The organism is Paraglaciecola aquimarina, from assembly GCF_032464635.1.
Taxonomy (GTDB): domain Bacteria; phylum Pseudomonadota; class Gammaproteobacteria; order Enterobacterales; family Alteromonadaceae; genus Paraglaciecola; species Paraglaciecola aquimarina.
Genome location: NZ_JAWDIO010000002.1, coordinates 2,422,201 through 2,652,886 on the forward strand (window position 1 = coordinate 2,422,201; position 230,686 = coordinate 2,652,886).

The 230,686-nt window shown below is 41.4% G+C and carries 161 protein-coding genes, 2 tRNA genes, 1 other RNA gene and 49 pseudogenes; 95 read left to right on the top strand and 118 right to left on the bottom strand.

The annotated features are described in order from the left end of the window. Positions 1 to 210: 210 nt before the first annotated feature. From RS130_RS12130 to RS130_RS12145, 4 pseudogenes are all read left to right on the top strand, one after another. Positions 211 to 3,073, top strand: a pseudogene (locus RS130_RS12130) (TonB-dependent receptor). Between the two features lie 137 nt (positions 3,074 to 3,210). Continuing rightward, positions 3,211 to 4,703, top strand: a pseudogene (locus tag RS130_RS12135) (tryptophan halogenase family protein). A 329-nt stretch (positions 4,704 to 5,032) separates the two neighbouring features. Then, positions 5,033 to 8,114, top strand: a pseudogene (locus RS130_RS12140) (TonB-dependent receptor). Between the two features lie 158 nt (positions 8,115 to 8,272). Then, positions 8,273 to 12,574: pseudogene (locus RS130_RS12145) on the top strand (alpha-1,6-glucosidase domain-containing protein). A 114-nt stretch (positions 12,575 to 12,688) separates the two neighbouring features. On the opposite strand, the pseudogene RS130_RS23795 reads toward RS130_RS12145, so the two are convergent. From RS130_RS23795 to RS130_RS12160, 4 genes and pseudogenes are all read right to left on the bottom strand, one after another. Beyond that, positions 12,689 to 12,862 (bottom strand): annotated as a pseudogene (locus RS130_RS23795) (hypothetical protein); the annotation flags it as partial. 44 nt (positions 12,863 to 12,906) lie between these two features. After that, positions 12,907 to 13,119 carry a sulfatase/phosphatase domain-containing protein gene (locus tag RS130_RS12150; protein WP_316026163.1) on the bottom strand — a complete coding sequence of 71 codons (213 nt, stop codon included), beginning with the start codon at positions 13,117 to 13,119 and terminating at the stop codon, positions 12,907 to 12,909. Further along, a complete protein-coding gene (locus RS130_RS12155) occupies positions 13,097 to 13,408 on the bottom strand; it encodes a sulfatase/phosphatase domain-containing protein (protein ID WP_428982774.1) in 312 nt (103 codons plus the stop codon). The genes RS130_RS12150 and RS130_RS12155 overlap by 23 nt, the downstream gene beginning before the upstream one ends. Before the next feature lie 36 nt (positions 13,409 to 13,444). Beyond that, positions 13,445 to 13,708: a sulfatase-like hydrolase/transferase gene (locus RS130_RS12160; protein WP_316026165.1), complete on the bottom strand. Its 264-nt coding sequence runs from the start codon at positions 13,706 to 13,708 to the stop codon at positions 13,445 to 13,447. Between the two features lie 224 nt (positions 13,709 to 13,932). Here RS130_RS12160 and RS130_RS12165 point away from each other — a divergent pair, with 224 nt between their 5' ends. The 4 genes from RS130_RS12165 to RS130_RS12180 all read left to right on the top strand — a co-directional run bounded on the left by RS130_RS12165 (position 13,933) and on the right by RS130_RS12180 (position 16,925). Beyond that, positions 13,933 to 14,859, top strand: a complete 927-nt coding sequence (locus RS130_RS12165; protein WP_316026166.1) for an Ig-like domain-containing protein — start codon at positions 13,933 to 13,935, stop codon at positions 14,857 to 14,859. Positions 14,860 to 14,866: 7 nt separating this feature from the next. After that, entirely contained in the window at positions 14,867 to 15,463 is a 597-nt protein-coding gene (locus RS130_RS12170) for a hypothetical protein (RefSeq protein WP_316026167.1), read from the top strand. Beyond that, positions 15,373 to 16,656 carry a right-handed parallel beta-helix repeat-containing protein gene (locus RS130_RS12175; RefSeq protein ID WP_316026168.1) on the top strand — a complete coding sequence of 428 codons (1,284 nt, stop codon included), beginning with the start codon at positions 15,373 to 15,375 and terminating at the stop codon, positions 16,654 to 16,656. Before RS130_RS12170 ends, RS130_RS12175 begins: the two co-directional genes overlap by 91 nt. A 68-nt stretch (positions 16,657 to 16,724) precedes the next feature. Continuing rightward, positions 16,725 to 16,925, top strand: coding sequence for a hypothetical protein (locus RS130_RS12180; protein ID WP_316026169.1), 201 nt, complete (start codon positions 16,725 to 16,727; stop codon positions 16,923 to 16,925). A gap of 66 nt (positions 16,926 to 16,991) precedes the next feature. Here RS130_RS12180 and RS130_RS12185 read toward each other — a convergent pair. From RS130_RS12185 to RS130_RS23805, 3 genes and pseudogenes are all read right to left on the bottom strand, one after another. After that, positions 16,992 to 17,271, bottom strand: a pseudogene (locus RS130_RS12185) (RNA recognition motif domain-containing protein). Positions 17,272 to 17,412: 141 nt separating this feature from the next. Further along, positions 17,413 to 17,922, bottom strand: coding sequence for an MFS transporter (locus tag RS130_RS23800; RefSeq protein ID WP_316028045.1), 510 nt, complete (start codon positions 17,920 to 17,922; stop codon positions 17,413 to 17,415). Positions 17,923 to 17,958: 36 nt separating this feature from the next. Next, positions 17,959 to 18,987, bottom strand: a pseudogene (locus tag RS130_RS23805) (MFS transporter); the annotation flags it as partial. A gap of 246 nt (positions 18,988 to 19,233) precedes the next feature. Here RS130_RS23805 and RS130_RS12200 point away from each other — a divergent pair. The 3 genes from RS130_RS12200 to RS130_RS12210 are packed head-to-tail and all read left to right on the top strand — an operon-like array spanning position 19,234 to position 23,261. Further along, entirely contained in the window at positions 19,234 to 21,909 is a 2,676-nt protein-coding gene (locus tag RS130_RS12200) for an alpha-amylase family glycosyl hydrolase (RefSeq protein WP_316026170.1), read from the top strand. A gap of 55 nt (positions 21,910 to 21,964) precedes the next feature. Next, on the top strand, positions 21,965 to 22,888 hold the full coding sequence (locus RS130_RS12205) for an alpha/beta hydrolase (protein WP_316026171.1): 924 nt from the start codon (positions 21,965 to 21,967) through the stop codon (positions 22,886 to 22,888). A 16-nt stretch (positions 22,889 to 22,904) separates the two neighbouring features. Next, entirely contained in the window at positions 22,905 to 23,261 is a 357-nt protein-coding gene (locus tag RS130_RS12210) for a YbaN family protein (protein WP_316026172.1), read from the top strand. A gap of 38 nt (positions 23,262 to 23,299) precedes the next feature. On the opposite strand, the gene RS130_RS12215 is transcribed toward RS130_RS12210, so the two are convergent. After that, a complete protein-coding gene (locus RS130_RS12215) occupies positions 23,300 to 23,587 on the bottom strand; it encodes a SemiSWEET transporter (RefSeq protein ID WP_316026173.1) in 288 nt (95 codons plus the stop codon). A gap of 142 nt (positions 23,588 to 23,729) precedes the next feature. Here RS130_RS12215 and RS130_RS12220 point away from each other — a divergent pair, with 142 nt between their 5' ends. Together RS130_RS12220 and RS130_RS12225 are read left to right on the top strand one after the other, a co-directional pair. Beyond that, a complete protein-coding gene (locus RS130_RS12220; RefSeq protein ID WP_316026174.1) occupies positions 23,730 to 24,581 on the top strand; it encodes an AraC family transcriptional regulator in 852 nt (283 codons plus the stop codon). 577 nt (positions 24,582 to 25,158) lie between these two features. Then, positions 25,159 to 26,880: an adenosine deaminase family protein gene (locus RS130_RS12225; RefSeq protein WP_316026175.1), complete on the top strand. Its 1,722-nt coding sequence runs from the start codon at positions 25,159 to 25,161 to the stop codon at positions 26,878 to 26,880. Between the two features lie 115 nt (positions 26,881 to 26,995). On the opposite strand, the gene RS130_RS12230 is transcribed toward RS130_RS12225, so the two are convergent. From RS130_RS12230 to hisG, 11 genes and pseudogenes are all read right to left on the bottom strand, one after another. Then, a complete protein-coding gene (locus RS130_RS12230; protein ID WP_316026176.1) occupies positions 26,996 to 29,584 on the bottom strand; it encodes a TonB-dependent receptor in 2,589 nt (862 codons plus the stop codon). A gap of 347 nt (positions 29,585 to 29,931) precedes the next feature. Then, on the bottom strand, positions 29,932 to 30,327 hold the full coding sequence (locus RS130_RS12235; RefSeq protein ID WP_316026177.1) for a DUF3718 domain-containing protein: 396 nt from the start codon (positions 30,325 to 30,327) through the stop codon (positions 29,932 to 29,934). A 408-nt stretch (positions 30,328 to 30,735) separates the two neighbouring features. Then, positions 30,736 to 31,356: a bifunctional phosphoribosyl-AMP cyclohydrolase/phosphoribosyl-ATP diphosphatase HisIE gene (gene hisIE, locus RS130_RS12240; protein ID WP_316026178.1), complete on the bottom strand. Its 621-nt coding sequence runs from the start codon at positions 31,354 to 31,356 to the stop codon at positions 30,736 to 30,738. Positions 31,357 to 31,526: 170 nt separating this feature from the next. Next, complete coding sequence (gene hisF / locus RS130_RS12245; protein WP_316026179.1) at positions 31,527 to 32,300, bottom strand: imidazole glycerol phosphate synthase subunit HisF; 774 nt, start codon at positions 32,298 to 32,300, stop codon at positions 31,527 to 31,529. 117 nt (positions 32,301 to 32,417) lie between these two features. After that, positions 32,418 to 33,473: a branched-chain amino acid aminotransferase gene (locus RS130_RS12250; protein WP_316028046.1), complete on the bottom strand. Its 1,056-nt coding sequence runs from the start codon at positions 33,471 to 33,473 to the stop codon at positions 32,418 to 32,420. Positions 33,474 to 33,487: 14 nt separating this feature from the next. Continuing rightward, positions 33,488 to 34,225 (bottom strand): 1-(5-phosphoribosyl)-5-[(5-phosphoribosylamino)methylideneamino]imidazole-4-carboxamide isomerase, encoded by a 738-nt coding sequence (hisA, locus tag RS130_RS12255; protein ID WP_316026180.1) that lies wholly within the window; start codon positions 34,223 to 34,225, stop codon positions 33,488 to 33,490. A 53-nt stretch (positions 34,226 to 34,278) separates the two neighbouring features. Next, positions 34,279 to 34,908 carry an imidazole glycerol phosphate synthase subunit HisH gene (gene hisH, locus RS130_RS12260; protein ID WP_316026181.1) on the bottom strand — a complete coding sequence of 210 codons (630 nt, stop codon included), beginning with the start codon at positions 34,906 to 34,908 and terminating at the stop codon, positions 34,279 to 34,281. Positions 34,909 to 34,912: 4 nt separating this feature from the next. Then, positions 34,913 to 35,980 (bottom strand): bifunctional histidinol-phosphatase/imidazoleglycerol-phosphate dehydratase HisB, encoded by a 1,068-nt coding sequence (hisB, locus tag RS130_RS12265; RefSeq protein ID WP_316026182.1) that lies wholly within the window; start codon positions 35,978 to 35,980, stop codon positions 34,913 to 34,915. After that, a pseudogene (hisC, locus tag RS130_RS12270) lies at positions 35,977 to 37,099 on the bottom strand (histidinol-phosphate transaminase). The gene hisB and the pseudogene hisC overlap by 4 nt, the downstream one beginning before the upstream one ends. Then, positions 37,096 to 38,402: pseudogene (gene hisD / locus RS130_RS12275) on the bottom strand (histidinol dehydrogenase). Before hisD ends, hisC begins: the two co-directional pseudogenes overlap by 4 nt. A 16-nt stretch (positions 38,403 to 38,418) precedes the next feature. Next, positions 38,419 to 39,318: an ATP phosphoribosyltransferase gene (gene hisG / locus RS130_RS12280; protein ID WP_316026183.1), complete on the bottom strand. Its 900-nt coding sequence runs from the start codon at positions 39,316 to 39,318 to the stop codon at positions 38,419 to 38,421. 471 nt (positions 39,319 to 39,789) lie between these two features. Between hisG and RS130_RS12285 the strand changes: the two genes are divergently transcribed. From RS130_RS12285 to RS130_RS12300, 4 genes are all read left to right on the top strand, one after another. Next, positions 39,790 to 40,095: a hypothetical protein gene (locus RS130_RS12285; protein ID WP_316026184.1), complete on the top strand. Its 306-nt coding sequence runs from the start codon at positions 39,790 to 39,792 to the stop codon at positions 40,093 to 40,095. Between the two features lie 348 nt (positions 40,096 to 40,443). Continuing rightward, a complete protein-coding gene (locus RS130_RS12290; RefSeq protein ID WP_428982856.1) occupies positions 40,444 to 41,412 on the top strand; it encodes a YeiH family protein in 969 nt (322 codons plus the stop codon). Positions 41,413 to 41,456: 44 nt separating this feature from the next. After that, positions 41,457 to 42,368, top strand: a complete 912-nt coding sequence (locus RS130_RS12295; RefSeq protein WP_316026186.1) for an alpha/beta hydrolase family protein — start codon at positions 41,457 to 41,459, stop codon at positions 42,366 to 42,368. Positions 42,369 to 42,444: 76 nt separating this feature from the next. Further along, on the top strand, positions 42,445 to 43,341 hold the full coding sequence (locus RS130_RS12300; RefSeq protein ID WP_316026187.1) for a sulfite exporter TauE/SafE family protein: 897 nt from the start codon (positions 42,445 to 42,447) through the stop codon (positions 43,339 to 43,341). Positions 43,342 to 43,430: 89 nt separating this feature from the next. Here the strand turns inward: RS130_RS12300 and efpL are convergent, their stop codons facing one another. Beyond that, positions 43,431 to 44,003, bottom strand: coding sequence for an elongation factor P-like protein EfpL (efpL, locus tag RS130_RS12305; RefSeq protein ID WP_316026188.1), 573 nt, complete (start codon positions 44,001 to 44,003; stop codon positions 43,431 to 43,433). 184 nt (positions 44,004 to 44,187) lie between these two features. Here efpL and yoaA point away from each other — a divergent pair, with 184 nt between their 5' ends. The 13 genes and pseudogenes from yoaA (at position 44,188) to RS130_RS12370 (ending at position 54,828) form a co-directional block, all read left to right on the top strand. Further along, positions 44,188 to 46,116: a DNA repair helicase YoaA gene (gene yoaA / locus RS130_RS12310; RefSeq protein WP_316026189.1), complete on the top strand. Its 1,929-nt coding sequence runs from the start codon at positions 44,188 to 44,190 to the stop codon at positions 46,114 to 46,116. Next, positions 46,113 to 46,822, top strand: a pseudogene (gene tsaB, locus RS130_RS12315) (tRNA (adenosine(37)-N6)-threonylcarbamoyltransferase complex dimerization subunit type 1 TsaB). Before yoaA ends, tsaB begins: the two are co-directional and overlap by 4 nt. A 112-nt stretch (positions 46,823 to 46,934) precedes the next feature. Continuing rightward, positions 46,935 to 47,243: a hypothetical protein gene (locus RS130_RS12320; protein WP_316026190.1), complete on the top strand. Its 309-nt coding sequence runs from the start codon at positions 46,935 to 46,937 to the stop codon at positions 47,241 to 47,243. 89 nt (positions 47,244 to 47,332) lie between these two features. Next, positions 47,333 to 47,938 (top strand): Slp family lipoprotein, encoded by a 606-nt coding sequence (locus tag RS130_RS12325; RefSeq protein ID WP_316026191.1) that lies wholly within the window; start codon positions 47,333 to 47,335, stop codon positions 47,936 to 47,938. Positions 47,939 to 48,063: 125 nt separating this feature from the next. Continuing rightward, positions 48,064 to 48,903, top strand: a complete 840-nt coding sequence (locus tag RS130_RS12330; protein ID WP_316026192.1) for an alpha/beta fold hydrolase — start codon at positions 48,064 to 48,066, stop codon at positions 48,901 to 48,903. Positions 48,904 to 49,103: 200 nt separating this feature from the next. Continuing rightward, positions 49,104 to 50,768 carry a long-chain-fatty-acid--CoA ligase FadD gene (fadD, locus tag RS130_RS12335; RefSeq protein WP_316026193.1) on the top strand — a complete coding sequence of 555 codons (1,665 nt, stop codon included), beginning with the start codon at positions 49,104 to 49,106 and terminating at the stop codon, positions 50,766 to 50,768. 73 nt (positions 50,769 to 50,841) lie between these two features. Beyond that, positions 50,842 to 51,645, top strand: coding sequence for a ribonuclease D (rnd, locus tag RS130_RS12340; protein ID WP_316026194.1), 804 nt, complete (start codon positions 50,842 to 50,844; stop codon positions 51,643 to 51,645). Next, positions 51,632 to 52,006 carry a ribonuclease D gene (locus RS130_RS12345; RefSeq protein ID WP_316026195.1) on the top strand — a complete coding sequence of 125 codons (375 nt, stop codon included), beginning with the start codon at positions 51,632 to 51,634 and terminating at the stop codon, positions 52,004 to 52,006. The genes rnd and RS130_RS12345 overlap by 14 nt, the downstream gene beginning before the upstream one ends. A gap of 1 nt (position 52,007) precedes the next feature. Next, positions 52,008 to 52,282, top strand: a pseudogene (locus tag RS130_RS12350) (YcgL domain-containing protein). A 26-nt stretch (positions 52,283 to 52,308) separates the two neighbouring features. Continuing rightward, on the top strand, positions 52,309 to 53,268 hold the full coding sequence (locus RS130_RS12355; RefSeq protein ID WP_316028047.1) for a lytic murein transglycosylase: 960 nt from the start codon (positions 52,309 to 52,311) through the stop codon (positions 53,266 to 53,268). A gap of 3 nt (positions 53,269 to 53,271) precedes the next feature. Continuing rightward, positions 53,272 to 53,937, top strand: a complete 666-nt coding sequence (locus RS130_RS12360) for a fumarylacetoacetate hydrolase family protein (RefSeq protein ID WP_316026196.1) — start codon at positions 53,272 to 53,274, stop codon at positions 53,935 to 53,937. Then, complete coding sequence (locus RS130_RS12365) at positions 53,937 to 54,326, top strand: hypothetical protein (RefSeq protein WP_316026197.1); 390 nt, start codon at positions 53,937 to 53,939, stop codon at positions 54,324 to 54,326. Before RS130_RS12360 ends, RS130_RS12365 begins: the two co-directional genes overlap by 1 nt. A 7-nt stretch (positions 54,327 to 54,333) precedes the next feature. Continuing rightward, positions 54,334 to 54,828: a YcgN family cysteine cluster protein gene (locus RS130_RS12370; RefSeq protein ID WP_316028048.1), complete on the top strand. Its 495-nt coding sequence runs from the start codon at positions 54,334 to 54,336 to the stop codon at positions 54,826 to 54,828. Positions 54,829 to 54,897: 69 nt separating this feature from the next. On the opposite strand, the pseudogene dsbB reads toward RS130_RS12370, so the two are convergent. Further along, positions 54,898 to 55,406, bottom strand: a pseudogene (gene dsbB, locus RS130_RS12375) (disulfide bond formation protein DsbB). Positions 55,407 to 55,420: 14 nt separating this feature from the next. Further along, positions 55,421 to 57,011, bottom strand: a pseudogene (gene nhaB, locus RS130_RS12380) (sodium/proton antiporter NhaB). A 574-nt stretch (positions 57,012 to 57,585) separates the two neighbouring features. Between nhaB and fadR the strand changes: the two are divergent. The 5 genes and pseudogenes from fadR (at position 57,586) to RS130_RS12405 (ending at position 61,087) form a co-directional block, all read left to right on the top strand. Further along, positions 57,586 to 58,297, top strand: a pseudogene (gene fadR / locus RS130_RS12385) (fatty acid metabolism transcriptional regulator FadR). 424 nt (positions 58,298 to 58,721) lie between these two features. Then, entirely contained in the window at positions 58,722 to 59,066 is a 345-nt protein-coding gene (locus RS130_RS12390; protein WP_316026198.1) for a Dabb family protein, read from the top strand. A gap of 21 nt (positions 59,067 to 59,087) precedes the next feature. Continuing rightward, positions 59,088 to 59,468, top strand: a complete 381-nt coding sequence (locus RS130_RS12395; protein ID WP_316026199.1) for a hypothetical protein — start codon at positions 59,088 to 59,090, stop codon at positions 59,466 to 59,468. Between the two features lie 160 nt (positions 59,469 to 59,628). Next, on the top strand, positions 59,629 to 60,657 hold the full coding sequence (locus tag RS130_RS12400; RefSeq protein ID WP_316026200.1) for a hypothetical protein: 1,029 nt from the start codon (positions 59,629 to 59,631) through the stop codon (positions 60,655 to 60,657). Between the two features lie 19 nt (positions 60,658 to 60,676). After that, the gene (locus RS130_RS12405; protein WP_316026201.1) at positions 60,677 to 61,087 is read left to right on the top strand and encodes a hypothetical protein; all 411 of its coding nucleotides are present in this window, start codon (positions 60,677 to 60,679) and stop codon (positions 61,085 to 61,087) included. Between the two features lie 70 nt (positions 61,088 to 61,157). Here the strand turns inward: RS130_RS12405 and RS130_RS12410 are convergent. Further along, positions 61,158 to 63,319: pseudogene (locus tag RS130_RS12410) on the bottom strand (prolyl oligopeptidase family serine peptidase). Positions 63,320 to 63,658: 339 nt separating this feature from the next. Between RS130_RS12410 and RS130_RS12415 the strand changes: the two are divergent. Continuing rightward, positions 63,659 to 64,609: a GlxA family transcriptional regulator gene (locus RS130_RS12415; RefSeq protein WP_316026202.1), complete on the top strand. Its 951-nt coding sequence runs from the start codon at positions 63,659 to 63,661 to the stop codon at positions 64,607 to 64,609. Positions 64,610 to 64,666: 57 nt separating this feature from the next. Here the strand turns inward: RS130_RS12415 and RS130_RS12420 are convergent, their stop codons facing one another. Both RS130_RS12420 and RS130_RS12425 read right to left on the bottom strand, forming a co-directional pair. Further along, positions 64,667 to 65,044: an iron chaperone gene (locus RS130_RS12420; protein WP_316026203.1), complete on the bottom strand. Its 378-nt coding sequence runs from the start codon at positions 65,042 to 65,044 to the stop codon at positions 64,667 to 64,669. A 35-nt stretch (positions 65,045 to 65,079) separates the two neighbouring features. Beyond that, positions 65,080 to 65,709 carry a TetR/AcrR family transcriptional regulator gene (locus RS130_RS12425; RefSeq protein ID WP_316026204.1) on the bottom strand — a complete coding sequence of 210 codons (630 nt, stop codon included), beginning with the start codon at positions 65,707 to 65,709 and terminating at the stop codon, positions 65,080 to 65,082. A 276-nt stretch (positions 65,710 to 65,985) separates the two neighbouring features. Between RS130_RS12425 and RS130_RS12430 the strand changes: the two are divergent. Further along, positions 65,986 to 68,038 (top strand): annotated as a pseudogene (locus RS130_RS12430) (oxidoreductase). A gap of 101 nt (positions 68,039 to 68,139) precedes the next feature. Here RS130_RS12430 and RS130_RS12435 read toward each other — a convergent pair. Beyond that, a complete protein-coding gene (locus RS130_RS12435) occupies positions 68,140 to 68,856 on the bottom strand; it encodes a DUF1499 domain-containing protein (RefSeq protein WP_316026205.1) in 717 nt (238 codons plus the stop codon). Positions 68,857 to 68,986: 130 nt separating this feature from the next. Between RS130_RS12435 and RS130_RS12440 the strand changes: the two genes are divergently transcribed. Beyond that, positions 68,987 to 69,817, top strand: a complete 831-nt coding sequence (locus RS130_RS12440) for a sterol desaturase family protein (protein WP_316026206.1) — start codon at positions 68,987 to 68,989, stop codon at positions 69,815 to 69,817. Here the strand turns inward: RS130_RS12440 and RS130_RS12445 are convergent. The 12 genes and pseudogenes from RS130_RS12445 to manD form a co-directional block, all read right to left on the bottom strand. Next, positions 69,804 to 70,424: a CDP-alcohol phosphatidyltransferase family protein gene (locus RS130_RS12445; protein ID WP_316026207.1), complete on the bottom strand. Its 621-nt coding sequence runs from the start codon at positions 70,422 to 70,424 to the stop codon at positions 69,804 to 69,806. The two genes, RS130_RS12440 and RS130_RS12445, sit on opposite strands and share 14 nt — an antisense overlap. Before the next feature lie 66 nt (positions 70,425 to 70,490). Then, the gene (locus tag RS130_RS12450) at positions 70,491 to 71,171 is read right to left on the bottom strand and encodes an ATP-binding cassette domain-containing protein (protein ID WP_316026208.1); all 681 of its coding nucleotides are present in this window, start codon (positions 71,169 to 71,171) and stop codon (positions 70,491 to 70,493) included. Next, on the bottom strand, positions 71,155 to 71,784 hold the full coding sequence (locus tag RS130_RS12455) for an ABC transporter permease subunit (RefSeq protein WP_316026209.1): 630 nt from the start codon (positions 71,782 to 71,784) through the stop codon (positions 71,155 to 71,157). The genes RS130_RS12450 and RS130_RS12455 overlap by 17 nt, the downstream gene beginning before the upstream one ends. Next, a complete protein-coding gene (locus RS130_RS12460; RefSeq protein ID WP_316026210.1) occupies positions 71,757 to 72,329 on the bottom strand; it encodes an ABC transporter permease family protein in 573 nt (190 codons plus the stop codon). The genes RS130_RS12455 and RS130_RS12460 overlap by 28 nt, the downstream gene beginning before the upstream one ends. Continuing rightward, positions 72,326 to 72,802, bottom strand: a complete 477-nt coding sequence (locus tag RS130_RS12465; protein WP_316026211.1) for an ABC transporter permease family protein — start codon at positions 72,800 to 72,802, stop codon at positions 72,326 to 72,328. The genes RS130_RS12460 and RS130_RS12465 overlap by 4 nt, the downstream gene beginning before the upstream one ends. Next, a pseudogene (locus tag RS130_RS12470) lies at positions 72,778 to 73,889 on the bottom strand (ABC transporter substrate-binding protein). Before RS130_RS12470 ends, RS130_RS12465 begins: the two are co-directional and overlap by 25 nt. Before the next feature lie 64 nt (positions 73,890 to 73,953). Beyond that, positions 73,954 to 74,883, bottom strand: a complete 930-nt coding sequence (locus tag RS130_RS12475; protein WP_316026212.1) for a DUF547 domain-containing protein — start codon at positions 74,881 to 74,883, stop codon at positions 73,954 to 73,956. Positions 74,884 to 74,892: 9 nt separating this feature from the next. Next, positions 74,893 to 77,051 (bottom strand): annotated as a pseudogene (locus RS130_RS12480) (dihydrolipoyl dehydrogenase family protein). Positions 77,052 to 77,058: 7 nt separating this feature from the next. Beyond that, positions 77,059 to 79,419: pseudogene (locus tag RS130_RS12485) on the bottom strand (TonB-dependent receptor). Between the two features lie 372 nt (positions 79,420 to 79,791). After that, positions 79,792 to 81,554: pseudogene (locus RS130_RS12490) on the bottom strand (sodium:solute symporter family transporter). Between the two features lie 11 nt (positions 81,555 to 81,565). Continuing rightward, positions 81,566 to 82,705 carry a Gfo/Idh/MocA family protein gene (locus RS130_RS12495; RefSeq protein WP_316026213.1) on the bottom strand — a complete coding sequence of 380 codons (1,140 nt, stop codon included), beginning with the start codon at positions 82,703 to 82,705 and terminating at the stop codon, positions 81,566 to 81,568. A 48-nt stretch (positions 82,706 to 82,753) separates the two neighbouring features. Further along, a pseudogene (gene manD, locus RS130_RS12500) lies at positions 82,754 to 83,971 on the bottom strand (D-mannonate dehydratase ManD). Between the two features lie 120 nt (positions 83,972 to 84,091). On the opposite strand from manD, the pseudogene RS130_RS23810 reads away from it, so the two are divergent. Both RS130_RS23810 and RS130_RS12505 read left to right on the top strand, forming a co-directional pair. Further along, positions 84,092 to 84,184: pseudogene (locus RS130_RS23810) on the top strand (LacI family DNA-binding transcriptional regulator); the annotation flags it as partial. Continuing rightward, positions 84,182 to 85,095 (top strand): annotated as a pseudogene (locus tag RS130_RS12505) (substrate-binding domain-containing protein). The pseudogenes RS130_RS23810 and RS130_RS12505, both read left to right, overlap by 3 nt. A gap of 77 nt (positions 85,096 to 85,172) precedes the next feature. Here RS130_RS12505 and RS130_RS12510 read toward each other — a convergent pair. Beyond that, complete coding sequence (locus RS130_RS12510) at positions 85,173 to 88,268, bottom strand: bifunctional diguanylate cyclase/phosphodiesterase (RefSeq protein WP_316026214.1); 3,096 nt, start codon at positions 88,266 to 88,268, stop codon at positions 85,173 to 85,175. A 384-nt stretch (positions 88,269 to 88,652) separates the two neighbouring features. Between RS130_RS12510 and miaE (RS130_RS12515) the strand changes: the two are divergent. The 4 genes and pseudogenes from miaE (RS130_RS12515) to miaE (RS130_RS12530) form a co-directional block, all read left to right on the top strand. Next, positions 88,653 to 88,784, top strand: a pseudogene (gene miaE / locus RS130_RS12515) (tRNA isopentenyl-2-thiomethyl-A-37 hydroxylase MiaE); the annotation flags it as partial. 192 nt (positions 88,785 to 88,976) lie between these two features. Then, positions 88,977 to 89,222 (top strand): type II toxin-antitoxin system ParD family antitoxin, encoded by a 246-nt coding sequence (locus tag RS130_RS12520; protein WP_316026215.1) that lies wholly within the window; start codon positions 88,977 to 88,979, stop codon positions 89,220 to 89,222. Further along, positions 89,215 to 89,505, top strand: coding sequence for a type II toxin-antitoxin system RelE/ParE family toxin (locus RS130_RS12525; protein WP_316026216.1), 291 nt, complete (start codon positions 89,215 to 89,217; stop codon positions 89,503 to 89,505). Before RS130_RS12520 ends, RS130_RS12525 begins: the two co-directional genes overlap by 8 nt. 26 nt (positions 89,506 to 89,531) lie before the next feature. After that, positions 89,532 to 90,293: a tRNA isopentenyl-2-thiomethyl-A-37 hydroxylase MiaE gene (gene miaE, locus RS130_RS12530; protein ID WP_316026217.1), complete on the top strand. Its 762-nt coding sequence runs from the start codon at positions 89,532 to 89,534 to the stop codon at positions 90,291 to 90,293. 181 nt (positions 90,294 to 90,474) lie between these two features. Here miaE (RS130_RS12530) and RS130_RS12535 read toward each other — a convergent pair whose 3' ends face one another. The 3 genes from RS130_RS12535 to RS130_RS12545 form a co-directional block, all read right to left on the bottom strand. Next, positions 90,475 to 91,395, bottom strand: coding sequence for a carbohydrate kinase family protein (locus tag RS130_RS12535; protein WP_316026218.1), 921 nt, complete (start codon positions 91,393 to 91,395; stop codon positions 90,475 to 90,477). Then, positions 91,392 to 92,909 (bottom strand): mannitol dehydrogenase family protein, encoded by a 1,518-nt coding sequence (locus RS130_RS12540; protein ID WP_316026219.1) that lies wholly within the window; start codon positions 92,907 to 92,909, stop codon positions 91,392 to 91,394. The genes RS130_RS12535 and RS130_RS12540 overlap by 4 nt, the downstream gene beginning before the upstream one ends. 157 nt (positions 92,910 to 93,066) lie before the next feature. Continuing rightward, on the bottom strand, positions 93,067 to 94,782 hold the full coding sequence (locus RS130_RS12545; protein ID WP_316026220.1) for a purine-cytosine permease family protein: 1,716 nt from the start codon (positions 94,780 to 94,782) through the stop codon (positions 93,067 to 93,069). A 979-nt stretch (positions 94,783 to 95,761) separates the two neighbouring features. Here RS130_RS12545 and RS130_RS12550 point away from each other — a divergent pair. The 8 genes and pseudogenes from RS130_RS12550 (at position 95,762) to RS130_RS12585 (ending at position 103,289) form a co-directional block, all read left to right on the top strand. Continuing rightward, a pseudogene (locus RS130_RS12550) lies at positions 95,762 to 97,091 on the top strand (hypothetical protein). A 127-nt stretch (positions 97,092 to 97,218) separates the two neighbouring features. Then, positions 97,219 to 98,523, top strand: coding sequence for an ABC transporter substrate-binding protein (locus tag RS130_RS12555; protein WP_316028049.1), 1,305 nt, complete (start codon positions 97,219 to 97,221; stop codon positions 98,521 to 98,523). A gap of 66 nt (positions 98,524 to 98,589) precedes the next feature. Further along, positions 98,590 to 99,464, top strand: a pseudogene (locus RS130_RS12560) (carbohydrate ABC transporter permease). Between the two features lie 3 nt (positions 99,465 to 99,467). Beyond that, entirely contained in the window at positions 99,468 to 100,298 is an 831-nt protein-coding gene (locus tag RS130_RS12565; RefSeq protein ID WP_316026221.1) for a carbohydrate ABC transporter permease, read from the top strand. A gap of 10 nt (positions 100,299 to 100,308) precedes the next feature. Further along, positions 100,309 to 101,313, top strand: coding sequence for an ABC transporter ATP-binding protein (locus RS130_RS12570; protein ID WP_316026222.1), 1,005 nt, complete (start codon positions 100,309 to 100,311; stop codon positions 101,311 to 101,313). Positions 101,314 to 101,607: 294 nt separating this feature from the next. Beyond that, positions 101,608 to 101,925 carry an HAD family hydrolase gene (locus tag RS130_RS12575; protein WP_316026223.1) on the top strand — a complete coding sequence of 106 codons (318 nt, stop codon included), beginning with the start codon at positions 101,608 to 101,610 and terminating at the stop codon, positions 101,923 to 101,925. Further along, positions 101,892 to 102,317, top strand: coding sequence for an HAD-IA family hydrolase (locus tag RS130_RS12580; protein WP_316026224.1), 426 nt, complete (start codon positions 101,892 to 101,894; stop codon positions 102,315 to 102,317). Before RS130_RS12575 ends, RS130_RS12580 begins: the two co-directional genes overlap by 34 nt. A gap of 15 nt (positions 102,318 to 102,332) precedes the next feature. Next, positions 102,333 to 103,289, top strand: a complete 957-nt coding sequence (locus tag RS130_RS12585) for a sugar-binding transcriptional regulator (protein ID WP_316026225.1) — start codon at positions 102,333 to 102,335, stop codon at positions 103,287 to 103,289. Between the two features lie 166 nt (positions 103,290 to 103,455). Here the strand turns inward: RS130_RS12585 and RS130_RS12590 are convergent, their stop codons facing one another. The 15 genes from RS130_RS12590 to RS130_RS12660 all read right to left on the bottom strand — a co-directional run bounded on the left by RS130_RS12590 (position 103,456) and on the right by RS130_RS12660 (position 115,894). Next, complete coding sequence (locus RS130_RS12590; protein ID WP_316026226.1) at positions 103,456 to 105,297, bottom strand: arylsulfatase; 1,842 nt, start codon at positions 105,295 to 105,297, stop codon at positions 103,456 to 103,458. A gap of 173 nt (positions 105,298 to 105,470) precedes the next feature. Further along, positions 105,471 to 106,619, bottom strand: coding sequence for a LysM peptidoglycan-binding domain-containing protein (locus RS130_RS12595; protein ID WP_316026227.1), 1,149 nt, complete (start codon positions 106,617 to 106,619; stop codon positions 105,471 to 105,473). A gap of 99 nt (positions 106,620 to 106,718) precedes the next feature. Further along, complete coding sequence (locus tag RS130_RS12600) at positions 106,719 to 107,813, bottom strand: hypothetical protein (RefSeq protein ID WP_316026228.1); 1,095 nt, start codon at positions 107,811 to 107,813, stop codon at positions 106,719 to 106,721. A 140-nt stretch (positions 107,814 to 107,953) separates the two neighbouring features. Next, a complete protein-coding gene (locus tag RS130_RS12605) occupies positions 107,954 to 108,466 on the bottom strand; it encodes a hypothetical protein (protein WP_316026229.1) in 513 nt (170 codons plus the stop codon). After that, the gene (locus RS130_RS12610) at positions 108,463 to 108,774 is read right to left on the bottom strand and encodes an SPOR domain-containing protein (protein ID WP_316026230.1); all 312 of its coding nucleotides are present in this window, start codon (positions 108,772 to 108,774) and stop codon (positions 108,463 to 108,465) included. Before RS130_RS12610 ends, RS130_RS12605 begins: the two co-directional genes overlap by 4 nt. After that, positions 108,768 to 109,091: a hypothetical protein gene (locus RS130_RS12615; RefSeq protein ID WP_316026231.1), complete on the bottom strand. Its 324-nt coding sequence runs from the start codon at positions 109,089 to 109,091 to the stop codon at positions 108,768 to 108,770. Before RS130_RS12615 ends, RS130_RS12610 begins: the two co-directional genes overlap by 7 nt. A gap of 23 nt (positions 109,092 to 109,114) precedes the next feature. Further along, the gene (locus RS130_RS12620) at positions 109,115 to 109,513 is read right to left on the bottom strand and encodes a carboxypeptidase-like regulatory domain-containing protein (RefSeq protein ID WP_316026232.1); all 399 of its coding nucleotides are present in this window, start codon (positions 109,511 to 109,513) and stop codon (positions 109,115 to 109,117) included. A 19-nt stretch (positions 109,514 to 109,532) separates the two neighbouring features. Further along, a complete protein-coding gene (locus RS130_RS12625) occupies positions 109,533 to 109,784 on the bottom strand; it encodes a hypothetical protein (RefSeq protein ID WP_316026233.1) in 252 nt (83 codons plus the stop codon). A gap of 627 nt (positions 109,785 to 110,411) precedes the next feature. After that, complete coding sequence (locus RS130_RS12630; protein ID WP_316026234.1) at positions 110,412 to 111,791, bottom strand: hypothetical protein; 1,380 nt, start codon at positions 111,789 to 111,791, stop codon at positions 110,412 to 110,414. A 16-nt stretch (positions 111,792 to 111,807) separates the two neighbouring features. Continuing rightward, positions 111,808 to 112,584 carry a hypothetical protein gene (locus RS130_RS12635; RefSeq protein ID WP_316026235.1) on the bottom strand — a complete coding sequence of 259 codons (777 nt, stop codon included), beginning with the start codon at positions 112,582 to 112,584 and terminating at the stop codon, positions 111,808 to 111,810. Further along, complete coding sequence (locus RS130_RS12640) at positions 112,584 to 112,877, bottom strand: hypothetical protein (RefSeq protein WP_316026236.1); 294 nt, start codon at positions 112,875 to 112,877, stop codon at positions 112,584 to 112,586. The genes RS130_RS12635 and RS130_RS12640 overlap by 1 nt, the downstream gene beginning before the upstream one ends. 546 nt (positions 112,878 to 113,423) lie before the next feature. Then, on the bottom strand, positions 113,424 to 113,702 hold the full coding sequence (locus RS130_RS12645) for a hypothetical protein (protein WP_316026237.1): 279 nt from the start codon (positions 113,700 to 113,702) through the stop codon (positions 113,424 to 113,426). Then, the gene (locus tag RS130_RS12650) at positions 113,672 to 114,019 is read right to left on the bottom strand and encodes a hypothetical protein (RefSeq protein ID WP_316026238.1); all 348 of its coding nucleotides are present in this window, start codon (positions 114,017 to 114,019) and stop codon (positions 113,672 to 113,674) included. The genes RS130_RS12645 and RS130_RS12650 overlap by 31 nt, the downstream gene beginning before the upstream one ends. An 11-nt stretch (positions 114,020 to 114,030) precedes the next feature. Further along, the gene (locus tag RS130_RS12655) at positions 114,031 to 114,753 is read right to left on the bottom strand and encodes a hypothetical protein (RefSeq protein ID WP_316026239.1); all 723 of its coding nucleotides are present in this window, start codon (positions 114,751 to 114,753) and stop codon (positions 114,031 to 114,033) included. 694 nt (positions 114,754 to 115,447) lie between these two features. Next, positions 115,448 to 115,894: a FlgO family outer membrane protein gene (locus tag RS130_RS12660; RefSeq protein ID WP_316026240.1), complete on the bottom strand. Its 447-nt coding sequence runs from the start codon at positions 115,892 to 115,894 to the stop codon at positions 115,448 to 115,450. 23 nt (positions 115,895 to 115,917) lie between these two features. On the opposite strand from RS130_RS12660, the gene RS130_RS12665 reads away from it, so the two are divergent. After that, a complete protein-coding gene (locus RS130_RS12665) occupies positions 115,918 to 116,121 on the top strand; it encodes a hypothetical protein (protein ID WP_316026241.1) in 204 nt (67 codons plus the stop codon). A gap of 30 nt (positions 116,122 to 116,151) precedes the next feature. On the opposite strand, the gene RS130_RS12670 is transcribed toward RS130_RS12665, so the two are convergent. Then, complete coding sequence (locus RS130_RS12670) at positions 116,152 to 117,024, bottom strand: FlgO family outer membrane protein (protein ID WP_316026242.1); 873 nt, start codon at positions 117,022 to 117,024, stop codon at positions 116,152 to 116,154. A gap of 9 nt (positions 117,025 to 117,033) precedes the next feature. Next, the gene (locus tag RS130_RS12675; RefSeq protein ID WP_316026243.1) at positions 117,034 to 117,639 is read right to left on the bottom strand and encodes a FlgO family outer membrane protein; all 606 of its coding nucleotides are present in this window, start codon (positions 117,637 to 117,639) and stop codon (positions 117,034 to 117,036) included. 295 nt (positions 117,640 to 117,934) lie between these two features. Between RS130_RS12675 and RS130_RS12680 the strand changes: the two genes are divergently transcribed. Then, positions 117,935 to 118,486: an NAD(P)H nitroreductase gene (locus tag RS130_RS12680; RefSeq protein ID WP_316026244.1), complete on the top strand. Its 552-nt coding sequence runs from the start codon at positions 117,935 to 117,937 to the stop codon at positions 118,484 to 118,486. Between the two features lie 1,105 nt (positions 118,487 to 119,591). On the opposite strand, the pseudogene RS130_RS12685 reads toward RS130_RS12680, so the two are convergent. The 3 genes and pseudogenes from RS130_RS12685 to RS130_RS12695 all read right to left on the bottom strand — a co-directional run bounded on the left by RS130_RS12685 (position 119,592) and on the right by RS130_RS12695 (position 122,602). Beyond that, positions 119,592 to 120,925, bottom strand: a pseudogene (locus tag RS130_RS12685) (DEAD/DEAH box helicase). Between the two features lie 154 nt (positions 120,926 to 121,079). Beyond that, positions 121,080 to 121,844, bottom strand: a complete 765-nt coding sequence (locus RS130_RS12690) for a hypothetical protein (protein ID WP_316026245.1) — start codon at positions 121,842 to 121,844, stop codon at positions 121,080 to 121,082. Positions 121,845 to 121,912: 68 nt separating this feature from the next. Next, a complete protein-coding gene (locus RS130_RS12695; RefSeq protein WP_316026246.1) occupies positions 121,913 to 122,602 on the bottom strand; it encodes a sensor histidine kinase in 690 nt (229 codons plus the stop codon). A 234-nt stretch (positions 122,603 to 122,836) separates the two neighbouring features. Here RS130_RS12695 and cysB point away from each other — a divergent pair, with 234 nt between their 5' ends. After that, positions 122,837 to 123,811, top strand: a complete 975-nt coding sequence (gene cysB / locus RS130_RS12700) for an HTH-type transcriptional regulator CysB (protein WP_316026247.1) — start codon at positions 122,837 to 122,839, stop codon at positions 123,809 to 123,811. 335 nt (positions 123,812 to 124,146) lie between these two features. Beyond that, positions 124,147 to 125,124 (top strand): transposase, encoded by a 978-nt coding sequence (locus RS130_RS12705; protein WP_316026248.1) that lies wholly within the window; start codon positions 124,147 to 124,149, stop codon positions 125,122 to 125,124. A gap of 487 nt (positions 125,125 to 125,611) precedes the next feature. On the opposite strand, the pseudogene RS130_RS12710 reads toward RS130_RS12705, so the two are convergent. The 3 genes and pseudogenes from RS130_RS12710 to pabB form a co-directional block, all read right to left on the bottom strand. After that, positions 125,612 to 126,984 (bottom strand): annotated as a pseudogene (locus RS130_RS12710) (L-serine ammonia-lyase). 146 nt (positions 126,985 to 127,130) lie between these two features. Continuing rightward, positions 127,131 to 127,700, bottom strand: a complete 570-nt coding sequence (locus RS130_RS12715) for a CoA pyrophosphatase (protein ID WP_316026249.1) — start codon at positions 127,698 to 127,700, stop codon at positions 127,131 to 127,133. Positions 127,701 to 127,714: 14 nt separating this feature from the next. Then, positions 127,715 to 129,124, bottom strand: a complete 1,410-nt coding sequence (gene pabB, locus RS130_RS12720) for an aminodeoxychorismate synthase component I (RefSeq protein ID WP_316026250.1) — start codon at positions 129,122 to 129,124, stop codon at positions 127,715 to 127,717. Between the two features lie 123 nt (positions 129,125 to 129,247). Between pabB and RS130_RS12725 the strand changes: the two genes are divergently transcribed. Continuing rightward, positions 129,248 to 130,765 (top strand): fumarate hydratase, encoded by a 1,518-nt coding sequence (locus RS130_RS12725; RefSeq protein ID WP_316026251.1) that lies wholly within the window; start codon positions 129,248 to 129,250, stop codon positions 130,763 to 130,765. 72 nt (positions 130,766 to 130,837) lie between these two features. Then, positions 130,838 to 132,313 (top strand): annotated as a pseudogene (gene rmuC, locus RS130_RS12730) (DNA recombination protein RmuC). 66 nt (positions 132,314 to 132,379) lie between these two features. Here the strand turns inward: rmuC and RS130_RS12735 are convergent. Together RS130_RS12735 and RS130_RS12740 are read right to left on the bottom strand one after the other, a co-directional pair. Then, complete coding sequence (locus tag RS130_RS12735) at positions 132,380 to 133,897, bottom strand: ATP-binding protein (protein WP_316026252.1); 1,518 nt, start codon at positions 133,895 to 133,897, stop codon at positions 132,380 to 132,382. Then, positions 133,846 to 134,988, bottom strand: coding sequence for a PAS domain S-box protein (locus tag RS130_RS12740; protein WP_316026253.1), 1,143 nt, complete (start codon positions 134,986 to 134,988; stop codon positions 133,846 to 133,848). The genes RS130_RS12735 and RS130_RS12740 overlap by 52 nt, the downstream gene beginning before the upstream one ends. Before the next feature lie 385 nt (positions 134,989 to 135,373). Between RS130_RS12740 and RS130_RS12745 the strand changes: the two genes are divergently transcribed. Together RS130_RS12745 and RS130_RS12750 are read left to right on the top strand one after the other, a co-directional pair. Beyond that, positions 135,374 to 136,297, top strand: coding sequence for an alpha/beta hydrolase (locus tag RS130_RS12745; protein ID WP_316026254.1), 924 nt, complete (start codon positions 135,374 to 135,376; stop codon positions 136,295 to 136,297). A gap of 354 nt (positions 136,298 to 136,651) precedes the next feature. Then, entirely contained in the window at positions 136,652 to 137,011 is a 360-nt protein-coding gene (locus RS130_RS12750; protein WP_316026255.1) for a DUF2750 domain-containing protein, read from the top strand. A gap of 53 nt (positions 137,012 to 137,064) precedes the next feature. On the opposite strand, the gene RS130_RS12755 is transcribed toward RS130_RS12750, so the two are convergent. Genes RS130_RS12755 through rimK form a run of 3 tightly spaced genes read right to left on the bottom strand, consistent with a single transcriptional unit; the run spans position 137,065 to position 139,444 of the window. Continuing rightward, entirely contained in the window at positions 137,065 to 137,508 is a 444-nt protein-coding gene (locus RS130_RS12755) for an ATP-dependent zinc protease family protein (protein WP_316028050.1), read from the bottom strand. Positions 137,509 to 137,513: 5 nt separating this feature from the next. Continuing rightward, a complete protein-coding gene (locus RS130_RS12760) occupies positions 137,514 to 138,539 on the bottom strand; it encodes a succinylglutamate desuccinylase/aspartoacylase family protein (RefSeq protein ID WP_316026256.1) in 1,026 nt (341 codons plus the stop codon). Beyond that, entirely contained in the window at positions 138,539 to 139,444 is a 906-nt protein-coding gene (gene rimK / locus RS130_RS12765) for a 30S ribosomal protein S6--L-glutamate ligase (protein ID WP_316026257.1), read from the bottom strand. The genes RS130_RS12760 and rimK overlap by 1 nt, the downstream gene beginning before the upstream one ends. 192 nt (positions 139,445 to 139,636) lie before the next feature. On the opposite strand from rimK, the gene RS130_RS12770 reads away from it, so the two are divergent. The 3 genes and pseudogenes from RS130_RS12770 (at position 139,637) to lysS (ending at position 143,296) form a co-directional block, all read left to right on the top strand. After that, positions 139,637 to 140,482, top strand: a complete 846-nt coding sequence (locus RS130_RS12770) for a mechanosensitive ion channel family protein (protein ID WP_316026258.1) — start codon at positions 139,637 to 139,639, stop codon at positions 140,480 to 140,482. A 110-nt stretch (positions 140,483 to 140,592) separates the two neighbouring features. Then, positions 140,593 to 141,691 (top strand): peptide chain release factor 2 gene (gene prfB / locus RS130_RS12775; RefSeq protein ID WP_316026259.1). Its coding sequence is split into 2 segments (ribosomal slippage): positions 140,593 to 140,667 and positions 140,669 to 141,691, totalling 1,098 coding nucleotides; the frame shifts between segments, so codons are not numbered across the junction. A gap of 61 nt (positions 141,692 to 141,752) precedes the next feature. After that, a pseudogene (gene lysS / locus RS130_RS12780) lies at positions 141,753 to 143,296 on the top strand (lysine--tRNA ligase). 94 nt (positions 143,297 to 143,390) lie between these two features. On the opposite strand, the gene RS130_RS12785 reads toward lysS, so the two are convergent. After that, positions 143,391 to 144,746, bottom strand: a complete 1,356-nt coding sequence (locus RS130_RS12785; protein ID WP_316026260.1) for a dicarboxylate/amino acid:cation symporter — start codon at positions 144,744 to 144,746, stop codon at positions 143,391 to 143,393. A gap of 135 nt (positions 144,747 to 144,881) precedes the next feature. On the opposite strand from RS130_RS12785, the gene RS130_RS12790 reads away from it, so the two are divergent. Continuing rightward, positions 144,882 to 147,104, top strand: coding sequence for an Ig-like domain-containing protein (locus tag RS130_RS12790; protein WP_316026261.1), 2,223 nt, complete (start codon positions 144,882 to 144,884; stop codon positions 147,102 to 147,104). 109 nt (positions 147,105 to 147,213) lie between these two features. Here the strand turns inward: RS130_RS12790 and astB are convergent, their stop codons facing one another. Then, positions 147,214 to 148,557, bottom strand: a complete 1,344-nt coding sequence (gene astB / locus RS130_RS12795; protein ID WP_316026262.1) for an N-succinylarginine dihydrolase — start codon at positions 148,555 to 148,557, stop codon at positions 147,214 to 147,216. A 360-nt stretch (positions 148,558 to 148,917) separates the two neighbouring features. On the opposite strand from astB, the pseudogene topA reads away from it, so the two are divergent. Both topA and RS130_RS12805 read left to right on the top strand, forming a co-directional pair. Continuing rightward, positions 148,918 to 151,558: pseudogene (gene topA, locus RS130_RS12800) on the top strand (type I DNA topoisomerase). A 96-nt stretch (positions 151,559 to 151,654) separates the two neighbouring features. Continuing rightward, positions 151,655 to 152,225: pseudogene (locus RS130_RS12805) on the top strand (DUF2058 domain-containing protein). Between the two features lie 124 nt (positions 152,226 to 152,349). Here the strand turns inward: RS130_RS12805 and RS130_RS12810 are convergent. Next, positions 152,350 to 154,188 carry a cation:proton antiporter gene (locus RS130_RS12810; protein ID WP_316026263.1) on the bottom strand — a complete coding sequence of 613 codons (1,839 nt, stop codon included), beginning with the start codon at positions 154,186 to 154,188 and terminating at the stop codon, positions 152,350 to 152,352. Between the two features lie 653 nt (positions 154,189 to 154,841). Here RS130_RS12810 and RS130_RS12815 point away from each other — a divergent pair. The 6 genes from RS130_RS12815 (at position 154,842) to RS130_RS12840 (ending at position 161,058) form a co-directional block, all read left to right on the top strand. Beyond that, positions 154,842 to 155,258, top strand: a complete 417-nt coding sequence (locus RS130_RS12815) for a hypothetical protein (RefSeq protein ID WP_316026264.1) — start codon at positions 154,842 to 154,844, stop codon at positions 155,256 to 155,258. A 296-nt stretch (positions 155,259 to 155,554) separates the two neighbouring features. After that, on the top strand, positions 155,555 to 156,238 hold the full coding sequence (locus RS130_RS12820; protein WP_428982857.1) for a haloacid dehalogenase type II: 684 nt from the start codon (positions 155,555 to 155,557) through the stop codon (positions 156,236 to 156,238). Positions 156,239 to 156,837: 599 nt separating this feature from the next. After that, entirely contained in the window at positions 156,838 to 157,434 is a 597-nt protein-coding gene (gene grpE, locus RS130_RS12825; protein ID WP_316026266.1) for a nucleotide exchange factor GrpE, read from the top strand. A gap of 134 nt (positions 157,435 to 157,568) precedes the next feature. Further along, a complete protein-coding gene (gene dnaK / locus RS130_RS12830) occupies positions 157,569 to 159,500 on the top strand; it encodes a molecular chaperone DnaK (protein WP_316026267.1) in 1,932 nt (643 codons plus the stop codon). Positions 159,501 to 159,649: 149 nt separating this feature from the next. Next, a complete protein-coding gene (gene dnaJ, locus RS130_RS12835; RefSeq protein ID WP_316026268.1) occupies positions 159,650 to 160,792 on the top strand; it encodes a molecular chaperone DnaJ in 1,143 nt (380 codons plus the stop codon). 122 nt (positions 160,793 to 160,914) lie between these two features. Next, positions 160,915 to 161,058 (top strand): hypothetical protein, encoded by a 144-nt coding sequence (locus RS130_RS12840; protein ID WP_316026269.1) that lies wholly within the window; start codon positions 160,915 to 160,917, stop codon positions 161,056 to 161,058. A gap of 224 nt (positions 161,059 to 161,282) precedes the next feature. Here the strand turns inward: RS130_RS12840 and RS130_RS12845 are convergent, their stop codons facing one another. Beyond that, on the bottom strand, positions 161,283 to 161,606 hold the full coding sequence (locus RS130_RS12845; protein ID WP_316026270.1) for a DUF3718 domain-containing protein: 324 nt from the start codon (positions 161,604 to 161,606) through the stop codon (positions 161,283 to 161,285). Between the two features lie 727 nt (positions 161,607 to 162,333). Between RS130_RS12845 and RS130_RS12850 the strand changes: the two genes are divergently transcribed. The 3 genes from RS130_RS12850 (at position 162,334) to RS130_RS12860 (ending at position 166,021) form a co-directional block, all read left to right on the top strand. Beyond that, positions 162,334 to 162,834 carry a CHRD domain-containing protein gene (locus RS130_RS12850; protein ID WP_316026271.1) on the top strand — a complete coding sequence of 167 codons (501 nt, stop codon included), beginning with the start codon at positions 162,334 to 162,336 and terminating at the stop codon, positions 162,832 to 162,834. A 572-nt stretch (positions 162,835 to 163,406) separates the two neighbouring features. Further along, the gene (locus RS130_RS12855; protein ID WP_316026272.1) at positions 163,407 to 164,147 is read left to right on the top strand and encodes a DUF1499 domain-containing protein; all 741 of its coding nucleotides are present in this window, start codon (positions 163,407 to 163,409) and stop codon (positions 164,145 to 164,147) included. 863 nt (positions 164,148 to 165,010) lie between these two features. Continuing rightward, positions 165,011 to 166,021, top strand: coding sequence for a LamG domain-containing protein (locus RS130_RS12860; RefSeq protein WP_316026273.1), 1,011 nt, complete (start codon positions 165,011 to 165,013; stop codon positions 166,019 to 166,021). A gap of 306 nt (positions 166,022 to 166,327) precedes the next feature. On the opposite strand, the gene RS130_RS12865 is transcribed toward RS130_RS12860, so the two are convergent. The 13 genes and pseudogenes from RS130_RS12865 to RS130_RS12935 form a co-directional block, all read right to left on the bottom strand. Further along, positions 166,328 to 168,370, bottom strand: a complete 2,043-nt coding sequence (locus tag RS130_RS12865; RefSeq protein ID WP_316026274.1) for an ankyrin repeat domain-containing protein — start codon at positions 168,368 to 168,370, stop codon at positions 166,328 to 166,330. A 461-nt stretch (positions 168,371 to 168,831) separates the two neighbouring features. Further along, entirely contained in the window at positions 168,832 to 169,341 is a 510-nt protein-coding gene (locus RS130_RS12870; RefSeq protein ID WP_316026275.1) for a RipA family octameric membrane protein, read from the bottom strand. Between the two features lie 564 nt (positions 169,342 to 169,905). After that, positions 169,906 to 170,263, bottom strand: a transfer-messenger RNA (tmRNA) gene (gene ssrA, locus RS130_RS12875). A 255-nt stretch (positions 170,264 to 170,518) separates the two neighbouring features. Then, positions 170,519 to 171,439: an alpha-E domain-containing protein gene (locus tag RS130_RS12880; RefSeq protein WP_316026276.1), complete on the bottom strand. Its 921-nt coding sequence runs from the start codon at positions 171,437 to 171,439 to the stop codon at positions 170,519 to 170,521. Continuing rightward, positions 171,439 to 172,895: pseudogene (locus tag RS130_RS12885) on the bottom strand (circularly permuted type 2 ATP-grasp protein). Before RS130_RS12885 ends, RS130_RS12880 begins: the two are co-directional and overlap by 1 nt. Positions 172,896 to 172,967: 72 nt before the next feature. Beyond that, a complete protein-coding gene (locus tag RS130_RS12890) occupies positions 172,968 to 173,846 on the bottom strand; it encodes a transglutaminase family protein (RefSeq protein ID WP_316026277.1) in 879 nt (292 codons plus the stop codon). Further along, positions 173,843 to 175,123, bottom strand: a complete 1,281-nt coding sequence (locus RS130_RS23815) for an alpha-E domain-containing protein (protein WP_428982858.1) — start codon at positions 175,121 to 175,123, stop codon at positions 173,843 to 173,845. The genes RS130_RS12890 and RS130_RS23815 overlap by 4 nt, the downstream gene beginning before the upstream one ends. Further along, positions 175,124 to 176,394, bottom strand: a pseudogene (locus RS130_RS23820) (circularly permuted type 2 ATP-grasp protein); the annotation flags it as partial. A 20-nt stretch (positions 176,395 to 176,414) separates the two neighbouring features. Continuing rightward, positions 176,415 to 178,695, bottom strand: a pseudogene (locus tag RS130_RS23825) (transglutaminase family protein). Continuing rightward, the gene (locus RS130_RS12920) at positions 178,679 to 179,335 is read right to left on the bottom strand and encodes a transglutaminase family protein (RefSeq protein WP_316026282.1); all 657 of its coding nucleotides are present in this window, start codon (positions 179,333 to 179,335) and stop codon (positions 178,679 to 178,681) included. The pseudogene RS130_RS23825 and the gene RS130_RS12920 overlap by 17 nt, the downstream one beginning before the upstream one ends. Positions 179,336 to 179,388: 53 nt before the next feature. Continuing rightward, positions 179,389 to 179,718 (bottom strand): transglutaminase N-terminal domain-containing protein, encoded by a 330-nt coding sequence (locus tag RS130_RS12925; RefSeq protein WP_316026283.1) that lies wholly within the window; start codon positions 179,716 to 179,718, stop codon positions 179,389 to 179,391. 366 nt (positions 179,719 to 180,084) lie between these two features. Next, on the bottom strand, positions 180,085 to 180,372 hold the full coding sequence (locus tag RS130_RS12930) for an SHOCT domain-containing protein (RefSeq protein WP_316026284.1): 288 nt from the start codon (positions 180,370 to 180,372) through the stop codon (positions 180,085 to 180,087). 238 nt (positions 180,373 to 180,610) lie between these two features. Beyond that, on the bottom strand, positions 180,611 to 180,922 hold the full coding sequence (locus RS130_RS12935; RefSeq protein ID WP_316026285.1) for a hypothetical protein: 312 nt from the start codon (positions 180,920 to 180,922) through the stop codon (positions 180,611 to 180,613). A gap of 400 nt (positions 180,923 to 181,322) precedes the next feature. Between RS130_RS12935 and RS130_RS12940 the strand changes: the two genes are divergently transcribed. Genes RS130_RS12940 through RS130_RS12950 form a run of 3 tightly spaced genes read left to right on the top strand, consistent with a single transcriptional unit; the run spans position 181,323 to position 184,699 of the window. Then, positions 181,323 to 181,502: a hypothetical protein gene (locus RS130_RS12940; protein ID WP_316026286.1), complete on the top strand. Its 180-nt coding sequence runs from the start codon at positions 181,323 to 181,325 to the stop codon at positions 181,500 to 181,502. Between the two features lie 11 nt (positions 181,503 to 181,513). Next, positions 181,514 to 183,949 carry a ThuA domain-containing protein gene (locus RS130_RS12945; RefSeq protein ID WP_316026287.1) on the top strand — a complete coding sequence of 812 codons (2,436 nt, stop codon included), beginning with the start codon at positions 181,514 to 181,516 and terminating at the stop codon, positions 183,947 to 183,949. Positions 183,950 to 183,973: 24 nt separating this feature from the next. Beyond that, positions 183,974 to 184,699: a c-type cytochrome gene (locus tag RS130_RS12950; protein WP_346433343.1), complete on the top strand. Its 726-nt coding sequence runs from the start codon at positions 183,974 to 183,976 to the stop codon at positions 184,697 to 184,699. 390 nt (positions 184,700 to 185,089) lie between these two features. On the opposite strand, the pseudogene smpB reads toward RS130_RS12950, so the two are convergent. Further along, positions 185,090 to 185,568: pseudogene (gene smpB, locus RS130_RS12955) on the bottom strand (SsrA-binding protein SmpB). Between the two features lie 296 nt (positions 185,569 to 185,864). On the opposite strand from smpB, the gene RS130_RS12960 reads away from it, so the two are divergent. Both RS130_RS12960 and RS130_RS12965 read left to right on the top strand, forming a co-directional pair. After that, positions 185,865 to 186,296 carry a type II toxin-antitoxin system RatA family toxin gene (locus tag RS130_RS12960; protein ID WP_316026289.1) on the top strand — a complete coding sequence of 144 codons (432 nt, stop codon included), beginning with the start codon at positions 185,865 to 185,867 and terminating at the stop codon, positions 186,294 to 186,296. A 50-nt stretch (positions 186,297 to 186,346) separates the two neighbouring features. Continuing rightward, positions 186,347 to 186,690, top strand: a pseudogene (locus tag RS130_RS12965) (RnfH family protein). An 811-nt stretch (positions 186,691 to 187,501) separates the two neighbouring features. Here RS130_RS12965 and RS130_RS23830 read toward each other — a convergent pair. From RS130_RS23830 to RS130_RS13010, 8 genes and pseudogenes are all read right to left on the bottom strand, one after another. After that, positions 187,502 to 188,763 (bottom strand): annotated as a pseudogene (locus RS130_RS23830) (class I SAM-dependent methyltransferase). Positions 188,764 to 188,771: 8 nt separating this feature from the next. After that, positions 188,772 to 189,227 carry a DUF1365 domain-containing protein gene (locus tag RS130_RS12980; RefSeq protein WP_316026291.1) on the bottom strand — a complete coding sequence of 152 codons (456 nt, stop codon included), beginning with the start codon at positions 189,225 to 189,227 and terminating at the stop codon, positions 188,772 to 188,774. Positions 189,228 to 189,298: 71 nt separating this feature from the next. Further along, entirely contained in the window at positions 189,299 to 189,409 is a 111-nt protein-coding gene (locus tag RS130_RS12985) for a hypothetical protein (protein ID WP_316028053.1), read from the bottom strand. Between the two features lie 121 nt (positions 189,410 to 189,530). Further along, positions 189,531 to 190,783, bottom strand: a pseudogene (locus tag RS130_RS12990) (NAD(P)/FAD-dependent oxidoreductase). A gap of 14 nt (positions 190,784 to 190,797) precedes the next feature. Then, positions 190,798 to 191,522, bottom strand: a pseudogene (locus tag RS130_RS12995) (SDR family NAD(P)-dependent oxidoreductase). Continuing rightward, positions 191,519 to 191,947: a nuclear transport factor 2 family protein gene (locus RS130_RS13000; RefSeq protein WP_316026292.1), complete on the bottom strand. Its 429-nt coding sequence runs from the start codon at positions 191,945 to 191,947 to the stop codon at positions 191,519 to 191,521. The pseudogene RS130_RS12995 and the gene RS130_RS13000 overlap by 4 nt, the downstream one beginning before the upstream one ends. A 426-nt stretch (positions 191,948 to 192,373) precedes the next feature. After that, complete coding sequence (locus RS130_RS13005; RefSeq protein WP_316026293.1) at positions 192,374 to 193,021, bottom strand: ChrR family anti-sigma-E factor; 648 nt, start codon at positions 193,019 to 193,021, stop codon at positions 192,374 to 192,376. Further along, positions 193,014 to 193,608: pseudogene (locus RS130_RS13010) on the bottom strand (sigma-70 family RNA polymerase sigma factor). Before RS130_RS13010 ends, RS130_RS13005 begins: the two are co-directional and overlap by 8 nt. Before the next feature lie 734 nt (positions 193,609 to 194,342). On the opposite strand from RS130_RS13010, the pseudogene ydiJ reads away from it, so the two are divergent. The 3 genes and pseudogenes from ydiJ to RS130_RS13025 all read left to right on the top strand — a co-directional run bounded on the left by ydiJ (position 194,343) and on the right by RS130_RS13025 (position 200,006). Beyond that, a pseudogene (ydiJ, locus tag RS130_RS13015) lies at positions 194,343 to 197,374 on the top strand (D-2-hydroxyglutarate dehydrogenase YdiJ). 650 nt (positions 197,375 to 198,024) lie between these two features. Beyond that, positions 198,025 to 199,365 carry a serine hydrolase domain-containing protein gene (locus RS130_RS13020; RefSeq protein ID WP_316026294.1) on the top strand — a complete coding sequence of 447 codons (1,341 nt, stop codon included), beginning with the start codon at positions 198,025 to 198,027 and terminating at the stop codon, positions 199,363 to 199,365. A gap of 20 nt (positions 199,366 to 199,385) precedes the next feature. Further along, complete coding sequence (locus tag RS130_RS13025) at positions 199,386 to 200,006, top strand: alpha-ketoglutarate-dependent dioxygenase AlkB family protein (protein ID WP_316026295.1); 621 nt, start codon at positions 199,386 to 199,388, stop codon at positions 200,004 to 200,006. A 56-nt stretch (positions 200,007 to 200,062) separates the two neighbouring features. On the opposite strand, the gene RS130_RS13030 is transcribed toward RS130_RS13025, so the two are convergent. From RS130_RS13030 to RS130_RS13065, 8 genes and pseudogenes are all read right to left on the bottom strand, one after another. Continuing rightward, complete coding sequence (locus RS130_RS13030) at positions 200,063 to 201,238, bottom strand: JmjC domain-containing protein (protein WP_316026296.1); 1,176 nt, start codon at positions 201,236 to 201,238, stop codon at positions 200,063 to 200,065. Between the two features lie 109 nt (positions 201,239 to 201,347). Beyond that, positions 201,348 to 202,583, bottom strand: coding sequence for an adenylate/guanylate cyclase domain-containing protein (locus RS130_RS13035; RefSeq protein ID WP_316026297.1), 1,236 nt, complete (start codon positions 202,581 to 202,583; stop codon positions 201,348 to 201,350). An 84-nt stretch (positions 202,584 to 202,667) separates the two neighbouring features. Continuing rightward, positions 202,668 to 204,042, bottom strand: a pseudogene (gene purB / locus RS130_RS13040) (adenylosuccinate lyase). A 9-nt stretch (positions 204,043 to 204,051) separates the two neighbouring features. Continuing rightward, a complete protein-coding gene (gene hflD / locus RS130_RS13045) occupies positions 204,052 to 204,696 on the bottom strand; it encodes a high frequency lysogenization protein HflD (protein WP_316026298.1) in 645 nt (214 codons plus the stop codon). After that, positions 204,696 to 205,827, bottom strand: a pseudogene (gene mnmA, locus RS130_RS13050) (tRNA 2-thiouridine(34) synthase MnmA). The gene hflD and the pseudogene mnmA overlap by 1 nt, the downstream one beginning before the upstream one ends. Positions 205,828 to 206,235: 408 nt before the next feature. Further along, on the bottom strand, positions 206,236 to 207,270 hold the full coding sequence (gene ansA / locus RS130_RS13055; RefSeq protein WP_316026299.1) for an asparaginase: 1,035 nt from the start codon (positions 207,268 to 207,270) through the stop codon (positions 206,236 to 206,238). Positions 207,271 to 207,453: 183 nt separating this feature from the next. Next, entirely contained in the window at positions 207,454 to 208,170 is a 717-nt protein-coding gene (locus RS130_RS13060; RefSeq protein ID WP_316026300.1) for a hypothetical protein, read from the bottom strand. 115 nt (positions 208,171 to 208,285) lie between these two features. Beyond that, positions 208,286 to 209,026, bottom strand: coding sequence for a dienelactone hydrolase family protein (locus RS130_RS13065; protein ID WP_316026301.1), 741 nt, complete (start codon positions 209,024 to 209,026; stop codon positions 208,286 to 208,288). A gap of 309 nt (positions 209,027 to 209,335) precedes the next feature. Between RS130_RS13065 and ppnP the strand changes: the two genes are divergently transcribed. Further along, positions 209,336 to 209,620, top strand: a complete 285-nt coding sequence (gene ppnP / locus RS130_RS13070; RefSeq protein WP_316026302.1) for a pyrimidine/purine nucleoside phosphorylase — start codon at positions 209,336 to 209,338, stop codon at positions 209,618 to 209,620. 66 nt (positions 209,621 to 209,686) lie between these two features. Beyond that, a complete protein-coding gene (locus RS130_RS13075) occupies positions 209,687 to 210,037 on the top strand; it encodes a Fis family transcriptional regulator (protein ID WP_316026303.1) in 351 nt (116 codons plus the stop codon). A 46-nt stretch (positions 210,038 to 210,083) separates the two neighbouring features. On the opposite strand, the gene RS130_RS13080 is transcribed toward RS130_RS13075, so the two are convergent. Beyond that, positions 210,084 to 212,222 (bottom strand): M3 family metallopeptidase, encoded by a 2,139-nt coding sequence (locus RS130_RS13080; protein ID WP_316026304.1) that lies wholly within the window; start codon positions 212,220 to 212,222, stop codon positions 210,084 to 210,086. 177 nt (positions 212,223 to 212,399) lie between these two features. Continuing rightward, positions 212,400 to 213,293, bottom strand: coding sequence for a LysR family transcriptional regulator ArgP (locus RS130_RS13085; protein WP_316026305.1), 894 nt, complete (start codon positions 213,291 to 213,293; stop codon positions 212,400 to 212,402). Positions 213,294 to 213,384: 91 nt separating this feature from the next. Here RS130_RS13085 and RS130_RS13090 point away from each other — a divergent pair, with 91 nt between their 5' ends. Next, complete coding sequence (locus tag RS130_RS13090; protein ID WP_316026306.1) at positions 213,385 to 213,999, top strand: LysE/ArgO family amino acid transporter; 615 nt, start codon at positions 213,385 to 213,387, stop codon at positions 213,997 to 213,999. Between the two features lie 454 nt (positions 214,000 to 214,453). On the opposite strand, the gene RS130_RS13095 is transcribed toward RS130_RS13090, so the two are convergent. From RS130_RS13095 to RS130_RS13140, 10 genes and pseudogenes are all read right to left on the bottom strand, one after another. Then, positions 214,454 to 214,666, bottom strand: coding sequence for a DUF3820 family protein (locus RS130_RS13095; RefSeq protein WP_316026307.1), 213 nt, complete (start codon positions 214,664 to 214,666; stop codon positions 214,454 to 214,456). Then, a pseudogene (locus RS130_RS13100) lies at positions 214,667 to 216,462 on the bottom strand (ABCB family ABC transporter ATP-binding protein/permease). An 84-nt stretch (positions 216,463 to 216,546) separates the two neighbouring features. Beyond that, positions 216,547 to 217,631 (bottom strand): annotated as a pseudogene (locus RS130_RS13110) (GGDEF domain-containing protein). Between the two features lie 8 nt (positions 217,632 to 217,639). Then, the gene (locus RS130_RS13115; protein ID WP_316026310.1) at positions 217,640 to 218,221 is read right to left on the bottom strand and encodes a PqiC family protein; all 582 of its coding nucleotides are present in this window, start codon (positions 218,219 to 218,221) and stop codon (positions 217,640 to 217,642) included. A gap of 1 nt (position 218,222) precedes the next feature. Next, positions 218,223 to 219,209 (bottom strand): MlaD family protein, encoded by a 987-nt coding sequence (locus RS130_RS13120; RefSeq protein WP_316026311.1) that lies wholly within the window; start codon positions 219,207 to 219,209, stop codon positions 218,223 to 218,225. Positions 219,210 to 219,293: 84 nt separating this feature from the next. Beyond that, positions 219,294 to 219,356, bottom strand: a pseudogene (locus RS130_RS23555) (hypothetical protein); the annotation flags it as partial. Between the two features lie 191 nt (positions 219,357 to 219,547). Then, positions 219,548 to 219,895: pseudogene (locus RS130_RS23560) on the bottom strand (MlaD family protein); the annotation flags it as partial. Positions 219,896 to 219,908: 13 nt separating this feature from the next. Next, positions 219,909 to 219,992, bottom strand: coding sequence for a hypothetical protein (locus RS130_RS13130; protein ID WP_428982859.1), 84 nt, complete (start codon positions 219,990 to 219,992; stop codon positions 219,909 to 219,911). 100 nt (positions 219,993 to 220,092) lie between these two features. Further along, a pseudogene (locus RS130_RS13135) lies at positions 220,093 to 221,016 on the bottom strand (paraquat-inducible protein A); the annotation flags it as partial. 115 nt (positions 221,017 to 221,131) lie between these two features. After that, positions 221,132 to 221,860 carry a substrate-binding periplasmic protein gene (locus RS130_RS13140; protein WP_316026314.1) on the bottom strand — a complete coding sequence of 243 codons (729 nt, stop codon included), beginning with the start codon at positions 221,858 to 221,860 and terminating at the stop codon, positions 221,132 to 221,134. 234 nt (positions 221,861 to 222,094) lie between these two features. Between RS130_RS13140 and modA the strand changes: the two genes are divergently transcribed. The 6 genes from modA (at position 222,095) to RS130_RS13170 (ending at position 227,603) form a co-directional block, all read left to right on the top strand. Beyond that, complete coding sequence (modA, locus tag RS130_RS13145; protein ID WP_316026315.1) at positions 222,095 to 222,820, top strand: molybdate ABC transporter substrate-binding protein; 726 nt, start codon at positions 222,095 to 222,097, stop codon at positions 222,818 to 222,820. Beyond that, the gene (gene modB, locus RS130_RS13150; RefSeq protein ID WP_316026316.1) at positions 222,820 to 223,515 is read left to right on the top strand and encodes a molybdate ABC transporter permease subunit; all 696 of its coding nucleotides are present in this window, start codon (positions 222,820 to 222,822) and stop codon (positions 223,513 to 223,515) included. Before modA ends, modB begins: the two co-directional genes overlap by 1 nt. 12 nt (positions 223,516 to 223,527) lie before the next feature. Further along, the gene (modC, locus tag RS130_RS13155; RefSeq protein ID WP_316026317.1) at positions 223,528 to 224,607 is read left to right on the top strand and encodes a molybdenum ABC transporter ATP-binding protein; all 1,080 of its coding nucleotides are present in this window, start codon (positions 223,528 to 223,530) and stop codon (positions 224,605 to 224,607) included. A gap of 466 nt (positions 224,608 to 225,073) precedes the next feature. Then, positions 225,074 to 226,018 (top strand): solute:sodium symporter family transporter, encoded by a 945-nt coding sequence (locus RS130_RS13160; protein ID WP_316026318.1) that lies wholly within the window; start codon positions 225,074 to 225,076, stop codon positions 226,016 to 226,018. Further along, positions 225,993 to 226,685, top strand: a complete 693-nt coding sequence (locus RS130_RS13165; protein WP_316026319.1) for a sodium:solute symporter family transporter — start codon at positions 225,993 to 225,995, stop codon at positions 226,683 to 226,685. The genes RS130_RS13160 and RS130_RS13165 overlap by 26 nt, the downstream gene beginning before the upstream one ends. 147 nt (positions 226,686 to 226,832) lie before the next feature. Next, positions 226,833 to 227,603 carry a ThuA domain-containing protein gene (locus tag RS130_RS13170; RefSeq protein ID WP_316026320.1) on the top strand — a complete coding sequence of 257 codons (771 nt, stop codon included), beginning with the start codon at positions 226,833 to 226,835 and terminating at the stop codon, positions 227,601 to 227,603. A gap of 71 nt (positions 227,604 to 227,674) precedes the next feature. Here RS130_RS13170 and RS130_RS13175 read toward each other — a convergent pair whose 3' ends face one another. Both RS130_RS13175 and RS130_RS13180 read right to left on the bottom strand, forming a co-directional pair. Continuing rightward, positions 227,675 to 228,838, bottom strand: a complete 1,164-nt coding sequence (locus RS130_RS13175) for an endo-1,4-beta-xylanase (RefSeq protein ID WP_316026321.1) — start codon at positions 228,836 to 228,838, stop codon at positions 227,675 to 227,677. A gap of 326 nt (positions 228,839 to 229,164) precedes the next feature. Further along, on the bottom strand, positions 229,165 to 229,560 hold the full coding sequence (locus RS130_RS13180; protein WP_316026062.1) for a DUF3718 domain-containing protein: 396 nt from the start codon (positions 229,558 to 229,560) through the stop codon (positions 229,165 to 229,167). A gap of 253 nt (positions 229,561 to 229,813) precedes the next feature. On the opposite strand from RS130_RS13180, the gene RS130_RS13185 reads away from it, so the two are divergent. The 3 genes from RS130_RS13185 (at position 229,814) to RS130_RS13195 (ending at position 230,492) form a co-directional block, all read left to right on the top strand. After that, positions 229,814 to 230,110: a 4a-hydroxytetrahydrobiopterin dehydratase gene (locus RS130_RS13185; protein ID WP_316026322.1), complete on the top strand. Its 297-nt coding sequence runs from the start codon at positions 229,814 to 229,816 to the stop codon at positions 230,108 to 230,110. Between the two features lie 192 nt (positions 230,111 to 230,302). After that, positions 230,303 to 230,379: transfer RNA gene (locus RS130_RS13190), tRNA-Met, on the top strand. A 36-nt stretch (positions 230,380 to 230,415) separates the two neighbouring features. After that, a tRNA-Met gene (locus RS130_RS13195) sits at positions 230,416 to 230,492 on the top strand. Positions 230,493 to 230,686: the final 194 nt, after the last annotated feature.

Sequence of the window (230,686 nt, forward strand, 5' to 3'; positions counted from 1 at the left end):
GATCGCGTATTGTGACTGAGTTTCTCCTTGATTGAGCTTATGTTTTCTAGGTTATCGGTTGCGAATGCATACGTATTCAAAGCTTGCATACGTATGCAACAGATGTTGCATTCATTAACTAAGGGTTAACATTTGTGCTGCTTTTAGACTCACTATTTATGTTTGAATAACATAACGGGAAACGACCCATAACAATAACGGGACACATAGATGACAAATTTTAAACTGAACTTAGTTAAAGCCGCTTTGGTTGCGAGTGGAGTTGGATTTAGCGTGAATCCAGCTTTGGCTCAAGAATCGGCAGTTGCTGCTGATAGCACAGAAGTGATTCAAGTCACAGGTATTCGCGGCAGCTTGATGCGAGCTCAGGCTATAAAACAAGATAATACGTCAATTGTAGAAGTACTATCAGCTGAAGATATTGGTAAGTTACCTGATACCAGTGTGGCAGAATCTCTAGCGCGTTTACCTGGTTTAGCTGGTGAGCGACGCAACGGCCGCACAAGTGGTTTATCCATTCGGGGATTTAATGAAAACTATGTAGGCACCTCGTTAAACGGCAGAGAATTGCTGGGCATGGGCGATAACAGGGGCGTAGAGTACGACCTTTATCCTACTGAAATCATCTCGAATATCGTGGTGAATAAAACCCCAGAAGCAGGCATGATCACGCAAGGTATTGGTGGTACTGTTGATTTACAAACAATTAAGCCCCTAGGTAAAGACCGGACTATTAGTATCAATGGTAATTATGAGCTAAACGGTAAAGACTCAGCTAATCCTGATTTTGATAATACTGGTCATAGATTGTCTTTGAACTATGTTGATTCATTTGCCAATGATACTTTGGGTGTTGCACTAGTGGTAGCGTCAATGGAAACACCACGCCAAGAAGAGCAATTCAGATCTTGGGGATATGCCACTGTTAATCAAGATAGTGACAGACGTGCTACTGATTCAGTCTCATCAACTGCTGGAGATGTGGTAACGGGGGGCATGATTCATTTGTTCGCTCGGCTATGTTAGAACGCCAATCGGTGGCGGCTGTGGTGCAATATCAGCCTTCAAAAGATTTAATGATCCAAGTGGATGCCTTGTACATCGATTTTGAAGAGAATGATGTAAGACGAGGCTTAGAAGAAGGCGGTGCCGAATGGGGAACTGGTGCTTACAACATTACCGGTGTTGAAGACGGACTAGTTACATCAGGTTATTACGATGGTTTTTATTCGGTCATTCGAAACGATGCCCGTAGCCAAGATGCTGAGTTAACGACCATAGGAGTTAACTTTGCATACAACATCAATGACAACTGGACTGTCGAGTTAGACTATTCCACAGGTAAAGTAGATAAAACCATTACCGATATTGAAAGTTACTCGGGCGTTGGCCGTGCAGGTGTTGATGGTCGTCCTATTGCTGCGCGCTCTTGGCAACAAACCTCTACCGGTGTGCTTTTTCAGATCATCCTACTATTGCGCCAGTTGATTATACCGATGCCGATTTAATTCGCCTAGCTGGCCCTCAAGACTGGGGCGGAGCGTTAGCACCAGTAGCAGAATTTCAAGATACAGGTACAGGCTTTGGACCGAGTTCTGCACAAGACGGTTTTGTTAATCAGCCGATATTTGAAGAAGAACTAGACAGCCTACGATTCCAAGTGAACGGTTTGCTTGAGTGGGGTATTTTCACTGATATCGAACTTGGCGTGGTTTATTCAGATAGATCAAAAAGCAAAGTCAATAATGGTGCCTTTTTAACCGCACCTACTTGGCCTTCGGATGGGCCTATTCCAGACGTGGTAGGAGTGGCTGATTTAAGCTTTATTGGCATAGAAGGCGTACTTGCCTATGACAGTTTAGGTTTGTTTAATTCTGGCTATTATACAGCCACAGATGCTGGATTATTAGAAACCTCGCGCCAAGGTGATACCTATACCGTGGAAGAAGAATTATTAACGGTATACGCTAAACTGGATATTGATACTGAATTTAATGATATGTACCTAACAGGTAATATTGGTTTGCAGGTGGTTGATTCAGAGCAAACATCAACAGGATTCGACAGCGTAATCGGTACTGATTTATACGTCAATTTTACCCCAACTTCTGGCGGCGATTCATACACAGACGTGTTACCCACAGTTAACTTAAGTTTAGAGTTTAGCGAAGCGCAATATTTGAGAATGGCTTTGGCTAAAGTGTTAACTCGTCCAAGAATGGATGACATGCGGCCTAATAACCAAGTAAGCTTCTCGTTTAACGATACCAATATTCTTAACCCAACTACGGGACAAGGGCCGTTTTCAGGAAGTGCAGGTAATCCGAATCTAAAACCTATCGAAGCCAACCAATTTGATTTGTCTTATGAGAACTACTTTGCCGACGATGGTTTTTTTGCAGTAAGCTTTTTCTATAAAGATCTTAAGAACTGGCATGAAAGCGGCAACATAGTGACTGACTTTTCATCATTCTATATCCCTGATTACCATGATTCATCGGGTGAGCATGACATAGACAACGATGGTGAACTTGATGGACCATTGCCTCCACAAACGTTCTTAGGTCCAGTTTCTTACAGACAAGACGGATTACAAGGTTTTGTGCGAGGTTGGGAATTACAAGGTTCAGTGCCTTTATCATTACTTCACAGCTCGTTGGACGGTTTTGGTGTGGTGGCCAGTGCGACCTTCTTAGACGGCAAGTTTGATGACGACTCAGAAATTCCTGGTTTGTCAGATGAAGCATACAGTTTGACTGCATATTACGAATCAAACGGTTTTGAAGTCAGGGTGTCGGGTACCAAGCGTGATGAATTTCTGTCTGAAACTCGAGGCATAAGCTTATCTTTAGTTAATGCGACTGATGCTGGCGGTGAGTTGTGGGATGCACAGATTGGTTATGATTTTGGCGCATCTGGAATAGAAGGCCTTGAAGGGTTAAGAATCACGTTGCAGGGACAAAACTTAACCGACGAGCCCACTGTGCAATCAAACGGTGCTGATGCTCGTCAAATTACTCAGTATCAGAGTTATGGTCGTAACTTCTTACTTGGTTTAAATTATACTTTTTAGGGTAGCGTTTAAAGACAGCCTTTAAAGATGGCCTTTTATAAATAACGTTGTTATAAAAAGGCTATTAATATAAAACCCCAATTAGCTTGCTGTTGGGGTTTTTTGTTTAACACCTAACCGGGAAGGGGTTAAATCCTATGCAAAAGAAAATAAGCAAAGTAGTGGTAGTAGGTGGCGGCACTGCTGGCTGGATGTCGGCCGCATTATTGAAAAAGATACTAGGCAAAAGTATTCAGATAGAGTTGGTTGAGTCAGAAGCAATAGGCACAGTAGGCGTGGGAGAAGCCACTATTCCGCCGATTCGCTTGTTGAATAAAGTACTAGGTTTAAACGAAGCTGAATTTATAAGAGAAACCAAAGCCACAATCAAGCTTGGCATTATGTTTGAAAATTGGCGGGTGCCCAACGAACAGTATTTTCATTCATTTGGTGCACTATAGGCAAAAACATGGCCTTTTGCCAGTTTCATCATTATTGTACTCGTGCCAATAAGCAAGGCATAGACACCAATATTTGGCAGTATGACTTAAACTATCTTGCCGCTATGCAGGGTAAATTTGCCCAATTCAACAGTCAGAATCCGATCCTTGAATTGCCCTATGCCTATCATTTTGACGCGACCTTGTACGCTAGCTTTTTACGAAAAGTGAGTGAAAGCCTCGGGGTTAAACGTACCGAAGGCATGATTGATAGGGTTAGTCGAAATGAGCAAAACGGCTACATTGAAAAGCTACGTTTACAATCAGGACAAGAGATAGCTGGGGATTTGTTTATTGATTGTTCGGGATTTCGTGGATTGCTGATCCAACAAGAGCTGGCTACGGGGTACGAAGATTGGAGGCATTGGTTACCTTGTGATCGAGCCGTGGCAATGCCTACAGAACGTTTTGAGAAAACGTTACCTTACACTCGTTCAATTGCGCATAGTGCAGGATGGCAGTGGCGTATTCCTTTGCAACACCGCAACGGAAATGGTTTAGTGTATAGCAGTGCTCATTATTCAGAGACCGAAGCAGAAGACTTGTTGCGATCAAACCTTGATACAAAGCCATTGGCCGAGCCTAATTTTATTCGCTTTAAAACCGGCCGCAGGCGCAAGCAATGGAATAAAAATGTGGTCGCCGTAGGCTTATCTAGCGGCTTCTTAGAGCCATTAGAGTCTACCAGTATCCATCTTATTCAATCTGCAATCGTTAGGCTTACCCAATTGTTCCCTCATGATGGGTTTTCTGCCTCTTCTGAGGCTGAATATAACAAACAGTCGGCGTTAGAGTTCGAACAAATAAGGGATTTCTTAATCTTGCACTACCATGTGAATGAACGTACCGATAGTCACTTTTGGCGAGATATGCGGGATATGGACATACCGGCCACCCTGCAACATAAAATTAACTTGTTTCGCGAGAGTGGCAAATTATTCCGTGAGCAGAATGATCTTTTTCTAGAAAGTTCTTGGTTACAGGTTATGCAAGGGCAAGGCATTTTCCCACAAGATTATCATCCTATCGCCAATAATCTGTCTGAGCAGCAACTACAAGATATGTTAAATCAAGTACGGCAAATTAAAATGGAGCCTCTTAGTCAGTTGCCAAGCCATGATGAGTTTTTGCAAAACTACTGTAAAACTTAAGTTTTTTGCAAAGTATTATCCCTCAAGCCATATTACCTCAAATATGCTAGCAGCCATGCAAGGGGGTTGTAGGCTGTTGAATTTTATAGATGATTTAATGTAAATCATCTATCTCCAACCCCCTTAGATTGTCTTTATTTTTTCTAACGATGTTCTGCGCTTAATCAGTTCAATTGTTTGATTGCATACGTATGCATTCGTTGAATACGTATGCATTAAATGTTGCATTAATTAACTAAAGGTTAATATTTTGTTGAGAATATAGGTTGATTGTGAATGCGTAAGTTTTCGCCCACGTTAGCCAAACATAACAAAAACGGGACACATAGATGAAAAAATTCACCCCCAGTTTAATTGCACGTGCGATTTTCGCCAGTGGCCTGGCGTTGGTAAGCTCAACACTATATGCGCAAGAAGCTAGTAACAGCGCGCAAGCAGCCAGCCCCATTAAAGAAAACAGTGATATCGAACGTATTGAAGTCACTGGCTTCGCTACTAGTTTGATTCAATCACTTAATCAAAAACGTTTCAGTGACACAGTATCAGAGCAAATATCGGCAGACGACTTAGGTGGTTTACCCGATGTCTCTATGGCTGATGCACTGACTCGATTACTCAGGTATCTCTGCTGTACGTACAGGTGGACAAGCTGCCGAAATCAACATTCGTGGTTTATCTGGAGATTTTGTTTTTTCTACCTTAAATGGTCGTGAGCAGGTGTCAACTAGTGGCGATCGTTCTATTGAATTTGATCAATATCCTTCTGAATTAATTAGCTCAGCGGCGGTTTATAAATCACCTAAAGCCTCTCTTATTGAAGGTGGTGTAGCAGGCACAGTTGAACTACAAACTGCCAGTCCACTGAGCATAGATGAAGATTATAAGTTTAGTTTTAACTTACGGGGTATGTACAACGATAGAGCCAGTGAAGTCTCTGATGCCACCGAATATGGCGACAGATTTAGTATTTCTTATCAAACTAAATTACTCGATGATACTCTGGGTATAGCGCTAGGGTATGCTCGGTTATTTCAACCTAGTGTATCGACACAATTTATAGGGTTAGCCTATAACGCCGAAGCTGATGTGGATGGTGTAGAAGGGGATATTGATAACGTTAGTGATACGTGTTTAGCCACAGATCCCTGTGCTGGATATGAAAAAATCAGCGAAGGTTTTGAAATGCAGCACCAAGGCGGTGAAGAAACCCGCGACGGTTATATGGCCGCCATAGAATGGGCGCCAGTAGATAATTTCACCCTAAAAACCGATGTGTTTTTGTCAAAATTTGAGTCAGAAGAATTTGCCCGAGGTTTTCGAGTAAAGCTAGGTGGCGCGCAAACTTCCATTACTAACCCAGTTTTGTCTGGTAACGATGTGATAGGTGGTACGTTTAATCGCACCTCGGGTAGCTTTACCCGAGTTGAATTGGTAAATGATGACAACCAAGACTCAGACGAAGTATTTAACTTTGGTATGAATGCCGAATGGCAAGCCACAGATAACCTGAATTTGTCTGTTGACCTGAGTTTGTCTAGAGCAAAAAGCAACTTTAGAAATGGGCTGTTGTGGAGTTTAGTTGGTGAAGATGCCAATGCAGTGAGCCCACAATTTGATGAAAATGTGTCGATTTCTTATGGCCTAAATGGTTTGGACCTGCCAGATATTGCCTTTAATCAACAGGGGGCTTTTTCGGATCTTGATCGCGTTATGGTCAGTAAATATGGTATTTACCCTTTCGTAAATGAAGATGAATCTAAAGCCATTCGCTTTGACTTAGAGTACACCTTGGACAACGATTTTGTGCGCTCAATAGAGTTTGGTGTGCGTCAATCTGAGCGCGAATATTCTAATGATCGTTCCGTGTTTGAATATGGCAACGATTCGGCGTTTTCTGTCAGTCAACCGCCACTGCGTTTAACCTCTGATATGGTAGAAATAGTCGAATGGCAAGGAGAGTTTGGCTACTTTCCGGCTTATCCATCCATTGATTTAGATTCGGCGTTAACGGCTTGGTTTCCAGCAGGGATCCCACAACCAGTGCAAACTTGGGGCACAGGCCATCCTGGGGTAATCAATAGCCCCACAGACGGAGATGGCCCAAACACCGCATGGTCGCTGCAAGAAAGTGGTGACGTTACAGAAGATGTGACTGCTGCCTACATCATGGCCAACTTGGATATGGAAATTGGTGGATTACCTATCACGGGTAATATTGGTATTCGCCGTATAGAAACCGAGCAAGGCTCAACGGTTTTACAATTAGCCACTAAAGATATTGTTGACCCAGACACAGGTGAAGTGATTGATGTGCGAGGCGATGCTGAACTTGGTGCGCAGTATATTACCGACGAGGCTGGCTTGATCAATGATCATTACGCGTCAGGTTTTCTATCCGATTCGTATACCGACTATTTACCTTCGTTGAATTTAAACTTTAGATTGAGTGAAAATCATCAACTCAGATTTGCCGCTGCTAAGGTCATGGGCCGTGCACCCATTAACCGTTTTGCTGCTAACTCAACCACTAATATTGAGACGGTGACTGCTAGTCAGAACCCTGACACGGGTCAGATCACCTTATCTTCGCAAACCGCTAAAGTGAGTGGCTCCAGTCGAAATAGCCCTTATTTACGGCCATTTTATGCTAATCAATATGACTTGTCTTATGAGTACTATTTCTCTGAAACGGAAGGGGCCTTGGTCGCGGCTTTATTTTACAAAGATATCCAGTCATTTATCGAAGACATCGCCATTGACCCTTATGACTTTGCCGGTAACGGTTTTGTTTTTCCTGAAAGTGTAGACGTACCAGTGTTCATTGAGCCAGACGAGCCCAATGCCACACCGGTTGAAGCACTAGATGCAAACGGTGAGCAACTGTACGTCACTGTGCCGACTGAAAATGGTAAATACGAAACCGCAGTGAATAACGCTAAAGGTGGCTATATTCGTGGCTTAGAATTGACCTACACACAAATATACGACTTTTTACCCGGCCCGTGGGCAGGCTTAGGCGTGAGTGCCAGTTATTCGTATACCGAGAGTGAAATTACTCGTACTTTGAGTAGTTCTGTTTTTTCTACTCAGCTTCCTGGATTGTCGGAAAACGTTGCCCAAGGCACAGTGTTTTGGGAATACGAAGGATTCGAAACCCGTTTAAGTACTCGTTATCGCGATGCTTTTGTATCTCAACAAGTGGCGGTCAATGAGCAAGTGGTTAACTTCGATTCAGAGATTGTGATGGACTATCAAGCGTCATATCAGGTAAACGACAATCTCGGTGTGGTGTTTCAAATTAACAATCTAACTGACGAACCTACGCGTAGTTATTTTGGTAAAGAAGACTTGACCGGCACTATCCAGTTCTTTGGTACTCAGTACTTCTTAGGGGTGACATATTCATTATGAAACATTCAATCACAGCACTAATTAAGGTGGTTTCTTTGCTTACTAGGGTGAAGAATTCTAACCAAATACTAAAAACATCGGAGCATTGGCTTATGTTTAACAGAATGTTTAGCACAGGGTTGATAAGTACCCTTAAACAAACCAGAACAAGCAGTATCATGCTTGTTGTATTAACCGGGTTATTTTTGGCCGCATGTGGAGGCTCTGATGTAAAAACCGGTAGCAATCAATTATTAACGTGTGATGTGCCTATGGTGCCAAACGCAGCGGCAACAGCTTGCGTGGCTCCCCCACCGTACCCGTGTAATCCGCCGACAGTGGCAAATGAAACCAACGACGGTTGCGTAGTGGGGGCCGACCCTTCAGCGCCCGAGCCATTTGTGACGCCTATGGCAGATCAAGCTGTTCTATATTTTAATCGGGCGGCAGTGGGCGCGGATAACTCCAGTAACGACCCATCCTACGAGGGGTATCGATTACATACTTGGAGCGATGATACCTGTAATGCTTATGCTGATGGTGACACTGATTGGGCTAATGGCCGGGTACATGATGGGGTCGATCCTAATTACGGTGCATACTGGGTGTTAGATTTAAAACCGGGATATGCCGGTACTGTCGGGGCTTGCGGCAATTTTATTATTCACATTGGTACCGATGACGCAGGTAAAGAAATGGGCGGGGGGATTTTACCATGCCTCTTTCTCAGGATGATCCTGACTTTGCACGTATGAACTTTACTTTTTCTGGTGTGGGTTCGGTATTTGAGTTTCCTGTCACTTCTTTAGGTGAGCAACCGGTTAAAATTGAAGGGCTGGCGGCGCATTGGTTAGATGCTAATACCTTAGTGTGGGATGTTGACCCAAGTACTTTTGTTGATGCCAAGCTACATTACTCAGCCGCTGCCGATTTAGAAGCGGACTTAGAGACAGGATTAAATGGCACGATTCTAGATTTAGAGCCAGTAGACTTGACCGAAGAACAAAAAGCCATAGCGCCTCATTTAGCTGATTTACCTGCTTATCAAGGCAACTGGACAGCAGACGATGCAAAAACCGTGATAAAAACGCAGGCGGTAATAGCTTCTTATAATACCGATGGTAAATTAAATGGCGCCACGGGTATTCAAATGGCCAATGCCATAGACCAATTGTATACAATAGGTGAAGAGGATGCTGATGAAGCTCAACTAGGTCCTATTTATAATGATGATGGTACTATTACTTCTGCAGTGTGGGCACCCACTGCACAAAGCGTAAAGTTAACATTATTTAATCCTGATAAAACCTTAGCCAATACTCATGATATGGCTTTTGATGCGAACACGGGTATTTGGTCTTACACTGGTGGGGATGAGTTAGATAGGGCTTTATATCGTTTTGAAGTGACGGTTTACCATCCCCTTGCGGAAGGTCTACAAGTTCTAAATGTCACCGACCCATACTCAGTTAGCTTATCTACCAACAGCCGTTTTTCTCAATTTGTTAACTTAGCGGATGAAGACTTAAAACCAGAAGGGTGGGACAGTCATATAGTCCCCACTATAGAAAACTTCGAAGATGCAGTGATTTACGAAGGGCATATTCGTGATTTCAGCGTGCTAGATGAAAGTACAAGCCCTGAAAATCGTGGTAAGTATTTAGCATTTACCGAACAAGATAGTCTGCCTGTAGAGCATTTACGCAAACTGGCTGAACATGGTTTAACCCATTTCCATATGCTACCTGCCAATGACATTGCCAGTATTGAAGAAGATACAAGTAAAGTGGTGGATATGACCAGTACCTTTGGCGATTTATGTAGATTAAATAAAGACGCGGATATTTGTGATGATGCATCAATCTCTGAATCTATGATTTTAGCGGATTTGTATGCCAGCTTTGATACCGTGTCTGAAGGCGGTAAAGCGCAAGAACTGTCCCAAGCGATGCGCAGTGTTGATCAATTTAATTGGGGCTATGATCCATTCCATTTTAATGTGCCAGAAGGTAGTTATGCATCAAACGCTGAAGGTGTAACACGCATTAAAGAAATGCGTGCCATGAACCAAGCTTTACATGAAATAGGCTTACGTGTGGCACTAGACGTAGTGTATAACCACACCAATGCTTCAGGTTTATTCAGTAAGTCGGTGCTAGATAAAGTGGTACCCGGTTATTACCACAGATATGAAACGGACACAGGGGCAATTGTGCGTGAAACCTGCTGTGACGATACCGAGCCACGTAATGTGATGATGGAAAAACTCATGTTGGATTCGTTAGCTCTATGGACCACCGAATACAAGTTTGACTCCTTCCGTTTTGACATTATGAGCTAAGGCGAGCAAACAAACTATGGTTCGTTTACGTGATGCGATTACTGAACTCGATGAAGATAACTATTTTTATGGTGAAGGTTGGACGCGAATTGATAGAGGTTACGAACAAGCCAATCAACCGAATATGGCTGGCACCGAAATAGGCACCTACAACGACCGAATTCGTGAGGCGGTACGTCAAGGATTGATCTTTAGTCAAGAACCAAGTGACGGTGCTTTATCAGCCCAAGATAACTTAAAAATGAGTTTGTCAGGTACTTTGACTGATTATGTATTGGAAGACTTCAACGGCGTGGCTTCTAAAACAAGTAGTTTAGGTGGCTATGCTACTGATCCTGCAGACATTATTAACTATGTGTCTAAGCATGATAACGAAACCCTATGGGATCAATTAAACTATGTGTTGCCGAGTGATCTAACCTTAGCACAGCGAGTACGAGCACAAAATGTTGCCGCGACTATTCCTTTGGTGGCTCAGGGTATCCCATTCTTACAATTAGGCGGCGATTTCATACGTTCTAAATCGATGGACAGAAACACCTATGATTCGGGAGATTGGTTTAGCTATGTGGACTTCACTATGCATACTAACAACTGGAACGTAGGATTGCCCTTAGCAGAAGATAATGAGGGTCGCTGGAACGAGATTGGCCTATTTATGAATAGTCCTGAGCGTGCAGCTAGCATGACTGAAATTGAATTTGCCTCTGAGGTGTTTAATGAACTACTGAGCATTAGAAGTAATTCTCCTTTATTTAGACTCACCACAGGTGAACAAATTATTGATCGCTTAGGATTCCATAATATCGGAAAACGTCAAACTCAAGGCTTGGTAGTGATGAGCATAGATGACGGCATGTCAGCCGACGATGCTATGCCTAGAGCCGACCTTGATCCTATGCATGACGCCATAGTGGTAGTGGTCAATACCAGTTACCAAGAGCAGTCGCACACTGTGGCTACGGCGACAGGTTTTGAATTACACAGCACCCAAGCTGCTTCTATTGATTCTGTCGTGCGTAGTGCAAACTTTATGCAGGGAGAGGGGAAGGTACCTTTACCGTGCCAGCGTTAACCACTGCTGTGTTCGTCAAGCCACAAATGGGTAGCCAAGGTATGGGCTTATCTGCTTATGCCACTTCGGGTGCACCAGACATAGTGCCGTTTGGCAGTACGACTGTATATATTCGAGGTACTCTAAATGGATGGAGTACTGATAATCCTGCGAGTTACGTTGGGGATGGCGTGTACGAAAGTGTCATTTCTCTAGCTGCTGGCGATTACGAGTTTAAGATAGCTTCTGAAGATTGGTCTACTGTTGACTATGGTTCAGACGACCTAGTGGTGGCTTTAGGTGTAGATAAAGTTATGGGCCGAGGCCAGTCTAACTTAACGATGACTTTAACCGAAGACGCAACGCTGAAGTTTAGTTTTGATGCCAGTGACACTGACGCCCCTGTGTTAACTGTTGATCACGAAGAGCCATTTATCGGTACAACCGTATTTATTCGTGGCACACTAAATGGGTGGAGTGAAGATAACCCAATGGATTACGCGATAGGTGGGATGTATTCCACATCTATGGAGCTAACCGCCGGCACTTATGAATTTAAGATTGCCTCGGCTGATTGGTCGACAATAGATTATGGGGCGGCTGATAGCGACGTGGATGTAACAGCCTGGTGCTGAAAAAGCCTTGGCAGTTAAAGGTAGTAATATGACCATTACCTTTGACCAAGATGGCACCTATACCTTTGTATTTGATGTATCTGATTTAAATGAACCTAGTATTGCGGTATTTGATGCCGAAATGTTTGGTGATACTCCGGTGTTTGTGCGCGGGAGCTTAAATGGCTGGGGGACAGATAATCCAGTAATTTATGACGGGGTAGGTGCATACAGTACAGACATCGCTATAGATGCTGGCAGTTATGAGTTTAAAGTGGCATCAGAAGACTGGGCGACCGTTGACTTAGGTTCAGGAGAAGAAGAGCTAAGTGTGAGCCTTGATACTGACAAACCGTTAGGCTTTAAAGGCAGTAACATGACTCTTGAAATAACAGAAGCGGCGACTTATAGATTTACTGTTACCGGACCTGATCCTTCCGCTCCTACTGTACTAGTCAGCCAAGTACCTTAATTGTTGAAGACATATTGAATAAGTTTAAGCCGCTCAATTGAGCGGCTTTTTTGTTGTATTTACGGGGCTCTGGAGGGAGTTTAATTCTCACCCTCATCGACTAGTAATTAATCTCTAAACTCTAGTCATTCCAATGTCTATCGATAACCGCTTGAATATGCCGATAATTTTCATCGGTTTCATTAATAACTGACGTTGGTTTGCTAGCTCGACTTTTAACTCTTGTACAATACTATGATATTCAGGATCACCATAACGGTTGATTAGTTCGTCAGGATCTTTTTCTAAATCATATAACTCCTATGCGACTGGGGTAGGGGTTTTAGCTGGTATTACTCCATCTTTCCGGCTCCAGTCCAGTCCATGCCATAATATACTTTGTCGGTTTGTTGAAAGTTAATATCGTAATTGATGCCATAAAAAAAGATAAGCTTGTAACGTTTGGTACGCAAACCAAAGTGGGCAGGCACATCATGGTGAGCGCTATGCATCCAATAACGATAATAAGTGCCTTTTCGCCAATCAACATAAGGGGTGATTATCAAGCACTGGTGCAAAACTCTTGCCTTGCATAAATTCTGGCGCTGTTTGTCCTGCAAGTTCTAACATAAACGGCGCAAAATCAGTGTTATTTGCTACTACATCATTAATTTGGGGCGCGTCTTCTTTTACTGGGTGACGTACAATAAATGGCATACGCATTGATTCGTCGTACATCCAGCGTTTATCAATATAATCATGTTCGCCTAACATCATACTTTGATCGCTGGTGTAAATAATGATGGTGTTGTCGTATTGGCCAGATTCTTTAAGGCAATTAATTATACGTCCCATATTGTCATCAACGCCTTTTACAGTGCGCAAATAGAGTTAGTGGCAAATACATTGTTTAAATAATGTCCCTTCTGTGGCGAGCTTATCTATGTTGGGGGTGGGATCAAGTGTTGCTAGTCTAGATTGATAGGCGCCTATAGCTGATGCTGTGTGATCGTCAGACATGACAAATAGAATATTGTAAGCTTGATTAGCCCCTTGACCTTTGACAACTGAAGTAGAAACCGATTCTTTATTACAAGAAATTAAAGTTAAAGAAGTCAGCAGAAGCAAGCTTATTTGGTGAATACTATTGTTCATTCTGGTTACCATTTTGTATATACCTTAAATTTCCGTTTATCTACCTTAAAATTAGCATCAAGGATTACTGGGAATTAAAAATAAAACCCTGTCATTGCCTGTGAAAATAAAATTTTTAAAACAGTCTGTTTTTTTATCTGGCAACTGCACATTTGTAGATGTTTAAAAGTTAATTGGTTTACTGTATATTGTTAACTTATTTACATTTGATGGTTTTTTTACGAGTGAAAGCTTACTTGCTTGGTCTGCCTGTTTTAATTATTGTTACTTTTATGTCATCTTGTGGAGGGGGAAGTGCTGATCCTGAGGGAGATTCTCCTCAGACTACAAATAATTTACCTACTGCAAAAATACAATCCTTAGAAATTGATCAAGATAAGACTTTATCCGTTATTTTATCTGGTAGCGATCTTGATGGCACAATTAGTCAATATACAATTACTCAGCAACCCACACATGGCGAGTTAATTGGTTCAGGCGCAAATTGGCAATATTCGCCGACAGACAATTTTTATGGCAATGACTCATTTAGTTTTACTGTGACAGATAATGATGGCGGTGTGTCAAAATCGGCTAAAATCAGCATATCAGTAATTGAACTTCCTAAAGTACCAAATTTAGTGCCTCAAGCTATTTCTCAATCATTCGAGATGAGTCAAGTAGATAGTTTATCGATTAATTTATCTGGTTCTGATTTAAATGGCATGATTACTGGTTATCAAATTACTCAACAACCTTCAAACGGCATGCTAACTGGTTCTGGTGCTCAGTGGAGTTATCAAGCTAAGCAGGGGTTTATTGGTAGGGATAGTTTTCGCTTTACCGTGACCGATGAAGAAGGCGCTGTCTCAGAAGAGGCTAGTGTTAACATACAAGTGAATCAAATTCGTGGTCAATATATTTATGTTGCTACAACGGGTGATGATTCCAATGCGGGTCACTCAGATTCACCGTTGCAAACGATTAATACGGCAGTCAAGAAAGCAAGTAGTGGTGATGTAATTTTGATCAACGAAGGAATTTATCGTGAAGAAGTATTGATTGAAAATAAACACGATATAACTATCAAAGCCAATGGCTCGCAACTAGTTACTATATCTGGTGCTGATATCATACAAGGCACGTGGACTGCTGTGGATAATATGCCTTAGTGTGTTTGTGACCGACTTAGACGCTAATACAGTGGAAACTAGTTATACCCAAGTGTTTGTGAATAATAGTTTTAAACAAATGGCTAGATTTCCTGATAACGTGACTGGAAAAATGTTAGATCCGCTTAATACACAAAGTGGTTATGCCTTGATCATCAATGCTAATAAACCACAGGGGAAAAATGCCCGTGCTACTGTCGAATTTACTTCTGAGGGAGATGTTGCTGAGATCCCGGATGTCACCTTTACAGATGAAGCAGTGGTACGTGGTTTGATTGGTAAGCTACGAAACAATATATTTTCTGCAGCTACAGATGGGGCGGCTATCCAAAGAGAAAGTGCTAGAAAATTGAGCTTTATTGGCACCAACAATGGCCCATGGACAAGTGATGGTTCTTACAGCCTACCAGAGGGGTTTGGTTATATTTTTGATTTGGCAGTATTAGACAGAGAAGGGGAGTGGTTTTTAAAAAGAATAATAACGCGCTGTATTATAAACCAGATGGTGGAATTATGGACGGCAAAGTGGTTGAAGCGAAAAAGAGAAAATGGGGTATTCGAATCAATAACTCAGATAATATCACCCTTAAAAATATTCACGTAAAAGCCGCGTCTATGAAGGTAGATAATTCAGATCATTTACATGTCACCAATAGCTCTTTTCAATATTTACATCCATTTTTATATCGTCGTAGTTATGGTGTGCTAAAAGAAGGCATAATGATTACCAATTCTGATAATGGAGTGTATGAGAACAATCTGATAGCTCATACTTGGGGCAGTGGATTTATTGTAGACTCAGGCAATAATAATAAAATTCATAACAATATCATTGAAGATATAGGCTGGTTAGGACAGTTTACTGTGTCATTATTTAATGAAGCAGATAATACAGTGGTTACGCAAAATACTTTTGGTAAAGCGGCTAGGTCCCACATTCGCGCTACTGCACCTGTAAAGTCTATCATCACAGATAACCATATGTTTGAAGCTATGGCTATGGGGGAAGATGCTGGGGCGATAATGATGACAAGTACCGCCAAAGCTGATTATTTGGATTTAAAAAACACTGAAATTGCTTACAACCATATTCACGATATTTACGGTATTCCAGCAATGGATACATCGCCAATCTATAACCGCCAAACTGTGGTTGCCTTTTATATGGAAGATGTCGCTAATTATACAGTGCACCACAATTTGGTTTATAACTTAAGTGGCGATTATAGCAGGAGCACCCAAGGTGCAGCAGTTCAACCAGACGGAAAAGTGGTGTATTTAGGTCCCAGAAACAGAAATATGCCAGATAAGGTTAACTATTATAACAATACTTTTTATAACTATGATGGGCTGTTTAGTTTGTGGCATCATGACGAAAATGGCCAACTTGGTCGTATATCTAATGGTGACGTAAGAAATAATATTGTAATGGCCGGTAAGGTTAATAAGATTAACGCTAAATCTACAGGCCTGACTTACCCTAAAATCGAAGTAAATAATCTCACTGATTTTTTCCAACAATTGACAAGTTCTGCATACAATTATTTTATTACCGAAGCTAATAATTCAGAACTAGCTCAAGAAGCATTTAATAGTGAATTTGAGGATGTTAATTCAGGCAACTTTAGGTTAACTGCTGACTCTGAACAAAACGCTAATGGAGAATTTATAGAAGGTATAACGGGTAATCCTCCTATTGCCAGAGGTGCATGGGAAGGCTCTACTTTAGTTGATAAAGATAGAGTGCTGAATGCAGGAGCAAACATTTCAAGGGATGATTTTCCGGTCAGTCATTAAATACAACTGGCTGTGATGAGCAATTACAAGATATATACACGCTACACAGAGCAAATGTGTATATGGTTATGTCTCCCAAAACATCAAAAGAAACAGTATTAGTTTGGCAACAAGCTTATCAAAAGCTGCTGTCTAGTGGGGCAAAAGGCGAGATTTTTCGAGAGTGGCAACAAGTGCTATTAAATAAATTTAATATTGAAAGTGATGTAGAGGGGGGAGTTTTTAAGTTTTTAAATGTACTCAACAACAAGCATACACATGTGTGTTAAAACTATATGCCTTGGTAGGCGCAAGCCAGTTTATCTGGCTAAATAAGCGCCCCCATTACCTTGGTATTACCGATTACTCTTGATGACTTTTTCTGTACTTGCTGGCTTATCTTGTGCATATTTTACGCGAATTTTATTCGCTCCCAACATTGAGTCATTGAGGGTTTTAACCGCTACTTTGGCATCAGCCTGGTTTAGGCATTTCTACAAACCCAAAGCCCTTAGATAAACCACTGCTTTTGTCTGTGACTAAATTGCAAGATTGTACTGCGCCGAATTTTTCAAAAGCACTTTGTAGCTCTTGTTCTGTGGTTTCTCTGTCTAGATTTCTGATTAAAATTTTCATGTGTAAGGCCTTAGGTATCACTTAATATGGGCACATGATAACAGTTTATTGATAGTAGAAAATATTATTATGAGAAGGGAGACAAGTAGCCAATAAATTGGCTACTTGTAAGGGGAATGAACGAAAAACCTGCTTAAACTTTTATTTACCCGCTAGCTCTAATTCAATTTGCTCAATGGTTTTGTTTTTGGTTTCGGGTATGACTTTGTAGGCAAAGACTAAACCGATGAAACAACAAACTAAATACACACCGAATGTTGATACTGCGCCCATGTTTTCTAACTGCCATGGGAAGAACAAAGGTACTAGGATTCCGCCAAATACACTGGCGACAAATCCACACAATGGGATCGCCACCGCACGTACTTTAGTGGTGAATACTTCAGATAATAAAATCCACACTACAGGCCCGAGAGAGAAATTATAAGCACATTGGAAACTAATGATACCAAGTAACACCATAAAACCATTTATAGAAGTGGCAGCTGTCATGATATCAGTTTCATACTTAACTAAACTTTCACGACCAATCAAATTCTCAATGGCATGCTTAAAGTCCACATCAGAAGCAAACTCTACATTAACTAAAGGTTGTAATAGATTGAAATCTGTTATCTCTTTTAAAGACAGTAATGTTTCAGGTGTGAGCATGTAATTGGCATTAAAAAAGCCTAAAGTGACAATCCCTAGGCTAAGTATTGCCCAAGTTAAGCCTCCTAACAGAATCGGCCGACGGCCTAATTTATCGATAAAGACTAAGGCCAAAACGGTAAAGAATAAGCCTATGCCACCAACCATCATGGTCTGTCCAAAAGCAGAGCTTTCACTGCCACCTAGTTGGGCAAAAATAGTCGGCATGTAGGCCAATACTGCGTTCATACCTGTCATTGGCTGAATTATAGTGATCACTACACCTATCACCAAAGCAATACGCATTTTTGACGTAAATAACAGTTTGAATTGTTGTGGTAAGGACAAGGTGTGATGATCGGTATCTTCTAAACTGTGAACGATCTCGTTGATTTCTTTGTCTAAATCTTCTGCTTCAGTAATTTTAGTTAAGGCTAATTTGGCTTTCTCATTTTGGCCATTTAGGGCCAACCAACGTGGGCTTTCAGGTACGACAAATAACGCTGTAAACCATAATAAAGCAGGAATAATTTCTGCACCTAACATCCAGCGCTAGGCTGTTTCTGCGTTTAGGCCAATATTCGTTGCCCAAGCTGCACCTTGCTCAGTGGCGTTAATAATGTAGTAATTTAGTATTTGCGCAACAAAAATACCTATAACAATATTCAATTGATTCAAGCCTACTAATTTACCACGAGATTTAGGCGGAGCAATTTCACCTATGTACATAGAGGCTAAGGATAAAGACGCAAAAGCCAGTCCACCTAAAAACCTAGCCCAGAACAAGAAAGTGGCACTTGGCGCATAGGCAGAACCGATGGCCGATAACGTATATAAAGCGGCGATGACTAGTGTAGTGTTTTTTCGACCAAACTTATCGGCAAAGTAACTGGTACAAATGAGGCCTACTAATGCGCCCCAATCTGGACCAGATACTATAGAGCCGACTTCTAGCGCAGTTAAGCCAAACTCGGAAGTGATGGCTTTAATAGTGCCGGATATAAGTACAATATCCAGACCAAAAACAAAGCCGCCAAAAGCGACAATCAAAGAATATAAAAAAGCATTTCTAGTGGGTGAAGACATATTTTACTACCGTTTTATGTTAACAATATCATTACATAGCTGCTGTAGCTACTCGGTTTGATTGGGTTATTGTAATGTTAATTGTTAAATATATACAGTGTTAAATGCGCTTACGCTGTTTATCTCATAAAAGCGCTATCGGTGGCTGAAGTCTATGAGGTGCAATTTGAATACGTATGTAAGATATTGTTTTCTTGCCCCTAGCTGATAGTTTTACATTTACATAAGTTATTAGAGTGTTAAAAAATGAGTGGGAATAGTACTGGAGCTTTCAATAGTCGTATTGGCATTGGGAGTATGTGTTTTATTGGTTGGGTATTACGTTACATGAGCCTCGCGTTTTTATTGTTTTTTACGAGTAGTTGCGCAGAGACTAATACTCAAAATAAGGAGGAGTTACTGCTGCATGTGCCTTCTCCAGATTGGCGCGATCAAATTGTTTATTTTCTAATGATTGACCGTTTTGCAGATGGCGATCCAAGCAATAATGATCAAGGGGCGGCGGTTTACGATCCAGCTAGAGAAAGTCATTACAGTGGCGGCGATTTAAAAGGTATAGTTGAGCATCTGGATTATATACAAAACCTTGGGGCGACAGCCGTTTGGACAACGCCACAAGTCGCTAATCAGTGGTGGGACCCGCTTGTGAACTACACCGGTTATCATGGGTATTGGGCACGAGACTTTACAAAAGTCGATGAGCATTATGGCGAATTGCTAGATTACCAAACCCTTTCAAGTGAGTTGCATAAACGAGAGATGTATCTGATCCAAGATATTGTGGTGAACCATACTGGAAACTTTTTTCAATATTCTAAGCAGTATGATGCTAATAACGTACAAAAAAACTTTGCTCTTAATTCTGAAAGTTTACCTAGCGCTGCTCCCACACAGTTTCCTTTTTCGCAAAATGACGTGAATAACCCTGTCCATAAAGCCGCGAATATTTTTAATTGGACCCCAGACATTGCTGACTTCTCTAATCCTTTACAAGAAACGCGTTATCAAACCGCGGGTTTAGATGATCTTAATACGCAAAACCCCGTTGTACGCCAGGCATTAAAGGACTCTTTCGGGTTTTGGATCAAACAAGCTGGCGTAGATGCGGTAAGGGTCGACACCGCCAAGTATGTTGAAAAAGACTTTTATGAAGATTTCTTGCACAGCCAAGATGGTTTAAATCAAATTGCTAAGATGACAGGGCGACAGAACTTTTTGAGTTTTGGCGAAATTTTCCAAACTTCTATGCCACTACAAGACGACGGTGAATTAAAGCTTAAGCAATATGTGACTAACCAACAGCGGCAACGATTATCGTCGCCCATTGGGTTTCCACTGTATAAAGAAATGGCGCGAGTATTTGCTGGTGGTGCCCCTACCGCATATATGTCTTATCGTTTAGAGGCGCAAATGCAACATTTCTCCAATCCGTTTTTGGTGAGCAATTTTATTGACAATCATGATGTTGAACGGTTTTTAGCCTCGGGTAATATTGCAGGGTTCAAGCAGGCTTATGCATTGATGATGACGGTGCCAGGCATTCCGACTATTTATCAAGGTGATGAACAAGGTTTTTTACATAGTCGCCGAGCAATGTTTGCTGGTGGATACCTGTCTGATACTGATCAGTTCGATCAACAAGCTGAGATGTATCAGTTTATTCAAAGCCTAGCTAATATGCGCAAAGCACATAAAGTGTTTAGTCGTGGTAGTTTGCAAATATTGCAAGACAATTTGGCTGGCGCAGGCGTATTGGCCTATCGCCGAGAATACAAAGGGCAAAGTGCATATGTCATTTTTAATACGGCTAAACAAGCTGTGTTATTAAACGGCTTACAGACCGAATTTGACCAACATAACCCTGCCCGCATACTAATGAGTCTGAATATCGAAGATGATGATCTTAAAGTTAGTGATAATGGTACGATTACTCAAGTATTGCCTGCCCAGTCTTTGGTGGTGTTTTTGGGGCAAAGCCAAATTAAGCAAGAACTAGAGAAAGAGAAAGAGAAAGATGAGTTGGCGATCACCATAGATGACTTGCAAGCTAGTTATCAAGAGCAATCTCAAGCTTTTGTATCCGGTAAAAGTGACTTTAGTAACAGCAGCCTAATCAGAGTGATAGATGGTAAGGTCGGTCAGGGTAAAAGGTTTATCACCGATAGTGATGGTAACTGGCGAATAGACCTTCCTGTTGCCGATTTAGGACAACACCAGCACACGTTGGAAATTTATTCTGCAGAGCATAACCGCGCATCCCAGCGACTAGCGTATTCAACTAAATACAGTCAAATCGAACAAGCTGGTGTGGTCGTGGATCCAAAAGCAGACGACTACGGATTAAATGGCAAGTATATTAAACCGTTAGATAAAAGCATTGGTTGCCAAATGGATATTTTGCAAGCCCAAGCCAGAGCCGCTGGCAGCGTGTTAGAGCTTAGTATTGAAATGTGTGAGGTATCTACTTTGTGGTCACCAACCAACGGGTTTGATCATTTGTCGTTGAGTATTTTCTTTGATTTAGCTAAAGGTGAAGGCAAAAGTCAATTGCCATTGATAGGAGGTCATTTTCCAAATAAGAAAAAGTGGGACTTAGCCCATGTGGCATACGGCTGGGGCAATTATTTGTATTGGGCGAGTAATGCTAGTGCACAGCACGAAGGTGACAAGCCAGGAATTGCGCCACAGATTAAGGTAGACGCAGCTAATAATCGTATTACTTTCACCTATTTTGGGGATAAGTTTGCAGTAACTGATTGGGCTGATACCACTATTTATATCACCACATGGGATAAAAGTGGCGAAGGAAATTATCGTGAATTAGCAGAAACCCCGACACAATGGCGATTTGGCGGCGCTACCGCCACGTCAGCAAAAATATTAGACGATGCACTGTTACAGGTTGAAATGGTGAATGACTAACATCCTATAAATATCGAAATAGCAAATCGCCGGCAAAGCAAAGAGCAAATATGCCTTGAAATTATCGGCTAATTTAGGTCTGATAGCGTTCTTTTATGCTTATGTGGTTTGCTATTTTATTATTATGAAAAATTCATTCTATACCCTGTTTGTTTTACTAGCGTTAGCGGGCTTCGTTAGTGCTTGTAGTGAGCCCGAAAAGCAAGCTAGCGCTAGCAAAAATGTACACGTGCTGCCCTATCAATTTGCAATGCCTGGTTTAGATAGACAAAGAACGGTCCGTTTATATTTGCCTCCAAGCTATGAAAAAAGTCATGAAAAAAACTATCCTGTCATTTACATGCACGATGGGCAAAACTTGTTTGACCAATTAACGGCTTATGCTGGCGAATGGCAGATAGACGAAGCGCTTGATAAACTGGCCATTGAACAGGGTCTAGAGTTTATTGTTGTAGGTATTGATAACGGCGGCGAAGCTCGAATGAATGAGCTGTCGCCATGGCCCAATGAGCGCTTTGGCGTGGCCCAAGGTCAAGAATACATGGACTTTATCGTTGAGGTGGTGAAGCCTTATATCGATACTAATTTTAGAACTGAGTCGGACCGCTTGAATACCGCCATTATGGGCAGCTCTATGGGGGGCTTAATATCGCATTATGCGGTGCACCAATACCCTGATGTGTTTAGTAAAGCAGGGATATTCTCGCCGTCATATTGGTACTCTCAAGATGTTTATGCTTTCACTAAATTTAAAAAAGCAAAGCTAGACGCTAGATTATACGTGATGTTCGGTGATAATGAAGGCAATGGCATGATTGCCGATAGTGACACGATGCAGCGTCAACTTAAACAACAAGGTCATCCTAGGCAGAATATGCTATTTAAACGGGTTGCTGGCGGTAAGCATAATGAAGCGTTATGGGGCAGTGAGTTTGTTGAAGCGGTGAAATGGCTATTCCAACAACAGCCCACATTTTAATTTTTGAGGTTTTGAATTGAAGAAAGCCTTGTATGCTACCTGTGGCTGGTGTTTTGTACTGTTAGCTATCATTGGTGTGGTATTACCCCTGCTACCGACTACACCTTTCCTAATTTTGGCCTCTGCTTGTTTTGCTAAAAGTTCAGTGCGCTTTCATCAAATGTTACTGAATAATCGCTGGTTTGGTGCAGACATAAAACGCTGGGAAAAAACCAGAAGTATGTCGCGACAAACTAAAAAACGTGCAACTTTAGTGATTGTCGTTACTTTTAGTATTTCAATTGGGTTGTTGCACCCGCGATTTGCGTTGCAACTCATGTTGGTGGGGATTGCTTTAGTCTTGCTAGGTTTTATGTGGCGCATTAAAGAATAGACAGGCTAAATATGGACATTAAGCCTGTCCCCGTCTTTTTATTGTTCGGCCAATCTAGTGCGCTTTGATTTCATGTCATTGAAGACTTTGATAGCCAAAATACATGATGACAAAAGTAACGTAATCATGTTCGCTACTATCATCGCACTATCTTGCTTTACTAATCCGTAGACTAACCAACAAGCAACCCCTAAGGTAAATATACTGTACATCGCCAAAGATAATGACGCCGTATCTCTCGTTTTGATTACCTGTATTGCTTGAGGAAGAAATGAAAAAGTCGTTAAAAATGCCGATGTAAAACCTAATATTTCAATAGTTGTCATAATTTTCTCCTCTGGGTAATGATTGAATGCAAGTTTACGGACTTAGTTGAAAGTTGAGCATGGGGTAAGCTATCATCTTTTTTATCCATTACTATCATTGTTGGCAAACTTGTTAATAATGCATTAATAAAGGGGGGAAAACATGTCGAAAAATAGTGAATGGCCCGACATTCTCGAAATCGGACCTCAGTGTGACGAAAGGTTTGTTGAATGTGATAATACGCCAGAGTTAAAACGATTGGCTTGCTCAATATCAGGAGCGTCGAATTTAGTAGGGAATTACACAGTTGCCCGTTCTAATCCTGAGTGGCACGCGCTGATTTATGTGGTGGGCGGTGAGTTAGATTTAACAACTCGTAGCGGACAAAAAAACATTAATAGTTGTCATTTGGTTACTTTGCCAGCGGGTCAACCTTTTATTATGGATCTCAAAGCACAACGGTTAGATATTGTGTGGTTTCATATTGAACAGGGGCGTAAATGGGATAAATTAATTGAAGGTCGTCCTGATGTGGAATTTTGTGAGGTTACCCAACAAATATATCATTCATTGAGTTTACTTTATTACGAACCGCAGCCTTTGTTAAGAAAACCGGTATTTTCTCAATTAGAAAATTACATTACTAATAGTTTGAGTCCAATTGCCACGCGTTCTCATGAGTCTCAGCGTATTTGGCAACTTCAACAAGCCCTTGAAAAGCGTTTACATTATAACTGGACGGTGGAGTCAATGGCCGATATCGCTAACTATTCAGCACCTCATTTACACCGACTTTTTCAAAATGAATTTTCCAGAAGTCCGGTGCAACACTTAATTCATTTAAGAATGGAGCGGGCTAAATACTTGTTGACCCATACAGATTGGACGCTAGAACAAATTGGTGAACAAGTAGGTTATGGTGATGTGTTTAATTTTTCTAAACGATTTAAAAAATCGACTGGCATAGCGCCGGGGCAATATCGCAAAACCCATTTAGAAGTGAAAGTTAACTAACCTGAGCTCTGGATACGAAGGATCGTTTAAGCTAAACACTAGTTAAGCTAAGCAATCCAGCGCCGTTCGACCCAAAAAGAGCGTTATCGAAGAGGTTCGGTTTATCCTAGATTCAGGTTAACTAATTGCTTGCCGTTTCAAAAGGTTTTGTTGCGGTGCTATGTGTATACTTCTGATCTATGGCTACAATATGGCAACACTAGCGGTCAACATACTGTACCGAATCGTTGCTCTAAGTTAGTGCGCGAAGTCATCTCATCAAACAAACAAGGAAAAGCTTGGTTAACCTTAAGGAAATTTCTTAGGGTCACTGTGGACATTTTAATTGTCTGTTTTTAAAGGTTTTACCTTGGTTAGTAATTATGGTTATGCAAATAATTCATAGCTAAAAGTAAACAGGCATTAAACTTGCTGACCATTTGGTCAAGTTTAACTGTATGCTTTATTTGGTTAAGTTTTGGAGCTGGGAATTTAAACAAGCAAAACTAAGCTGTATTGCTTTTGAGTTGTTTACTACTCTCAGTAAATTATACAGTCGACAGCTATACAATAAACCATGGGAAGCTGGTGTTGAATCTTGTACGATTTATATCCGAAAGATGAAGGTGTCTTAATTGTTTGCGAAGAGGGAGGGTTAGCCAGAACTAGCGACTTGATTAAGGTCCTTGGCCTTATACATCGACTTGAACTGCGTGAAACTCACCGATTAATTACCAATATTGCTGGTGGATTGCGAGTAAATAGTAACCCGTTGTGTTTTAAGTATTACCGTGTTCGAAGCTTATTTATCACTGGAATCGACACCCAAATAGCCTACTTTATGAAGCAAATTAGCCTGCTGTTACCCTTTGGAGTTAATGCAATGAAAAAAATCCTCGTCTTACTTGTCTGGTATATTTATTCATCTTCTGCTGTTTTTGCAAAAGGGTTTGATGATGAGTTTGAAAGGTTCAAGAAAACCGCTAGTGCAAAAGACATGTATACCTTTTTGTATGCCTTGCCTAAAGGTGCAGACTTACATAATCACTCAACTGGGTCAAATCGAGCTGAATGGTGGTATGAAGAGAGTATTAAGCAAGCAAAAAATGGTTACGTGTATTACACCAAAACAACAATAAACAACTGCAAAGGTTATGGTACTAATGAGTTTAGCAGAACACCTTATTTGTTGTTGTTTGTTAATATTCAAGAATTTGAATACAAAAAACTCAGCGATTGTGAGCAGGGGGAATACTCTCGTTTACAAGACTTATCGGCTGAACAAAAGCAAGCTTGGTTGAATAGTATTCGTTTAGACAAGGCACATGAGGGGCGGAATGAGTTTTTTCAAACTCATTGGACTCGGTTGAATACGCTACTCGCCAATCCCTTTATGCAAGCCAATTTGATTGTTAAGAATATGCGTGCATTTGGTCAAGAAGGCTTAACCTACTTAGAAACAGATGCTGGCGTTAAAGGTTATCTTTACCCAGATGGCAGTGATTATGCGCCCGAAGATGTCTACCAAATATATGTTGAGAGGTTTGCCCAACAAGATGCCTTAGATACGGGGGTGACAGTGCGATTACAATATGCGTTGCTGCGTTTCACAGAACATGCGGAAGACGTGTTGCAATGGGTATACGAATTTGTGGCAACGCACAAAGCGTTATTTGTTGCTGTTGACATGGTTGGCCGAGAAGACAATGACAAAGGGCATCCTTTACGATTTTTACCTACATTAAGGGCACTACGGCATAGACATCATGGGGTGAATTTGTCTATTCATGCTGGTGAATCGGACGAGCCCAATAGGCATATACGCGACACTTTGTTACTAGGCGCCAGCCGTATCGGGCATGGTGTTAACTTAACTGGAGACGGTGATACCTTATTGTTGATGCGTTATAACCAGTATTTAATTGAAGTAAATTTAATTAGTAACTTATTGTTGGAATACGTAGATGATTATAGACAACATCCATTTCCTGAATATTTACGCTTAGGGATCCCTGTCGCGTTGTCTACTGATGATAGGGGCATGTGGGATTCAAATATGACCGATGAGTACTTTACTGCGGTATCTAATTTTAATTTATCTTGGCAAGAAATCGTCACGATAGGTGCCAATTCACTCAGGCATTCTTTTTTAGACGATAAGACTAAAACTAGGCTTTTGAATAATTATTACCAACGTATTGCTGCATTTGAGACGGCTTTTCAAAATAAAAAAATGGCCGCATTGACAGACGTGAAACCTGTTAGTTATTCCTTTGCATGTAAGCAATTTAAGCTCTGTGATTTCTTTGTAGCAGAATAACAATTGTGCGCCTGAGGTATGCTGGAGTAGGTGAGTTACTTAACCTAAATCGACAAAATAGAGCTTAATTAGCATTAAGCTCTATTGGTTTAGAGGCATCAATACGAATGAGGCCCTAAAAACGTTTTTTGACTGTTAGGCCAAAGGTAGCAGGTTCGGCAACATAGGAACTTATTTTGCCGTCTTGCACCGGTGTGTTAATTGTGGTCGACGCTAGATACTCCTCATCAAGTATGTTTCTACCCCATAAAATCACATCCAAATCTAACGCTGAGAAGTTCATAAAGAAGCGTAAATTCACTAAATTATAGGCATCTAAATGATGCAACGGGTCGTTACTACCGTCGGTAAATTGATCACTTGTGTGACTTAATTCAACTTGTAGATACGAGTAAATACCGCTGCTTAGATCAATATCCTGCTTTAATTTTAGTATTGCGTAATGCTCGGGTTGACTGGCCACCCTGTCCCCAGAGCGATCACAAAATTGGTCGGTAGGTTGTTTTCTCCCAGGATCATCAAGATCTGAGTGGAATGTACTAGGTAACCAACAGTTACCCGCCAAAAAGGTATCAAACTCTGCTTTGACATAGGCATAAGAAAAATTAATTTCTGTCATTGCTGAAGGCAACCATGTCAACTCAATTTCAGCGCCAGAGGTTTTTAAATCCCCGGCATTTTGCAAGTTAAAGCCGGTACCTGTAAAGGTATTGGCTTGGAAATCTGAGATATCAGTCTTGTGAATTGCTGCGTTTAAACGTAAGTCTTGGGCGGGAAAATCTTTTTTCATACCGGCCTCAATTGAGGTGGATTTTTCGGCATTAAACACAGGCTCAAGTTTTTCGGCAAGCCGATCTGTGTTGGTTCCCCCAGACTTATATCCAGTCCCAATCAAAGCATAATACATTGAACTGGCGCTTGGCTGATAACTAAGTTTTACGGTACCAGTGATTTGGTTGTCCTCAAGTTTTTCGTTGATATCTGGCCGAGGAGATGTCACTGCACCTATGAAAGGAATGCCCCAACCGGGTGATTGAAGCGGTGCAATTGTACTTAAGTCTTCAGCTGCGGGGGCTTGCCCTGACAATAATGCTGCGCCAATATTCTGAAGCGCTAAGCCTAGACTCACACCTCCATCAGCAAAATTGGCTGGGGTGTATTGTTCGCCAGCTGGGTTTAATTCAGCAAATGCGCTGTATAAATCTTTTTCTTCTTCGGTATAGCGCAGCCCAGCGGTTAAGGTAAATTCGTTACTTAGGGCGTAATCGAATTGGCCAAACACGGCAAAACTCTCATGCTCTTGTTCAGCAATATGTGGAAATGAAACATTGGATTCACTGGGCGTTGCTGCTGGCGCAATTAGGCCACCAGATAATGTACTTAAATTGTTCAGACCGTCCAGTAGATCTTGGATGGCCGGGGCCTTCTCGATCACTTGTGGATAGACCGCGGCATTATAAAATGCTTCAAACTGACTTTCTCCGTTCAAAGCATAGTCTAAATCCAAATCTTGTTGAAAGTAGTAAGTTCCGACAATGACATTGAGTTTATCTTTTGAATAATCTAGACGTAACTCCTGAGAGAAAGAGCTCTGTTGACTGTCATTGATGTTGGTTAAAATATCTACATCCGTAAAGTCTGCATCTATCGCATCTTTCGAATCAATACTTCTGGAGGCGCTAATAGAGACAAAGGTAAGATTTTCATTTAGCTGCCAATCTATCTCCATCGACAGACCGCTGTCTTCAATAGTAGAAACGGGTAAGCGATTAACGGCTATTTCTCGATTATAAAAGTCATCGCCTCCGGCAAAAAAGTGTGCGTTAAACACGTTAGTTAATAAATAATCTGTACCGTAACGCCCGGGCACATCTCTCGCTTCGTAATTGTCCATGAAGACAGGTGATGCACAACAAATTTCGTCAATCTCTGAATGGTCGGCAATGATACGAACAGATACGTCGTTATTTGGCGTGTATAACGCTTGCAGTCTAGCTCCCCAGCGGTTTCTATCATTGACAACATCTTCACCAAGGTTGATATCGCTGACTATTCCATCTCTGTCACTATTAAAAGCAGTAATACGAAATGCTAGTACATCTTCAATCGCTGATAATGAGGCCGCGCCAGATAGATTAAGTAAACCAAAGTTACCTACGGTAGCTTCGACAAATCCATCGCCTCCATCGTGGCTAGGTGCCACTGAACGTATGAGTATTGCCCCTGATGGGGTATTTTTCCCAAATAAGGTACCCTGTGGCCCACGCAGTACTTCTACCGCTTCTATGTCAACTAAATTATTGATAATAGAGTTTTGTCTTGCTCGGTAAACGCCGTCAATATACATACCTACCGATGACTCTAGGCCAAAGTTTTGTGATGAGGTGCCTACACCTCGTATCGAAAAGCTAGAGTTTGTGGCCGATTGACTTTGTGTGGCTATTAACCCTGGCACATTCGACTGCAGATCGTAAATGTCTTTAATCACTGATTCAGCCATTTGCTCGCCGGAAAACGCTGTTACTGAAACAGGTACTTCTTGCAAATTCTGGTTTCTTTTTTGCGCTTTAACGGTGATGATTTCTAATTTAGATTCTGCTGAGTTATCTTGCGCTACGGCAATACCACTGTGAATGGGCATAGACATCGCGACTAGAACGGCAAGTGCTGAAGGCTGAAAACGTAACGGAAGCATTTTTGTCATTTTATATTCTCTAATGATATTCAATAAGTCAGTCGGGTAAAGGTTAAGTATATCGTTATCACTGATCCACTATAGGTTAATCGCTTGTTTTTTTACCGACCGTAAAACGTGAATGAAGCTATGCGAAATAATATACGCTAAAAACTCGCTTTACACACATTTGGCTTTTTAACACAAAAAAACGGCCTCTCCTGAGGCCGTAATTTAAGGTCGATGCAATACAAAATTTGCACGTTATCAACCTACCATGTTGAACGTTTTGAAACCTAGCGGATATTTGTAGTATCGGCATGTTGCCAATAAGCATTACCGCTAGGCCAGTTATTCTTGATAATGACTAGGGTGAATTAGATGCGGTCTTTTAAAACAGCAGCGATTGGCGAGTCAGCTAAACCGTTTTCAGCAGCCCATGCCTGTACAGTCTTACCGTCTTTCTCTGGTGCGCTTAGGTCACTTTTAGGCATTTTCTTAACCATTAATGTACCTGTCTCAATGGCGTTGTTTAGCATAGCTGTACGAATTAAGCTGTTGCCGCCACATGACACACCTGAGTAATAATCTTTAATTCGTAGGCTGAAATCAGCTTGAACACGTTTCATTTTTTTACGTAGTTCGCCTTTATCGTCAGCTTTCACAATAGTGCAGATATTTTGTAGTGCTTCGCCTACATCGGCTTGTGCGTTGCCAGCAAAGATTAAAGAAGTAGTAGCGATTGCGATAGATGTTTTAACAATTTTCAACATGGTTAAACCCTCAGTAAATTAGTGTTAGTTAAGTGAAACGCGAATCTGTTGAGGTCTTCGTGTTTCGATGGATGTATTAAACACCTATTTTGTTGATTAAAAAATCTACACTGCGATACTTAGGTATGTGAGGTCATACTTTTTAAAGTGACATTTATTAATGGCTATTTGATAGTTATTTGATAGTTATTTGATGGTTATTTAGTGATGGGCGCGGATTGGCAGTTGTAATGACAGAAATTATCCCGCCATTTTACAGCTAGAAATGACGACTAAGATATCAACAGTATTTGAAAGGGAGTAACCCTTCCTGCACCCATTGAGGGTGCATAGTTATGCCAATACACCTTCAATGGCCAGTAGCCACTAAGGAGTATCAGAACAAGGTAGTAATAGACAGGATTAACGCTACTTACCGTGACGCTGTTTTAAAACATCAATCACATCAGATAAGTTCAAATCACTGGCTTGTAACAATACTAGTAAGTGATAAATCAAGTCGGCAGATTCATTTTTTAATTCTTCCAAGTCTTTGACCGTTGCTGCTAGTGCGGTTTCTACCCCTTCTTCGCCGACTTTTTGGGCAATCCTTTTAATCCCTTTACTATACAAATGGGCTGTATAGCTTGAGTCAGGATCGGCACCTTTGCGAGAGGCAATAACTTGCTCTAAGTCACTAATGAAACTAATGTCAGGCGATTCACTATCAAACCAGCAAGTTTCAGCGCCTGTGTGGCAAGTGGGGCCAACTGGATTGACTAAGGCTAATAGGCAATCGTTGTCGCAGTCTGCGCTAATTTCTAGCAAATTTAGGCTGTTTCCAGATTCTTCACCTTTGGTCCACAGGCGCTGTTTAGAGCGACTAAAAAACGTGACCAGTTTAGTATCTAAGGTTTTTTCCAGGGCCGCTTGATCCATGAATCCTTGCATTAAGGCCTTGCCACTTTGCGCGTTTTGCACGACACAAGGGATCAGGTTATCCATTTTTTGCCAAGCTAACTCAGCCATGTTTTGTTTAGTAATAATCATATTTAATCTCTAATATATTTTAGCTAGGAAGCTACCAAGCGTTAAAGCGTTTGAACCACAGAGGTCACAGAGCGTTTCACTACACAGAGAGACAAATAGTTGAGAAACAAGCATGTTAATCTGTGTCCTCATTTCTCTGTGCACCTTGTATCCCTGTGGTGGATATTCTTTTAATCTCTAATCGCTATTTTTTGTTCGCGTAAGTAGGTTTTTAATTCTGGAATAGGAATAATGCCTTTGTGAAATACCGATGCAGCTAGGGCGCCATCAACATCAGCTTGTTCAAATACATCTTTAAAATGGATTTTCTCACCGGCTCCGCCAGAAGCAATTAATGGGACGCTACAAGCTGTGCGAATAGCGGCTAACTGCGCAATATCGTAACCTTGACGTACGCCATCTTGGTTCATGCAATTTAATACTATCTCGCCGGCGCCTCGTTGTTGGACTTCTTTCACCCAATCTGCAGTTTGCCAAGCCGTAACTTGAGTTCGTGACTCGTCGCCAGTGTACTGATGCACTTGGTATTTACCTGTTTCTTCATTGTAAAAACTGTCGATGCCAACCACGACACACTGTTGCCCGTATGTATCGTGTAAACGAGTGATCAGTTCAGGATCGGCTAGAGCAGGGGAGTTGACCGATATTTTGTCTGCACCCATTTCAAGGATCTTACCCGCATCTTCAACGGTTTTTATACCGCCAGCGACGCAGAAAGGGATATCGATCACTTGGGCAATTCGCGTCACCCAACTTTTATCTACCACTCGTTGATCGCTTGATGCGGTGATGTCATAAAAAACTAACTCATCTGCACCTTGCAATGCATATTGCTCGGCAAGGGGAACGATATCGCCGATAATTTCGTGGTTTCGAAATTTCACCCCTTTTACGACTTTGCCATCTTTCACATCGAGGCAAGGAATAATGCGTCTTGCTAACATATAAGAACCTTAAAACATAAGTTTTGCGCTTCTAGCTGCGAGTATCGAGCTAAAAACAGATATTTGCTCATTTCTTTAAGCGACTACCACACTCTCGTGTGTAGGCGGTAGCTGAGCCTACTTAACTTCAGTCAACCAATTATGAGTGTCTTCAGTTTGCCCCCATTGAACTTGGTTCAATGCTTGTCGTAATTTCTGCGTCGTGGGCCCGTGTTCACCTGACCCTACTTTGTATTCAATGCCATCATGAATAAGTGTACCTACAGACGTTAACACGGCTGCTGTACCTGACAATGCTGCTTCTACGTTTGGTTTGGCGGCACGTTCTAATAACTCAGTGACCGTTAAGTCTCTTTCAGATACCGTCATACCTAAGTCTGCGGCAATTTCTAATACCGAGTCACGTGTGACACCGTGTAAAAACTCTGATGATAGCGCTTTGGTAATGACTTCATTACCGTCGATTAAAATAAAGTTGGCCGCACCTGTTTCTTGTACGTCCCCATTTGGGCAGAATAATATTTGATCTGCTTGTACTTGCTCTTTGGCTTCTAGAATAGGGCCTAAAGCACTGGCGTAGTTACCGCCACTCTTGATCATGCCCATGTGCGGCGCACAGCGCATACCGGTTTCATCGAGCAAAATTCGCAGTGGACGCGCGCCACCTGCAAAATAGTCACCCACCGGAGAAATCAATACATACAACATGGAGCTAGCACTAGGCGCTGCCGCTTTTCCTACTGCCGCTTCGGTACCAAAATGTGTGGGACGAATATACATAGAGCCTGGAGGTTCAGGAATTTCGTCTTTGAACTGAGCGACAATATCTAAAATCATATCAGACACTTGTCGTTGATCGATTTGTGGCAAATGCAATAAATTGCTGCTCTGAGCAAAACGTTTTACATTTTGGTCCATACGAAACACATGCACACTACCATCTTGGTGTTTAAACGCTTTTAAGCCTTCGAAACAGGTACTTGAATAATGTAGAACATGAGCACCCGGATGCAGTTGAATGCTATCTGATGAAACCGTTGCAGCGTCAGTCCATTGTCCGTTCTCGAAAGTGCTGAGTGCCATTTTAGGCATAAATACTGTACCAAATGCCGCCATTTTAAAATTCCTAAATAATTGTTTTGTATGGGTTAAATATAAAAAACGTGATTGTATTTTGTGCTTTATCGTTAATTGCTATTCCAGCATGCAATTGCTTGCTCTACGGTAAATTTACCTTCAAGCAAAGCTCTGCCTAAAATGACGCCACTGACATGAGTAGGTTTTAACACTTCTATGTCGGCTAGATTGCCAATGCCGCCCGAGGCTTGCCATCCTACAGTAGGAAACTGCTTAGTCATTTCTGTGTATAGCTGATGATTTGCACCTTGTAGCGTGCCGTCTCGGCTAATGTCGGTGCACAGCACATGTTTTGCGCCAACAGATAAAAAGTCATTCAACAGGTCTTCAATCGATACCCCTGAGTTTTCTTGCCAGCCATGAGTCGCAATAAACTTATTTCCGCTTTCATCAATATTGATGTCTAGAGCCAAAACGATAGATTCTGGGCCATATTTAGTGATCCAGCCTTTGACTAATTCAGGCTCTTTTACAGCTAATGAGCCAATCACTACTCGTTTAACACCTATGTCCAATAGTTGGGCAACATCTTGTTCGCTGCGGATCCCACCGCCTGCTTGAAATTGCATACGATTAGTGGCGACCATTTTGGCGATCAACTCTAATTGACGTTTACTGGTGTCTTTAGCACCGGTTAAATCAACTATGTGAAGCCACTGTGCACCTTGGTCGGCATAGTTGTTTACTACATCGACTGGGTCTAGTTTGTATTCGGTTTTTTGCTCGTAGTCGCCTTGATATAAACGAACTACTGAGCCCTCTATTAAATCTATTGCTGGGATAATCATCTGTATTTTTATTAATCCGTATTCTAATTAATTTGTGTGGCTACTAAGTAAACTTATAGCTGGATAAAATTTTTCAAAAGTTGGGCGCCAGCGTCACTAGACCGCTCTGGGTGAAATTGCACACCAAAGAAATTGTCTTTATGGATTGCTGCTGAAAAGTCCATGCCGTAGTGGCATTTCGCCAAAGTAAAATCTGACACGCCCACAGCAAAGCTATGTACAAAGTAAAAATAACTATTGGCATCTAAGCCTTTAAATAATGGTGCATCGCTACTTGCCGTAACAGTATTCCAGCCCATGTGCGGAAGACGTAGATCGCCCACTTGCATCCGTTTAACTTGTCCTAGGATCAAGTTTAAGCAAGGTGTGCTGTCGGTTAGACTTTCTTCTGAGCTTTCAACCATCAATTGCATACCCAAGCAAATACCTAATACTGGTTGAGTCAGGCCTTGGATTGATGTAACCAATTGTTTTTGCTGAATACTAGCCATGGCAGCATTGGCACTGCCAACGCCGGGCAAAAACACTTTGTCGGCTTTTTGAATAACATTGACGTCATCACTTACGTTAACTTGTACGCCTAAGCGCTCAACGGCAAATTTAACCGAAGAAATATTGGCGCAGCCTGTATTGACGATAACAATTTTTTGCTGCTTTTTAGCTAAATCGATTATGTCGTTCATGTAACTACAATGCTCCTTTACTACTAGGTAAGGCTTCACCTTGTTTATGAATTGCTTGGCGCATGGCGCGGCCAAATACTTTAAATAAACTTTCTACCTGATGGTGAGCATTGCCTTCAGTCGTGGATAAGTGCAACGACAAGCCCATAGCCTGGGCAATAGAATAGAAGAAGTGTGGTACCATTTCGGTTGCCATTTCGCCTACTTGGTCGCGGCTAAAGTCAGCTGCAAATTTTAGGTGAGGGCGATTGGATATATCGAGTATGCATTCTGCTCGGCACTCATCCATTGGCAAGGCAAAACCAAAGCGGCCAATACCACGTTTATCTCCCAACGCTTTTTTCATGGCTTCGCCTAAGGCTAATGCTACGTCTTCAACGCTGTGGTGGTCGTCAATATGCAAATCGCCATCGCAGGTAAGATTTAACTCGAACCCGCCGTGTGTGGCGATTTGATCAAGCATGTGATCAAAAAATCCTAGGCCAGTATCAATGGTTGATTTTGCTGTGGAGTCTAAGTCCACTTTTACTTGAATATTGGTTTCTGAGGTTTTTCGAACAACAGTTGCTACGCGACTTGAGACTAATAATTGTTTTTCAATAGCTGGCCAGTCGTTGCTTTGCGGATTGTATTTGATGCCTACTATACCCATGTTTTCGGCTAACTGAATATCGGTATCGCGGTCACCAATAACAAACGAGCGGGTAAAGTCGACTTTACCTTGTTGCAGGTAGTCTTTAACTAAGCCAAGTTTCGGTTTACGGCAGGTGCAGTTATCGCTATCAAAGTGTGGACAAATTAATACATCGTCAAACTTCACACCTTGGCTGGCAAAAATATCCATCATTTTGTCGTGGGCTAGATCAAAGTCAGCTTGAGGGAAACTGTCAGTACCTAAGCCATCTTGGTTAGACACCATGACCAAACTAAACCCAGCTTGCTGCAATTTTAACAACACAGGAATAACTTGTGGCTCGAAAACCAGTTTCTCTAGGGTGTCGAGTTGTTTGTCAATTGCTGGCTCCTCAACTAGCGTCCCGTCGCGATCGATAAAAAGAATAGGTTGGCTCATGCTGGGGTTCCTTGCAGTTGATAAAAGCTTGAAATAAGTGCAAGCAATTGTTGGTTTTGTTCTGGGCTACCCAGAGTAATTCTAAGGCAATTCTGTAAATTGACTTGTTTAGATTGATCACGAATAAACATTTTATGACTCACTAAATAGTCCATTAATGGCTGCTTGAGGGCGGTGCGAAATAAAATAAAATTGGCCTTATCGTCACCCACCAATTGAATGTCTCCCAGTGCAACTAAGCTTTGTTTTAATAAATCTTTTTCGCTCTGAATGGCCAACACTTGGCTTTGCATTTTATCAATACCATTGTCGCTTAAGGCTTGAGCGGCAATTTGTGCCACAGGCTCAGGCATAGGGTAAGGGGCTATAACCTTTAATAAAGTATGTATGATTTGCTCATTGGCTAAGGTAAAACCACAGCGCAAACCGGCTAAGGCAAAGGCCTTCGACAAGGTTCGCAAAATCACCAAATTGTCATGTTGTGCCAGTTTATTCGCCCAAGTATTGTCGGCATCAAACTCGATATAGGCTTCATCCACTACAACAAGAGCTGAGCCTGCAAAATGATTTAGCACTTGTTCTATTTGCTCGGCTGCCACTGAGGTACCTGTTGGATTATTTGGCGAACATATAAAAACTAAGTTCACTTGATCTTTAAAGGTTTTAATTGCTTCTATATCTAGCGAAAAGTCATCATTTAACGGCGCTTTTTCAATGCCGATATTGCAAGTTTCTGCGCTTATGGCGTACATACCATAAGTAGGTGGGCAAATTAATATTTTATCTTGGCACTGGGGTGCAAAACGCGCGGATCAGTAATTCAATCCCTTCATCTGCACCGCGGCTCACTATTAGTTGCTTGTTGTTCACCCCTGCAAATTTGGCATACGCGTTAATTACGCCATTGGGTTGACAATCTGGATAGCGATTGAAAAGCTCACTACTCACCTGATACTCATTGGCATAGGGAGATTCGTTAGCATTTAACCACACCGGCACGTGTTCATTCTGACTGTTTTCACTGGCAGCAAAAAGACGACGAGCCGACTCATAAGGCACTAAGGTTTTGAGATTTTCGCAGACTAATTTATTAATTAGTGTATCAACAGACTGGCTCATGATGCGTCTCCTGATGGTTTTTGCAAACGTAAGGCGACCGCTTGTCTATGGGCGTCTAAGCCTTCAGCTTCGGCTAAGTCCATAATCGCATCCCCAATATTTTGCAGACCTTGATAACTCAGTTCTTGCACAGTAAAACGCCGCATGAAGTCGGCTAAACCTAAGCTAGAATAGTTACGGGCGTAGCCATAGGTAGGCAATACATGGTTAGTACCACTGGCATAATCACCCGCTGATTCTGGCGACCATTGGCCAACAAATATTGAGCCGGCGTTAGTCAATTGACTTAAGCTCTCGCGGGCATTGTCAATTTGCACTATCAAGTGCTCTGGCCCGTAAGCATTGCTTACTTCGAACGCTTGTTGAATATTATCAGTCAAAATATAACGGCTGTGCTGGATGGCTTGTTCGGCAATATCCTTACGACTTAATGTAGCCAATTGAGCGGTGACTTGTTGTTTAGTTGCTTCGATTAATGCTTTGCTATCAGAAACCAAAACTGCTTGTGAGTCAGCGCCATGTTCTGCTTGGGATAATAAATCGGCAGCTACATATACAGGGTTGGCGTTTTTGTCTGCAATGACTAAAACCTCAGAAGGGCCCGCTGGCATATCGATAGCTGGGCCTGCTGGAATGCGGCTTACTTGCTGCTTGGCTTCGGTGACAAAACTATTACCGGGGCCGAATATTTTATCGACTTTGGCAATTGATTCAGTACCCAGTGCTAAAGCGGCAATCGCTTGTGCGCCGCCTACTAAATATATTTCGTCTATGCCACATAACTGCGCCGCGTAACGAATTTCAATAGCAATTTGTCCATCTTTATTTGGCGGTGTACATAGTACTTTTCTGTTACAGCCGGCTACTTGAGCTGTGGCACCTAACATTAAAACGGTTGAAGGTAACGGTGCTGTGCCACCTGGAATATACAAACCAACAGAAGCTAAAGGCGCATGTTTTAACTCACAAACTACAGCCCTGGCGTCGTTTCTACTTTTACGTCTTGTGGATATTGCGCTTGATGAAAGGATTTAATATTGGCGTAAGCCTGATCAATTGCTTTTTTCACTTTAGGCTCAAGTAACGCCGCCACTTCTTGCAAAGTTAAGTCGTGTAAGCGTAAATCAGTGAGTGTTGCGCCATCAAAGCGTTCGGTCAATGCTAATAACGCATTGTCGCCATCTGTTTTTACTTGCTCAATAATAGTGGAGACTATATCGCTCAAGCTCTGGCTGTCGGCCAGAGCGGGACGGCTCAGTAAATCTAGTTGTTGGTTTCTATCAAGTGTTGACCAAATTTGCATCATGTTGCCTGCGTATCTATTTCATCATCTTTTCGATTGGCATAACCAAAATCGAGCTACAACCAAGGGCTTTTAGCTTTTCCATGGTTTCCCAGAACAGGGTTTCAGGGCTAACGACATGAATAGCTACTATGTCATCGTTTCCTGCAAGTGGTAAAACCGTTGGATTTTCTGAACCCGGTAATAAGCTTTTTACTTGCTCTAAGTATGATTTAGGCGCATGCAACATAATGTACTTGCTTTCTTTCGCTTGGGTAACGCCGTCCATTCGAGGTAATAATTTGCTGATAAGGGCTTGTTTTTCTTCGCTTAGTTTATCGGCTCGTTGAATTAACACCGCTCGAGATACAAAAATTTCATCGGCTTCTTGTAAGCCATTGGCTTCTAGCGTGGCACCCGTTGATACCAAGTCACAAATCGCATCTGCCACACCCGCTCGTGGCGCAACTTCAACCGAACCGGTTAACATAACAGTGCTGGCATTGATGTTTTCTTGCTTGAAGAAACGCTCAAGTAAATAAGGGTAAGTCGTTGCGACTTTTTTACCTTGTAAAGATTGAATGCCTTGGTAATCCATCTCGTTGGGTACCGCTAGAGATAAACGACAGCCACCATAATCTAAGCGACGTAATTCAATATAATCAGCTGGCTTGCCAGATGCTTGGCGCTCAAGCATTTTTTCTTCCAATTCATTTTGACCGATAAAGCCAAGGTCAACTACGCCATCCATCACTAAACCTGGAATGTCATCGTCACGTACTAATAGTAAATCGATAGGTTGATTGGTTGAATGAGCGATTAATAAACGGTCACGAATTTGAAGTTTGATTCCAATGGCTTTAAGCAAAGAAATACTGTCGTCACTTAAACGGCCTTTCTTTTGTACTGCAATGCGAAGTCTTTTACTGTCACTCATGATGAATGTGCCTTATAAATAGTCAAAAATGTAATCTAAAATTTGTTTATTCCGTTTTTGGGCTGCAACCTAAACATTTTGCAAAAAAAGAGTCAAAATGCCTAAAAATGAAAAACCCCGAAAGTTGCCTTCCGGGGGTTGAGAAAATTTTCTGCGCCGCTAGAAGGATTCAATAACCTTCCAGCTCGAACCTGAAAGGTTAAGCTTTATGATGGTGATGGACAGCTTGCAGTGTATTTTTCAAAATTTTGTCTTACCCAATTTGGTTTACTGCCGTTAATTATTTAAGCGACAATCTATGGCGCATACATTATTCAATCGGCCCGATTAATGCAATGCTAAAAGGCGATAAAGTTGACTATTTCTTACAATTAAATCGACTATGGTATGTTGTCCTTCTATATTTTGAATTAACTGCTCAAAAATGGGTCAAATGTAGATGTATAAGGTTGAAATAAGGTAGGAAAAATTATGACTAGTGATTTACTTTTTTCGATTCTGCCCCGAGAGGGCAAAGTACCGATTACTACAGAAACCCAAAAAGTTGAAAAAATTAACAAATCGGAACATCTCAAGCCGTTGAGCGATGAAGAGCAAGAGTTGCACGTGGAGGAAAAAGAAGCTCGCCAGCAACAGCAACAAAATAGCAAGCAAGATAAGCAAGGTTCTGCGGATGAAGATGGCGCAACGACTACAGAATATCAATCTAATTCGGAAACAAATGCTGAAGATGATAAAAAACCTAAGGGGCCGAAGCACTTAGATATTTATGTATAACCTCAACGAAAGCTATTTTTATTTAGTTTGCCTTGACTTTCGCGAGTCACGAGCATTGTGCTTGTTGCATCGCTGTCACCCATTACTCTGTCATTAACCTTACTGTTCGAATATGCCTATTGAGCTGACTGACGCCAAAGCGCAAATCTTAGTGCTGCAGTTGGTTGAGAGGGGTGTTTGATTAATCAACTGCATTAGCATGTGATGAATTACCAACAGAATAATTCTTTGCCTCTATATCATTTATCTAAAAATTAGTGAAAAATCTCAGCCTGCCGTTTGATATAACCTCTCTCTCGTAACTGGATTATTTTTATGAGCCCGACAACTTCCCCCCGTTTTACGCCTATGCTATCAGGCATCACAATATCAATTATTGTCGGTTTAGCAGCTCTGTTTTTGAGTGAGCATTATGGCGCGCCTGCCATGCTATTTGCTTTATTACTTGGTATTGCTGTGTCTTTCTTATATGAGGGCACAAAATGTAAGTTGGGCATAGACTTTACCGCTAGTCATATTCTACGTGTTGGTGTGGCGTTATTAGGTTTGCGAGTGGCATTTGGCGATCTATTAGTATTGGGCTGGAGAACCGGATTGCTATTAGTGGTCGCTATCGTTAGTACTATTGGTGTAGGCATGTTACTGGCTAAAGCCTTTGGCTTACAAAAACGCTTTGGTGTGCTAACAGGTGGTGCGGTGGGTATTTGTGGCGCGTCTGCCGCCATGGCGATATCAGCCGTTTTACCTAATGATAAAAACAAAGATCGAGATACGTTACTTACCATCATTGGGGTGACTGCTTTTTCGACTATCGCTATGGTGCTATACCCTATTGTCGCTGGCATATTTAATTTAGATGAAGTCAGTACTTCGATTTTTCTTGGTGGCACCATACACGATGTGGCACAAGTTGTGGGGGCGGGATACTCAGTATCAGAGCCTGCAGGGGATTTGGCTACCTTAACTAAATTAGTTCGAGTGGCATTCTTAATGCCTGTTGTGTTGTGTATTTTATTGGTGTTTAAGTTGAATATCGAGCAAGGCGTGAAAGCCGGTGGTCCGAAAGTGCCTGCGTTTTTAGTCGGTTTTGTGTTGTTAATGACTATCAATAGTCTTGTGTCTGTGCCTGAGTTTATTACTTCTGTGGCTGAAGATATTTCACGATTCGCTTTAGTGATCTCTATTGCTGCTATTGGCATGAAATCAAATTTGAGTCAGATCTTAACTGTCGGTATTAGACCTATTATTTTGCTACTGCTTGAAACTTTGTGGATAGCTGGCTTAATATTATTAGCCTTGCCTTATTTATCAATATAAGGAATAGGCGGGCACAGTATCTGTTTTGAACCATGGAATAAAAGATGAAAAAATTTTTACTGGTAATACTCATACTGTCTACTGATCTACATGCAATGACTCTGGATGTTAATTTCGCAAAATTACTGCAAGTTCCTAAAGCCGTCATTGGTGATAAGCCCTCAGCTGGGAAGCGGGTGGTTGTCACTCCAGAGGAATACCGAGGAACTGAGGTTTATCACACTATTTACTTACCTGACAATTGGCAAAGAGCAGGTGAAAAACTACCTATAATTTTTGAATACACAGGTAATTATTATCCTAAGTCAGGCTCTTCAGGAGAAGTTAAAGACGCTGCTCTTGGTTACGGATTGAGTGCTGGAAAATTTATTTGGGTATCATTACCTTACATTGATAAAAATCATAGACAAAATGCGCTGAATTGGTGGGGAGACATCGAAGCCACAGTTAGCTATGCCAAACATCATGTCCCTAAAATAATAGAGCAGTTTAATGGGGATCCAGATAATGTTTTTTTGTGTGGCTTTTCCCGAGGTGCCATTGGTGTGAACTTTGTTGGATTACATGATGATGAGATTTCATCCTATTGGTCTGGATTTATTACTCACGATCATTTTGATGGGGTTAGATTGTGGGAAAAGCCTTGGGGGGCACCTCTCACTAAGTACCGTAAAGAAGCCCTTCAGCGCCTAAAAAGGGTGGGAACTAGACCTTATTTAGTTAGTCAAAATGGACCCAATAAAGAGACTGAAAATTATTTAAGGCAGACGGGAATTAGCCTAAACAATTTTACTTTTAGCTATATAAATACGCCGCAAATTTTGGGACCATTTCCTAATCAATACGCAAAATCTGCTCATACAGATGTATGGCTCAATGTGGCTAGCCCATATCGTGTTCGTACTTGGAATTGGATCAATCAACGTGTAAAAGCAACAGTGTTAAAATTGAATTAAATTTTTGTACTTCTTGGCGTAATCAGGCAAAGTCCGCAATGGATTTTTTCGTTTTAACAATAGTAGGCACGTATTAATGTATTCGATGTTATCGGCAACACGTATTCGGATGTTTTTGTTGCTGTTTTGGATAGGTATATTTTCTTATCAGGCAGAGCCATGGTTGTTACTGCAGGAATATGCTGGTTTTACTCTCTTAGGCATTTTGGGGGCGGTGTTAGCTAACGCAACCGGTGCGGGTGGTGGGGTTGTTTTTGTACCTTTTTTTAATCAGTTAGATTTTAATGTTGCGGCGTCAGTCGCTACTAGTTTTGCTATCCAATGCTGTGGCATGACTGCAGGGGCAATAACTTGGTGGGCTTATTACCGTAAAATGCATTTGACTGATCATTCCGAAAAGAACTATTGGCAGTCTTTATCAAGGGTTATTTGCTTAACCGTTCCAGCCTCTATTATTGGGGTTTGGATGGTTCAGTTACAACCTCAATTTTTTGTGAGTTTTAGTGATCCCCAAAGTTTACACGCTGGATTTGGTATTTTTTCGATCTTACTGTCTATCGCCATATTTTGTTCGGCACTGCTGCTAAATAAACCACAACTTAGTGTGCACTTAACTCACGCAGACTGCGCAGCGTTAGTGCTGATTGCTTGGGTTGGCGGTGGAATAACGGCTTGGTTGTCGATAGGAGTAGGCGAGCTATTGGCTGTATACTTAATTATTCGTGGATTTAACGTGACCTTCGCCATTGCGGCCGCTGTAATGTTAAGTGCTTTTACTGTGTGGGGCGGGGTTATTTTTCATTTATGGGTGACCCATGCCATATACTGGCCAGTTGTGTTATTTGCTGGGGCAGGGGCGATTATCGGTGGGATCTTGGCCAAGCAGTTGGTGCTGTTTTTCTCGCCTAAAAATTTAAAGCTATTTTTTGCTGGATGGGTTTTTATCTTAGGCGTTGTCACGCTACCTTTCTAAAATCTAATGACATATTCAACGCTGTGAGTAGCGATGGCCTACCTTCTTATGCGAAGGTAGGCAGATGCTGTGCTTAGTACTACAGAGTCTTATGAGTCGGCGCGACTGATAAATTTTGACTCTGCGGTGTTCACTTTAATTTTTTCACCACTGGAAATATATTCAGGAACTTGCACGACCAAACCTGTGCTCAAGGTGGCGGGTTTGGTTCGAGCGCTAGCTGAGGCCCCTTTAATCGAAGGGTCGGTTTCAGTAATAACGAGTTCTACCGCTGCGGGTAATTCGATACCAACAGGTTCACCTTCAACTAATAATATTTGTAAACCTTTAGTATCTTCAGTGATAAAGGGGGTTTCATCACTAATGGTTTCTTTATTTAAAAAATACGAGCTGTAGTCTTCGTCATCCATAAACACATATTCATCGCCATCTAAATAAGAGTACGTCACTTTATTGCGGTTAAATTCAACAGTGTTCAATACCTCGTCAGCTTTAAAGCTCTCGTCAGCTTTTGCGCCAGTGCCTACTTCGTATAAACGCATACGATATAAGCTCGCTCCAGCGCGGCCACTAGGGGTCAGTTTGTTGATGTCTTTGACTAAGTAAACTTTTCCGTTGTGTTCAACGGCGGCATTCTTTTTTATTTCACTGGCTTTAGGCATGTTGTTCTCCAAAAAATGATGTTGCAGAAAGTACCACGAAACCAAAAATAGGCAAGGCAGAAAATCTCAATTTACGGCAATGGCGAGAACGGCCTGAAGTTTTTTATTCGAGTTACAACTCGTTAGTTGGCAAACTTTTTGGCATAATCTGTTTTTTTGTAACTGCTACATCCCTTAAGGCTCTATGTCGAACATTTCTCCTTTGTTTGCTGTTGATGGCAAATTATCACTGGCTATTGACGGTTTTACTCCTCGTAAAGCGCAAACAGATATGGCAATTGCGGTTGAACAAGTGATTCAATCTAAATCACCGCTTATTGTTGAAGCGGGTACGGGAACCGGTAAAACCTTTGCTTATTTAGTCCCGGCAATGCAATCGGATAAAAAAACTATTGTGTCGACGGGGACGAAAAACCTACAGGAGCAATTGTTTCATCGTGACTTACCTGTGGTTAAAAAGGCCTTGGGTTCTAATCGAAAAACCGCTTTATTAAAAGGTAGGGCAAATTATTTGTGCCTCCATCGTTTGGCTCAAAATGGTGCAAGTAGTTTACTCGATAAACAAACGCTAGCAGAGTTTACTCAGGTAAGGCATTGGGCCTCTAGCACTAAGACGGGCGATATGGGCGATATGAAAACCTTGGCGGAAGATGCCAAAGTATTGCCTTTTGTCACATCTACTGCTGATAATTGTTTGGGTAAAGACTGCCCAGTTTACGAAGACTGTTACATGGTAAAGGCCCGTCGAAAAGCATTAGATGCGGATGTGGTTGTAGTGAATCACCATTTATTTTTTGCTGATATGGCACTTAAAGATACTGGCTTCGGCGAACTGATCCCTGAAGCTGATTTAGTCATATTTGATGAAGCCCACCAAATCCCCGATATTGCAAGTGAGTACTTTGGCGAGAGCTTATCTAGTCGTCAAATTCAGGATATGAGCCGAGATATTGAAGTGGTGTATCGTACTGTGCTGAAGGATGCAAAACAGCTACAAAGCACGGCTGAAAAATGCAAGATGATCGCCGCCGATCTTCGATTGTTATTTCCCGAGAATGCACAAAAAGGTAATTGGCGACAAATGCTAAACCGTGAAGACGTGCAAACTCAAGTAAGTAAATTAACCGACAGTTTGACCGTGCTGTACGAAGTGTTGAAATTACATTTAGGCCGCGACAAAGACCTAGATAATATCTTTGAACGTGTATCGGAAGCCAGAACAAAACTTACGCGACTAACCGATATTTCCTTGCAAGGTGTGAGCTTGTGGTACGAGACTACAATGCGTCATATTATTTTGCATTTAACACCATTGAGTATCGCTAAAAAGTTTGCCTCATTTGTGAATGAGCCCAAACGAGCGTGGGTGTTTACCTCCGCAACCTTAATGGTGGATGGTGGATTTACCCATTTTCAACGATTGATGGGCTTAAAAGATGCAGAGACTTTAGCGTTAGATAGCCCTTTTGATTATCCCAAGCAGGCCATGCTTTGTGTTCCACGCTTTTTGCCAGAGCCTAACGCTCGGGAAATGCGGGACACTTTGTTAGATATTTCGATTAAGTTAGTCAAAGCCAGCCATGGTCGCTGTTTTTTACTATTTACTAGCCATGCCGCATTGAGAGCCATTGCCGCTCAACTTGAAGATAAAATAGAAAATCCAATATTGGTGCAGGGAACGACCACTAAACGAGCGCTTTTAGAAAACTACTTGGCCAATAAAAATGCGGTGCTACTTGGTACTGGAGCATTTTGGGAGGGGGTGGATGTACGTGGTGATGACTTAACTTGCGTGTTAATTGATAAGTTACCGTTTGCATCGCCAGATGATCCATTGCTGCAAGCTCGAATCGAAGATTGTCGTAAAGGTGGAGGGAATCCATTTGCGCAGTTACAAATTCCTCAAGCGGCCATTGCCTTAAAACAAGGGGCAGGTCGATTGATCCGAGATGAGTCAGATAAAGGTGTGTTGGTGATCTGTGATAATCGATTAGTCACTAAAGATTATGGCAAAATTTTTATGGGCAGTTTACCAGATATGCATAGAACAAGAGATTTGCAAAAAGCGATAGACTTTTTGCAACAGATCCACGAGGGTGATAACGAAGAATGAACTTATTAGTAATTGATACCGCTACAGAAGCTTGCTCTGTGGCCCTGACATTCAAAGGACAAATTTTCAACAGGTTTGAAATATGTCCACAGCAGCATAGTCAGCGAATTCTGCCAATGGTTGATGAAGTGCTAAAAGAGGCACAGGCAGAGTTAAAAGACATGGATTACTTAGGGTTTGGCAGAGGGCCATAAGCTTTACCGGCGTGAGAATAGCAACAGGCGTGATCCAAGGTTTAGCCTTAGGTTCTGGGCTAAAAGTTGTCGGTGTGTCAACTTTGGCGGCTATGGCTCAACAAGGATTGGAGCAGGGAGCTGCAAAAGCAGCGGAACAATTTCAAGTTGAAAATGTTTATGCTGCGATTGACGCCAGAATGTCTGAAGTTTATTTCGCTCGGTATCAAAACAGCCAAGGCCTGATGACGTTAGTAGGAAAAGAGCAAGTACTGCCTCCAGAAGAAGCGCAAACCTTAATGACTGTCAATAAAGCAAGCGTAGGTGTTGGGACAGGCTGGGGAGCGTACGAAAGTCTCAACCCAAATCAACAAATAGCTACAAATAGCGCGGTACTTTATCCTAATGCTAAATTTATGTTGGCGCTGGCAAAACAACAAATAGCAGCAGGCCAGGCGGTTGAAGTGGAGGATATTCAACCCGTATATTTACGTGATAAAGTCACCTGGAAAAAGTTACCGGGTAAAGAATAACGGCTTTGGGTTAGACTCTCGATTAAAATATGGAATAATTCTTGTATTAAAACGGCTAGTTAGTACCTGTTCGGCTAAGATTTGTCGCTTTACCATGAAATAGGAATACTCTTTGTCAATTGAATCATTATCGTCGTCCAACCTTCGGGCATTAGATACTGCTCGCACCTCACGGGATAAACCTCGTGAAGTTAAGGCCGTGGCAGACAAAAATGATAGCCAACATACCAATCAAGTTACTGTTATTCGAGCAGGTAACGCAGACTCTATCGAAAAAGCTGAAACTTTTAGTCAACATAACCAGTCTATAAATAATAATAGCCTGAGTGGAAAAGAAGCCATCGCCGCTTATCAAAGTATTGAAAAAGAGCAAGAGCGGCAAAACATTCAACTATTACTAGGTGTCGACACCTTCGTTTAGCCGAGTTATGAAAATACTAATAAATGTCGTTAATTTATTTGTTGGTTCGGTTATTATGTTTTCTAAGTGTTATGTTCTTGAGGACAATTATGTTTATTCGAGTAAGTGTATTTTTCGCGACTTTATTTCTAGCAGGCTGCGCCGCCTTTCCTGACAAACTTAAAATTGAAGATCCTAAAAGTTTAGTCAGTTATGAAGATGCGGCATCTAAGGCTGACCAAGTAAAAGGCAGAATGATCCGTTGGGGTGGGGCCATTGCTAAAATCGAAAATAAAGAAAAAACCACTGTGTTAGAAATGGTTTATTACCCGCTAACAAATTACGGTCGACCGATAGTATCTGATGAAAGCATGGGCCGCTTTAGAATTCATGTGAACGGGTTCATGGATCCTGTGGTATACAAAGAAGGTCGATTGATGACATTTACTGGCCAATTAAACGGTTTAGAAAATGGCTTAGTTGGCGAACACAAGTACGTATTTCCTTCGGTAAACGTGAAGGAATATTATATTTGGAAAAAACTGCAGAGAGTAGATATAAGTGGTGTCCATATGTGGCCATACGATTATTGGTATGATCGTTATCCATTTCCTTATCAAAGGCGTGTGATCTTTCGGTCATCTAATTCTGGCAATCGTCCCAGTAAAATTAGCACCTTGCCTAAACCTGTCACGAATACGCGGCAAGTCAAATAACCTGTAGGTAAATACTGTCTAGTGATAATTCGTTGGGCGGTAAAAATCGTCACCATAGCGGCATGTTTTTGCCGCTTTTTTGTTTGTATGATAAACACTGCTAGAAACTGACACAGGGAGTCTAAATGCAACGCGAGTTAGAATTTAAGTTAAAGCATATCACCCTTAGAGGAATGGGGTTTGGGGATAGCAATAAACCGATGATTTTGGCCTTACACGGGTGGCTAGACAATGCCGCAAGTTTCGCGCCTTTAGCCCCTTACTTAGCCGACTACTATGTACTAGCTATAGACTTGGCGGGGCACGGTTTATCAGATCACAGGAGTCCTGACGCGCATTATCATCTACTTGATTTTGTATATGATTTACATGAATTAGTTGAAATCCAAGGTTGGCAGCGTTTTGTTTTAATGGGGCATTCTTTAGGCGCCATCATCGCTTCTTTGTATGCTAGTAGTTTTACTGAGCGCGTAGACAGATTGATATGTATCGAAGCATTAGGACCACTTACCAAATCAGCTACGACTAGCGCCTCGCAATTGCGAGAATCAATTCTAAATCGATTAAATTTATCAACATCACCTTCTACACGCCCAAAAACAATAGCAAGGGTAATTAATGCCAGAGCATTTGTAGGCGAGCTAAGTGTAAGCTCGGCAGAGTTGTTGGTGCGGCGAAATACCTCAGAGCGGGATGGTCAATTGTTTTATAGAACAGACAGGCGCTTGCGCACTGTTTCTGCATTGCGTATGACAGAAGAGCAAGCAAGGGCATTTGTGAGTAGTATCGTTTGTCCTGTTTTGTTAATTACGGGTGACAAAGGATTTGAAACTTTTGCCAGTGAAATAAAAGACAGAATGACGCGGCTTGACCTTGGGCAACATGTGTGTTGCTCGGGAAATCATCATGTGCACATGGACAATCCAACGGATGTGGCACTAAAGGTGGTTAATTTTTTAGAGTAATAACAACCTCTTATAGATTATTGCTGTGTTTTTATAGTTGTAAATTAGTTGTTGATTTATCTTTGCTACTTCTTTGGGTATTATACTGGTATGACTTCTTGCTCTAGTCATTCATTGTCGAAATTGAGTCAATTTTCTAATAGAGCGGTTTTTGTTTATTTATGCAGCTAATAAACAAGAGATGATTGCCTGGAGGCACAGTGGAAAAAGTTTGGTTAAAAAATTATCATCCAGCGGTTAGCGCAGAGATTGATCCCGATCGGTATACGTCATTAGTTGATTTGTTCGAACAATCCACTAAAAAATTCGCAGATAAAACAAGCTATATTAATATGGGCAAAAGTATTACGTTTGCCGAATTAGATATTTTGTCAAAACAATTTGCAGCGTATCTGCAAAATAGTGGGTTTAAGTCAGGTGACGCTATTGGCATTATGATGCCAAACCTATTGCAATACCCTGTTGCCTTGTTTGGTATTTTAAGAGCGGGAATGACTGTCGTTAATATTAACCCACTTTATACGTCAAGAGAGTTGAAGCATCAATTAGTGGATGCCAATGCTAAAGGCATAATCATTGTTGAAAATTTTGCTCATGTATTGGCTGATATCCTACAGGATACTGCAATTGAAAAGGTAATACTGACGTCTCTTGGTGATATGTTAAGTCCGGTTAAAAAGGTACTGACGAATTTTGTCGTTAAGTATATTAAAAAGCTGGTGCCTAAATATTCCTTACCTCAAGCCGAGTCTTTTTTAGCGACCTTGGAGAAGGGCTCTGGATTAATTTATACACGTCCTGAAATTGCTAATAGTGACTTAGCATTTTTACAATACACGGGCGGTACAACGGGGGTTTCCAAAGGAGCGATGTTAACCCATAGAAATATGTTGGCTAACCTTGAGCAAATTTCACAAATACTCTCGACTATTGTTGACGAAAGCTATGAAGGTGATGATTTAGTCGTTACTGCTCTACCTCTTTATCATATTTTTGCATTGCAGGTAAATTGTTTAACCTTTATTAAATTTGGTTGCCCCAATTTGCTCATCACCAACCCGCGAGATATGCGTGGTTTTGTTGCCGAGTTAGCCAAGTACCCGTTTTCAATTATCTTGGGGGTAAATACCTTATTTAATGGTTTACTCAACACCCCTGGGTTTGACCGTTTAAATTTCAAAAAATTGAAGTTTTCTTTGGGCGGCGGTGCTGCTGTGCAGCGGCCGGTAGCCGAGAAATGGCAAGCAGTGACAAATAAAGTGCTACTAGAAGGTTATGGGCTAACAGAATGTGCACCAGTTGTTTCTGTTAATCCACCGCAAATAGAGAAATACACCGGCTCGATAGGAATGCCCTTACCATCTATTGAGGTTAAGTTGTTAGATGAGCATGGCAACGAAGCGGATACGGGCGAGTCGGGTGAAATGTGGGTGAAAGGCCCAAATGTGATGACCGGCTACTTAAATAGACCAGAGGCAACGGCTGAAATAATTAAAGACGGTTGGTTAGCCACAGGAGATATTGCGAAGTGTGATGAAAATGGCTACTTCTATTTAGTTGATCGCAAAAAAGATATGATCTTAGTGTCTGGTTTTAACGTGTTTCCAAATGAAATTGAAGAAGTCGTGGCCATGCATGAAAATATAGTAGAAGCGGCCGCTGTGGGCGTACCTCACGAGGTTTCTGGAGAGGTAGTGAAGTTATTTGTTGTACGTCGCTCAGAGAATATTACAGAAAAAGAAGTGATAGAACATTGCCGGAAATACTTAACGGGTTATAAAGTTCCGAAAAAAGTTGAGTTTAGAAACGAGCTTCCTAAAAGTAATGTTGGTAAGATACTCCGTAGAGAGCTGAGGGATGAATAATCCTATTATGCGGTATAGATAATACTTTATAAAAAAGCCGGCTACAGCCGGCTTTTTATTACTTTGGAAATTCATGCAATACACCTACATTACTGACGAACACGCATTAAATCAATTTTGTCTACAAGCCAGCCGAGCAAAGGTCATTGCGGTAGACACCGAGTTTGTCCGAACTCGGACCCTGTATCCTAAGTTAGGATTAATACAGATTTATGATGGCCAACAATTGGTATTGGTTGATCCTTTGCCTATTAATGATTTTTCAAGTTTAACCCAGTTGTTAACAGATCCTGATGTGGTTAAAGTGCTGCATTCATGCTCCGAAGATTTGGAAACGTTTTGGCATGCTTTCAATGTGATGCCAAGCCCTATATTTGATAGTCAATTTGCAGCTAGTGTGGTTGGTATGGGCACATCTTTAGGTTATGCCAAGTTGGTCGAAACAATGTTACAAGTCACCGTAGATAAAGGTGAATCTAGAACGGATTGGATTGCAAGACCATTAAGTGAAGATCAGTGTAATTACGCAGCCAATGACGTGTTGTATTTGTATCAGTTGTATCCAACCCTTAGAGACAAAGTGGTAGAGCAAAATAAACTCCCTTGGGTGTATGCCGAAATAGAACACTTAGCAATGAAAAAGCGAACTAATTTACCATTAGATTATGTTTATTTGACGATCAAAAATGCCTTGAAATTATCAGCAAAATCAACCCTTATATTGCAGAAACTGGCCGCATGGCGGACGGAAGTCGCGCGCCAAAAGGATATGTCTTTAAACTTTGTCGTACGAGAAGAAAATTTAGTTGAAATCGCTAGAGTACAACCACAAACTAAACACGCTTTGCGAGCCATCCCAAGGTATGAACCCACATGAAATAAGGATCCATGCCGAAGTGCTGATAGAAATTGTTGTAGCCTGTTTGCAGTGTTCAGTAAATGACTTGCCACCTAGAGTTGAGCGCTTAAACGATTTTGAAGAAAATAAGAATACTGTTTCCGCTGTGCGCAAAATCTGTCGACAAATTGCCCAAGACAACGAAATCCCAGTTGAGTTAGTGGGTTCGAAAAAGCAAATTAACCAGTTACTAAAGTGGTGTTGGTTTAAACAGGATGAAACGCGGGCCGCAGGCATGATGCCTGATTTACTCAGCAGTTGGCGAGCGCCTTTGTTTAAGGATGAGTTATTGAAAGTGAATTCTTTACAGTTAGCAGACGTATTAGCAAAGGAGCTTTAAGATGTTGTGTGCGGTATATAAAAGCAGTAAAAAACAAGAAACCTATTTGTACGTTCCCGGCAGAGATGATTTTTCAAAAGTACCTGATTCGTTGATGTCTACCTTTGGTACGCCTATATTTTTAATGATCATGCCGTTAAAAAAGATCGAGAGCTAGCCAGAGTGGATATTGAAAAATTAAGACGCGAACTGACGGTTAAAGGTTTTTATTTACAATTGCCTCCTCCAACTGAGAGCTTGCTAAAAGCTCATCTAAAAGAAATGAAAGCGGAGTGATCGTGACGTTACAACACAAAACTAACATGATACTGCTGTTTACTTTTTGCTTATTGACCCAGCCTGTCCATGCAAAAATTGGGTTTGCAGACTATGTGCACACCTTAAAAAGTGAAGCCATCGAAAAAGGCTATCCAGCAAGCTTTGTCGAGCAAGTTTTTGCCAATGTTAAACTCAGAGAGAAAGTGGTAAAAGCGGACAAAAATCAACCTGAAACTAAAATTACCTTAGACAACTATCTAGCGACGCGGGTACCTGATTGGAAAGTTCAAAAAGCGGTACAGCTAATGAATGACAATGAGGTTATTCTAGAGCAAGTAGAGGCCAAATATGGCGTACAAAAACGTTTTATCGTTGCTTTATGGGGCAACGAAAGTAATTTTGGTAGTATCCAAGGTAAACACCCTGTTATTTCCTCGCTAGTATCATTAGCGTATGACGGACGTAGAGAAACGTTGTTTAAAAAGCAATTGTTTGCTGCATTAGATATTTTACAGCAGGGCCATGTCAGTCAACAAAATTTCTTGGGATCTTGGGCTGGAGCTATGGGACAAAGTCAGTTTATGCCAACCTCGTTTTTAGATTATGCCGTTGATTTTGATGGTGATGGTAAAAAAGATATATGGACAACTAAGGCTGATGTATTTGCTTCAATTGCCAATTTTCTTAAATCTGAAGGTTGGAGTGATAAGTTAACATGGGGACGACAAGTTAAAATTCCATCGACAATAACATCATCGTTGATTGGACTTGATAGAGATAAACGAAAAACACTTAAAGAGTGGCAAGAATTAAATATAACCCGTTACTCGGGTAGACCTTTGCCAGTTGTGGATTTATCAGCATCATTGCTCGCTCCTGATGGGCTAAATGGGCGGATTTATTTAGTCTATGAGAATTTTCATACTTTAATGAAATGGAACCGTTCGAGCTACTTTGGTATTTCGGTTAGCTACCTGTCTGACCGAATTAAAAAGGGTTTTTAAATTATGATTGACTATAATCACCAGAACTGCGATGGTAAAAAAATACACCTTGATGTAGGTAAGGTTGTATGTGTAGGTAGAAACTATATGCTGCATATACAAGAATTAAATAATGAAGTGCCAGAACAACCTTTGTTATTTATGAAGCCCAGTACTGCGCTATGTTCCGTGTTAGAGCCAGTATCAATACCTGACCATTTGGGTGAATGTCACAATGAATTAGAGGTCGCGGTACTGATCAATAAGCGGCTCACCGAGGCCACACCAGAAGATGTGGCGGCGTCTTTGTGGGGAGTCGGACTAGGGCTAGATTTAACGCTTAGAGATGTGCAAGCGAAATTAAAAAGTAAAGGGCAACCATGGGAAAGAGCTAAGGCATTCGATGGTAGCTGTCCTATGTCAGGTTTTATACCTCTTAGTGATATAAACGAGTTGAATAACTTACAGTTTAGTTTGCAGGTTAATGGGGAACTAAGGCAACAAGGCAATTCGGCCGATATGATGTTACCTATAGTTGAATTAATAGTAGAAATATCACAGAGCTTTACACTTATGCCGGGTGATATTGTCATGACGGGAACACCAAAAGGTGTGGGGCCACTTAAAAAAGGGGAAAGTTTAGAACTCACTTTAGAAAATGGGTTTTCAGTGAGTACTAAGATTATTTAATGATGAGTCTTAAATATGACTATGAAGTCGATAAAGTAAATAAAATTCTTATTTTTGAAGCGCAGGGTACTGTCTCGGATATTCGTGAAGTTGAGCGTTTAATCAAAACAGTGGTTAAAACAGCTGGAAAAAACCAGATGAGCAATGTCGTAATTGATATTCAAGAGTTAGATATCAAGTGTTCTAGTTTAGAAATATCCAATCTTCTTGTTGATATCAAATCCGCAGACTTATTGGCGAACATTAAACTGGCGCGAATAATAAACCATTCTCATAATATCCAACATTTAGTCGGTGAACTGGCTAAAAAATTAAACTTACCGATTAAGAATTTCGAAACAAGAAGTGAAGCGATACTTTGGTTGTTGTTTAATAAAATACCTAAATGAGAAATAGATAGTGGACAAATATTGGGAAACGAAGCCTCTGGAAAACATGAGTGATAGAGAGTGGGAAGACTTATGTGATGGCTGTGCGAAGTGTTGCTTACATAAATTTATTGAAGATGAAGACGTTGTAGAGGCTGTATCAACAGATCACCTTAAAAAGGGTGAAAATATTCACTATACCAATATTGCTTGTGGTTTATTAAACACCAAAACCTGTGCATGTTCCAAATATATGGAGCGGACTAAATTAGTCCCCGATTGTGTTAAATTAACTAAAGATAACTTAAAAGACATTTTTTTTATGCCTCCAAGTTGTAGTTATCGAAGGTTGTACGAAGGTCGTGGTTTACCGAGTTGGCACCCATTATTAAATAAAGGGAAAAAATCCGCTATGCATAAAAATGGTATGTCTGTGCGAGGAAAAACCGTTTATGAGCAGGATGTAGATTTAGAGCAATTTGAGGACTATATTGCGCTGTGGCCAGTGCAAGATCTTGATTAAAAATGTGTTGGAATAGTATTATCTTCGAACAGAGCATTCATAACATAATACTATCCAAATTCTATTGATTTATAATTTGCGTTTTAACATTATTCTGCTCAATAAAACAACACACAAGCAGCTAGCGTAAACTGCAAACACCACTATCATCCATTGGGGCATGCTTAGATTTAAGAACGACCAGTCTATATCACCACAATCACCAGTGGCGGCAATATATTCGGCAACCATTGGTGCAATGGCATCCATGTTGGAAAGTTCGGTACTATCTCGCATGTAGCAAAAAATGGATTAGTTGCCGTTTGAATATCCACATGCTCTATTGCAATGAGTAACCCCCAAATTGCTGATATCCCCCATCCTAAATAGCCAATTGAACGTGTCACTAGATTATTCAGCAGCATGGCTGGTATTGCCGAGAACATGATACCAAATACCGCTGTTCGCTGATAAATGCACATGATGCAAGGCAATAGCGCTAAACCAAACTGGAAATACAAGGCTGCCAGCTCAAAGCCAAGGGCCGATACAAATAGTAAGGCCCAAGCTCCGCGTTTGTCTGCTAGCTCTGCTAACATCGATACTCTCAAAATTAATGACTCGCTGGTACGTCGCCGCTGCCTATTGCAGAAGCTGAATGGTGTTCAATCAAATGCATATCGTATAACCAGCCAGTAAGGTCATACAAACCAAAATAGGTTGCAACTAAACCGGTTAGGGTTAATACAATTGTATAAGGCAGTGCCATATAAACCATAGTGCCGTACGACAGCCTGTAACAAAGGTGCGATAGCCGAGGTAAGTAAAAACAAAAAGGCAGCTTGACCATTAGGTGTCGCTACACTAGGTAAGTTAGTCCCTGTATTAATGGCTACAGCTAATAGGTCAAATTGATCTCTGGTGATTGCTCCATTATTTAAGGCTGCCGTGACTTCAGTTATATAGACCGAGCCAACAAACACATTATCACTGACCATCGAAAGCAAGCCATTGGCTAAATAGAACATGACCAGTTGTGTATGGCCCTCAAAGGTTAGTACCCAAGCAATGACTGGGCTAAATAGACCTTGGTCAATTATGACAGCGACCACACCAAAAAATACACATAACAAAGCCGTGAAAGGCAAGGCTTCTTCAAAAGCTTTACCAATAGAATGTTCGTCGATAATACCACTCATGCTGGTTGCTAAAACGATAATCGACAAACCGATTAAGCCAACGGCTGCGAAATGCCCTGCTAAACCGACTACTAACCATACTGCGATTAAGCCTTGAATAACTAATCTTGTTTTGTCTTGAATGGTTAAATTGGCGTCGACATGTTTACTGTAGTCAGTCAGAATTTCTCGGACGATAGGAGGTAACTCTGCACCATATGAAAACAGCTTATATTTCTCGACAATAAAGGTTGTGGCTAAACCAGCGAAAAATACAGGGATAGTAATAGGTGACATGCGAACAAAAAACTCAACAAAGTCCCAGCCAGCTTTATCTGCAATGATGAGGTTTTGCGGTTCTCCCACCATAGTCATGACACCACCTAAGGCTGTACCTATACCAGCATGCATCATTAAATTACGTAAAAAACCTCTAAAAGAATCTAAATCTTGACGGCTCGGGTGAGGGACTTCTTCGTCATGGGAGTGATCATGATCAGATTGAAAGTCTTTTCCTGACGCAACTTTATGGTAGATAGAGTAAAAACCTAAGCCAACAGTAATGATAACTGCTACTACTGTTAGCGCGTCTAGAAAGGCGGAAAGAAAAGCTGACGCAGCTGCGAATGCAATTGATAATGCAATTTTGTTTTTAAGCTTCAAAACTAGTTTAGTAAACAGATAAAGGAGTAATTCCTTCATAAAATAAATACCGGCAACCATAAATACCAGCAACAAAATCACTTCTATATTGACAACCATTTCATGCTTCATGTGTTCTGGGGTCGTCATGCCTATAAACAAAGCTTCCATGAGTAATAACCCACCAGGTTGTAGTGGGTAACATTTTAAAGCCATAGCTAAGGTAAAAATAAATTCAAGTACAAGCGCCCAACCGGCAACATAAGGATTATAAATAAATAATAAAGGGTTAATGATTAAGAAAGCGATAATCGCTTGCTTGTACCAAGTTGGCGCTTTTCCTAAAAAGTTTGCAGCGACAGCTTGTGGTATAGACATTTGCATTAGTATGGTTCCTTGCAAAGTATTATAAATGTTGAAGTTTCTAATCCCCCAGTGTAAACAAAAATTATTATAAAATCCCATACTTAGCGCAGAATTTATAAAAAATTCATGTTGATTTAAGGGAAATATTTCGGAATGTTGTATTTAAGCTAACGCTGAAAATGTGTTAATTAAATGTATATAAATCAAGCGCGTATATATAAGACCTAGTTTGCGTTTTCTCGACTCTCTAATGTTCTACTGAGAAAATATAGAAAATGAAACATATTTTAATTTAAAACAATAGGTTAGATATAAATTATGTGGTAGTTCACTAGCTTCGCCCCCCCCAATCAAGATATATATGGGGAGGGCGAAAATGTCTTGATGAATTTGAATAAATTAAGTGACTGACTTTGTCTATAAAAGAAGTGCGGTAATGGCCTATCTATCAAGAGGTTATCTCGTTTAAGTTGAAGTCATATTGAGAGAGAGGTAACAAACTAAAAAAGTTAAGTTGTTACTAGCAATTGTCATCTGGTACAATCAGTTATAGGATGTTCGAACATAATAATTATAAACAAGTGAGTTGTGGATGATTTATAAAGCCCAAAGTCCAGCCGGTTTTGCAGAAGAGTATATTGTTGAGTCCATTTGGAGTGGCCGTTTCCCACTCAGGTACTATTTTACCAGCAGAAAGAGAGTTGTCGGAACTGATTGGTGTAACTCGGACGACATTACGTGAGGTGTTACAACGCTTAGCGAGAGATGGTTGGTTAACGATTCAGCATGGTAAACCGACAAAAGTAAATAATTTTTGGGAGACCTCAGGATTAAATATTTTAGAAACACTTGCTCGCTTAGATGAAGATGGAATTTCAGAACTTGTCGACCACCTTTTAGCCGCTCGTACTAATTTAAGTGCAGTATTTATTCGCGGTGCAATTCATACTAACCAAGAAAAGTCTGTAGAGATTCTAAATAGGTATAGAGAAATATCAGACGATGCACAAACGTTTGCTGATTCAGATTATCAACTTCATCACGATTTAGCGTTTGCCTCTGGTAATCCAGTATACGTTTTAATGATGAACGGCTTTAGAGGATTGTACTCTCGAATTGGTGGGTATTACTTTTCGATTGCAAAGTCTCGCGAACTGACCAGAGAATATTACAAAAACTTACTAATATTGGCTGAAACAGGCGATTATAAACAAGTGCCTGTTACTATTCGAGAATATGGCCTAGAAAGTGGGAAAATTTGGCAAGAGATACGTGCAGACATGCCAAAAGGTATTGTTGACTAATATTCCTCCGTATTAAGAATTAGCTACGTAGCCAATTCTTAATATAAGTATAATCAAAGGTTTGGATGATACTGTTAATTAAATACTACCGATGTTTTCTTGAATATAAGCTACAGTATTAGCTCATTAAAAAGTCGTCTGAGAGAAGTAACCCAGCGACTGTTGTCTCCTGTGCTTCAATATTTTGATGAGATGTAGCCATTGCCAGCCTTCTATGCCTTGTACATTCGTCGCTTGGTCGATTCTAATAAAGTGCTTTTCAATTTAGCTTGATACAATATAATCGACAAAAAATTAGATTGTTGTCGAACGTAAGTTTTCATCACATTGTCTATTGATAATGTGTAGTATCCATCATTTGAAATAGAGTATGAAAATGAAGAAAGTAATATTAATTTTAATCGCTTATTTAGGAACTTGTTTTATGGCGAATGCAACTCAGGATAAAATTGAAGCTGGAGGTTATGTACATTCTGTGTATTTTTGGCTAAAAAATCCAACCAATTTAGAGGACCGAAAGGCATTTGAAGGTCACTTAACCAAATTTATTAGTGCGTCTAAATATGTCAAAAGTAAGCATATTGGTACAAAAATGTCGTCAGATAGAGATGTGGTAGACAGCAGTTATGACTACACCCTAGTCGTTACTTTTAATAATAAAGCCGAGCATGACTTGTATCAAAGCGAAGACGTACATTTAACCTTTATTGAGGATGCTGCTCACCTGTGGGGCAAAGTGGTAGTATATGATTCTCAAAGCATCTTCTAATTAATTGGAGGCTGGCAATCCATGAAAATATGGGTACTCATTATTAAGTCTCCGATTAGGGTCATTAGAATAAAGAAGCTGAAGGCTAAAATTCGCCTAAAGCGCCAAATGTTGTTGGTTAAAGTTGCACTTCGTCAAGAAACCAGTGAAACAAAATCAATGCTTAAAACATATCGGAAGTATTCTAGTGGCCAAGCTTCAAAAGAAGAGATGGTTGTTGCTAATGCCCAGTTTTTTGATGTGATAAAAGGTTTGGGAATTGGTGTTTTTGCGGTTTTGCCTTTTGCGCCGATTACCATTCCTTTGGCCATTAAGCTAGGTCGAATGGTAGGCGTTGAAATATTACCTAGTGCTTTCACCATAACTAAACCTCCCACCGCCGTAGAGTATACTAAAGACTAATTCGCTTGAAAAAAGTGGCGTATTAGACTGTCTATTATCAATGCCTTAATGTCCTTATATTTTTTGTGGTCTTTTCTTTTTATAACAGATTTGCGCTACACTCTCTATTTGAGCGCTATAGAAATAACTATGTTAGGAGTGATTGTTTGAGCGATGAATCGTGTTAAATAAAGAGAATAACACCAGCTACACCATATCGGTTGATCTTTTGGTTAGTGCAATTGCAGGTCAAAGTAATCACAAACCTTCACTGTATCAACAGGCTAAGTTCTATTTCGAAACCGCAGATGCAAACAAGGCTAAGTTACAGTTAATCACCGACAAAATTGCAAAGTTAAAAAGTGAATTGCCTCATTGCTCTGATACAAAGGCGAAGCTAAATGCAAATAGAATAGGCAAACTAGAATGGGATCTAGATAACGAAACTTCGCTACAACAAGCCGCTCGTCTCAAACGTCTTAACAACGCTATCAGTATTTGCATGGATATTCTTTCTTTGACCGAAGGTGACGACTTTGAAGAGACGCAGAAGAAAAGTGCAAAGTTTCTTACCACTATGGCATTATTTTCTCCAGGGAAAGGCCCCCATTTGGCTGAATTACACCAATCTTTAAAACCCGCATACAAGGCGGTGTTGAGTTTAAGAATGTTAGATAAGCTGATGTTAAATGGCATGGTCAAAAATACTTATATGCTCAGAGAGTATTCAGAGGCGCACAGGTATATCCCTGAGTCTGCGAGTAATATTTGTTATACACAAGGAGTGATTATACCCATTATGTTGGCAGCAATTTTTCAGGATGTTGGCCTTCAGCACCCTGAATTGGGCAGATTACTAGATGGTGAAGAAGGCAATAAAGATAGATTTCGCTTATTAGATCTTGAAGAGCGGCAGAAAATGTTAGATTTGAATTATCAATTCACTATTGATTATTTAGTAAACGGATTGGGTTGCCAGATAGCTGACGTTGGCTCAAAAGATGAAATACTGGCTTTTTCTGACGCAGAGAGTAAGCGTCTAAAATTTCAGCTAGCTTTAGTTGAAGGCGCTAATTTGAATAAGCTAGGTACCAGTGAAATTATCAAAATACCGCAAATTTATGCGTCAGTGATTTTTTCTACGAAAAAGAGATTTTTCGAAAAAAACGTTAACCACAGGATCTATTTTAATTGCACAACTGGCGATTAAGAAGAAAGTAAGTATCCCGTTGGCTAATGTATTGATCAGCATTGTCGGTCAATTTCCCCTAGGCTACGGGATAGTGTACATCCCCAAAGATCTACGAGGAAAAGAACTAGCACAATATGAATATGCAATTGTCACCGAACTGAATCCGCAAAACTCGGAGCAGCCCATTTGTCGTACTGTCAGTAAAAATTTAATCTTTGTTGAAGGAATTAGAAGTGAGGTGGTGGATAAAAGCCGAAATATGCATTTTAACGTGGCGCGGAAAAAACTGGAAAAAATTGATCCCAAAAGGTTATCGGAAATCATGCAAAAATTGACCCATGACTTTAAGCCCGAACAACTCAATGAAATGGTGCCTTATACGTGGGAGCCACATAAATATTTTTGTATAGACGGTTACCAAAATTTATGGAGTCGAGCACTTAATTAACAACGAACAATGACTTTTCATGGGTCATTGTTCGTTAAGCTATTGGCTTTAACAATGTAAGAAAAATCCGTTATTTTGCTTCTAACCCCATGTTATACAGAGTAAAACCAAAAATATCTGCGTATTGCTCAATGGTTTTACTGATTGGTGTTCCCGCTCCATGACCTGCATTGGTTTCAATTCTAATCAGTGTTGGATTAGGACCCGTGTTTTTTTCTTGTAAACGGGCAGCAAACTTAAACGAATGCGCCGGCACTACGCGGTCATCATGATCACCTGTTGTGATCAACGTTGCCGGATAGTTGACGGCTGATTTCACATTATGGACTGGTGAGTAAGCGAGTAAATATTCAAACATTTCTTTACTTTGCTCAGCTGTGCCATAGTCATAGGCCCAACCCGCTCCAGCGGTAAAGGTATGGTATCTAAGCATATCTAAAACCCCCACCGCAGGTAATGCCACTTTAAACAATTCAGGTCTTTGTAACATCACGGCCCCGACTAATAATCCGCCGTTTGACCCCCTCGTATTGCTAAATAGTCGCTAGACGTGTATTGCTTAGCGATCAGGTATTCTGCGGCTGAAATGAAATCATCAAACACGTTTTGTTTGTGTAGTGTAATACCTGCTTTATGCCATTTTTTTCCGTACTCACCACCGCCACGTAAACTCGCAACAGCGTAGATCCCACCTTGCTCTAACCATGCAGCTGTCGTAGCACTGAAACTGGGTTGCAGGCTAATGTTGAATCCGCCATATCCATACAAAATGGTTGGATTATTGCCATCCAGTGTTGTGCCTTTTTTGAAGGTTATAATCATGGGCACCATAGTGCCGTCTTTAGATGGGTAGAACACTTGCTTCGAGTCGTAGTCATCTGGGTTAAAGGCAATTTCTGATTGACGATAGACGTCAGATAAACCTGTGTTTATATCAAAGCTATAAATGGTGCTGGGGGTCTTATAGTTGGCAAAAGAGTAATATAATGCAGACTGTTTTTGTTTGCCCTTAAAACCTTTAGCTGTGCCAATGCCGGGTAAGGTAACGGTGCGAATTAACTTTCCTGATTTATCGAATTGCTCAATTTTTGAAATGGCGTCTACCATGTAACGGCCAAATATGTAGCCACCACCAGTGACCGCATCGAGTACATTTTCTGTTTCAGGAATAAGGTCTTGCCAGTGATCAACTGTAGGGGATTTAGCGTCGACTTTGATAATACGTTTGTTTGGTGCCTGCCAGTTGGTTTCTAACAACAAGGTTGAGCCGTCGGAGTCTAACAACGTGGTGTCAGAATTTTCATGCTGCAAAATAGTGACTAGATTTGATGCTGGCTGGGATAAGTCTTGTAAGTAAAGCTTATTGCCAGATGTGGAGTTAGCCGCTTCAATCAATAAATATTGACCACCTTCAGTGACTTTGGCCCCAACATAGCGATTTTTTTGTTCTGCGGTGCCACCAAAAATTAGCTGGTCATCGTCTTGTTGCGTGCCCAACTTATGAAAATAAAGTTTGTGTTGATCGGTTTTTGCAGACAGTTCACTACCTTCTGGCTTGTCATAACTAGAGTAATAAAAACCGGCGTTGTCTCGCCAAGCTATGGCGGTGAATTTTAGGTTGTGTAACTGACTGCTCACTTCTTCTTTGGTTAAAGTGTTGATGGTGATTGCTGTTCGCCAGTCACTACCGCCTTCTGAAATTAGATAAGTCAATAAACTGCCGTCTTCAGAAAAATAAATGTCAGACAGTGACGTTGTGCCATCCTCACTAAATCCATTAGGATCGAGAAAAACTTCAGGCTCTTCATCATCTTTTTGACGGAATAAAACGGCTTGGTTTTGCAATCCATCATTCTTATAAAAGTAGGTATAGTCGCCTTCTTTAAAAGGGATCGACACACGCTCATAGTCTAGCAAGGTAGCCAGTCTATCTTTAAGTTTGTCGCGAAACGGAATATTTTCTAAGTAATCAAATGTAACGTTATTCTGCGCCTTGACCCATTGTCCTGTTTCTTCGCTCATATCGTCTTCTAACCAACGATAGGGATCAGATATTTGCGTACCGAAATAAGTATCTACAACTTCTTTCTGTTGGGTCATTGGGTAGGAAATCTGTGATTTGTGCATGCTTGTTTTCGATAATGTGGTTGATTGATTTTGCGTGTTGACTGGCTGTTCAGTACAACTACTCAAGGCTGCAATTAGGCCCAAGGCCATTAGTTGTAATTTCATACTTCCCCGAATAAATGGATATAAGTTATATTTTTTGCACGGGTATTTTACAAGGGCGCTAGTAAATGTATAGCGCAGAATTGTTTTTTCCTGTCAAAAAGTATGGGTAACAGAATAAGCAAGGTATCAACTTGCCTTTGGCTCGATTAACGGTTGATAGCGCTTTTGCATTTACGCGTGTCTGCTAACACTTGTTTATCGTGCGTTTCGAACTCAGTAATACTATGTCTGTTTTTGTGTAATTGTTGTCCTTTAGGACATGATTGTTTAGTCTAAGCTGAGCATACAATCAACTGAGCAATTTACGTAATATGGCTAAGATAATACGGGTAGTTTTTTGTGGCTGAAGGATTTCAGCCATTAGACTTATTTGGCCCTTTAGATACGTTTGAAGGGGTCAATAATGCTATCAAGCAAACATACCAATGTGATATTGCTAGTTTTAGCAAAGGGCAAGTAAAGAGCGCTTCAAGGCATATTGTTGTTGCCGACTACGGGTTGACAGATATTCAACAACTGGACTATTTGATTATATGTGGTGGCAGTGGCATGCGACAACTAGCGCTAACCAATACTTCCTTATCGCTGTTGACAGCACTGGCTAATAAAGCCGAGAAAGTGATTAGTATTTGCACTGGCGCTTTTGTTATGGCGCAGTTATTTAGTCAGCACAATATCCAAAACTGTTATCAAAAAGACAGCGGGGAAAGGTTGCGTTTAACCACTCACTGGCGACACTGTCATGAGTTAGCTGACAAATTTCCTCAGATACAGGTATTGAGCTCTCCTTTGTTTGTGCAAGATGGAAAAATATGGTCGTCTGCAGGGGTGTTATCAGGGGTGGATCTTGCCTTAGAAATTGTTCGCCAAGACTTGGGCAATACAGCAGCGGCTTCCGTTGCGAAGGAGTTAGTGGTGTATCTTCAGAGGAAAGGTAGCCAAAAGCAGTTTTCTGATCTATTAAAAAACCAGTCTGCAGATAGTCTGCGTCTTGCTCCGGTAACCGAATGGTTATTAGAAAACTTAGGTAAAAATATTAATACTAGCGATATTGCTAACCAATTGTGTGTCAGTGAGCGCCAATCGTCTCGATTATTTAAACAGCATTTGAAGCAAACCCCCGCTCAGTATCTTAACCAGTTACGCATGCATCAAGCTCGGGATCTGTTAAGCGATGACAATCGTTCTCTTCAACAGGTTTCTCGCTCGGTTGGGTTTAGCAACTACGAAAGCTTCAGGCGTTCTTTTCAACGTTATTTTGGTCTATCGCCATCAGCTTACCAACCATAATTGGGTGGCGCATGTAATATACGGCGAATACAAAGTAGTGGAAAGTCTCGCTTCGGACTAGCAGCCTAAGTCTACGCCTTCTAAACTTAGGTCGGCGGCTTTTTTGATAAAACGGAAAAGTAACGTTTGTTCAATTTCAATGGACTTGTTTAGGCGTATACATCCCTTTCCTGTATTCAGACCAGTTAACATAATACCATTAGGATCGATTTTCTGTATGTCCCCAGCATAAAGTGCTACGTGATGTTTTTGCGCATTCAAATGAAAAACAACTTTGTTGCTGAGCGAATAACTCAACATTTTATAGTGAATATCTTCAACTATTTGTGGCATTTGGGAAAAAATTAATGCTCTTACGGCAAGTAACTTTGCTTTGCGCCAATCCGCTTGGATAGTATTCAGGTAGTCAATTGGATCCTTTACATCGTATTGCAAGATTACGTCCTTTCGCAGCTTGATAGTCACGTCGGTTAATTATAAGTATCAAATATTGAGTTTTGGGTAAACAAGTTTACTGCACAATCACACATTTCTTCGATATGGGACTGGTCTGCATAAATGCCATCAATTAGCAATCTTGCGATGCCATGCATGGTAGCCCAGTTAACTTGGGCTAAACGTAGAGTTTTCTCTCCTGCTGGCAATAAACCTTGTTGTTGCCACGCTTGGGTCATTTTTACCTGATAATTAAAACTCGGGTACGCCACGTTTTTTAAATCTTCAGTGGCACTGCTCTGTTTCCAAATAGTACGGCCGAACATCAAATCATATAACTCAGGGTGAGTGGCAGCGTAATGAATGTAGCCATGAAAAAATTGTCGATACTGTTCTTTTAACGATACATCTTTTTGGTTAAATATTCTCTCTGCATCTTGTTGCCATTGAATAAAACCTTGTTCGGCAATGGCACACAACAACTGATTCTTATCTTTGAAATGATGGTATGGCGCAGTGCGTGATACGCCTGTCTTTTCTGCAAGTTTGCGTAAAGACAAGCCTGCCACTCCCATTTCTTGCAATAGTTCACTGGCACTGGCAATAAGAGTGGTGCGTAAATCTCCATGGTGATAGGGGCTTTTAGATGGCTTGTCTTGATTCATTTTACTGCTGATTATTTTGAGTCTTGGTGTAAGAATATAAATTATTCACCGCAATCTTGACAGTGTCAAAATAAAATTTTATCTTGACGATGTCTAGTTTGGGTTGTTGAGCTAAGGGGAGCGTTAGTCGTTTATGCAAACCTAGTGCTGCTTAATCAACAACAGTGTTACGCTAAGTTTGTTTGAATAAGAAACGGCTCTACAGCTGTGCTGAATGTTTTTGCAGTGAACCGAGCAGTATTTATACAAAGAAACAACCGTATAGGAATAAGAGTCATGAATACTCAAACATCGAATTCATCTAGTGATATTAGCCCATATCCGCATTTGTTAAGGCCTTTAGATCTTGGTTTTACTCAGTTAAAAAACCGTGTACTAATGGGATCAATGCATACTGGACTTGAAGAGGCGCCCGATGGCCACAATCGCATGGCAGTGTATTTTGCCAAGCGCGCCAAAGGGGGCGTTGGGCTGATTGTTACAGGCGGGTTTGGTCCAAATGATGAAGGCGCGACGCATCAACATACAAATCGCTTAGATAGCGATGAGGCAGTTGAAAATCACAAAGTTATTACTGCCGCAGTACATGAGCACGGCACAAAAATTTGTATGCAAATATTGCATACTGGACGTTATGCCTACAATCCTAAACTAGTGGCACCTTCAGCAATTCAAGCGCCGATTAATCCATTTACCCCCAAGGCACTAGATTCTAAAGAGATTGAACAACAGATCCAAGACTTTGTTTGCACGGCTCGACTAGCGCAAAAGGCCGGATACGACGGTGTGGAAATTATGGGATCTGAGGGGTATTTTCTAAATCAGTTTATTGCCACGCGTACTAATCAAAGAGAAGACGAATGGGGAGGCGAGTACCAAAACCGTATACGCTTGCCGCTAGAAATCGTTCGAAGAATACGTCAAGAAGTGGGCGAGAACTTTATCATCATTTATCGTTTGTCTATGTTGGACTTAGTTGAAGGAGGCTCTGATTATCAAGAGGTGATCCAACTTGGTAAAGCTATCGAGCAAGCAGGTGCGACCATTATTAACACCGGTATTGGCTGGCATGAGGCGCGCATTCCTACTATTGCCACTAAAGTTCCCCGTGCAGCTTTTACTTGGGTGACGGCAAAATTCAAGCAAGCGCTGAGCATTCCAGTGATTACTTCAAATAGAATCAACACGCCGGAAGTGGCAGAACAAGTCCTAGCTCAAGGAGATGCGGACATGGTATCTATGGCCAGACCTTTCTTGGCTGACCCCGATTTTGTCATAAAAGCTGAGCAGAGTCGTTCTGATGAGATAAATACTTGTATTGGGTGTAATCAAGCTTGTTTAGACCACGTGTTTGCAGGTAAAACCGCAAGCTGCTTAGTCAATCCAAGTGCTTGTCATGAAACAGAGTTACAAATACTTGCCACTGAGCATCCGCAAAAAATTGCGGTGATAGGTGCAGGCCCAGCAGGACTCGCCGCAGCTACGACCGCGGCTAAACGCGGACATAAAGTAACATTGTTTGATGCTGCTAGTGAAATAGGGGGGCAATTTAATATCGCTAAACAGATCCTAAGGCAAAGAAGAGTTTGTCGAAACCCTACGTTATTTTTCGCGTCAGCTGGAATTACATAAGGTTAGTGTGAAACTAAACACTCCTGTGTCGAGCGAGCTATTGAACCAATCAAACTTCGATCACGTCATTGTTGCCACAGGTATTACACCGCGTACGCCAAATATACCGGGCATTCAAAATGACAAAGTATTGAGTTACCTAGATGTGATAGTTAATAAAAAGCCAGTTGGCCAGTCAGTTGCTATTATAGGTGCTGGCGGTATAGGTTTTGATGTTGCAGAATATTTAGCGCATAGCGGCCATGCTAGTAGTCAAGATATTTGCCTGTTTATGCAAGAATGGGGGATCGATATGACGCTTAAGGCCCGAGGTGGAGTGGAAGGGATAAAAGCTAACACTGTGCCTGCTGCTAAAGAAATCTATTTGTTGCAACGTAAAAGCAGTAAAGTAGGGGCGACTCTAGGTAAAACTACCGGCTGGGCTCATAAGGTAGGTTTGCTCAAAAAAGGTGTGAAAATGCTAGCGGGTGTCAGTTATGAAAAAATTGATAATCAGGGCTTACACATTGTCTTCGAAGATAAGCAACAGCTATTAAGCGTTGACAACATTATTGTTTGTGCCGGCCAAGAGCCGTTACGGGATTTGGTCACAGGATTAACTAAACCTTATCATTTAATTGGCGGTGCAGATGTGGCGAGTGAGTTAGATGCAAAGCGTGCAATTGACCAAGGGACAAGACTCGCTGCGAGGATCTGAGCAAGGGCTGCGAGGTAACCCTTATTGGCCAGAAGATTGATTTGTTTCAATCGGTTATAAAATGCCAGCTTTAATTTAAGCTGGCATTTTGACAGTCGGATTTAATGGGGTGTTAATTGTTGGTTTATTTCATCGATAAGAGTGTGTATACGCTCAGCGTTTTTACCTAAGTCACTTTTACCTATTCTAGATTTGCTACGTATATCAAGGTTGCTTTCTTTGCCATTGGCAGTAATTCTTACGACAACATCATCTTTAAAGCCAAACCAGCTAGAGGTGTCTGTGGCTTCGACAATAGCAAGATCTTTATCGGCATTTACTAATTGCCATCCAAGATTTTTAATTGCTGTTTCTGTTGCCTGTAGCAATTGTTGCGTGCTTTGCTGGTACTTCTGAGTGGTTAGTTGTGGATAGGCTTGGCGCTGTTTTTCAGCTGTTTCTTCGCCCGCATATTCAACAGGATTAGGCGCTTGAGAACGTAGTGTTGCAATGGCGACAAATTGAGGCGGGTTAACTAAATCAGTTGATATATCATGAATTGCTGGCACCGATTTAGCTTTGTTTTTCAAACTGAGGGGGACTGAAATGATCACTAATAGCAACACCAAATAGGTACAACTTGCTGCCCAGTTGATCGTTTTACGCATAAATATAATTTGTATCAAAATGAGTATCAAAGCGGCAAAGCCCACATAAACGCCGTAACGTAATGCAGTAAAAGCAGAGCCTAGATCCAAGACTCCAAACTTATATAGTGGACCGGCCAACGCAACCAGTAAAATAGTAAGAAAGCTAATTAGGGTAACTAAGGTCTTCATGTTTATATCCAATGTTCTTTTAATAATGATTCTTCAGCACGTATGATATACGACCAAACTAATACTATCAGCAATAGATTGAATTTTAGGTTCTATTCAAGTACTGACCTAGTTACATAATTGAGAAAATATGCCAAATGAACTGTGGCTACGTATGGGTAGCTTTATTATTGTATTGATTGTCATGATGGTGTGGGAGGCTATTAGCCCCAACCTTACTTCTAAGGTGGCCAATTACAAACGTTGGTCGAGCAATTTTTTCTTGGCGTTTTGTGGCGCGATGACTGGTAGGTTATTGGTACCTGCGGGGCTTGCGGTGGTGGCGATTTTTGCAGATAAGCAGCATTTCGGTGTATTGAATATATTGCCAATCCCCGAGTGGACGGCCATAACCCTAGCGGTTATCGCTCTTGATTGCCTGATTTATTGGCAGCATAGGGTGTTCCACCGAGTGCCACTGCTATGGCGTTTGCATCGCGTACACCATGCTGATCCTCATCTTGACGCATCAACAGGACTGCGTTTTCATCCCATTGAAATAGCCTTGAGCTTAGTCATTAAAGGGGGCGCTATTATGTTATTGGGTGTGCCGGTGTTGGCTATTTTGATTTTTGAAATTGTACTTAATGCCAGCGCCATCTTTAATCATAGCAACATAACGCTACCTAACTGGTTGGAAAAGCCACTGCGTAAAGTGATTGTGACCCAAGCCATGCATCGTATTCATCATAGTCAAGTAGTAACAGAAACCGACAGCAACTTTGGATTTTGTTTATCCACTTGGGATCGATTATTTGGTAGTTATACTCACGAGGCTAAAGCGGGCGATCACGGCTTAACACTTGGCTTGCAAGAGTACAGCAAAGAAAGTGACAACACAGGCATCGGCACCTTACTATTGATGCCATTTCGAAAAAAGCCTAGGTCCTGCGCAGCTGAGAAAACAGCTAATCGCCTTTAGTGGCCACTAACGTGTGATACCCCAGCCAAATTCGAATAATAGCGGTAAGCCAACAAACAGCAGCAAATACCGATGCAATGAAAACGAACTGGCTTGGAAATAAACAAAATAAGCAAAGCACTAGAATGGTTTCGAAGCCTTCTGCCAAGCCGCCCATGTAATGCAGACTTTTTTGTGGGTAATTGGGGCTGTCGATTCCATGCTTACTGGCCATAATCGCAAAGGCTAAGAAGCTGCCACCAGTGCCCATAAATGACAACATCAAAAAGCTACCAGCTATGGCGTTGTCTGCTGGGTTGGCACAAATAAACGCAAAGACAATAGCCGAGTAGAATATGAAATCTAAGGTGATATCTAAAAAACCTCCGGCGTCAGAGGGCGAGGTTTCTCTGGCTATGGCACCATCTAATCCATCTCCTAGGCGATTGAGTAGGATCAAGCACAGTGCCAATATGTAATGTTCATAAATGATGGCCGGTACAGCGAGCATGCCAATAACAAAACCTATAACCGTCACCGAGTCGGCGGTTGCCCCGCGCTTTATTAACTGTTTAGCTGCGCCGCTTAAAGGCTTTTTTAGTCGTTGGTTTAAAATAGGATCTAGCATGGTTTACCTTGAGTTTTTGTCGCGAAAGGGCGAACGTACGGGGGTTAGTATAGGTTATGGCGAACCCTAAAGTGCTTTTTCACGGCTGTTAGGTTGAAAATATTCCGCTAAGTTTAGATGCTGCGCGTGCGCTGGAATGTTGTCAATATCATGACTTACCATGATACTAGGCACTCCTTGCTGTTGTAATTGAGCAAATGTCCACTGACTTACCTTGGCACTCGTACTTGGATCAAGTGCGGCAAAAGGTTCATCCATCAATAACGCCTGAGGCGCGTTGGCTAATGCTCTTACTAAGCCAACGCGAGAGCGTTCACCGCCACTTAATTGTTCACTAAAATGCTCTGCCACATAACCCATATCTATCTTATTCAGTAACGTCATCGCGGTATCGCGGCGCTGTTGTTTATTTTGCTTTTTACCTTGTTGATTGGTAATCGATGCAGGTAGTGCGAAGCAGATATTATCTAATACGTTTAAATGGGGAAAAAGATACACGTCTTGCATGAGTAAACCAATCCGGCGTTGCTCAACTTGTAGGTCGTTGAGCCGTTTTTTGTTTAATATCAGCTCTGCACTGATATTAGCATGTGCCATGTCGTCCCCTAACACCCAATGCAAAAATGTCGACTTGCCCATGCCGCTTGGGCCTGTGAGTACCAGTAATTCACCTTGTTCGAGTGTTATATCGGGTAATGCAATCAGTCCATTCGATGTATGTATTTGGCAATTATTGATGCGCAGCATCGAAACTTCCTCGTAGACGTTGGGCCAGCATACTGGCGATAAAAAAGGCAACAAAGGGCAGTAAAGCTTGTACTAACATGTAAACCGCTGTGATGTTTTGCTCGTTTCCTGATGCAATAGCGACAGCCTCAGTGGTAATAGTGGCAACACGTCCTGCTCCTAGCATTAGGGTGGGAATATATTGTGCAACACTGACCGAAAACGCGATAGCCAAAGCGCTAAGCAGAGCAGGCCGAAGCAACATAAAGCGAATTTTCCAGTAACGTTGCCAATAGGAATAGCCAAAGCTGGCTGCAACTAATTCATAATACTTATCCAGACTTTGAAACGGGCCGCGAAGGACTAAGTAGCTGTAAGCAAAGGTGAAAGGTAAATGGGAAAGAACTACCCATGCACTATTGTATTCAGCGCCTACATCCGTATGGGCGACTTGCCATCCATAGACCATACTAAGTTGCGGTAACAGTATGGCTAGTAACCATAGATAATCGGGTAAGTAACGTTTGTTTTGGTGCTGTAATTCTAAAGCGACTAAGGTCATCACAACACCTAATAGACTGCTAAGAAAACCAATATTTAAGCTGTTCAACAAAGGTTTTTGCATAAAAACCATTCATCTTGCCATAGTGCAGTGGACCAATTGACCGAGTTAAAAGAGTTTTGCGTGTTCCAGCCTAAAGACCACAGTAAAAAGGTGAGTAGTACCGCTAAGGTTAGTAAACTAAATAGCGCCAACCAAGCAGTGAATAACCGACTTAGGCGGGTAATGTGCATTGGATTGGCTAAAACGGCTAAGCTGCGCAGACGTTTGGCGGCTATCCATTCATGGCCATATATAGTGGCGACTAATACGCCAAGCATGAGCAACAGAAGTAGATTGCCTAGAAAGGCCATTGCCTGCTCATCGGCGGTGAAGCCCGTTTGCCAATTGTATAACACCACCGCATACAACTCAGGAATATTAGGGCCAATCAATAGGCTAATGTCCAGTACCGATAGCGTAAATGCCATCGCTGCGAGCAACGCCAATCGAGACTGTTTTAACATAGTGGGGAAAACCAACAGCCACCAACTGGCGCTTTCGCTGTATCCTAGCGCTCGGCCTTGCAGTAACCAGTTTTTAATCGCCAACTGACGACCGAATGCACTGAATATCAATAAAAAAACGGCACTTCTTTTATACTGATCGCGATTAACATGGTCAGCATACTTTTACGTCCTAAACCAAACCATTCAGGTGGACTACTTGCTGCTAAATCCCACAGGCCGCTCCACAACATTCCTGCCGGACTAAACAGATAAACCAAGCCTAAGGCTACGGCTAAATGGGGCAATGATAATAATGGCGCGAGGCGTTTTTCTAGTGCTTGCCAGCGAGGATTAAAACGATATTGGCTGTAAACGGTGAATGCTACATACAGCGCAATAATAGGTGCGAAGAACGCAAGAAACAGCGAACCAACAACCGATGATAGAATACCATTGTATGCCCAAAAAACGTCGACTTGTTGCCAAGAAATTGGCGATGAGGGCCATAAGCCCAGCACAATACCAAACACGGGAAGACCGGCGACAGATGCAACAAGTAGCCAGCCAGCAGCAAGGGTTAAGCGCCGAATCTTTGTTGCCATTTATCTTCAATGATTTGTTGCCAAGAGCTGTGTAACTCTTGCTGAGCAGGTAACGTTGACGCCGCATCCAGTAACGGTGTAATGACCGCAGGGTCCCCCCAACTACCTTTCAGCTTGCGCTCTTGCGCCAACTCGCTCAACAAAAAATGGATGACTACTTTCGCTCCCGCCGGGCTTTGCGCACCTTTAGGGATGGCTAAATTATGGCTGTTAGTCATCGCACCGTCAGCAAAGTACACACGTTTTGCGGTGTTAGTTATGCGCTTCTCATCTTGCTCTTTGCGTAATTGGTTGGGGTTAAAACTGACAGCGATGGTCTGCTGACGTTGTTGAAATAGAGTGAGTTGCTCTGTGTTTGAGCTAGGAAATGCTCTACCTTGTTGCCACATTAGTGGGTGAAGTTTATCTAGGTATTCCCACAAGATAGGCAGTAATTGCTGTTGTGCGGCAGGCGTAGCAAATTCGAATAAACGTTTATCGTTATGACTAAGGGCCACTAGTAGTTGCTTTAAAAAAGTCGTGCCATGAAATTCCGGTGGACGAGGGTAACTGAGAGAGCCGGGCTTTTGTCGCGCAGCCTCTAGAATACTGTGTGGGGTAATGGTCGGTTGAGCAAACACCTTATCATTCGCCATGATATTGAATTGCCCCACGCCCCAAGGTATTTCGAAACCGTCCATGGGAACGCCAAAGTCGTTGTTTAGTGAAAGCTGCTTAGTTGCGAGTAGTGCACTATTGGGAACCGCTGTGGTTAACTCGCCCAATAACAGTTGTTGTTCTTTTAGGAAACTAAAATTCTCACCATTGATCCAAAGTAAATCAATGGCACTTTTGCTGCCATCTTCTGCCTTTAGCCTGCTAACAGCCTCGCTGATATCCGCTACTTTTACATGGCGTAACCGTACTTTATAACGACTAGCAATTTCACGAGACGCCCAGCGTAAATAGTCATTGACAGGTTTCGCGCCCCCCATGCATAAAAATACACGGTTTCGCCCTGCGCTTTAGCTAAGGTTTGTTGCCATTGTTGGCTACTTTCTAACGCGGCTACCTTGGCTGCTAAGGGGGTCGCTGCTCTTGCCTTCATTGTACAAACAAATGTGAGTAGCAAAAATGCCGCTAAGGGAAAGGCACCAAATCGCCTTGCAAAGTTAAAAGTTAAGCACATCATTTAAACGCCAATCATAATCTTTAAATGATATGGGTAAGTCTTTCTTGTTAATAAGTTTTTTGAGCACGGTTGATTGTTTTTCATCTTTTATTAAAGCATCACTATATCGATTTAGTACATCATACAAGGAACTAAATCCAGCGTCGCCTTTTTCGAAATCTTGGCGATACCACTTAAAAATTGAAGAGAGAGAGGCTTCGGCATTTTGTCCATCTAACAAGATTTGATTACGACTGCTGTCGGCTAAAAATAACTGCATTTGATCATCAAGCTGTGCGTCTAATTTGCTGGCCACAAAAGCAGTATTTCGTAGAGGAGGGCATGATACTGCCGCGCAAACTAGTGCCCCATGAATACGCGGTTCCTTAAACCATTTACGTACCATTTCGTGTTCAATATCATCCAAATTACGTTTTTTGCCTAGCAAGACAAAAAACTCTTTTTCCCATGGGCTAGTAAACAAACTCCCCAAGTCGCGAATAGATTTGGCATCTCCTCGCTTGAACTCATCCCAGTTATCGATGATCAATTTTAAGGTAAAGCCATTGTAAGCATTGATTAAAAAGCTCAGCTTTTGGGGCTCACTCCAACTGTCATATTGGCTTTTATTGACCGCTGATAACGGTGATAAGGCGTTAATTAGTTGTGTGTTTTTGCTATTTAACTGTTGGTAATCAACGCGAGTTTGTAGGTTATTTTCAGAAACCCGCACCACTTGCTTAAGCAATTGATCATAATTCGCGTAATTATGATCAAACTCAGTTGCTTGAATATTGCTCGAAATAATGGTCGCTAGGGCTGAAGTGGTCAGTAGCACACCTTTGACGATACTATATAAAGTACGCTGCAAAGACGCCTTAGCGCCATTGCTGAGTACATTAGAGGGATGTTTGATAGTGTTGAATTTCATACAGTAGTCCTATTTTCGACGCCAAGTGTGCAAGCGTTCAAGAAAGTTCAGCACTTTTTCTGGTGCATGATCTTTCTTCCAATTGCCTGCAACGTTTTTGTTAGCTTCGGCCATGGTTGGGTAAATATGGATGGTGCCCAATATTTTGTTCAATCCTAAGCCGTGCTTCATGGCTAAAACAAATTCAGCTAATAATTCGCCGGCGTTAGCTCCCACTATAGTGGCCCCTAAAATTTTGTCTTTACCTGTATTTGGTGAGCACCTTAACAAAGCCGCGAGCGTGGTCATCGGCTAATGCGCGGTCAAGGCCGCCAATATCGTAGCGGGTTACTTCAACTTCAATACCTTGCTGCTTGGCTGACGTTTCATTCAACCCTACTGTGGCAATCTCTGGTTCAGCAAAGGTTGCCCAAGGAATGACGCTGTAGTCCACTTTAAATATTTTAAATGGCCTAAATAGCGCATTTACCGCAGCATACCAAGCTTGGTGACTGGCGGTGTGGGTAAACTGATAAGGACCAGCTACATCACCAGCGGCTAGTATATTAGGATACTTGGTTTGTAAAAATTCATTGGTTACCACAGTACGATCGGTCTCGATCCCCAATTTTTCTAAACCGAAACCAGTCAGGTTTGCTTGGCGTCCAACGGCGACTAAAATTTTGTCAAAAGGAATACGCTCCTCTTTGCCTGCAAATTCTACCACTAGCACATTGCCTTCGCTGGTGGTTTCAACCGCCAAAGCACTGGTGTTAAGGCGCAGGTCGATGCCGTCTTTTTCAAGTTGTAATTGTAAATGCTTAGCTGCATCAGGGTCTTCTTTGCTCAGTACTTGCTGGCCGCGTTCGATTTGTGTGACATGAGTCCCCAAACGACCAAATGCTTGAGACAATTCACAGCCAATTGGGCCGCCACCTAGCACTATCATACGCTTAGGTTGCTCAGTGATTTGCCATAAGTTGTCGGCAGTTAAATAGTCTATGTCTGTTAAGCCTGGAATATCTGGAACAAATGCTCGAGCGCCGGTGGCAATAACAATGTTACGGGTGGTCAATGATTCAACCCCGTTCTCTGTTTGAATGTCAACCTGCCAAGGCGAGACAATGGTTGCATTTCCAATGGCGACGTTGACCCCCAGTGACTCGTAGCGTTCAACCGAATCGTGTGGTTCGATGGATTTAATTACGCTGTGCACTTTATTCATGACGGCTTTGAAATCTATTTTGGGCGCATCGTAACTGACACCAGCACTTTGCGAAGTATGATGAATGTGCGCTAGCTTGCTGGCATGCAATAAACTCTTGGACGGCACACAGCCAGTATTTAAGCAGTCACCTCCCATTTTGTGGCGCTCAACCAAGGTCACTTTAGATTTGATTGCTGCTGCAATGTAAGCGGTGACCAAACCAGCCGAACCTGCACCAATTACCACGAGATTACGGTCGAACTTTTTGGGTTTTTTCCAGCCTTTGTAAACTCGGCGTTGCTGTAATGCACTAAGAATAAGCTTTGCTAATATGGGAAAAATACCTAACAGTACAAAGGATAGAATTAAGTCCGATGAGACAATGTCTGACAACTGGTTTATTTCTACTAACTGGGTACCGGCGTTGACATAAACCGCCGTGCCAATCAACATACCTAATTGACTCACCCAATAGTAAGTCCACGTTTTTATAGCCGTTACACCCATGACTAAGTTAATAATAAAGAACGGAAAAATGGGCACTAAGCGTAAACTCAATAAGTAAAACGCACCGTCTTTTTCGATGCCTTTGTCAATAGACTCTAGTTTTTTGGAAAAAGTGTTTTTCACCCAATCTCGCAACAAGAAGCGCGATGCTAAAAAGGCCAGTGTGGCGCCAATGCTTGATGCAAAAGAGGCTAGTAACAAGCCCCAGCCGAAGCCGAATAATGCACCTGCACCTAATGTAAGAATAGCGGCACCTGAGCACGCTTAAAGCGGTAGCGGCAGCATATATGGCTAAGTAGCCAATAAATGCCACTAACCAGTTTGCTTCAATATATTGGGCTAGTTCTTGCTGATTATTTTTAAGACTCTCAAGGGTAAGGTATTGGTTGAGGTCAAAAATGAAAAAGCTGGCGATGAGCGTGGTGATGACAATCACTAATATTGCACGTTTACTATTCGTTGGAGGATGATTCATGAGGAAACTAAGCCTTAAAGTTATAGGTATAGGTTAACTGAACATGACGGGGAAGTTCAGGGAAAACTAGGGTAGAACCGAAATAACCGCCTTCAAACACGGGTTGCCAATTTTTCTCGTCGGTCAGATTACGCACTTCAAGGCGCAAACTCGACTGCTCGTTAAGCGCCACGTTGGTATTGATGTTGATGGTTATTTGATCACGGATGAATACGGTAGCAAGGTAGTCCAGTGGATAACTCTTGCTGTAAATGGCCGATCCAGACAGATCCCAGTTATCGCTAATTTGATAACCTGCGCTGGCCGATACGGTTTGTTGTGGGATGCCTTGAACCCGTTGATTCGATGCCGAAAATCCAGCAAAGTTAGGTGCACCAATGCCTGTACCTTGGATGATATCTGGGCGAGAATTGTCAAAAGCGTCAGCAACTTGTTGCGAGTCTTGGGCGCTAGCTGAGTCATCATAGCGCGCATCTAAGTAGCTATAACCTAGGTTCGCCCACACGTTATCATCTTGATAGAACACTTGCGCTTCAAAGCCTTTGGCAATAATTCCAGTGTTGCTACCATCACGATTACGTAAACTGCGGCTTTGTTCGAACACAGATGCATCGGCATACCAAGGCGAATCAGCGGGCGAAAACTTCACACCTAGCTCGAATAGTTCGTTTTCTGTAGCAAAATTCAGAGGGTTGATTTTGTTGTCAGCGCCTAAAACGGTGCCACCACCCATACTGTTAGATGTGGCTTCGCTATAACTATATGTGCCGTAAGTCACAGTATCCTGATTGATATCAAAGCGAGCACTGGCTGAGCCAGAATATAACCACTTGTTAACGCTATCTTGGGCAGCAATTTGTCCTGATGGAGGTAAAGCATCGCGCGCAGTGACATCGTAGTAGTCGGCTCGTAAGCCAATGGTTGTACTAAAACGGCTAGTCCAGTTACTATCTTGCTCGGCGAATACACCCGTTTGCCAAGTTGTAGAGTCGGTGGTATCCGATAATGAAAAATCATTGACGCCATCATTGTCGATATCGTAATTACCGCCAGGTGATACAAATACCCCAGGGCGAAGCTCGACTAAACGCCCTTGTTGCGCTTGCGTCAGAGGAATACGTCTTTGTTCAATACTACCGAGCAAGTCTATAGGTAAGTCAGCCTCTGTTGTGAACTGACTAAAACCCAATACGTCGTTGTAACGTACGTCTACCCCCAAGTGGTGTGCTGTTCGTCAGACCAAGCTGAATGAATTTCAAGTCTGTTTTGCGCGGTTTTCGCCCCATCAATTATTTCAACAAAGCTGTTTTGTGCGATTTCTTCACGATCTAGATATTGAAAATAGCTGCGATTAGTTAGGGTATGTAGCGCATGTAGTTGACGCTCATAAGTGCTGTGAAATACAAAGGTTTGTGCATTATTAATGTTGTCTGGATCAGTCAACACTGTGCTGCGAGGAATGCTCACTTCGCCCGTTGGCGATACCACAGCAAAAGCGCCAAGGCACTAGCGAGCCATTTGGCTGTACGCCTTGACCGGTAATGTACAAGCCGTTGTCGATTAAGTTTTGTGTTGGGCGGTTAATACCGGCATTATCGGTAAAATCCACATTGAAATATTCAAAACTAAGATCCCAACTTGATTTGTTATCAGGTAGCAGTTTGTAGGCAATAAATAGGTCTTCACTTTGGTACTGGCTAAAATCGTAAAAGCTATTGTTGTCTATCACTTCTGCGCTAACACGAATGCCACTTTGACCTTCCTGTATTGCAGTATTTACATCAACTTGGGCACGATAGTGCTCCCAGCTACCGATACTTCCTTGAATTTTTAAATCAGTGCCCGACAAGGTGGCGGTTTTATTGGTTAAGTTGACAAAACCTCCATTTCGTTGTGTCGTCCCTAGAATGACAGAGGGTGCGCCTTTTACGACGTCTAGTTGACCCACACTGTTAAAGGATAACGGAATACCAAAGCCATTATTACCCGCTTGGCGACGCATACCTTGTTGAAATAATTCCCCCAATTGGCCGCGTATAGTAGGCAGGCTAGGGGCGCCAAAGCCGCTAGCCGAATACGTGTTAGGTACGAGCGTTAACACATCCTGGAGGTCATCGATGGATAGCTGCTCTAACATGTCATTGGAAATAGAAGTAAGGCTTCTGGCAATCTCTGTTAAATTTTTGTCTTTGCCAAATGGGCCATCAACTAGCGAGTTTTTAGGCGACATGACAAGTGCTGGCTGACTAGAACCTGTCACTACAATATGTTCGGTGCTTTCGCTGCTATTGTCTGGCTGTTGTGCGGCCACGGTACAAGCAAATACTAGGCTTGTACTTGCGATTATACTGTGTGATATCGATGGCATAATTTTCTCTTCAAAAAATGGTTCTGAGCTTAAAGACCTTTGCTCAGGGTTTTTTATTACAAATAGATTATCTTTTTTATTCCTATATTCTTTGTTCATCTAATCATCCCGCTGATTAGACGTCCTCGCGGGTAATCACGAAAAATTTCGTCACCGTGTAACATTTAGCTGAGGTTATGTAGACAAAAACACACTGAGCCATTGAATGATATTAATATTGCTTAGCTTAACTAGTGTTTAGCTTAAACGATACTTCTTATCCAGAACTCAGGTTAAGTAGATAGCGGGTAGATGTGTCAATATTGAGAGGCTAGGCATTGAGGTCATACTTATTGATTAGTTTAAGATTCAACATAACGCGCCTAAGCACCTTTAAGTGATGCTTGGCGTTTGTTTATGGGTGGCACTTCTTTTTAATAAATAGCCGATGCTGAATATTGCCAAAGCACACATGACAAACACTAATCGCCCCCATATTGGATTGGGGATCAACATCATAGCCAATACACCAATAGCCATGTACATGACCATAGAGCCAAGTTTTTGTCTTTGTTGCCTATCAAATTCGTCTTGTGCAAAGTCAGCAACAAAAGGTTTCTCGATATCTTTGAAAAACGCTTCGGTTGTGCTTTTATGCGGGTCCTTGTGTTCTTGGTAAAATAGGCTAGTTAAGCAAAAGAACCCGGCAGTAATCGTTAGATGGGCGGCAATCGTCAGAATGAGGTTGATATCTATCGACTCTCGTTGCGTAAAGGCTTGCTCTAAGCCGATTAATTGGTTAAATAATTGCGGCGTAAATATATCTGCCATAAACCAAGATACACCTAAGCCTAAAGCAACCGTGACCCACGGCGCCCATTGCGGAGTTTGCCTAATGAACAAACCAAATATAAGCGGGATCAAAAGAGGCACTTGGATCATGGTTGATACGTTCATCATCAAATCAAACAAGCTAAGTTCCTTCAATGATTTGAAAAATAAAGCTACGGCAATCACTAGTATTCCACTCACAAAGCTCACTATGCGGCTAACATTGAGCAGGTGCTTATCACTTACCTTTCTATCTTTTTTGCCAGAAGAGGTTGGTAAATACTTCTGACGAAAATTCCGGAGTTTTTGTTCAGTGCTGAGTCCATTGATGACATGGTCGCAGCAAATAGACCGGCTAATAGTAAACCGACTGTGCCTATTGGCATGGCGTTGCGAGTAAACACTAAATATACAGCGTCTGCGGCTTTTTTACCCAATTCAGGGTAAGCAGCAGCTGCATCTGGATAGAGGATTGCAGAAGCCCAAGGAGGGATAAACCAAACAATACTGCCGACCCCCATGAGTATCATCGCCAATAGCGCTGCTTTGCTAGCATTAGCGGAATCTTTTGCATTTAGGAATCGAAACGCGTCATGCATATTCATGATAGTGATCATTTGTTTTGCTAAGAAAAATACAAATGACGCCACCAGTATTAGGCCGTAGTTCATATCAGGGCCCATCACAAAATCCACTGGGAAATCACTCATCAGTGCAACAGGCCCACCTACTTTGACAAGGGCAATGATGGCACAGGCGATGGATATAACCGCCACCACTAAGGTTTGTACAAAATCCGACGCGACGACGCCCCAAGCGCCAGATAGCACAGAAACAAATAAAACGGTTAGGCCTGTGGCGATGATAGTAGCACTGACGTCGGCATCAAATACTACACTGGTAAATACACCCAGAGCGTTTAGCCAAACTCCAGCATTAATAAAACTAAACACAATTAAAGCCCATGAGAAAAACTGTTCGTTCTGGTTGCCAAAACGACGTTTAATGCCTTCGGTCGGAGTATCTACACGCATTTGACGAAAGCGTGCAGCAAAATAAGCCCAACCACAAAAATAAGCAAAGGTATTGGCAAAAAACACTAAGCTAATTGAAAAGCCATCAGTAAAAGCTTTGCCGGCACCACCGGTAAACGTCCATGCTGAAAATTGTGCCATAAATGCCGTTGAGCCAACCATCCACCAGAGCATGCGGCCGCCCCCACGAAAGTAATCACTGGTAGAGTTATTTGCCATTTTCTTAAAAGCAAAGCCAATCCCTATGACCAATATAAAATATCCAGCAATTACTATATATTCATAGAACATGTGTAGGCCTTTTATTGAAGGTGAGTAACGTCGACCCAATTATCATTTTTACGGATCAAATCAATAAGTTGTTGATATTGACTGCCTTCCTTAAATGTTTGATACGGCGCAACGGGTTCACCTTTAATGTCTTTGACTAGCTCTCTAATTAGATAACGCCAGTTTTTTTCGGTGTCTCCTTCGGCAACGGGAATGTCTTGGGCAATATCTTCTGGTAAGGGGAGTGCTTGCCACTCGTTGTTGTCGTCGTAAAAATACAAAGGTCCGCTGGCATAGTGACCCTTTATATAAATTGCACCAGCGCTGCCATAGATCACGATATGATCCTCGTGGAACCTTGGATGCAATCCTCCGTGCTTGAATAATACTGATACTGGTTTTTGTGCAATTTGGCTTTCGATTTGGGCTAGGACGGTGTAGGACCATTCAACATTGGATTCGCCCCACTTTAGAGACGGGTCATTTAGATCTCTGGGAATAAAATCTCGACGTTTCTTAAAGTTGTGAACACCATCAACTATGGGAGCTCTACCTAAGTCGTCACGAACTTCACCCATTATTGAGAGAATTTTTTCACCTATGATTGAGGTGACAATGGATAACTTGTGGGTGAAGTTATTATTTAGTCGGCCACCACCGTGCTCTTTTCGATGAGACCAGCCAAATGGAATATCCCGCTCAAGGTTGAAGTGCGAAACACACTCCACTTCTAAAGGTTCACCAATAGCTCCCTCTGCCACTAGTCGCTTGGCGTGGATCACGTCGGGCATGTATCTAAAGCTGGCAGCAAAAGCCGTCTTTACGTTTTTCTGTGTTGCTAGTTGATGCAGTTTTTTGGAGCTGTCGCCACTTTCTGTAAGGGGTTTGTCACAAAATACATGGCAACCAAATTCAATCGCTTGGCTAATGGCGTCAACGTGAGCACCACCCGGGGTAGCGATAGATACGACGTCAGGCTTACAGTCAGCCAAAGCTTGTTGCCAATCTGTGCTGGCGTAAGGTATGTTCATGTCTTTGGCGACGTGTTGGACGACGCTTTGGGTTCTACCGACTATGCCAACTACTTCTGCACCCATATCACGGAATGCTTGCGCATGCCCTTGGCCAGCAAACCCGGTGCCGTACACCAATACCGATATATTTTTACTCATGTGATTTTTCTCGAATTATCAAAGTTAAACGCAAACGTGCTAGGTCAATTACCAATTCCAAACAGTGCCGTCTTCTAATCTGCTGACGGGTAGATAAGAACGTTTATAGAGATATTGGCTGGCTTCTTGTTCATCAAACTCAACGCCCAAACCCGGTGTGTCGTCAATATAGGCCATTCCTTGGTCAACTGTGATTGGGTGTTTGAATATTTTTTGAGCTTGTTCAGTTCCCCAGCCAACAAATTCTTGAATGCCAAAATTCGGCGCCCACAAATTCAGATGCATATGTGCAGCGAAGCAAATGGGCGAAAGATCTGGGGCGCCATGGGGTGCTATTTTTACATTGTAAACACTGGCAAAGTCAGCAATACGTCTGAGGGGGTAATCCCGCCAGCATGAGTTGAAGCAACTCTAATATAATCAATCAACTGATTTTGTAGCAGATCTTTGCAATCCCAAATGGTGTTGTAAGTTTCGCCAATTGCAAGAGGGGTAGTGGTGTGCTGTCTAATTATTTTATAGTTGTCTTGGTTTTCGGCGATAGAGGCATCTTCTAAAAACAATAAGTCATATGGCTCGAGTAGTTTGCCTAATCTCGCGGACTCTATGGGGGTTAATCGGCTATGTACGTCATGGCAGAGCATTACGTCATTGCCAAATCGTTTTCTGGCTTGACGGAACAGGTCGACTACCATGTTGAAGTATTTCTGAGTTGACCAAGGTTCTTCTGGCGGCAGAGGCCGGTTGCCCTGCAGTTCATAGTAGTCTTTCTTATCGCCTAGTACGCCGTATGTGACGCCTAATCCTAGGCACCGCACTTTGTAAACGAACCGCTTTAAAGCCTTGGTTAAATAAGGTTTCAGCTTTATTTAGGGTATCTTCGATATTTTCGCCACTGGCATGAGCGTATAGGTTTACTCCTCGTCGACTCTTGCCACCTAGCAACTGATAGACGGGTAAGCCCGCTGCTTTCCCTTTTATATCCCAAAGAGCCATGTCAATGGCGGCAATAGCAGCCATATTGACAGCACCTTTGCGCCAGTACACGCCTTTGTATAAGTATTGCCAGATATCTTCTATATCATGGGCACTGCGGCCAATAAGACAAGGTGCAACATGGGCTTCTAAATACGTTACGACCGCCATTTCTCGGCCATTTAGCGTTGCATCACCTACACCATAGATCCCCTTATCTGTGATGATCTTTACGGTGACAAAGTTCCTGCCAGGACAACAAACAAAGACTTTGATTTCTTTAATCTTCAATGCCAATACTCTCTTTAATCACTTTAATAGTATTTACTAAACCGGTTTAGTTGAATAAATTAGCATAATCTTGCAATATGTCAACAAGCATACATTTACGCTAAGAATGACGATAAACAGATGGTAAAAGTAAAATTAATTGACGTCGCCCAGCGAGCTGGGGTGTCAAAAAGTACCGCCTCACAGTTTCTAAATGGCCGATTTGATTATATGTCGAAAGAGACCAAAGAACGCATTAGAACGGCGATTGCAGAATTAGATTATGTACCCAATCCTATTGCTAGAAATCTAAAAGCAACGAAAACAAAAACCATAGGGGTCGTGGTCCGAGATATTACCGGATTTTACACCAGTCGGGTGATACGTGGGGTGGATGATTTCTGCAAAAAGAATGCTTACAACGCGCTTATATACAACACAGATTTTGATCCTAAAGTAGAAGCTAAATCCATAGAAGCACTATATCAACTTAGGGTGGACGGTATTATTATCGCGTCCTCTGGCAATAATACAGAACTTATTGCTAAATATGTGAAAAAAGGCTTGCCTGTTGTACATTTTCAAATTGAGCACGACGGTAGTGAACAGAACATTATTCTGTCGGACTACAAACAAGCGGCATTTGATGCAACTGAGTATTTACTAAAGTTAGGTCATCGTAAAATTTGTTTTGTTACCCAAGCGTTTGACAGTGTTAAGTCAATAATGGATAGGTACCAAGGCTATGTCGCTGCATTGACTAAACATAATGTCCCGGTCAACCAAGATTTAATTCAGTATTGGCAGCGAGATTCGGGATTTCAACAATCACCGATTGAAGTGTTTAAAAAGCATGCCCCCACAGCTTTTTTTAGCCAACATATGCCTATTACCATCGAGCTATTAGAGCAGTTCAATCAAGCTGGATCGCCGTGCCTTATGATGTGTCCTTACTTGGATTTGACGAAATTCCAATGGCTGAATTTTTTAAAGTGCCCATTACTGTGGTTAAACAAGCCCCCTATGAAATAGGCACGGAAGCGGCGAAACTGCTACTGAAAAACATCAACAGTAAAAATGAGCGTGCAACTAAATTATTAGTACCTTGCGCTTTGCAAATTCGCCAATCTTGCCGCGAACTATGACAGTTATTCATACTATTGACTTGGGGTAAGCCGTTATTTGTTAGTTGGTGTAAGCTTTATTAGGGCGGCTTTAACAACTAACTGATTTGCCAAGCTTGGTCAGTAGTCCAATTTTTCGCCCATTCTGGCAATTGGTCTGCTGGCATTGGTTTGGCAATACCGTACCCCTGAGCCGTTTCACAACCTAGTTTTAATAAAGCGGTGCCATGGGCAATTGTTTCAACCCCTTCGGCAATGACTTTACGATCAAAAGAGTTAGCGAGCCCAATGATCCCCATGACTATGGCTTTGTCTTCTGCATCAACTAACATATCTCGAATAAAGGTTTGATCGATTTTAATCAGATCAACAGGCAATCGTCTTAAATATGTTAATGAAGAATAGCCAGTACCAAAGTCGTCGATAGCAAAGCTTACCCCAAGCTTTAGACAATTATTGATTGTTTGGGATACGTTATTGACATCGCCTATTTCACTGGTTTCCAATATTTCAATCTGTAAATTTTGCGGATCGATCTCTGGATATGCGCGTAATAGTTTTTCTAACCTATTAGTAAAGTTAGCTTGCTGAATCTGTAAAGCACCAATGTTAACGCTTATGGGTAAATCGAGGCCGGCCTTTTTCCACCTAGCTAATTGTGTTAACGCTTCTTCTATCACCCATTCACCAATTTCGACACTTAAGTGATGATTTTCTACAAAAGGCAAAAACTCGAAAGGAGGTAACAGTCCACGACTAGGGTGTTGCCAGCGGATCAATGCTTCAACGCCAATAATTTGACCTGTTCGCATGTTTACTTTGGGCTGGTAATACAGCACAAATTCATTCAACTCTATTGCACAGGAAATGTTATGTAAAACTTCATTGCGTAATTTAATGGCGTCTTCTGATTCAAAGTCGAATAGGTGATAGCAATTCTTGCCTTTTTGCTTGGCTACATACATAGCTTGGTCGGCATGACGAATTAGTTGGTCGGCGTTAGTATTATTAGTGGGGTAAATTGTCACTCCGATGCTGGTGGATATTTTCAATATATCATCACCCAAAGCGATTGGGTCAGAGGTGACTTTCAACATTTTTTCTACTGCCAACCGAAAATCTTCTGTATGGGCTAAATTGGTTAATACCGCAACAAACTCATCGCCGCCAATTCGCGATAGAATGTCATTCTCGCCCAAGGTATTTTGTAATCGAGTGGCTAAAACAATCAGTATTTGGTCGCCAAAACTATGCCCATATAAGTCGTTAATTTCTTTAAAGCCATCCAAGTCAAGAAACACCACTGCTAACTCTTTAGCATTTTGTTTACAGCGCAGAATTTCTTTATTTAAATGCTCTGTTAACAAGCTTCTGTTGGGGAGGTTGGTTAACACATCATAGTGAGCCATATGCTCAAGTTTAAGTTGTTGCTCTTTGATTTCTGACTGATCTGTGAATATGGCGACGTAGTTTTTTACATTACCGGCGTTATCTAATACCGAGTTTATTGTTAGTAGTTGAGCGTACAGTTCTTGATTCTTACGTTTGTTCCAAATTTCTCCAGTCCAATGTCCTTCTTCTTCGATCGTTCTCCATAGCTTTTGATAAAACTCTGGTGTTTGTTTATTTGATTTTAATAAATTTGGATTCTTTCCTAAAACTTCATCTCGTTGATATCCGGTAACGGCAACAAACGTATCATTTACTTCGATAATCGCGCCTTTACTGTCGGTAATGAAAATTCCCTCTTTAGCATGCGTAAACACACTCGCCGCTAAGGTTAATTGTTCTTCGGCAAGTTTATTTTGGGTGATATCTTGGACAAACGAACTTACGCCCAATACCTGACCATCTTGGCTACGAATTAGGGTATTATGCCATACACAAATGATGACCTTTCCCGATTTAGTTTTATTCTTACTGGTACTACTTCTTCCTCCCTTTTGTCTAATAAAACTTCGGAAAAATTTCTTATATTCCCCTTTTAATTCTGGTAATAAAACTAAGTCAGAAGCGTGTTTGCCTATCGCTTCTTCTGCTCGGTAACCAAAAATATTCTCGGCCGATTTATTCCATTTAGTACAAATAGAGTCTTTGTCCCAAGAAACACAACCAAGTGGTGTATTGTCAATGTGCGCTGAAAGCAGATTTTTACTTTCTTGCAAATGTTGTTGACTAGATTCAAGTTGACTTTGGGCACTGACTCGGGCCTTAGCCATCAATGTAAAACGTTGTTGTAAGTCAACTAATTCGGTAGAACCGTGCAGCGGTAATTCGCCCTTGAATTTTCCTTCCTCTAGTTCTTTTGTAGACTGTATTAAGGCTTTTAATGGCACCAGAACACTTATCTTAATGCCCCATAAGGCCACAAAAAACATTAACACCACGAATGCAGACACTAGTAAGCCAATTTTTAGTAGGTTTGAATTAATCGCATTGAGTTTTTCCTCAAAGGGAATACCTACACTGATCATGACTAATTGACTGTCATTGATGAGTGGCTTTTGAAAAAATATTTTTGCGTTTTGGCCGCTACTTAGATAACTGCTAATGGCATGCTCTGCATCGGAATCATAAGGTCTCAACTGCCCTTCAATATCTGCAATATGAGAGCCTAGTATGCTACTGTTAGTGGGAAAAGTAGCAATAATTCTTTGTCGGTGATCCGTCACATAGGTTACGGAATATTTAGGTAATGCGAGTGTAGAAAACTGCTCACTCCACCAATCGAGTGATAAAACCGCGACGGCAATGCCTACTAGCGCTTGATTTTCTTGGGATACAACAGGGTAGGCAAAATTTAAGCTGCTGACGCCTGTCACTCTATCCACTTGAAACTCACCGATTGAAAACGCTCTTTGATTAATCGCGCGTTGAATATACGGGCGGTCAGCAACATTGACCGGCTTACTGAGTGGTTTTGCGCTACACAATAAAGTACCATCAATATTAGGTATGCCAATATTATTATAAATATCTTTAATCTTTATTAGGTCAGCTAAAAAGGCTGAGCACTGGGCAGAGTTAGGCTGTTGTACTTCCGCAAACGTAGATAAATTCTTTAAAAAGTTTTCGGTTCTTTTTATTAATAGGGTTTGAAAGGTGGTGGCAATGGTGACTGTACTTTTAGCTTCTTCAAGAGATGATTCGATGGCATGCTCTCTTTCTAAAACCGATACGTAAATAAGCGTCAATAGGCCCGGCAAAGCGACCAATATTATTAGTAAGACTAGCCTTGATTTTAAAGACTTGAAAAAGCGTATCATTTAATTAGTGAAAATCCGCACGTCGCAATGTAACTACTAGCAAAAAACAAATGCCTTATTTGACTCGCCATACTAAGCCGCCGAAAAGGGATCGTCTATCATTCATTTCACGTTAGCAGTTTGCTAGCGGCAATGTCAACAAATAGTCATATTTTACTATGATGAACAATAAGATAGGGGGAATTGGGGTATACTAAACGAAGTGAAAATGAATGGACTCAGACTTTATTTGCCTGCAGTCAATTGCTAGAATCCGCCGCTTACATTTGATATGTAATAAACTCACCTACTTAATAGAAATAGAGCCTAAACTTGAACGAACTTTTGCAACCTATTGATGCTTTTCTGCATTGCTCAACACCACAAAGTTGGATTGACACAGCTATACAACCCGAAAACCTAGCATTATTGTTAGTCGATCACGCTAACTGTGAATTAAAGGCATAAGTGTGCAACTACAATTAGTTGAGTCTCGAAATTGTCTATTAATAAAATAATGTTACACACAATTGCATATTTTAAATTCCAAATATCGAATAAACCCACCATAATTTTAAACAATCCAGTTGGTATAAAGAGCAGAAAATATCTATAATCTCATCAATAGTATGAATATTTCATATTTTCGGAGAGAACATGTCAACAATACGCAAAACTATTACCGTGACAGATCAACAGGATGAGTGGATAAAAAACCAAATCCAGTCTGGACGTTTCACTAATGATAGCGAATACATCCGAACATTGCTGCGTCAAGATCAGGAACTTAATAGCTACAATGATGCGATACGAAAAGCGCTTATAGAAGGCGAAGAAAGCGGTGAAGCAAAGCTGCTCAACGCTAACGAGTTTAAAGCAAAAATGGCTGCCAAATATGCCTGAGTTTTGGCTTTCTCCAAAAGCGGAGCAAGATTTAGAATCAATTTGGGTTTACTCTTTTGAGCACTGGGGTCTAGTGAAAGCCGAACAATATATCGATAGTTTATTTTCAGCTTTTGGTGAGCTTGCGAACTCTTCTAAACAGGCAATTTCTTGTGACCATATTAGGGTAGGATATCGATTTTGTAGGGAAGGCAAGCACATTATTTACTTCAAAATAGCTGATTATGGCTTTGCTATTATCCGAATTCTGCATGAGCGCATGTTGCCCAGTCTTCATCTTTAACTTTTAACCAACAGTAGAACGCTTTCTTGAATATATCTGAGCTACTTTCTCCAATTAATTCTTTTCTTATATGTGAAACCCCACAAAGTTGGATTGACACAGCTATACAACCCAAAAACCTAGCATTATTGTTAGTCGATCACGCTAACTGTGAATTAAAGGCCGCACAAACTGCTATGTTGTTACTTCGTCGTTATGCGGTGGATAAACAAAGTGGTGAGGCTTTGTTGGCGTGGCTTAAGCCCTTTGAAGACTTTGTTTATCGTAAAGTTGGGGACGGTGATTTTAGTCAGCATGTAAACTTATCTAAAAAGTTAATTAGCAAATCTAACTTTGAACATGGGGATGAGTTGATTGCTAAAATGGTGTTGCTTATAAAGGAAGAGTTGCATCATTTTCAACAAGTGTGGGAAATTATGCAGAACAGGGGAGTGGAATACCAAAATCTTACCGCCTCTCGTTACGCTAGAGGGTTGATGAAACATGTCCGTACTCATGACCCTGTTAAATTACCTGATACCCTTATTTGTGGAGCTTATATTGAAGCCCGTTCCTGCGAACGTTTTGCTAAATTAGCGCCCTATCTGGATGACGAATTACATAAGTTCTATGTCTCTTTATTACGTTCAGAAGCAAGGCATTTCCAAGACTATTTAGGGTTAGCAGAAAAGATATCGCAGGAAGATATCAGCGGCAGGGTTCGCCTTATTGGTGAGAAAGAAGCGGCGTTAATTACCAGTGCAGACACCGAATTTAGATTTCATAGCGGCGTACCGAATTTTTCATGAGTGAGTTAAATATCGCTCATAAAAAGATTAAGCGCGTACAGCATAGACTCAAATTACATAGCATTAACGTTGACATAGCTATCCGCATTATGAGCAGCGCAAGCCATAAAATCATGTAAATATATTACGGCTGCGCCAAGGGGGACCGGGAAAGGTTAATTGAGAGTTAACCCTTTACTATTTATAACGGATTGATAAAGGCTTCAATGTCGGCAATGGATAGTTCTGGAGTAGCGCCATGACTTTGTGCCACCATTGCGCCCACCGCACAGGCAAAATTAACTGCATATTGGGCGTTGGTTGTGTTGCATAATTGATAAATCAACGAACCTAAAAAGGCATCTCCCGCACCAACAGTATCCACTACTTTAACTAAGGATCCTGAATTGTAGTAATTCTTATCGTTAATCTTAAGTAGTGCCCCGTGTGCCCCTTTTGTAACACACAAGTATGGAGTGTTAGTTTGTTCGGCAATAAACTCAAGGTTCTGCTCAAGTGAGTTAAATTTTGAGCCCATTGCATGGGCTATTTCGTATAGCTCATCATCGTTTAGTTTAATAAAATCAGCGGCCTTCATGAGCTCTATTAGCGTATCAAGCTCGTAATGGGGCTTTCGTAAATTCACATCAAAAATCTTAAATTTAGCAACATCAATCAGAGCTTTTAAGGTCTGTAATGAGGTTTCTTGTCTGCCTACCAAGCTCCCAAACACTAGAATATCGGAGGATTTTACTTGCTCGATAAGTGCCGAGGTCAAGGCTATATTATCCCAAGCAGTATCTGCGACAATGTCATATGATGCTGAGCCACTTTTATCGAGCGTGACTTCAACGGTGCTGGTTTTTTTATCTGGATTAACCGCGATAAACTCAGTATTCATATGGCGTTGCTGAATGATATCTAGCAGTTCCTTGCCTAGTGTGTCATCGCCAACTGCACTTAACATATTGGCTTTTATACCTAGAGAGTTTAAACGTAAACAAACATTCAAGGGCGCACCACCTAAACGCTTTCCGCTAGCAAAACAATCCCAAAGTACTTCCCCAAAACAATTGATGGCTATATCACTCGGAGCTTTGTGGTTAATGAATAAACTGTTCATTTTTGGCTGTCCTTAATCAGGCGTTTTTGTGCAAGTGTGCTCTTCATTATACTTTTGATGTGACGCGTTGGGGTATACAGTGCGTCAATTGATTTTTCATATAATTGGTTAAATGCGGGTTGCTCGCTTAAATCTCCAAACAGGCTTTTTAACTGTATAAATGCAAATTTGTCTGTCGCGGTTTTTTGCGCATATTCGGCTAATTCATGCTGCATTGCATCCTGAATATCCAGAGCTTGTTGGTTTTGGTTAACTTGTTTGTCGCTATACAAACACCATGTTGCTACAACTAAGGTGGCTAATGAGCAATCATTACCCGTGGCTAAGTTTTCGTTAATGGTTGCCAGTAAGAATTTTGGTAACTTGGCTGACGTTTCAGAACAAATTCGTGCCAAGCCATCTTTTATATTGGGATTTGAAAAACGTTCGATTAAGGTGTCTTTGTATTGATCTAAGTCGATCCCATCTAATGTATCTAACACAGGGGTAACTTCATCGTCCATAAATGCGCGCAGATATTCAGCAAAGTCTTTGTCAGTTACCGTTTCATCAATTGTCGAATAACCGTGAATTGAACCCAAAATGCCTAGAACCGAGTGTCCGGCGTTTAGTAAGCGAATTTTCATTTTTTCAAAAGGGGTCACATCGGTAACAAATTGCGCGCCGACTGCATCCCAGTTAGGACGGCCTTGACTAAAGTTGTCTTCAATTACCCATTGTGCAAAAGACTCACAGGTAATAGGCCATTCATCACTTACGCCGTAGTTCTCGGTAACATATTCAATGTCAGCTTTGGTGGTGACGGGGGTGATGCGGTCGACCATGGCATTGGGAAACTGTACATGTTCAGCAATCCATTTACTTAACTCAGGATCTTGCTGCTGGGTAAAAGTAAGCAGCATTTTGCGGGTGACTGCACCGTTGTGTTGAATGTTATCGCATGACTGAACAGTAAAAGCGGCTAGGCTTTGTTCCTTACGCACTTTTAACGCTGCGGCAATATAACCATAAGCAGTGATAGGATCATTTGGATTGGCGATATCGTGAATAATGTCGCTATTGTCTAAATCAAGCTCACCTGTGATAGGGTGGAGATTGTACCCGCCTTCGGTAATGGTTAAAGATACTATTTTCGTATCTGTGTGCGCTAATTTGTCAATTACGGTTTGCTTGTTGTCTGGCGCAAAAATGAAGTCGATCATCGAACCAATGACTTTGTTATCAATTTTACCATTGGGGTGACGCACCACCAGAGAATACAGGTAATCTTGTTTCTGTAAAATATCACGTAAACCACGGTTGTTTTCTAATAAACCAATACCACAAATAGCCCATTGCTCTGAGCCTAGGGTTTTCAGTAATTCATTCACATACATGGCTTGGTGTGCACGGTGAAAACCACCCACACCTATGTGCACAATCCCCGCCTTGAGTTGGCTGCGATCGTATTTGGGTATATCAACATGATTAGGTAAATTAGCTAATGTTGATTGATTCAATTGAGTTGTCGTCATTATTCTGGGCCTCATTAAATAGGTCTAACCCTATAATATCACCCGACTACCAAAGTCTGTTGGTAGGCAGGCTAGCGTTTGTTGTTGGTAAAGAGGGTGGTTAGAGTGTTATGCAACTAACCACGGTCATCACGTTTTATATCTGTCGTTGTTATAATTAGTTGTTAAGGGCTTTATGGCGCTTCAGCGACATATAAGCACTAACAAAGTAGGTGATGGTACAAATGAAGCAGTACAATTCGAATTGTGCTTTGTTTGCATCGTATATATCCATGCTTTCGCTGAAGAACATCACCTGACATGCGAAACCAGTAATAATTAATAAAGACACGGTTGAAATGGCATTTAGTATTTTACTAATGCTGCTGTTATCTATTACTGGGGCTTTTTCGTTTGCGGCTAGTTCTGCCTGATAAACGGCTATTTCTTGCTGCTCACGTGCTGCTGCCGCCACTTCTTTTGTGTAATCTTTATCTGCGCCATATTTCTTAGCCAACAAGGTATAAAGGATCGCGCTGAATGCCCAAGTAGGAATGAATAGGTAATAGAATGACATCACATCTAAAGCGTTCAAACCAAAGCCAAAGACCAGAGCAAGACCCCAAGTGGCGATAGCGGGAATACTGCGTGAGATATTTTGATACTTGGCCCAGTAACGTGTTAACCCAATTTTTGGAAATAACATGTGCTCAGCAAATACAATACCGCCTACAGGAACAACTAATAATCCAGCATATGTTAGTAGTGGTAACATTTGTGAAAAGACAAATGGGAAACAAGCAATAATGACGGTTACTATGCCGACAATTGCGGTAGTTTTTTCTCGTGACTGTTCAACAAAAATTGACTGAGCAGCTAAACCTGCGCGGTATAAGTTAGCGTTTGCTGTGGTCCAGCCGGCAATGATGATGATGACAAAGCCTGTCATACCTAATGCGTGGTATGCCACATCACCGGGATCCAATGAGGTAATAGTTGTTTTCAGTAAAACCGCTGCACCTGCACCCATGATGCCAGCAGATATCCAAGCCAGATAATGACCAAAAAACATGCCTACGCCAGAGAACAAACCATAACTCTTACGTTTGGCGAAACGAAATATCGCCATGTCAATTAAACCAAAATGGGTAATAGAGTTAGCAGCCCAGGCAAAACCGATCACTTCGAATAAACCTATACCTTTTTCACCATCACTGGTAAAACCGGTCCAAATAGAGCTATCCCCAATGGTGACAAAGTCGGCCCAGCCTCCCAAAGACGTTGAGCCTAATACATGGTTCGATAAGGCAGGGAATAGCGCAAAAGAACCAGCAATAAATATCACGAAAAGCCAAGGAGCACATATTTTAGAAAAGTCGGCCACAGTAGAAAAACCGTACATAGCGACAAATACCACAATAGAGCCGACTGCTAGTACAATAGCGACAAACCAAATACTGTTAGGGTACCAACTGAGCTGGGCGGGAATATCAAATAGAAACCTGACCGCGGTAGATGACACCGTTATCATAGCGGCAGAAATCACCGAAAATATCACCACATTGGCCCAATTGTATAGCTTAGTCATTGAGTTACCGGCAATTTTATTCAAGTAGTTATATAGACTTAAGCGGGTTTCCACTGCAATCGGCGCGGTCAGTAACCACCATGAACACATGGCCAACAAATTACCAATTAGTAAACCTAATATGATATCCATTGTGGCTGCGCCTAAGGCTACAAAGGTCGCGCCGATTACAAACTCTGTCGCCGCAACATGCTCACCGGCGTAGAGACCTGCGAAGTGTTTCCAGCCGTGTAATTTATGTTTGGCAACGGGGAGTTGCTCTTCATTTACATCACGAAATGAGATGTCTGATTGATTATTTGACATTGGTTCGTTCCTTATTATCTCCCTTATTCATAAAGGGAGGCTGTAATAAATATCTATATTTATTCCGATGACCATGTAAGTGCCAAATAATCGGCACTAGCGTTACAGCTAATAGCATACTGGTGAGTAACCAAAGTGATACCGCTTAATTTGTATAGTGGTTCTTTATTTAGTTACTTATCTATTAACTTACTTGATTTTTTACGTGGGCTTAACGTTAGAAATAATATCAAGCCCTATCCATTGTTGGGCAATTGCTCAACTTGAGGGCATATTCTCAATTGTTTGTTAGGATGTCAACATTTAGTTGTATCTTTTTCAAACAAATTGACAACAAATTAGTAACAAGGAATTGTGCAACGAGATCCCAGCTTTTTGCTGAATAAATGTTGTTTGTTTTTGCTTGGAAAGAGTCAGCGTGGACAAACAGTATGTGCTTTTATGGTTGACCTTATAATCACTAATGTATGTAGACTGATGGGTAATTCAAAGTAAGTTCCTCCAAACCAAGTAAGCTCTGCAGCTTAATGCAGCTATATACAGCCTAGTTGTTGCAAAACCAAGCCGCCATTCAAGTACCTGTTGCCAATATACTTAGCTAGAAATTCGACAGAGCTAACTTGTTGTTAATACAAGCATGTAATTTATTTGTGTGTAAACGTTAACGCTTGGATGCTCTCGCCAGTTCATATGTTAAATCTGGAAATTCATTGAAAATTTACTACATAACTAAACTGTTGTTTTTATTGGTTATTAAGTGTTGATCAGAATTTGGTGTAAAACTTTTGTAAATAAAAGGTTGATCTGCATCTTATCTTTTGGTCAAATGCTCACACGTTGAGCATATGACCGTTTTGTTTTTGGTAGTGGATACTTCGCTTTATACCAATGACTGGGTGAGCAAAACAAAGTTCGTCAATCGAATTGCGCTTAACCAAATGAATTCCGTTAACTAACACACAAATTTAGAGAGTAAATTATGTTGAAAACTAAACAAAAACCTCTTGGCTTACTGATTGCAGCAATGGTTGCCGCATCTACACCAGCGCACTCTGCCGAGTTTTTAGACGGGCTAGCAGAAGTTAATTTTCTTGCATTGCAAAATTACCAATCAATCCAAGCTAAAGAGGGGGCATTTCGACCTGTAGACGAAGAGCAGTCTTCTGGTTTTGGGCGGATCAGAATTAATTTACAATTTAAATTTCACATTAACGAATACATAGTCGCAGACGTGGATATTGCTGAAGAGCCTAATGACTTTGGTAATAACGGCGATCGAGATTTTTCATTTCACCAAGACTTTGCAGGCATTGAATTCGATTTACTGGGCTTGTCAAATATGGCTCGCGAGAATGCCAATCTTACTCTACGTTTAGGTAACATCGGTGCTGCTCCTTTCCAATTTAAAGGATTCCAAGATGGCGCGGACAACCAAGGTAATGCATTGATAGGTAACGGAATTACTGATTACGCCACGGCTGAAAATGGTATGCAATTGAGTTACACCGAGACGTTCGAAAGCGGCGTATTGCGTAGCTATAATGTTGCTGGCCATATTACCACCTCAAGTTTTGGTGAAGCGTTTCAAGAAGATAGAGGCTTCAATTATCGTCTTCAAGGTACCCTTGAGTTTGTTGGTGGCTTTAAAGCTGGGGTCAACTTCTTTCAAGCTAATCAGGGCGACCAGTTACGTTTTGTGAATGGTGTGGCCAGTATGGATGGGTTAACGACCACTAATTATCGTTTTGGTGATGGCGAAAACTATAACTTCTCAGCATCTGCTTCTAGTGAGCGCGATACCCATGTTGGCGCAATGCCGAGTACTTGATCAATCTATCATGCAACTAAACTTGGCCTATCAACCAAATGCCAATACGAGTGTGATCTTTATGCTTGGAAAATCTAGCGACGATTACACCTTTGCCGACACTGCAGGCAATGCTGTTGCGGGTATCACTTATTTTGGCGACACAAATGGCGTGGCTGACTTAAGTGGAACTACTTATGATTCTAATCGTGTGATTGAAGGTGAATCATCGGTGGAATATTGGAATCTAGAAGCACAGCACTACATTATTCCAGGTAAATTCTATGTTGCTGCTCGTTACCAAGAAGCAGAAAACACCTCTGAACTCATTGAGCAAACAGACAACACGGTAGAGCGTCTTCAAGTGGCAGCAGGCTACTGGTTTAATGACAAAACCTTATTGAAATTCGAATACGTTGATCAAGAAGAAGGCGTGAATTCTGGCGGCCAAATTGGTACAGGCTTTGACGGCTTTACATCTGAGATTTCGGTTAAATTCTAATTCATTAGTCGGTTCGCAAGTGTTTTCGACTATAAATTAATTGTGCAATGAGTCCCACCTAGTAAATAGGTGGGCATCAATAACTACATAGTAAGGGGAATCCCCAATGTTAAATAAACTGACAAAAATGGTGAGTGCTGCTTTAGTGATGAGTAGTGCTACAGTCACAATGAATAGTGCTTTGGCAGAAACCTTAACCATAGCCACAGTAAATAACGGTGACATGATCACCATGAAAGAACTAAGTGATGATTTTACTAGCCAACATCCAAATATTGAATTGCAGTGGGTGACCCTAGAAGAAAACATATTACGCCAACGTGTCACAACTGACGTGGCAACTAAAGGTGGCCAATATGACGTGATGACCATAGGCACGTACGAAGTACCTATTTGGGCAAAACAGGGTTGGTTGACTGAGTTAGACAACTTAGGTGATGACTATGATGTAGACGATTTACTGCCAGCTATTCGTAGTGGTTTAAGTATGAACAACAAGCTGTTTGCCGCGCCTTTTTATGGTGAAAGTTCGATGGTGATGTACCGTACAGACTTGATGGAAAAAGCCGGTTTAGAAATGCCCAAAGCGCCCACTTGGAGCTTCATCCGTAAAGCGGCAAAAGCGATGACCGACAAGGAAGCGGGTATATACGGTATGTGTTTGCGAGGTAAAGCGGGGTGGGGCGAAAATATTGCGCTAATTACCTCTATGTCTAACTCTTTTGGTGCTCGCTGGTACGATAAAAATTGGAAACCACAGTTTAATACTCAAGAGTGGAAAGATACCTTGCAATATTATGTTGATGTGATGGAAGAGTCTGGCCCTCCTGGATCTTCAGCCAATGGCTTTAATGAAAATTTAGCATTGTTTCAAACAGGTAAATGTGGAATTTGGATCGACGCCACTGTTGCTGGTGCATTTGTGACCAATGAAAATGACTCAGAAGTAGCGGACAAAGTGGGTTTTGCTTTAGCACCAGACAACGGGTTAGGCAAACGTGGAAACTGGTTGTGGGCTTGGACATTAGCCGTGCCTTCAAGTAGTAAGAAATCTGACGCAGCAATGAAGTTTATTAGCTGGGCAACCTCTAAAAAGTACTCAGCGTTAGTTGCCAGTAAAAAAGGTTGGGCCAAAGTTCCTCCTAGGACACGTACGTCTTTGTATGAAAACCCTGAATACATGAATGCTGCACCTTTTGCGCAAATAACGTTGGACTCCATTGCCTCTGCTGATCCGACAAACCCTACGGTTAAACCTGTGCCTTATGTTGGCGTGCAATTTGTGGCCATTCCTGAGTTTCAAGGAATAGGTACCGCTGTTGGGCAGCAGTTTAGCGCGGCCTTAACCGGCACTATGACGGTAGACCAAGCGTTAAACAATTCCCAGCGCTTAGTTGAACGCGCAATGCGCAAGGCTCGTTATCCTAAATAATTGAGTTTAATAGGCAGGTAAGTGCGATGCACTTACCTATTTTTTCACTTTTAAAAGGTTTTGGTTATGGCAACGACAAACTCCCGCACACTCGCTAAGGCTAATGTTATTTCCATCTGTAACATTGCTACTAGTGTGGATGATAGTTCCTCTGTGCATGACATTGTATTTTTCGTTTTTAGATTACAATTTGTTAAGCCTCAGGTACCGAAGAATTTATTGGTTTTTTAAATTATGAATTTTTCTTAACAGATCCAGCATTTTTTGAGTCATTTTTTAATACCTTGTTGTTAGTGGGTGGCGTGTTAATCATTACGTTGGGCGGCGGCATTGGTTTAGCCATTTTATTAGACCAAGCAATTTGGGGACGAAACTATGTGCGCATCATGGTGTTAGCACCGTTTTTTGTGATGCCAACAGTGTCAGCCTTGGTATGGAAAAATATGTTAATGAACCCTGTAAATGGTTTGTTCGCACATTTTGCCAATTGGATTGGAGTGACACCTGTCGACTTTTTCGCTCAGATCCCACTGTTAACCATAATTATCATAGTATCTTGGCAATGGCTGCCATTTGCAGCGCTTATTCTACTTACCGCAATTCAATCTTTAGACCGCGAACAATTAGAAGCGGCAGACCTTGATGGTGCTGGTCCGTTTAGTAAGTTCTTCTATATTGTATTGCCTCATTTATCCAGAGCAGTCACTGCGGTTATCTTAATTGAAACCATATTTTTACTGTCTATTTTTGCAGAAATACTAGTCACAACCAGTGGTGGACCAGGATATGAGTCAACCAATATTACTTACCTAATTTATACCCAATCTTTATTGCAGTTTGATGTAGGTGGTGGTTCTGCAGGGGGCATAGTGGCCGTCATTATTGCCAACATAGTTGCTATTTTTCTAATGCGCCTAATCGGCAAGAACTTAGAGGGTTAACCCATGGCTATTAATAATACGAATCGTTCGAAGCTGATTTATACCGCATGTGCATGGGGGATCAGTGGTTTGATATTTTTCCCCATTCTTTGGACATTGTTAACCAGCTTTAAAACCGAAGCGGAAGCAATTTCATCGACACCTAGTTTGTTTATGTTTGACTGGACGCTAGAAAACTATCGAGATGTATTGTCACGTTCACCGTACTTCACACATTTCTGGAATTCTATTGTTATTTCAATCGGCTCAAGTTTATTGGGCTTGTTAGTGGCGATACCCGCTGCGTGGTCTATGGCATTTGTCCAAACTAAACGCACCAAGAATCTACTTATGTGGATGTTATCAACCAAGATGTTGCCACCTGTAGGTGTGTTGATCCCTATCTATTTAATGTTTCGTGATTTTGGTTTATTAGATACCAAACTAGGGCTAGTGATAGTGATGACGTTGATCAACTTACCCATAATGGTGTGGATGCTTTATACCTACTTTAGAGAAATTCCCAACGAAATATTAGAAGCTTCTCGTATGGACGGTGCCACAATTGGCGAAGAAATTTTCCACGTATTACTGCCCATCGCGTTGCCGGGCATTGCTTCTACTTTATTGCTAAATGTGATTCTAGCGTGGAACGAAGCATTTTGGACCCTTATTTTGACTGCGGCTAACGCGGCACCATTAACGGCCTTTATTGCCAGTTATTCTAGTCCAGAAGGGTTGTTTTACGCCAAGTTATCAGCTGCATCAGCTATGGCCATTGTGCCGATTTTAATTCTTGGATGGTTTAGTCAAAAACAATTAGTGCGCGGATTAAGCTTCGGCGCAGTGAAATAGGAGATTTATCATGGGCAGTATTACACTTAAAAAAGTAACAAAAAGTTTTGGTGACGTGAATGTCATTAAGCCGATAGATTTAGAAATAAAAGACGGTGAATTCATTGTATTCGTTGGTCCATCGGGATGCGGTAAATCAACTTTACTCCGTATGATTGCAGGGTTAGAAGATACCACCAGTGGCAATATTGAAATTGATGGTAATGACGCGACCGCCACACCGCCGGCCAAAAGAGGTTTGGCTATGGTGTTTCAATCTTATGCGTTATATCCGCATATGTCGGTGCGAAATAATATCGCGTTTCCTTTAAAGCGGGCCAAAGTGAGCCCAGAAGTCATCGAAGAGAAAATTGCCAATGCGGCAAAAATACTTAATTTGAATGATTATCTGGATCGCAAACCCGGTCAGCTTTCTGGTGGACAAAGGCAACGTGTAGCCATTGGCCGTGCCATTGTGCGTCAACCATCAGCGTTTTTATTTGATGAGCCATTGTCGAATTTAGATGCTTCGTTGCGGGTTAACATGCGTCTGGAGATATCTGAGCTGCATAAAAGTTTGGCCACTACCATGATTTATGTCACCCATGATCAAGTAGAAGCGATGACTATGGCAGATCGGATTGCGGTATTTAACGCAGGTATTATTGAACAAGTCGGTACGCCTCTTGAATTGTATAATAATCCCGTTAACCGTTTTGTGGCTGGCTTTATTGGTTCGCCAAAAATGAATTTCATTGAGGTGACGCCAACCGCCCAGAACCCAGTTGCAAGCATAGGTGTACGACCTGAGCATATACAAATATCTACTGAGTCTGGCACTTGGTCCGGCACCGTTGGGGTGATTGAGCATCTCGGATCTGAGACTTTCTTACATGTACATATCGAAAGTGGTGACACATTAACCGTGAAAGCGGATGGTGATTGTACGTTAAAATATGGAGATAAGATTTTCTTAAGCCCAGCAGATAACAAGCTACTGCAATTTGATAAAGCAGGGATGACCTTATCTAATTAGTCTTTGCATAGGGCTTTGTACGAAATAATGCGAAGCCCCGCGCATAGCGAATGTCTGGCAACATGAAAAAGTGAGATAACCTTTTCGGTTGCTAACGTTGAATAAAGATGAGCTTAGAATAGGTATCGTGGCAGTAAATTATCTTTTGACGGTTTTGCAAACGCTTGATCTATTTGGGATACTTGATGAGCTTCACTCCCTCTTCTTTGTTTGGCACAGACAAGTTTGTACAACTAAGTACGAGCCAAAACATTGAATGGTATCTGGAACTCAACTATCAATAGGCGAAACACTATGGCATTAGCAGATTTACCTTTGTTCACAAATCGAATTGATTTGGTCATATTTGATTGTGACGGGGTGCTGGTCGATAGCGAAATTTTAAGTAAACGCACCATTCTTGAAATGCTGCGGGAATTGGGCGCTAATGTGTCAGAAGATTACTTTTATGCACATTTTTTAGGCTACAGCTTTGAACATGTGACGAAAAAAGTGTTGGCTGATTATGGTTTGGTTTTAACCGATGATTTTCATGCCTGGCTTATCGAGCAGCTTTACAAGGCGTGTTTAGCGCAGAGTTGCAGACAACGGTTGGGCTTGAAGATATCTTGAGTCAGTTGAATGTAAAATCCTGTGTCGCAACCAGTGGTAGCCCACAGAAGGTCAAGCACTCGTTGGGGGTGACTGGCTTAGACCATTTCTTTAAGGCCGAGGTATTTACCTCATCTGAGGTGAAAAATGGTAAACCCGCGCCAGATTTGTTTTTACATGCAGCCCGTCAAATGGGCGTAAAGCCAGAGAATTGTTTGGTAATCGAAGATTCAACTGCCGGCATAAAAGGCGCACAAGCTGCCAATATGCCCGTTATTCGATATGCCGGCGCGAGTCATTTAATTCATCATGTTAGTCCATCAGGTGAACAACCTCATCATAACGTTGATGTTCCGACAATTTCTCATTGGCGACAGTTATTTGAATTAATCCCGGCAATACGTCAGGGCTAAACAGCAGAGGTAAGCGTGACAAAGTTATCCAATACCGAATCCAGAAAACTAGACGACGCAGCGCGTGCAGGATGGTTATATTATGTGGCCGGCAATACCCAAGACGAAATAGCTAAAAAGCTAAACATCTCTCGTCAATCAGCACAACGTATGGTGGCGCTATCGGTTTCCGAAGGTTTGATTAAAGTGCGACTTGAACATCCAGTGGCTAAATGTATGGATTTAAAAACCCAACTCATTGAGCGCTTTGATTTGCAGGATTGCATTGTGATCCCTAGCGATGCACAAGACCCTTCTTCTACCGTGGGTTTGGCCCAAGCGGGAGCGAGTGAGATAGAACGCCATTTGAAATCTGCAGAGCCGAAGGTATTGGCAATGGGCACGGGCAGGGTGCTTCGAGCCTGTGTAGAAGAACTGTCGATGTTGAATTGCGAACAACACAAAATTGTTGCGCTACTTGGCAATATGGCGATTGATGGTTCAGCCTCACCCTACAATGTGGTGGTGAGTATGGCCGAACATATTAACGCTAAACACTACCCAATGCCGCTACCAGTGTTACCCCGTAGTAAAGAAGAAAAAGAACAACTTCATGAACAATTTTATGTCGCCAATAATTTGAAACTTGCCGAAAATGCAGATGTTACTTTTGTTGGGGTGGGGAATTTAGGCCTTAATTCTCCATTACATCTGGATGGATTTATCACTAAACCTGAATTGGATGAACTACTAAATAAAGGCGCGGTAGGTGAGATAATTAGTTGGGTGTACGATCAAAATGGCCAACTAATTGATTGTGCAGTGAACGACCGCGTGGCCAGTACCCCGTTAAAAATAAAATCAGATAAGTTTGTTTGCGCTATTGCAGCAGGTGAAGAAAAAGTCCCCGCTATTTTAGGCGCGGTACGTTCTCAATTGATAAATGGTTTGATTACTAACGAATATACCGCAGAACGTATTTTAAGTTTTTAACTTGCTTAGTAACCTGAGGTCTGGATAAGCAGAACCTCTGGAAAACCCTCTTTTTGTGTTTAGCGTAAACGAGACTATTTATGCAGAATCTAGGGTAAGTATTGCCACCACAATATGGTGGCAATGACATCATGTCACTACTCATCACTCACTAGTGAAAGTCTCACTAATCGGTAGAAGTTAAGTACATGTAGTAGGCGCTTAGATCTTTACCTTGGGTATGTAACAGTCCTTCCACCTTGTGTAAGCCTTTGGTTAGATGAACGTTGAAAGCGGCTGTTTTTTGCTGTGGTGAAACTTTTTGCATCGTCTTTTGCTGATCTAAGATAAGTTCTACCGCTTGCACGTGAATTGCTTGGCTCGGCAATTTGTATAATGTAAAGCCTTGATCTAGGCGTTTCTCACTAAAGTCCTTTTTATATGATTGATTAAAACCTAAGCCAGACTCTTTTGGCCAGCGGCTAAATTCTAATTGATAGTTTCCGGCAACTTCTACATCTATATACCAAGCACCGCGATTGCGAATGCCCGCGCGAACATGTGATTGATCGTAAGTGGCTATATCGCCCGACCAAGCTTGAGAAGTCAACACCACCTCGGCTTGCTTGGCAGGGTTGATAACGGTAGGAGATAGTCGTTGATCTTGAGTTACGTCGCTCCACCATTCTTGATAGAAAGCCTGTAGCTCTGCAGCTTTTTTCGGCAACTGCTTAGCGAGGTCTTTGCTTTGAGTTGGGTCATTTTCTAGGTTAAATAACTTATTGCCCACTAAACGCCATTTGTCTTGCAGTACCACATAGTCTTTATCTTTGACTAGCGCACCATCACCTAAAGGTTTGCCAAACGCAGCTTGATTGTGGATCACCATTTTACGGTGTGCCAAATTATCTTGGTTGTCTTTTATCACCTTCACTAGGCTAGTGCCATCAAAGTCCACGGGTTTTGGCAGCGTTAGTTTTAATAGATCGACAAGGGTAGGGAGAACATCAATTTGAGCGGTAAGTTGCTGGCGAGTTTGGTTACCCGTAAAGCCGCCTCGTGGCCAATACCAGAACGATGCTGCGCGATGTCCGCCTTCGTAGGCTGAGGTTTTACTGCCGCGCATATTGGCATTGTAGCCTGCCACGGGTAAGCCATTTTTAGGCCCTTCATAGCCTTTACTGGTACCGTTGTCTGTCATGTATAAAATTAAGGTATTGTCAGCTAAATCATGCTCTTCCAAGTAAGCTCTTAATTTACCCACATTGCTGTCTACTGTGCCAATCATGGCATAAAAGCGCGCTCGGGCTTCGGGTATGCCTTTGTCTAAATAAGGTTTGAATAACGCTTCTTCAACATTAAAAGGGCCGTGGGGAGTATTGGCGGCTAAGTAAATAAAAAATGGTTTTTGTTCAGATTGACTTTGGTTAATGAATTTCTGGGCCTGATCAAACCACACATCAGTGGTATAACCTTGGGTTTTAACTGGCTCACCATTTTCATAATAGGTGTCATCAAAGTAATCATTGTCCCAATAGTCAGGTGTTTCGCCAGCTACGCCACCACCATGAATAAAAGACTTATCAAATCCACGATCTGTGGGTCTAAAAGGATAGTTGTCACCTAGATGCCATTTGCCAAAAATACCAGTGGCATAATTGTTGTGTTTAAACACATCTGCCATGGTCATTTCTTCTTTGTATAAATGATTGCGACCGGCAAAGGTTAGCCATACCCCCACTCGGCTAGAATATCGACCTGTCATTAATCCGGCTCGTGACGGAGAGCAGGTTGGATCCACATGAAAATCAGTCAGTTGGATCCCATCTGTAGCGAGTTTGTCTAAGTTCGGCGTCTTAACATAAGGATTACCCGTCACCGAGAAATCGCCATAACCTTGATCATCAGACAAAATCACAATGACATTAGGCGCTTGGTGTTTGTCGCTATTTGCATGATGCTTAGACCAAGCATTAACGCCAAAGACACTCAGCAGTAAACAACAAGCAATTGCTAATATTCTATTCACTTATATTTCCCATATGGTTAACAATTTACAAGTTGTGATTGTATATTTAATCCTATGGAATTGTATATAAATTATTGTGGGTTAGAAAAGCCCGGTAAGGATGACGGTTTAATCAAAGCGCGGTGCCTAGTTTAGTTATACCCAGTTATTACGTTAGGAATGAAGAAACTGCTTTATTCCGACACTCGAATGCGGGTTCCTAGGGGAATATCGTCAACCCGTAAATTCGGGTTCCAACGTAACAGATCGCCAATCAATACTGCATAAGTCTTGGATAACCGATACAAGGTTTGACCTTTTTTCATTACATGGTATTGAGTAGAATCACTTGGTTCAGGGACTGTATGCAGCGAGGAATTGGAGGCTTGCTTTGCAACAGTTAGGGGCAGAGGATTAGACTCAATATCAATTGGTTGTTTTACCGTTTTAGAAGAGGGTTGGTCAGGTTCAGACTGCTGCAAAGCCAGGGCTCGGCGTTGTTGTCTTCTACTAAAGATAATATATTTACGGGTGTATTCATTATTCGGGAATAACGAATATAAGTGCTCACCATATTTGTTGACTTGCGCTGCTTGGTTTAGGGCAATGTAGACCTCAATGGCATCCCAAAGGGTTTTGGCGTCGACTTTTACCTTGCTTGTTTCGTAGCTTTTCATTAACTCTGCAGCGGCAGAAAATTGTTGTTTAATGATATGTAGCCTGGCCAGTGCCAAATAAACGCTAGGATCGTTTAGCTGTTTGATATCGAGCTTATCTAACCAATAACTGGCTTGCTGCCAATGTTGTTGATCAAAAAAGCATAAACCGATTTGAGAAATAGCCTGATTGTGAAATGGCTTTGTATTGCTAGGTGAGGGGGAAAGCTCTGTATGGCTGGCGCTTGCCGTTGACAGGTTTTTAAGTAGCGCTTCTCCATAACCTTCCAACGCCGGCCATTTATGCTCAGCACAAAAGTAGTCGAGTAAATTCTCAGAAACGAATTGCTTATTGAGCTGCAGGTCAAACTGTTTATTATTCAGCGCCGCTAAAAAAGCCCGTTGAGCTTCGATACTGTCTCCCTTGGCTGCGTTTAACTCAGCCTCAAGTAAACTTGCCTGTGCGCTTTCTTCGATATTTTCAATAGAATTAAAAAGCGCCTCAGCTTTTTTGACATTACCTGTAAGTAAATAGGCACGAATATAAGAGAGGGTGTTCTGTTTAGGGTTAGGGTTGTTGCTTGCTATTTTGCTGACTTTATTTTCGGTTGGGGAGTCATCGAGGTGTGTCGAGGAACAAGCCGCTAATATTAATAATCCGCTTAACAATAATGAATATCTGACCAACCGCTTTTCCAACTTATTCTAAACCACTGTACTTAGCTTACCGATTTTAGTGATATTAAGCTAACTAATTACAGCTAAAATATCTAGCTATTTTACATGCTAACTAGTTGTAATATTTTGAAAATTACAGGGGGCGATATCAGAAATCGCGTAGCTATCATTTTGGACTGTTTTTACAAAATAGAAAGGCCTTGTTTGAGAGAACAAATAGCCTGGTTGTGGGTAAAGGCTTAGCCCATCAATTAGCACTCGGGCTTGTGCAATGACATCTATTTGAATCCGCTCAGTTCCAATTTTCTTTACTAAGCCGAAGGTGTTATCTGAATAGCTGCAGACCAACGCTCCTAAATAAATTGATTTCAGCTTGGCTTGTTGCCAGTTTTCTAGCATTGTTAAACCCGTTGACGCAACGGTTCCGAGTTGCTTCCCAACGCGCTCATCAGGCGTCGGCATATTTGTATCCCAGTTTTTACTTTCCTCAATTGAATTGGTCTTAATCCAGTTTTTACTTTCCTCTATTGAATTGGTCTTAATCCAATTATTACTTTCCTCCATTGAATCGGTTTTAATCCAATTATTATCGGGATTTATAGATTTGCCTCTATTCCAATTGCCACCAGGGGACTTAGAATCGGTAAGAAAATCAGACTCGACGACTTGGAGGTCTGTTGTTAAATAGTCAGATAAAGAGGCGATAAGGTCTTGTTTATAGGTCGGACTCAAAGAGTTTGAAACGGGAGATATAAACCCACTTTTAGAAAAAGCTAGCAATTTTTCTTCCGTTATATTTTGTTCTAAATGGTCAATAAATGCCGCTAAGGAGTTAAATTTTAGCTGGCGATTTAACAGTAGGGTTAGGTACTTCTCTAAAATTTCAGGAACACTGGCTCGGTAATCAGCCAATGCTGTGTTAAGTCTTGTCAATCTACCGTAAAACTCAAAAAAACGTCCTTCTTCAGCGTAAAAGAAACTAGTTAGTTGTGTTTGCTCGTTTTTGAAGGCTGAATCATATAAACCTAAATTCTGACATTCCTCTGCACAAGCGAATTTTTCAGCAAACGCAGGCGATAGTAAATCGACTTCCGTAGAATTCGAATCATGGTTTAACTGTACATTGACTATTGAAAAAGAGAGGGGCTCTGAAGTGGAATTAATTTGTACTCCCGCTGTTATTGTTAAGCCATAAGGTTTCAATTCATTACCCGCATATCGGGCTAATTTTTGCCACTTAGTTACTTCTTTGGCATGTTCTTGGCCGATATAGTCTAGTTTCGACTGACAGCCAATCAATAATAAACAAAGAAGTGTATAAGTGTGTTTAAGAACCATAATATTTAAGGAGCCTCTGACCAAGTGATAGCCGCTTCCATTTCTATTTGATGTGTCATATCAGGAGTAAAAAAGGTTGCATTTGAGATAATGATTTGACCTCCGAACTTAATGTTAATTCTGCCTAAATTCCCTGAGCTGGCAATGTGATTTTGGCTAGGGATAATCGTTATATCATCTACATCGGAAGTGATTTTCCCAACGGGTGTAAAAGTCAAACTGTCGCCATTTTCAGGAGCACGAGAATTTACCTGAATATTAAAAATAGTATTGCTGGGAGCAATAATACGATAGTGAGCAACTTCACCTTCACCACTAATGATGCACATTTGAGAGCTAAGTAGATCGGTTACTAAAGCTGTTTCGACGTTCATTTCGCAACTACCGGAGGTTGGTAAAAATTTAGAAAAATGGAGTTGACTAATTTCGATCATATATGGATCTGCCATAGTCACTTTAGAATACAGGACAAGTAGCAGAGTAAATAAGTAAGGGTTAAACTTTTTTGTCATTTTCATTTACTCCAAATAACCGTAACGTATTGTTCCGTGTTGACAATAAACCCATTTTTTTCTACACGGTTTAAATATTGACTAGCAGCCGTTTTGTCTTGAAACACTTGACTAACTAAGCAATACATTGGTTTTTGATTAATATTTTTTTGAACAATACTAAGCTGTTCAATATGAGCGAAGTTTTGAGTGAGTCTTTTTGCCGTATTTAAGTCATTTAGGGCCGCATATTGTACAACAAACCCAGTTGATAATAGTGAATTGGTATCTAAAACTATCCGTTCTATCGCCTGAGTATTGTTACTTTCTAGCACAGTTTCAGCCGCCACTTTTTCATTTGTAAAAGATTTTTTTGCGCCGGATTATTAATGGGGCTTGAGTTTTCAGTGTTTTCCTTCAACTCAGTAGTTGGCAGCTTTGGAACGGGTTGTTCACTTTCTAGTGGCAGAACCGCTGATGTTTTTATAATGACATTTTCTGTTGGAGATAATATATCATGATAAGCAGATGAACTTACGGCTGCTGTAGTTAATTTATCCCTTAACTCTTTGCGCTCTTGAGCTGTGCTTTGCATTTTAATTTCTTTAAATTTAGCTAGATGAAGTGCGTCTAGTGAATAAGGAGCTTTCATTGCGCCTTTTGGAGGTAAATGAATTAATTTGTCGTTTTTAGTTTCAGGATAGGGGCGTAATTATCATCATCTAAATCAATTTTAAGTAATTTATTTGCACCTATCTCTCCAGATTCACTGCGAGAAAGCTCTATGTTTGGTAATAGAATAAATCCCCCTTTTAGAGGACTGTTGAACTCAAAACCAGCTACTTCAGCTTGCAAGCCTTTATCAGTTAAAAATTGCTGATCAATTTTAACTTGATAATTTCCTAGCATAAGATTGTTAAAGCTAACGTATCCATCAACATCGCTTTCTGCTTGGTACTCGTCTCCAGTTGATATATTACTTACTATAATAGGAGCATTACCTAGACTTGAAACTTGATCTTGGTTGATGAGTACAACAAAAAACTCCAACTCGGTGGTTAAATAAAATGGCAAATTAATCTTTTGGACTGAGCTAAGGGTGACTATAAATTAAATAATCATTATTAAGCGAGGTTCCACCAGTCTTCCATTCAGCCCGCAATGCTGTTATGCCTGAATTGGCACCAAATAATCGAGCACGACCGTCTGAATTAGTTTGTACATTATCCCACTGTTTTCTGCCTGAAAATGTTACATCAGGCAAATCATAATCTAGCTCATCAGGTATGCCATTTAATTGGCGATCTAGGTAGGTGTGTACGTCTAATGTACCAGTAGAGCGCATACTATCATTACTAAATGCGACCCTGTTATTAAAATAATCGTATGCAAAATTTACTGAAATGCCAGCTGTTACTTGCCACTTATCACTGGAGTTATAATTGGTTCTTAGGTTAATTTGATGTGTGTCCGCTAAGGACAGCTAGGTTATATCCCAGTGACCATTTATTATCTTTAAAGAAAGATGTATTAGAAAGGTTAAAAACATGGCTGTTATTCCAATTGTCTCGAAAGTTATAAGACACGCTAGCCGATATAGAATCTCCATTAAATTGTTCATCAGCTCTTAAATCGTAAGGTATCGTACTATTAAATCGAAAGTGCTCATTTACTCGAGCACTGATATTTATACTGCCAGTCAAACTGTCGTCCACGCTATTATTAGTTCTGTATATAAGTGAGTTAGATATGTTAAAAAATCTTAAGATAGTGCTGATTCTGTGTTTTGCTATTTTTTCATGGTTAAGGTCAATAGAAGTTTCTTCATAACTAAGACTATTCACTACTGAGCCAGTTCTAATATTATAATCAGCGTATAAATTTGAACTCTTGATATCTTGCAAACCATTAAGCTCTTCAACACTAGTTTGGTATTGTAAAGTGAAATTATCATTTGTGATAAAAGAGGTCGCTAAAGTTGTGTTTTGTGTGAATTTTTTTCACTTAGTGACAATTGATTCTCGAAAAACCAACCAGGTAATGTTATTTGGTTTTTTAGTAAAAAAGATTTTGCACTATTATTATCATTGATATCTTGGATATTGACGGTCGCACCTACCTGCCAATTGTCGAGTAATCCAAGATTAAAGTTTGCGGATATATCATCTATATTAAATTCAGATAAATCGATATCTAATAAAGAGCTGTCTTGTTCTACAAAGGAAAGTCCGAAAGCGCTGTCACCTTGGGCCAGTGAGTTTTTACGGACACTAACGCGTTCATAAACGGTCTCTTGCTCACCGTATGGGCCATATAGCACTATTTTAAATTCATTAGCACCATATTGAAGCTCCATATTTTTGAACTCCATCAATCCATCATTAGGTACTACACGACTTTCTAGAAAAATACTATTATGGTAAATATCTGCTTCCCAGCCCGGCTTAGCTGTTATGACAAAGTTTGTTGTCATATTTTCATGTTGATTATTGATGTTGTTTGCTGAAAATTTAAGTCCTAGGCCACGGGAGCTGCCTGACAGAAGGTTAGATCTATTCAACCAGATATCACCAAAGCTATATTGATCCCATATACCTAAAATTTTGTCGCCAGGAAACTGAGGATAGCGAGTGAACTCAACTCTAGAGTTAGTCTGATCCGAATCGTGAGATACTGTGATATTGGCAGAGTGGTAAGCAAGATCCGATACTGTTTGTAAAACTCCACTAAAGTTTTGTTTAATATCATTTTTTTGATACTCAAGGTTTAAATAGCCGGTTGGTACAGTAGCTAATCTATATTGGTCTGGTACAGTAATGACATTTAAACTGGAGCTATTATTTTCATATTTGTCTTGTACTAAAAAGTTATTTATTTGTCGTTGTTTTTGTCTCTTATTTAGTAATTTATAAGGAAAGTCTACCAAGTGACCAGATAGATCAAGTTTTAGCGAGTTAGTATTGATGCTAATTTCTGTAGCAAATATTTGTTCAAATATTTCAGAATGAATAAAATAAAAACTACCATCAAAGAACCATTGCCCTTTATCACTAGCTTGCTGAGTTAATGTAAGTTGCTTAGACTTCCCATCAAATTCTACACTTAGCGTATTACCAATTAAAGAGTACTTAACCCTTAATCCTTCAAATAATGGGGTTAAGGCAATATACAAGTTTTCTTGATATTCGTAGGCATCGACAGAAGGAAATGCACTTTTCTTTTGATCAGTAACATCAAAAATATAGAAATCGGCTTGGTTGAGATCGATCCCTTCTAATTGAGTTAAAGTCTGCCCCCAAACGTCACAAGAGCAGCTCAAAAACAAAAATACTAAACTTATTCGAAGATGCATAATAGCTATCCAGTTTTTAAAACGCCGTTATTTGTTGTTCAATTAGTAAATTGCCACCAAATTTAGGATCTTCTTTAAAACGCACGGTTAAAGGTAAATTGAAGGACTTATCTATGGTTAAGGTTACCTTTTTACTGGGACTCTCCCAATAGATAGACATTTCTGGTTTAGAGGCTAAAACCTGACCTGTACTTTTTTCAATTATTTCTAGATCACCGGTTATCGCACGATTGCCTGTTGTTTCAATGGTGACGTCAATCTGGTTCTTGGACAATTCCAGAGTTTTAAAACTCGCGCTTGCTGCAATATCACCAGTGTGAACAATGACGGGGACATTGAGCACAATAGTCGGTTTCAGTGTCACTCTTTTTGTCGTGTTAAGTTCATTATCATCGGTTATGGTTTCGCACCTTATGGCTACTAAACCTATATACTCGCCATTAGTTACTCCGGGCCGACGTCTATAAGACAGCTTCACATTTTGAAATTGCCCTGAGGATACTTCAAATCTTCTTGGTGCGAAACGTATCAAGTTTTTTGGACTATTTGTGGACACTTTCCCTTCTGGTAAAAACTGAATAACACTGTTATCACCTATTTCGGCATCTCTAATTTTAATTTGACATCGCTGCAACGCAGGCTCTTCGCTAACTACATATATCGTTGCTAAATCTTTCTCGGGCGAAAGATATAGGCGTTTAGTACTAATGGATATAGCCTCAGCAGTAGATGTGAAAAACGTCATTTCAAAAATTAAGGCTAAAAGTAAACCTAGTAGTTTAAAATACGTCATTATTTACCTTCCTGTAGATTTAGTTGAAAAGTTGCATTGCCCCCATAAAGGGAGGTTTCTAGAAATACAATTTTCACTTTTTTATCTTGATGGCCCCCCAAGTTAAATTTCAGGTCTTTGTACTTCATTTCTGGGTAAAATGCGAAGTTACGCTGTAAGGTTTTAAGCTCTTGCCCATCTTCTGTCATTAACAGAATATCACCTACAAATGAGCGATTACCTGAATGGTTTAATCTAAAGGTAACAGACTTGTTTTGCTTACGAATATTTGAAAATGAAAGCTGTAAGGTCATTTTGTTTAGTGGCGCAGTGCGCAATACTAGCGGGATGGAGTGCGCTATAAGTGGCGATAAACTTACCCCAACTTGTTGTGATTTATTTTTTACCGGTACACATTGAAAGTTTACATAGGTACGATGTTCTGCAATGCTGTCATTTATTTGACGTCGATACTTGAAAGTAACGTACTGAAAAGATTTAGGTTGGATAGTAAATTGGCGTGGGGAGTAGCGAAATCTATCTTCCGCCGCTTTAGAAAGTTTTTTTGTTCGGATTCGGTTAATTTAACAACCTCACCATTTTCTTTGTACAGCACATAGCTAAAAGACACCTCACACTGCTCTGTAAAGACGCTATTATTTTTAACTATAAATTTATCTTGCGAATTATCACTATCCAAATAAATCCGGTAAGTGCCAAACGACGCGGCGTTCACCATATTACTTAGAAGTACTAAAAAAAGACCAGTGACTAAACGTTTTTGCATATTACTTTTTGCACCTCAATACCGTATATATACGATATTGAGAAGCAATAAGTAAGCCACTTTTTATTAGGTTTTATTGATAAATAACGTCAATGTCAAAGGTGGTTGTATAAGGCATTGCAGATGCTAATGTTGTTTGGTTAGTAATTGTACCACCCATAATGACTCTATTGGTTCCAGCAGCAGTAAATGCATTTAGTGCTGCTGATGCTTCTACAGTAGCTGCTGATGCAGTAGTTATAGTATCTCTTGCAGCGCCACCATTATAGTCTATTACTACACCTGAGGGGACAAAGCCTATTTCAGTTGCTGCGCCAGCAGTTAATGAAACTTGAATACTGGCACTGGCCACTGATTGAATAGTATAGATACCAGTAGTTGTCCTTCTCCTGAACAATCACCTGACAATGTACCGCCAGCTGGGGTTGTTGTGGGGTTACCTTCGTCAGATTGTGTAACCGCCGCTCCTGCTGTGGCAGACATAGTACAAGTCGCTGCCTGAGCTAAACTTAGTACCTGACCGAAGTCCATTGGTGTTTCTTCGGTTACTGTGATGACTGGTAATGTTTCAAATGATAACGGAATAGTCACATCTGTAGCTAATGCGGTGCCTGCTAATGGTACTGCTAGCAAGGGCATTAATTTTTTTAGGTTTTTTGAATTAGTCATAATTTTCCCCTTTATTCGTAAACAACAGTAACAACGATATTATCCGCAACAGGTGTACCCTGTGCAATACCCGGTGCTTCAATGGTGAGTTCGCCTGCTAAAATCATGCGAACTTTGCCTTCGATAATTGTGTCATAATCATCAGCATTCGTGCCATCAGTTTCAGTACCATAGGCTGCGGCCATTGCAACTCCGGTAGCAGAACCAGATGCTAAAGACGTGCAAGGGTCAACGGAAGAATCACCACCATAGTTAACGTAGCAACTTTCATCAGAAGGGCTATATGTCCATCCTGTTCCGGAAACCGTGGGTATACTAATACTAACGGTTGAGTTAGGTACACCATCTATTTCGATAATGGCTGCAGCGCCACTGGCTTGGCCAGCCGTGTCTTTATTGCATGCGCCTGTAGTACCTGGGTATACCGAACCAAAAATTTCCCCCGCACCTGGGTCTAAAGTATCATCAGCGCCATCTTGGTCTAAGTCATGGGCCATATCTGAGTCGCTAAAGGTGGTTGCGCCATATATTTTACAAGAACCACCAATTTGACTGCCTTTAATTGTGGCGCCAAATTCGACAGTTTCAAATCCAGTAACAGGTGCTGCGACTACGTCTGGAATACCCGAAGCAGTGATAGTGAAAGTTTCCGCACTAGCAGTAGAGGTAATACCTGCACCTATTATTAAGGTACTCGCTAGTAGCGTTTTTTTAAATCTTTGTGTTGGTTGCATAGCAACACTCCTATTTAACAAAGTTACAAAGTTGAGTTAATTGGTAAGGCTTTATGACGCTATCAACTAACAATTATTATAACGCTAAAGCTTAGTATTAACCTTAACGACTATTTTGAGTTTATCTTTAGTAAATTAGAGGAAGCCACCGCAAGTCACTAATTGTAATACAATGAACACTTGCTGCCCCTACACCACTCTATGTGTAGGGTATTATCTCTCTTAAATACTTATCGGCAGTACATAATTAAGGTTTAATTTTTTTTAAAAAAATTCACTTCCCCTTTGTTGGCTATTGCACAGCGATTGTTGATAAATGTAATTTATTGTTTTTCTACATTATTTATATTAAATCGGCAATGGAAAATAGTCTGTTTCTAAATTTCAGTTTGTCTATATTTGGTTACTTCTATAGCGTTTCTTACGGGATTGAGATATTTGCTATGTCAGTAAAGTTGATGTAAATGAGAGGCTTTATAGTGAACTCAAGCTTCTAGTGTCAGATAAAGAGTTGAAACCGAGTGAGTTTTTCACAATGCTACCCAACACTTCTATTGTCGTAAAAAGGGATATCCCTCTCCAATTTTATATACGTCATATCTAAAGTGTCCATTCTGTTTTAACCCTTTAGGAGGTTGGTTAGTTCTATTCCTATATACCTTTAAGCTGTTTAAGCTAAGGTCCACCATAGTTTTTACATTAAATTACTGACGATTATGTTCGGCAAAAATTTAGTCGAAGATGCGACGACTTGGGTGGTGGTAAAGTTTATGATGCGCGCGTTTACCACTATTCCTCGGTTGTTTTTTTGCATGGTGCCGGTTAGTACGTAGCCAATTTCTATTGGGTTGTAAAATTGCTCCATGTTGCGGGAGAATACAAAATCGCCTTTGTCGTTTACATCAAGCACACCCATTACTTTGTGGTCGGCTACTGGTAGGCCGATTTGTTGTAGGTCGTTTATGAAAGATTCGGCTAATTGAACACCTAAAGTGTCGGTGTTTTGTAATGAACTGTCTAAGTGTACAAAAGAGGCGACAATAATGGGTTGTTCTATGCGCATGCTGCTAACGTCATTGCGTAATTCTGTGGCCATTTGTTCGGTATATTCGTGCAGAATGTTAAAATGTAAATTGGCCATAGGACTATTTTTGGGGGGCGTTGGTGTCTGGCATTTGCTGTACCACCATGTCTTTGCAGGTATCAAAATTTCCAGCGTCGTCGGCACAAAGTCTTTCATTTGATTGGTTTGATAACCCCAAAATTGAACAAGCACTGCAAGTTGTGCATATAAGGCCAACAGTAATTAATTTTGTTAGTTTCAACTTTGTCGTTTGCAACATGGCGTTATTTCCAATTAATGGTTGATAATGGGCTAGGGGCTTCATCTTAATATGTTTATTCTTGGACTAGGGTTATTCTGTTAGCTGATGACACCTTTACCAATTCGGCTTTGGATAAACCTGTGTTATTCATTCTCAAATTTAGTCCTGCGTTTTCTTCAGTAGTCGCAGTTGACTGCGATGCCATTTGTATAATGGGATCGGCTATATGATAAGGTATTAAACTTTGTGCCGAGGCTACGACGGCTTGTGATTTTATGCCAATAATCCGAGCATTAACCAAGTACCCATCGGCATTTCTGAGCATAGTACCACTGACGATGTACCGAGCTGGCATATCGCCACTGAAGTCTTGATAGTCTTTGCTAAATGCAAAGTCACCTTGTTCAGTAACACGAATATATCCGGTAGTTTTATAGTCAATTACCGGAATACCAAACTTATGCACTTCATGGATCAGGCTCTCGGCTAATTGGTTACCTAAAATGTTATATTCGTTATAGTTGCTGTCCAGCATGACAAAGCTGGTAACGGCTACGGGTGTAGTAGCGTTAACGTACTCTAAGTTAGCCATTAAATCTTGCATCATGCCACGAGCATAATAGTTAATGTCGTATTGTGCGCTATTTTGCTGGTCGAGTTTTGCTTGTAAGTGTTGTTGCTGCGTTAGTAACTCCATTTCCTTTGGTGAAGCTAAGGCATGGGAATTTCTAGTTTCGCTATTTTGAAATTGTTTTTGGAACGCCATGCTAGATTGTAACGGGTCTGCGTTTTGATCGACTGTACTAATTTGCGCTGTCTCTTGATGTTGCATGGTATCTTGGGCAGTGGTGTTTTGTCCTGGTTCAAAAAGAGCACAGCTACTTAGTAGCAATGTACAGCTGTACGCAGATAAGTTAACGAGTACCGATGATGGGGTAAATTTCATAATTTTCTCCTAGTATCCGTTACGATAAATTTGGTTGTTTTTAACAGCGACTTTTGCCGTACTCCACATGGTGTCGTTGGGGATGTAATCTGTGGCGGCTGCTAAAACAATATTGTCTGACACTTGTATAAGGCGAATATTTACCATAGTGCTGTTTTCTTGTGGGGTATAGGTGCCGGTTAAAAAGTAGTCTGCGGAAATGTGTTGGTTTAGATGTTTTATATCTCGGCTCAACATTTGGTCTGCAACAGGGGTGATTTTAATCGTAGGAGTGGCTTTATATTCAACCACTTTTAGACCCGCCTGGGTGACAAAGGTCATAAGACTTTCTTGGATTTGAATGCCCAAAGCTTGTTGTTGAGGCAATGCTTCGCCGCTGTCACCTAAGGTCGGTAAAATCGTGCCGACAGCGACGTTACCTTGTTCGTCTAGTATTTGTGACGTGTTCAATAATTGTCTAACTAGTTTTTCAACTTGTTTATGTAAGCTGTTTTGATTTTGGCTGTCGGGCAATTGACCCTGCAAGTTGCTAGCTTGGGCTGTTTGACTATGCTCAGCCATAGCGCAACTGGTTAAAAACACTATGCATGGTATAAACACTAATAAATGACGCATATATAACTCGTGTACTCGTTTAAGTCTTGTTTTGATAAAAGCAAAAAAAGTGCCAAGGATCTAATTAAATGGATCTGCGTGAATCAGAATGCGCTTATCAACAAGTGCTATGTGGCTAATTGGGAGCTGTTGTGCTGATTCCATTAAGTTTTTACTGAATGTAGGTTGACCGATTGGTGTTGCTACTACTGAATGAACTGGCTGAGTGACGAGGAAACATTTTTACTTATGGGTTTCAATCACGCAGTCAAGTGAATATCATGACGCCAGTCAAAAGATATATAGAGTAAAGTTAATGCAGGCCTTAGATTTATTATTAAACAGAAGTTCTCAACCTCGATTACAAAACCCCGCGCCAGAAGGGCAGGCGTTAGAAAATATCATGCAAGCAGCCCTAAGAGCCCCAGATCATGCTGCGTTAACGCCTTGGAAATTTATTGTATGCCAAGGCAACGGCCTTACTCGTTTAGGTGAAATATACCAACAAGCTGCAATTAAGGCGGGCAAACCGGAGAAAGACATTGAGCGGGCACCGCAATTACCGGTGAGGGCACCTATGGTGATTGTGGCTATTTCTAAATATCAAGATCACGAAAAAGTCCCATGGGTAGAACAAGTGGCTTCTACTTCATGTGCTGTAAACAATATGCAAATGGCGGCCCTTGCTCAGGGGTTTGGTGGTGTATGGCGAACCGGTTGGTATGCCCAGGACGAGCAAGTTAAGCATGCGCTTAATTTGTCAGAAAAAGATGAAATAGTCGGCTTTTTGTATTTAGGCACAACATGTACTGAAGTCATGCCAAAACCCGCCAAAAATAGCGCAGATTACTTTGAATTTTGGCAGTAGAGGTAATTTCTGAAAGGGTGGGGAAGTAGTAAACAGTCCCGAGCTAGGCGTGACAAAATGCGAGCTAGGAGTGATAGGTGACGAGCTAGGAGTGATAGGTGACGAGCTAGGAGTGATAAGTGTCGAGCTAGGATTTTTGAGCTAAAGCAAATGCACCTTCGTCATTCCGGTAGTGTGTTGAGCCGGAATCGGTTTTCTGGTTATGTTGTTACCATTTTTACTTGTACTTATTCGGCCATGTGGATCCCTGCTAAAAGCATGCAGGGATGACGGAGCCTTATGCAGGGATGACGAAGCGCAATGTAGGGTTGACTAAGTTTTATGGAGGGTTGATTAAGTTTTATGAAGTGATACCGAAACCTAATGAAGAAAGAACTGGCTTGATGTTGTAGTGTCGCCTTAATGACTTGCAGAGTTATGCATTATTGCTCGTCATTCCGGTGGTGTGTTGAGCCGGAATCGGTTTTCTGGTTATGTTGTTACCATTTTTACTTGTACTTATTCGGCCATGTGGATCCCTGCTAAAAGCATGCAGGGATGACGATGCCTTATGCAGGGATGACTAAGCGTTATGCAGTGATGACAAAGCGCAATGTAGGGTTGACTAAGTTTTATAAAGTGATACCGAAACCTAATGAAGAAAGAACTGGCTTGATGTTGTAGTGTCGCCTTAATGACTTGCAGAGTTTTCATTATAGCTCGTCATTCCGGTGGTGTGTTGAGCCGGAGATCGGTTTTCTGGTTATGTTGTTACCATTTTTACTTGTACTTATTCGGCCATGTGGATCCCTGCTAAAAGCATGCAGGGATGACGGAGCCTTATGCAGAGTTATGCATTATTGCTCGTCATTCCGGTGGTGTGTTGAGCCGGAGATCGGTTTTCTGGTTGTGTTGTTACCATTTTTACTTGTACTTATTCGGCCATGTGGATCCCTGCTAAAAGCATGCAGGGATGACTAAGCGTTATGCAGGGTTGAGGAAGCCTTATGCAGGGATGACTAAGCGTTATGTAGGGATGACTAAGTTTTATAAAGTGATACCGAAACCTTATGAAGAAAGATTTGGCTTGATGTTGTAGTGTCGCCCTATAGGACGACCTACAGGGTTATTCAGATTCATCATCAATTGGTTTATTAACGGCTCGAGGTTTACGTTTTAAAGGTACGTCTCCTACTTCTTTGCCTTGCATGGTATTCACTCTACTTGGCGCCTGTTGAGGCTTGGCTTTTTGCTTGGCCTTTTTGTCGGAGGCCGTTTTGTTATTGCTGCCTTTGGTTTTAGTTGGTTTGAGTCCTTTAAATTTAGCTTCAAGCCCTTCGATTGCGTTAAACTCAATGGTTTGTTGTAAAAAACTTTTTATCGCTAAAAAGCTATACCAGTCTTTCGGCCCAACAAAAGATACAGCTTCACCTTTGTTCCCAGCGCGGCCTGTTCGGCCAACACGGTGTACATATTCATCGGCTAACTTAGGTAAGTCAAAATTTACAACTAAGGCCACGTTGAGTAAATCTAATCCACGTGAAGCTATGTCGGTTGTGACCAATATATGCTGTTGGCCGCGGCCAAATTCGCTCATGATATTGTTTCTTTGCCCTTGGGTTAAATCACCGCTTAAGGCAATGGCGTGCATATCTTGTTCTTTGAGTAAAGTGGCTAACCTTTCTGTGTCTGAGCGCGTAGCGGTAAACACTATAATTTGTCGATAGTCTTGTTGCTGGATCACATGACTTAGCATCGCTTCTTTGTGGGTGACATTATCAGCCAAATAAAACTGCTGTTGTATGTCTTTGTGCTCTTCGCTGGATGAGCCCACACTGATCCGTTGTGGACTTTTAAGCAGCGACTGGGTGAGTTGATGCATTGCGGCGCTATCAAGGGTAGCTGAAAACATCATCGACTGGCGTTTTCTGTGATCTGCCGCTTGGTTAATTTGACGAAGTTCCGCGGCAAAGCCTAAATCGAGCATTCTGTCTGCTTCATCCAGTATTAATAGTTCTAAACCATTTAGAAATAATGATTTACCCGTTAAGTGATCTACTACTCGGCCGGCCGTACCTACTACAAATTGAGGGTGATGTTTTAGCGCTTTGACTTGGTCGTTAAAATTCTCGCCACCTAATATTAAAGCGGCTTTCAACGGTTGTTTAGCAATTAGCGCTTTAAGTTGTAAAAATACTTGTTTAGCTAATTCTCGAGTGGGGCCAAGATCAGCACTCTAGGATCCCGTCGGCTAAGGGGTTGTTTGGTTAACACTCGATGTACAGCTGGTAAAAGAAAGGCTAGGGTTTTTCCTGATCCCGTTTTAGACGATGCAATTAAATCTTTGCCCATTAATCCATAGGGAATGGCTTTACTTTGAATCTCGGTAGGCGATGTTAACCCCTTAACTTCAAGTGATTTTAATAAATTATGATGTAGGGACAGGTCGGTGAATTGCAAAGATAAAACTCTCGAATGGATGAATTAGTGCGATTATACCCAATATCCTTGAAATTGCACGGCTTAGACGAAGGTTGAGTCTTTCTCGTTAGGCTTTTTTCGGGATTCTTTTTGATGTCAGAAAAGGCCGTTTAGCAGAGTCTAGAAAGAGGAGTTACCACTTTTTCTTTTCAGAAAATAACTCATCCAGTTCGTCTTTTTCAGAGGCTTCTCGTTCGGCAACATCTTTTTTATTGACGTTTTTCAGAGAGTTTTCCAAGTTATTTAGTTGATCTTCTAGTTGTGCTTGCTTGTTGGTCATATAGGCGGTTGGCGATGGCTGAGAGGATAAAGCGCCAATGGCTTTTTCTAAACATTGTCTAGCAGAACCCATTTGGTTGTTGCGTATAGCGACATCGACTCGTCGCACTAACGTATCTACATTCGCTCTTAATTGTAAGCTTTCTAGTAACTTATCTTCTGCTAAAAATACACGGCTTTCTATTCGCCCTTTTTTAAATTCGGCTCTCAAGATAGTTCTCAGGGTTTTCACGCCACGAATAAATTGAATAACTTGTTTGTCACCTTGAGGTAATTGAAAATTGTCTTCGCTGGGAGGCGGTGTATTAATATTGAGGGCCTTAATGCTGTCTTCTAAGGTTTTGATTTGTCTAGCAATGTCATTGCTACCCTCTTTCATTTGCTGCAGGATCTTTAATGCATGCAAGATGCGCCGCTGTAAAATGAACATTAATCTTTGCGAGGTAGGGATGGACTCAGACGCTAATATCGTTGCCTCTGTACCTTCTATAATGTTTCTCTGCTTTGCCAATTGAGCACGACGTTCAGATTCAATTTTATTGTTATGCTGCTGTATCGCATTAACAATGATGCCAACCAGCACCAAAACGATTATTAATACAATAATTACTGTAAACATCTATTCAATCCCAGCATGCGTGACTATTTATCTTATGTAATTGACGGTTCATAACAATATAATTTTCACTATGGTAATTTTAATATAAAAATACTTCCGCCTAATGCGCCACCGTTTTCTAAGGTGATGCTGCCTGTTAATTCGTCGGTACTGTGAGCGTGGGCGATGAGCTTCGCAAAAAACAAACCTAAACCAGTTCGGCCCTGACTTATATCGTATTCTTGCATGGTAATATTATTGGTATTTAACATTGATTGCGGATAGCCAGGCCCATCGTCTTCCACTTTAAATACTAAGTATTGGTCTTCGGTATAAACACTCAGTTTGATCTTTTTCTTACTGTAACGCATGGCGTTAATTAGTACGTCGTTCAATAATATACAAACTAAATCTGCGTCTAGGTACCATACTAAATCGGCCGAATGCTCAACTTCTAAACTCATATTTTTATGATTGATGTAACTTTCATTGGTCGCGACTAGTTCTTCTACCATTTCGTCTAGGAAGTTTTCATCAATATTTATTGGTAGATTATTCAAACCTGCGCGATACAAAGACAACAGTTGCACTAGACCCGTATTTAATCTGGCTGCTTCATAATGAGCTGAGGCAAGGTGCTCTCGAGTAATATTGTCATGGGATGCCACAGATTGACTCAAATTTTCAATTGACTGAAGCAATAAACATAGTGAATTCTTCATGTCATGAACTGCAGAGGCTAAGACCGTTGAAAAGTCTATTGAATTTTGATCAGCCATTACTTGTATTCTCGTCGTTTCAATTAAGTACCTAGCAATATATCTTATATTATTGAAATAACTAATGATATTAACAAACTTAAGCTAGGTCTTTAGTGCTGTATTTTTGCTCTAAAATTGCATTTGGCGGAATTAATTAGAACATTTTGATAAAAAAAATTGGAATTTGCTTTCTCAAAGTTATATAACGTTTTATTATATGCAAATTACACAAAATAAAAACAAGGCTTCGCCATGAAATTACAACAACTCAGATACATTGTTGAAGTACTCAACAATAACTTAAATGTCTCAGCTACGGCTGAAAGCTTGTATACCTCTCAACCGGGTATTAGTAAACAAGTGAGGATGTTAGAAGATGAGTTGGGCGTACAAATTTTCGGTAGAAGTGGTAAGCACCTTACCCACGTAACCGAAGCTGGACAAGATGTAATTAATATTTCACGAGAGATATTGGCCAAAGTAGAGAGTATTAAAGCTGTTTCTAGAGAGCATACTCTGCCTGATCAAGGTAAGTTAAATATTGCCACTACTCATACTCAGGCACGCTATGCATTGCCTGAAGTCATTAAAGGCTTTATGCATAAATATTCAAAAGTTTCGTTACACATGCATCAGGGAACGCCATCACAAATTAGTGATTTGGCTGCAAAAGGAGAAGCAGATTTCGCCATTGCAACCGAATCCTTGCATTTATATAACGATTTAGTGATGTTGCCTTGTTATCACTGGAATCGCAGTATTATTGTTAATCGCGAACACCCATTAGCCAAGAAAAGCACTATTACCATAGAAGATATTGCTAACTATTCATTGGTGACTTACGTGTTCGGCTTTACCGGGCGCTCTTCTCTAGATCAAGCCTTTAGCAATGCAGGCTTAGAACCTAAAATTGTATTTACTGCCACTGACGCCGACGTGATTAAAACCTATGTACGACTAGGTGTGGGCGTAGGTGTTATTGCATCTATGGCTATTGACGATAAGTTAGATGCTGATTTAGTAAAAATAGATGCCAGTCACCTATTTGAGTACAGTACGACCAAAATTGGATTTCGCAAAGGATCATTTTTACGCAGCTATATGTACGAATTTATAGAACGCTTTGCGCCGCATTTAACCAAGTCTGTGGTTGAAAAGGCTATGATGCTGAAAAACAATGAAGAAGTTGAAAAAATGTTTAAAGGCTTAACCTTACCCGTTAGGTGAAGTCCCAAAAAAGTGTATGTCGCGGCTGTTGAGCAATAAACTCGGATTAAAAAGCTGCGTCGAGTTAAACATATACAAACGCCGTCATTCACTAAAATGGCGGCGTTTTTGTTTATCTGGCTTGGCACAGCGTAAAAGTGGTTGATCGCTAGCTTTAACTTATTCAATCAACTTCACTCAAGATACCCATAACAGTTTCTTCAGTAGAGAAGTAAGGACACCCATAGGAGAAGTAAGAGAAAACAAGGACACCCATCACAATTTGATAAATCGTAGATTTATACTAGACTATCGTTAAGCGGTTGTGCTTGTGTTTATTCATTTTCGGAGGCGTTATGACTCAGAAAAGAGCCAGTTTAATCAGTTTATCAGACACCCCATTTTATCATTGTGTTTCCCGTTGTGTGCGCCGTTCATTCTTGTGTGGCATTGACCATTATTCAGGGCAAAATTATGAGCACAGGCGGGCTTGGGTAGAGGAGCGCTTGTTGTTTTTGTCTTCGGTGTTTGCCATTGATATTTGTGCTTATGCGGTGATGAGCAATCACGTACATGTGGTGTTGCATGTGGATGTAGACAAAGCGCTAAATTGGTCGAATAAACAGGTATTAGCGCTGTGGCATACGCTCTATAAGGGGACGTTGTTGACCCAGAGGTTTATGCGAGATGATGAGCTAACAAAAAGTGAAATGCATACTCTTGAAGACACCATTGCGGTTTATCGCCAGCGTTTGCACGACATCAGTTGGCTCATGCGCAATCTCAACGAGCACATCGCCCGAGAAGCCAACAAAGAGGACGAGTGCACTGGCAGGTTCTGGGAAGGGCGGTTTAAATCACAAGCTCTGTTAGATAACAGAGCTCTACTAGCCTGCATGGCCTATGTGGATTTAAATCCCATTCGCACAAAAATAGCGACAACCCCTGAAAACTCCCATCACACCAGCATTCAAAAACGCATTCACGCGTTGAAAACTAACCAACACCCACCCCACACGCTGTTGCCATTTGTGGGTAACCCTAGGCAAAACATGCCCAAAGGCATTTCATTCTCATTAAAAGATTACTGCGAACTAGTGGATATAACAGGCCGTGTCATTCGCGAAGATAAACAAGGCCATATCGCCACCACCCAACCAGCAATATTACAAAGATTGGGGCTATCAGACGCACAATGGCTCACCCTTACCACAGAGTTCGAACAACACTTTTGCTATGCCGTTGGCTCAGAGCACATGATGCGACAATTTGCTGAGCATACCCATCACCGGCAAATACAGGGCATTAGCAACGCGAGAGCCTTATTGGCTTAATCAAAAATTCTGTCAACGCACATCCCATCCCCGTACAGCGCGGATTGAGCATACCTACCATTCAGTAAAAACAGTGGTTTTTTCACTTTTTACACATCAAAACTCAAGCAACCTAGAAATGTATAACGTTAAGAATAGGCCAAGCACTTCGATTGCCTATTTGCGAACGTTAACTAGAAATTATGGGTGTCTTAATTGTTAGGTGATGGTTGCCCTAACTATTAATTGTTAGGTGATGGTTGCCCTAACTATTAGTTATGGGTGTCCCTACTATTACTAACTATTAGTTATGGGGTTTAACTGCTAGGTGTGTATTACTGGCCGGATGCAGTTGATTATCCCTGCTTTGTGTTTGATGATTGGGTTGTTAGTATGCAACATGATAGTTGCTTTTTTTGTTTTGATTTAAAGGTTAGACGCCTTTTTCACAAAGGATACTCTCTACTTTGCGAGAAAAAAGGTCAGGCAAAGTCGAGAGCGAGTCACTTTAGCACTCAATTATATTCACAGCTAAACCGCCTCTGGCGGTTTCTTTGTATTTTGATTTCATATCATTGCCTGTGTCGCGCATTGTTTTGATGACTTTATCAAGTGAAACTTTGTGTTGGCCGGTTCCTCGTAAAGCTAATCTTGACGCGTTGATGGCTTTAATCGCGCCCATGGCATTGCGTTCGATACAAGGTACTTGCACCAGTCCTCCTACAGGATCACAGGTCAACCCTAAATTGTGTTCCATGCCAATTTCAGCCGCATTTTCTACTGTATCAACTGTTCCACCCATTATTTCAGTTAAGGCTCCAGCTGCCATCGAGCAGGCAACGCCAACCTCGCCTTGGCAGCCCACTTCGGCACCTGAAATCGAGGCATTCTTTTTGTATAAAATGCCAATGGCAGCGGCGGTTAATAAATATTGGCTGACCACGTCGGGGTCAACGGGACGAATGAATTTGTTAAAATAACACAATACCGCGGGGATAATACCTGCCGCGCCATTGGTGGGAGCGGTAACGACTCGCCCCCAGCAGCATTTTCTTCATTCACCGCTAATGCGAATAAATTAACCCAGTCCATTGCAATCATAGGATCAGTTGTTTGCTCGCTTTGTAAACGACGATACAACGATGGTGCTCGTCTTGTGACTTTTAAACCACCTGGCAGAATACCTTCGCTTTTTATTCCTGTCTCTATACTTGCCAACATGACTTGCCAAATATGCCAGAGTTTATCAATGATATCTGTTTTCCCTTGAAATACTTGTTCGTTACGCAGCATTAACGCACTAATGCTTAAACCATTTTCTTTGCACATTTCTAGTAATTGTTTGGCACTTGAAAAATCAAAAGGAACGGGCTGTTGTGCTAAGTTTAACGCTGCTAATTTTTGTTCGGCAAAATCTTGCTGACGAATGATGAATCCCCCACCAATGGAAAAATAAGTCTGTGAGTGGAGTAACGTATCTGCCTTATAAGCTTGAATAGTCATGCCGTTGGGGTGTTGGCTAAGAGTTTTTCGACGATGGAAAACAATACTGTGTTTGTTGGCAAAAGGAATCGTTTTCTCGCCGTTTAAACAAAGTAATTGCTGGTTATGAACGTGGTCGAGCAAGTTGTCGATTAGGTTGCTATCAATGCTCTCTGGATCATAACCCGATAAACCTAAGATGACTGCTTTGCCAGTACCGTGGCCTATACCGGTTTGACCTAAAGAGCCGAATAACTCAACCTGTACCTTATCTACCTGAGTAAATACTTTGTAATCCTGCAGTTGTAGACAAAAGGCTTTGGCTGCGCGCATAGGGCCTACGGTATGTGAACTGGATGGCCCAATGCCTATGCTGAACATATCAAAAATACTAATCATGTCATCGCTTATTGAGGAGGCACTTAGCTTAAGTTTGCGGGCTAAAGGTTGTTTCAACAAGTATGTGAATGGCAAAAAGTTTAGGTTTAGCTGTAAAGATAAGTTTATAGCTCACATGTACCGATATGTGGCCGTACTGCAGCTACCTAGCTGAAGTGATAGGATAAGTTTCTGACAAAGGCGGCGGTGGCGCCCCAAATGTTATATTGCTGCCAAGGTATAAAATATACGGGATGTTGGATATTGTTTCGTTTTACCCAGTGAGTGAGATGATTCTTTGGGTCGAGTAAGTAAGTTAATGGCACTTCAAAGGTGCTATCAACTTCATTTGTGTCGAGCCTCAAGTCCACGGGGTGTTCGATGAATCCGATGTAGGGAGTCACTTCAAATTGGCTGGTTGTTCTATAAAGGGGCAGGTTACCAATAACTTTGATCCTAGTGGCATCGATCCCGACCTCTTCTTCGGTTTCACGTAATGCGGTATGAACTAGCGAGTTGTCAGTCGGTTCTTGTTTGCCGCCAGGAAAACTAATTTGCCCGCCATGGTGTTTTAAATGTTTGGCTCGCAGGGTAAACAATACTGTCAACCTATCTTGATGCTGAATAATGGGGATAAGCACGGCTGCGGGTTTTCCTAGTGTTTTTAGCGGATAATCACTATCGTAACGGATACTGCCACTATTAATGAAGCCTGTTAAAAACTGTGTTTTATTCATTTTAGGCGATAACTCTAAACCGATTTAACCTTCAAAATGGGCAATATTTTAGACACTTTATCTAAACTTTCCTGATATTCATCTAAGTCTTTTGAATCAACCACAATGCCTCCACCGGCCCAACAGTAAATTTTATTCTGTGACTCGGCGCGTTCGCACAACAACGTTCGAATACAGATATTGGTATCCATGTCACCTTTTAGACCAATGTAACCGACACTTCCACAATAAATATTACGATTATTGGGCTCTAGTTCGTCGATAATTTGCATGGCACGAATTTTCGGTGCGCCAGTAATGGAGCCTCCAGGAAACGCGCCAGCAAGCAAATCTAAAGGGCTACTGTTAGGTTTTAACTTGCCAGTGACTGTGCTAACGAGATGATGCACAGCATTGAAGCTCTCTATTTGAAATAATTCGGGGACTTTTACGCTGCCCGCTTCACAATGTTTACTCAGGTCGTTACGCAACAAGTCTACAATCATTAAGTTTTCAGCATGATCTTTCTCTGCGTTCAATAAGGACTCAATATGCTGCTTGTCTTCTAGGGGCGTTTTGCCTCTTGGTCTTGTACCTTTAATTGGTTTGGTTTGTACATGTTGTTTTTTTACTGCAATAAACCTTTCTGGTGAAATGCTCAGAATGACGCTACTTGCAAGGCGAATAAAAGCCGAGAAAGGCGCTTGATTGCTATTAGTTAGCTGCGTGTAAGCTGCCCATTCGTCTCCTTCATAGGTACTTGAAAAGCGCTGAGCTAAATTTACTTGGTAACAATCACCAGCATGCAGGTACTCAGTTATCTTTGCTATTTTCTGCTGATACTGTGCTTGATCCATATTGGCCCGCCATGGTTCACTCAAAGTAAAATTTTGCTGTGGACATTTCTTGCTGACTAATGACTCAATTGCTGATGTGTCGGGGTGAGGGAACTGGGATAAGTAACACAAATAAAACTGACCAGTTTGTTTATTTTTGATAACACTCCAAGTGTAGATACCCACAGCCATGTCTGGCGTACCATATTCCTTTGGTTTTTGATAAGGCAAAGTTTCAAATTGGCGACCTAAGTCATAGCCAAAATAGCCCACCGCTCCTGCGACAAAAGGTAAATCTGTCTTTATATCTTGGCCATTTATATACTGGTCTTTTAGAGTTTGTAATAGCGCTATTGGATTGCCTGTATGGGTTTCAGACCGAGAGGTTGATTTATGCCAAATAACATGTGAATTCCCCTCAGTAGTAATAGTGGCAATGGGATCAGCAACAAATATATCGAATTTTGCGTCTTGATGAACGCCATTCGATGAGTCTAATAACATAGACCAATCACACTGTGCGTAAGGTGTAAAAATATCGGCAATAGATACAGACGGGGCTAAATTTAATGGACTAATCGTCACTACAGGTTTTTCTTGCTTCATCATTTGTGTGTTTTATGTACTAGCAAATATTTGTTGCTGAATTGAGGCGGATTTATCGTGGAGCTAATTGTGATAGCAGGTTATCATAATTGCTAAAAAGTTATCCTACAAATTCAAGAGGCGCCCATGACTGTTATTCGTCAGCAAGATTTTATTGATAGTATCGAAGAATCCTTACAATTTATTTCTTATTATCATCCACTTGATTATATCCAAGCGGTTGAAAAAGCCTATAACAAAGAACAAAGCCAAGCCGCAAAAGACGCGATGGCTCAAATTTTAATTAACTCACGTATGTCTGCTGAAGGTAAACGACCTTTATGCCAAGATACAGGTATAGTGACTTGTTTCGTTAAAATAGGCATGGCGGTTCAGTGGGATAAAACAGACTTAACCGTACAACAAATGGTTGACGAAGGTACTCGCCGTGCTTATTTAAATCCAGACAATCCGCTACGAGCTTCTATCGTCGCTGATCCGGCTGGCAAACGAATCAATACCAAAGACAATACCCCTGCAGTTGTACATATTGATACCGTGCCCGGCGATAAAGTTGAAGTGATGATTGCGGCTAAAGGGGGCGGTTCAGAAAATAAATCTAAAATGGTGATGTTAAACCCAAGTGATGATATTGCTGAATGGGTAGTAAAAACGCTACCGACTATGGGGGCGGGGTGGTGTCCTCCTGGAATGTTGGGTATAGGTATTGGTGGAACAGCTGAAAAAGCAGCAGTATTGGCCAAAGAAAGCTTAATGGATCCGGTTGATATTCAAGAGTTAATGGATAGAGGCGCCCAAACCACAGAAGAGAAGCTTCGTTTAGATATATTCAAAAAGGTCAATGATTTAGGTATTGGTGCGCAAGGCTTAGGTGGTTTAACGACAGTCGTTGATATTAAGATCAAATCTGTTCCTACCCATGCTGCATCTAAACCAGTAGCTATGATCCCCAATTGTGCCGCCACTCGTCACGCGCATTTTTATTTAGATGGCACTGGTCCAGCCGAATTTACACCGCCTAAGTTAGAAGACTGGCCTAAAGTGACTTGGGAGGTAAGTGAAGGCACCCGTCGCGTTGACCTAAATACTGTCACCAAGGAAGAAATCCAAGAGTGGCGCGTAGGCGAAACCGTGTTGTTATCAGGTAAAATGTTAACGGGTCGCGATGCTGCCCACAAACGTATCCAAACCATGTTTGAGAATGGAGAAGGTTTGCCTGAAGGCGTCGATTTAACCAATAAGTTTATATATTACGTTGGTCCAGTTGACGCGGTAGGCGACGAAGCTGTTGGGCCGGCTGGCCCTACAACGGCAACTCGCATGGATAAGTTTACGGATATGATGTTAGAGCAAACAGGCATTAGTGGCATGATAGGCAAAGCCGAACGTGGTCCAGCGACAGTCGCTAGTATTGCCAAACATAAATCAGTCTATTTAATGGCTGTGGGTGGTGCTGCATATCTGGTCTCTAAAGCTATTAAAAAAGCCAAAGTCGTCGCGTTTGAAGATTTAGGAATGGAAGCGATATACGAGTTTGATGTGGAAGATATGCCTGTGACTGTCGCAGTTGATAGCACTGGCGCTAACGCACATGAAACTGGACCGGCTATTTGGAAAGTGAAAATAGCAGAAGCCAACCAATAACCAACAAAGATAACAGCGGCCTTTGTGGCCGCCGTTGTTTTCGCCGCTTTACCTCCCGAGTTAATACACGCTATGCCTGAATTTAATGATCCTATTACGATGTCAATCTACGCTGCTTTATTTTTGGCGGGACTTTTAATTGGCGCAATCGTTGTCGCTATGCGGAGTAAAACGAAACAAAATCAAATGCTTGAACAAGCAACAGCGCTTAGTCAACAACAAGAAGTGAGTTTAAGAAACCAACTCGCTCAACAAGATATACTGCTAAAAGAATACAGTGCAGAACAAAAACAAGCTCTAGCAGAGCAATTGACTATGCAAAATAAATTAGGTCAATTGAGTCAACAAGTCGAACGTATTGCAGAGTTAGATAAAGAAAAACAACATTGGCAACAAGAGTATTTGCGTAGTAACAAACTTGCCGCCGACCTTCGTACTCAACTCAGTGCTCAGCAGGCAAAATTTGAACAGGAACAACTCGCCAGTCATGAAAAGCTTACTCTACTAGAAAATGCCGAAAAAAGGCTACAGCAACAATTTGAAAACCTAGCGAATAGAATATTTGAGCAAAAACAAGAAAAGTTTAGTCAATCCAGTAAAGATAGTTTGGACAATATATTAGCGCCGTTTAAGCAACAAATTGAAGGGTTCAAGCGCCAAGTAACGGATCAATACGTCAAAGAAGGCCAAGAGCGCGCTTCTCTAAAAACTGAAATTCTCGGCCTAAAAGAGCTTAATCAACAAATTACCCATGATGCCGCGGCGTTAACCAAAGCGTTAAAAGGCGATAATAAAACCCAAGGCAATTGGGGAGAAGTTGTACTCGAGAGGATCTTAAAAGAATCGGGGCTGCGCGAAGGTCATGAGTTTGATACCTAGGTTTCGCTAAAAAATGAGCAAGGCAAAGTATATCAACCCGATGTGGTGGTGCACTTACCTAATGACAAAGATGTTGTCGTTGATTCAAAAGTGTCGTTAGCCGCGTATGAGCGATATTTTAATGAACAAGAAGACGAGCTGGCTCGCGGACTGCATTTAAAAGAGCATATTAATTCGTTACGTTCACATATCAAAGAGTTAGGTAAAAAAGACTATCAAGACTTAAATGGTATTCGTACTTTAGATTATGTGCTGATGTTCATTCCTATCGAATCGGCATTTTTGTTGGCTGCAGATCAAGCCCCTGACCTGCTCAAGCTAGCGTTCGATAACAATATTATGTTGGTTAGTCCGACGAACTTGTTGGTGGCGCTGCGCACCATTAATAATATTTGGCAATACGAATATCAAAATCAAAATGCACAAAAAATTGCTGAAAACGCCGCCAAGTTATACGACAAGTTTCATGGCTTTGTGACGGACATGGATAAGATTGGTAAGTCTATTGAATCGACCCAAAAAAGTTATGAAGGGGCGATGAATAAATTATCATCAGGCAAAGGTAACTTAGTTAGGCAAGTTGAACAATTTCGTAAGTTGGGCGTACAGAGCAATAAAAAACTAGCGACAAGCTTACTCACCCAAGCCGAACTTAATGATGAAGACTAGTTGCAGCCGCCTCAATATTAAATGTAGCAACATTGGGGGCGTAATATTTTGATGATCAGGTGATGACTAATCATCTAGGTGATGGGCATTGTACAAGTTTGAATTGACAATTAGTGTAATGGCTTGCTCAAATTCAAAATCAAATATCGCAGATTGTACTTGCTCACTTTCATCGGCGGGAAGCGCCGCATAAAGTGGGGCTAATAATGTGTCATTTATTTCTCCATTAGAAAGGGAGTCGAGGATTGCCTCCAGTTGCTCTAGAGGCAAACTAGCACTTGCTTGAGTAGCAGATGTTGGGCTGGTTGATGAGATCCCAACGTTTGGCATTTCAATGCCGACGTCGAGTTTAACTTGTGTTAGTGCTAAGGAAACTTCGCACCATATTTCTGCACAATGCTGATTTAGTTGTTTAAGATTAGCGTCAGCAGTGTTTTGCACATCGTCGAGTAACTCTTCTAATTTTTCACATAACTTTACGCTTCGATACAAACACAAGTTAGCTGCCGAACCTTTGGTTTTATGAGCAAGTGCAGCTTGTTCAGGCAGCGTTTTATTGGCCGCGTCTGAAAGTTCGTTGATCATCTTATCGACAAAGTGCACCGCTTGTTTGGCTAACTCTTCACGGCTACCCCAGCGGCTGCTGCCTGACACCCAGTCGATTGATAAATCTTGGTCTTGTAATCGATTTATCTCTGATTCAGGCGTCGTGGTGTTGTCAGTGTGGGTCCCGGTAACTCGCTCTATTTCAGCCAATAACTGTTCTAGCTCTACGGGTTTGCTGGCAAAACCGTTCATACCAGCGGTAACGGTTGCCAAGCGATCTACCTCTTGGACGCTGGCGGTTAACGCAATAATGGCAATTGGCTGACGATTATGTTGCTTTTCCCAAGAGCGAATCAGCTTAGTGGCTGAAAGTCCATCTACGCCGGGCATATGTAAATCCATTAAAACAAGATCAAAATATTGCTGTTTAACCTGTAAATAGGCTAATTCGCCATCACTGACAGACGTTACTTTATGACCTAATCTACCCAGTCTAAGTTCTAGTAAGTCTGAGTTTTGTTTGACATCATCAGCCACTAAAATACTCAGAACAGAGGTGGCCGGCTTCATTACTTCTAAGGGGAGGCAAGACAAGTCGTCTTGTACTTCTACCAGAGGCAAAATAATAGTAAAGATGCTGCCTTTGCCCATTGTGCTTTGTACTTCTATTTTTCCGCCCATTAGTTTTGCTAATTGTTGCGAAATAGTTGTGCCCAAACCAGTACCGCCGAAACGGCGAGTAACAGTGGCATCGGCTTGTGAAAAGGGATCGAATATTTGCTCTAGTCTTTCTTCGGATATACCAATTCCGCTGTCTTCAATACTTATTGCAATGTGACTTCCACGTTTACTAACGCTCAAGCGAACAAATCCCTTGAGGGTAAACTTAATCGCGTTACCTATCAGGTTCATTAATATTTGTTGAATGCGATGGGCATCGCCATTGAAAGTCTCAGCTAAGGATTTTTCATATTCAAACATCAAGGCTAAATTTTTTGCGACGCGCTGAGTTGCAAGGTTTTTTGTACATCGGCACATAGTTTACGTAACGAAAAGATTTCGTTTTCAAGTGCCACATTACCGTGTTCAAGCTTCGCCGTATCTAGAATATCATTTAATAATCGCAGCAGCGAAAAAGCCGAGTAATGGACAGTTGAAAGGTGCTGACGATGAGCGTCTAAAATGGTTTCGTCTTCTAACAATAATTCTGTATAGCCGATAATGGCATTCATTGGTGTGCGAATTTCATGGCTCATATTTGCCAAAAAGTCATTTTTGGACTTTGCTGCTATTTCAGCATTGTCTTTCGCTTGCCTCAATGCCATTTCCATTGCTTGGCGTTCTGACAAATCATTGACAAACTTCATGATGCGAACAGGTTTACCTGTTGGCCCTAAAATGGGATTGTAGGTGGCATAAATATGAACGTTCTGGCCACTTTTATTTTTTCTGACAAACTCACCCGATTGAAACACACCACGTCGTAACTTATCCCAATGGGCAATGTATTTTTTACTCTTTGTTTCTTCTTTGTCACAGAGTATGGCGTGATGTTGACCAATTAATTCTTCAGCACAATAGCCCATCAAGGTTAAAAAGTTTTGATTGGCATCGACAATATTTCCTTGTAGATCAAACTCAACAACAGTTAATGCTTTGTGTAAACCACACACTATACTCTGTAGATCGGCACTATATGTTTTTTGCAGGGTAATGTCGGTCGCATATTTTATAAAACGCAGTACCTTACCAGAATTATCTAACACTGGGTTGTATGAAGCCTGCAACCATACTTCTTTATTATTTTTATCTAGCCGAGAGAACTCACCTGAATGGTTGGAGCCATTACGCAGGGTTTGCCAAAATGTTTTGTACTCTTCACTTTGGGCAAATTTCGCATCTACAAAAATACTATGATGCTGGCCGACAATCTCTTGCTCGGTATAACCAAAAATGGTCAAGAAATTCTGATTGGCACGTAAAATATAACCATTCAAGTCAAATTCAATTATGGCTTGAACACGATCAATGGCTCTTTGGTTATTTTCCAACTGACAAATTTTATCGAGTAAGGCGGCTTGTGTATCAGAATCGGCTAGGGACATATGCTTATCTATCTGAGGTTTCATCACGATAGAAAAATTCTAGCATAGTTATTTACTCAAATCGCCCATTAGTAAAGTTGATATAAGCCGCCAGCTCCCTTTGTGGCTAGATTAAGTTTGCATGTCGTCACCTTTATCAAGACACCCATCATTATGTGTGTGGACTTTAGGTTAGTTGTAGTTTGCGTAGATTGGGGAAATCGAGAACTATGCAAACTAAGGTGTACAATGACTTGTTTCAAATATGGTAATGCAGGGGCAAGTTCAGGCAAGATGGTTTTACATGCAACAGAAACCACCGGCAAAGCCCCGTGGCCGAAAAATTAATTGTGCTGTACATACGTATTCAGATTGAGCTAACAGCTTTCTATCATCAAAATAGCGTTTTTATTTTGGCGCGGGTGTGATCATGAGATTTTTGGCCTTATTGTGTGCGGTATCAATGTTTGTATCGACTTTCGGTTTTGCTTCAGCTCCTTCATTTGAAGTCGCTAAGGGCAAATTGGATATTGTTACCAGTGTTAAGTCGGCTTTTGTGCAAGACAGAGATATATATGTTTGGCTTCCACCTGGATACAGCTCCAGTAAAAAATATGATGTGCTGTACATGCATGATGGGCGGATGTTATTTGATGCCAACCAAACCTGGAATAAGCAAGAGTGGCAAGTGGATGAGGTGGTGGCCGGTTTAATTGAACAGAAACGTATTCGGCCAATTATTGTAGTGGGGATCCCTAACGCTGTAGAAAACCGCCATAGCGAATATTTCCCGCAACAACCTTTCGAAACTCTATCAGTAGCCAAACAAGATGCGCTTTATCAAATTGAAAAACATCCTGGATCCAAGTTATTTTCTGCAAAAGTGTACTCTGACAGTCACGCAAAGTTTTTGATTAAAGAAGTGATCCCCTATGTTGAGTCTCATTATTCAGTCAACAAAGGCGGTGCTCACCGCTATATTGCAGGCTCTAGTATGGGGGGGCTTAGCTCGTGGTATACATTAATGAATTATCCAACAGATTTTGCTGGTGCGATTTGTATGTCGACTCATTGGCCCGGAATTTTTTCAATGGATGAGGAAGTGTTTACTGCGTTTAAAACTTACTTTGCTCAACATTTAGCGCAACTTAGCACACACAAGATATATTTTGATTATGGCGATGCTACTTTAGATGCTATGTATCCGCTGTTACAGAAACAAATCGATGAAATACTTGAGCAACAGGCTTACCCTCGACAGCAATGGAAAACTGAGTACTTTCGAGGGGAGAATCACAGTGAAAATGCATGGGCTAAGCGATTGCACATTCCCCTAGAGTTTATGTTTCAATAGCTATTTGGCGTCAATCTACAAGAGTTGTAGGTGGTTGGTTAGCGTTAACTAGGCACTTGCTGCAAAGGCAAATGAAAGCAAGCAAAGCATGTTGAATTGACTGTTGCAGTTCATGGGCAGAGGATTTTAGGTTGACTGAAAGTATTTGCCGTGCTGTTGATGCAACAGCCACTGGTTTTTAGTCTACAGTCAATCCACCTAATATTATTCTGTTTGCGACAAATGTGAGTTTAGCGTTGTTCGTATTCGGTTATCTACGTATGATTGCTGACGAACATTTTGACGTTATTTATGTGTAAGGCTTTGTTTGAATTGACTTACACCACGCTATTTACTCAACATAAGAAATTTAACATGACAGATACTACTCCTCCTGTGGCCGATTTCATGGCACAAGTAAAAAACACCCAAACGATCTGGGCTCTACAAGACAAGGCCAGTGAAGGCTGGGTGATTTTGGATTCAATTAATTTTGAAGATACAGATGTCATGCCTGTCTGGTCTAGCAGGGCATTAGCTCAAAATCACTGTGTTGATGAGTGGCAAGATTATCAACCTATGGCGATCAGTTTGGCTGATTGGTTAGAGTTTTGGGTAGAGGATTTAGCTGAGGATAATGTATTAATTGGTGTTGAGTGGCTAGATGGTGGCGAATATCTGGAACTTGAGTTAGCTGAATTTAGTCAAATGTTGGCCAAGCTCGAACAATTATAAGAGATAAACACTCATGTTGCTAAATTGGAACATGAGTGTTTTTAAAGATAGATCTAGTCGTTTTTGGTTAACAAAAACTCATGTTCAGGATCAACTATTAATCTACCTGCCATTGTTTCGCGGCCCAATAACATTAAATATTTCATGCTGGAGCGATCGGTTAACGTGAGCTGTATTTTCCATTGCATACCGGCAATTAAAATGTTCGTTTCAATTACGTAGCGATGCTCATATGTTCCGTTTGAACTTTTCACTTTTCGTTGACTTTTCGCTATGGCTTCTCGTTGCACCAATTTATTCACGTCGTGAGTATCTGGATGAATATCAAAACTAATCCAGGTTTTATTGTCTCGTTGAAACTCTTTTATATTGTCAACGTGCAACGAAGAAGTCGTGGCTCCTGTATCAACACGTGCTTCTAAACCTGTTAGGCTAAGGTCGGGCAGATCACATAGCTCTAAGGCTCCAACCAGATGTTTTTTATTATCTATCTGCATCATTTTTAATACACTATTGAAGGTTCATTTAGGACTAAGTTATCTTGCAACAACTCTAGGTGTTCGGCAACTGAGTCGGGTTTTCTAAAGTAGGCAATATGGTACATCGCTTCTCCTTCTTGGGTCAGCGGAATGTTTTGCTTGCCAATGATTACACCCTCTTCTGGGCTAATAACCTTATTCAATTCAGTTCCGAATGGATCCGCTATTATCGCCAAGATGTCGCCTTTACTGACATGATCACCCAATTGAGCGACATGGTTGACGAAACCACTATCGTTAGCCCTAACCCAACCACTTTGGCGAGCAATGAATTGATCTATTTTATGACCTTGGCCTTTTCGGTTATTCAACATGCCAATTTCGCGCATCACATTGACTATGCCTTTCACCCCAGCTCGTATCGAGTATTCATCGTATCTTAGCGCTTCGCCTGCTTCATAAAGTAGCACTTTAGTATTCATTTCTGCGGCCGCTTCACGCAATGAGCCAGGTCTGATGTCTGCGTTAAGTAGCACAGGTAAACCAAAGGCTTTGGCTAAATGCAAGGTTTCTTTATCGTCAAGGTTTGCTCGCACTTGCGGTAGATTGCTGCGATGAATCGCGCCAGTGTGCAAATCGATGCCATAGTTACATTTAGAGACGATTTCGTGAATAAATAAATGAGCCAATCTGCCGGCCAGTGAACCTTTTCTACTGCCCGGAAAACTGCGGTTGAGATCACGTCTATCGGGTAAGTAACGACTTTGATTGAGAACACCATAAGTATTGACTATCGGCACAGCAATAAGAGTGCCTTTCAAAGAACGGATAGAATTACTTTTGAGTAGACGATTGATAATTTCTATGCCGTTAAGTTCGTCACCATGGATAGCCGCACTGATAAAAAATGTCGGTCCGTCTTTTCTACCTCGTTTGACATAAACGGGCATCGACATATGGGTGTCTGTGTAGAGAGGGGGCATGGGGAGCTCAATTTTTTTACTTTCACCTGCTTTTATCGTGACTCCGCCAATTACGATAGGTTCCATTAGCCTTTACCTTTGGTCTTGTTGCTAAAAGGTTTGGCGTTTTTGACAATACAATCAATAATCATTGAAGCAACATCTTTGCCTGTCGCACTTTCAATGCCTTCTAAACCGGGAGATGAATTAACCTCCATTACCACAGGTCCTGCGTTAGAGCGCAGTATATCTACCCCACACATGTTTAGGCCCATGGTTTTGGCAGCATCGACTGCTGTTTTTCGCTCTTCGGGAGAAAGTCTTACAACACTAGCCGAACCACCGCGATGCAAGTTTGATCTAAATTCTCCTGGAGCCGCTTGTCTTTTCATTGCTGCCACAACTTTACCGCCAACAACTAAACAGCGAATATCAGCGCCGCCAGCTTCTTTAATATATTCTTGGACTAAAATATTGGCTTCTAGGCCCATAAAGGCTTCGATGATCGCTTCTGCTGTTTTTTGGGTATCGGCTAATACCACACCAATACCTTGCGTCCCTTCTAGTAATTTAATCACAACGGGCGCGCCGCCAACATTTTTGATCAGATCGCCAATATTATCAGGGTGGTTGGCAAACCCAGTGCGAGGCATTCCAATACCTTTACGGGATAATAGCTGTAAAGAGCGCAATTTATCTCTGGAACGACTAATGGCCACCGATTCGTTAATACTATAGGTGCCCATCATTTCAAATTGTCTAACGACAGAGGTGCCGTAAAAGGTCACAGATGCGCCAATACGTGGTACTACTGCGTCGTAATATGGTAGAGGTTTTCCTTTGTAACGCACCGACGGTTTATTACTGGTGATATCCATATAACAATGCATTGTATCGATAACGTCAACTTGATGGCCTAAGTTTGTGCCAGCTTCAACTAAGCGTTTTGTAGAGTAAAGTTTGGGATTACGTGACAAAATTGCGATGCGCATTTTTAGTGTCCAATGTTTAGATTTAGTGCATAGTAATCGTACTTTATGCTTAGGGTCTATTACTATTTTCAGAATATTTTGACTGGTGCCTGTTCCCTGTAAAATTGGCAAAGATAAACGTCGGTTATCTTTGCTTATTCTTGTATAATCCTAATTTTTGAGTGGGGAAATAAGTTGTTATTGGAAAGTGCAATGAGTTGGGTGAAAACGCTTTTTGAAAATCAATTGGTGCTAACGTTTTCGATTACGTTTTTTGCTTTATTGATCAAATATGCTTTGGTTAAATTGTTGCGTAGAAGGGCGGCTTCAAAAGGCGAAGATCGTCGTGACTTAGTGAATAACGTGAAGAACTTTTGGAACTTCGTGTTAATTGTCATGATTTTGAGTATATGGGCCCACGAGATCCAAAAGTTTGCGTTTTCTATTGCGGCTTTTTCAGTGGCGATTGTTTTAGCTACCCGAGAGTTTATTCAATGCGTCATAGGTTTCTTCTATTTAATTTCAACTCGGCCTTTTAGAATTGGCGATTGGATTGAGGTAGATAATTTTGTTGGTGAAGTATCGGCGACCGACTGGATCAAAAGCACTTTGTTAGAAGTGGATCTTAAAACCTATGAGTACACAGGGAAAACGTTATATATCCCCAATAACAAGTTGATCTCTAACCCCATCAAAAACTTAAATTTTCTGAAGCGTTACGCCACTCATAAATTTAAAATTATTCGAGATCAGAGTGTTAATCCTTATGTATTTCTCGATATTATTATTGAAAATGCAAAACAGTTCAGCGCCGACTTTTATGATGTGGCGGCTCGTTACAATCACATGATTGAAAGAAGGCTGGATATCTCAATTGCAGGCCCAGACCCCAAAATTACCATCACAACGACTGAACTGGGCGATACTCAAGTCGAAGTCACCATTTTTTGCCCAACCGAGCGGGCCATTGAATTAGAGCAAGCGATTACTCAAGACTTTCTACAACACTGGCATGCCGTGGCGCACAATAGCGATCCGAATAAGACGTTTAGCCAGTGACGCTATTAATATCATTATTTTGTTGGTGATTTGTCGGCATTTACTGTTATTAACGGCTGAAATCCGCTAAAATCCGCGTCCTTTATTTTTAATTCCTAGTCATAATATTTATGTTTGAAATCAATCCAGTACACAATGCCTTAGTAGATATTAGACAACGCGCGGATTCGCTTCGGGGGTATCTTTGACTACGATCAGAAAAAAGAGCGCCTAGAAGAAGTTAATCGCGAATTAGAGAGTCCCGATGTTTGGAACGAACCAGACAGGGCACAAGCCTTAGGCAAAGAAAAAGTCGCCTTAGAGCTAGTGGTCGACACTATTGTTCAACTAGAATCAGGTTGTGAGGATGTTGAAGGTCTAGTTGAGTTGGCCGTAGAGGCCGAAGATAAAGAGACCTTTGAAGAAGCTGAAGCTGAGTTAGCTGAGCTGATTAAGAAATTAGAAGTGCTTGAATTTAGACGCATGTTTTCTGGCCCCAATGACGCCAATGACGGATATCTTGATATTCAGTCCGGCTCTGGCGGCACAGAAGCCCAAGATTGGGCCAATATGTTGTTGCGCATGTATTTGCGCTGGGGTGAGGCCCATGGCTTTAAAACTGAACTAATCGAAGTTTCCGATGGCGATGTTGCGGGGATCAAGAGTGCCACGATCCGATTCAGTGGTGATTATGCATTTGGTTGGTTACGCACCGAAACTGGCGTACATAGATTAGTCAGAAAATCACCTTTTGATTCGGGTAGTCGACGTCATACCTCATTTGCCTCGGCTTTTGCTTATCCTGAAGTGGATGATGATATCGAAATTGATATCGACCCATCGGACCTGCGCATTGACACCTATCGTGCGTCGGGTGCGGGTGGACAGCACGTTAACCGAACAGATTCTGCGGTACGGATCACCCACGAACCCACCAATATAGTGGTACAGTGCCAAAACGATCGGTCTCAGCATAAAAACAAAGCTCAGGCTATGAAACAGCTAAAAGCGAAATTGTATGAGCATGAAATGCTTAAACAAAATGAAGAAAAACAATCTATGGAAGATGGAAAATCTGACATAGGCTGGGGCAGTCAAATACGCTCTTATGTATTGGATGACTCACGCATTAAAGACTTACGTACTGGGGTAGAAACCAGAAACACTCAAGCCGTACTTGATGGCGACTTGGACAAATTTATTCAAGCCAGTTTAAAATCAGGTTTGTAATTTTACGGTAATTGAATTTACACCACTTTAAAGCAAATAGTACACAAACTCAGGAACACCCATGACAGATAATCAGCAAGACGAAAATAAATTGATTGCAGAGCGCCGAGCGAAACTTTCTCAAATTAGAGAAAACTGCAAATCAAACGGATTCCCTAATGACTTTCGCCGTGAGTTTTATAGCGACGAGTTACAACAAGCGTTTGGTGAGCACGAAAAAGCTGATTTGGAATCGCTAGGTAAAGTGGTCAGTATTGCTGGACGTATTTTGGCCAAGCGCGGGCCATTTTTGTTGTTGCAAGATATGACCGGACGCATACAAGCATACGCAGCAAAAGATACCCAAAAAGACATTAAGGAACGTTACGGTAGCTTAGACATTGGTGATATTATTGGTGTTAAAGGTGAGTTACATAAATCAGGTAAAGGTGATTTATACGTAAACATGGCCGAATATAAGCTTTTAACTAAGTCATTGCGTCCATTACCTGAAAAGTTCCATGGCCTGTCTGATCAAGAAACTAAGTATCGCCAACGTTACGTTGATTTAATCACTAACCAAGAAACTCGTGATACCTTTATGATCCGTAGCAAAGTGGTGAGCGGTATTCGCAACTTTTTGACAGAACGCAATTTTATGGAAGTCGAAACGCCGATGTTGCAGGTTATCCTGGCGGCGCGACTGCAAAACCTTTTACCACGCACCACAATGCGTTAGACATTGATATGTATTTACGTATTGCCCCTGAGTTATACCTAAAGCGCTTAGTGGTAGGTGGATTTGAACGTGTTTTTGAAATAAACCGTAACTTTAGAAATGAAGGATTGTCGACTCGTCATAACCCTGAATTTACCATGTTAGAGTTTTATCAGTCTTATGCTGACTACCACGATTTAATGAACCTAACAGAAGAAATGTTACGTAAAGTCGCGCAAGACGTGCTAGGTACAACCATTATTAAAAACACCACCAAAGATGCCGAAGGCAATGTAGTGAGTGAAGTGAACTATGATTTTGGTCAACCTTTTGCCCGCTTAACTATGAACGAAGCAGTAATCAAATATTGGCCTGAAGCGAATGCTGAAGCCATTAATGATCCTGAAAATCACTTAGCAGAACTTAAAGCTATGGCTAAGCAGTTACATATTAAAGAGCCTGAAGTAGATGGAATTTGGGGTGCGGGTAAATACTTGTGCGAAATATTCGAAGCGACCGCTGAAGAAAAACTAGATCAACCTACTTTTATCACTGCCTATCCTTGGGAAGTGTCGCCATTAGCACGTAGAAACGATGATAACAGTTTTGTTACCGATAGGTTTGAATTCTTCGTTGGTGGACGTGAGTTGGCTAATGGATTCTCGGAGTTAAATGACGCCGAAGATCAAGCGGCTCGTTTCCGTAAACAGGTAGAAGAAAAAGATGCTGGTGACGATGAAGCAATGCATTTTGATGAAGATTATATACGTGCACTTGAGTATGGTCTGCCTCCTACGGCAGGAGAGGGGATTGGTATTGACCGATTGGTGATGTTGTTTACTGACAGCCCAACGATTAAAGATGTGATCTTATTTCCACATATGAAACCAGAAGCCGCTGCTGAGTAAGCACTGGCTGGTTATAAAAAAGGACGCGTAAGCGTCCTTTTTTGTATACTCTTTTTTGTGTATTCTTTAAAACAGAAATACATCTTGCTTACTGCTAATTTCGGATCGTCCCTAAGCTTTCTTCCTCTTTACCTGCCGCACTGTCTTGATATACGTCCTCATCTAATTCACCCTCACTTTTGGCCACTATACAAGCCACCATACAGTCGCCGGTTACATTTACCGCGGTGCGAGTCATATCGAGTAAACGGTCTACACCTAAAATTAAGCCTATGCCTTCAACAGGCAAGCCTACTTGTGTTAGTACCATAGCTAACATGATTAAACCTACACCGGGTACGCCAGCTGTGCCAACTGACGCTAAGGTAGCGGTGAGTATAACCATCATATAGTCACTAAATGCCAAATCTACCGCGTAAACTTGGGCGATAAACACGGTTGCTACACCTTGCATGATCGCCGTGCCATCCATGTTAATGGTTGAACCAAGTGGAATAGTAAACGAAGCAACAGAAGGTTTTACCCCGAGCTTTTTGGTGGCCGTCTCCATAGTAATGGGTAAGGTTGCACTGCTACTTGAAGTACTAAAAGCAAATAAGGCAGCATCGCGCATTTTGAATAACAACAATTTAGGACTGAGTCCACTGAGTAATTTTAAAATGATTGGGTAGGCAATTAAGCCATGGATAAGGAGTACACAGAATACGACTGAAAAATACTTGACTAAGCTGGTGATGGTCTCAAAACCAATGGTAGAAAACAATTTAGCCATTAACACAAACACACCATATGGGGCTAAATTCATTAATATAGTGACTAACTTCATGACAACTACGCTTAAATCGTCAAAAACGCTGGTTAACCTTTTGCCAGCTTCACCACACATTGACATGGCAATACCAAAGAAAACCGAAAACACTATGATCTGCAACATATTACCTTCGGCCATCGCATTAATGGGATTAGTCGGCATCATGTTAATAATGACTTGGCCTAAAGATGGTGCTTGTTTGGCTTCGTATGCGTGTTCAGCTATTAGGTTTAACCCTTCTCCTGGCGATATTAATAGGGCGAAGAACATCGCTGAGCTTATGGCCACAGCAGTGGTGCCAATGTATAAAACAATTGATTTCCCACCTAAACGACCTAGTTTTGAGGGGTCTGATAGACTGGCTGTGCCGCATACCAAAGACACAAACACAAGAGGGACCACCAACATTTTCAAACTGGCGACAAATATTTCTCCCCCTACATTGAATAATCCTTCGACAAATAGCTGATGCATCGAAAGTTGCATACCGAATACGCTAAAAACCAAATCTCCACTATCATCAAATGATAGTTGTAACAAAGTCCCGATGAGAATACCGGCCACCATGCCGATAAAAATTTTTGCTGTTAAACCTAATTTGGCTGTTGTTGGTTGTTGTGGGGGAGTGGTTTCAGTCATGAAAATCCTAAGCTTTGTTATACGTTATTTTTGCTATTGAAATATATTTCTTTCTCAAATCGTTACATAGATTAGCAAGATTGTTTATCAAGCTGAACTAGATTTAGGAGAATTAATCAAAAAAGGATGGAACCTATGAATAAAGCTAATAGAAAATATCGGTGCTATAAAACGCTAGTTGCAGTGATATGTGTACTTAATTTAGTCGCATGTGGAGGTGGCGGCAGTCTTGAACGGGAAGGGGGCGATACAGAAGACCAATCAAATAACGACCATAATGTGGTCACACGTACCGTAGATATGGCATTTACTGAGCTTAAAAGTGGTCAAGCTTCAAAAGAGTTAACGAGTACCAGTGCACTGCGATTGACGACCGCTGTATTTGATTCAAATGGAAACCCGGTCATTGATACTTTAGTGACTTTTACCGTTAGACCAGAGGGCGTCGCTGTGTTTGCCAACGATACTGGTACGGCTCACACTAACAGCCAAGGAGTGGCAACACTGGATATCTTTGTGGGACAACTTTCCGGTGCAGGCGAAATGACAGCCAGTTTAGATTCGGGGGAAACCGCCAATTTAACTTTTGTATCAGCGGGGTCCGCGCAGATCAATCAACAACCTGCCTCTTTAGCATTATTTGCTAGCGCTACTCAACTAGCTTCTAGTGGCTCCGATCAAATTGAATTATTAGCATTGGTTAAAAATGCCAACAACGTGCTGCTAGAAGGTATAGAAGTGATATTTTCGGCAGATGCGGCGGCTAATTTAGCCTTAGTTGATGGTGGAAGTGTATCCGTAACCGGCAAAGACGGTATTGCTAGGGCATTTTTGAGCACCCTGAATAACCCTGAAAATAGACGTATCAATGTGTCTGCTAGCGCTAAGGGCCTGCAACAGACAGAGACATTAGAAGTCCAAGTTGTGGGGAGCGAAATTAATATCAATGGTGCTGCGTCGTTAAGCTTACATGATTCAACTCCCATCACAGTTCATGTCGTTGATTCGGATGGAAAAGGTATCGCTGGGCAAACAGTAACTATGTTTGCGCAAAATGGTCTATTAAGTCATGTAATTGGTACTACCTCAGGATCGGGGCAATTCTCCGTTGATTATACCGCTAGGCGCGCTGGTAATGACACGATAAGGGCTACATCGTTAAACGCCACGGGGAGCTTTCAGCTAGTGGTGCAGCAAGATAGCTTTACATTTAACAGTGAGCCAAATAGTGTTATTGCATTGGCTGATAGTGCCATTTTGTCAATTAAATGGCTGAAAGACAATATGGCGAATGTCGGTGGAAAAGTGACGTTAACTACATCAAGAGGCACTGTCTTGCAGAGCGAATCTGTCACCGATGAAAATGGGCTTGCGAGTTTTACCGTGCAATCCGATAACGCGGGTCTTGCGGCCATGTCAGCCACAGGATGGGATAGCGATACAGAACTAGTAACAGCCACAACCCAAGTAGAGTTCGTAGCGATTGAAGCGGCCAGTATTATGGTTGATGCTACGCCTGATTCGATTGCCCCAAGCGGCCAAACGAGCAGGGTGACAGCCGTAGTGCGAGATCCCAATGGCAATTTAGTGAAAGGTAAGGGAGTGAATTTTGTGGTGCATGATGTCAGTGGTGGCTTTATATCTCCCAGTGAAGGTATAACAGATAGAAGTGGTATTGCTGCTGTGGTGTTTACTTCTAATGCTGTTAGTAGTTACGAGGCCGTAACAGTACAAGCAACTGTGATAGACACCCCACAGGTAATGGGCGTTGCGACATTGACTGTGGGGGATCGTGCTTTTGATATTTCAATTGGCACAGGCCGTTTGTTAGAGGTCGCAGGACAATCTAGTTATGCAAAGGAATTTACAGTTTTTGTTACCGATCCAGACTCAAACCCAGTAGCAAATGCAGCCATGAGCTTTTCCGCGCCCCCAGTCAAATTTATCGATGGTGGCATCTATAAAAAAGGCTCGTGGCTATGGGACGAGTTAGATGAAATTTGGTATCAAAATATAGCCGTATCTTGTGCCAACGAAGACATTAATGGCAACGGAATTCTGGATGAGGGCGAAGATACCAATCAAGACGGCCTATTGACCCCGGGTAATGTGGTGTCTATTCCACCCAATACTGTGACCGATAGTAATGGCCAAACCCTAGTGAATATTCTATATGCGAAGCAATTTGGTGGGTGGGCAGAAGTTGAAGTGACCGTAAAAGCGCAGTCAGCTGGTAGCGAATCGGCAGAAAGTCAGAGTTTCTTACTGCCAATTGCCGTCGCAGATTTAACGGTTGAAGGTTCTTCTCCACCTAACAGCCCTTATGGCGTTGGGCCAAACTGTACCGACACTCATTGAATTGGCGAAAAGCGCATAACGTGCAGAGCTTTGCGCTGAAATACAACCGAAAAACTAACACCAAGGCCAATAAATGAATAGGTACATCGTTATTTATTGGTACTTGGTTTTACACTTGCTGAAAGGGATAAACGGCACCCAACTGTAAAATTTGAGTGAGTTGATCTAACGCCGTGCGAGATTCGACTAATAATTGAGGATCCCTTAGATCGTCTACACTTAATTCATCACGATAGTGTTTATCCACCCAATGATTCAAAGTGTCAAATTGCTTGTCATTCATCAAAGTATTAGGGTTAACTGCGGCCCGTTCCTGCTCTGTCATGGCTACTCGCAATCGTAAACACGCTGGTCCGCCACCATTACGCATACTTTGTTTTACATCAAAATATTTCACTTCTTTAATGGGAGTATTTTGCTCTACTAACTTCGCTAAATAGTGGGATACAGCTTGGTTTTCTTGACAGTTTGATGGCGCAATTATGGCCATGTGACCATCGGCCAATGTAACTATTTGGGTATTGAATAAGTAGGTGCTTATGGCATCTTGCACACTCACTTCATCACTATTTACGCAGATTAGGTGTAAATCTTTATCACCAAATTTTTGTCGAATCTGTTGTAAGACCGAAGCTGAATCTAAGAATGCTTGCTGGTGATAAAATAAGACATTTTGGTTGCCCACAGATATGACATCGTTGTGAAATACACCTTGGTCTATTAGCGCTGGATTTTGCTGAATGTAGACCACATTTTCGTCTTTCAATCCATGTAATCTAGCCACTGCTTGAGAGGCCTCAATAGTTTGTCTGGCGGGAAATTTCGTGGGCGCAGGTTTGCTATTGTCAAAGGCATGTTTTCCGTATACAAAAATTTCTAAACCCTGCTCTCCATAGGCGTTGCATAGCCGAGTATGATTAGCGGCGCCTTCATCCCCAAAATGATCATTATCGGGTAAATGTTGGTGGTGTGAAAAGTACCTATCATCGTTAAAGGTGGCTTGCAGAATATTCCCCGTGACTTGAGGCTCAATTGAGCGATGAAATTTATTGGTCAGATTAGCCGGCGTAAAATGAATTTTGCCGTCTTTAGTATCGGCACTGGGCGATACGGTTGCGGCATTGGCTGTCCACATGCTTGATGCTGAGCAACAAGCCTGAAAAATAGCCGGTGCTTGTGTTGCGGCCGCAAACAAAACGTCAGCATCAGTGCCACTGAAGCCTAATCGTCTCAAGGAATTAACGTCAGGGCGCTCCTGTGGTGCCAGAATGCCTTGAACTAACCCTAGGTCAGCTAGGGCCTTCATTTTCTTTAATCCTTGCTTAGCAGCCTGTTTAGGGCTGCTCAAGGCACTGGCATTATTTAGTGACGCCACATTGCCATAAGACAAGCCCGCATAGTTGTGGGTAGGACCGACCAAACCATCAAAATTTGCTTCAAAATGTTGTGTCATTTCAACCTCTTGGTAATCATTTTATCATTCATCAATACGTCAACAAATTTGCATCCTAAGCCTTAAGTGAAAGATTAATCATTTAATGACCTAAGTAAGCAATATTTGGTTAGTCGGCGTTAGATAATTTGTTAAGTATTTGGCTATTATACTGTTTTTGTTATCGCTGCCAATCTTGATGGTTAAAAAACAAACAGAATCTGCACTCTTCAAATGAAGAATATTGGATAACTATGAAGAAGAACTTGTTTTCTATTCATTTTGTCGATATATGTAAAAAAGCATTTTTGATAAGCCGAATAGCAATACTGCTGGCTTATTGTATAAAAACCTATATTAATCAAAGGTTAAAACCAATTTATGGCAAAATCTCTAGTCATTGTCGAGTCACCGGCAAAGGCAAAAACAATTAATAAATATCTCGGCAAAAATTTTGTCGTTAAATCGAGTGTGGGGCATGTACGAGACCTCCCTCACAAAGCTGTGGGCAAAGTTGCGCCTAAAAAACCAGCAAAAGAATTGAAACTTCTGTCCGATAAAAAGCGCTCGAATTACTTGAAAGAATATGAATATAAGAAGTTAGTTGATCGTATGGGCATCGACCCTAAGAATGATTGGCAAGCGCATTATGATGTACTTGAAGGTAAAGAAAAAGTCGTTAACGAGCTAAAAAAATTAGCCAAAAACGCTGACACCGTTTATCTCGCAACGGATTTGGATAGAGAAGGGGAAGCCATTGCTTGGCATCTCAGAGAACTGATTGACGAGCCTGAGTAAAGAATTTCAGCGAGTGGTGTTCAATGAAATCACCCAAAATGCGATTCAAGAGGCCTTTGCGGCACCGACTGAACTCAATATTGAAATGGTCAATGCCCAACAAGCTAGGCGTTTTCTAGACCGCGTTGTGGGTTTTATGGTGTCGCCTTTATTGTGGAAAAAAGTGGCCCGAGGATTGTCTGCAGGTCGCGTGCAATCAGTTGCCGTGAGGTTGGTGGTTGAACGTGAACGAGAAATCAAAGCTTTTGTTCCTGAAGAATTTTGGGATGTTCACGCTGATCTAGATACCCAAGACAAAACCAACTTGCGCATGTTGGTCGCCAAAGAAAATGGTGCGGCCTTTAAACCGGTCAATAAGCAGCAGGCAGACAAAGCCCTAGCCGTGCTTAAAAATGCCACTTATCAGGTGGTGAGTCGTGAATCACGACCGACCCAAAGCAAACCAAGTGCGCCTTTTATTACATCTACTTTGCAGCAAGCAGCGAGTACCCGTTTAGGCTTTGGTGTTAAGAAAACCATGATGATGGCACAACGCTTATACGAAGCCGGTCACATCACTTATATGCGTACTGATTCAACCAATTTAAGTGCTGAAGCAGTAGACAGTTGTCGAGAGTATATCGCTGATAATTTCGGGTCTAAATATTTTCCAGAAAACCCCATTAAGTACGGTAGCAAAGAAGGGGCACAAGAGGCACACGAAGCTATTCGTCCTTCTAATGTGTTACTTAAATCTGAGTCGATAAGCGAAGTAGAGCGTGATGCTCAGCGTTTATACGAGTTGATTTGGCGTCAGTTTGTTGCTTGTCAAATGACTAACGCTAAGTACGATGCCAGTACTATCCGCGTGAAAGCAGATGAGTTTGAATTAACTGCCAAAGGTCGTGTTTTAAAATTTGATGGTTGGACTAAAGTTCAAAATCCGCAGCGTAAAAAAGGCGACGAAGATTTTCTCTTGCCTGATGTAAAAGAAGGGGATGCGCTGGCGCTTAAAGCGTTAGATCCTAAACAACATTTTACTAAGCCAGTGGCCAGGTTTAATGAAGCATCATTGGTTAAAGAATTGGAAAAACGAGGTATAGGTCGACCTTCAACTTATGCCAGTATTATTTCAACTATCCAAGATCGTGGTTATGCTCGCATTGAAAACAAGCGTTTCTATGCCGAGAAAATGGGCGAAATCGTAAACGATCGTTTGCTAGAGAACTTTGATGATTTAATTAGCTATGATTTCACCGCCAACATGGAGCAAAAGCTCGATGATGTTGCTGATGGCAAAGTATTATGGAAACAAGTTTTAAACGAATTCTATGATGATTTTGAACAAAAATTAGCCCTCGCTGAACAACCACCGGAAGATGGTGGTATGCGGTTAAATCAGGCTGTACCTACCGATATTGAGTGCCCCAAATGTGGTCGTCCAATGAACGTACGTACCGCCAGTACAGGCGTGTTTTTAGGCTGTTCGGGTTATAATTTACCGCCTAAAGAGCGTTGTACTGGGACCCGAAATTTAACGTCTGGTGACGAAGTCGTTAAGGTGGATGACGAAGAAGAGTTAGAGACCGAATTATTACGTTCTAAGCGACGTTGCCATGTTTGCGGTACGGCTATGGATAGTTACTTAGTAGACGAAAACCGTAAACTTCATGTTTGTGGTAATACTCCGACTTGTGAAGGGGTAGAGATCGAAGAGGGGACCTTCAAAATTAAGGGTTACGAAGGGCCCATTATTGAATGCGATAAATGTCAATCTGATATGGAACTCAAAAATGGTCGCTTTGGCAAATACTTTGGTTGCACCAACGAAGAATGTAAGAACACCCGTAAGTTACTGAGAAACGGTGAAGCCGCGCCACCTAAGGAAGATCCAACAGATTTACCAGAATTAGAATGCGTTAAATCGGATGCCCACTTTGTACTAAGAGATGGTGCGTCTGGTATCTTTTTAGCGGCGCATAATTTCCCTAAATCTAGAGAAACTCGTGCACCTAAAGTGGAAGAGTTAGCGCGTTTTAGAGATCGTATTTCTCCTAAGTTTCATTACTTAGCTGATGCGCCTGCGGCAGATCCAGATGGTAGCCCGACTATTGTTCGTTATAGCCGTAAAACGAAACAACAATATGTCATGTCAGAGAAGGAAGATGGCAAGGCATCAGGTTGGTCTGCTTGGTATACTGACGGTAAATGGCAAGCTGAAGATAAGCGTAAAAAGCCAAAATAGCTTACGCACAGAGTGCTTTACTTGATACTATTTAATACGGCAGCTTAGGCTGCCGTCTTTATTTTTACGTTACGATTCAATTTAATGGCATAAATTATGGCACTTTCTCTTCAAGAACAATTACTTAAAGCAGGTTTAGCGGATAAGAAAAAAGCTAAGCAAGTTAGACAACAAAAGCACAAGCAAGCAAAAGCTAAAAAAAATCATAACCTGAGTAGAAACCAACGAAGCTAAATTGGCGGCCGAAAAAGTAGCTGAAGCCAAAAAGGCCAAAGACCGAGAGCTCAATCAACAAGCGAAAATCGAGGCTGAGAAAAAAGCCATTGTTGCGCAAATTAAACAACTGATCGAAACCAACGCCCAAGCTAAAACAGCTGGCTCAAGAGGCGAAGATGACGTGGTGTGTAACTTCACCGACGGCACATTAATAAAGCGCATGTATGTAAGCCCTGCAGTACAAAAGCAAATAAGCCAGGGTAAATTGGCCGTGGTAAAGCTGGGAGAAGGTTACGAGTTAGTGCCGATGCCAGTAGCAAATAAAATTGCCGAGCGCGACGAAGCAAGTGTGGTCTATCGAGCTGACAATATCAGCGAAGAAGATCAAAAAAGCAGTGAAGAAGATGACTGGTACGGTGATTATGAAATCCCCGATGATTTAAGTTGGTAAGCATCATACTATTTCAGCAATAGAAAGGCGCAAATCTGGCCATAGTCGTGTGAATTGGATGGCCTGAAAAATAGCTGCAACAATAGGCTCACCATCGTTGGTGAGCCTATGTTTTAGTGCTAGTTTAATTGCTATTCTTTTGCTCATCGATAGCTAATTTATCTAGCTGTTCTATTTCGTTATTTTGTTTAATTAAGCTTACAATCCGCCAATCCGCTTTGGGGCTAATTTTACTGGAAGTGGTGTACATGTGAACGCGGCCTTTCGGCTCGATGGCACACAAAAGCAATAGCCGGCCGTTGTACTGTTCAGTATAGTGTTCAAAGGTAAACTCTTCAGAAATACGGGTGGTTTTTATTGTTCCGCCTTTGTTCATGTAACCCGTTAACTTGCCGTAGTTCATGTTTTTGGCGAACAAGCCTAGTTTTTCCGCATAAGATTCTGATATTTGGTGACTGGTGAGTTTTTTATTTTCATTGTCACTTAATCCTAATACCGAACCTTTACCTATTTGATGTTCAAAGTGATAAGTCACTAAAGGGTTGAGTTGTTTGTAGGGTGACATAACCAGCACAGTGCCATACAAAGAAAGCTCCATGGTACGTGATGCGTGTTCAGAAGTAGGGTTACCAAAATAGCTGGGGATCCCTTCCATACGGGCTTCGCTAATCGCATCCCAGTTAGTATCTGCAATACATACTGTCACATCTTGCTTGATCATTTCTTTGGCGAAAAAGCGAGCGAATTTTCCGCCGCCAAATATTAAAAAGCCATGAGGGGGAGGTGCTCGTAACCCTAAATACTTGGCCACACTAACAGAGGTTAAGCTTTGTAAAACTACGGTACAAATAATCACTAAAAATACCATGGGTACTAAAGATTCTATTTGTGCATAGTTCAATACCTCTAATTTTAAAGCAAACAATGCGGACACGGCAGCGGCCACTATACCTCTGGGAGCAATCCAGCTAAGTAGAGCAACCTCTTGCCACTTCAATCCTGTACCAATAGAGGAAATAATCACTGAAACCGGACGAGCAACGAAAATGATACCAATTAATACCACTATTGAGCCCCAGCCAAGGGCTAAAATGGCGTCTAACTGAATACGAGAGGCAAGAATGATAAACAAGCCGGAAATTAATAAAACACTCAGGGTTTCTTTAAACTCCAAAATGCCATCGACATCTACCCGTTTCATATTGGCCAACCACATGCCCATAACAGTAACGGTTAGTAACCCTGACTCGTGAGCAATTAGATTGGAGCCTTCAAAGGCTCCAAGCATTAGGGTTAACACTGCAGTGTTGATTAAGTAGTGCGGAATGATGTTATTTCTCAGTAACACGCCCATTAAGTAGCCGAACAAGGCTCCAAACCCTATGCCCACAGATACGGTTAAGGCAAAGGCAAAAAGAGTATGGCTTAAGGCATCTTGAGTAGAAATAATGTATTCAAAGACCAATACTGCTAATAACGCGCCAACTGGATCTATGATGATCCCTTCCCAGCGCAATATATTCGAAATTTTACTGTTTGGTCTAACTGTTCGCAGCATAGGTACAATTACAGTTGGGCCGGTCACTGTGACTATTGCGCCAAATAAGAAGGCCATTTGCCAAGACATGCCCAAACCAAAATGTGCAATGGGTGAGACAATCAGCCAAGTGATAAGCGCCCCAACAGTACACATGTTACGGACCATTGAGCCATGACCACTTAAGTCGCCACGTTTCAGGGTCAATGCACCTTCAAATAAAATGATTGCCACCGACAACGACACTATAGGGAAGAGTAAATCTCCAAGCAATAAGTCAGGATCCATTATCCCAGTCACTGGGCCGACAACTAAGCCCGCAACTAGCAAAGGTAAAATAGCGGGGAGTTTAACTTTATAAGCAAAAAACTGGCACGCAATAGAGATAAGCCCTACTGCGACTAACAAAATGATAGGATCGCTCAAAACGACACCTTATTTAATAGACTTGAGATATAGCGATCAGAGCACATGCTTAATCCCTAGATCAATATCTAATCGATAATAACTGCAAATAAGCTGAATTATAAATAAGCTGCGCCTCTCGGTTACGAGGTTTTTGTGATTGATTGCGTCGCACTCATTAGCAATAGCCGACTATTACCTGCGAACAACCGCCTGGTTAGACAGGCAATATTTCGTTAACCAGGGAGTACTAACGTCAAATCAACTAAGGTGGCCTGTCGCGGGCGGCTAAACCTAGTATTTCGCCAAATAATACCATCCATATTGATAAGTGATCTCTGTAAATACATTCAGCGATTTTTGCACAAGGCGTTGGTAGGTAGAAATGGTTGCTTGAACCACATATTAATTCAAAACGGCCGTTCAAGCGCCTTGGTCAAGCACATGTAAACTCTCGTTGAGTGGCTACTTATCATTTCTGATTGATATAATGCTATTTACCTCGTTATGTATGAGTTTGGTCTTGTTGAGGTAATTAATTCACTATTCTATGCAATAAATCTCAATCTACACGGTCTTTTGCAATATCTGAGCGTAGTTCAGTGCGAGTTGTTTATGCATTAATCAGCTCTGTTTTCAATTAACTTTTATAAATTTACAATCAAGGATTTTTCATGAGTCAAGTGCTTTCTAGTTCTCAACTTTCTCGCATACAGTGGTCTTTATTGGCGCTTCGAGTTGGGGTGTTTATCGTTATGTTTGTGTGGACTTTAGACAAGTTTATCAATCCTGATCACAGTATCAAAATTTTTGAAAAGTTTTACTCCATATCTGGACTGGCCGAAAACATTGCTTATTTACTCGGGGTTGTGCAACTGGTTGTAGTGCTGTCTTTTTTGATTGGCTTTAAAAAGCGTATTACCTACGGCCTGATTTTTATTATGCACGGCGGCTCGACTTTGTCAGCATTAGGTCATTACTTTGACCCTTTCAACAATTTATTGTTCTTTGCCGCTTGGCCAATGTGGGCGGCGTGTTTAGCGTTGTATTTATTGCGTGATCTCGACACTAAATACTCTGTAACAAAGTAACGTTAATATTTGTCCAAAAAGACAAAATGATCCCTTAGAATATCGAGGTGTTAAGCTAAATTATTTATTTAATGGGCACCTCGCTGAACGTCTAGGTTTTTATTGCCGCGCTTAAAACCAGTGAAGCTGGTTTGCGTGGTAAACCGCGGTTAGTTTACTGGCTATCAATTCAATATTTTATTTTTCAACTTTTCAAATAAGAGCAAATTATGTACCTAAACAAAAGCATGGGGTTTATCAAACTTAGCTATCTATTTATTTTCTTACTTGGAGGTGTTTTTGTGAGTCAATCTGCAATGAGTCAAGCAGTGGTGAAACCCAAAGTGATCATTTTTGATGTCAACGAAACCTTACTCGATTTAGAAACCATGCGTACTTCAATTGGCAAGGTACTAAACGGAAATGAAAATCTTACTGCCTTATGGTTTTCAACCATGTTACACCATTCATTAGTCACAACAGTAACCGGCGACTATCAAGATTTCGGTAAAATTGGTGTAGCCGCTTTACAAATGGTTGCCCAAAATGAAGGAATAGCCATTAGCCAAGAGCAGGCTGTAACGGCAATTAAAACGCCTTTATTGTCTTTGCCAGCGCATCCGGATGTAAAAGCAGGCCTAGCTGCTTTAAAAGCTCAGGGCTATAAAATTGTTAGTTTAACTAATTCTTCGAATAACGGCGTTAAAACTCAATTTGCCAATGCGGGGTTGACTGACTTTTTTGATCTGCGCCTTAGCATAGAAGATATTAAAATCTACAAACCTGATTTACGCGCTTATGCTTGGGCATTGAATAAATTGGCTATTAAGCCTGAAGAAGCATTAATGGTCGCCGCTCATGGCTGGGATGTCGCAGGGGCTAAAGCGGCGGGTCTGCAAACTGCGTTTGTGGCTCGTCCTAAAAAGGCGCTATACCCATTGGCTACCAAGCCAGACTATATTGTCAAAGACTTAAACGAGTTGGTGAAGCGTTTGAAGTAAGCGAGAGGGCTGCTCGTTAACCTTAATAAGTAATACCAACGCTAATCAATAAGTTATCGGTCATGGCAAGGCCTGAGTGATTTTCCACTCGGTTAACGGTATTTGACAGGGAATAATCATGCCTGTACACCCTCTGCTTGTCCAAGAACCGTTGGTTTATTTTGAATCATAGTTAATCCTAGCTCCTGGATAAGTCTAACCTCTCGATAGCGCTCTTTTTGTGTCTAGCTTAAACAATACTTCTTATCCAGAACTCAGGTTAGTTATTTAATGGCGTTGGTAAAATGTCAGAACGCTCAGCAGTCAATAGGCTGCTGTTCTATATTGTTAATATCCCACTAAATGTATTTGCTGAGCTTCCCTTTGGTCGGTGTCAACTTTTCTGTTCAACATGAGATCACTGTTAACGCCCACATATGAAAACAGCGCAATTAAGGCGAACCCCGCGGTTTATGGCCAATTTTGCTGATAATTTTCATTAGTTTTAAATAAACTGATAAATCCACACAATTAGTGCTTGAATTGCATTTTTCCATCCCCATTCTACCCAGCAATCAGTAATTTATATTGTTATTAGCCGGATAAAGGCGGAGGAATTCATGAGTGATGAAAAACAATCTCCTGAAGAGATAGTTGAACAACAAGATGTAGAACAGAATGTTGAAGAAGTAGCAGAAGAGTTAACTGAAGATCAACAGCGTATAGTTGAATTAGAAGCCGCTGTTGTTGCTGCAGAAACAAAACTGACAGAGCAAAAAGATTCTGTGATGCGTGCCATTGCTGACGCCGACAATTCACGTAAACGTGCTGAAGGCGAAATAGATAAAGCGCGCAAATATGCGCTAGAAAAATTTGCCGGGGAATTGCTACCTGTAGCAGACAACTTAGAGCGTGCTCTACAAGTGGCTAATCCAGAAGATGAAGCAATTAAGCCAATTCTTGATGGGGTTGATTTAACACTTAAATCTTTTGTCAATACCATTGAAAAATTCGGAATGAAGATCATTGATCCACAAGGACAACCTTTCAATCCTGACCAACATCAAGCTATGTCGATGCAAGAAAATGCAGAACTACCACCTAACACTGTGTTGGCGGTAATGCAAAAAGGCTACGAAATAAACGGACGCTTATTACGTCCAGCCATGGTGATGGTAACGCGCGCGCCAGATGGTGGTGTTGACGTAGAAGCCTAATCCTTCATTTTGGTGAATGATTAGCGAAAATAATGACGATTTTGTGAAGGTTTTTTTAATTCGAATGTTGAAAAACAGAATAATAACCCCACAAAGTGTACAAGCTTTTAAGAAAATTTTTTGGAGAAAAACTAATGGGTAGAATCATTGGAATCGATTTAGGTACTACTAACTCATGTGTAGCAGTATTAGATGGCGACAAAGCCAAAGTTATTGAAAATGCAGAAGGGGATCGTACCACACCTTCAATCATCGCTTATAGCCAAGACGGTGAAATTTTAGTCGGTCAACCTGCTAAGCGTCAGGCTGTAACCAACCCACAAAATACATTATTCGCTATCAAGCGTTTAATTGGTCGTCGTTTTGATGACAAAGAAGTACAACGTGACATCGATATTATGCCTTTTAGCATAGTGAAAGCAGACAATGGCGATGCTTGGGTAGAAACAAAAGGCGAAAAAATGGCACCGCCGCAAATTTCTGCCGAAGTATTGAAAAAGATGAAGAAAACCGCTGAAGATTATCTAGGCGAAGAAGTAACAGCTGCCGTTATTACTGTTCCTGCTTACTTTAACGATTCACAACGTCAAGCGACTAAAGATGCTGGTCGTATTGCTGGTCTTGAAGTAAAACGTATTATCAACGAGCCAACTGCCGCTGCACTTGCATACGGTATGGACAAGAAAAAAGGCGACAGTGTGGTTGCGGTTTATGACTTAGGTGGTGGTACGTTTGATATCTCTATCATCGAAATCGACGAAGCTGATGGTGAGCACACGTTTGAAGTACTAGCGACCAATGGTGACACACACTTAGGTGGTGAAGATTTCGATAACAAAGTAATTAACTACTTAGTTGAAGAATTCAAGAAAGACTCAGGCATGGACTTGCGTAAAGATCCATTAGCGATGCAACGTCTTAAAGAAGCTGGTGAAAAAGCGAAGATTGAACTTTCTTCTGCTCAACAGACAGAAGTGAACCTGCCTTACATCACAGCTGACGCGTCTGGTCCTAAGCATTTAACAATTAAATTGACGCGTGCAAAACTAGAATCACTTGTTGAAGACATGGTTAAAGCAACACTTGAGCCACTTAAACAAGCGCTAGCTGATGCAGATTTATCAGTAGGTGATATCAACGATATTATTTTGGTTGGTGGTCAAACACGTATGCCACTTGTACAAAAACAAGTCACTGAATTCTTCGGTAAAGAGCCACGTAAAGATGTGAACCCTGACGAAGCTGTTGCTGTAGGTGCAGCAATCCAAGGTGGCGTATTATCGGGTGATGTGAAAGACGTATTGTTACTTGATGTAACGCCTCTGTCTTTAGGTATCGAAACTATGGGTGGTGTTATGACTGCTCTTATCGAGAAAAACACAACCGTACCGACTAAAAAGTCTCAAACGTTCTCAACTGCTGAAGATAACCAGTCTGCTGTGACTATTCACGTATTACAAGGTGAGCGTAAACAAGCATCTGGTAATAAATCTCTAGGTCAATTTAACCTAGAAGGTATTCGTGCCGCTCAACGTGGTGCGCCACAGATTGAAGTCACATTTGATATCGACGCCGATGGTATTTTACATGTATCTGCGAAAGATAAAGACACAGGTAAAGAGCAAAAAATTACTATTAAAGCCTCTTCTGGTTTGAGTGATGAAGAAGTAGAACAAATGGTTCAAGATGCTGAAGCAAATAAAGATGCTGATGCTAAGTTTGAAGAACTAGTTCAAGCTCGTAACCAAGCCGACGGTATGATCCACGGCACGCGTAAGCAAGTTGAAGAAGCTGGCGATGCGTTAAGTGAAGAAGACAAAGCAGAAATTGAAACGGCTGTTGTTGCCCTTGAAGAAGCGGTGAAAGAAGGCGACAAAGAAGCCATCGAAGCAAAAACTCAAGAGTTAATTCAAGCATCAGCTAAGTTGATGGAAGTGGCACAAGCTAAAGCGGCTGCTGAAGGCGCAGCTGGTGGTCCAGAAGCGACAGATGCAGGTGCTAAACCACAAAATGATGATGTGGTAGACGCTGAGTTTGAAGAAGTGAAAGAAGACGATAAAAAGTAATCTAGTTCACTTTGATGGCCTGTAAGTTTTACTTATTGGCCTAACTTGGCGCAGCAGTTTATTCTGACTGCGCCTTGTTTGTATTTAACACTAGCCAATTTAGCTGTTAATAAAAATATAATTAAAACACCGCAGGAAAACCAAGCAAGATGTCAAAGCGAGATTATTATGAAGTGCTGGGCGTGGACAAGAGTGCCACCGAGCGCGAAATAAAAAAGGCTTATAAACGCCTAGCGATGAAGTATCACCCTGATAGAACACAGGGCGATAAAGCGATGGAAGAAAAGTTTAAAGAAGTGCAAGAAGCACACGAAATGTTAACTGATTCTCAAAAGCGTGCGGCATATGATCAATATGGTCATGCGGGTGTCGATCCTAACCGTGGTGGCGGTGGTCATGGTCATGGCGGAGATTTCGGTGATATTTTCGGTGATGTATTCGGTGATATTTTTGGCGGAGGTCGTGGGGGCGGAGGTCGTCAGTCTCGCGCTCGTTCAGGCTCAGATCTGCAATACAATCTTGAAATGTCTTTGGAAGAAGCCGTTAAAGGTAAAACCGTTGAAATCCGTGTACCAACGCTAGCAAGCTGTGATACATGTGATGGCTCAGGTGCTAAAAAAGGGTCTAGTGCCAAAACATGCCATACTTGTCATGGTCAAGGCCAAGTGCAGATGCGCCAAGGCTTTTTTGCCGTGCAGCAAACCTGTCCAACATGTTCGGGTAAAGGTAAGATCATCTCTGATCCTTGTAATGTTTGTCATGGACAAGGGCGTGTAGAAAAAACCAAAACGTTGTCGGTTAAAGTGCCTGCTGGAGTTGATACAGGCGATCGCATTCGTTCTACTGGAGGTGGTGAAGCCGGTGAAAATGGTGCGCCTTCTGGTGATTTGTATGTGCAGATTCATGTACGAGACCACAGCATATTCACACGCGACGGTAATAACCTTTACTGTGAAGTACCTCTTAGTTTTACTAAAGCTGCATTAGGTGGCGAAATTGAAGTGCCGACCTTAGAAGGTAAAGTTAAACTTAAAGTGACGCCAGAGACGCAAACCGGCAAAATGTTTCGTTTGCGCAACAAAGGTGTTAAATCTGTACGCAGTGGCAGTGTAGGTGACTTAATTTGTAAAGTGGTTATCGAAACGCCTGTTAACTTAAGCAAACGCCAAAAAGAGCTACTCGATGAGTTAGAAAGCTCTATGGGGACAGGTAAAGATGTCGCTAAGAATCGCCCTAAAGAAAGTGGCTTTTTTGACGGCGTGAAAAAGTTCTTTGACGACCTAACTAACTAATAGTGGGTGGTTGTGAATATCTAAAATAGGTCGCTAGTCAGCGGCCTTTTTTATGTTTAGGATTTACCTTGTGCCAATTGCATTGAATAGTACCAATCCATATTGATAAGTGAGTTCTTTAAATGCATCCAGCAGTTTTTGAACAAGGCGAAAGACGGTGTGCAGGAATGGTTGCTCCCTTTCCAATACCGTTACGCAGCAAGATAGAAGTGTACAAAGATAAAAAACGCGGGGCAAAAGAACAAAAGATTAGACGAGCAGAGTAGTAGAATAGGTACAGTATTTGTCTTAACTTTTTTCGCATAATCAACCCAGCTAAAAGCCGATACTTTTAGAAAGTTACGTAGTGGTAAAACTTCCCCTTTGAATAAGCGCGAGAAATGGTGACTAACCCGTTTAAGGGATACCAAAACAGCACCTTTAGATAGACATGTGAGACAAACACAAACCACCATCCCACTAAAGGTGCGAATAGCCTTTGGACAAATCTTTACAGTTTAGCTACGTCTGACACCTCAGAATAACTGCCGTTAGTCAGATAACGATTTATGGTTGCGGGGTTTTTACCGTATTGGCTGACAAATTTAGTGATGCTCTGGCCATTACAACGAATGTTTCTAACCACGTAATTTTTACTTAGATCGACATCTTGCATGGCTTTGTACATTTTTATTTTACTGCCCGACGCTGCCACGGCGCACAATTCGGTGGCGTTGCTAGTATCTTTTTTGGCAAATTGAGTGGCAGCATTTACATTGCTTAGAAACGCAGTTGAAATGGCAGTGGTAATGAGTAGCTTATTGATAGTGTTCATGTTTTTTCCTTGTGTTGGTCAATTAGATAAAGCAAGTTCACTTTTGCAACCCCAATGCCAAAACTTTTTTTATTAATATAAACAGATGGTTAGATTTATTTTTAGCAGATACGCTGTCATTTTTATTGTAACCAAAACCACCGATTGATTGTTTTAACTAATAAATGGTTTATTTGACCACCTTAACTGTTGCCGCATATTTTCCCGCACAGTTAACCCTTGCAGGGGGACTTTTTATCAACCAGGCATTACTGCCAAGTGTGCCAACAACACCAGCTCTAAAGTGCTGCTTGCAGGTTTACCTTGATCGAGGCTACAGCGAAAAAGGCCTGTCACACTACTCGTATATTTAAAGATGTAACGTATACCTTAAGGTTGAGGGCAAATAAAAGGTTAGGGCTTAAACCGCTGTGGAGATCACTTCTGTGAGGTAACTGAGATAGAGAAAATTAAAAGTGACTCAATAATGAGAATGGTTAGGTGTTTTGTGTCATATTTTTTTACATATTTAAATTCAATTAGTTTTTAGAAAAAATAAGTTATTGTAATAACTTAATATTATTTGGTGGACGGATTCTTGCATTTGAGCAATTGAAGCCAGAAGTGTCTTGTACTTTAGAAATTCTCAGCACCGATTGTGTCGAATTACCCTAAAATAAAGCTGTAATCTCTGAAACGATATACCCAATTATGGGTTCGATTAAAATGCTAGTTAGGAAAGGCGAAAATGAAAATTAAATTACTAAGAGTTTTTGTTGTTGTTATATCTCTTGCCATGTCACTGTCTACTCAAGCGACAGTGATTTCTCTTACATCCAATCTTGACGGCGCACAGGCCAATGCTGGTGCTGGTTCGGGGAGTATGGGGACTGGCGTGGCGTCTATGATGTTTGATGATGCAACCAATGGGTTTTCTTGGAAAATAAGCTGGTCGGGTTTAACTGGAAATGTCACAGTTGCACATTTTCACGGCGCGGCGCTATTTAATCAAAATGCGGGAGTGCAATTGCCTTTATCCGTTGTGGCTAATTCAGCAAATGGCAACAGTGTATTGACCGATGAACAAGCTACCGATTTACTTGCTGGCTTGTGGTATATCAATATCCATACAGACGCTTTTCCGGCTGGTGAAATTCGTGGACAAGTTAGTGTACCAGCGCCTAGTGGCACGTTTTTGCTCATACCACTAATGATGGCACTGTATTATGTTCGACGAAAACAAGTGTAAGTTGTCGTTATCATGATAGACGAGGTTGGATGTCTACTTTGGGATGTCTAACCTTGACTCACTATTTCCATTCCGTGACTCATTCATTGGTTTATGTACTGATTATTCTCTGCCAACACTTTTGAGGGAAGGAGAATGATAGAGACTAAGTTTTATCATCGCCAACAAACCTAGGCAAGCCCTGATAATCAAAGACTATGTTAATGACCGCAATAGTAACGTCACTGTCTAAAACGTCATACTACTAGACTGTGTTTCAACGTTTTGATGACGTATTTTACGGGCCTGTGAACCGACAGTGTTTGTCCGCAATAGACTATTGCGGTGATGTGATTTTATTGAATTTCCAGCAATGCTACATTTTTGAACTAATGTTTGTCAGCAATCCACAACCTTAACCTCGTCTTAACCAGTTAACAGGTATGTTTAGTTTTTAGAGCGGCAAACTAGCCAAACTATCTAAGCTACAAGTAACCGCCCTAAGGGCAAACAGTACCGAAAAACCAAATCGAGTAAGATAAGCCTACAAACGGTTTACTATGACTCGATGACAACTTATCAAAGGATAAAACATGACCAGCAAGCGTACATCTCATATTGCAACATTATTACTCGTTATCGCCTTTTTTGCTGTGCTCGCGGTGTTGGTGATGGTGTTTGGCGCCCATTTAGGGTTGTGGCAGCCCATTGTTGGCTTTGGCTATTTTCGAAATTATTTCAATTCAATTGGCCTTTCTCTGCTTGGCTTAAGCGTATTGGTATTCGTCTCTCAATGGGTTACTCGTAATCGCACTGGTACGATTAAATCTTTGATTGCTGTAATCATTGGATTTGTGCTCGTAGCACCTATGCTTTATGGTGTTATTCAACCAACAAAACGCGCGCCTGCTATTCATGATATTACCACCGACACCGTCAACCCGCCTGAATTTTTAGTGTTAGATGACAAACGTGCAGGGGCAAAGAATTCTTTGATTTACGCTGGGAGTGACGTTGCAACACAACAGAAAAAATCTTATCCGTACATTAAACCTATTTTCTCTAACCTGACGGTTGAACAAGCCTATGCAAAAGCATTAGCTGTTGCACAGCACAAAGGTTGGCAAATCATCGTCTCAGACCCTAACGCATTGCGCTTTGAAGCGACAGCGCAAACCACCTTTTTCGGTTTTTTGGACGATGTGGTTGTTAAAGTCACACCGATGAATAACCAAAGCCGTATCGATATTCGCAGCGTGTCTCGGGTCGGCCGCAGTGACCAAGGGGTAAATGCTGCACGAATCGTCGAGTTCACAGAGAGCTTTAACAACTAGGCTAACCCGCAATTGAAAGTCGCTATCTAAGACTGTGCTAGCAAACACTGACTGTAGCAAAATAATTGCCAGTGTTTGCCTTAGCCATTTCTAACAAATAAAACTTGCTCCCCACCACTGAGCAGCACGTAGCGGTGCAAGGTTCTTAGTGTTGTGCTTTGGGTCTTATTGATTGGTTTTAAAAAATGCTAACAACATGTAGGAATGACGGTTGGGGTGTTTCGGTGGTTTCTGATGGCAGCATGTTTTGAATGACGTTTTAGTACTTTATTTCGACGCTTGTTTCTCTCGTCATTCCAGTGGTGTTTTGAGCCTTCGTCATTCCGGTGGTCTTTTGGGCCTTAGTCATTCCGGTGGTTTTTTAAGCCGGAATCGGTTTGCTTTAGCAGTTGTAAAGACAATCACTTATTCGGCCTTGTGGATCCCTGCTAACAACATGCAGGGATGACGTAGGAGTGCCATAGAGATGTTTGCCGCTCTCGTCATTCCGGTGGTCTTTTGAGCCTTCGTCATTCCGGTAGTGTTTTGAGCCGGAGTTGGTTTGCTTTTAGTGTTGTCATGCCTGTCATATATTCGGTATTGCAGGATCCCTGCTAAAAAGCACTAGGAATGACGGGCTTCAGTTTAGGGGGGATTTTATTCTCTATCGATTTATGTATAGAAAAATAGCAATATTTTCTTTGTTCACCAAGTGCAGTGTAGCGTTTTGTTAATTTATTTGGGTGACATTATTCACTTAATTGTTAACAAAGTTGACTTTATGTTAATATCAGTCTGGTTAAATTTAACCCGTAGTTAATTGGGGTTATTTTCCTAGGATATGGACTGTCAGTTATCAATTTATATTTATAAGAGCTTTATTAATGAAACAAGTAAATTCAAAAGTGACCCCTGTTGCTTTGGCGCTATTTATGGCGTTAGGTGTATCTGCATGTGTTGGAGGAAGTGATAGTTCGGTCGTATCGGTGCCAGAAACGCCACCAGTTACAACGCCACCAGTTGAACCACCACCTGTAGAGCCCCCGGTTGAAGGACCAACAGTCATTGATGTGAATACTGCTGACTCAGCTTTACCTAGTTTTGTTTCTTTCGACAATACGACTCCTGCTGGAAAAATGTGGCAGAAAGTTGACAATATGTCGGATGAGTTCGATTTTTGGGATGAAAGCAAGTGGTTAAAAACCACATGGAACTATGGTGGTACGCCAGTATTTATGCGAAATGAAAACTCTGGTGTTAGTGGAGGTATGCTTTGGATCAAAGCCACGTTAGATGATACCAGTGACGATCAGTGGTTCGAAACCTCTCGCGTGCGCTCAAAGGCAAAAATTAAATTCCCTATTTACACCGAGGCGCGGATCAAAACCGCTCATATCTCAGCCTATAATACCTTTTGGTTAAATAACGGTGACAGTAACAACCGTGACGAAATAGATATCATAGAGAATAATTCAAACCCTTCTTATACAGGGGCAAAATATGACAATTATCCATATGAAATGCACTCTCAGTATTTTATTGTTAAAGCTGGTGTGACAGAGCGTGATGGCGATGATAACCCATCCGATAATCGCGAATTGTCTGCAGGTAATACTTTAAAAGGTGTTCCTTGGAACGAAGAGTTTCACGTGTACGGTGCATGGTGGAAAGACAAGAATACTGTGCAGTTTTACTTAAATGGTGAAGAAGTTAATTTTGTTACATCTACTCAAGATTTTACGTTAGAGCAGCACATCATTTTTGATCTTTGGACACAAGATTCTTCGTGGGTGGGTGGTTTACCAGAAAAAGAAGAGCTATTGAATAATGACATTAATACCATGGAAATTGACTGGGTAAGAACTTGGTCATTGGTGGATAAACCAGCCGAATAAACGATGATAGATTTTATTAAGGCCTTTCATTTTTGAGAGGCTTTTTTTATGGAAACAGAACAAGGCAAGCACAATTGAGACCCCCATGTAAACAGATTGAATAAAAGCTAAAGAGATCAAATGGTTGCTGAATTGTGGTTTTGGCTTCTATATCTATATTAATGCATTTGAATAAATTGGATCCCTGCTTAAATCATGCAGGAATGACGGTGCGTGGGAGGGCGGTGGTTTCTGTTGAAGGCTTGCTGTGAATGGTGGTGTGTGGTGTTTCAGTGGTTTTCTGTTTAATTAAAAGCGTTAGGTTCGTTAATCATTATTGGGATGATACTTTTGCAACAGAGAAAGGATGTCGAACTGACTGCGAGAGGTGGCTATGTCGATGGCTGAGCGAGATTCGCTGCCCATAAATCCAGCGGAAACAACTCTTTCTGGTTTTGCGCCATGCTGCAACAATAGTTCGGTAATATCTATATTATTTAAATTGACCGCTAAGGTTAATGGTGTGTTTACCACTGTGCTTATTAAGAGTGTAGTTTGAGTGGTTGGTGTGGTTGGTTTGGCACCATATTGGAGTAGTAGTTCAGTAGCTTTACTATCTTGCTTTGAAACCGCGGTTAAAAGAGGGTATTCACCGTTAATTTCATCATTTGGATTTATCCCTTGCTGCAGCAGCCACTCTAACGCTACGTACTTTTGCTTGGTTATTGCGCTGTCAACATATTCATCTAAAGCACCAGTGCCTTGATTGAGGACTGCTTTATACAATTCAATTAGAATGTGTTCATCTTGAGCTGAATAAAGTGCTAGTCCTTGCTTGGCATCTGCACCGTGGTCGAGGAATAACCTAATTATTGACATATCTTTCGTGCCAAGAGCGCTGCCAAACATCGAGAGCTTGAATCGGTATGCCGTGACTTCGGTATTGTTGCCAAATAAAGAATAGAGTGTTTTAGTGTATTTACCGTCCATCTTCTTAAGATTAGGATCGGCTCCGTATTTGAATAATAGCGCTATGGCTTGCAAATCTTTGCTTTCTATCGCTGACAAAAGTGGTGATTCGAAATCTTCACTGGCTGAATATCGAAATACTAGATTAGGGTCTTCTCCGTTTTGTAGCAGGCTCTCGGCAGCTTGATAGTCCTTTGTCTCTATGGCCACAGCCAGTGGCGGCCAATAAGACATATCGTTGTAAAAAGTTGTGTTCTCCTTTAATAAAGTGAGCATTTTTTGATTATTAAGTTGTTCGGCATAGGCCATAGCTGTTGCTGTTCCGTTGTTATAAAGCCTATCGAATCGTTTGTAGGGATTTATTTTTTGTTCTAATAAAAATTCGACAGCTGCGTAGTGTTCGCTTTTTATAGCCCAGGAAAGCGCGTTTTCCTGCATGGCTGGGAGAATAGAGTCTGTTGTAAAGGTGACATAAGGATCGGCACCATTTTTTAGTAGTAGGCTGGCGTTTGCGTAATCCCCCTCGGCTAAAAGCCTTGTGAACATTGGCATACTACAAGTGGTTGTTTTTTCGGCTTCACCACTTTGGGTAAGTGTCGCTGTTTTATGTTTGTTATTGAAAAAAATAGCTTGTTCTAAAGTAGAAGGTAAAAATCGATAATATAGGGCAGATACCAATACTATCAGGCATAGTGAACCGGCAAATATGCCCGTAAACCAATTTAGTTCGCTTCGTCTTCGATTCCTCAAGAGCTTAGTAAATTCGGACTCTTCCTTTATGTTTTTAAGGGCATTTGATAGCGCCTCTACTTGTTGCTTAGTTTCCTTAGAAAATCGATACAAGAGTGGATCAAATTTTATAATTTGCGATCCGATTAAAGGGTTGTCTTTTTCAATATCAAATGAAAGTGGTGCTAGCACAATAGTTTTGTATTCTAGCTTAAGCCTTTTGATGGTAGCGATTTCCCACTCAGTGCCTTTACCCATCTTTCTAATATCTACAATTATGCAAGCTGCTTTCTCTATTAGAGTTATCATTTCTGCGCGCCAATTATCTGAACTCTCTTTAAATAAAATAGGTAAATTTTTAAAGGGAAAGAATGGATTACCACCAAAAGCTACAAAATACGGGTCCCAACTGGCAAGCATTGAACCTGGAGGTAAGACAAGGCCAATATGCATTTCTTGAGTATTCGCTCGGTTTATGACCCGCAAAGTATAAGAGTCTACATTGGCTGAAAATGACCTTAAATATAGGACGTCTAATTCTTCGATAAACCTTCTTTTGTTTTGGTAACGTAGTAATAACTTACCCAGTAAGGTGATCAGCAGGAGTAGGGTGGTTAGGGACAAAATAAAAGTCGTGGTGTCGTCAAGGAAAATATCTAACCAGGAAGACAAGTAGTCGTCGGGGCAATAAACGAAGTATTTTGTTGGTATAAAATGTAAAAGCTTTATCGTGATAGCGCCGACAAGTGCCAACAACGCTATGAGAGAAGTTAACAGAAACGCGTTTTTTTGAGCGCCAAATTTGTAAGGAAACAAATAGACTATTTGTCGCAATGACAAAGGAAGAAAGAGCATAATGCTGAATATAACGACCAAAAAAGCTGATAGTGGTTGCAGTCTTAGAGGTGACAAGTTGACCAATAGGATGGCTGTGACAATAGGGAGAGTAGAAAGCAGCAATAGCGGCAGAAAAAGCGCTATGTTAAGCAAACTTTGCTTAATAAAATGTAAGTTCCCCATCTTATGAATTTATCCCATATTAAACTTATTCAGCCATAGGAGTGTAAATCTGCACATATAACAACCTACAGCCAATATCGGTTTAAAAAGCTAAGTTGGTATTGACTAACGGACTATTGTGCGAAAAGTTTGCCATAGAAACTCATGCTTAGCACGGCCAGATGTATAAAGATAAATACCCAGGGTAGCCAAGCCTCAATTTGAGTGAATGGTCGATATGGCTTTGCCGCATTAGTTGACTTGAGCCGTTCCCATTCCGCCTTGTATGGATTCAATGGTAGCTTAGCTTCAATTTCCTGAATGACGGCAAACTTTGCTGAGTTTAAGTCTTTATAGGAAGTTACTAGCCTAAACCACATATACGAGATAATAATGCCAGTAATTGATACTAGCCAAAACTTGAATTCAATACTGGTTTGCATTGAACTGAAATAACTATGAAAGGAAACTAATGCAGTATTGATAGTGACAAAAAAAGCATTGGCGGTTTGGCGTCGATTGCTAATGTTTTCAGCTGACGCGATAAATAGTTTGTATTGCTCTAAAACGGAAGCTTGATAAAGTTTACTATCGCCTAGAAAGTCTTGATTAAATAGGGTTTGACCGAGCTTGTTTTCTGCCATTGCTTGCGCCTTCTTAAGGTACTCTTTGGTAGCAATAAAATGTTTACTCCTGACCAATATGTGAGCGTTAGAGTTTACTAGAGCGAATTGTAGAGACACCCATCGTAACAGATCAAGCAAAAGGTAATGAAATTAACTGGTTGTTGAATTGTGGTTTTGGCTTCTAGATTCATATTGACGAATTTGAAGAAAATGGATCCCTGCTTAAAGCATGCAGGAATGACGAAGGTGGGTGTTTTGGATTACTGCTAACGGCATACAGGAATGACGGTGTGCAGTTTTTCGGTGGTTTTTGTGGGCAGCCTGTTCTGAATGAGGTTTTAGTACGTTACGGTGTTTGTTTCTCTCGTCATTCCGGTGGTGTTTTGAGCCGGAATCGGTTTGCTTTTTTTGTTGTCACGCCTGTCATTTATTCGGCACTGTGGATCCCTGCTAGCAGCATGCAGAAATTATGGTGTGTTTTATTTCCTCCTTGGGCTATCCTTTTTTACCTAACGCCTATTCGCTATTTTCAGTATTTCAGGCATAAAAAAAGGCTGATAAATCAGCCTTTTTTTATTCAGTTGGTGGAGCTGGCGGGAGTTGAACCCGCGTCCAGAAGACGTCAACCGTCGGTACTACATGTTTATTTTGTCTTTTATTTAACTACGTGGAACTCCGACAAACAGGATTTCGTTGCAGCTGGCCTAATACTGTTTCGCGGTTCACCCTTAGACAAGGTTCCCTCGCTATTCTGCTGGGATGACCTTCCGAACCTCTACTAGCAGAAAGAGTATGAGTGGAAGGGCTTAGCCGGTTATTAAGCGGCTAGAGCGTAGTTTTCGTCGTTTGCGACTATTTAAATGCGGCTTTTTACGAGGCAAACCGCTCCTCGACATGCACCTAAAGCGTCTAGAATCCTGTCGAATCCAAAATCAGCCCCAAATGTGGTTGGCTGCAAACTGCCAACCCGCTTATTCTAACACAGGCTGATTTAGAATATATAATGATTAGTAGGATATATTGTTAAATTCGCTGCAAGTTTGCTTTATTTATGAACAGAAATGGCTAAGACGATTGATAATTGACCAGTCAGAGGGAGACGCCAAGGGAAATTAAATAACTCGCCCATATGGCTATTGGCGAGTTATTTGGAGCACTTAATATTTTGTTTTGTACGGCTTAATTATGTAATTTTCTAGACTAGAAAATATTGTTTAGCTAATTCGGAGTGAATATCAGCTAAATCGATTTGCAATTCATCTATATAGTCGTGCAATACTTTGCCTTTTAACGTATTGATATCTTGCTTGTGTAAATCGTCAATGCTGTGATTTATGTGTTCTAGTATTTCCGTATTGTTGGGCAATGTGCTGACTAAACTATTTAACTCGTTTAAGCAAAACGTTATGGCTCGTGGAAAGGATTCACTGAGCAACATAAATTTAAGTATGTCTTCGGCCCGGACACGTACGCCCATTTGTTGTCGATACATTTGGTATGCACTTAGAGAGCGCAATACACTTATCCATTGTATATTTTCAAAAGGCAAATCTGTGGGCATATCTCGCATGGTCGCTGAACGCACGTCCATTATACGAGTGGTCATATCGGCGCGTTCTAAAAGTGAACCAAAGCGAATAAATGTATAGCCTTCATCGTGGTTAATGGTCGCATCTAAGGTGCCAAATATCATTAAGGTAGAATCAATTACGTGTCGTAAATGTTTAAAACGATGACGTTTATTGATCAGTTCTACATTGTGATCTTTCACATATAAATATAACGAGTTAATGCCTTCCCATATTTCTCGCGGCACTATTTCTCGTACGGTGCGGGTATTTTCTCGCGCAGCAGATAATGCGTTTATTAGAGATGAAGGGTTCTTTTTATCAATGGTCATGTAGGTGAGAACATTTTTTTCAGAGAAATCTGCATAATGTTCTAGGTAATTCTCATGACTGCCAATGATGTGGATCAATGGCTCCCAGCCGGGTGATATGCCTTTAGGTAAATCCATCAGTAATAAATTATTTACGTTGACTAGGCGGGCGATGTTTTCAGCTCGTTCTACATGACGGGCCATCCAATATAAGGTTTCTGCAACACGTGATAACATTAGCTATTCTCCCCATCAACAATCCAAGTATCTTTACTACCACCACCTTGCGAAGAGTTCACGACAAGTGAACCTTTGACCATGGCTACGCGAGTGAGTCCACCTGTGGTGACATAAGTTTGCTTGCCCGATGACAAAACAAAGGGCCTTAGGTCAACATGTCGTCCTTCGGTGTTATCTTCATCTAAGGTAGGCACGGTAGATAAACTTAAGGTAGGCTGTGCGATGTAATTACGCGGGTCTGCTTTGATTTGCGCAATACATTCTTGTTGTTGTTTTTTGGTGGATTTTGGACCAATCAACAATCCATAGCCACCGGACTCGTTGGCCGGTTTGACGACTAGTTTTTCAATATTTTCAATGACATATTTGTAGTCGTCAGGTTCATAGCAGCGATATGTTTCAACATTAGGTAGTTGCATTTTTTCGCTTAAGTAATATTCGATCATTTGCGGCACGTAAGTGTAGACGACTTTGTCGTCGGCAACGCCAGCTCCTAGTGCGTTCACTAGGGCTACCTTGCCTGCACGCCAAGCCCGTAATAAACCAAGGCACGCCCAATTGAGAGTCTGGATTGAAAGCTTCGGGATCAATAAATAAATCATCTATTCGTCGGTATATCACGTCAACTCTACGTAGGCCACCAACGGTTTTCATATACACACAATCGTCACTATCAACTTGTAAATCTCTACCTTCAACCAGTTCACAGCCCATCTCTTGTGCTAAATAGCAATGTTCAAAATAAGCCGAGTTAAAAATACCTTGGGGTTAATACCACCACTTCTGGTGTATCTTGGGGGCGAGGAGACATGGAGCATAGCATGTCGAACAATTGAGATGGGTAGTCGTTAACTGGCAGAATATCTATATGTTCGAACATTTCGGGAAAGACTCGTTTCATCACCGAGCGATTTTCAAGCATGTAAGATACTCCAGACGGCACTCTTAAGTTGTCCTCTAATACATACATAGTGCCGTCGTGATCACGCACCAAATCAGAGCCACAAATGTGCGCCCAAATATCGTTGGGTGGGTTGATCCCCATGCATTGCTCTCGAAAATTAACGGATTTGGCGATAAGTTCTCTGGGGAAAATGCCATCCTTGATGATTTTTTGATCGTGATATAAATCATCAATAAACATGTTAAGGGCTTTAACTCGCTGGGCTAAGCCTGTTTCTATTTGTTTCCACTCTCGATTGTCAATGATCCTTGGAATGATATCCATGGGCCAGTTTCGATCAATAGAACTGCCATCGCCATAAACGGTGAAAGTGATACCCATTTCCTTGATCGCAAAATCTGCCGCCGCTCGGGCTGAATGTAAATCGCTATCAGATAACTCAGTAAGAAACTTAATGAGCTTATGGCTGGGTGGTCTTGGCTTACCATTTTCATCAATTAATTCATCAAAAAATGATTTAAATTGATAGTTCTTCCAATCTATTGCCATTTGCTCTCTCCTGTTATTAATTTTTCAACACTTTCGCTGTGTAACTGTGCTTTCTGGTGCGTTATTGTTATTTTAAATAATTCTGTTCATGTCCACTTCTACATTCAATTGGTGTGAACCACCGCCAAACATCACTCCTTTTAGTGGGGTTATGTCGGCAAAATCTCTGCCTGAAGCCAATGTTACGTGCTGATCACTCGGCTGAATATTGTTGGTTGGATCAAACTCGAGCCAACCGCTGCCAGGCACATAAACTGAAAACCACGCGTGGGTGGCGTCTGCGCCAGCTAGCTTTACTTGCCCTTCTGGAGGGATGGTTTCAATGTATCCACTCATGTAGCGAGCGGCTAAACCTACACTTCTGATACAGGCTAACGCAAAATGCGAAAAGTCCTGACATACCCCACGCTTATGTTTAAAAATTTCGCTGACGGGGGTGCTTATGGTGGTGAAGTTTGGATCGAACTGAAACTCATGAAATATTCTAGCCATTAAGTCTAAGCATGCTTCGACAATCGCTCTGTCTGGTGTAAAAGACAGCAAGGCATAATTCCTGATGTCCTCATTATACTCGGTGTGTAAACTGGGAATGCTGAATTCGCTTGCCAATATTTGTTGTTCGTTTTGCGGATTACGAAGTTGATCTCTGACAGACTCCCAACTGAGTTGCTGCAAGAATAACGCTTGTGGTTGCCGATAGGTGATTTCTACTTCACTGATAGCCGTAACGATCATTTCATCATGTAACGTGGGGACTTCAAATACCATCACCTGATTAGAAAAATGATCATTGTATTCGGCTTCGAAGTCTGCCGGCGGGCTTATTTCAATTCTGTAATTTAAACACTTCTGGTTTTCATTATTTTGCGGGATCAAGCGCGCATGATTTTGACTTAGGGTGACCTTATCCGAATATTTATAGGTGGTGACGTGCTTTATTTGGTATTTCATATATTCGCACCTGCTTCACTTTGTATTTCTGCTTGGGCTTCGGGTTTTATCGACCAATTAAACTGTTTAGCAGCCTTAGTGTGCGAGAAATACTGAGTGTGCAAAATTTCTTTAAAAGACATTAATTCGGCTTTCACTTGCCTCATCATTGTGGCCAACTTCAGCCGTTTGTTGTTCTCTATTACGTAGGCTATTTCATCGCGCTCTACCAACATACATTCTGCTTTTAATTTAAGTAAGGATTTTTCTAGTGCTGTTAACAAACTAGGTTTGTTGGTGGATTGCGGTAGGCGCTTGCTTAGGGCGCTAAGTTGCTCAACTTGATAGGCTAACGAGCGAGGGTACTCGGTGTCTAATAACAGTAATTCGAGGCCCGTTTCGATACTCTGAAAAACACGGTAACGTCGGCGATGGGTAATAGAGCTCACTTGGGTCACTAAAACCGACTCCAGCATATTATGCTGTTCGGCTTCGGGCATAGCGTCGATTAACATCGTGTCTATCATGGCTACTAGTTGTAAGCAGCGTTCCATTTTTCGGCCAATTTCTAACATGAAAAAGCCATTGCTGTTAGACATGCTATCAAGCACAGAGCCATTAAAGGCCATTACCAAACCAATGATACGATCTAAACTCGACTGGAACATATGGGTTGGGGTAATGGGTGAAAACTTATCCAGTCGACGCTGTTCTGACTCCAAATTTTCGATAATTCGCAAACTGTCATATGACAGTAGCTCTCGCACTTGCATTGCGAAATTACAGACACTGGAAATATTCGAAAACACGCTCCCTGAATTTTCAGGATTTTTGATGCAATGAACCGCTAGGCGCTTAAATTCAAAGTTACTGGCCGTTTGGCTATTCATGTCAGCTTGATTGTAGGGGAAGGTCAGAGTTTGATTTTCTAACCCTTGCTGCATGTATTGAATTGTAGTGCGATGTTTTATATCTGGATACATAGATACTTCGGTAAACAAATCAATAAAGATACGCACCAGTCTTGAGGTATCTTCACTACGCTCTAGTAAACTGCCTAACCAAAATAAATTTTCAGCCGTTCTGCTAGGAATTAACCCTTCAACTAAGGCCATGTCTGTTGTTTTACGTGCTGGTTTCGGCAACTTAGGCGGCTCTGCCGGTGCTGTGTCACCAGACTGAATCCAAGTATCCTTAATGCTGATACTTTGTTTGTGGTCTGGGTGTGGTAACGTCGAACATAATGCTGAAGGCAGCACATGTACTTCGTTGTTATACACTAACGCATAGCAGCGCATAAACACGGGTTTAGACAGTAACTTTTTATTTTGCCAAAAGGGCGCATGAGTCAGTTCGACATTTTTATAAAAATAGTAATCTTGAGTATCACTCGCCAGTAAATTGCTAATTTCAACTTGATTGCCCATACCTACAAGTTTGAAATTAGGATCGGTATAACTATGAAGCGTATATTCATGCCAGTTTTCAGCACTGACATCACGGCAATTAAAGGTGGCCGGATTGGCTAGTAGTAGCGGCTCATTGAGCAATGCTTGCGCTACTTTATCCAATTTATTTTTGATGGCGGGGATTTGTAAAATGCTACTGCCAAAAGGATTCAGCAATTTAACGTTATGGGAACGAATCGCTTGAAGTAAGCCTGGAACACCATCTAGTGAATACTCTGTTTGTTCCAGAGAATCTAAGTATCGGTCGTCGATCCAGCGCAAAATCACATCGACTTTTCGTAGTCCATCTAGTGCTTTTAACCACACATTTCCCTTACGAACGGTAATATCTGCACTTCGCACTAAGGTGTAACCTAAGTAGGTAGCTAGGTAGGCGTGCTCAGAATAATAGGGATCGTCGGGACCTCGTGTGAGGATAACAATTCGTGGATCTCTTAAATGTTCAGTGGCAAGGTTAATTGATTCTTGTAATTCTCGAAAGAATCCTGCAATTCGTTGTGCGCCACATTCTGCAAACTCTTCACTCATGACCCGTCTAGCGACAATACGGTTTTCCAGTAACAGGCCTAAGCCAACAGGAAACTGATAGTGAGCGTCGAGTGCATAGTACTGGCCGGTATTGTCGCGACCAATATCGTAGGCCACCATAAAGAGTCCTCGTTCGCTGTTGGGCAAACAACTGGCTTCGCGCAAATAATTAGGTGTTGCATGACGTGCAATGGTGATACAACGCCAGAGGTTAATAGAGATTTCTGTCCGTAAAAGTCAGCTAAAATCCCTTGGTCGAGTTTAATACGTTGGCGCACGCCTTGTTCTATGTTGTGCCAATCGGATTGGGATACCAATAACGGAAGTGGATCTAATTGCAAACGTTTAGGAGTGCTCGAGTCAACAAAGCCACTATTTCGTAATAAACGCTTAATTTCAGCTGCACGGTGACCAATGTCCTCTTTATTCAAAAGGGCGAGGTGATCACTTAGCTGCTGTAATTGATCTTCTAACAGCGGATTGACACCATTTGCAGAATTGATGCTTTTTTTATATTCAGCTAACCAATCCGGCAAAATACTCTCAATCTTGTTATCTGACGATAAGTTCATATGTACATTTCATCTAAAAATTAAATTAATGGTTTGCGACGCAAATCCAGTGTGTTCGGGTAGTCTTTATTGATGGGCTCTTCGTCTGGAATCACGAAATCATTATCGCCGTCATGTTCAACAAATCTATGCTGCACCTCAACTTGTGAAGTGGCAGGTGCATCTTCATCTCTAATCGCTGGAGTATGACCGTGATCCCAAAAGCGAGCAATACGTCTACCTTCAGCTTCAAATGCGTTAACCGGGAATGTTTCTGGATTACGACCGCCTGGATGACTGACATGATAGGTAAATCCACCGACAGAACGTCCAGTCCACGTATCAAATACATCTATGACTAGCGGCGCATGTACACCGATAGTAGGGTGTAACGCAGAAGGCGGCTGCCATGCTCTAAAGCGAATACCAGCAACATATTCCCCTTTGGTTTTGGTTTGTTTTAATGGGATACGACGACCATTACAGGCTATTAGATAGCGATCGGTAGGCATATTGGTCACCTTGACCTGTACCCGTTCTAAAGATGAGTCTACGTAACGGGCAGTGCCTGATGAAGTCGATTCTTCACCCATAACATGCCAAGGTTCAATCGCTGAGCGTAATTCTAATTGAATTTGTTCAACTTCTCGTACGCCACATTGCGGGAAACGGAACTCATAGAAAGGTTCAAACCAATCTGCTTTTATATTGTAACCGGCTCGTTGTAGGTCTCGGCATATTTCGCCGATATCTTCTTTTACAAAATGCGGTAACAAAAATTTGTCGTGTAATTCGGTATTCCATCTAACCAAAGGCTTGTGATAAGGCTGCTTCCAAAACCAAGTGCTAACAAGGTACGCAACAACAACATTTGCATTAAGCTCATACGAGAGTGCGGCGGCATTTCAAAGCCTCTAAACTCCACTAAACCTAAACGGCCGGTAGCAGAATCTGGTGAGTAAAGCTTATCAATACAAAATTCAGCACGATGGGTATTACCGGTTAAATCGACTAATAAGTTGCGTAGTAAGCGGTCGACTAACCAAGGCTGAGGTACTTCACCTGTCGGCATTTGCGAAAATGCAATTTCCAGTTCGTACAGTAGCTCATCCCGAGCCTCATCCACCCGAGGTGCTTGGCTTGTGGGGCCAATGAACATACTAGAAAACAAATAAGAAAGGCCGGGGTGGTGCTGCCAAAACGTTATAAAACTGCGTAAAACATCAGGTCTGCGAATAAACGGACTCTGCATAGGCGTCTTGCCACCCATGGTTACATGGTTACCGCCGCCGGTACCAGTATGACGTCCATCTAGCATGAATTTTTCAGCAATCAATCTATTTTCTCTTGCTAAAGCATAAAGCGTGGTGGTGTTTTTAACGAGTTTTGCCCAGCTATCAACAGGGTGCACATTTACTTCAATGACGCCTGGATCTGGGGTCACTGCGAATTTCTCAACTCGACTGTCGTAAGGTGGCGTATAGCCTTCTAGGACAATAGAAACAGACGCTGCTTTAGCTGCATATTCTACCGCTCTTAATAACAGTAAATAGTGCTCAAAATCAGTGACAGGAGGCATAAATACATATAGTTTCCCCGCTCGACATTCAAAGCTGATGGCGGTTTTTACCGGCTCTTGGCTTACGGTTACATTGGCATTTTTCATACGGCCAAAGGTTTTCGGGATCCCATTTGGATCACGATCTATCAAATTAGGTGGCAGTCCAATACTAGACAACGGCAGACGGTAACCCATTGGAGAGTCTCCGGGTAACAAGAAGCAATTGCCACGCTTAAAGTGCCATTCACTGGTATTCCAGCAGTTATTGTCACCCCATTGAATTGGGATAATATAGCCGACGGGCTTTTCGATCCCGTGTTCCATTTTTGCCAAAAAGGTCTTGCGAGACATTGCATCTAAAAGTTCAGGCGCTTCTGGTGATGCGTCTATCGGTAGGTCCCTTCTTGCCAAAGGTGATAAAGCACATCTTCGTAGCCTGTGACGACACATTCTTTTGGAATTTTTAATTTTTGCGCAAACGCATCGGTAAATCGCTTGCTGTCTTCTTCGGTGTAACTGCTCGGTGCATTTATATCGGCTAATAAAGACTTATCTTTCCATAGCGCCACGCCATCTTGTCGCCAATACACTGCATATTGCCAGCGCGGTAATGGTTCGCCTGGATACCATTTTCCTTGACCGTAATGACGAAAGCCATTGCTGGTGAACTTGTCTTCCATCGACATAAATAAATTGTGCGCAAGCCTGCGTTTGTCTTCCCCGTCAGCGGCGATACTCCACTGCTCAGATCTCCATATCATCTATTGAAATAAACGTTGGCTCACCGCCCATTGTGAGATGGATTTTCTGCGCTTTAAGATCTTTATCAACTTGTTGGCCTAGGTTATTAATCGCTGCCCACTCAATATCTGAATAGGGTTTGGTTACCCTAGGGGTTTCTATTACACGGCGGACCTTATTAGAAAAACTAAATTCTGTTTCACATTTGTCGACGCCACCTGTAACAGGTGCGGCAGAACTTGGCTCAGGTGTACAGGCTAAAGGGATATGCCCTTCGCCAGCGAATAACCCTGATGTGGCGTCAAGTCCAATCCAGCCTGCGCCGGGAATATAAACTTCACACCATGCATGTAAATCGGTGAAATCTTCTTCAGGTCCACTTGGGCCGTCGAGAGATTTCTCGTCTGAGGTCAGTTGTACTAAATAACCAGATACAAATCGCGCGGCTAAACCTAAATGTCTAAATAGTTGAACCAGTAACCAAGCCGAGTCACGGCAAGAGCCTGATTTTTTCTTTAAGGTTTCTGTGGCAGTTTGTACACCTTGCTCAAGGCGAATGCCATATTTTATCATTGAGTAAATTTGTTGATTTACCGCCACCAAGAAATCCACTATGACCATGCCTTCATTTTCTTTTTGTGCGTCGATGAGTTTTTTCATGGCCGCAGAAGGGGTTTTAGTTTCTGTTTCTAGATAGGGTAATAAATCTTGTTTTAAGCGTTTTTCGTAGGCGAATGGATAATTGTCAGCATACTCTTCGACAAAAAATCGAACGGATTAATCACCGCTAGTTCGGCGACTACATCTACAGTAAACCAGAATTTTTTGGTCTTCTCTGGAAAAACCACTCGTCCTAAATAGTTGCCAAAGGGATCTTGTTGCCAATTTATATAGTGATTCTCGGGGTAAATCTTAAGTGAGTAGCTTTTTATGGGAGTACGGCTATGTGGTGCCGGGCGTAATCTAAAAACATGAGGGCCCATATTAATAGCTCGATCATAATGGTATTCAGTATGATGTGTAATTCCGACTGTTATTGTCATTTGTTTATTCTCACTTATTAATCATAAAAAAGAGTTCAAACCTACGCACTTCAGAAAACAAATGAATCAAACGAATGAATCAAAAGCATATGAAACTTATTCCTTGTCGCGCTTTACAATAACCTGCCGTTAAGGCCTTTACAATAGGCGTTGATAGGGGCAAAGCACTTTATTATTCTTTGCATAGGTATTGCGCAGCACTGCACAAAAACAGGGCGTCGTCATGGTGATTTTGGGTGTTATTTGAGCGATTTACATCTTGCAGAGGCTAACGAGGAGAGATACAAGAAAACTGCTCGGTAGGTTTACTCACCGAGCAGCATGTCTACGAGTGTTAATTTAACAACGGGACAGATTGGTATTGCTTTATATTCGACTGAGTAACTCGGCTTTTTTGCCGTTGTAGTCTTCATCGGTAATCGCGCCAGCGTCTCTTAATTTAGCTAGCTTTTCAATTAATTGAATAATGTCATCTAGCGATGAAGTATTGGCGAGCCCATTTTTGCTGTGTGTCGATTGTGCGTTAGCCGCTGATATCGAGTTGGACACCGGTGTGACCACGTTGGGGGACGTGTTTTCGGTACCCATGTCATGCGCATGGTCATGTGAGTGTTGAGTTGGCTGCGCAAAATTACTTTGTGGGGCAGGGGCCAAACCAGAGCCTGAAATGATTGGCAAACTATTGATTGGGATAGTGCCGTACTGGCTGCTGAAAGTGAGGTTTAAGTCTCCACCCTGCTGTTGACTAACGCCACTTATATTATTGTCTAAGGTGTCGTAAACAGTGACTTGACCGTTGACCTCTACAGCTAAACGATTTGGAAATACCGCGTATCGAATGTTATTTTGTGCGCCACTACTAAATGGGCTGCCTAGGTCTCCTAGCCACCATTCACGGCTGCCTTATAGTGCGCCTTTTGGGGATTGGCACAAATATTTGTAAATTAGCTAAGCCATTTGCTAGTTCGTTGCATAGATTGTCGACCGTCATTTTTAAACTGTAATTAAACAGATCGCTGACCATTGTCATGCCACCTCGCATCCATTGGCCGGAGCCACCTAGTTCAGGGCAGTTAAATTGAGCCATACTGCCAGCACCATTATTTACCGCAATTAGCATGTGCATCACTGCATCAAAGCTTAAGTTGTATTTTGCACTTAAGTTGTTGACTAGCTGTTGTCCATCTTGAGTCAAGTTTTGCATGTTTTTGTGCTCTATAAGTATAGGAATATAAGGTGATTTCGTACGTTGAAGCTACGGGCGTTCTCTACAGAAAGTGACCATTCATTCATAAAATTATCACTGTCAATCGAGTACCACACTGTAACACATAGTATTCAATTTAAATCTCCTTAAATATCTAAAACGGCACTTTGCTAGAGCATTTGCTTGTTTAGTAATGGTTTATTCTTTTTACGTAAAGTGCCTCTTGAATATTTGGTAAGCCTAATTGTTAAAAAAATAATTAGCTTTGTAAGCCTTTGGTTAATTGAGATGGTGCGCTAGTCGACTTGTTTGTTGGTTTAATGGCTATTGACTATAGATAAGACGAAAGTAGTATGCGTGTTCTTTATATTTAAAAAAACAGGTAAGTCGAGTAGGTATGAAAACGTTATCACGCTTTGTATTTGTAATTGGTATCGCCTTTGGCAGTGTGCTGTTGTTTGGATGTGGCGAGGATAACCAGCCAACAACCGCGGAAAAATCGAGTCAAAAAGTGCTAATTTTTAGTAGAACGATGGGCTATCGACATAAATCTATCGAGCCTGAACTGAGCGGTTAAAGCAAGCTTTAGTGAAAAAAGGCATTGAAGTGACGGTTTCTGAAGATGCAAGTCTATTTAACGATACTCATTTGGCTGAGTTCTCGGCGTTAGTTTTTCTAAATACGACAGGGGATATTTTAAACGAGCCACAGCAAGTGGCAATGGAACGTTACATTCAAGCTGGTGGCGGTTTTGTGGGTATTCATGCCGCTACTGATACCGAATGGGGCGGTGATTGGATATGGTATCGCCGTTTAGTTGGGGGTGTTTTTGCGAGCCATCCTAATGTGCCGTCAAATGTGCAAACGGCTAGGGTTCAAGTTATTAATAAAAACCATCCAGCGACGAAAGACTTTCCTGATAATTTTACTATGGCTGACGAATGGTATGATTTCAAAAGTTTGTCTGACCGCCGGATTGATTTAATGAAGGTCGATGAAAGCACATATCATGGTGGCGGTCATCACGGCTATCACCCGATTGCGTGGTATCACGATTTTGATGGGGGGCGTTCGTTCTACACTGGTATTGGGCATAATGCCGATAACTTCAAAAATGCGCTATATATGGATCATCTGTTAGGCGGCATTGAATACGCTATTGGCGACAACGTTAGAGATTATGCGAAGTCACGACCAGAGCCTAATCGTTTCGTTAAACAAACATTAGTGTCTGGCCTAAAAGAGCCGGTTAGCTTAGATATTACCCCAGATGGCAAGAGCGTTATTTTTGTCGAACGAAAAGGACAAGTAAATTGGGTAGATACTGTTTCTAAAGAGATGCGTGAAATCGGTAAAATCGACGTATTCTCCGATAAAGAGTTTGGCTTATTGACAGTGGCGCTCGATCCTAATTTTGCCAGTAATCATCACCTATACCTTATGTATAATTTAGCACCGACAGACGGGGTGTTGATACAACGAGTGTCAAGATTCACCTTAGTTGACAGTCAACTTTCTGTTAACTCGGAAGTGATGATGCTTGAAAGTAAATTTGAAGATACTTGTTGCCATACAGGCGGCAATATGGAGTTTGATGATAAAGGTAACTTGTTTATTGCGTTAGGTGACAACTCCAATCCTTTTGAAGCGTTTGGTGTGGGGCCTGCGGATTTTAGAGAAGGCCGCGAAGCGCATGATGGTTATCGCTCATCTGCCAATACTCAAGATTTTCGAGGCAAAATTTTACGTATCACGCCTCAGGCGGATGGCTCCTATACAATTCCTGATGGCAACTTGTTTGCAGATGCGGCCCAAGGTAAACCAGAAATTTATGTAATGGGTACGCGCAACCCTTATACCTTGGCTTTCGATGAGCAAGAAAGTACCTTGTATTACGGTGATGTTGGTCCAGACAGCAAAGCCGATAACGATGAGCACGGCCCTAAAGGGTATGACGAAGTGAATCGTGTGCGTGAAGCGGGAAATTTTGGTTGGCCATTGTTTGTTGCAAATAATAAAGCTTACCGCCAGTTTAATTATGCAACTGAAGTTGCGGGTAAATGGAACAATCCTTTGAGTCCAGTGAATACCTCTCCACGCAATACTGGGTTGACGCAATTACCTCCCGCGCAGCCGGCTTTTATTTGGTATCCATATGGGCAATCAGAAAAATTCCCTGAGTTAGGAGCTGGCTCGCGAAATGCCCTAGTGGCTGGTGTGTATCGTACCTCGCAAGGTGAAGGGGCATTACCTAGTTACTATGATGGTGGTTTGTTTATCTCTGATTTTATGCGGCGCTGGATTAAAGTTGTATTTAGCGATAAAAACGGTGATATATATAAAATTGAAGAGTTTGCCCCAGATGCAGAATTTCATGCTCCGCTGGATATAAAGTTTAGTCGCCAAGGACAATTGTATGCCTTGGAATATGGCTCTAAGTGGTTTGCTGACAACCCTGATTCAGAGTTGTCTCGAATTGTCTATACCGGAGATGGAAACAGAGCGCCCACCGCAAATATTCAAGCATCGGTTACGCAAGGCGTTGCTCCTTTAACTGTTAATTTGTCGGGTGCAGGGTCGACTGATCCAGATTTAGATCCGCTAACTTACCAATGGCAACTGGCTGCATTAAGTCTTGAACAAAGTATTGATACCGCTGAGTTTAGCCAAGCTCAAAAAGCACAAGGTGTCGAGGCAACCTTTACCATAGAACAAAATGGCCGTTATGCGCTGGCGTTACAAGTTACCGATAAAGCAGGGGACAGTCATTCTGTTAAACAACTTATTGAAGTCGGTAATGCGCCGCCTACTATTGATATTAGTGTACAGGGCAACCAAGATTTTATTTGGCCGAACGCGGCGCCAGTTAGTTACCAAGTGAATATTCAAGATTTAGAAGATGGCAGACTGACTCAAGCCTCAGCTGAATTTGCTCAGGTGGACATTACCTTTAGTCAAACCAATGCTAGGGCGAGTGAAAACGCAGTGGGGCATTTAGCGAACGATCCATTTGGTCCTGACTGAGCAGCCACCAAAAAGCATCTATGTATTGGCTGTCACCAAGAGCAAGCGGATTCTATCGGGCCATCATTTCAGAAAATAGCTGATAAATACTCTAGTGTCGACGACCCTATCCGTTACCTAAAGAATACCATAGCCGCTGGTAGTACTGGCAAATGGGGACAACATCAAATGCCAGCTCATGACTTTTTATCTGACGCAATACGCACGACTTTGAGTCAGTACATTCTATTGAACAAGTCGAAAGCGCCAAGCTTGCCATTGAAAGGTCATTTACCGGTGGTGAAAAAAGAGGCGCATTATGTACTACGAGCCAGCTATACCGACAATGGGGCAAATGGTATGTCTGCGATTAATCGTCAACATGAGTTGACATTGCGTACGCCGACTATTTTAGCTGAAGAGTTATTGACTATAGCGCCTAAAACTAAAGGGCTAGCTCTGACTGGAGAGAAAGTGAAAACAGTGGTTTTTTCTGGTCAAAATACCAGCTTGGCTTTGGGAGAGTTTGATTTAACAAATGTGAGCGCTTTACAAATCAATCAAAAATACCAGGATTGGCTGCCAGCAGGCGCTACATTTACACTTAGAGTGGGCAGTAACAAAGGCAAAGTGCTGGCTGCCAGCACCTTTACGTATGGCAAACATTTGCAAGCTAATGATGATGTGAGCCTGACTGTAGACTTTGCGCCTATTTCGGCAAAAACGTCTTTGTTCTTAACGGTTTCATTGGCAAAAAGCGAAAGAAGATAAGGCTACAGCTAATATCTTCTCTCGACTTTTGTTGATTGATAGTAAAAGATAAGTACAGGCACAAAAAAGGGCAAAGTTAACTTTGCCCTTTTTAATTTGTTTAACTTAGACGCGAGATAATGAGTGTCGTTTAAAAGTGAATTTCACAAACAATTTATGCACTTAAAAATAGGCCCCGGTTATATTTGGGTTACGATTTATTCGATAACGACATTTTTCGTGTATAGCGAGGCGGTTTTTTTGTCCCTAATAGCGGGCTATTGCTAGACAATCCAACGCCGCTAGACACAAAAAAGAGCGTTATCGAGAGGTTCGGCTTATCCAGGATCCAGGTTATTTAATGATAGTGTAAAAACAGCTCTCGCGTTTGCTCGATAGATTTTTATCGGCTTATGCTGAGTGTTTCATCATGCGCTCTTTATCGCGCGCCCAATCTCTATCTTTCACCGCATCACGTTTGTCATGCTCATGTTTACCTTTACCTAGGTAAATCTCGACTTTTACCCAGTTTTTCTTCCAATACATAGCGGTAGCTACAATAGAATAACCTTGGCGTTCAACCGAGCCGATCAACTTATCCAGTTCACGCTGTTTAAGCAATAACTTACGTTTACGAGTAGAATCACATACCACATGGCTAGAAGCTTGATTCAAAGGCTGAATGGTTGAGCCAATTAAATAAGCCTCACCTTTCTCTATGGTGACATAACTCTCGGAAATATTAACTTTACCAGAACGAATACTTTTACTTCCCAACCTTGCAAGGCCATGCCAGCTTCTAATTTATCATTTAAATTGTACTGGTGACGGGCTTTTTTGTTGAGAGCGATAGTGCTGTCGGTATTTGATTTTGACTTCTTTTTATTCATGGCGGCTATTATAGAGATTGTGTATTGCTGCACAACAAAAATATAACCAAGATGAGGTAAATTACGCGAAGTAATACAAATTTGATTCATTCAAAACACTCATTTACGCGTTTGGATCATGTGCTTTACAGGTGTCGCTAAGTGTAAATTTATTTATTGGCGTTGGTACAATACTAGTCCGTATTGATAAATGCTTTTTATCGATACGAATTACTATAAGCACATTCTGTTGCTGCCGAAGTTAGCCTTAATATGATAATCTACGTCGATTAATGTTTATGATGACAGGAGAGTGGATGTCGAATGTATCGCGAAGTGCGTTAGTTGCTTATAGTGCCGATTCCATGTTTGACTTAATTAACGATGTGCAAAGTTACCCTGAGTTTATTCCTGGGTGTGCTGAAACCAAAGTATTAGAGCAAACGGAAGATATGATGCGAGCATCAATTCTTATTTCTAAGGCAGGCGTTAAACAATGGTTTACCACAAGCAATAGCTTACTGCGTGGCGAATCAATTCAAATGGATCTAGTGGACGGGCCTTTTTCCAAACTTAGTGGTGGTTGGACAATCAAGGCACTAAGTGATTCGGCCTGCAAAATAGAACTCAATTTGGACTTTGCTTTTTCAAGTAAATTAGTAGAAATGGCATTTGGTCGAGTGTTTAATGCTATTGCTGGCAATATGGTGGTAGCGTTCACCGATAGGGCCAAACAAATTTACGGTTAAATCTAGCCATTTTATGAAAATCGGTTAGTCCTATTATTAAAGAAAAAAACATGACATCAGAATTTATTACGATAGAAGTGGTATATGGTTTGCCAAACAAACAAGTCTTGCTTGAATGTAAAGCCGCGCCAGGCTCTACGGTTGAACAAGTCATTGCTTCCTCTGGTATTGCCTCTCATTTTGCCGATATAGACCTACAGAACAGTAAAGTGGGTATTTGAATCGGGCTTGTAAACTAACCGACCAACCTAAAGATGGTGATCGTATCGAGATTTATCGTCCGTTAATCGCCGATCCTAAAGAAGCTAGACGACGCCGAGCCGAAAAGGCCAAAGATGAAGGCCGAGCGAATAAAATTACCGGCGGCAGGGCGAAAACGACCAACGCCGATTAGCACAACCGTTTCTGCACACCATCGCCTTGTTCAAAAACGCAGGTTCGTTCTACTTTGTAACGTTATTTATACTGGAGCAGGCTGTTTAACGAGCGTCCCACGTAAGTGTACTAGTATAGGCAGAAGCACGGCACAGCTAGCGGTAAAACAAAATACTTGCTGCATAGTGCTTAAGCTTGATTGTAACGCGCCAAAATTAATCGCCGCCAAGTAGCTTTTACTTCCTGCGAATGCGCCTATTAGTAACTGTCAGACGAACGATAATATCGACAGCCACAATAAGCTGGGGTTTAAAGATAAAACGAATATATACCAAAGTAGTATTAGCCAAAGAGGCAGCCCCAAATTAACGCTTGAACTGCTAGATGTAAATATCCTGGTTCTTGTATAAGCCGGACCTCTGGATAACGCTCTTTTTGTATCTAGCGGCGTTGGATTGTTTAGCAATAACACGTTATGACGTACAACAACCCGCCTTGCTATACACGAAAAATCTCGTTACCGAGTAGTATTTAGCTGAGATTATTTAGATAAATAATATGTTAAATTATTGAATTATATTGATATCGTGTAGCGTGAACTTGTGTTCAGCTTAAACGATACTTCTTATCCAGAGCTCAGGTTAAATATTGAAAACGCCATCATTGATCCGTCGAATAGCCAACCAATAGGTGCCAAAAGTAGCAGCTTCAGGTCCGCCGGTTTTCGATCTATAAGTTAGAAATGTAGCAGCATAATGCCGCCGATAATACTGGCTGCAAATGCTGTTAAAATCGCGGTTGAGAACCACGCGACTTGAAATACTATGCCATTAATAAGCCAAGATTGCGGCATCATTTTGCCCAGCAAATTTGGGTTTTCTGGCGGTGATATGATGGGTACTAATGGCGCGTTCTAAAAAGGCTCCTTCGCAATAACACAGGTAAAAATTCCATAGCCGTTTGAATTGCCCGTCAAACCCAGTTTTCGCTAAAGTCGACCAGTTTTGATTGAACTTATTATTCCATTGGTTGACTGTCCGCGCGTAATGTAAACCGATGTCTTCAATGTGGTCGATTACCATATCGCTTTGGGTGGCAACTTGTTGGCTAATTATCTGTACTGAGGGCAGGCAACCGCCATGGAAAATATAGCGCTGAATAAAATCAACATTCTTTCGATAATTATCGTACCGGTTGTCAGCTATGGTGATAGCCTGTAGCAACATTTTCCCCGAGTCTTTTAGCAGTGAGTTACATTTTGCAAAGAAAGTGGGTAAGAACTCGTGGCCTACTGCTTCGATCATTTCAATGGACACCAGTTTGTCGTAACAACCTGTTAAGTCTCGGTAATCTTGCTTAAGTAGCGTGATCTGTTGTTGTAATCCGTTTTTTCTATTTGTTGTTGAACATAGTCATGTTGCGCGTCTGAAATTGTGGTGGTGGTGACTAGACAGCCATAATGTTTGGCCGCGTAAATGGCTAGACTGCCCCAACCGCTGCCAATTTCGACTAAATGGTCGCTGCTGGTCAGTTCTAGTTTGTCACAAATAATTTTAAGCTTATTAGTTTGCGCTGTCGCTAAGGTTTGATTTTGACTGTCAAAAATAGCGGCTGAATACATCATGCTGGGATCTAAAAATTGCTCGTACAAATGATTGCCCAAGTCATAGTGACTTAAAATGTTTTTCTTGGAACCTCGTTGGGAGTTTTTATTGGCAAAGTGTAGCAACTTATTTTTTACTTTATTAAGTATCGATGTAGATGATTCTACCTGATCCAGCTGCTGCTGATGCCTAGCAAATACCTGAATTAACTTAGTTAAATCAGGGCTAGTCCATTTATATTCAATGTAAGCTTCTGCAGCGCCTATTGAACCACCGCGAACAAAGTCACTATACAAACTAGAATCTAACACCACAATTTTAGCTTTCAGACTAGCTTGGGTATTGCCTAGTTGATAAATCGAGTTGGCTTCTTGTACTTCGATACAGGCCTGTTGTAGGGTGTCCAATGTATCGAATACTAGTTTCCTACATTTAATCGTCCACCAATCTAATTGAATATCTGTCACTAAACTTTGTGAATTTTCCATACATGACCTCAGCGTTCGGGGTGCGCTACAAACGGCACTTTTTTTATTAATAATTTCAAGGCTTGCCAATAAATACCCAACACGATTTTTAATGTCATTGATGGAGTAGCTGTGACAGTTGCCAATAAATTTGACCAAGTAAAGGATTCTTTTTGCATGGTTAACGTGGCATCAAATACTTTAGATTGTTGGCGATTTTCTATGTGCACTAACATTCTTTTGGCTGGGGCTTTGACTCGCCAGTGATAATCCATATCCATTTCCATAAAGGGGGAAACATGGAAGGTTTTGGGAGTAGGAGCGCTGTCGTTCATATTGACCAAGTAATAATGTCGTTCTCGCCAAGGGGTGTTGCTTACTTCTGCTAACATATAACGACAACACCGCTCTTGGTCATAGCAAAAGTAAAAATTAATAGGGCTGAAATACAGACCAAAACAACGGCCCTGAGCTACAACTATCACTTTGTGTCCATCCCAAATACCACCTAAGTCCTTTCACTTTATCTTGTATACGCTGGCGTAAACTGTTTGGTTCACCCTCTAGGTAATCTTTTTTGAAAACGAATTGGGTGGTACCACCGTTCGCCAAATAACCAAGATTGCTTGGCCAACTGAGGGAGTTCATCTAAGTCGATGGCTAGCATATATAAAGAGTAACTAAACACGTGGGTAGCATGTTTAAAGCGACGATGGCGGACCTATAGCCCTTGTAAATGCCGCTATTAAGGTTGTTTAGGTTGTTGGTTGGGTCAGTGAGCACTGTGGTCATAAATCAACGCCAAAACGCTTAGCAATATCCGTTGCACTTCGTACCCCATCTTCATGAAATCCGTTGTACCAATAAGCACCAACAAAATGCGTGCGGTTAACGCCACAGATAGTGTGCCTTTGTTGCTGTGCAGCCATACAGGCTTGGTTAAATACTGGATGCGCATAATTAAACTGTCGGATTATGAGTGCGGGATCAACCTGTTCAGCTTGATTAAGGGTCACACAAAATGTGTGCTTAGATTGGAGCCCTTGAAGAATATTCATGTTATAGGTGACAGTGGCAAGACGGTCGTAATTGCCATCTAATTGATAGTTCCAGCTGGCCCATGCCGTTCGTCTTTTAGGCAGTAGACGAATATCTCTGTGTAAAATTACGCTATTGTTTTGATAGGATATATTCCCTAGCGTTTGTTTTTCTTGCTCTGTTGCATCAGCCAACAGTGCCAACGCTTGGTCAGAGTGGCATGCAAGTATAACTTCATCAAAATCGTTGGTTAAGCCATTGGAAAAGTGTACGGTTATTTTGTCAGTTTTCCGGGTAACTTGGCTAATGTCGGCATTCAAGATAATGTTATCTTTAAAATCTTTGATAAGCGGCGCGATATATTCTCTAGAGCCACCCGGTATAACATACCATTGAGGTCGATCACTGATATTTAATAGTCCGTGGTGGTGAAAGAATCGAATGAAAAAATTCAATTCAAACTGGCGCATTTCGTTTAAGCTTGTGGACCATATTGCTGCCCCCATTGGCAAAATATAGTGTTGGCAAAAATAATTAGAAAACCCCTGTTGATCCAAAAAGTCGCCTAATGTCATATTTTGTGGGATATTCCGAGCTTCAAATAAGGCTTTACATTTTTGTTGAATTTGAGAATACTGCGGAGTAACCCCCAGAATTTAAGGTTTAGCACATTACGCTTCTGAGCAAAAAGGGTGGCCATGTTGTGGCCATTGTATTCCAAGCCTGTGTGTTGATTTTTGACACTAAAACTCATTTCTGTTTTTTGCGGCTGTATTCCCAATTGGGCCAATAGCTTAAGAAACCTAGGGTAGGTTTTGTCGTTAAACACGATAAATCCTGTATCGATAGCGTAGTTTTGTTGCTCGATAGTGATATCAGCAGTGGCAGTATGACCACCAATATAATTGTTTTTTTCAAATACAGTGACCTTGTACTTACGGCTAAGTAAATAAGCAGTTGTTAGACCAGATATACCAGAACCAATTATGGCGATGTTCTTCATTTTTGCACTGCTCCTTATTTTTTGGCCATGTTAATTGCGATTTTTCGCCAGCAACTAAAGGGGAGTAAAGAAAGTAGTCTTAAGGCGGTTATAAAAAGAGTAGGGAAGCGGATCGTATGCTTTTTCATTTTCATACCTTTGAATATTGTGTTTGCGGCAAATTCGGCACTGACACTTGCGGGCATATCGAAAGTATTCTTATCGGTAAGTGGTGTTTCGACAAAACCTGTATTGAATAAGGCTAACGCCAATGTTTTTTGGGGCTAAATCAACACTTAAACTTCTAGCTAAGTAGTTCAGTCCTGCTTTGGATGCTCCGTAAGCTTGAGATTGAGTAAAGGCCAAATAGGTAACACTTGAACTGACGATGCCCAGTTGTGAACCCGCTGCTGAGTTTAGGTAAAAAACCTTGTAAACAATATCCGACGGAAAGTAAGTTAGTGCGAATAACCCTTTCAAATAATTCACTGTCAAACGGCGAAAATGAGGTCATGTACTCGCAGTTGCCTGCATTTAAAATCAGTTGGTCTAATGCCGTCAGTTCTTTTGCCACTCGCATAACTTGTGCTAGGTTGGTTACGTCAAATTGCAAGGTGTTGATATTTGGTAGGTCGTGCTTCAAGGCAGCCAACTTTGCTTCGTCTCTACCGGCGGCTATGACCGTATAGCCTTGCTTTAGATAAATATTAACTAAAGCGCGCCCGATACCAGAAGTCGCTCCTGTTATCATGACTTTCATTGGCTGGCCCTTTGTTTTAAGTACTTAATGGCATAGCCTATCAATGGAATGTGCTCAAACAACATCGCGTTGCTGTCTAAGTAGTCTTGATGAAATATCACTAACTGCTGCTGAAACTTGAGATGACTATGACCCGATACAGTTATTGGTTTACCGCCATTCAATGACGAGTGGCGGTAGATCATTGTCCAATATAAGAATCCTCTGTCGTCATGTTCAAAACTCTGGTCAATGATGAATTCAATACTCTGTACGTTGGCATATAGATTATTGAAATACTCAGTTAATGCCTGCAGCCCTGTTACAGAGTGTAAGGGGTCTACAAACTGAATGTCAGGATGATAAATATTTCTTAGCAACTCTAAGTTGTCTTTGTTTAGCTTTTGATAGGTCTGTAGAAACGCTTCTATTCTATTGATGTCCATCGTTTATTCTCAATTGGGTGGTACCAAAACACATAGGTTTGCATCGCGAATGATACGGGCAATGTCAGGTATACGTAATCGTTACTGGATTAGATCATGGTTTTGTCGCAATTTATTGACATTGTTGCTGAGTATTCAACACGGATTGCTAGTCGTTAATTTTATTAAAAGCGGCGCGAATAGCTGCTACAAAGCTAATCAGTATTGAAAAGTAGCCACTGGTTTTCTCAAGTTAAAGCAACACAGAATAAGCGTATTCAAAACTCGTCTGAAAGGATGTCATCGCAGCTTTTGTCCCGGGTTCTCGGTAAGTAAGGGAACAGGCATCGCCACCGTTCAGACGCCTTATGCCAAAAACACTGGATACATTCTGCGTGGTTACTCATCAATGCGCATTGGTTTTGACAGAACGGCTAATCTGCAGACTTAGTAAATTAGTTTCCCAATCGGGTTTAGTGCTTTGCTGAACCCTTGCACAAAATGCATAGAGTCGTTGGCCACAGTTAGGCATAAGCATCCTGTGTCGGTTGCAGGGGAGTGGGTATTAGTATCATTTAACCAAATAAAATCTCCGGGTACATATTCACCATGCTCATCTTTGAAACTGCCAGCAAGCAAAACCGTTAGTTCAAAGCCTTTATGGGTATGGATGGGGATGGTGCCGCCTTTTTCTATATGCAACAGATTGGTATGTACTTCACCTTCATTCAAATCGATTCTGGCTCTAGCCAGTTTGCCTAATTTTAACCAACTAGAAAGGGCAACAGACTGCAATGCTCGGGGCAATGTATAGTCGGTGCCTTTGATATTTAGCTGTATAGGCGAACTATGTTTGGGATGGACTTCAAAGTCATCTGCGGTGATAGCGGCTATCATTTCGTCGTCATCCCACTCGCCTAAATCAGGTTCGTTATCATCTAAGTATTGCGCTGATGTTTCTTGTAATGCCATGACTTGATGGCGGCAATGCTGACAATGGTCAATATGAGTGGATATTGCGATAGATAGGGACGCCGCTAACTGCCCTTGGCTGAAAGCTAACAATAATGATGGATTTGGGTGATGCTTAATCATTCGACTCTCCCAATTGTTTTCGTAATTTATTCAGTGCTAACCTGAGTCTCGATTTTACTGTACCGACTGGGAGGTTGAGTTGCACTGCCAGCTGTTCCTGAGGTTGTTTGTTGAAAATACAGACCAAAAATAATTTGTCGTTGATTTTCAGGCAGTATATCTAGCAAGGTCGTGACGTTTCTGGATTGCAGGTGATCATTAAAATGATCGACATCATCAGTTGCAAGGGCATTATCTAATGGCCAAATATCATCGCTAATACTCTCGGTTCGTTGCGTTTGAAATTTGCGTAACATATCAAAGCTCATGTTTCGCATAATCGAATACATCCAGGTAGTGGGTGCTCCTTTGCTTTGGTCATATAAATGGGCTTTGCGCCAAATATTGGTCATGGTTTCTTGGACGAGCTCTGATGCTTGCGCTTCGTTATTGAATTGCTTGATGCCGAATTGTCTAATCCTAGGTGCGAACCATTTAAATAGTTTACTGAAGGCTTGCTTATCACGTTTCAGGGATACAGCTTGTAACCAAACGCACAGCTCTTGGTGTTGGGTATTTGGTTCTTGCGATTTTTGGGGTACAGTCATCACTAATGGTGGTGTCCGAAATTGGCTCAACAACATCTTAATCTTCCCATCAAATTCTATTACTAGCAATACGAGGTTGCTAGTAATAGGATCAGTTAAGGTGGAAATATTTTGAAAAAGGTGTTTATCGCCACAGGGCTAGTGACAATTTAGCGGCAAATTTTATGTTATTTACCTACAGCCAATATTTGAATTGTTAAGGGCGCTGTGCCATCAGGATAAGTTGCTAATTTTTTAATTTTCTATTGAGTAACATGCGATCAAGTTTTCGAGCTGAGTTGGCCATCCCTTTTTGACATGCGCCTAACCACTTTCTAGCCACAGGAAAATCATAACTGAGCATAAACAAACCCAATATTAACGCTAACATAGTACCTATGTACGATAAAAAATATCACTCCAAAGCCTGTTAAAATGAAGCCAAAACCAATTCTTAGACTTTTCATCTTGCATGCGCCTTTCGTTAATCAATATGAATAGTCTATCAAGAGTAAGCCTAGGGGTAAGCCTAAAGTTGTTACAAACTATGTGTTGAAATTGATCAGGTGAAATTGATCATGTGAAATTTGTACGTCAATTTGCTGAGGGTATCTTTTTAGGATGTGTTGAATGGCTTCAACCACCTACTATGGCTAAGTCTATGGGGGATTATTCGTTTTTCGCCGTCGTGCAATTCCACTGATTTTAGGTATAATCCCGTTACTTCTTTAGGCTTTGAATCCGAATTTACTATTATGCTTCCAGCGTTAGATCCCCGCTCAGTTATTGAGAGCGAATATCAAGAGTTTTTATCCGCGTTAAATCAATCATCTTTTACTGGTGATGTTGAATTTAGTTATGCCAGTCGTTTAGCCGTTGCCACCGATAATTCAATTTATCAACAATTGCCGCAAGCGGTGGTTCTGCCGAAGTCTGTAGATGATTTAACGATAATAGGTAAAGTGGCTAATCAGTTTGACAATGTTCGATTTTCCGCTAGGGGAGGCGGTACAGGCACCAATGGTCAGTCTCTAACATCTGGCATTATCGTCGATGTGTCACGCCATATGAACCAAGTGTTAGAAGTTAATGTTGAAGAAAAATGGGCTCGTGTTCAAGCTGGAGTGGTCAAAGATCAACTAAACGATGTGCTTAGACCATTAGGCTTTTTCTTTGCGCCTGATTTATCTACCAGTAACCGCGCCACAGTAGGTGGCATGATTAATACAGATGCATCTGGTCAAGGCTCACTAGTGTATGGAAAAACCAGTGACCATGTACTAGGACTGACATCTGTGTTAGCAGACGGTACTCTGTTAAACACGCAGCCCATGCCAATGGTTGAGGCTAAAGCATTAGCCGAGCAAACTTCTAGACATGGCCAAGTAGCGAAACAACTGCTGGATACTTGTGTTAAAAAGCGTCAACAAATTTTGCAAAAATTTCCAAGACTAAATCGCTTTTTAACCGGCTATGATTTAGAGCACACATTGAATGACGACTTATCTGAATTAGACATTAGCCGCGTGATAACCGGCTCTGAAGGGTCGCTAGCCTTTGTGGCCGAGGCCAAATTAAACATTACCCCCATTGCCACTTATAAAGCGCTCGTCAATGTTAAATATGACTCCTTTGAGTCGGCTTTGCGACATGCTCCTAGCATGGTGGCGGCTAATGCGACCTCGGTAGAGACCGTCGACAGCAATGTGTTGAACTTAGCTAAGCAAGATATCGTTTGGCATTCGGTGAAAGATTTGATCACTGAGGTTGAAGGTAAGACAGTGCTGGGTTTGAATATGGTTGAATATAACAGTAACGATCAAGCCGATATCGAACAGAAAATCGCTAGCTTGTCTGCCAGTTTAGATAAAGCCAGTGACAAAGGAGTGATTGGTTTTCAGGTTACTTATGACAAAGCGGATATTGGTAAAATTTATGCTATGCGTAAGAAGTCAGTGGGGTTGTTAGGTAAAACCAAAGGCGCCAAAAAGCCACTGGCTTTTGTTGAAGATACTGCGGTTCCTCCAGAAAACCTAGCGGATTTCATAATGGAGTTTCGTACGTTACTAGACGGTTATGGTTTGCATTACGGTATGTTTGGCCACGTTGATGCAGGTGTTTTGCATGTGCGTCCTGCGCTAGATATGTGTGACGCTGAGCAAGAAAAAATGATCCCGCAAATATCAGATAAAGTCGTTGCTCTAGTGGCTAAATATGGCGGCTTAATGTGGGGCGAACATGGTAAAGGTTATCGTAGTGAGTATTCACCGCAATTTTTTGGTGAAGAATTGTATGCTGAGTTGCGTAAAATTAAGTCGGTATTTGATCCGTTAAATAAAATGAATCCAGGAAAAATTTGCACTCCTGTTGATTGCAAAGACGAATTGGTTAAAGTCGCTGGAACAAAACGAGGTCAGTTCGATCGTCAAATTCCTATCGCCGTGCGTACATCTTTTGAAGCGGCTATGAGTTGCAATGGCAACGGGCTGTGTTTTAACTATGACACGACTTCGCCTATGTGCCCATCGTTCAAAGTAACAGGAGATAGAAGGCATAGTCCTAAAGGTCGAGCTGGAATAGTCCGTGAGTGGTTGCGACTTTTATCGGAACGCAATATTGATATTAATGAACTTGAGCACAACGAAGATCCACCTACTTGGTGGGAGCGTTTTAGAAATTCGACAGACAAAAGAGAAAGGGATGACTTTTCGCATCAGGTGCTAGAGGTCATGGAAGGATGTTTGGCATGTAAAGCCTGTTCAAGCCAATGCCCTGTTAGTGTTGATGTGCCGAGTTTTAGATCGCGTTTTCTTAGTATCTATCACCAACGATATATGCGACCAGCAAAAGACTTTTTGGTGGGAAACATCGAACAAATGGCACCATTAATGGCCAAAGCCCCAAGTTTTGTCAATTTCTTTTTGAAACAAGACTGGGTGAATACCACTATTCGTAAAACAGTCGGCTACGTAGACACGCCTATTTTGTCTGAACCGACATTGCAGAAAAAGCTAGAGAACCATAGTGCCACCCAGTTTAGTCTAGAAAAATTGCAGTCACTATCAGTTGCAGAACTCGCTAAAAAGGTATGTATCGTCCAAGATCCCTTTACTAGTTTTTATGACGCTGAGGTAGTGGCATCTTTGGTTAAACTGATTGCAAAGTTAGGTTATGAACCTATTTTATTGCCCTTTAAACCTAATGGTAAACCTCAGCATGTAAAAGGCTTTTTAAAGGAATTTGCTAAAACAGCCAAGAATGCTGCTGATTTACTTAATGAAATAGCTGCGCTTGAATTACCTATGGTGGGGTGGACCCGTCAATGGTGTTATGTTATCGCGACGAATATAGCAAAATACTAGGTCAAGCACGTGGTGACTTTAAAGTGGAATTGGTACACGAATGGTTGCAGAGTATAGATATGCCTAAGGTCACTGCCAAAAACGAGCAGGGCGCAGCAAAACCTTATGCCCTATTTGGGCATTGCTCTGAAAAAACGGCTTTACCGACATCAGAAAAAGATTGGCAAGGAATATTTAGTCAAGCTGGTTTGGAGTTACATTCTATTGCCGTTGGCTGTTGTGGTATGGCTGGTACCTTTGGCCATGAAGCCAGTCATTTAGCTGAATCAAAAGGATTGTATGAAATGAGTTGGGAGCAGGCGGTAAAGAAATTGCAGCCTGAACAAATACTCGCAACGGGTTACTCATGTCGTAGCCAAGTCGCTAGGTTTGATAACTTCAAACCTAAGCATCCATTACAAATATTAGAAATGAATTTGAGCTAGAGATAAGCGACAGGTGGATGAGCCCCTTTTTGGGAACGAGCGGCAACGACGGACTACGAAGCTGGTGGACGGTCAAATTAACGTTCCAATTAAGACACCCATAACGTTCCAATTAAGACACCCATAAAATGCTTGGATCCCTGCTAACGGCATGCAGGGATGACGGCGTTGGAGGTTGTTAATATCCGCTAACGGCAAGCAGAAATGTCATTTTTCTAGTCCGTTCCAATTAAGACACCCATAAAAAGTTTGGATCCCTGCTATCGGCATGCAGGGATGACGGCGTTGGAGGTTGTTAATATCTGCTAACGGCAAGCAGAAATGTCATTTTTCTAGTCCGTCATGCCGGTAGTCTTTTGAGCCGGAATCGGTTTACTTTTAGCGTTTAATTCCAAAGCACATAGTCTAGCCACTTGTGATGAAAAACAAGTTTCCAATTATGGGTGTCTCAATTGCGATTTTGTGATGATGGGTGTCTCAATTGCGATTGGGGATTATGATGAGTGTCTCAATTGGGGGATTTGGCTCAGAAACAAGTGGAATAGGTGTGAGCTGGGGTAAACAGAACATTATTGAGGTTGTATGGAAAGTAATTGCATAGTGCAACCAGAACCTTTATGGTTTTTGCTTAATTCTAAGGAAGGTGTCAAATGCTGAAGAATGTTTGGTTATTTATATTTGTTAATATATTTAGTGTGTCCGCGCTGGGATTTGATAGCGTCAAACTCAGTCAATACATCGATGCTTTAAATGACAACAAAAAAGCAATGTTTAGCCTGGCTATATTAAAAGATGGTGAGCCAATCTATCAAAAGTCTGTCGGCTTTGTAGATATAGCGAGTCGTCAAAAAGCGAATAAAGACACCCAGTATCACATTGGCTCGATCACTAAAGTGTTTACGTCGACTATGATTTTTCAGTTAATTGATGAAGGTAAGCTATCGCTAGATAGTAAGCTTGCTGTTTATTATCCTAATGTGAAAAATGCCGATAAAATCACTATATCTATGTTGTTGAACCATAGAAGTGGCATTTTTAACTTCACGCGGTCTGATGATTACACTCAATATATGACTGAGCCTAAAACTAGGGTTGAGATGGTTCGTTTGATAGAAGGGTTAGATAGCGATTTTGAACCAGGTAGTCAAGGGAGTTACTCAAACAGTGCCTACGTGCTTTTAGGGTTTATCATCGAAGACATCACTAAAGACAGCTATGCTAATCAGCTACAACGAAGGATTGCTGATAAGTTGGATCTTGAAAGAACCTCTTTTGCTGGGCCAATTAATGTAAAGGACAATCAAGCTAATTCATATACTTTACGTTCGCAGCAGTGGGAGCCTGCTAGCGAAACGGATATGAGTATTCCATTTAGTGCTGGGGCGATTATTTCTACGCCAACAGAAGTAGGCGTATTCTTGACCCATTTGTTTAAGGGCAAATTACTCTCTGCTGCATCACTTACTAAAATTAAAGAGATCAACCAAGGGTTTGGTCGTGGTTTGTTTAAGTTTCCGTTCTATCAAAAGACAGCTTATGGACATTCTGGTGGAATAGATGGCTTTGTTTCGCAAACAGGATATTTTGATGCTGATAATACTGTATTTACACTGACGGCAAATGGACTAGATTACAAATTGAACGATATCAGTATTGGTGTTTTAAGTATTTATTATGGGCTACCTTTTGATATCCCTGATTTTACTCAAAAGCCTATTAGTCTGCCAGAATCTGAACTCGCTAAGTATCAAGGTGTGTTTGCTTCTCAAGACATTCCGCTTAAAATTACGATAAAGGTCGAAAATGGTAAATTGATGGCACAAGCTACAGGGCAAGGGCCCTTTGTATTAACGCCATTCTCTAATTCAGAGTTTCGGTTTGCACCAGCGGGAATTGCTATGCTGTTTGGCCTTGATGATGGCAGCGTTGACTACCGTCGCTTTCAATTGAAGCAAGGTGGCGGTAATTACAATTTTACTAAGGATAAATGAGCTTTTATGGGGGAGGTATTTTGCAAAACTTAAACTTGTTTGAGCAGCCGGAGGTGAACCCCATTAATGTTATCGACTACGATGGGCTGGTGGAATACCATGGTTTAGTACTTCCTGTTGAACAAGCTGATTACTATTTTGAATCCTTACTGCATAAAATTGAATGGCAACATGATCAAGCAAATATTCATGGCAAACACATTCTAACTAAGCGAAAGGTGGCCTTGTATGGAGACAAAGCGTTCCGGCTGACCTATTCAAATACCACTAAATTGGCTTTACCTTGGAAAAATGAGTTGCTGGAACTTAAACAAATTGTCGAACAAAAAACCGCTAACAAATTTAATTCTTGTTTAGTCAATTTGTATCACAGTGGTGAAGAAGGGATGGCTTGGCACAGTGATGGCGAGAAAGACTTGTTGAAGAACGGATCAATTGGCTCTTTGAGTTTTGGGGCTGAGCGGAAGTTTTCATTTAAGCACAAGCGCAGTCAAAATACACAGTCGTTAGTTTTGCAACATGGTAGTTTGTTGATGATGAAAGGTGAAACCCAAAGCCATTGGTTGCATCGTTTGCCTCCTACTAAGAAAGTGGATTCACCAAGAGTGAATCTCACTTTTCGAACCATAATAAATGCTTAGAGCCTGGCGAATATTTAGCTTGGGCCTTTCAATAGAATACGAAGCGCAACAACAAGCTATTCTGCAATGTACCAGTGGCCTTTATTCACTAGTCGGGTTAATAACCTAACGAATTCAGAATGTTGGCTTGATTGAAATTGCTCGCTAGTATCTGTCAAAAATTGTTGGTTTATCCAGGGTTTTGATAAAAAACGCTTAACTAGTGCGGCTGTATCTGTGGGGCCTGAGTATGTTTCGCCATCAATGTAAAATGTAAAGAGATGCTGCGAATGGTCATTGATTGTTTTCGCCTCTACAAATATAGGCTTTACCCCCGGCGCACGATAAAAGTAGTGGCCGTCGCAGAGTAAATCAACAATCCCTTGTTCGGAGAACTCTTCGATGGCTTGGTGTGGATCTTCTTCTTTTTTGTTGGCACTTAAAAATGTGGGCAACCATTGCTCAAACTGCTCGCTTGCTAATGCCTCTGACAATAACTCTTTAAAATCGGCAATTTCTTGTTGCTTGATTTCACCCGAATATTGGCGAGGGGCTAACGCTTGGTCTCGGTATCGTTTTGTGAGTAAATTGTTATCGATAGCGTGATCAACAAAGGACGATAGCATCTCTTGCTGAGATGGGGCACGAAACCCAACGGAGTAATTTAAGCAGGCTTCAAGAGCTACGCCATTGTGAGGGTGATTGGCTGGGATATATAAAATATCTCCGGCGCTTAGTACTTCGTCAATTATTGGTTCAAAGCCCGTAATCTGAGACAAATCGCAGTGGGGCCTTATGGTCTCGTAGTCGCTAGGCAAACCAACTTGCCATCGTCTGCTTCCCTTACCTTGAATAATAAATACATCGTATTGGTCGAGGTGTGGGCCTACTCCCGCGCCAGCATTAGAATAGCTGACCATTAAGTCGTCCATACGCCAATAAGGGATAAAGTTAAACGCTGTCATTAATTGGTCTGCTTCAGGTGAGAATCGGTCAACAGACTGAACTAACAAGCTCCACTGACCAACACAATGACTGTTAATATCTGCATAAGGCCCATGTTCAACGGTCCAAGCACCATTTTGATAATGTACAATACGAGAATCTACCGACTCTTCCTCGGTTAAGCCTGCCAGTTCGTGTTCGTCGATGGGATCTTCAAAATCTTGGAGGCCTTGACGGATTAATAATGGTTTTTTTTGCCAGTAATCCGATAAAAACTGTTCGATATTAAAATGGGTAAGGTGGTACATAAATAGTCAACTCAGGGGGATAGGCTTAAAAAGGGGGCTCGATTATGGTGCTTTATATCATTTATGGGCGCCCTAGCGAACTAGAAATGTTGTTTCTTTTGCTTTATGTCTAGTGGCTGATGGTTGACTTGCGATCGAGCAGCCAATAAGTATTGACCGAACCTATGCCTTTGACGGTTATTTTTCCTCGATTGACATATTCGAATTCAGATTTGGTTAAATCATAGGTGGATTGTGTGGTTTGAATTCTATGACATGCACCATGACTCTCCATACGGGATGCTAAATTAACGGCTTCGCCCCACATATCGTAACTGAACTTGTTTTTGCCAATGATTCCAGCCACGACTTCACCACAACCAATGCCTATTCGTAAACCTGTTTTTAAATTGTATTTTTGACTGATTGCTTGAAAAGCGTATTGCATGTCTAGTGCACAGTGACAGCAGTTAATGGCGTGTTCAGAATTCGCCTTAGGTAATCCGCCAGCTGCCATATAGCCGTCGCCACTGGTTTTTATTTTCTCTAAGCCATATCGTAATGATAGTTCGTCGAAGGCGCAAAATATCTCGTTTAGAATTTTAACCAGTTGCTGTGGTGTACAGCTCTTGCATATGGGAGTGAAATCTTGAATATCGGCAAATAAAATACTGGCTTGGGCGAAATAATCAGCGATCAAGTGACTGGAGTTTTTTAATCGTTGTGCAATGCTGGTTGGCAATATATTGAGTAGTAGTTGCTCTGAACGTTTCTTTTCAAAGGCTAGTTTTTTCCAACTTCGGCCTATGTTTTTCTGAATATGAAAACTACAGAGCAAGCTGGCTAAGGCTAGTAAACAAGCACTGGTAAACTTAAAGCTCTGTTGATCTGGATTGTATTGATGAGGCAAAGTGAGTTGATAATAGACTTCTGTCGTTAGAAATAAGCCGCTAAACAGTACGGAGAAAAACCACTTGTACTTGGCTTCCTTGTCGGTAAAAAAGAACGGACAACAAACCACCGCTAATAAATAGAAAAAATGAATGTATAAGTCCAATTCCCATAACAAGCAAGTGGCAATGAGATCAGCAATATAGACTAAAATAAGCCAAATTTTAGCCTGTAGGTAATGGCCAAAGTGGTTGAGTACGGGAACAATAACCAGCAACAAAATGGTGGTGCAGGTGATGTAAAATTGATTTTGACCTGTTTGTTGCCAAAACCAAATGGCACTCGGAATTTGACAAACCGATACGGCAATAATAACAAATGCAATAATATTGGTAAGACGGACTGGAGTGAAGTATTCGTGAGGGTAACGTGCAATTCCAGCCCAAACCCACGTTTTCAGAACATGCTTGAACATTTTTACTTCCCTTTAAAAATCAATGCCAACTAAAAGTATAGTTGGCATCTTATTTTTAGGGGTTAAAAATGTCGCAAGTTAAGGCTAACCTTCTAATTGCTCGACAAATTCAATCGCGCGGCCAATATAGTTGGCAGGCGTTAGCTGTTTCAATTGTGTTTTTGCTTCTTCCGGCAAAGCTAACGTATCAATGAATTGTGCCATGATTTTTTGATCTACTTTTTTACCGCGAGTAAGCTCTTTTAGCTTCTCATAAGGCTTTTCAATTCCATATCGGCGCATAACTGTTTGTACTGGCTCAGCCAATAATTCCCAGTTGTTATCCAACTCGTCTAGTAAACTTTGAGGATTCACTTCTAACTTACTGATCCCTTTAAGTGAAGCTTGATATGCAATAATGGCGTACCCCACACCCACTCCCAAGTTACGTAAAACGGTAGAGTCGGTCAGGTCACGTTGCCAGCGCGATACTGGCAATTTAGTGGCTAAATGGCCGAACATTGCATTGGCTAAACCTAAGTTGCCTTCAGAGTTCTCGAAATCAATAGGGTTAACTTTGTGTGGCATGGTCGATGAACCAATTTCGCCTGCTATCGTTTTCTGTTTGAAATGACCTAGGGCTATATAGCCCCAAATATCACGGTCAAAATCAATCAGTATGGTATTAAAACGTGCAATGGCGTCAAATAGCTCAGCAATGTAGTCGTGAGGTTCTATTTGTGTCGTGAATGGGTCCTGAGGTAATGCCTAAGCTGGAGACAAACTCACCTGCAAAGGTATGCCAATCAAATTCTGGATAGGCTGAAAGGTGAGCATTGTAGTTACCCACAGCACCGTTGATTTTCCCTAACATTTGCACTTGAGCGATTTGTTCCCTTTGGCGTTGCAGGCGGATCATCACATTGGCCATTTCCTTACCCATTGTGGTAGGCGAGGCCGGTTGGCCGTGAGTTCTGGCCATCATTGGTACCGCTTTCAACTCAATTGCTAGGCGCTTAAGTTCTGCTACCAATTTGTCGCAATACGGTAAAATAACCCCATTACGAGCTTCGTTTAACATTAAGGCATGAGACAGGTTATTGATGTCTTCTGAGGTACAGGCAAAATGGATGAATTCATTGATGGCATGCAGTTCGGCATTGCCTGCAACTTTTTCTTTTAAGAAGTATTCAACCGCTTTAACATCGTGGTTGGTGGTGCTTTCAATTGTTTTGATTCGTTGTGCATCTTGTTCAGAAAAATTATCAACTATGGCGTTTAACACAGCTTGTGCTTCATCACTTAACGCAGGCACTTCTTTGATGTCGGCAGCAGCCGACAATTTTTGTAACCAACGTACTTCTACAACCACGCGGTATTTTAATAGACCAAATTCGCTAAAAATGTGGCGTAGCTCAACAGTTTTACTGCCGTATCGACCGTCAATTGGGGATACCGCCGTTAATGCCGATAAGTCCATGAAATGCTCCTAATTTGCTGTGTTAATGTGGTTTAAAGTTTGTTCTGCGCTTTTGACAATTTGTTGTCTGTTAAGCAAAATTTGACGACGCTTACCGCCTAGTTGACGCCAAAGTACTGTTGCTCGAACGCCCGCTAATAATGCGGCTCTGACACGGTATTGGTTGTCTTCACGTTTCAGTAGTTCTGGTTCGCCGCCAACTTGTATTTTTCTACCTAAAGGGCTGATCACGTCAGTGTAAATGCTGTCTAAATTACGTAACATTTGAGTATCGAGCAATTCCAAATGAACAGCTTGTCTTTGCACATTGCTGATACGCTCGCCTAAGGTCGCCATGGCTTTTTTATTTCCGCTCAGTTTACGTTCAATAGACAGTAGATTTGCAATGTAGCGGGTAATTTCTACATCTTTATTAGACTGATTACCTAACTGCTCAAGAATAGTCTTATAACCTAGTGATAGTTGACCTATGTCGCCAAATACTTCTTCGGTGTTACTAGGATCCGTTACCGTGATACTGCGAATACAAGTAGCCAATGCGGCTTGGTCAAATTCGCTTTTTCGGGCCACTTGTTTAACCATGGCTACGGCTTGGCACAGCCCAGCTAAGGCTATATTGCTTTGATAAAATCGATTATTTTTATATTCACTCATTAGCGGATGTAGTTCTCTATGATACCGCCACCTAGGCAGACTTCTTGGTGATAAAATACGGCTGATTGGCCAGGTGGTAACAGCTTTTTGTGGATCGTCAAACATGACTACAACACTACCTCCAGGTTGAGGTGTAACGGTGCAGGGAATGTCTTCTTGGCGATAACGGGTTTTTACCGCGCATTTGATTTCACTTTGTGGACCTTTGCGGTCAACCCAGTGCAGTTGGTTAGCAACTAAACCTTTTGAATATAAACGAGGGTGACTTGCGCCTTGCCCAACTATTAGCACATTGCGAGGTACGTCTTTATCGACCACGTACCATGGATCATCGCCATATTCCTTCATGCCCCCAATCATTAAACCTTTGCGTTGACCTAAAGTGTGGTACATCAAACCTTCGTGTTTACCGATGATTTGCCCTTCGGCTGTTTCAATATCGCCTGATTGAGCAGGTAAATACTGGGCTAAAAATTCTTTAAATTTTCGCTCGCCAATAAAACATATTCCTGTACTGTCTTTTTTGTCATGGGTGACCAAGTCTTGCTCTAGGGCAATTTCTCTAACTCTAGGCTTTTGCAGATGGCCTATTGGAAATAATGTTTGGCTGATGTGCTGTTCACCCAAGGTATATAAAAAATAGCTTTGGTCTTTGTTACCGTCTAAGCCACGCAACATTTGCCACTTACCACTTTCATTAGAACGTTGCACATAATGCCCAGTGGCAATATAGTCAGCTGCTAATTCCTCGGCGGCAAACTCAAGAAAGGCCTTAAACTTGATTTCTTTATTGCACATTATATCGGGATTGGGCGTGCGTCCTGCTTTGTATTCTGCTAAAAAGTACTCAAATACGTTGTCCCAGTATTCAGCCGCAAAATTGATGGTATGTAATTCAATGCCAAGTTTGTCAGCCACGGCTTGCGCATCTCTTAGGTCTTCGGCGGCCGAACAATATTCCTCATTGTCGTCTTCTTCCCAATTTTTCATGAACAAGCCTTCAACCTGATACCCTTGCTCTTTCAGCAGGTAAGCAGATACGGAAGAGTCAACACCGCCAGACATGCCCACTATTACTTTAATTTGGCTGTTATCTTGAGTGTCAGAGGGGGTATGTTCGTTTATTGTCATAGGAAGTAATGTAAGCTCAAATATTGCTGTGAAAAATGGAGCCGAAGTTTAGCAAAAAATTGAGGTTAAATCATTAGCTAATCAGCGGTTTTGGATCAAATCTAGGGATAAAAATACAAGAGATTTTATCAACTGAGTTTTAACACTCAATCACAAAAAACAGCCGTCACAAACGAGCCTTTATAATCACGGCAATGCGGCTATACAAGGTAAAGGACGGGACTGAGAGAATACTGTTTGGCTGCTGTAATAGGCCTTACTGTGGCTTTTGCTCAATGGGGTATCCGCAATGCTCAAATACGACTATCAAACACGACTTTCTATGATTATTATTTGATAAATAGGGCTAAAGATTGACTCACAGAAAAACTATGACACTGTTTGGCGTTGTAAAAAAGAGCAGGGTTACTATGCCTCAATACCGATGTCGGCCTCAGTTAGTTCGCCGCGCAAATTTGTTACTAGTAAACGTTTGATTTCGTTTATAGGTAACGCTTTGCTAAGTAAATAATGTAACTTGGCCAGTGCCGCTTCGGGGGTCATATCTGTACCTGATACCACGCCAACTTGTTTAAGTATATTGCCATTAGCATAGCCTGACATATTCACTTTTCCTCGTACACATTGGGTACAATTTAACACGATGATCTGTTGCTCGTTGGCCCGAGTTAGTTGCTTAAGCAAAGCTTGGTTTTGTGGGGCGTTGCCCACCCCAAAACTCAATAATATTAGCGCTTTGACTGGTTGTTGTAAGGCGTTTTTGATCACTTCGGCACTTATACCCGGATAAAGCGTGACTATGCCTATGGGTTGAGATTTGATTTTACTGACTTGAAGAGGTTTTGAGTTATCAGCAGCGACTAAGGTTTTGTCCAATTTTATTTCAATATTAATGCCGGCTTCCAATAACGTTGGGTAATTAGGTGACTCAAAAGCATTGAAACCGTCGGCGTTTAACTTTCGACTACGATTGCCGCGAAATAATTGGTTATTAAAGAATAAGGTCACTTCAGCTATAGGATAATTAGCGGCAATGTATAACGCGTTCAGTAAATTGACTTGGCCGTCAGAACGCAGTTGCGCCAGCGGTATTTGTGAGCCTGTGACGATCACTGGCTTTCCTAAGTTTTCTAACATGAATGACAAAGCCGAGGCCGTATACGCCATAGTGTCTGTACCATGTAATATGATGAAGCCATCGTAGTCTTGGTAATTATTTAAAATATCATCGGCTATATTTTGCCAATCTGTCGGGCTCATGTCGGATGAATCAATTAAGGGATCATATTCATGGATGGTGAAGTTTGGCATTTCACTGCGTTGAAATTCAGGCATATTGGCAACAGTAGCAGATAAAAATCCAGCCGCTGGAATGAAACCTTGGTCAGAGGGCCGCATGCCAATGGTACCGCCTGTGTATGCTACATATATGTGTTTTTTCATGGAGTGTTTACTGTCAATTTTTGTGGCTACTGTAACTGTTGTTGTCAAAACTCACCAACATTTTTTTGCTACTCGTAACCCATGTTTAGTTCACTAGCCGGAAATAAGCAGCAGCTTACTATTTTACTAGTTGAGTTGAGTTGAGTTGGGTTGGTAAGGTGCGGTCTATACTTAGCCAGTTCTTTATTCAAAGTGCTCTGGATACAAGGTTTTGGCAGCTGCGTTTTCATATTGCTGCAGTAAGTTAGCCAGTATTTTAGTCTCTAGCATATTGTCTAGAGACTGCATGAGATCATGTACATTGTTGTCATTCTGGCGACAACAATCTTGGTAATGACTAATCAGTTCAACCAAGTTGACTTGGTGTGCCTGACGCAATTGTTTATCTGCCAAGACAAAAAAGTATGCGCTGCCCCAGTAAGCGGCGGGGTACTGCTCGTTTTTCATGAGTCTTTGGGCAATAGAAGCGGCTGTTAATTCACTGTTAAACCAACGCAAGTGAGGGGATATTTTTTGGTGGTAATTGCTGTGTAAACTGCCTGCTAATATCCCCGCTTGGTGCATGATTTGATATTGCATAAAGCTGGCGAATCCTTCTGAAAGCCAACTATATTTTGAGCCCAAATATGGAATAGCGAGGTGAGCTATTTCGTGATAGATGGTCCAGTCTTTTATAAATTTATCTAAAGGAAAACGGCTGTCGACATATAAGTGCACGCTTTCATGCTCATCTCGTCTAGTATGGGCCCAAGGTACAGGTTGCTTTGCTTTTTTAGGATACAGATAGAAATTTAGTGTGTTGGGGTAGACTCCTAGGGTGGCCCGAGTCGCATTGACGCCTTTGGTAACCCATTCTGTTAACAGGCTTTTTTTCACTTTGCTTAAAATGCGATAAGCCATATAACCTAAATTGGTTGTTTGTTACTTTCTCAGCCGCACCCGCTATATTACTGCATAAATACAGAATACAGCTGAATGCCCAGAGAGGTTTGATAGTCAACACTACGACTAATATTTAGGTACGTAAGTGTTGTTGGAAAAACGCCACAGATAACGCATACATTTGCATCGCTAGTGCTGCATCATACCTGTCACCTTCGTCACGCATAAAGGCGTGTTGAGCGTTTACTTCGTGCCAGCAGAAATCGTTATTGTTTTGGCTTAACGTTTGATGAATTAGTGCTCTACCTTCTGCAGAAACATGGGGATCTTGTTTACCAAATACTAACGTGATCGGGCACTGAATCGTATGACTCATTGCTAATGAATCATTGCCAACCTTACAGGGCAGGGTATTAGAATGAATATCGGTAGGGTATAAACAAAATGCAGCTGTTATTTCAGGATTTAACGCTGCCCTAAAAGCCAGGTGTCCGCCAATACATACGCCCATTGCACCTACTTGTCCTGTGCAATAATTCTGAGCTTTGATGAAATTCAGCATAGCTTGGGTATCCGAGTCGTGGTCTTCTAAAGGTTTAGTAAATTTATCCGCGTTGCCTTTGTCCTTACCTTCATCATCGTAAGCTAGTACTGTCCCAATAGGGTTTAGTTCATGAAACACTTCGGGTACTAAAACCACAAAACCATGGCCAGCCAATATTTGCGCACTGCGAGTGATAGGTGTAGTTTCTTGAAAAATCTCAGAGTAGAAAATAACCGCCGGATAGTGCTTGTCATCTACTGGCCGATAAACCGATGTACGCATGGTACCCGTGTCGGTTTTGATATCTTGAACATGTTTTTGAATGAGCATAGGTTTCCTTCGATTTTGTTGTAATTACTTTATTCCCACCCACATCCTAGAAATACTCCTAGGTGGCATATTCCTTTGCAAGTATCGCTTGCAAGGCTAATTTAAAAGGCCGGTCTATATGCCTTTGCCTCGTTATTGCTAAGATGTTGGCTGTTTGTTGGGGGTATTGTATTACAGTTATTTTCGCTTATGTAAGTTGTTACTCGTATTTAATTTTGTGCTGATAAGTTAGATTATTTTGGCGGTTTGCTAATGGCTGCGTATTTGCTACCTTAGCGGGCAGTTATTTTACAATTATTAGGAAATATTATGTTTAATGTAAATCATTACTTTGACAATAAAGTCACTTCTATTGCTTTTCAAACTGCCACGTTACCTGCCACCGTTGGCGTTATGTCTATTGGGGAATATGAGTTTGGCACAAGCGAATTTGAAACAATGTCGGTGGTAAGTGGCGCGTTGACCGTTAAACTTCCTAACAGCGATGAATGGAATACATACAATGCAGGTGAGAGCTTTACGGTAGAAGCGAATAAAAGCTTCAATGTGAAAGTTGCGGTAGAAACGGCTTACTTGTGTACATACGGTAAATAGGCTTTTTATCGTTAACGACTTTTTATTGATCCACCCTTTGTTGATTAAAAGCAGGTCTGACCAACAATGAATAAGACAATCAAGAAGTTAGATAATAACGTGATTAAAGGATTGACTGTTGTTTGTGGATCAGCGAAAGCTGAAATAGTGGGATTTGAGTGGTTAACCCATACGGCTAATTACTCAAATTTTCCAGCTAGCTTACTGGTCACTTGTGTGTTTGATACTAATCAATCTTTGCTCGAGGCTAAGGCAAATCAGCAAGATGTGCTGATCCGCAAGATGGTGCAGCAGCAATTACTTAAAGTAGGTGTACTGATCAAAAATGCTAAATATCAGGTATGTTTTGATACTGAAGAAGCCTGCCTAGCCGAACACAGTGGCGATTGGCGGAGCAGGCTCTCGTCATTTGGGTGAAAAATAGCACCCAAATAGACTGTTGTGTTTTTACTTGTTTGGTTTTTTATTCTACCAAGCCGCGACGTTTTAGTAACGCATCAGTGGTGGGTTGTTGCCCTCTGAAGTGAATAAAGTCTTGCATCAAGTCTTCGCTGTTTCCTTTTGAAAGAACAGTTTTACGGAATTTGTCACCATTTTCTCTAGTAAGTCCTCCATTCTCTTGCATAAACGCAAAGGCGTCGGCAGCAAATACTTCGGTCCATAAGTAAGCGTAATAGCTAGCTGAATAACCACCGGCAAAAGAATGACTAAAATATGCAGACTTATAACGAGAAGGGATAGGTGCGTAATTTATCCCATGTTTGGCTAGTGCTTGCTGTTCAAACGCTTCGACGTCAGTAACTTGCGTATGTTGGTCTTGCACGTGCCATTCCATATCCAGTAATGCAGCCGCTAAATACTCTACTGTGTCAAAGCCCTGATTAAATTTGATGGCAGCCATCACTTTTTCTAGCAGCTTAGCGGGGATCATTTCAGCCGTTTTATAGTGTTTTGCATAATTGGCCATCACACTCGGCTCAATAGCCCAATCTTCTGTGAATTGTGAAGGGAACTCTACAAAGTCTCTAGCCGTAGCCGTACCGGCTAAACTGGGGTATTTTACTTGAGAAAATAAACCATGGGCAGCGTGTCCAAATTCATGGAACAAAGTAGTTGTTTGCTCAAAGGTAAGCAATGTAGCTTGGCCTTTAGCCGGTTTTACAATATTTAATACGTTGAACACCACCGGTTTTTGATTTAGTAAAAAGCTCTGGGTTACAAATTCGTCCATCCATGCACCGCCGCCTTTGCCCTCTCTTGCATAGGGATCAAAGTAAAATAAACCTATACTGCTATTATCCTGATTAAAGACTTCGAAAACCCTAACGTCTGGGTGATAAACTGGCAGATCTAAACGTTCGCTAAAATGAATGCCGTAGAGCTTTTCCATCGCAAAAAACAGGCCTTGTTCAAGCACCGAGTTAAGTTCGAAGTAAGGTTTGACTAGGTCCTCGTCTAGGTCGTATTTGGCTTTCCTGACTTTCTCTGCATAGAACTCCCAGTCCCAAGGTTGAATTTGACCTAGCACACCATCTTTATGCATTGCTTGCTCAATGGCTTTTGCTTCTAATTTGGCTTTTTTTACCGCTTTAGGCGCCAGATCATCCAACATACTGAATACAGCCTCTGGGGTTTTAGCCATTTGGTTGGCGGTAGCGTAACTTGCCCAGTTAGCAAAGCCGAGGAGCGTGGACTTTTGCGCGCGTAAAGAGGCTAACTCGCGTAAAACAGGGCCATTAGTATCCATCGCTCGGGTAGCCGAACGTTGCCAAATTTTTTCTCTAAGAGAGCGATTACTCAATTTGGACAAGATGGGCTGACGGGTGGTGTTGACTAAAGTGATCATGTAACCATCTTTATTGGCGTCTTGGGCGGCGGCGGCAAGTGAGGCTATGTCATCCTCTGAAAGTCCGGCTAGTTCAGCCTTGTCTTGGACTATAATGGTGTCTTGCTTGAAAGAGGCCAATATATTTTGCGAAAACTCAGTTTCTAGGCTCGATAATTTTTCATTTATTTGGCGCATTTTTTGTTTTTGTTGTTCGTCTAATTTTGCCCCGGCTCGAACAAACCCGTGGTAATAAAATTCGGTTAACTTTTTATCTATTGGAGCCAAGCTCGCCCTTGTCTCATAGATATGCGCCACCCGTTTGAATAATGCGTTGTTTAAATAAATACTATCGTAGTGAGAAGTGAGTTTAGGTGAAATCTCAGCTTCAATTCGCAAGTATTCGTCATCGGAAATCACGCCAGAGAGGCTAAAAAAAATGCCTGAAGCACGTTCTAAAAGTTGTCCCGATTTCTCCATTTCTACTAGCGTATTCTCAAAAGTAGCGGCTGCAGGGTTGTTCGCTATCTTGTTAATTTGCGCGCTATGCAGTTGCATACCCCGGTTTATTGCGGGTTCAAAGTTGTCGGTACTAAGTTTATCGAACTCTGGGGCCTGATAAGACAATGGACTCGGCCTCATGAGTACATTGCTTAAATCTTGTTGTGTTTGCTCTAGTGATTGCATAGTCGTTGCTGTGCCATTTTCTTGATGAGTGGAACAAGCACTGAAAAATAAGGCAGTGCTGACGGTGGCAGAAATTATAGTAGTACGCATGGAATATCCGAAGTGATTCTGCGCTTAGTGCAGAATAAAAATAAAAAATGATAACGGGATGACTGTAACGCAGTGAAAAAAATAGCTCAAATTAATAGCTTAAACTTTGTACACGAATGGTGCTAAATAAAGTTACAAAATATGTACAAGAGGCGGAGCGGTATTTATTTTAGCTGCCTACTGGCTTTTTATAGCAATCTGCGCTCGGTCAATAATCGCATCGGATAAATATTTAAATGCGCCTTTTAATAATACCCAGCGATGCCAATACAAAGTACGAGTTACCGACTGATTGGGCATTAGGTCTATGAGTTGTCCAGATGAAAGCTCTTGTTGTATTTGCAGTTTAGGTATTAGGCAATAAGCTAATCCTTTTTTTGCAAAGTTTACAAATGCTTCTGACGACCTTACTGTGTGACAAGGGAATGAGCCGCCGGGCAGGCCAAACGTTGAAGCAATAAATTCTATGTGCATATCATCATGTTGATCATACGCGGCAGCGGGCGCTTGTTTTAACTGCTTAACTGTTATGCCTGTATCGAAATAGCGTTGTTTAAACTCTGGCGAGGCGACTAACGAATAGTGCATGTCACCTAACTTATCTAAGGTGCAGCCCGGTAACGCCTTGTCTTGGCAACTGATTGCACCAAACACTTCACCATTTTTTAAATAGTTTATAGTTTGGTTTTCATCGGCAATGTGTAAATTTAGTGCAATTTTATGCAGATGGGTCACATCAGAAATAGCGTCGACTAACCAGGTGGCCAAACTGTCAGCATTAGTCGCTAGGTTAATCGCCACTTTTTCAGATATATGCTGGGCGTTGATTTCCGGTAGGACATCTTGCTCGAGTAAACAGACTTGCTGATAGTGAGCTAACAGTTTTTTACCTATACGGGTGGCAGTGATGGGCTGTTTGCGTATCACCACTGGCTGGCCAATGGTTTGTTCTAACAGCTTAATGCGTTGAGATATAGCGGATTGAGTAATACAGAGTTTGTTGGCAGCTTTTTCAAAACTCTGTTGGTTTATCAGTACGCTGAGCGCGTGGAGCAACTTGTAATCCATCATTATTAGTAAATCTTATCTTTAATTAATAATATTAATTATACTTAAATTAGGGTGGAAGTATAATCGCCAGCAATGTATTAAGGAGGTTTCAATGTTATATGCTGGTTTTCAAGGGGTGGTGTTAGGCTTAAGCATGATTGTGCCGATTGGTGCTCAAAATTCTCACGTATTGAGTCAAGGGATTAAGCGTCATTTTCATTTGTTGACTGCCACAGTATGTATTTTGTGTGATGTGATTTTGATAAACATAGGTATTTTTGGCGGGGCCAAGTTACTCAGTCGTTCACCTTTGTTAATCTCAATTATTTCTTGGGCGGGAATGGCGTTTCTAGTTGGCTATGCCGGTATGTCTTTTCGAAGTGCATGGCAGAATAATTATCAAGCAACTAGGTATAACCAAGATGCCACCACAAGAGTCGCGGTATTGACTACAACCCTTGCGATTACTTTGTTGAACCCTCATGTATACCTAGACACTGTGGTGATTTTAGGCAGTGTAGGCGGACAATTTAATGGCTATGACAAAGTGGCGTTTGCTGTGGGAACTATGCTGGCTTCGATTATTTGGTTTTATTGCTTAGCGACAGCGGCTGCCACGTTATCACCTTGGCTAAATCGATCAAAGGTGCAGCGCATCATTGATTGTTTAGTTGGCTGTGTTATGTGCGTGATTGCCTATATGTTATACCAATCTATATTAACCTGAGCTCTGGCTAAGAAGGATCGTTTAAGCTAAACACTAGCTTAAGCTAATAAATATCAATATAATTCAATGGTTTAATGTATTTTTGTCTACATAACCTCAGCTAAATGTTACTCGGTAACGAAATTTTCGAGTATAGCAAGGTGTTTCTTCTTACGTAACAGCGGACTATGACTAGAAAATCCAACGCAGTTAGACGCAATAAGAGCGTTATCGAAAGGCTCGGCTAATTCCAATCTCAGGTTAAGTCGCCAGTTAGTTAGCGTGTAATACTCGACAGGCAGCCATGCTTCAGTGCCTCTTGCGCTAGGTTAACGATAATTGAATGGGAGCAACCATTCCTGCACACCATCGCCTTGTTTAAAGGCACCAAATGTACTTAAAAGATCACCTATCACTACGGATTGTTTACGCATTTTTAGGTCTTGATGTTGAGTTTATGGTGAGTAAATATTGACTAGTCACGAAGTAGTGGCGCAAGCATAGATTCTAAACCATTTACTTTTACTTCATGGATCAGGGCCAATTGTTGTCCAAGCTTGCCTTCTGGAAAGCCTTTATTGTTGAACCAGACCAAGTATGGTTCGGGTAAATGGAGTAACTTTCTACCAGCATATTTACCGAATGGCATGGTCTGATTGATGGCTTCGAGTAACGCTTGCTTATCCATCTATGCCTCCTGTGCGTGATTGTTTTGCTGGGTGTCCCAGAGCTTTTTGTAGGCGCCACTTTGGCTCAATAAAGTATTATGACTACCTTGTTCGACAATTTTACCTTTGCTTAAGACGATAATATTGTCTGCGTCGATTATGGTCGATAAACGGTGGGCAATAACCAAACTGGAATGGCCCTGAGAGACATCTTTAATGGCCTTTAAAATAGCTTGCTCAGACTGACTGTCTAACGAAGAGGTCGCTTCGTCAAATACTAATATTTGCGGGCGTTTTAAAATGGTGCGGGCGATGGCCACACGTTGTTTTTCGCCCCCTGACAATTTAAGCCCTCGCTCACCTACTTTGGTGTGAGTGCCATTTGGTAAGGCATCTACGAAGTGCCTTAAATGCGCCATGTCAATGGCTTGTTGTACTTCTTGGTCTGAAGCATTGGGTCTTCCGTAACGGATATTTTCTAGTATGCTATCGTTGAATAGCACTGTGTCTTGGGGGACGATACCAATAGTCGCTCGCAACGAATCTTGGTTTACCGATTTGATATCTTGGCCATCTATGCTGACTTTTCCTTGATTGACGTCGTAAAATCTAAATAAGAGTTTCACTAAAGTGGATTTTCCTGAGCCACTTTCGCCAACCACGGCGACTTTTTGTCTAGGCAGGATCTGAAAATTAATGTCTTGTAATATTGGTCGCTCGGGTTGATAAGCAAATTGCACATTTTCGAAAGTGACGCGTCCTTGTTGTACTTTTAAGTCTGGCGCGCCAGGTCGCTGGAAACGGTATTCTTGCGGTTTAGTAGGGAGAAGAGATTTTCAATATTGGCTAATGAACCTCGAATTTCCCGATAGACAAAGCCTAAGAAGTTAAGGGGCATAAAGATTTGCATAGTAAAGGCGTTAATCAATACAAAATCCCCTAGTGTCATTTCCCCGTTGGCCACTTGATAAGCAGCCAAAGCCATCATGCTGGTCATCGACATGGCGATAATAGATGCTTGACCACCATTCAACGCAAACAACGATAGGCGGTTTTTACGTCTAGCGTTTTCCCATCCGGCTAGGTCGCTGTCATATCTATCCGCTTCGTATTTTTCGTTGTTGAAATATTTAACCGTTTCGTAATTTAGCAAGCTGTCAATGGCTCGCGAGCTACTACTTGAGTCGGCGAGGTTGACTTGCCTGACGAACTGGGTACGCCAATTTGTTGCCTTGACCGAAAAACCCACATAACTCACTACAGACAGTAAGATAATCAACGCAAAGCTGATGCCGTAGTTAAAAAATAGCACGGCGACAACAGCAACGATTTCAAATAGAGTAGGGCCAATGTTAAACACTAAAAAACGCATTAAAAAGCTAATACCACTGGTGCCACGCTCGATATCTCGCGATAGACCTCCGGTTTGGCGATTTAAATGAAAATCGAGATCTAAGCTGTGTAAGTGTTTAAATACTTTTAGACCAATTCGTCGCATGGCACGCTCTGTTACTCGACCAAATAGCGTGTCTCTGATTTCACCAAACAAAACATTTGCTAAGCGCAATAGGCCGTATGCTGCTACTAAACCAAAGGGTACGAGGATAAGTCCATTGTCTGATTGGGGCGCGTTAAGCGTATCAACTGTGTGTTTAAGTACAAAAGGCAAATATATACTGGCAACTTTAGCGGCAATGAGAAATAGCATTGCTAAGCCCACTCTATATTTAAACTCTGTTAAAAATGGCCATAACTGGGAGAATATTCGCCAGTTTATTGGTGTATCTACATCTTGATTATAATGACTTGGGCGCATGTTAAGTGTGGTTTCTGTTAAAGTGGAGGTTGATTGGTAAGGGAGCAATTACCGAGCACGGGTAGCTGATATACTAGGCCCATATTAACTAATACAGCGATTTCTGCCTTGCTTTTTCGCTTGATACAAACAAGAATCAGCCACGATAATAGCATGGTCAATACTGTCTGTAGGCGCAAATTGATGAATACCCATACTGACGGTAACGCTAAACTCGCCTTTCATTGACTTAAAGTTTGTGGCTGCAATTTTTGCTCGGAGTTTTTCTGCTAACACTAGCGCCTGTTTACTCGTGGTATGGGGCAGCAAAAACAAATATTCTTCGCCCCCCATCTGGCTAATGAATCTTGTTGTCTTAGCTCTGCACGGAATATCTCACCGACTGTTTTGATAACTTCATCGCCTTTATCGTGACCATACTGGTCATTGACCTTTTTGAAATAGTCAATATCACACATAATAACGGACATACTCAATTGTTGCCGTTTACATCTAGCGTATTCTTTTTCGATGTTGGCCATCATGCCTCGCCTGTTATGCAAACCTGATAAAGAGTCGTGCATGGCTTGCTCTTCGAATTGTTTGCTTATTTCTATTAACGTGGCATAGGAATTTTGTCTGGCGGCTTCATACACCGCAAATAAAAAGCTAACCGTAATGAATGAGTAAAGAAGCCGTGACTTAAACTCATAGTCATAGTGAATCGCTACCAGTAGAGGGTCTTGCAGGAATAACTGGATACTAATAGCCAATATGAAAAGTATCAGATTTCGAATACCTTTTCTCAAACCGCCAAAAAATAATACCACTGGCGGGACAACATATATCCATAAGGGGCCTGTTCCTGCCACCCCGCCTGTATAAATTAGATACAGCATCAGTGCCATCAATGAAATAGTTAGTAGGTTGGCAGAGGTTCGATAAGGAACTGAAAACCAGTTGTAGCGAAGAATTAGGTTTACATACAAAAATATACCGCTTATTAAAAGTAAGATGATGCCTAATCGAAGGTTAGTTGATAAGCAGGCTGTTACCCCTAATGCAAAAGTGATTGCACAACCCACTGAACTAAATATATTGGCGACTACAATTTTTTGATTAGACTCAGGATCACTATTATCCTTAATGCCTGATTTAAAAAAACTGAATAGTATACCTTTATAATTCATGCTAATTCTTATTTTAATAAAGCGCCGGATTCTGCTTTAATTTGCTCGGCAATTAAGGTGATTAAATTCCTTAATTGTTGCACTGAGTGTGCATACCCATCTTTATGTAATTCTAATTCAAAGTAAAACGGTTTTGTTATCATGCCCTGTTTATGATTCTTTTTAAAGAGTGAATACCTGCCTGCGGCTAGAACTTTCGACGTGTCGGTGCTGTGGAAATGGTTAATGATGAGTTTAAGATGCGTATTGGCAAGCTTATGTTGAGGTGTTTTGTTAGAGATAAAATAAGCGATACCGCGACTGTTTAAATCAGCTAGTAGTGATTTGTAAATCCCTGTTGATAGCTGTTCAGCCCACATGTGGTTTGAAGAATAGTACAACTGGTGTTGCTCGATTTGCATGACTAGACTTGATGATTGCAAATATTCAGCCAGCTCAATTGGTAATACTAAAACCGTTTCTGATGCCGATTGTTCAAGCGCATTATTTGGCTTTTGTGCCATATCTAAGTGGTAATAATGCACATGCAAAGGCGCAGATGAACAAGCGCACAACAGGCACGCACAGAGTAGGGTGAGTAAGGTTTTCATATTAGTTTGTTCCTTTACTAGTAGATTGCTTAGCTCTTGGTATTACATCTGAAGGGCGGCTGCCGGTGAAAATTAGGCTATTTGGGGTGTTGTTGAGCTGTAACAACAAAGGCTGCAAGTCCTTCATTGTGCGCTGCAGATCTTTCATTGTGCGATTTATTTCTTGATTGGTACGTGAATCTTTTGAGTAGGTTTGTAGCAACAAATCTAAATTTTTTAATGTGTTATTGATGTTTTGGGTCATTTTTTGTTGTTCTACGCTGTTTAAGAGTTTATCAACATTCTCGCTAGCCGATTGCAATGAGGTCGCTGATTCAGATACTTGCAGTAACATGTCATTGGCGTTATTCGACAAAGTTTGTAACTTTAAGTCGTTGAGGGTATCGAGTATTGAGGACACCTTGTCGGTGATTTGTGAAAATTCCCCAGCTCTAAAAGGAATGACTTTTAAATTATCTATTTGCAAATTTTTAGCGACAGGTTCATTGTCATAATGCTGCAGATCGACAAATAAAGAGCCAGTTAGTATATTGCCGATTTTTAACGTCACCATGAGCCCTTGCTCGACCCATTGATCAATTTGCTGGTATACAAAATTGAGGCCCTCTTCATCGTCTGTTCTTCCCACTCTGCCCGGTTGAATGCCGATAAGGATAGGAATGTCATAACTATTTTCTAGTAGCCCTTTATGACTTGATAACTCAATATTAATCGCTAGCACTTTACCTATCACTAACCCCCTGTATTCAACTGGAGCGCCGACTTTTAGTCCTCTGACAGTATCTTCGACCAACAGCAAATATGCCGCGTTTTGCAGGTACCGCTCTTCTGACGCAAGTTCGTATGAGGGGTGAATGTCAAAATAAGAGCGTTCCGTGATAATGTCGCCGGTAGGCATGTCTTCTGGTATACCAAAGGTGACACCGTTGGTTAAAAATGTTTCTAAACTGCCGGTACTGACTTTGACGCCGTTGGCATTGAGATCCATTTGAATACCACTAATATCCCAAAACTTAGTATTGGTCGTGATGAGTTCATGGTAAGGGGCTTTGATAAAGGCGTTGTAGTAAACGCTTCGATCTTCGAAATTAAAATGGATATCTTCAAATTCACCCACCTGAATGCCTTTATACACGACGGGATCACCTTTTTTATAGGCAAATTCACTATTGCTGTTAAGGGTAACATGCAGACCATGAGTGTCCCTGTTTTGGTGACGGGTGGGACCGCCAAAGCCACGAATTCAAAGCTTGACTCGTCATCCGTGCCAGGCTCCATATTGATATACGGCCCCGATAAAATGGTGCCTAATCCCGACACACCACTCAAAGATACTCTGGGCGATACTATCCAAAATTGATTGTCTGCCCGTAAAAGCGGCTCAATATTGCTGTTTAAACGCGCAGTCACTAGCACTCCTTCTACTTCGCTAGATAGTTCTATCTTTTTGACTACGCCTATATCAACATCCCGGGTTTTAATCTTTGTTTTACCTGCTTCTAAACCGGTTGCAGTGTTAAATTCAATCAGGATAAGCGGCCCTTGATTGGCCCATTGGTAGTAGACCATCCATAGGCCTACTAACAATGCTGCAGCGGGTAATAGCCAAATTTTTGAGACGTTCCTCACGGGTTTTACAATGGCTACTTCGTGAGGTGGGTGTGTATCCGTCATTTATTCCATTCCCTTATTTTGTGGGGCTTTTTTGAGGAAGAGGCTTCTCTTTAGCTTGCCAAATTAGCCTTGAGTCGAAAGTCATGGCCGACAACATAGTGGTTATCACCACACCACAAAAGGCCAGTGCAGCATAACCTAAGCACAATACTCATCACTTTCCCCAATTGAATTAAGCTTACTAGAATTGCTACCACAAACACATCTATCATCGACCATCGGCCAATAAACTCGGTGAGGCGATACCAAAATATTCGTTCTTTACATTTACCTTGCCGCCGTGTTTGTACTGAATAATTTAACCAACACATGATGATTAATTTACTGATAGGCACCATCACACTTGCTACAAATATAATTATGGCAATGGGATAGGAGCCCATTTGCCATAAAACGATTACACCTCCTAGGATGGTGCTCGCTTCAATATTACCTAACGACTGGGTATTCATTATGGGTAGAAAATTGGCGGGAATATACAATATAAAGGCGGTAGCTAGTAATGCCCAAGTTGTCTGGATACTATGGGAGCGAACGATTAGTTTAGGGCTGCGCTGGATACTGCATTGCAACGTTTGTTGTAGTTGATATTTATCAACGTACAGTAGACAAGTCGTCATACAGATAATGAAAAGTACATAGGCGTACAAAGATAGACCGATATGGATGTCTGCCATGGACCAAATTTTAACTAAACTGATTAACACCCCTATCAAAAACACTTCCGCCATTGCCCATGGCAGCAGTATAAATATCATATTTATCACAAGACCAGCTTTAGGAGGGACATAATTAAAATGTAGAGGGAGCAATAAATAGACTAAGGCAAGCAAAATAAGGCCAGGGAATATCAGCATACAAAACGCTTGTACCAAGGCGAGGAGGGCAAAGTTTTGTTCGGTTAACACATAAAAGCTTGTGACCAAGCGAATGGTCTGAGACTGACCTTGGCTGCTAAAGGATAAAAATTCAAAATATAAAGAGGATGCCAAAAAAACTAACGCACAAATCGCAAGCGCGGTAATTTTTTGTATCGCGTTGTGGTGATAGGTGGTAAGACTACATTTGCATCTGGGGCATAGCGCAGCCTGTTTATGACTGAGAGTTGGCAACTTCACCATATAGTTGCATTCGTGACAAACCACGGTTGGCTCACTCAAGCAATTATGGTTGATTCCACTCACGAAGACCTGCCTATGGTTAATTTAATTGTCGTTTAATAGTGTATAAATAGAGTTATTGATGTGCAGTGTTTTTAATCGCCAATTTAATTTTATCTAAAATAGTTTTATCGATAGCCTTGTTTGCCGCCAGATAACCCGCCATAGATAAATCTGGAATCGCAATGATATGTTTGGCAATTCCTAGCGGCTGTTTTAGACGTTCAAGCATTTCTTCAATTAATACCGGAGATTCAATAATAAAGTCTACTTTTTTGTTTATTAATAGTTGCCAAGAGCAGTGAATATCAGGACATACAATTAAATGCTCACCCTCTTTTAAGCCCTGTGTTATTGCCCATTGATGAGAAACATCACCACGCTGCACGGCAAGTGCATAATCAGCTATCTTTTCTAAAGAAGTTATCTGTAGATCATGTCGCTCGGTTAGGGCAACCAACCCAAAATTGTAGTGTGCCACAGGGATTAACCAATGAAACAAATCCCTGCGCTCGGCTGTCATGGCGATCGAGTATATCAAGGTATTTGGATGTGATATTGCCATTTGATACGTTCGGGCCCAAGGATACATAGAATATGAAGCAGAGATATCGGCTGCCGATAAAATGTCTCTGACAATATCTGTCGCGGAACCCGCTACCTCATTATTGACTAGGGTTTGGTAAGGGGGAGATAATTCGGTCACCACCTGTATCTGCTTATCGTTAGCATATGCGGGACGGAACATCACACCACTAAGCAACAACATAGAAAGGGATAAGTAACAATGAAGACTGGAAGTCATTATTTACGGATGTACATTTTTGAATGTATTTCACTGTATGATAAAGAATGAATAGTAAATTTGTCAATCAACTGTGGTGCGGCTGGTGGCGTAAATCAAAACTTGTGATACGCCACGGTATACTTCAATATAGTTGTAATTATTCTATAACAGATTGTTTCTTTGTCTTTGATTTCTAAAATGTTTATCCGCAAAATACTGCCATTAATGTGTTTCTTCGTAGGAACGTTTCAATTGCATGCTGAAGTCTTGCATATTGCTGTTGCATCTAACTTCAGCCAAACAATAAAAACATTGGTTGCGACGTTCGAGAAAACGTCGGCGCATTCTGTACGTTTATCTTTTGCCTCTTCCGGTAAAATTTATGCACAAATAAAACATGGCGCACCTTTTGACGTGTTTTTTTCTGCAGATAATCAAAAGTCTTTATTGCTTGAGGCAGAAGGGTTAACTGTTGAAGGTAGCCGATATACTTATGCTTTAGGTCAGTTGGTATTGTGGGCGAATAACGGTACACAATTGCTCGATGTGGAAACACGATTGCTAAATGGTAATTTTCGAAAGCTTGCTCTGGCTAATCCTAATTTAGCTCCTTATGGATTGGCGGCACAACAAACCATAGAAAACCTAGGCTTAACTGCAGATACTCAGCCTAAATGGGTGCAGGGCGAGAACATTATGCAAACCTATCAATTTATTCATTCAGGAAATGCTGACTTGGGTTTTGTTGCATTGTCGCAGGTTTATCAGCAGGATGGCTTGTCAAAGCGAAATTTTTGGTTAGTACCGGACCATTTATACGCCAATATTCAACAAGATCTAGTGTGGTTAAAAAGGGCCCAAGCCAATGTCGCGGCTAGAGAGTTTTTAGACTTCATGCGGCAAACTAAAGCACAACATATTATTCAAGCTGGTGGATACAAACTGCCAGAAAATATCAGTAAAGGCGGTGTGTTTTAATGTTATCTGCTGAAGATCTCGAAACTATCTGGCTGACACTTAAGTTGGCCAGTACCGTAACTGCTTTGTTATTGCTAGTAGGCACTCCGATCGCATGGTGGCTAGCCAAAAGTCGCTCGTGGTTAACTGGCCCTATTGGGGCCATTGTCGCCTTACCATTAGTGTTACCGCCAACGGTGCTAGGTTTCTATTTATTAGTGAGTATGGGGCCAAATGGGGTGATTGGTCAGTTCACACAATCATTAGGTATAGGGACATTACCTTTTACATTTTGGGGGTTGGTATTGGCGTCTATGCTTTATTCTTTACCTTTTGTGGTGCAGCCCATTCAAAATTCAATTGAAGCCATAGGTGAGCGACCTTTAGAAGTGGCGGCGACCTTAGGGGCTGGCCCTATCGACCGTTTTTTCACTGTGGTTTTACCACTGGCAAAATCAGGCTTTTTTACGGCGGCTGTATTGGGCTTTGCTCATACGGTAGGAGAATTTGGCATAGTACTGATGATTGGCGGCAATATAACAGGGGAAACCAAAGTCGTTTCGGTGCAAATATATGATCACGTAGAAGCGTTAGATTACGCGCAAGCACATGTTTTATCAGCGGTTATGCTTATTTTCTCATTTCTAATTTTATTGATGCTTTACGCTTTTAGAAAAAACAGCAACGTATTGACCCAGTTTAATCGTCAAAAATAAAAGGCTGTTTGTATGGAAAAAACTAACATTTCAATTTCATTTACCCTAGGGGGGAAACAGCCTTATTTAGATGTACATACCGACATGCCAAGTAAAGGGGTTACTGCAATATTGGGCGAATCAGGCTCCGGTAAAACGTCTTTATTACGTTGTATTGCCGGCTTGGAGAAAGCCCCTCATGGACGCTGCTGGGTAAATGGTAGGATTTGGCAAGATAAACAATATTTTGTTAAGACCCATAAACGAAAACTGGGCTATGTGTTTCAAGAAGCCAGTCTATTTGCACATTTAACTGCAAAAAATAACCTGTTGTATGCCATCAAACGCTCGACAAATAAGTGTGACCAAGGACAGCTCAATAAAGTTATTGATGTTCTAGGCTTGCAACTTGTATTGGGCAAATATCCGGCTCAATTATCGGGAGGTGAGCGCCAGCGTGTGGCAATTGCTAGGGCTATTCTGGCGCAACCCAATATCTTATTAATGGATGAACCTCTTGCCTCATTAGATAGCGCTAGAAAACAAGAAGTATTGCCGTATTTAGAGCGGTTAGCTGGGATGTTTGAATTGCCTATTCTTTATGTGACACACGCCATGGATGAAGTTATGCGCTTAGCCGATTATGGTTTGGTTATGAAAGAAGGCAGAATAATAGCCCAGGGCAAAGTGCCTGAGTTATTTAATGATTGTCATTTACAAGTGGTGCCAGAAACAGAGTTGGGGGCGGTGTTAGAATGTCAGGTGGTGGCAATTGACAATGCTTGGTCACTGATGAAAGTTAACTTTGTTGGTGGACAGTTGTGGATACCCGCCCATGAAAATAGTCAAGGAGCAAAATGTAGAGTACGGATTTTAGCAAGTGATATTAGTATTTGTTTACAGCCACCCGTGGACAATAGTATTTTGAATCAATTAGAGGTCGAAATTAAACAGATTGACCTTGATGAACATCCTGCAATGGCCTTATTAACTCTCACCTGTGGCGGTAGCCAATTGCTCGCTAGATTAACGCAGAAGTCTGTTGCTGATCTTGGACTAGTTGTTGGTATAAATGTATGGGCCATGATTAAATCCGTCGCTATTGTACGATAGTTGTTTAGAAATATTTTTTAGTATATGAACTTATTTATTTGCATTTAAGATTTTTCAGTGCCTCTAAAGTCGGGTGAAATATTGTGCTTTGCGTGCAAAGTGATAACAAGTTGTGAATGAATATGAGAGCAAAGTGTGTATGATGCTTACTGTTGTAAGGTGACAGAAGAATTAGATTGGACTAATTTTTTTGCTGCTAAGTTTAGGAGGTCTAAATAAAAGTAAAGCGGAAGCAGTTATCTATCAATATTTCCAATATTCATGTGATGAAATATGGCATAAGGAAACCTCTAAAATAATCATTTACCAATTTCTGTGTTGCCTATAAAGCGATAGATTAATTTGAAAATTTACTAATGATTAGTTGTTATTCATATTTGATTTATTTACTATGGGGAATACTAATCTTTACACAATCCTTTCAATCTATTAACGTAGATTTTAACAACCTAATAGTGCATAAATTATGACAATCCTATCCTTTTTATTTTTTACACTGTTTGCCGCTGGGCTGACGTGGTATTTAACGCGAAATTACGAAAACAAAAGTAGCGACGGCTTCTTTTTGGGGGGCAGAAGTTTAACCTTTCCAATTATTGCCGGCTCTTTGTTGCTGACCAACTTATCCACTGAGCAAATGGTTGGGTTAAATGGTTCAGCTTATAAAAATGGTTTAGCGGTGATGGCTTGGGAAGTCATAGCGGTGTTGGCCTTGGTGTTGATGGCGGCTTACTTTTTACCTAAGTTTTTACGTTCAGGTATCACCACTGTCCCGCAGTTTCTTGAGCAACGCTTTGACCGACGTACACAAACCTTAGCTAATTCAATCTTTTTGGCAGCTTACGCTTTGTTGTTAATTCCGATTGTTTTATACAGTGGCGCTAAAGGTCTGATTAATATGATGGATTTGCATCAATTAACGGGCATAGAAAGTGAGTTTACCTTGTTAACTATTACCTGCATCGGGATAGGTTTAGCGGGGATGATGTATTCTCGATTTGGTGGGCTTAGAACCCTAGCGGTATTGGATACCATTAATGGTATTGGATTGTTAGTGGGTGGTTTCATGATTGCAGCGTTTGCGCTGTACGTCCTAGGTGGTGATGGCGGTATTCTCGCAGGCTGGGAAACGCTTAGCACGGTACACCCAGAGCGTATGGACTCAACAGGTGCAGAAGGGCTGGATTCAGAAGTCCCGTTTTCTACCATCTTTACCGGCGTGGCGTTACTGAACTTATTTTACTGGTGTACTAACCAGCAAATCATCCAACGTACATTGGGCGCCAGTAGTTTGGCCGAAGGCCAGAAAGGGGTGTTATTGACTGGTGCCTTAAAACTGCTTGGTCCAATTTATTTGGTATTGCTAAGGTTTGGTGGCGTATCACTTGTACTTTGGACAAGGGGTAAGTAACGATGACGCTTACGGCAAGTTAGTGGCAGATGTACTGCCGGCTCAGTTAACCGGTTTTTTTGCAGCGGTGATGGTGGGCGCTATTTTAAGTTCATTTAATGCGGCGCTTAATTCCACCTCAGCGTTATTCTCTTTAGGGCTGTACAAACACGTAATCAATCCAGCAGCGAGCGACGAAAAGACCGTTAAAACCGCCAAGTTATTTGTCACCGTTATTGCTATTGCCGCTATGTTTGGCGCGCCGTTGTTGTCTAAAACCTCAAGTATTTTTAGTTACTTACAAACAATGAATGGAATTTATGCAATCCCTATTTTTGCGGTTGTGGTGATGGGCATGCTGAATAAACGAGTACCGTCAGCGGCGGCTTTTTATTCTATGGTTATAGGCTTAGTTGTGATGATTGGGTTATTGATTGCGTACCCTGCTCTAAACGGAGGTGCCAATACGACTGAGTTAACGGGGATAAGTAACTTCCACACCATGGGCATAGTGTTTGGCTCTTTAATGCTAATTATGTTTATTGGAGCCAAAGTCGCACCACGAGAAAATCCTTGGGAAATTACCACCAATACGCCGATTGATATGACACCTTGGAAAGGCACCAAAGTGGCGAGCATTATTTTGGTGATTGCTGTAGTGGCAATTTACGCGGCATTCTCTAAGTAAAGCATGACCCGTTGCAAGGCATGTATTTTTATACTAGGCAATGGCTAGATACTTAAAAAGTAAGCTTAAAACAAGCTTTAAGAAAACAATTTAACTTGTAAAGTATAAGGGTTAACAATATGTTAACCCTTTTTTAATGGAGTTTTTATGTCGAAAATAATGCGTAATATTCAGTGTTTTACTTTACTAGTTTGTTTATTTAGTGCGCACAGTTATGCGGAACAGTTTAAAGTTCTATTGTTTACTAAATCTGCCGCATGGCATCACAAATCGGTAAACGAAGGAGTGGATGCCATTAAGTTGATTGCTGAAAATCATCATTTTGAGGTGGTTTGGCATGAAGATGCAAATCAGTTTAACGCGGAAAATTTAAAGCAATACCAAGCGGTAGTGTTTCTACAAACTACTGGCGACATTCTTAATGACAAACAACAACAAGCATTAAAGCAGTACATTCAAGCTGGTAACGGGTTTGTGGGGATCCATAGTGCCAGTGATACAGAATACGGCTGGCCTTGGTTTGGTAAGTTAGTCGGAAGAAGGTTTCATATTCATCCAACTATTCAAACCGCGCGTATGTCGGTAATCGATAATAAATTTGCAGGCTTAGAGTATTTTCCTGAATCTGTTTTATGGACCGAAGAGTGGTATGAGTTTGGCGAAGAGCTTAGCCCCAACTTACAATATATCCTATCTGTAGATGAGTCTACTTATGATCCCAACGTACAGTGGGGTGATAAAATCGGTAAGGGGTTAGGAGACTTTCATCCTGTTGCTTGGTACCAAAATATTGAGGGTGGGCGTTCTTTTTATACTGCATTAGGTCATATGCCGGCTACGTATAGCAACAAAGCTTTTCAAGAACATATTTTTGGTGGCATATATTGGGCGGCTACTGGTAAAGGAATGAAAAAGTAACTTGATTAAAAGATAAAAAAATGCCGGATTAAATCCGGTATTTTTTTATCCAAAAGAAGGTATTAATTGTGTTACTTATAATGTAAGCCAACACTAATGACTTGTTCTAATGCGTTCTTAGGACTCGCATCGCGATTGAACAATAATGGATAATTAGTACGTCCAGCTACAGGCCAACTGTTTAACCATGAATCAGCATCTGTCACTCCCCAGAATGTTACTCTGTCGATATTTTCATGATGTTTAAGGAAGACGGTAAATATTTCTGCATATCTGTCACCAAGAGCTTTATCTGCGCTGGCTGGAAAGTTTCCGTCCGGATAGGGGTTGTTTTCTGCATTGGCAACTATTTTATCTAAATCTACATTGGCGCCCCATAAATTTTCACGACCTAAATAGTCAACATCTAGTTCAGTAATATGTAGTTTCAACCCTGTAGCAGCTAATGCTGTTAAATTGGCATCAATTTCTTCAACACTTGGGTCTTTCATTGACCAATGGCCTTGAATGCCAATTGCGTCAATAGGGATATTTCTCGCTTTAAAGTCGTTGACCATTTTAATAACGGTACTTACGCGTCCTTTTCGCGTCATGCCGTAATCATTATAAAGTTTTACTGCGTCAGCTGGTAATTCTTCATTGGCGATGATGAATGCTTGTTCAATAAAGTCGTCGCCAATAATTTTGTTATAAAGGGATCGACGTAAACTGCCATCATCTTCGATTGCTTCGTTTACTACATCCCATACTTTTATTTTGTCACCAAAGTGTTTGGCCATAAACTTAGCGCGTTCACGCATTCTTTGTAACAAAGCGTCTCGCGTTAGTAAGTTACCTTCACCATCTTTAAACACCCAGTCTGGAGTTTGGCTATGCCAATATAAAACATGACCAACAGGCGTAATACCATTGTCATGAGTAAAGTCGGCAAAATTATTTGGTCCCGTTAAGTTATATATATTTGGCTCTGGGTTAAATGGACCCCATTTGAATGAGTTGTCCATAGTGGCAGAAGAAAAGTGTTTTTTAACTATCTGGGTATTGGCTAATGAATGATCTGCGACCATATGGTCGTTCATCGTTGCTCCCACTAGAAATTTATCGGCATAGGCGTCTTTTAATCCTATTTCGGGCTCTATTGATTTCATGTCAGATTGACAAGCCGATACTACTAGCGCTATTAACGATACGCTGAATAGCCGTTTCTTGAGGTTTTGTTTAGTTGTGTGTTGCATGATTTATTATACCCTTGTTTATATTTTGATTGAGTATAGCAAGGAGGTTTTGGCCGTCATCAGGATTACTAAATAAAGTAAAGGCTTTAATTAATTGTTAAATTAAATGGTAAATTTAGTAAGGGGAATGGGATTAATCTTAAAGTGAGCGGTAAAAAAAACGGCCTCTCCTGAGGCCGTAATTTAAGGTCGATGCAATACAAAATTTGCACGTTACCAACCTACCATGTTGAACATTTTGAAACCTAGCGGATGTTTGTAGTATCGGCATGTTGCCAATAAGCATTACCGCTAGGCCAGTTATTCTTGATAATGACTAGGGTGAATTAGATGCGGTCTTTTAAAACAGCAACGATTGGCGAGTCAGCTAAACCGTTTTCAGCAGCCCATGCCTGTACAGTCTTACCGTCTTTCTCTGGTGCGCTTAGGTCACTTTTAGGCATTTTCTTAACCATTAATGTACCTGTCTCAATGGCGTTGTTTAGCATAGCTGTACGAATTAAGCTGTTGCCGCCACATGACACACCTGAGTAATAATCTTTAATTCGTAAGCTGAAATCAGTTTGAACACGTTTCATTTTTTTACGTAGTTCGCCTTTATCGTCAGCTTTCACAATAGTGCAGATATTTTGTAGTGCTTCGCCTACATCGGCTTGTGCGTTGCCAGCAAAGATTAAAGAAGTAGTAGCGATAGCGATAGATGTTTTAACAATTTTCAACATGGTTAAACCCTCAGTAAATTAGTGTTAGTTAAGTGAAACGCGAATCTGTTGCGGTTTTCGTGTTTCGATGGATGTATTAAACACCTATTTTTCTGATTAAAAAATCTACACTGCGATACTTAGGTATGTGAGACCATACTTTTAAAACATGATTTTTCTAAAGAATAGTACTGGAATGTCTGGCGCTAACGAGGTCAATTAATATAGGGTAATTACCCGGCGCAACCGAATTAAAAATGACAGGAGACTGACGTTGTTATTAACTACAGAGCAAATTGAACAGAAACTAGTATTGCTTAACCAACTAAGTGTGGGAAACAATCCTTGGCAGTTTTTACAAGGGCAATTGATTAAAACCTTTCACTTTGCCACTTTTGATGAAGCGTTAAGTTGGATGAATGATGTGGCCATTTATATAGAAAAGTTTGACCATCATCCAGAGTGGTTGAATATCTATAATAAAGTTGAGGTAAAGTTGATGACGCATCAAGAGAAAGGGATCACCCATTTAGATTTTGACCTCGCTCAAAAAATGCAAAAGTTGGCGTAATTCACTGGCGGCACAATGGTATTTGTTTGTTTAAAATACAATTATTGGGTGTTAAATGAACATAAAGGGTTTTTTCCTAATATTTAGCTAAATATTTGCAACTTAATCTTGCGTCACAGTAATGGCTATGTATAATACGCCCTCCTTTGAGACAGGGGCCAAATAAGGCTCTAGCTTAAAAGAAAATTCAGGCGCGGGATGGAGCAGTCTGGTAGCTCGTCGGGCTCATAACCCGAAGGTCGTAGGTTCAAATCCTGCTCCCGCAACCACTTGAATTTTCAAAGGTTTTTCAAAGGCATTTCAGGCGCGGGATGGAGCAGTCTGGTAGCTCGTCGGGCTCATAACCCGAAGGTCGTAGGTTCAAATCCTGCTCCCGCAACCATTTTGTCCTAGTAGGTGTTAGCATATAAATGTCAGCATACTACTTAGGTACAATAAAAGCCGATATTTGGCATGTCATCTGCATATTTTTCCGTTTTTACTATCCTAGTAGAATAATCTTAACGCTATCTTTTTTATCTATTGCGCTACCAACTTAACCTTTAACGGTTGGGTACTTTGGGGTTGCTTGGCGTT

Coding starts and splice junctions, on each gene's coding strand:
- RS130_RS12155 (WP_428982774.1), bottom strand. CDS start 13,408: ATGGGACGTATAATTAATTGCCTTAAAGAATCTGGCCAATACGACAAC.
- RS130_RS12160 (WP_316026165.1), bottom strand. CDS start 13,708: ATGAACAATAGTATTCACCAAATAAGCTTGCTTCTGCTGACTTCTTTA.
- RS130_RS12175 (WP_316026168.1), top strand. CDS start 15,373: ATGGACGGCAAAGTGGTTGAAGCGAAAAAGAGAAAATGGGGTATTCGA.
- RS130_RS12180 (WP_316026169.1), top strand. CDS start 16,725: ATGTCTCCCAAAACATCAAAAGAAACAGTATTAGTTTGGCAACAAGCT.
- RS130_RS23800 (WP_316028045.1), bottom strand. CDS start 17,922: ATGCTCACACCTGAAACATTACTGTCTTTAAAAGAGATAACAGATTTC.
- RS130_RS12200 (WP_316026170.1), top strand. CDS start 19,234: ATGAGTGGGAATAGTACTGGAGCTTTCAATAGTCGTATTGGCATTGGG.
- RS130_RS12215 (WP_316026173.1), bottom strand. CDS start 23,587: ATGACAACTATTGAAATATTAGGTTTTACATCGGCATTTTTAACGACT.
- RS130_RS12220 (WP_316026174.1), top strand. CDS start 23,730: ATGTCGAAAAATAGTGAATGGCCCGACATTCTCGAAATCGGACCTCAG.
- RS130_RS12230 (WP_316026176.1), bottom strand. CDS start 29,584: ATGACAAAAATGCTTCCGTTACGTTTTCAGCCTTCAGCACTTGCCGTT.
- RS130_RS12235 (WP_316026177.1), bottom strand. CDS start 30,327: ATGTTGAAAATTGTTAAAACATCTATCGCAATCGCTACTACTTCTTTA.
- hisIE (WP_316026178.1), bottom strand. CDS start 31,356: ATGATTATTACTAAACAAAACATGGCTGAGTTAGCTTGGCAAAAAATG.
- hisF (WP_316026179.1), bottom strand. CDS start 32,300: ATGTTAGCAAGACGCATTATTCCTTGCCTCGATGTGAAAGATGGCAAA.
- hisA (WP_316026180.1), bottom strand. CDS start 34,225: ATGATTATCCCAGCAATAGATTTAATAGAGGGCTCAGTAGTTCGTTTA.
- hisH (WP_316026181.1), bottom strand. CDS start 34,908: ATGAACGACATAATCGATTTAGCTAAAAAGCAGCAAAAAATTGTTATC.
- hisB (WP_316026182.1), bottom strand. CDS start 35,980: ATGAGCCAACCTATTCTTTTTATCGATCGCGACGGGACGCTAGTTGAG.
- hisG (WP_316026183.1), bottom strand. CDS start 39,318: ATGAGTGACAGTAAAAGACTTCGCATTGCAGTACAAAAGAAAGGCCGT.
- RS130_RS12285 (WP_316026184.1), top strand. CDS start 39,790: ATGACTAGTGATTTACTTTTTTCGATTCTGCCCCGAGAGGGCAAAGTA.
- RS130_RS12290 (WP_428982856.1), top strand. CDS start 40,444: ATGCTATCAGGCATCACAATATCAATTATTGTCGGTTTAGCAGCTCTG.
- RS130_RS12295 (WP_316026186.1), top strand. CDS start 41,457: ATGAAAAAATTTTTACTGGTAATACTCATACTGTCTACTGATCTACAT.
- RS130_RS12300 (WP_316026187.1), top strand. CDS start 42,445: ATGTATTCGATGTTATCGGCAACACGTATTCGGATGTTTTTGTTGCTG.
- efpL (WP_316026188.1), bottom strand. CDS start 44,003: ATGCCTAAAGCCAGTGAAATAAAAAAGAATGCCGCCGTTGAACACAAC.
- yoaA (WP_316026189.1), top strand. CDS start 44,188: ATGTCGAACATTTCTCCTTTGTTTGCTGTTGATGGCAAATTATCACTG.
- RS130_RS12325 (WP_316026191.1), top strand. CDS start 47,333: ATGTTTATTCGAGTAAGTGTATTTTTCGCGACTTTATTTCTAGCAGGC.
- RS130_RS12330 (WP_316026192.1), top strand. CDS start 48,064: ATGCAACGCGAGTTAGAATTTAAGTTAAAGCATATCACCCTTAGAGGA.
- rnd (WP_316026194.1), top strand. CDS start 50,842: ATGCAATACACCTACATTACTGACGAACACGCATTAAATCAATTTTGT.
- RS130_RS12345 (WP_316026195.1), top strand. CDS start 51,632: ATGAACCCACATGAAATAAGGATCCATGCCGAAGTGCTGATAGAAATT.
- RS130_RS12355 (WP_316028047.1), top strand. CDS start 52,309: ATGATACTGCTGTTTACTTTTTGCTTATTGACCCAGCCTGTCCATGCA.
- RS130_RS12360 (WP_316026196.1), top strand. CDS start 53,272: ATGATTGACTATAATCACCAGAACTGCGATGGTAAAAAAATACACCTT.
- RS130_RS12365 (WP_316026197.1), top strand. CDS start 53,937: ATGATGAGTCTTAAATATGACTATGAAGTCGATAAAGTAAATAAAATT.
- RS130_RS12390 (WP_316026198.1), top strand. CDS start 58,722: ATGGCGAATGCAACTCAGGATAAAATTGAAGCTGGAGGTTATGTACAT.
- RS130_RS12395 (WP_316026199.1), top strand. CDS start 59,088: ATGAAAATATGGGTACTCATTATTAAGTCTCCGATTAGGGTCATTAGA.
- RS130_RS12425 (WP_316026204.1), bottom strand. CDS start 65,709: ATGAATCAAGACAAGCCATCTAAAAGCCCCTATCACCATGGAGATTTA.
- RS130_RS12435 (WP_316026205.1), bottom strand. CDS start 68,856: ATGAAGACCTTAGTTACCCTAATTAGCTTTCTTACTATTTTACTGGTT.
- RS130_RS12440 (WP_316026206.1), top strand. CDS start 68,987: ATGCCAAATGAACTGTGGCTACGTATGGGTAGCTTTATTATTGTATTG.
- RS130_RS12445 (WP_316026207.1), bottom strand. CDS start 70,424: ATGCTAGATCCTATTTTAAACCAACGACTAAAAAAGCCTTTAAGCGGC.
- RS130_RS12450 (WP_316026208.1), bottom strand. CDS start 71,171: ATGCTGCGCATCAATAATTGCCAAATACATACATCGAATGGACTGATT.
- RS130_RS12455 (WP_316026209.1), bottom strand. CDS start 71,784: ATGGTTTTTATGCAAAAACCTTTGTTGAACAGCTTAAATATTGGTTTT.
- RS130_RS12465 (WP_316026211.1), bottom strand. CDS start 72,802: ATGGCAACAAAGATTCGGCGCTTAACCCTTGCTGCTGGCTGGCTACTT.
- RS130_RS12475 (WP_316026212.1), bottom strand. CDS start 74,883: ATGAAATTCAACACTATCAAACATCCCTCTAATGTACTCAGCAATGGC.
- RS130_RS12495 (WP_316026213.1), bottom strand. CDS start 82,705: ATGAGTAAAAATATATCGGTATTGGTGTACGGCACCGGGTTTGCTGGC.
- RS130_RS12520 (WP_316026215.1), top strand. CDS start 88,977: ATGTCAACAATACGCAAAACTATTACCGTGACAGATCAACAGGATGAG.
- RS130_RS12525 (WP_316026216.1), top strand. CDS start 89,215: ATGCCTGAGTTTTGGCTTTCTCCAAAAGCGGAGCAAGATTTAGAATCA.
- RS130_RS12535 (WP_316026218.1), bottom strand. CDS start 91,395: ATGAACAGTTTATTCATTAACCACAAAGCTCCGAGTGATATAGCCATC.
- RS130_RS12540 (WP_316026219.1), bottom strand. CDS start 92,909: ATGACGACAACTCAATTGAATCAATCAACATTAGCTAATTTACCTAAT.
- RS130_RS12545 (WP_316026220.1), bottom strand. CDS start 94,782: ATGTCAAATAATCAATCAGACATCTCATTTCGTGATGTAAATGAAGAG.
- RS130_RS12555 (WP_316028049.1), top strand. CDS start 97,219: ATGGTGAGTGCTGCTTTAGTGATGAGTAGTGCTACAGTCACAATGAAT.
- RS130_RS12565 (WP_316026221.1), top strand. CDS start 99,468: ATGGCTATTAATAATACGAATCGTTCGAAGCTGATTTATACCGCATGT.
- RS130_RS12570 (WP_316026222.1), top strand. CDS start 100,309: ATGGGCAGTATTACACTTAAAAAAGTAACAAAAAGTTTTGGTGACGTG.
- RS130_RS12575 (WP_316026223.1), top strand. CDS start 101,608: ATGGCATTAGCAGATTTACCTTTGTTCACAAATCGAATTGATTTGGTC.
- RS130_RS12605 (WP_316026229.1), bottom strand. CDS start 108,466: ATGAAAATGACAAAAAAGTTTAACCCTTACTTATTTACTCTGCTACTT.
- RS130_RS12615 (WP_316026231.1), bottom strand. CDS start 109,091: ATGAAAGCTCCTTATTCACTAGACGCACTTCATCTAGCTAAATTTAAA.
- RS130_RS12625 (WP_316026233.1), bottom strand. CDS start 109,784: ATGCGCTCTACTGGTACATTAGACGTACACACCTACCTAGATCGCCAA.
- RS130_RS12630 (WP_316026234.1), bottom strand. CDS start 111,791: ATGCATCTTCGAATAAGTTTAGTATTTTTGTTTTTGAGCTGCTCTTGT.
- RS130_RS12635 (WP_316026235.1), bottom strand. CDS start 112,584: ATGACGTATTTTAAACTACTAGGTTTACTTTTAGCCTTAATTTTTGAA.
- RS130_RS12640 (WP_316026236.1), bottom strand. CDS start 112,877: ATGACCTTACAGCTTTCATTTTCAAATATTCGTAAGCAAAACAAGTCT.
- RS130_RS12650 (WP_316026238.1), bottom strand. CDS start 114,019: ATGACTAATTCAAAAAACCTAAAAAAATTAATGCCCTTGCTAGCAGTA.
- RS130_RS12655 (WP_316026239.1), bottom strand. CDS start 114,753: ATGCAACCAACACAAAGATTTAAAAAAACGCTACTAGCGAGTACCTTA.
- RS130_RS12660 (WP_316026240.1), bottom strand. CDS start 115,894: ATGGCCAATTTACATTTTAACATTCTGCACGAATATACCGAACAAATG.
- RS130_RS12670 (WP_316026242.1), bottom strand. CDS start 117,024: ATGAAATTTACCCCATCATCGGTACTCGTTAACTTATCTGCGTACAGC.
- RS130_RS12675 (WP_316026243.1), bottom strand. CDS start 117,639: ATGCGTCATTTATTAGTGTTTATACCATGCATAGTGTTTTTAACCAGT.
- RS130_RS12680 (WP_316026244.1), top strand. CDS start 117,935: ATGCAGGCCTTAGATTTATTATTAAACAGAAGTTCTCAACCTCGATTA.
- RS130_RS12690 (WP_316026245.1), bottom strand. CDS start 121,844: ATGTTTACAGTAATTATTGTATTAATAATCGTTTTGGTGCTGGTTGGC.
- RS130_RS12695 (WP_316026246.1), bottom strand. CDS start 122,602: ATGGCTGATCAAAATTCAATAGACTTTTCAACGGTCTTAGCCTCTGCA.
- cysB (WP_316026247.1), top strand. CDS start 122,837: ATGAAATTACAACAACTCAGATACATTGTTGAAGTACTCAACAATAAC.
- RS130_RS12705 (WP_316026248.1), top strand. CDS start 124,147: ATGACTCAGAAAAGAGCCAGTTTAATCAGTTTATCAGACACCCCATTT.
- RS130_RS12715 (WP_316026249.1), bottom strand. CDS start 127,700: ATGAATAAAACACAGTTTTTAACAGGCTTCATTAATAGTGGCAGTATC.
- pabB (WP_316026250.1), bottom strand. CDS start 129,124: ATGATGAAGCAAGAAAAACCTGTAGTGACGATTAGTCCATTAAATTTA.
- RS130_RS12725 (WP_316026251.1), top strand. CDS start 129,248: ATGACTGTTATTCGTCAGCAAGATTTTATTGATAGTATCGAAGAATCC.
- RS130_RS12735 (WP_316026252.1), bottom strand. CDS start 133,897: ATGTGCCGATGTACAAAAAACCTTGCAACTCAGCGCGTCGCAAAAAAT.
- RS130_RS12740 (WP_316026253.1), bottom strand. CDS start 134,988: ATGAAACCTCAGATAGATAAGCATATGTCCCTAGCCGATTCTGATACA.
- RS130_RS12745 (WP_316026254.1), top strand. CDS start 135,374: ATGAGATTTTTGGCCTTATTGTGTGCGGTATCAATGTTTGTATCGACT.
- RS130_RS12750 (WP_316026255.1), top strand. CDS start 136,652: ATGACAGATACTACTCCTCCTGTGGCCGATTTCATGGCACAAGTAAAA.
- RS130_RS12755 (WP_316028050.1), bottom strand. CDS start 137,508: ATGCAGATAGATAATAAAAAACATCTGGTTGGAGCCTTAGAGCTATGT.
- RS130_RS12760 (WP_316026256.1), bottom strand. CDS start 138,539: ATGGAACCTATCGTAATTGGCGGAGTCACGATAAAAGCAGGTGAAAGT.
- rimK (WP_316026257.1), bottom strand. CDS start 139,444: ATGCGCATCGCAATTTTGTCACGTAATCCCAAACTTTACTCTACAAAA.
- RS130_RS12770 (WP_316026258.1), top strand. CDS start 139,637: ATGAGTTGGGTGAAAACGCTTTTTGAAAATCAATTGGTGCTAACGTTT.
- RS130_RS12785 (WP_316026260.1), bottom strand. CDS start 144,746: ATGACTGAAACCACTCCCCCACAACAACCAACAACAGCCAAATTAGGT.
- RS130_RS12790 (WP_316026261.1), top strand. CDS start 144,882: ATGAATAAAGCTAATAGAAAATATCGGTGCTATAAAACGCTAGTTGCA.
- astB (WP_316026262.1), bottom strand. CDS start 148,557: ATGACACAACATTTTGAAGCAAATTTTGATGGTTTGGTCGGTCCTACC.
- RS130_RS12815 (WP_316026264.1), top strand. CDS start 154,842: ATGAGTCAAGTGCTTTCTAGTTCTCAACTTTCTCGCATACAGTGGTCT.
- RS130_RS12820 (WP_428982857.1), top strand. CDS start 155,555: ATGAGTCAAGCAGTGGTGAAACCCAAAGTGATCATTTTTGATGTCAAC.
- grpE (WP_316026266.1), top strand. CDS start 156,838: ATGAGTGATGAAAAACAATCTCCTGAAGAGATAGTTGAACAACAAGAT.
- dnaK (WP_316026267.1), top strand. CDS start 157,569: ATGGGTAGAATCATTGGAATCGATTTAGGTACTACTAACTCATGTGTA.
- dnaJ (WP_316026268.1), top strand. CDS start 159,650: ATGTCAAAGCGAGATTATTATGAAGTGCTGGGCGTGGACAAGAGTGCC.
- RS130_RS12840 (WP_316026269.1), top strand. CDS start 160,915: ATGCATCCAGCAGTTTTTGAACAAGGCGAAAGACGGTGTGCAGGAATG.
- RS130_RS12845 (WP_316026270.1), bottom strand. CDS start 161,606: ATGAACACTATCAATAAGCTACTCATTACCACTGCCATTTCAACTGCG.
- RS130_RS12850 (WP_316026271.1), top strand. CDS start 162,334: ATGAAAATTAAATTACTAAGAGTTTTTGTTGTTGTTATATCTCTTGCC.
- RS130_RS12855 (WP_316026272.1), top strand. CDS start 163,407: ATGACCAGCAAGCGTACATCTCATATTGCAACATTATTACTCGTTATC.
- RS130_RS12860 (WP_316026273.1), top strand. CDS start 165,011: ATGAAACAAGTAAATTCAAAAGTGACCCCTGTTGCTTTGGCGCTATTT.
- RS130_RS12870 (WP_316026275.1), bottom strand. CDS start 169,341: ATGGCAGAAAACAAGCTCGGTCAAACCCTATTTAATCAAGACTTTCTA.
- RS130_RS12880 (WP_316026276.1), bottom strand. CDS start 171,439: ATGTTATCACGTGTTGCAGAAACCTTATATTGGATGGCCCGTCATGTA.
- RS130_RS12890 (WP_316026277.1), bottom strand. CDS start 173,846: ATGAAATACCAAATAAAGCACGTCACCACCTATAAATATTCGGATAAG.
- RS130_RS23815 (WP_428982858.1), bottom strand. CDS start 175,123: ATGCGCTGCTATGCGTTAGTGTATAACAACGAAGTACATGTGCTGCCT.
- RS130_RS12920 (WP_316026282.1), bottom strand. CDS start 179,335: ATGAAAAAACTCATCGACGCACAAAAAGAAAATGAAGGCATGGTCATA.
- RS130_RS12925 (WP_316026283.1), bottom strand. CDS start 179,718: ATGACAATAACAGTCGGAATTACACATCATACTGAATACCATTATGAT.
- RS130_RS12935 (WP_316026285.1), bottom strand. CDS start 180,922: ATGCAAAACTTGACTCAAGATGGACAACAGCTAGTCAACAACTTAAGT.
- RS130_RS12940 (WP_316026286.1), top strand. CDS start 181,323: ATGAAAACGTTATCACGCTTTGTATTTGTAATTGGTATCGCCTTTGGC.
- RS130_RS12960 (WP_316026289.1), top strand. CDS start 185,865: ATGTCGAATGTATCGCGAAGTGCGTTAGTTGCTTATAGTGCCGATTCC.
- RS130_RS12985 (WP_316028053.1), bottom strand. CDS start 189,409: ATGCTAGCCATCGACTTAGATGAACTCCCTCAGTTGGCCAAGCAATCT.
- RS130_RS13000 (WP_316026292.1), bottom strand. CDS start 191,947: ATGGACATCAATAGAATAGAAGCGTTTCTACAGACCTATCAAAAGCTA.
- RS130_RS13005 (WP_316026293.1), bottom strand. CDS start 193,021: ATGATTAAGCATCACCCAAATCCATCATTATTGTTAGCTTTCAGCCAA.
- RS130_RS13020 (WP_316026294.1), top strand. CDS start 198,025: ATGCTGAAGAATGTTTGGTTATTTATATTTGTTAATATATTTAGTGTG.
- RS130_RS13030 (WP_316026296.1), bottom strand. CDS start 201,238: ATGTACCACCTTACCCATTTTAATATCGAACAGTTTTTATCGGATTAC.
- RS130_RS13035 (WP_316026297.1), bottom strand. CDS start 202,583: ATGTTCAAGCATGTTCTGAAAACGTGGGTTTGGGCTGGAATTGCACGT.
- hflD (WP_316026298.1), bottom strand. CDS start 204,696: ATGAGTGAATATAAAAATAATCGATTTTATCAAAGCAATATAGCCTTA.
- ansA (WP_316026299.1), bottom strand. CDS start 207,270: ATGAAAAAACACATATATGTAGCATACACAGGCGGTACCATTGGCATG.
- RS130_RS13060 (WP_316026300.1), bottom strand. CDS start 208,170: ATGGCTTATCGCATTTTAAGCAAAGTGAAAAAAAGCCTGTTAACAGAA.
- RS130_RS13065 (WP_316026301.1), bottom strand. CDS start 209,026: ATGCTCATTCAAAAACATGTTCAAGATATCAAAACCGACACGGGTACC.
- ppnP (WP_316026302.1), top strand. CDS start 209,336: ATGTTTAATGTAAATCATTACTTTGACAATAAAGTCACTTCTATTGCT.
- RS130_RS13075 (WP_316026303.1), top strand. CDS start 209,687: ATGAATAAGACAATCAAGAAGTTAGATAATAACGTGATTAAAGGATTG.
- RS130_RS13080 (WP_316026304.1), bottom strand. CDS start 212,222: ATGCGTACTACTATAATTTCTGCCACCGTCAGCACTGCCTTATTTTTC.
- RS130_RS13085 (WP_316026305.1), bottom strand. CDS start 213,293: ATGATGGATTACAAGTTGCTCCACGCGCTCAGCGTACTGATAAACCAA.
- RS130_RS13090 (WP_316026306.1), top strand. CDS start 213,385: ATGTTATATGCTGGTTTTCAAGGGGTGGTGTTAGGCTTAAGCATGATT.
- RS130_RS13095 (WP_316026307.1), bottom strand. CDS start 214,666: ATGGATAAGCAAGCGTTACTCGAAGCCATCAATCAGACCATGCCATTC.
- RS130_RS13115 (WP_316026310.1), bottom strand. CDS start 218,221: ATGAAAACCTTACTCACCCTACTCTGTGCGTGCCTGTTGTGCGCTTGT.
- RS130_RS13120 (WP_316026311.1), bottom strand. CDS start 219,209: ATGGATCTCAATGCCAACGGCGTCAAAGTCAGTACCGGCAGTTTAGAA.
- RS130_RS13130 (WP_428982859.1), bottom strand. CDS start 219,992: ATGTTGTCGGCCATGACTTTCGACTCAAGGCTAATTTGGCAAGCTAAA.
- RS130_RS13140 (WP_316026314.1), bottom strand. CDS start 221,860: ATGACTTCCAGTCTTCATTGTTACTTATCCCTTTCTATGTTGTTGCTT.
- modB (WP_316026316.1), top strand. CDS start 222,820: ATGTTATCTGCTGAAGATCTCGAAACTATCTGGCTGACACTTAAGTTG.
- modC (WP_316026317.1), top strand. CDS start 223,528: ATGGAAAAAACTAACATTTCAATTTCATTTACCCTAGGGGGGAAACAG.
- RS130_RS13160 (WP_316026318.1), top strand. CDS start 225,074: ATGACAATCCTATCCTTTTTATTTTTTACACTGTTTGCCGCTGGGCTG.
- RS130_RS13170 (WP_316026320.1), top strand. CDS start 226,833: ATGTCGAAAATAATGCGTAATATTCAGTGTTTTACTTTACTAGTTTGT.
- RS130_RS13175 (WP_316026321.1), bottom strand. CDS start 228,838: ATGCAACACACAACTAAACAAAACCTCAAGAAACGGCTATTCAGCGTA.
- RS130_RS13180 (WP_316026062.1), bottom strand. CDS start 229,560: ATGTTGAAAATTGTTAAAACATCTATCGCTATCGCTACTACTTCTTTA.